Source organism: Roseovarius salinarum (genome assembly GCF_002834145.1).
Classification (GTDB): domain Bacteria; phylum Pseudomonadota; class Alphaproteobacteria; order Rhodobacterales; family Rhodobacteraceae; genus Roseovarius; species Roseovarius salinarum.
The window spans coordinates 302666-524071 of the sequence record NZ_PHNT01000001.1 but is presented as its reverse complement, the minus strand read 5'-3'; the positions used below and the strand labels follow the sequence as shown (position 1 = coordinate 524071).

The following is a 221406-nucleotide window of genomic DNA, read 5'->3' as shown; positions in this document are numbered from 1 at the left end:
GGTGCTGGCGGTGCCCGTGGCGCCGCCCGAGACCTGCGAGGCGTTGCGCAAGGAGGTGGACGAGGCGATCTGCCTGCTCACACCGTCGTTCTTCGGCGCCATCGGCGCGTATTATTCCGATTTCGGCCAGACCTCGGATGACGAGGTGATCGCGTTGATGGACGAGGCGGCGCGGATCGCGTCCGGCGGCACCGGAAATGGCTGACGTTCACCCCGGCGGCACAAGACGCAGCGTGCCTTTCGGGCTTGCGCGAAACGTCGCGCCGCCTGTCAGGCTGTCGCGTGCCAGCATATCGGCCAGCCAGCCGGTGTCGTCGTCCCCCGCGCGCGTCAGCGCGAACCGGTGACGGCGGTAGGGCAGGATCTCGAGCCCGGTCAACTCGCCGGTGCGCCGGTCTAGGTCGCAGACATACGCCGCCCCGAGATCGGGGCGATAGCCCCCTTGCCCTCCGATGCCCTCGTAATCGTTGACAAGGTCACCGCAGCCGTAAAGGATCAGCTTGCCGCCGCGCAGTTCCAACCCCTTGGGATGGTGGGCGGAATGGCCGAACACGAGGTCCGCCGCGCCGCTGTCGACCAGCGCGCGGGCGATGTGGCGTTGACGGTCGGGAATGGCGAAGCCCCAGTTGCCGCCCCAGTGCAGCGAGACCGCGACAAGATCGCCGGGCACGCGCGCGCCGGGAAGGCAATCGCGGATCACCTCGACGGCCCTCCGCGGATCCTCGGGCAGCGTGGCAACCCCGGCACTGTCGGTGCCGGCGGCCCAGTCCCCCGGAACGCCCGCCGTGGCATCGCCGAAGGCCAGCAGCCGGAGCCGCCCGCCATCGGTCAGGCCCAGCGCGCAGGGGGCGAAAGCGGCCTGCGCGGTGCGCCCGGCGCCGGCATGCGCGATGCCAAGGCCATCCAGCGTATCCAGCGTGTCGCGCAGCCCGGCGCCGCCCCAGTCCAGCACATGGTTGTTGGCCAGCGTGCAAGCGTCCAGACGCGCGGCCTTCAGCATGGCCGCATTCGCCCGTGACATGCGGTAGTTGATCGCCTTGGGCGCGGGGTGACCGTCGTCGGTAATCGCCGTCTCGAGGTTCACGATGCGCAGATCGCACGCGCGCGCATCCAGATCGCCCGGCAGCGGCCCCCAGACATAGCCGCGGTCGACGGGCACCGGGATCGGCCCGTTGCGCCGCTCGGCCAGACGCAGGTAACCTTCGGCCGATTTCATGCAGCTTTCGAAAATCCGCGGATCGCAGGGCGCGGGCAGGATCTGGTCGATCCCGCGCCCCGGCATCACGTCGCCTGCCACAAACACCCGCATCGCGCCTGCGCCTCCAACGCCAGTTCAGCATCCGCGCGCCGGCGTGACAACCATCGCGCGGGCGCCGCGCGCCGCTCGCGCCCGGCCGGAAGGCCCGCCACGACGACACGCCGACAAGGTCTTGACCGGTGTTAATGCACACGGCCCCGGCATGGCGCGACGATCCGCGGCGCAGCGCAGTCATCGCTGTGTATTCTGGCAGTCTTCATGAGAGGAGATACGCGATGCCGAAGGACGAGGAAAGGACGCCCGCACAAACCGGAACCCGCGAACCGCGCACGATGGCCGAACGCACCTGGGCGCCGTTCTGGGACCTGCGCCGCGAGATCGAGGACCTGTTCGACGATTTCCATGCCGGCAGCGCCTTCGCACCGGCGCGGCGGCGGCCATGGCGCCCCGCCGGCGCCATGGCCGAAAGCGGCACGATGCCCAGCCTCGATGTGGTGGACAAGGACGACGCGGTGAAGATCGTCGCCGAGCTTCCCGGCGTGGCCGAGGACGACATCGACGTGGAGGTCACCGACGACACGCTGACCATCAGCGGAGAGAAACGCGAGAAGAAGGAAGAAGGCGAGAAGGAAGGCGCCTATTACATGTGCGAGCGCCGCTTCGGGGCGTTCCGCCGCTCGGTCCGCCTTCCCGAGGGCATCGACAAGGAGGCCATCGAGGCCAGCGCGAAGGACGGCGTTCTCACTGTGCACCTGCCGAAAACGGAACAGGCGCGCAAGGCCGCCCGCAAGATCGAGGTCAAGTCCGGAACCTGAACGGCGCGACCGCCCCTGCGGCCGTTCAGCCCGCCGCCCGCGACCCCGCGGGCGGCGGTTGCTTTCTGCCGGTACGGTCCGCGGCCACGAACACCTGGCCGATTGCCAGCGGAACAAGGCTCATCCCGACGGCCAGGCCCGGTCCGGCCGCCCCCGGCGCAGGCAGTGCCAGCAGCGCCGCGGCCGCGGGCACCATGAGTTCCGCCGCGATCAGGCCGAGGCACAGGGCCAGTGCGCCCCAGACGTACAGGTTGCGCGTGATCTGGTTGTCCAGCATGCCGCTGGCCGACGCACGCACGTTGAACACGTTCCACAGCTGTGCCAGCGCCAGCGTCAGGAACGCCGCGGTGATCGCACGCCCGTGATCGAGCTTCAGCCCGGACAGGGCCACTGCGAAGGCGCCCAGAGTGGCAATGGTGATCGCGCCGCCCAGCACGCCGATGCGCATCCAGCTTTCACGGTCCACGATCGGTTCGGCGGGGTCGCGCGGCGGGTCCGGCATCACGTCGCGCCCACCCCGCCCGAGCCCCAGCGCGCAGGCGGGAAAGACATCCGTGACCAGGTTGAGGAACAGGATCTGGAGCGGCAGCAGCGGCACCGGCAACCCGATGCCAACCGCAAAGCCGACGACCGGAACCTCGCTGACGTTGCAGGACATCAGGTAGACGACAAAGCGCCGGATGTTGCTTAAGATCACCCGGCCCCGGCGCATCGCCGCCATGATGGGCGCAAAGGCATCGTCCTTGAGAACCATGTCCGCGGCTTCCCGCGCGACCTGCGTGCCGTGCCGGCCCATGGCAATCCCGATGTCGGCCTTCTTCAGGGCGCGCGCGTCGTTCACGCCGTCGCCCGTCATGGCCACGACATGGCCCGCCTTCTGGTAGAGCGTGACGCGCGTGAGCTTGATGTCGGGCGCCACGCGGGCGAAGATATCCGCCCCGAGAATCCGGTCGCGTGTCAGCGCCTCGCAAGCGTCCGGGTCGAGCCCGGCGAGCTCTCGCCCCTCGATCACGGTGCCCGCCCCCTCGCCCAGCCGCGCGTCCGCGGCGATGGCGCGCGCGGTCTCGGCATGATCGCCGGTCAGCATCACCACGCGAACACCGGCGGCGCGCGCCGCGGCGATCGCGGGCGGCACGTCCTGCCGGACCGGATCGCGCAGGCATACCAGCGCAACAAGTGTCAGCCCCGAAATCGGATCGGCAGCAGCGTCGGGTCCATGCTTCATCGCCAGCCCCAGAAGGCGCAGGCCTTGACCGGCGGCCGCTTCGGCAAGCTCGTGCCACGCCCGCCGCCGCGCGGCATCGAGCGGCCGCTCGCCCGCTTCCGCCATCTCGCTTTCGCTTGCCTCGATCAGAACCTCCGGCGCGACCTTCCACGGCGATCAGCACACCGCCCCCCTTTGTCATGGACGGTTGCCATCATCTTGACGTCAGGGTCGAAAGCGTGGTCGCGCCGCTTGGGGAAGCGGTCAGCGAGCGTCGCGCGGGATTGTCCGCCCTCTTCGGCCGCCGCGAGCAGGGCGAGTTCCATGGGGTCGCCGGGCGCCCCCTGCCCCTGCGCATCGGCAAGCCGCGCGGTGTTGCAAAGCGCGCCAATGCGCAGCGCCCAGTCCAAGCGCGCGTCGGTCATGCGCGTGGCAATGCCGCCTGTTCCCGCCCCCGGGCCTTCCCATCGCGCCGCACCGGAAGATCGGCGTGCCGCTGGCCCAGCACGTCGAGACGCTTCTCCAAGGGCGCCGCCACGCCGCTGGCCCGCTGCGCGAGCGTGCTGATCCGGCCGAGTTCGGTGTCCATGCCCGTCGCGGTGACGATGCCCGCGCCCACGCCGCGGGTGATGGCCGTGCCCTTGAACAGCATGCAGGCGCGGCCCCCGGCTGGGCGTCGGGTGGCACCGGCACGGCCTGCTTGTCCACCGGCACGGCTTCGCCGGTCAGCACCGTTTCATCGCAATGCAGATCGCCTGCATCCACCAGCCGCGCGTCGGCCGTGACCATATCGCCGGCCTGAAGGATCACGATGTCTCCGGGCACGAGATCCGCCGCGTCCACCACCATGACCCGCCCTGACGGCGCACGCGCGTGCGCGTCCCGGCGATCTGCCGCAGCCTTCCATCGAGCGGGCGCCGCGCAGTTCGGTCACGAACCCGATGGCCCCGTTGATGACGAGCACGATCGCGATGGCAACGGCCTCGGGCAGATCGCCCATCAAGACGGACATCGAGGCCGCTGCGGCCAGCAGCCAGACGATGACGCTGTCGAACTGGTGCAGCAGGATCGTCAGCGCGCTCTTGCGGTCCTGTTCCTCGAGCCGGTTGGGACCATGGCGCGCCAGGCGGGCGTCGGCTTCGGCAACGGACAGGCCGCTACACGGTGAAACGCGCAGTCGGCCTGCGACCTCGTCGGCCGAACGCGAGACCGGAGTGTCGATTGTCTGCGCCAAGCCGGTGCCTCCCTTCCCTGCGATCCTTGGCCGGATCCGGCGGGGCAAAGACTCCCCCGTTCTTTGGCGCAAGGCCAGACAGGCATGATGACACGCCAAGGCCCAGCGCTCCTGAAATCGCCAGGATGCGCGCGAGGCGCATGGTCGTGGTGTCAAAGACCTTTGGCTGAGCCGGAGCCGCCTCGCCGGTTCCGTCCGTGGCACGAGTGGAGGGACGCCCCATGCCTTCGTCGTGGCCGCGTGTGGATGTCGGGGGTTTTCGCAATCGACGTCGAGACAATCGGGGCTTTGTGCCCGTTGAGGCGCGGTGGCAAGGTGCGGCCTGGTCACCGGCAAGCGCGCGCGCTCAGACCGGTTGCCATTCACGGATGAAGCGCAACCGCGCAGAGAGGCGCGGCGCCCTGCGCACGCATGGCCGCCGCCCGCGGCGGGAATGCTCGCGGGCGGGCCACCGGGCCACGGCTCGGAGCTCGAAACCGCGCAGAGAAACGAGGAGGATGCATGACCACCCCGTCACCTCAAGTCCGCGAGCTGCTGAACCGCCACGGGCAGCTGTTTTCCGCGCAACTCGACATCGATCTGAGGGAAAACGAGCCCGCGGGGCTTTGGCTCTGGTTTTGCGCCGTGCTGCTGCTCAGCGCGCCGATCTCCGCCGACGTGGCCATGCGCGCGGCACGGGCCTTGCGCGACGCCGGGTGGCAGACCCCGCGCGAGACTGCGCAAAGCAGTTGGGACGATCGCGTGCGTACGCTCAACACGGCCGGTTACGCGCGCTACGACGAGAAGACCGCCACGATGCTGGGGGAGGTGGCGGAAAAAACGCTGGATGCCTACGGCGGCGACCTGCGCGGCTTGCGTGGCGCAGGCCAGGCGGATGCGGCGCGGCTGTGCAGGCGCTTGCAGGACTACAAGGGCATCGGGCCCGTGGGGGCGGGCATCTTCCTGCGCGAAGCCCAGCTTGCCTGGCCCGAATTCCACCCCTTCGCCGACGCGCGCGCCCTCAAGGCCGCGGGACGGCTCGGCCTGCCAGAGACAGCGGAGGGCCTTGCGGCCTGCGTGGACCGCGACAGCTTTCCGGCGCTTCTGACGGCGCTGGTGCGCGCCGATCTTGCCGGGGAAACCGGCGGCTGACGGATCGCTCAGGCCTCCTGCGGCTTCAGGGCGGCCTTCGCGCGGTCCAGCGTTTCGCCGGGCCGACCGCCGGCGTCGATGCGCGTCCAGTCCGACACCGCCCGGTCAGCGGCAAGCTGGCGGCGCACCACGGCCGCGTCGGCATCCGATGCGTCTCCGCGACGTTCCTCCACGCGTTCCAGCAGCGTGGCCTCGTCGGCCACGAGCCAAAGCCCGGTGAAGGGCACACCGCACCGCTCGGCCAGTGCGGCGACCGAGTCGCGCTCCGCCTCTTTGAGGAACACCGCGTCGATGACCGCCGAATGGCCTGCCGCCAGCGCACGCTCGGCCTTGTCCGCCAGCCGGTCGTAGACCCGTTCGCCCACCTCGGGCGTGTAGGCCCGTTGCGGCAGGCGGGTCAGCGGGTCGGCCCCGAACAGCGCCTTGCGCTCGAGGTCGCTGCGAAGGTGCACCGCGCCGGGCGCCGCGCCGACCCCGGGGGCGAGATCGCGCGCCAGAGTCGTCTTGCCGGTACCCGACAGCCCGCCCACGGCCACCAGCCGCGGCGGCGCGGGCGCCAGGAACGCCAGTGCGGACGAAAGATACCGCCGCGCCTGATCCAGCTTGCCGGGTTGCGCGTCACCCAGCCGGGCGGCCTGCACCGCGACCATGGCCCGCACGCTGGCCCGCAGCGACAGAAACAGCGGCATCGCCGCCAGACCGTCGAGGTGGTCGGGCGTGTCGGCGTGGAAGAGATAGGCGTTGAACGCCGCGTTGGCGGCGCCCGGCAGGTCGCGCTGCCACATGTCCATCAATACGAAGGCCAGGTCATACAGGACATCGACGGTCGCCATCCGTTCATCGAATTCGAGCGCGTCGAAGGGCACCGGGCGGCCCTTGACCAGCACCATGTTGCCAAGGTGCAGGTCGCCGTGGCAGCGGCGGACGTGACCGGCGCTCGACCGGGCATCCAGCAACGGGGCCTGCGCCGCCAGTGCCGTGTCGGTCCATGCGCGCCGGCGCGCGACCGCATCTTCGCCCAGTTCGGACGTCATGCCGGCCAGAAGGTCGCCAAGGTCGTCGGCCGCCCGGCGCAGGCGGGCCGCGCCGTCGCCCGCGGGCGAAACCGGCGCGCCGGCATGGTAGGCGGCAACGACGCGGCCGATCTCGCGCCCCAGATCCGGGGTCAGCTCGCCGCGTGCCGCGACGCGGGCGAGCTCGTCCTCGCGGTCGAAGCGGGTCATGTGAAGGCACCATTCCAACGGCGTGCCCTGCCCGCCCAGCGCGAGGTTGCCATCGGCCTGCCGCGTGACCGGCACGAGACCGCGGTAGATTTCGGGCGCGGCGGGCGCGTTGAGCGCCATTTCCCGCCGCAGCATGGCCTCGCGTTTCTCCGGCGTGGAGAAGTCGAGGTAGTCGTAGCGCACCGGCCGCTTGATCTTGTAGGCGTCCCCGCCTGCAAGGAAGACCAGTGCGCCGTGGGTGCGCGCGAGCTCGACCGGCGCGTCGGCCCCGTGCGTTTCCGGGGCCGACAGGAACGCCACGACCTCGTTCCATGTCTCGTCGCTCACGCCGCTTTTCCCCCTGCTGCCGATGCCGCGCGGCGACCCTAACGCGCCTCAGCCGCGCGCGTAAGGGTCCGGCAGCGCCGGCAGCACCTTGCCGGTGCAAGGGCCGAAACCGACGGTGAAGCCGTTGCCGCGTGCCGCGCCGTGCAGGCCCAGCGTGTCACCGTCCTCGATGAAGCTGCGCGTGCCGCCGCCCGACAGCTCCAACGGCTCCTTGCCGCCCCACGACAGCTCCAGCAGCGAACCGCGATTGCCACGTTCGGGCCCTGAAACGGTGCCCGAGCCCAGCAGGTCCCCGGTGCGCATCGGGCAGCCGCAGGTGGTGTGATGGGCCAGTTGCTGAGCGGCGGAATAATACATCTCGGCGTAGTTGGTACGCGCGATTTCCTCCGCCTGGCCACCTTCGGGCGCCAGCGTCACCGACAGGTCGATGTCATAGAGCATCGGGCCGCAGTCGCGCAGGTGCGGCAGAAGCTCCACCTCGCGCGCGGGCGTGTCGGCACGGAAGGGCTCCAGCGCCGCCGCCGTCACGATCCACGGGCTGATCGTGGTGGCCGTCGCCTTGGCCTGGAACGGCCCCAGCGGCTGGTATTCCCACGCCTGGATGTCGCGCGCCGACCAGTCGTTGAGCAGCACGTAGCCGAAGATGTGACTGTCGGCCTCGTCCACGGTGATCGGCCCGTCCGAGGGCGTGCCCACGATCGCGCCCATTTCCAGTTCGATGTCGAAGCGTTGCGAGGGCGCGAAGCGCGGCGCGTCATCGTTCGGGCCCTTGAGCTGGCCCCAGGGGCGGCGGATCTCGGTGCCCGAGACCACGACCGACGACGCCCGCCCGTTGTAGCCGATGGGAATGTGCAGCCAGTTGGGCGGCAGCGCGTTTTCCGGGCCGCGGAACATCGTGCCCACGTTCGAGGCGTGATGCCGTCCGGCGTAGAAATCCGTGTACTCGGCCACGGCGAACGGCATGTGCAGGCGGGCACCCTCCATCGGGACAAGCGCGCGGGCGCGCAGATCGGCGTTGTCCTTGAGCGCCGGGTCGCCGTCCTGCGCCAGAAGGTCGATCAGCCGGGCGCGCAGCGCGTCCCAGTCGGCGCGCGGGCGCGACATCAGCTTGTTCCACGAGGGCGCGTCGAACAGCGGCGCACCGTCCATGCGGATCAGCCCCTCGCCCTCCAGCAGCGTGGCGTCGAGGATCATCTCGCCGATGGCGACGCCGCAGCGGGGCAGTCCGTCGCCGACGGAGAACACGCCGTAGGGCAGGTTGTTGAGGGGGAAGGGGGTTTCGGCGCTGTTGGCGCTTTCGACCCAGGAAAGGTGAAGATCGCTCATGTCAGGGTCCTCCTGCTCGATGGGTCAGGTCGCGTCCGGCTGGTTTTCCGGCCGCGCGGCGTCGAATTCGGGGCGCTTGAGGCACAGGTCCTCGATCTGTGTCAGCCGTTCGAACGGCCCGAGGTCGAGCCCCCAGCGGTGGGCGTTGTAGAGTTGCGGCACGAGACAGACGTCGGCCAGCCCCGGCGCGTCGCCGAAGCAGAACGGCGTATCCGGCCGGATCAGGGTCGAGAACGCCGCGAAACCGCGCGCCATCCAGTCGCGCATCCATTCGACCGTCTCCTCGCCCGAATGGCCCATGGATTTCAACCGGCCAATGACCCGCAGGTTGTTGACCGGGTGGATATCGGCGGCAATGACCTGCGCCGCCGCGCGCACCTGCGCGCGGTCCACCGGGTCGCGCGGCAGCAGCGCGGGCTCGGTCCGGGTCTCTTCCAGCCATTCGAGGATCGCCATGGACTGCGTCAGCACGGTGCCGTCGTCCAGCACCAGCGCCGGAACACCCTGCCCGGGGTTGATCTTTCGGTAATCGGGCGAGGACTGTTCGCCGGCAACAAGGTCGACGGGCCGGATCTCGTGGCTCAGGCCCTTCATCTGCAGCGCGACCCGCACGCGGTAGGACGTCGTGGAGCGCCAGTAGGAATAGAGTTTCATTGCGGCCTCATATCTCGATTGTCATGCCGTCGCGGCCAAGACGCGCGTCACCGGCGAATTCGCGGGTGACCTCGGCATGCCAGTGGTCCGCGGTGTAGTCCGGATCGTCCGACGGGATCAGGTGGTTGAGCGCGAGCACCCGCACCCCGGCCTCGCGCGCGATGCGCGCGGCCTGCGACGCGGGGCAGTGACTGCGCAGAAGATGCCTGCGCAAGCGGTCGTCGCCGTTGCCCACGCGCGCGCACAGCGCGTCAACGCCCGCCGTCAGCATCGCTTCGTGCACCAGAAGGTCCGCGCCGCGGGCGAAATCGATCATCCCGTGCATCGCCGCGGTGTCGCCGGAGAAGACGATAACACGGCTTGCGTCCTCGACCCGCAGGGCGAAGCTGTCGGAGATTGGCGGGTGGGCATTGCGCATGGCCCGAACCGACAGCCCGCCGGGCGCAGGCGCCGGGCCGTCGCCCAGCGCGTGCAGGTCCACCATGCCCCGGATGTCCGGGCGCCCCTCGTCCGCGAGGCGCAACTCGATGTCATGCGCCATCGCGGCCCAGAAGCCATCGAAATACGCCGCCAACCCCGCCGGGCCGACAACCGTCACCGGGCGGTCCAGACCGGCGGTCCACGCGGTGTGCAGCAGCGGGCCGAGTTCGAGGTAATGGTCGGAATGCAGGTGGGTGACATAGATCGCGTCGATCTCTGTCAGCGCCACGCCCTGCGCGACGATGCCTGCGCTGACACCAAGGCCCGCATCCACGACCACCGTGCACCCGCCCATCCGGACGAGGTGCGATGTGGGCATGGGCGAGCCGGGCCGGATCGCCGGCCCGCCCTTGACGCCGAGAAGCGTAACGCGCGCGTCGCTCACTTGCGGCCCGGCGTGCCGTCGAAGTGCTTCTCGAGGTCCGCCCAGACGTCGATGTAGTCCTCCTGAAGCGGCGCCTCCTTCGCCGCGAACTCGGTCAGGTGCTGCGGGAAGCGGGTCTCGAACATGAACGACATCGTGTTGTCGAGCTTCTCGGGGCCGAGATCGGCGTTCGATGCGCCCTCGAAGGCGTCGCGGTCCGGCCCGTGCGGCAGCATCATGTTGTGCAGGCTGATGCCCCCGGGCACGAAGCCCTCGGGCTTGGCGTCGTAGATGCCGTAGATGTTGCCCATCAGCTCGGACATGATGTTCTTGTGATACCAGGGCGGGCGGAAGGTATCCTCGGCCACAAGCCAGCGTTCGCGGAACAGCACGAAGTCGATGTTCGCCGTGCCGGGCTGGCCCGACGGCGCGGTGAGCACCGTGAAGATCGACGGGTCGGGGTGATCGAACAGGATCGCGCCGACCGGGCAGTAGTTGCGCAGGTCGTATTTCATCGGCGCGTAGTTGCCGTGCCAGGCCACCACGTCGAGCGGGCTCTGCCCGATCTCGGTGACGTGGAACTGGCCGCACCACTTGACGGTGACGGTCGAAGGCACCTCGCGGTCCTCGAAGGCGGCCACGGGTGCCTTGAAGTCGCGCGGGTTGGCCAGGCAGTTGGCGCCGATCGGGCCGCGGCCGGGCAGTTCGAATTTCTGGCCGTAGTTCTCGCAGACGAAACCGCGCGCCGGCCCCTCGACCAGTTCGACCCGGTAGACCAGGCCACGCGGGATAACCGCGATCTCCTTCGGCTCAAGATCGATGATGCCAAGCTCGGTGTGGAACCGGATGCGGCCCTGCTGCGGGACGACCAGAAGTTCGCTGTCGGCCGAGTAGAAATAGTCGTCCACCATGCTTTCGGTGACAAGGTAGACGTGCGATGCCATGCCCACCTGCGTGTTGACGTCACCGGCGGTGGTCATCGTGCGCATGCCGGTGATCCAGGTGAGCTTGCCGGCCTCGACTTCGACCGGGCTCCAGCGGTACTGGCCGAGCGAGACGACGTCGTCAACGACATGCGGCGCGGATTTCCAGTAGGGCACGTCGAGCTTCGTGTAGCGCCGCGAGTGCTTCACCGAGGGGCGAATGCGGTAGACCCAGGCACGTTCCGGCGGGTTCGCCGTGAAGGCGGTGCCCGACAGCTGTTCGCCGTAAAGGCCGTAGTTGCATTTCTGCGGGCTGTTCATGCCCTGCGGCAGCGCGCCGGGCAGTGCCTCGGTCTCGAAGTCGTTGCCGAAGCCGGGCATGTATCCGGGATGCGTGCCGGTGGCGTCCTGTGCCTGGACGATCTCTCTGGCGGGGTGCGTGTTCATCTTGTCCTCCTCTTGCTCAGGGGATGGGGCCGGCGCCGGGCGGTCAGCCCTGCAGCGCCTCCCACATCTTCAGGTCGCGCTCGGCGGTCCAGATGCGGGGCGTTTCGATGCCGCGGGCCTCGTCATAGGCACGCGCCACGTTGAACGGCAGGCAGTGTTCGTAGATCGCGTAATCGGCGAACTTCGGGTCGCACTCGGCCCGGACGGCATCCCATGCTTCCTTCAGCGTGCCGCCCCGCGCGGCGACCTGCGCCGCCGGCCTGTATGTGCTTTCCACGAAATCGCGCGTGTTCTCGATGGCGGCGTTGACCATTTCGCGGCCGACCAGCGCATTGCCGCGCCCCGGCGCGATGGCGTCCACGTCGAACCACTTGATGGCGTCCAGCGTGTCGCCCCAGTCGGCGAAATGCCCGTCGCCGCAGTAGCAGGCCGAGTGGTATTCGACGATGTCACCCGTGAACATGACGTTCTGGTCGGGGACATGGATGACGATGTCGCCGGCCGTGTGCGCGCGGCCCAGATGCATCAGGTCCACCCGGCGGTCGCCGAGGTAGACGGTCATCGTGTCCGAGAACGTCGTGTTCGGCCAGGTCAGGCCGGGGATCGATTCATGGCCCTCGAACAGCCGGGGAAACCGCTGGAATTCGCTTTCCCAGTCCTCGGCCCCGCGCTCGGCGACCATGCCGCGGGCGGTGTCCGACATGATGATCTGGTTGGCCCCGTAGGCCGACGCCCCAAGCACGCGCACGGCGTGGTAGTGGGTCAGCGCAACGTGCGTGATCGGCTTGTCGGTGACACCCCGCACGCAGTCTATCACCTTGTTCGCCAGCCGCGGCGTCGCCTGCGCCTCGACGATCATCACGCTGTCATCGCCGATGATGACGCCCGAGTTCGGGTCGCCCTCGGCGGTGAACGCATAGAGCCCTTCGCCCACCTGGGTGAAGGAGATTTCCTTTTCCGTCATGTCCCCCTGGGACGCGAATGCCTTTGCCATGTCTTTGCGCCTTCCTTTGCTGTCCTGTGCTGTGGCGGGCCGGTAGGCCGGTCAGGCGACCTCTTCGCCCGCGCCGGAGGCGGCCGTGTCGGCCGATTCGCGGTCGAGCGCCGCGCGAATCCGCTCCATCGTGGCAAGGAACCGGTCCAGTTCTCCCGGCTCCAGATCGCCAAGGATCCGGGCCTCGAACGCCCGGACCAGCGGAATGAGTTCGTCCAGAACGGTCTCGCCACGCTGGGTGAGGGAGATGCGCACGAGCCGCTGATCCTCCGAATCGGCGTCCTTGCGCACCAGCCCGGTCGTCTCGAGCCGCGCGACGGCGCGGCTGACCTTGGGCTTTTCCATGTTCACGCAGTTGTGGATCTCGCGCACCGATACCGGCTGGCACCGTGCTAGGTGCACGATCACCCGCCATTCCGGCATCGAGAGGCCGAATCGCGCGCGGTAAACGTCCGACAGGCACTTGCTCGTGCGTTCCGACAGCACGGCAAGACGGTAGGGAAAGAAGGTCGCCAGATCGAATTGCGCGCGTTTCATGCGAGAAAACCGTCCCGATCATTTTCGTTGCGTCTGCAACGTTATTGACTTCGTTGCGTTTGCAACGATAACGTCAGAAGGGGAGGAAACGCAAGCCGGGATCACGCCGCGGCGCGATCCACGCGGCACGCCCCGATCCGCCCGACGCGCCGCAGGACCGACCGGAGGAGAGCAGATGAGCAAGATTTTCGAGACACCGCTTTACCCTTACACGCGCAGCGCGGACCAGGACGCGGCGACCCCCGTCCGCCACCCGGTTGTGGTCGTCGGCGCGGGCCCCGTCGGTCTGGCGGCCGCGATGGAGATGGCGACGCAGGGGATCCGCGTCGTCGTTCTGGACGACAACGACCGCGTCAGCTTCGGGTCGCGCGCGATCTGCTTCGCCAAGCGCCCGCTCGAAATCCTCGACCGGCTGGGATGCGGCCGCGAGATGGTCGAAAAAGGGGTGAGCTGGAACCGCGGCCGCGTGTTCTTCGACGAACGCGAGGTCTACAACTTCGACCTGCTGCCCGAGCAGGGGCACCAGTTCCCTGCCTTCATCAACCTGCAGCAATACTATTTCGAACAGTTCGCCGTCGACCGCGTGCGCCAGATGCAGGCCGAGGGCGCACCGATAGAACTGCGCGGCGAAAACAAGGTGGATTCGGTCACCGACCGCGGTGACCATGTGGCCCTCCGGGTGAACACGCCGGAGGGGCCCTACGAGCTGGAGGCCGACTGGCTGGTCGCCTGCGACGGGGCGGGCTCCCCCATCCGCGCGATGATGGGGCTCGATTTCGTCGGCCGCGTGTTCGAGGACAACTTCCTGATCGCCGACGTTGTCATGAAGGCCGATTTCCCCACCGAACGGTGGTTCTGGTTCGATCCGCCCTTCAACCGCGGCCAGTCCGCCCTGCTGCACAAGCAGCCCGACGACGTCTGGCGGATCGACCTGCAGCTGGGCTGGGACATCGACAAGGAAGAGGAAAAGAAGCCCGAGAATGTCGTGCCCCGGCTCCAGCAGATGCTGGGCGACGACGTGGAGTTCGAACTCGAGTGGATCTCGATCTACACCTTCCAGTGCCGGCGGATGGAGAAGTTCCGCCACAACCGTGTGATCTTTGCCGGCGACGCCGCGCACCAGGTCAGCCCGTTCGGTGCGCGTGGCGCCAATTCGGGCCTTCAGGACACCGACAACCTGGGCTGGAAGCTGGGGCTGGTGATCGAAGGCAAGGCGCCCGCCGCGCTTCTGGACAGCTACGACGTCGAACGCATTCACGGCGCGGACGAGAACATCCTGAATTCCACGCGCTCCACCGACTTCATCACGCCGAAGTCGGACATGAGCCGCCTGCTGCGCGATGCCGTGCTGGACCTGTCCGAGCACTACGAATTCGCCCGGCCGCTGGTGAACTCGGGGCGGCTGTCGGTGCCCTGCACCTATGATGGCTCACCCCTGAACGGCCCCGACGGGCTGGTCGGCCCCGACAGGACGCGCCCGGGCTCACCCTGCCCCGACGCGCCGGTCGGGAACGGCTACCTGCTGCCCCGGCTCGGCGGGCGCTTCACACTGATGACCATCGATGCCGAAGCGCCGGCGACGTTCGAGGAGGCGGGCCTTTCCGTGGATCACGTGGCGCTTTCGGCGGATGACGACCCAACCGGCGCGCTGCGCGAGCGTTACCTCGGGGATCACGGCCGCGCCGTCTACCTGATCCGGCCCGACCAGCATGTCGCGGCCCGCGCAGAAACCTTCGAAGAGGACACCTTCCGCGCCGCCCTGCGGCGCGCGATCGGCAAGGAGTGACCGCCATGACCGACCTGACGCTGACGCCCAACATCGAGGGCCCCGACGATTTCTACGCCGAGCTTCTGGCGGCCCACGAAGGGCTGTCTTTCGAGGAAAGCAACGCCTTCAACGCGCGGCTGCTTCTAATCCTCGCCAACCACATCGGCGACCGCGCCGTCCTGGCCCGCGCGCTTGAGGCCGCGCACCGGCCAACACCCGAAACGAACACCTGAGGAGGAGGACCACCCCATGAAAATCGAAAAGATCCACCATGTCGCCTATCGCTGCAAGGACGCAAAGGAGACGGTCGAATGGTATCGCGACATGCTGAACATGGATTTCGTCCTGGCAATCGCCGAGGACCACGTGCCGTCTACGCATGAACCCGATCCCTACATGCACGTCTTCATGGATGCGGGCATGGGCAACGTGCTTGCCTTCTTCGAACTGCCCACGAAGCCCGAGATGGGCCGCGACGAGAACACGCCCGAGTGGGTCCAGCACATCGCCTTCAAGGTGGCCGACCGCGACGAACTGATCGCCTTCAAGGACCACCTCGAGTCGAAGGGGGTCGAGGTTCTGGGCGTGACCGATCACTCGATCTTCCACTCGATCTATTTCTTCGATCCCAACGGCCACCGCGTCGAACTGGCCTGCCCGGACCCGAAAGAGGACGCGATGCTGGAAAGGCTCAACGACGTGAAATGGGACATGCTCGAGGAGTGGTCGCGCACCAAGAAGGCACCGCGTCACGCCGACTGGCTTCACGCGAAGGAACTCGGCAGCGTCTGAGGGCGCCGGCGGGTCGCGGGCGGCGCAGGTCTTGTTACAGCTTGTCGCGAAATGCGAGAAACCTGTAACATTTTCCTTGCGCCGAATCGCTTGGGCGTATATTTCGACCAAACGGTCGGTTTATATTCGGCCAAAAGAGGGAGAGGCACTTCATGGACGCACTGATCTGCGACGCGATCCGCACGCCCATCGGACGCTACGGCGGCGCCCTGTCTGCGGTCCGCACCGACGACCTGGCGGCATATCCCATCGCCGCGCTGAAGGACCGGAACGGACAGGTTGACTGGGCCGCAATCGACGACGTGATCATGGGCGATGCCAACCAGGCAGGTGAAAGCAACCGCAACGTGGCCCGCATGGCCGCGCTGCTGGCCGGCCTGCCGGTGGAAGTGCCCGGCACCACCATCAACCGCCTGTGCGCCAGCGGCATGGATGCCGTCGGGATGGCCGCCCGCGGAATCCGCGCGGGCGACTACGACATGACGATTGCCGGCGGCGTCGAGAGCATGACCCGCGCGCCCTTCGTCATGCCCAAGGCCGAGGCGCCCTTCAGCCGCGCGACGGCCGTTTACGACACCACGATCGGCTGGCGTTTCGTCAATCCGAAGATGAAGGCCGAGCACGGGACGCACTCGATGCCCGAGACGGCCGACAACGTCGCCGCCGACTACGCCGTCTCGCGCGAGGATCAGGATGCCTTCGCGGCCCGCAGCCAGGCCCGCTGGGCCGCCGCGCACGAGGCCGGCATCCTCGCCGAGGAGATCGTCCCGGTGTCGGTGCCGCAGCGCAAGGGCGACCCGGTGGTCGTCGACACCGACGAACATCCCCGTCCCGGCACCACGGCCGAGAAGCTTTCGGGCCTCAAGGGTGTCAACGGGCCCGACCTGAGTGTCACCGCCGGCAACGCCTCGGGCGTGAACGACGGGGCCGCCGCACTTCTGCTGGCCAATTCCGCGGCCGCCGAACGCAACGGCCTGACCCCCATGGCCCGCGTGGTGGGCATGGCCACCGCCGGCGTGCCGCCCCGGGTGATGGGTATCGGCCCCGTGCCGGCCACGCGGAAGGTGCTGGAGCGCACCGGCATGACCATCGACCAGATGGATGTGATAGAATTGAACGAGGCCTTCGCGAGCCAGGCGCTGGCGACGCTGCGCGAACTTGGCATTCCCGACGATGCGCCCCATGTCAACGCCAATGGAGGCGCCATCGCCATGGGCCATCCCCTGGGCATGTCGGGGGCACGGCTGGTGCTGACGGCGGCCTACCAGTTGAAACGCACCGGCGGGCGCTACGCGCTGTGCACGATGTGCGTGGGTGTTGGGCAGGGCGCCGCCCTGATCCTGGAACGCGTGTGATAAAGGGAGGACCCCGGAATGTATGCACAGATGGTCAAGAGCACAGGCAAGGGCGTGAAGACGCGCGAGGAGATGTCCGAGGACGAACGCGCCTTTCAGGACAAGATCGACGCCGACACGAAGATCGAGCCGCGCGACTGGATGCCCGAGGAATACCGCAAGACGCTGGTGCGCCAGATCGGCCAGCACGCGCACTCGGAAATCGTGGGCCAGCTGCCCGAGGGCAACTGGATCACCCGCGCGCCCACGCTCGAACGCAAGATGATCCTTCTGGCAAAGGTGCAGGACGAGGCCGGCCACGGGCTTTACCTTTACTGCGCGGCGGAAACCCTCGGCGTCAGCCGTGACGACCTGACCGAGGATCTGCTGTCGGGCAAGATGAAGTATTCCTCGATCTTCAACTACCCCACCCTGAACTGGGCCGACATCGGCGCGGTCGGCTGGCTGGTCGATGGCGCGGCGATCATGAACCAGGTGCCGTTGCAGCGCACCTCCTACGGGCCCTATTCACGGGCGATGATCCGCATCTGCAAGGAGGAAAGCTTCCACCAGCGGCAGGGCTACGACATCATGATGAAGATGGCGCAGGGCAGCCCCGAGCAGAAGCGCATGGCGCAGGATGCGCTCGACCGCTTCTGGTACCCGTCGCTGATGATGTTCGGCCCGTCCGACAAGGACAGCGTGCATTCCGCGCAGTCCATGGCGTGGAAGATCAAGATCAACACCAACGACGAACTGCGCCAGAAGTTCGTGGACCAGACGGTGCCGCAGGCCGAATACCTGGGCCTGTCGATCCCGGACCCGGACCTGACGTGGAACGAGGAAACCGGCCACTACGACTTCACCGAACCGAACTGGCAGGAATTCTTCGACGTCATCAAGGGCAACGGCCCCTGCAACACCGAGCGGATGAACGACCGCACCCGCGCCTGGGAAGACGGCCGCTGGGTGCGCGAGGGGCTGATGGCCCACGCCCGCAAGAAGGCCGCCCGCACCGCGGCCGAATGAGACACGCCCGAGGAGGAGAGACATGAGTTCCGTCAGCCCGTCGGCCTATCCCGACACAGAGTCCGAGAAGAAACCCGAGCGCAAGGAATGGCCGCTGTGGGAGATCTTCATCCGCGGACAGCACGGCATGAGCCACCGCCACGTCGGCAGCCTGCATGCCCCTGACGCCGAGATGGCGATCAAGAACGCGCGCGACGTCTACACCCGCCGCAACGAGGGCGTCTCGATCTGGGCGGTGGAATCGCGCCACATCGCGGCCACCGTGCCCAGCGAGAAGGGCCCGCTGTTCGAACCGTCGGAAAGCAAGGTCTACCGCCACCCGACGTTCTTCGACATTCCCGACGAAGTGGGGCAGATGTGATGACAGAGACGATCGACAAGACGGCCCTGCTGCAGTTCCTGCTGCGCATGGGCGACAACACCCTGATCCTGGGCCACCGCGTGTCGGAGTGGTGCGGCCACTCGCCGGTGCTTGAAGAGGACATCGCGCTGGCCAACACCGCGCTGGACCTGATCGGCCAGACCCAGCTTTGGCTGGACTACGCCGCCGAGGTACAGGGCGAAGGCAGGACCGCCGACGACCTCGCCTTCCTGCGCGACGCCTGGGATTTCCGCAACGTCCTGCTGGTCGAGCTGCCCAACGGCGATTTCGGCCAGACGCTGATGCGCCAGTTCCTTTACGACGCCTGGGCCTCGATCATGCTGGGCAGGCTGCAGAAATCCGCCGACGAGCGCGTGCGCGAGATCGCCGAGAAGGCGGCGAAGGAGAACGCCTACCACGTGGAACGCTCTGCCGACACGGTCGTGGGGCTGGGCGACGGCACCGAGGAAAGCCACGCGCGCATGCAGGCGGCGCTGGACTACCTCTACCCCTACGTGGGCGAGCTGTTCGAAAGCGACGCCACCGACGCCGCGATGGCCGAGGCCGGCATCGCCCCCGATCCGGCCAGCCTGCGCGCGGAATACGACGCCTTCGTCGGCCGCGTGATGGCCGAGGCGACGCTGACCATTCCCGAAAAGGCCTACGTGCACCGGGGCGGGCGCAGCGGCACCATGCACACCGAGCACCTGGGCCACCTGCTGTGCACCATGCAATGGCTGCAGCGCGCCTACCCCGGCTGCCAGTGGTAACGCACCCGCGGACAGGAGGCACGACCATGACCCGGCCGAGTGTCGATCAGGTCTGGGAATGGCTGGGCGCCATTCCCGACCCCGAGATCCCCGCGATCAGCCTGACGGATCTTGGCATCATCCGCGACGTGGACTGGCAGGACGACACGCTTGTCGTCACCGTCACGCCCACCTACTCGGGCTGCCCGGCGACGTCGCTGATCAACATGGAGATCGAGACGGCGTTGCGCGGCCACGGCATCGAGAACCTGGAGCTCAAGCGCCAGCTCAGCCCGGCGTGGACGACCGACTGGATGACCGAGGAAGGCCGCGCCAAGCTCGAGGAATACGGCATAGCGCCGCCCCAGCCCGCCGGCGGGCCCGAGCGTTGCCCGCGCTGCGGTGGCGCCAACCTCGAGAAACTCAGCCAGTTCGGCTCGACCCCGTGCAAGGCGCAGTGGCGCTGCCGGGACTGTCTCGAGCCGTTCGAATACTTCAAGTGCATCTGAGGGAGGAGCCCCCATGGCACGCTTTCACGAACTGGAAGTCACCGACATCCAAAAGACGATCCGCGACGCGGTCGTGGTGACGCTCAGGCCCGCGAACGGTGCGGCCGACGCGTTCGATTTCACGCAGGGGCAGTACCTGACCTTCCGCCGCGATTTCGACGGCGAGGAATTGCGCCGCTCCTACTCGATCTGCGCCGGGCGCGACGAGGGCATCCTGCAGGTCGGCATCAAGCGGGTGGACGGCGGCGCCTTCTCCACCTGGGCCAACGAGGAGATGCAGGTCGGCGACCGGATCGAGGCGATGCCGCCGATGGGCGCGTTTCACACCCCGCTCCACCCGGACAACGAAAAGCATTACCTCGGCTTCGCCGGCGGCTCGGGCATCACGCCCGTGCTGTCGATCCTCAAGACGGCATTGTCGCGCGAGCCGAAGTCGACCTTCACGCTCGTCTATGCCAACAAGGGCGTGAACACCATCATGTTCCGCGAGGAACTGGAAGACCTCAAGAACACCTACCTGGGCCGGTTCAACGTCATCCACGTGCTCGAAAGCGACACGCAGGAGATCGAGCTGTTCACCGGGCTGGTGACAGAGGAAAAATGCCGGCAGCTCTTCGACAGCGGCTTCATCGACATCGACACGGTCGATACCGCCTTCATCTGCGGGCCCGAGCCGATGATGCTGGGAATCTCCAGCGCCCTGCGCAACGCGGGGCTGACGGACGACCGGATCAAGTTCGAGCTGTTCGCCTCCGCCCAGCCGGGGCGCGCAAAGCGCAAGGCGGTGTCGAAACAGGCCGCGAACGCGGCCAACCAGACGTCCGTTTCCGTCACGCTCGACGGCGCGACGCAAACGGTCAAGGTGCCCAAGGACACCGCGATCCTCGACGCCGCCCTGGAAAACAGCATGGACGCCCCCTTTGCCTGCCGGGCCGGGGTCTGCTCCACCTGCCGCTGCCGGGTGCTGGAGGGCGAGGTCGAGATGGTCGCCAACCACGCGCTGGAGGACTACGAGGTCGAGAAGGGCTATGTCCTGTCGTGCCAGTCCTACCCGGTCACCGACAACGTCACCGTCGATTACGACCAGTGAGAGGAAGGGGCATCCCATGGCCGACGACATGAGCATCGAAGACTATCTTGCGCAGGGCGGCAAGCTGACGAACCCCACCAACGTTCCGCCGCGCTACCGCGCGGAACTTCTCAAGCTGATGGCAACCTTCGTGGACAGCGAACTTGCCGGTGCCGCGGGCTTTGCCGACATCATCAATGAAGGCCCCGGCATCAAGGAACGCATCGCCGCGGCCAAGATCGTGCTGGAAAAGACCGACAATGCCGACCGCGTGCTGCGGATCATGGGAGACTTCGGCGCCGACACCGCGCGCTACGCCAACCACCATCCCTGGACCGCGCGGCTGGACCGGGACGCCGACATCGGCGCACAGCGCAGCGAACATGACATGCGGCTCGCGGTCTTCAACTATCCCCTTGCCGGCTGGGCCGACGCGGTGGTGATGAACCTGTTGATGGGCCGCGCCGTGGGCATCCAGCTGGACGAGTTGGCCCGCGTCTCCTACCAGCCGCTGGCCGAGGCCTTCCGCACCGTCGCACCGGTCGAGACCCGCCACGTCGAACTGGCCGAGGAAGGCATCGACCGCCTGATGGAGACCGAGGGCCGCGCGGCACTGCAGGCCAGCGTCGATTACTGGTGGCCGCGGGTGGCCGGTTCCTTCGGCGCCACGGATTCGAACAAGTTCGAAAGCCTCCGCGCGATGGGTCTGCGCCACGAAACGAATGCTGACCTGCGCGCCCGCTGGGAGACCGGGACGGCCGGCGCGCTGGACAACCTCGGGCTCGCGAAGGGCCAGGCCTAGCGCCGGAAGGCGGACTCGCCCCTTCACCTTGGGTCAAATACTCCGGGGAGTTTGAGGGGCGGCGCCCCTCAAGGCCCGCGCGGCCCGAGCGCACATGAAAAGAGCGCGCCGAAGGCGCTCCTTCTGATCAAGACCCTCTGCAAAGCGGGCGTCAGATGCCCCTGACACCGTAGAGCGTGAGATCCGCGACCAGCCGGGCGTAGTCGCGCCGCGCGGCATCGCCTGCGCCGGTGTTCCACATGTAGTACCAGTTCAGCATCCCGAAGACGGACATGGTCGCCGCGCGCAGCTTGTCGCGGTCCTCGGCGAAAACCTCCGGCGCGATGTCGCGGATGATGCCGCCCAGGAACCTCACCATCTCGCGCTGGAAGCCGCGCAGCACCTTCTGCTGGGCGGGCGGCAGCTTCTCGACACCGTTGACCTGCACCCGGTGCTCGTGGTCCGACCCCTGGTAGGCGAACAGGATCTCGTGGACCACCCGCCGCAGGCGGCCCTCCGCGTCCAGCCCCGACAGGTCGATGCCGCAGATGCGATCCCGAAGGCCGCGAAGGTAGGTTTCAAGGATGTCGTAAAGAATCGCGTCCTTGCTGTCGTAGTAATGGTAGATGTTGGCCTTCGAGATCCCGCATTCGCGGGCAAGCTGGGTCATGGTGGCCCGGTCGAAGCCCTCCTCGGCGAACACCTTGGCGGCGGATCCCAGGATCTGCGCGCGCTTCTGGTCGTGGTCCTTGGCGATCGTCCGGGCCACGGCGTTACCCCTTGTCGCGGTTGTCGATCACGCGCTTGGCCTTGCCCTGGCTGCGTTCGATCTCGCCGGGGTCGCGCACGTCGATCTCGGTCGAAATGCCCACGACGTCCTTGATGTGCTTGTGCAGCATCCGTGCCGCGGCTGTCTTCGACGCCTCGTCGGTGGAATCCTCGGCCGCCTCCACGTGCACGCGCATCGCGTCCATGCGCCCTGCACGGTACAGTTCGATCTGGAAGTGGTTGGTCAGGCCGCCGGTGGCCAGCACCTGTTCCTCGACCTGGGTAGGGAAGACGTTGACGCCGCGCAGGATGATCATGTCGTCCGAGCGTCCGGTGATCTTCTCCATACGGCGCATGCTGCGCGCGGTGCCCGGCAGCAGCCGCGTCAGATCCCGCGTGCGGTAACGGATCATCGGCAGGCCTTCCTTGGTCAGCGTTGTGAAGACCAGCTCGCCCATCTCGCCATCCTCGACCGGTTCGCCGGTTTGCGGGTCGATGATCTCGGGCAGGAAATGGTCCTCCCAGATGTGCAGCCCGTCCTTGGTCTCGACGCATTCGTTGGCCACGCCCGGCCCCATGATCTCGGACAGGCCGTAAATGTCGACGGCGTGCATGTCGAAGGCTTCCTCCACCTCGGCGCGCATGGCATTCGTCCAGGGCTCGGCGCCGAAGATACCCACCTGCAGGGAACTCTCGCGCGGGTCGAGACCCTGCTTGTGGAACTGCTCGAGGATGTTGAGCATGTAGGACGGTGTCACCATTATGGTCGACGGCTTGAAGTCGTCGATCAGCGTGACCTGCCGCTCGGTCATCCCGCCCGAGACGGGCACGGTGCTGCAGCCCAGCCGCTCGGAACCATAGTGTGCCCCCAGCCCGCCGGTGAACAGCCCGTATCCATAGGCCACGTGCACGATGTCGCCGGGCCGCGTTCCGCTGGCGCGCATCGACCGCGCCACCATGTCGGCCCACACGTCGATGTCGCCCCTGGTATACCCCACCACCGTCGGTTTGCCGGTCGTGCCGGACGATGCGTGAATGCGCACGATCTGTTCGCGCGGGACGGCAAACAGACCGAAGGGGTAGTGATCGCGCAGGTCCGTCTTGTAGGTGAACGGGAACTTGGAAAGGTCGCTGAGCTGCCTGAGGTCGTCGGGATGGACCCCCGCCGCGTCGAAGCGCTCGCGGTACATCGGGACGTTGTCATAGGCGTGGCGCACCGACCACTTGAGACGGTCCAGTTGCAGGCTGCGGATTTCGTCGATCGAGGCGATCTCGATCGGCTCCAGGTCGGATTTCGTCGGGGTCAGGTCTTTCATCGTCTCCTCCTCGCCGGTTCTGCGCCGGTCGGTCTAGTCGTCGTCTTCGTCAAACAGCCGGCCGTTGATGGTCCGCGACATGCCGCGGAACTCGGCGATCACGGTGCCGTCCTGGTTGGTCACGGTCACGTCGTAGATGCCGTTTCGCCCGTTCAGCGCAACCTCGCGCGCCGTCGCGATCATCCGGTCACCCTGCTTGCCCGGCGCGACGTAGCTGATGACGTTGTGCTGGGCGACGGTGGACTGGTTGCGGCTGTTGCAGGCGAAGGCAAAGGCGCTGTCGGCCAGCATGAAGGTCAGTCCGCCGTGGCAGATCGCGTGGCCGTTGCAGTGGTGCGGCTGCACGGTCAACTCCAGGGTCGCTTCCCCTTCGTCGACATGGGTGATCTCCATGCCCGCCCATTGCGAGGCTCCATCGTCCGACCACATGGCGGCCGCGGCTCTTTCCGCGCGTTCCTTCGGTGTCATGCTCATTTACCCTGGAAATTCGGTGCGCGTTTCTCGATGAAGGCCGAAACGCCTTCGGCGTAATCCGCGCTTTCGCCGCAGGTCTTCATCGCGTCGGCCTCGAGGTCCAGATGCGCGTCGAGCGTATCGGTCGCCGCGGCCTGGATCGTCTGCTTGGTCATCCCGAGACCCAGTGTCGGCCCCTCGGCCAGCTTTCCTGTCAGCGCGCGCGCCTCATCCATCAGCGCCTCGTCGGGCACCGCCTTCCAGATCAGGCCCCAGTCCGCGGCCTGCGGCGCCGTCAGCGGCTCCCCGGTGAACGCCAGCCCCTTGGCGCGTGCCTCGCCCAGCAGGCGCGGCAGGTGCCAGCTGCCCCCGGTGTCGGGAATCAGCCCCACCTTGGCGAACGACTGGATGAACTTGGCGCTTTCCGCGGCCAGCACCATGTCGCAGGCCAGCGAAAGGTTCGCCCCGGCCCCGGCCGCGACGCCGTTGACGGCGCAGACCACGGGAAAATCCAGCGACCGGATGAGCCGGACGAGCGGCGCGTAGAAGGTGCGCACGGTGTGGCCCAGATCGGGCGGGCCATCCATCTTCGACGGATCGCGGTCGCCGAGATCCTGGCCCGCGCAGAACCCGCGCCCCGCGCCGGTCAACAGCACCGCCCGCGCGCCGCCATCGCGCGCGGATTCGAGCGCGGCATAAAGCGCGCGGTGCATTTCGTCGTTGAAGCTGTTCAGGCGGTCGGGCCGGTTCAGGGTGATCTCGACCCAGGCACCGTGGTTCGTCGTCAGAATCGTATCGCTCATGAGGGGCCTGCCGTTCAAAATTCAATTCACTACTTGCATAAACCGAACGGTTGGTCAATAAATATCCGCATGAGTGAATCACGCCCAGAAACCGGCCCCGAGGCCGCCGCGGACAGACCCACCGTCACTGTCGAACGCGCGGGAGAGATCGCGTGGGTGACGATCGACAACCCGCCGGTGAACGCCACGTCCAACGCCGTGCGTGCCGATCTGGCCGGGGCGGTGAAGGATGTTCAAGGCGCCCGCGTCGCCGCCTTGCGTTGCGCGGGGCGGACCTTCATCGCCGGCGGCGACATGACGGAATTCGATGCACCGCCGGTGGAACCACATCTGCCCGATGTCGTGCAGATGATCGAGGACTCCGACGTGCCCTTCGTCGCGCTGATGCACGGCAACGTGCTGGGCGGGGGCCTCGAGATCGCGATGGCCTGCGCCTGGCGCATTGCCGCTCCGGGCACGGGCTTCGGACTTCCTGAGGTGAACGTCGGCCTGATTCCCGGCGCCGGCGGCACGCAGCGCCTGCCGCGGCTGGTGGGCATGGAGGCGGCGATCGATATCGCCTGCCGCGGCCGCATCGTGAAAGCCGAGGAGATGCTCGAGCTGGGCGGAATCGACCGCATCGCCGACGACCCCGAGCGCGCCTTCGACGAGATGGCCGCAGACCTGCCCGGGCGTCCCGTGCCGGTATCGCGGCGCGAGGTCCCCGCATTCGCGCCCGATCTGATCGACGAGACCGAAAAGAGCCTGCGCAAAAAAGCGCGCGGCCAGCAGTCACCGCTGGAGAACCTTGTGGCCCTGCAATGGGCCGCCTCCGAGCCCTTCACGACAGGCCAGCCCCGCGAGCGCGCCCGCCATCTGGAATTGCGCCAATCGGCCGAGAGCCGCGCCCTGCGCCACGTCTTTTTCGCGGAACGCGCGGCCGCCCGCCCGGCGACCATCGAAGGGGCCGCCCCGCAAGAAATCACGCGAATCGCCATCGTCGGTGGCGGGCTGATGGGCGCGGGCATCGCCTCGACCGCGCTGACCGCCGGTATCGCGGTAACACTGATCGAACGCGACGCCGAGGCCGCCCGGGGCGCACACGACCGCGTCGCCGGCCTTCTTGACGGGGCCGTGAAGCGCGGCAAGATGGACGCGGCCACGCGCGACGCCGCGCTGGAGGGGTTCGCGGCGGTCGACGATTATGCCCGCGCGGCCGGCGCCGAACTGGCGATCGAGGCGGTGTTCGAGGACGCCGACGTCAAGCGCGACGTCTTCGCCCGTCTGTCCGAGGTGATGAGCGAGGACGCCATCCTTGCCACCAACACCTCCTACCTCGATCCGCGCGAGATCTTTCGCGATATCCCCGCGCCGGGACGGTGCCTTGGGCTGCACTTCTTCTCGCCCGCGCACATCATGAAACTCCTCGAGGTCGTCCGGACCCCGGATACCGACGCCGAGGTGCTGGCCACCGGCTTTGCGCTGGCCAGGCGGCTCCGCAAGATGCCGGTGCTGTCGGGCATCTGCGACGGCTTCATCGGCAACCGCATCCTCGCCGCCTACCGCCGCGCGGCCGATTACCTTCTGGCAGACGGCGCATTGCCTCACGAGGTGGACGCGGCGATGCGCGGTTTCGGCATGGCGATGGGGCCCTACGAGGCACAGGACATGGCCGGGTTGCAGATCGCCTGGGCCAACCGCAAGCGGCAGGCAGCCACCCGGCCCGCCGGGGAACGCTACGTCACCATTGCCGACCAGCTTTGCGAGATGGACCGGCTTGGACGCCGCAGCGGCAAGGGCTGGTACGACTACGGAGACGACGGCAAGCCGCAACGCTCGTCCGAGGTCGAGGCGCTGATCGAGGCCCATTCGCGCGAGCAGGGCATACCCCGCCGCACTTTCACCGCTGACGAGATCACCGCACGCCTTCTGGCCGTGATGGCCAACGAGGGGCTGCGCATCGTCGAAGAGGGGATCGCCGAACGCGCCGGGGACATCGACGTGGTGGAAATCCACGGCTATGGTTTCCCCAGATGGCGGGGCGGCCCGATGCACCACGCCGCCGAGATCGGCTGGGACACGACGAGGAGGAACATGCACCTGGTGGCCGAGGAAAGCCCCGGGTCATGGGTTCTGGCATCCACGCTTTGAACGCAAACCGAAAGCCATTTTCACCAAGGGAGGACCAAATGGCACAACACCGCAAGATCACTTCGCTGCTGGCCGGCGCCGCGCTGGCATTCAGCGGAACCGCGGCCTTCGCCGCGGACTACACGCTGACGATTTCCAGCTGGGCACCGCCGACGCACAACATCAACGCCAAGATGTGGCCGAAGTTCACCGAGATGGTCGAGGAGGCCACCGACGGCAAGGTCACGACCGAACTGAAGCTTGGTCTCGCCCCGCCGCCGGCGCAGATGGACCTGATCCAGGATGGCGCCGCCGACCTGTCGATCATCTTCCACGGCTACCAGGCGGGCCGCTTCGTCACCACGAAGCTGATCGAGCTGCCCGGCTACACCGGCAACGCCGAGGAGGCCTCGGTCGCCTACTGGCGCGCCTATGACAAGTACCTGTCGAACGCCAACGAGCACCGCGGCGTGAAGGTCGTGGCGATGCACACGCACGGTCCGGCGCAGCTGCACACCGCGGACAAGGTCACCGAGCTCGACGAGATCTCGGGCCTGAAGCTGCGCGTCCCGGGTGGCGTCGGCGGCGACGTTGGCGAGGCACTGGGCGCCACCGGCATCAAGGTGCCCGCGCCCAAGGTTTACGAAACGCTGGCATCGGGTGCCGCCGACGGCGTCGTGATGCCCGTGGATTCGCGCCAGGGCTTCAAGCTGACCGAGGTCGCGCCGCACCTGTACGAAATGCCCGGCGGCTTCTACCGGGGGTCGTTTGCCTTCATCATGAACGAAGGCTCGTTCCAGCGGCTGCCCGAAGACATCCGGACGGCACTGGAAGAAGAGGTGTTCGGCGAACCCATCAGCCGCGAGATCGGCAAGATCTGGGATGCCGGCGACCAGAACAGCCTCGAGCTGACGAAGGAGACCGAGGGCAACACGATCACCGTGGCCTCGGAGGCCGACCAGGCCAGGTTCGAGGAAATCTCGGCCAGCATCATCGACTCGGTCATCGAGGAAGTGGGCGAAACCGGCGTGGACGCGCAAGCCGCCTACGACATGCTCACCGAGGCGCTGTCCGAGGACTGATCGCCGCAACGTGACATGGCCCCGGCGGCCCGCCCGGCCGCCGGGGCCGCACCCCGATTTCCCCCCGTGATCCGGAGGCCCGCGCCATGAGACCCTTGCTGCACGCTGTCCGAAAGCTGGACAGGGTTCCGATCCTCGTCGCCTGCGGCGCGCTTTTCGCGCTCATGGTGATGACGTTCTTCGACGTGATCCTTCGGTCGACCTTCAACGCGCCCATCGAGGCGGCGACGGAGCTCACCCGCATTTTCGTGGCCATCGCCGTGTTCTCGGTTCTGCCGCATGTGTCGGTGACGAACTACCACATCTGCGTGGACCTCACCGACGGCCTCTTCCAGCGCTACCGGCTCGAGAAACTCCGCGACGGGCTGATCCTGATCGCCTCGGGCGTGATGCTGTTCTGGCCGACGCAGCGGGTCATCGTTCTGGCCGAACGCACGCGCAGCTACGGCGACGTGACCGAATACCTCGCGATCCCGCAGTTCTACATCATGTGGTTCATCGCCATCGCCACCGGAATCGCGGCCGTGTCAATGGTCGTGGCCGGGCTGCTGACCCTTCTCGCCCCGCAACTTCTGAGGGATGACACCCAATGACCGCCGCGCTTCTCGGATTCGCCCTCGTCCTCGTCCTGGTCCTGCTGCGCATGCCCATCGTGTTCGCGATGGGGCTGGTCGGCACCTTCGGCTTCGCATATGAGCGCAGCGGCAGCCTGTTCGACGCCTGGGGGCTTCAGGCGGCCATGTCGATGGTCGGCCGCCAGATCATCGACACCGCGCAAAGCTACGGGCTGTCGGTGGTGCCGCTGTTCATCCTGATGGGGTTGTTCGTCAACAAGGGCGGCATGGCGCGCGAACTCTACGCCGTCTCGAACGCCTTCCTCGGCCACATGCGCGGCGGCATCGCCATGGCCACGGTCGCCGCCTGCGGCGGGTTCTCCGCGATTTCGGGCTCGTCGCTGGCCACGGCCGCCACGATGTCGAAGGTCGCGATGCCCGAGATGCGCCGCTACGGCTATTCCGACCGGCTCTCGACCGCCTCGATCGCCGCCGGCGGCACGCTGGGCATCCTGATCCCGCCCTCGGTGATCCTCGTGATCTACGGGCTGATGACGGAAACCTCCATCGGCAAGCTGTTCGTTGCAGGCATCATTCCCGGCGCGATGGGCATCCTGTTCTACCTGTTCGCGGTGCGCTACACTGTCTGGCGCACGCCCGATGCCGGGCCGGCGGGATCGCGGTTCTCCTGGCCCGAACGCCTGAATGCGCTGCGCTCGGTCTGGGCGGTGCTGCTGCTCTTTGTCCTGGTGATCGGCGGGCTTTACGGAATCTTCGACGTCTACCCGATCTACCTGACGTTCTCGCCCACCGAGGCCGCCGGCATGGGCGCGATGGGCGCGTTCCTGATCGCGTTGTCGCGCGGCGGGCTGACACTGTCCAGCACCATCGAGGTGCTGAAGGACACCACGCTGACGGCCTCCGCGCTGTTCTCGGTGCTGATCGGCGCGCAGATCTTTTCCAACTTCGTCAACCTCGCTGGCCTGCCGGAGGCGCTGATCCGGATCGTCACCTATTACGACGTGCCGGCCTATGTGGTCATGATGATGATCCTGCTGATCTATGTCGCGCTTGGGTGCGTCTTCGAATCGCTCTCGATGCTGCTGCTGACGGTGCCGATCTTCTTCCCTCTGGTGACCGAGCTCGGCTACGATCCGATCTGGTTCGGCATCGTCGTCGTGGTGGTGACCGAGATCTCACTCATCACGCCACCCGTCGGGCTAAACGTGTTCATCCTCAAGGGCGTGGTGGGCGACGTGACGACAGGAACGATCTTCCGCGGCGTGACGCCCTTCTGGATCGCGGACATCTTCCGGCTGGCGCTGATCGTGCTGATCCCGTGGCTCGTGCTTGTCCTGCCCGAGAACATGGGGGCGATGGGACACTGAAATGCGCGCGCGCCCGGGAGCAGCCGGCGGGGGCAGTGCCCCCCGACCACGAATTCGCAAATCGCGCGGCGCCGCGTGAACGGCCGCAAGCCCGTCGGCCCCGCCCGGCGTCCCGCGCAACTCAACCAGGGATGACGACATGACGATTCAACAGGTATCAAGCTTCGCCGCCGGTGACTGGGTCAAACCCGGCAAGGGCGCGCGCGAGATTGCCAGCGCGATCACCGGCGACCCCATCGCCGAGGCCGGCAACGCCGCGCTGGATGCACAGGCGATGCTGGACCATGCGCGCGACGTCGGCGGGCCCGCCCTGCGCAGGATGACCTTCCACGACCGCGCCCGCATGCTCAAGGCGCTGGCAATCCACCTCGGCCAGCACAAGCAGGCGCTCTACGACCTGTCCTTCGATACCGGCGCGACGCAAAAGGACCACCTGATCGACATCGACGGCGGCATCGGCACGCTGTTCGTCTTCGCCTCCAAGGGCCGGCGCGAGATGCCCGACGGGCACGTCTACCTCGACGGAGGCGTCGAGCAGCTGTCGCGCGACGGATCCTTCCTGGGCCAGCACGTCTGCACGCCGCTGCAGGGCGTGGGCGTGCACATCAACGCCTACAACTTCCCCGTCTGGGGCATGCTGGAGAAGCTGGCGCCGACGATCCTGGCCGGCGTGCCGGCGATCGTGAAGCCCGCGACCAGCACCTGTTACGTCACCGAGGCCTGCGTGCGCCTGATGCTGGAGGCCGACATCCTGCCCGCCGGCGCGTTGCAGTTCGTCGCCGGCGGTCTGGGCGACATGCTCGACCGTCTGACCTGCCAGGACGTGGTCAGCTTCACCGGCTCCGCGCACACCGCGCTCAAGCTGCGCTCGGCGCCGCACATCCTCGAGAACTCCGTCCGTTTCGTGGCCGAACAGGACAGCCTGAACGCCTCGATCCTCGGCCCCGACGCCGACCCGGACAGCCCCGAATTCGACCTTTTCGTCAAGGAGGTCTGCCGCGAGATGACGGCCAAGGCGGGCCAGAAATGCACCGCGATCCGCCGGATCATCGCGCCCAACGACAGGGTCGAGGCGGTGATCGAGGCGGTCTCGGCGCGGCTGGCCAAGACCACCATCGGCGACCCCCGGAAGGAAACGACGCGCATGGGCGCGCTCGTCTCCGCCAGCCAGAAGCGCGACGTGCTCGACAAGATCGCCGTCCTCGGCCGGGAAGCCGAACGGGTCTTCGGCAATCCCGACGACTTCGCGGTGGACGGCGCCGACCCCGAGAAGGGCGCGTTCCTGCCGCCGATGCTGTTCCACTGCGCCGACCCGGACGGCGCGCAGCGCGTCCACGACACCGAAGCCTTCGGCCCCGTCAGCACGGTCATGGGCTACCGCGACCTGGATCACGCCATGGCGCTGGCCAACCGCGGCGAGGGGTCTCTGGTCACCTCTGTCATCACCCACGACGGCGACGTCGCCCGCCAGGCGGTGCTGGGGGCGGGCGCGTATCACGGGCGCATCTACCTCAACGACCGCGCCTCGATGAAGGAAAGCACAGGCCACGGCTCGCCCCTGCCGCACATGGTTCACGGCGGCCCCGGTCGCGCCGGCGGCGGCGAGGAACTGGGCGGCGTGCGCGGCGTCACCCACTACATGCAACGCACCGCCGTTCAGGGATCGCCCGATCACCTGACGGCGATCGGCGGGCAATGGGTGCCCGGCGCGGCCGAGGTGAAAGGCCCCGCGCATCCCTTCACGCGCCGCTTCGGCGAGCTGGCCATCGGCGAAACGCTTCACACGGCAGCGCGCGAGGTCACGCTGGAGGACATCGAGCATTTCGCGGAGTTCACCGGCGACACCTTCTACGCGCACATGGATGCCGAGGCCGCCGAGCGGAACCCGTTCTTCCCCGGACGGGTGGCACACGGCTACCTGCTGATCTCCTTTGCCGCCGGGCTTTTCGTGGAGCCGGCCGAGGGGCCTGTGCTGGCCAACACCGGGCTCGACAACCTGCGCTTCATGAAGCCGGTCGAGCCCGGCGACAGTGTCAAGGTGCGCCTGACCGTCAAGAAGAAGACCCCGCGCACCGAGGACTACGGCGAGATCCGCTGGCACGTCACCATGACCAACCAGGACGACGAGCAGGTGGCGGAATACGACCTTCTGACCATGAACGCCTATTGAGGCCCCTGCATCGCCCGGCTATACTCGGGTGATGCAAATTCTTGATACGCAAGAAAAAATCGATGTTCTGAGCGGATGCGGCCCGCTCAAGGTCTGGTCGGTGGTGGTGACGATCCTCGGGGACATGTGCACCACCCCCGACGACAGGATCGGTGGCAAGCTTCTGACCGCACTCGCGGGGCGAATGGGTGTGACCGCGCAGGCCGTGCGCGTCGCTGTGCATCGGCTGCGTGCCGACGGGTGGATCGAAAGCGAAAAGGCGGGGCGCGAGTCGCTTTATGGCCTTTCGGGTCACGGCTGGACGGAAACCCAGGCCGTGCGCCCCGTGATCTATTCCGGCGCCATGCCGACGCCCGGCGAACCCTGGCTGATCGTCGCACCACCGCACCTGTCGGCGGCCGATTTCACCGCCCGGCTGCCGGCGACGGCGATCGGCCTCGGCCCGCGCACCGCGCTGGTCGAGACCCCGCCGACAGCGCCCGACACGGACATGCTGCTGGCACGGGCGCGCCCGGATCACATACCGGGCTGGCTTGTCGATCTTCTGGCCGACGGGGAGCTGCGCAGCGAATACGACCGCCTTGGTGCCTGCACGCGACGGGCGATGGCCGGGCCCCGGCCCGATAACCTGCTGGATTCGACGGTGCTGCGCCTGCTGATCCTGCACCACTGGCGCCGTCTGCGGTTGCGTCACGGCGCGCTGCCCGACATGCTGCTGCAATCGAAATGGGAAGGTGCGCGCGCGCGCCGCGCGGTCGCGGAGGCGCTGGAGGTCTTTCCACGCCCTGCCCTTCCCGAACTGGCGGCGGCGCAGGAAGACGCCACGCCCGACTGAGCGGCGGGCGCACCGGGGCATTGATGTTGCCCACGCCGTCGGATCGTCTAGATTGCAGTCCGGTCAGTCCATTTCGAAAGGGCCCGATGACACACCCCTCGCGCCACCAGCCCGCACGCCGCGTCGAAATCCTCGATCCCGTCTGGATAGAGATGGACGACGGCACCCGCCTTGCCGCCAAGATCTGGCTGCCCGCGGGCGCACGCGGCGCGCCGGTGCCAACGGTGATGGAGTACATCCCCTACCGCCGAAGCGACAACAAGGCCACGCGGGATCACCAGATCCACGCGCATTTCGCCGCCCACGGCTATGCCAGCATCCGGGTGGACATGCGCGGCTCGGGCGATTCCGAGGGCATCCTCGAGGACGAGTACCTGCCGCGCGAAATGCGCGACGGGCTGACGATCCTGCGCTGGATCGCCGCTCAGCCGTGGAGCAACGGGCGCGTGGGGCTGTTCGGCCTGTCTTGGGGCGGGTTCAACGGTTTGCAGATCGCGGCCCTGCGCCCGCCCGAGCTGGGCGCCGTCATCACGGTGTGCTCCTCCGATGACCGCTACGGCGACGACGTGCATTACATGGGCGGCTGCCTGCTGACGGACAACCTGTCGTGGGCGGGCAACATGTTCGCCTTCAATTCCTGCCCGCCGGACCCCGCCACCGTGGGCGACAGCTGGCGCGAGATCTGGCGCGAACGGCTGGAAAAGAACGGCCACTGGCTGAAAACGTGGCTGAGCCACCAGCACCGCGATGCCTACTGGAAACAGGGGTCGATCAGCGAGGATTACGCGGCGATCGACGTGCCCGTGATGGCCGTCAGCGGCTGGCGCGACGGCTACACCAACCCCGTCTTCCGGATGATGGAGAACCTCGACGTCCCGCGCCGCGCGATCGTCGGGCCGTGGGGGCACCGCTATCCCCACACCGGCGGGCCGGGACCGGCGATCGATTTCCTGGGCGAATGCCTGGACTGGTGGGACCGCTGGCTGCTGGGCCGGGAAAACGGCGTCGAGGCAGAGCCGCGGATGCGCGCGTGGCTGATGGACGCGTCTTCGCCGCTGACACCGTCGAGCCCGGGCCGCTGGATCGCCGAGGACGACTGGCCGTCGCCGCGTCTCGAACCGCGCACCTTGCACCTTGGCAACGGTGGGCTCCATGCGCGGCCCGACGACTGCACCGCGCAGGAAGAGGTCTCGATCCGCAGCCCCCTGGGCGTGGGATTGTTCGCGGGCAAATGGTGCTCCTACGCCGAGGAGACCGACCTGCCGTGGGACCAGCGACAGGAAGATGGCGGCGCACTGCTGTTCGACACCGAGCCGCTGGACGAGCCGCTCGAGATCCTCGGCGCCCCGCGCGTGGAATTCGAGGTGGCCGCGGACCAGCCGGTGGCGATGATCGCGGTGCGGTTGTGCGATGTCTCGCCCCTCGACCGGTCGTCGCGGGTCAGCTACGGCGTGCTCAACCTGTGCCACCGCGACAGCCACGAGGCGCCCGCGCCCCTTGAACCGGGCACGTTCTACAAGGTCTCGGTCACGCTCAACAACATCGCGCAGCGGTTCAACGCGGGCCACCGCGTGCGGCTGGCGGTCTCCAGCTCCTACTGGCCGCTGGCGTGGCCCTCGCCGCGGCCGGCAAAGCTGACGATCCGCACCGCCGGGTCGCGCCTGACGCTGCCGGTCCGCCCCCCGCGCGAGGCCGACAGCGACCTGCGCCCCTTCGGCCCGCCGCAGATGGCCGAGGCCCCGCCCACCACGCTGCTGGCGCCCGCCGACCGGCGCTGGTCCGTCAACTTCGACCTGGCCAGCAACCAGGTGGCGCTGGACGTCATCAACAACGACGCGCGCTACGTCTTCGCCGACACGGGCCTCGAGGTGGGACGCGACACGCGCGAAAGCTATTCCTACACCGGCAACGACTATGCGACACTGCGCGGAGAGGTGGCGCAGGAACGCCACTTCCGCCGGGGCGAGTGGGACGCGCGCACCGTGACCCATACCACGCTGACGGCGACCGAGGGCACCTTCCAGATCCGGGCGACGCTGGACGCCTACGAAGGCGACGCGCGCATATTCGCGCGCAGCTGGGACGAAGAGGTGCCGCGCGATCTTGTGTGACGGGCGCGCGCCGGTATGATTCCGCCTGCAACGCAAGGAGGCGCGCCAATGGCATCCGACCGCAAGCAGGTCTTTCTCGTCGGGCTTGACGAGTTCAACCTCGAAACCCTCAACGAGCTGCCACAGGCCGAGGAATGCGAATTCCGCCCGGCTCTGACGCTGGCGGAGATGCGCGACGACCCCGATGTGGACATCCCCGCGCTGGTCGACCTGGCCGCCGGCCGCATGGCCGAGGCACCCGGCGGGCCGGCGGGCGTGGCCAGCTTCTTCGATTTCCCGGGCACGATCATCGCCTCGATCCTCGCCTCGCGGTTCGGCCTGCCGGGCCCCAACCTCGAAAGCCTTCTGAAGTGCGAACACAAGTACTGGTCGCGGCTCGAACAGGCCAAGGTCGCCCCGGACGCCGTCCCGGTGTTCCGCGCTTTCGATCCGTTCGACGACGACGCCTTTTCCAGGATCGGGCTGGTGCCGCCCTTCTGGATCAAGCCGGTGAAGTCCTTCCGGTCCTACCTGGCCTACGCGATCCACGGCGAACGCGAATTCGCGGACATCATGGAAAAGTGCCGCGCCGAGGGACCCGCGATCACCGACCCCTTCCTGCGCATGATGCGCGACTACGACATGCCGCCGGAGTTGTCGGAGTCGTCCAGCACCTTCATCGCCGAATCCTCCATCGGCGGCGCGCAATGCACGCTGGAAGGGTATTCCTACAACGGGCAGGTGGTGGTCTATGGCGTGGTGGACTCGGTGCGCGACCCCGACAGCTCGTCGTTCGCGCGCTACGAATACCCCTCGATGCTGCCGCTCGAGGTCCAGCACCGCATGATGGACATCGCCCGCGCGGTGATCGGGCAGTTCGGCTACGACAACGGGCCGTTCAACGCCGAGTTCTTCTACGACCAGTCGAACGACGCGATCTGGCTTCTCGAGATCAACCCGCGCGCGTCGCAAAGCCACGCGGACCTGTTCCAGAAGGTCAACGGCGTGTCGCATTTCTCGACGGTCATCGACCTGGCGCTGGGGCGCAAGCCGCGCACGCTGGGCCGTGACGGGCCGTGGAACCTGGCCGCGCATTTCTTCTACCGTGCCTACGAGCCGGGGCGCGTGACATATGTGCCGTCGTCCCGGGCGCTGGAGCGTCTGCAGGCCCGCCAGCCCGACACGCGGGTGAAGATCGAGGTGAACAAGGGCGACAACCTCGGCGATCTGCGGTTGCAGGACAGCTACAGCTTCGAACTGGCCAACGTCTACGTGGGCGGGCGCGACCGCATGGACGTTCTGGAACGCTACGACCGGGTGCTCGACGCGCTGCAGTTCGAGATCGAACCGCCGCAGGAGGCCGCCGGATGAACCGCGCACATGGCCGACGGCCGATGTCGTTTTCCGGTTTGCATGGCGCTTCATGTTGATTGACAGTCGGCAACAGTCGCAGGACCCTGCGAGCGACGAAAGGGCCTGCGCCCCGCACAACGACAGGTGAGACAGATGCGATACGAAGCGCCCGATTCCATCGAGGGGGCCGTTGGCCTGTTGGCCCGGACCCCCGGCGCATGTCACGTGCTTGCCGGCGGCACCGACCTTCTGGTGCGCCTGCGGTCCGAAACGCTGGAGCCGGAAACCATCCTCGACATCAAGCGCATCCCGGGCATGCACGAGATCACGCCCGAGGACGGCGGATGGCGCATCGGCGCCGCCGTCAGCGGCGCGCAGATCAACGAGCACGACGGCCTTTGCGCCGACTGGCCCGGCGTGGCCGAGGCGGTGGGCCTGATCGGCTCCACCCAGATCCAGGGGCGCGCCACGCTGGCGGGCAACCTGTGCAACGCCTCGCCGGCGGCAGACAGCGTGCCGGCCATGGTGGCCGCGGGCGCGCTTGCGCGCATCGCCGGGCCGGACGGCACGCGCGACGTGCCCGTGGCCGAGGTGCCCACGGGGCCCGGCAAGACGTCGCTGGACACCGGTGAATTCATCGCCTCGATCTTCCTGCCGGCGCGCCCCGAACGCTCCGGCGATGCCTACCTGCGGTTCATCCCCCGCACAGAGATGGACATCGCCGTGGTCGGCTGCGCCGTCTCCCTGACGCTGGATGCCGACAGCACGGTCGACAGCGCGCGCGTGGCGCTGGGGGCCGTCGGGCCGACGGTCGTGGAGGTCGAGACCGCCGCCGAGGCGCTCGTGGGCACGCAGGTGCGCGAGGGCGCGCAGCAGCAGCTGGCGACCGTCTGCTCGGCCGCCGCGCGGCCCATAGACGACAAGCGCGGCACGGAACATTTCCGCACCCATGTCGCGGGGGTGCTGGCGCGCCGGGCCGCCGCGATCGCCTACGCACGCGCGAAAGGAGACAGGGCATGAGCCAGATCCACGTCACCACCACCATCAACGGCGACGCGACCGAATTCCTGTGCGAGCCCGAGGAAACGCTGCTGGACGTGCTGCGCGACCGGCTCGGCCTGACGGGCAGCAAGGAGGGATGCGGCACCGGAGACTGCGGGGCGTGTTCCGTCACCGTGGACGGCCGGCTGGTCTGCTCCTGCCTGATGCTGGGCGCCGAGGCACAGGGCGCCCGCGTCGAGACCATCGAGGGCATGGCCGATGGCGATGACCTGCACCCGCTTCAACAGACATTCCTCGACCACGCCGGATTGCAATGCGGCATCTGCACGCCGGGCATCCTCGTGGCGGCGAAATCGCTTCTGGAGCGTAACCCGGCCCCATCGGAGGAAGAGGTGCGCTACTGGCTGGCGGGCAACCTGTGCCGTTGCACCGGCTACGACAAGATCGTGCGCGCCGTGATGGCGGCGGCCGATGACATGCGGAGGGCTTCCTGATGGCACTTGATGACCGTGACACCGCGACCAAGCTGGATTTCAAGGTGGTGGGCACCCGCCCGCCCCGTCCCGACGGCATCGACAAGGTGACGGGCCGCGCACGCTTCGGCGCGGACATGACGGCGCCGGGGATGCTGACCGGCCGCGTGCTGCGCAGCCCCCACCCCCATGCGCGCATCCGCTCGATCGATGCCTCGAAGGCCGAGGCGCTGCCCGGCGTCAAGGCGGTGGTCACCCGTGCCGACTTCCCGGCGGAGGTGCCCGAGGACGTGGCTGACGTGCTCGACAACTGCATGGCCGGCGACAAGGCGCTCTACGACGGCCATGCCGTGGCCGCGGTGGCCGCCAACAGCGCGGCAGTGGCACGCAAGGCCCTCAAGCTGATCGAGGTGGATTATGAACCGCTGCCCCATGTCACCGACGTGGACGCGGCGATGGCCCCCGACGCGCCGGTGCTGCACGAGGCCGGCGGTGACGAAACCGTGCCCGAGGGACATTCGCGCAACGTTATGTCGCGCGTCCAGTTCGGCCACGGCGACATCGACGCGGGCCTGGCACAGGCCGACCGCGTGATCGAACGCAGCTACCGCACCGCGGCCACCCACCAGGGATACATCGAACCGCACGCCTGCCTCGCCTCGGCCGGCCCCGACGGGCAGGCCGACCTGTGGTGCTGCACGCAGGGCCAGTACATGGTGCGCGACACCTGCGCGGCGATCCTCGGGCTTTCGCAGGGACAGCTGCGCGTGACCGCCTCGGAGATCGGCGGCGGCTTCGGCGGCAAGACGACCGTCTTCCTTGAACCCGTGGCGCTGGCGCTGTCGCGCAAGGCCGGCCGCCCGGTGAAGATGGTGATGAGCCGCGCCGAGGTGCTGCGCGCCTCGGGGCCGACGTCGTCAAGCTCTGTGGACGTGCGCCTGGGCATGACACGGGACGGGCGCATCACCGCCGGCTTCGCCGAGCTGCGCTACCAGGGCGGGGCCTATCCCGGCTCACCGGTGGACATGGGATCGATGTCGGCCTTCGCGCCCTATGACCTCGAGAACGTGCGGACCGTGGGCTGGGACGTGGTGACCAACCGGCCCAAGGCCGCCGCCTACCGCGCGCCGGGCGCGCCGATGGCCGCCTTCGCGGTGGAAAGCGCCATCGACGAGCTGTCGAAGGAGCTGGGCCTCGACCCGCTGGACGTGCGGCTGAAAAATGCCGCGCGCGAGGGCACGAAGGCCTCCTACGGGCCGACCTTCCCGGCGATCGGGCTGGAGGCCACGCTCGAGGCCGCCAGGGCACACCCGCACTGGAGCGCGCCGCTGGGAGAGAACCAGGGCCGTGGCGTGGCCTGCGGTTTCTGGTTCAACTTCGGCGGCAACACCTGCGTGTCGCTCAACGTGGCCCCGGACGGCACCGTCACGCTGTCGGAAGGCAACCCCGACATCGGCGGCTCGCGCGCGTCGATGACGATGATGGCCGCCGAGGAACTGGGCATTCCCTACGACCGGGTGCGCACGGTCATCACCGATACCGGGTCGCTGGGCGTGAACGACGTGACCGACGGCTCCCGCGTGACCTTCGCCGTCGGGCTGGCCACCATCGAGGCCGCCCGCGCCGCCAAGCGCGAGATGTGCCGCCGCGCGGCGATGATCTGGGGCATCGACGAAGAGGCCGTCGTGTGGGAGGACGGCGCGGCACGGCCCTCGGGCCCCAACGCGGGCGAGCACCCGCCGATGAGCCTCGCCGAGATCGCCGCCATCGCCCCCAACACGGGCGGCCCGATCGCGGGGCACCACGAGGTCAACGCCGAAGGCGCGGGCGTGAGCTTTGCCACCCACATGGTCGACACCGAGGTGGACCGCGACACCGGCGCGGTGAAGATCCTGCGCTACACGGTGTTCCAGGACGCGGGCAAGGCGGTCCATCCCGACTACGTCGAGGGCCAGTTCCAGGGCGGCGCCGCGCAGGGCATCGGCTGGGCCCTGAACGAGGAATACATCTATGGCGACGACGGGGTCCTGCAGAACCCGGGGTTCCTCGACTACCGGGTGCCCGTGGCCTCGGACCTGCCGATGATCGAGCCGGTCATCCTGGAGATCCCGAACCCCGGCCACCCCTACGGCGTGCGCGGCGTGGGCGAGACCTCGATCGTTCCGCCGCTCGCGGCGATCGCCAACGCGGTCTCGGCGGCGGCCGGCGTGCGGATGACGCAACTGCCGATGTCGCCGCCCCGGGTGCTTGCGGCGATTCACGGCGCGGACGACGGCTGAGGCGATGGTCAAGGTTCGCCTCTGGGGCTCGCTGGCCGAGATGACCGACGGCCGCACCGAAGTCGAGGTCGAGGCCGGCACGCTGCGCGAACTGCTCGACGCGCTCGCGCGCGACCACCCGGGCCTCAAGCCGCAGCTCGATCGCGGTGTTTCGGTCTCGATCGACGGGCGCGTCTACAACGACGCGTGGTTCACGCCGATCGCGCCGGACAGCGAGGTCGTGCTGCTGCGCCGCCTCAAGGGCGGCTGACGGCCGCCTGCCCCTCTTTGCGGCCGGCTCGGGCCAGCCCCAGGTCGCCCAGGATCGCGTAGAAGGCCGGCAGCACCAGCAGCACCAGAACCGTTGCCGACAGCAGGCCGAAGACGACCGAGATCACCAGGGGCTTGAGCACCTGCGCCTGCGTGCTCGTCTCCGCCAGCAGCGGCAGCAGCCCCATGATCGTGGTCGCCACCGACAACAGGATCGGGCGGAAGCGTTCGCGGCTGGCCGCCCCGGCGGCCCGTTCGAGCTCCATGCCCGCGGAAGCATGCCGGTCGATCACCTGAACCAGGAGGATCGCGTTGTTGACCACGATCCCCGCCAGCGATGCCGCGCCCACGATCGACGGCATCGATATGTCGTAGCCCATGGCCAGATGCCCCAGCGCCACGCCGATGAACGCCAGCGGGATCGTCATCATCACGATCACCGGCTCGACGTAGCTGCGGAACTGCAACGACAGCACGAGGTAGATTCCCACCAGCCCCATCAGGAACCCCCGCAGGACCGACGCCATCGTCTCGGCCGAGTTCGCGCTCTGGCCCGCAACCTCCATATCGAGATCCGGGACGGAGTCGGCCAGCCGTGGCAGGAATTCCGCAGACACCTGCGAAACGATGGCATCGGCGTTGCCGGCGCGCGTGTCCACGTCGGCCTGCACGGTCAGTGTGCGCGTGCCGTCGACATGGGTGATGCGGCCCCAGCCGCGCGCTTCCTCCAGCCGGGCGACGGTCGTCAGCGGCACCTGCCCGCCGTCGGGCAGGCGCAGGGTGAAGTCGCGCAGGTCGTCGCGCGCGTCGCGGTCGCCGGCGGCCTGTTCCAGCTCGATCTCGTGCGCGATGTCGCCGCTTTGCACCGTGGTGATGATGTTGCCGAGAAAGGCCGCCCCGATCTGCGTGGCGACATCCTGAGCCGTCAGGCCCAGCGCGGTGGCGCCTTCGGCCAGATGCAGGCGCAGCTCGGGCCGGCCCGGCCGCAGGTCGTGCATGGCGTTGAAGACACCCGCGTAGGTCCGCAGCTCGGCCACCAGCCGGTCCCCCGCGCCGCGCAGCGCGTCAAGCTCGGGCGCCGACAGCCGGATCTCGACGGCCAGCCCCTGTGGCCCCATGCCCGGTTCCGTCAGGGTGACGGACACGGCGCCGGGCACCGCGCCGATCTCGTCGCGCCACAGCGCCGTGACCTCGTCGAGCGTGACGGTCCGTGTCCCCGCGCCCAGCAGATCCACGCTGACCGTGGCGACGTGTGGTCCCTGTTCCCCGGCGGTGGCGTTGCGGTTGAACCGCGTCTGCACCGTGCGCACCAGCGCGGAACCACCGGGCTGGTCGGGCGACAGCTGCGCGTCGAGGCGGTCCAGCGCCGCGGTCACGCGGTCGGCCACCTGCGCCGTGCGCTCAAGCGGCGTGCCCTGCGGCATCAGGATGCGCGCCTCCAGCACGTCGCCATCGATCGCCGGGATCGCCTCGCGCTGAAGGTAGCCCGCGCGCACCAGCCCCACGGTCGCGATCAGCGCGGCCAGTGTCATACCGGTGACGAGATACCGCCAGCCGATCGCGAAATCGGCCATCCGCCCGACGCCGCGCTCGCGCAGGCGGTCGAACCCGCGATCGAATGCCGCGCGCCAGCGTCGAGGCGGCGTCTCGGTGGCTTTCAGCCCGTGGCCCAGGTGGTGCGGCAGCACCCAGAACGCCTCGGCCAGGCTGGCGGCCAGTGCCGCGATCAGCACCATCGGCAGCACCTCGAGCACCGCGCCCAGTTCGCCCGAGAGAAACGACAGCGGCCCGAAGATCGCCATCGTGGTGGCAAAGGACGACAGCACGCCCGGCAGCACCTGCCGCGTGCCCGCGACCGCGGCCTCGATCCGCGTGGCGCCCCTTGCCGAAGCCTGCGCGATGGAATCGGAAATGACGATGGAATCGTCCATCACGATGCCGATGGCCATCAGGAGCGCCACCAGCGTGATCATGTTGATCGACAGCCCCAGCGCCGCCATGCCCACGAAGGCCCCGAGAAAGGCGACAGGCAGGCCGACCGCCGCCCAGATGGCAAAGGCGGGACGGAAGAACAGGCTCATCACCGCGATCACCAGCACCAGGCCCATCACGCCGTTCTCGACCAGCATCGTGAGCCGGTCGCGCACGATGCTGGTCATGTCCTGCACGATCTCGACGCGCAGGGTGTCCGGCAGCGCGGTGCGTTCGCGGTCGACCACCGCCCGCACGCTGTCGAAAACGTCCAGCGCGTCGGCGTCCAGCGCCTTGTCCACCTGCAGGAACACCGCGCGTTGCCCGTCAAGGAAGGCGCGTTCTTCGGACGGGCTGTAGGCTTCCTCGATCCGGGCGATACGACCCAGCGTCAGTTCGGCACCGTTGGGGCGTGACAGCACGGTGATGTCGGCCAGCCCGGCCACGCTGCGCCGCTCGTCGGTCAGGCGCAGGCCCAGGGTCTGCCTTTTGGTTTCGAGACTGCCCAGGGGACGGTCCACGCTCTGTGCGCCGATCGTCGCGGCAAGCCCCGAGGCCGTCAGCCCGTGTTCGTCCAGCACCGCCCGCGGCACGGTGATGCGGAACTGACGCTCGCCGAAACCCGACAGCGTGACGCGCGCCACGTCGGGCAGCGCCGAAAGTCGGTCCTGCAACCCGGCAGCATACCGTTCCAGGTGCGCCGGCGGCAGGTCGCCCGCCACGGCGACCGAGGTCACCACGTCGGTGCGGTTGAGCTCGCGAACCACGGGCGGGTCGGCGGCCTCGGGGAAATCGTCCACCGCCGTGACCTCGGTGCGCAGGTCGTTGACGAACCGTGCCGAGCTGCCGCCTGCCTCCATGGTGGCCACGGCGCGGGCGTTGTTTTCCTGCGCGACGCAGCTGAGCTCGTCGAGGTTTTCCACCGATTCCACGGCATCCCAGATGCGGCGGCAGACCGCGTCTTCGACCTCCCCGGCCGAGGCGCCGCGGTAGACCACCGTAATCTCGGCCTCGACGGCACGGAAATCGGGGAAGGTTTCGCGCTTGAGGGTGGGCGCGGCAACCGCGCCCGCCGCCAGGATCAGAACCAGCAGCAGGTTGGCCGCCGTCGGGTGGCCCGCGAACCAGCGGATCATTCGCTCGCCCCGTCGGCCGGCACGACCTTCATGCCCGGGATCGCCGGAACGAGATCGTCGAGGATCACCGCCTCGCCCGGTTCGATCCCGCGCGACAGGATGGCGCGCCCCGATTGCCGCCAGTCGACCTCGACCTTGCGCAGTTCCAGCCGCCCGTCATCGTCGCGTAGGTAAACGGTGTCGTCCTGGTGGACGGCACTGTCTGGCAGGCTGACGCGCGGTTCCCCCGCCGGGCCGGTGAGCGTGATCTCGACGTACATGTTGGGCACAAGCGGCAGGCGCTCGGGCGGGTTGGTCCCGGCATAGGGGCCGTCCACGGCGACCACCACGGGCACCGAGCGCGCCTGCGGGTCGAGCGCGTTTTCCACCCTCAGCACACGCCCCTGCCAGACCTGATCGCGGTCGGCGACGAGGCGCACCCGCGCCTCTATGCGCGACAGCGCCTCTTGCAGTGCCTCTGCCTGCATCGGCCCGTTGCCACCCGCCGCGCCCGCGGCCCCGACGAGACGGGGAAAGGTTTCGATCGGCAGATGCGCGGTGATCTCGGCGCGCGCGACCCCGTCACCGCTGACCAGGGGCTGGCCGGTGCCGGCGAACTGGTGGCGTTCGACATGCACCTTGCCGACGCGCAGGTCGAAGGGCGTGGTGACGCGCGTCTTCTCGAGGTCGCGCCGCGCGCGCGACAGCGCGGCTTCGGTCCGGGCGATCTGTGCCTCCAGGCGCTTGCGGCGACTCGGGATCAGGTCGAGCGTGTTGCGCAACTCGGTCACGCCGCGGCGCACCTGCAGCGTGGCGCGTTCCTGTTCGTCCAACCGGGTCTGCGGCGCGGTGCCCTGCTCCACCAGGTTGCGCGCGCGTTCCAGATCGCTTTCGGCGAGCGCCAGACGCTCCTGTTCCAGCGACAGGATGCGTCGGGTATTCCTTTCCTCGCGGTCGAGCTGTTCGGCTTCGGCACGCTGCGCGGCAAGGTCGGCCTCGGTCTGGGCGACCGCCAGCTCGTAGGTGGCCGGATCGATCTGCAGCACCTTCGTGCCCGCCTTTATCATGTTGCCCGTCTCGAGCCGGCCGAGGCGCCAGGTGATCGCGCCGGCGACCTCGGCCACCGCTTCCCAGCTGCGCGCGGGGCGCACGTTGCCATAGCCGCGCACCACGGGCCGCACCGGCGCGGCCTCGGCGATGACGGTGCGCGCCGCGACGCTGCGTTCGGCCTGCGCCTTGCGCACCGGCGGCTCGGCCGTGGACAAGAGCCAAGCCGCGACGGCAATGCCCACGGCAACCGGGGGCAACAGTCGCAGCACGCGCCAGGGTGTCATGTGGCTGTCCTTTCCGTCGCTTTCCCGCGGCATCGCGACGCGATGGCCAACTCGGGACGGCCAAAGCATCGACCGCCACATGCGCGCCGTCAATCGCCCCCGTTGGCGGCGTGCCGAAATCGCGCAGCCGCCGGACCGGACGACACGGTCGCAGGTCATGTGCGCCCCGGAATGGTCACCCGATCGGGGGATCGGCCGGCAATCCGCAGTTCCCGGCAAAGGCGCGATCGAACGAACCGCCCGCGCCAAGGGCGCTCTTGCCCCGTCGGGTTGAGCAAGCAGCATCCGCCGTCCCATTCGGGGCAGACCGGAACCGCGATGCCGGGGAACCTGCCTTGGTCAATCCGGGTGCGTGGCCTTCAGCTTCTCCATGAGTGGCTCGAACCACGCCCAGTTGCGCGCGGCGCTGTCGTTTACGATCAGGTTGCGCTTGCGGCGAAAGACCGGCGCGTCCGGCACCACGTGAAGCGCGCCGCGCGCCACGTGCGGTGCGGCCATGTATTGCGGCAGATAGGCAGAACCGCCGTTTTCGAGCAAGAAATCCATTGCCCAGGACGGGCAGTCGAAGTTGATCCGCGCAATCCCGGCGTCATGGTAGCTTTCGCCGTGCCGGCGGCGATAATCCGCGCCGTGATCCACGAAAACGTAGTACGGGTCGCTCTTGATCGGGGTGACAGGGCGATTTGAATAGAGAACCAGACGCTCGGCCGGCAGGGGATGGATCGTCTGGCTGCCGCCGCTGACGGCCTCGTAGGTCAGGATCACGTCCACGGCGCCCTCGGCCAGCCACGCCTGCAGATCGCGGCCGGTGCCACGGTGCACCGACAACGCCATTTCCGGGTTGCCCGACCGCACGGCATTGAAGAACGCCTTGCCGGGGCCGTGCCAGAGCGTGCTGTCGCAGCCGAAGGTGCATACCGCCTCGAGCCCGGCGGGCAGGCTTGTCTCGTATTGCGCCTGCCGCCAGAGCCCGGCCATCACGCGCGCGTAGCGCAACAGCTTGACCCCGGCGGGCGTCAGCGTGGTGCCCGACTTCTGGCGGTTCAGCAGCACCTGCCCCAGTTCGTCCTCGAGCGACTTGAGCCGTGATGTCACCGTGGACTGCGTCACGTTCATCTTCTGCGATGCCCGCACAAGGCTGCCCGAATCCACGATCGCCAGAAAGGTCTGCAACGCGGTCATGTTCATCGCATGCCCATGAATTCGAGTTTTTCGCATTTTTGACGCGAAACAATTTGATTTCAAGATATATCGATCTGTGACACGCTCGGCTTCGTAGATCCTTTCGGTTCTGCAAGGAGTATTGAGCATGTCGCACGATTTCGACGACGGCACGGCAACGGTCGCCCGCGAGCGTTTCATCACGGCCATGCGCGGCGTGGCCGCCAGCGTCACGGTCGTCACGACCGACGGCCCCGAGGGCCGCCACGGTGCCACGGTCAGCGCCTTCTCGTCCGTCTCGGCCGACCCGCCGACGGTATTGATCTGCCTGAACGCGCGCAGCCGCATAGCGCAGGCCGTCTCGGGCAACGGGATCTTCTGCGTCAACGTGCTGCCGCACGAAAGCTTCGAGGTGGCCGACCGTTTCGCCGGGCGACACGACGCCCGGGTCAGCGACCGCTTTGCCGGGATCCGTCACCAGACACACGACGGCACGGCGCCGCGCATCGACGGCGCAACGGTTTTCAATTGCCGGCTGGACCAGACGGTGCCGTCCGGTACGCACCTGGTGCTGATCGGCCACGTGATCGACGTGCTGGACGGGCAGGTCGATCCGCTGACCTATCGCGACGGCAGCTACCACCGCGTCATTCCGCGGGATTTCGAAACGCGGGCCGCCCCGCCCGGCCGCAGCGTCAACTGAAGCGGAGGACACCATGCTCAGGGACTACCGCATGCTGATCGGCGGTGAATGGGTCGCGGCCTCCGACGGCGGCACCTTCGAATCCCTGAACCCGGCCACGGGCGAGTCCTGGGCACGTGTGCCCGAGGCGACCACGGACGACATCGACCGCGCCGTGCGGGCGGCCCACCACGCCTGGACCGAAGGGCCATGGGCACACATGACGCCCACCCAGCGCGGCCATTGCCTGCGGCGGCTTGGGGACCTGCTGGCAGAGCGGTCGGAAGAGCTGGGCGAAACCGAGACGCGCGACACCGGCAAGATGTTCAAGGAAACACGCTGGCAGGCCAAGTACATCTCGGAGTTCTTCCACTTCTATGCTGGCGCCGCCGACAAGATCGCGGGCGACACGCTGCCCATCGACAAGCCCGACATGTTCGTCTTCACGGATCGCGAACCGCTTGGCGTCGTCGCGGCGGTGGTGCCCTGGAACAGCCAGCTTTTCCTGACGGCCGTCAAGATCGGCCCGGCGCTGGCGGCCGGCAACGCGGTCGTGCTCAAGACCTCCGAGCATGCGCCGGCGGCGATACTCGAATTCGGCGAACTTGTGGCCCGCGCCGGCATCCCCGACGGCGTGGTCAACATCGTTACCGGCCACGGCGACCCCTGCGGCAAGGCGCTGACGCGCCACCCGCTGGTGGCACGGATTTCGTTCACCGGCGGCCCGGTGGCCGCGCGCCAGCTGCTGGTGAATTCGGCCGGCAACCTTGCCGAGGTCAGCCTGGAACTGGGCGGCAAGTCGCCCTTCATCGTCTTCGACGACGCGGATATCGAAAGCGCGGTCAACGGGGCGGTCGCGGGGATATTCGGCGCCTCGGGCCAGAGCTGCGTCGCCGGCTCGCGCCTGATCGTTCACGAGGACGTGGCCGACGTGTTTCTCGGGCGGATGCAGAAGATCGCGGCGGGCATCCGGATCGGCGACCCGATGGCCGACGACACCGAGATGGGTCCGCTCTGCACCGCCGGACAGCTTGAAAACATCGAGGCGCAGATCGCCCGCGCCGTCGTCCAGGGCGGGCGCGTGATCTGCGGGGGCGCCCGTGCCGAGGCGGGCAGCGACATGTTCTTCCAGCCCACCATCATCGACTGCCCCGGCCCCGGGCTCGACATCGTGGACACCGAGCTGTTCGGCCCGGTCCTGTGTGTGCTGCGCTTTCGCACCGAGGACGAGGCCCTGCGCCTGGCCAACACCACGGAACACGGCCTCGCTGCCGGCATCTTCACCCGCGACAGCGCCCGCGCCCTGCGCATGAGCCGCGCCGTCCGCGCCGGCATCGTCTGGGTCAACACCTACCGCGCGATCTCGCCGGTTGCGGAGTTCGGCGGCATGAAAGGATCGGGCTACGGTCGCGAAAGCGGGTTCCAGGCGGTCTACGACTACACGCGGCCCAAGACCGTGTGGATGAACACCTCGGACGCGCCCGTGGCCAACCCGTTCCAGCCGCGCTGAGGTAAGGGAGCATGCGATGAAGTTTCACCTTGCGATCAACATGGAGCGCATGAGCCCCGACACCGACATGCGCGCGGTGCGCGACCACACGCTCGACATGGTGAAGATGGCCGACGCCGCCGGCTTCGAGATCGCATGGGCCGCGGAGCACCACGCGCTCGAGATGACCATCGCGCCCAACCCCTTCCAGATCCTGACATGGTGGGGCGAGCACACCCGCGATATCCGGCTGGGCATCGGCGTGGTCAACGCCGCCTACTGGCATCCGATCAACCTGGCCGGCGAGGCCGCCCTGCTGGACGTGCTGTCGGACGGGCGGCTGGAGTTCGGCATCGGCTCGGGCGCCTACCAGCGCGAATTCGACCGCATGAAGCCCGGCCTCGATCAGCGCGACGGCTGGCGCTACATGCAGGAAATTCTGCCCGTGGTGCAAAGGCTCTGGGAAGGCGATTACGCCCACGACGGCGAATTCTGGCAATTCCCGAAGGCGACGTCCTGCCCCAAGCCCGTGCAGGCGAAGGTCCCCGTCTGGGTGGCCGCGCGCGCGCCCGTCACCTTCGACTACGCGGTCGAGCATGGCTGCAACATCCTCAGCTGGCCGCTGACCATGCCGTTTTCCGAGGCCGAGGCCTATCGCGCGCGACTGAACGACTCGATCGCGCGGAACGGCGGACGCCACGATGGCAGCTGGGCGATGATGCGCCACACCGCCGTCTACGACAGCGAGGCGGACCGGGACTCGGCGATCGCCTCGGTCCGGCACGTCCTTGGCCAATTCGGCAACCTGATGATGAAAAAGGGCGATGTCGTCAACGGCTTCCCCGAACAGGTTCCACTGGCGGAACTGGAAGGCAACGCCCGTGTCGACCCGGCCATGCTGGAAGAGAACCTGATGTTCGGCAGCCCCGGCGCGGTGGTCGAGAAACTGAAGATGTACGAGGATCTGGGCGTTGACGCTTTCGTCTACTACGCGTCGATGGGCATGGACATGGCGCAGCAGAAGCGCTCGCTCGGGCTGTTCATCGACAACGTGATGCCCGCCTTCGCAGAACCGGACCTCGCCCATGCCGATTGAGATCCGCCGCACCCTCGCGCTGTCGCAGACAACCTTCATCGAGGGCTGGAGGGAGGTGACCGCGCCCACCCGGCTCCTGACGGCGATGGCGGTCATCCGCAACCCGTGGTTCGAAAGCGGCCAGGTCGAGGATCTGGGCCCCGAGGTGCGCGAGCACTGTCCCGAACCGGGCCGGCTGCTGACCGGCATGCTGCCGGGGCTGACCGGCGACGCGCTGGAAGGCTGCGGCAAGGCCAGCGTGGTGGGCATGGGCGGAGAGCTGGAACACGCACAGGCGCTGACCCACTCGCCGTGGTTCGGCAACCAGTCCCGCGAGGCGATCCAGGCCAGGAGCTATTTCGCCTTCACCAACACGCGCGGCGCGGCAGGCGCATCGCTGATGATCCCGCTCATGGACAAGGACGATGGCGGTCGGCGATCGCATTACCAGACGATTCACACATGCGTCCCCGACGCGCCCGCCGAGGACGAGATCATCCTCGCGCTCGAGGCCTCGGTGGGCGGGCATCCCAACCACCGCATCGGTGGCCGCTATTCCGACCTGCGCGAGACGGGGCGGGACGCCGACACCCCTGCCGGGGTCTGAGGTCTGAGCGATGCCCGTGAGCGCGGACGGCACCGCCTATGACCTGTCCGGCCCCGAAGACGCGCCCGTCGTGGCGCTCATTCACGGGCTGGGGCTGACGCGGCAGTCCACCTGGTCCGCCGTTGCACCGACGCTGTCCCGCGAATTCCGGGTGCTCAGCTACGATCTGCCCGGCCACGGCGAAAGCGCCCTGCCCGCCTGCCCCCCTGACCTGGCCGCACTGGCCGGCCAGTTGCGCGGGCTGATGGACGAGCTGGGCATGGATCGCGCTGCACTCGTCGGGTTTTCGCTGGGCGGGATGATCAACCGAAGGCTGGCCATGGACGCGCCCGAGCGGGTCTCGGCGCTGGCGATCCTCAATTCGCCCCATGAACGCGACCCAGAAGCACAGGCGCGTGTCGAGTCACGGGCGCGGGACACTGCGGCGGGCGGACCGGCGGCCATCATCGATACCAATCTCGCGCGGTGGTTCACCGACCGCTTCCGCCACGAGCATCCCGACCGGCTGGCGCAGGTGCGCGCAGTCGTGCTGGCCAACGACGCAAAGGCCTATGCCGCGCACCGCAGGGTGCTGGCAGAGGGCGTGACCGAGCTGATCCGCCCCGACCCGGCGATCACGCACCCTGCACTGGTGATGACCTGCGAATGCGACAGCGGCTCCACACCCGAGATGAGCCACGCCATCGCCCGCGAGATCCCGGGCGCGCAGACGATCATCGTGCCCGGGCTGCGGCACCTCGGCCTGATCGAGTCGCCGGACGCCTTCACCGCGCCGGTCGCGGGCTTCCTGCGCCGAAGTGCCGGACGGGCGGGCGGAACGCGGACACCATGAAACCCGGACAGACGATGGTCGGCAGGTCGACGCGGTCGGGCCCCGGGGTCGATGCGGCCAACCGGCCGGCTTGCACGATCGAGGCCACCGCACGGTGCCGGCCGGCGCCGCCGCCGTCTGGCGGCACCGCCGGCCTGTATTCAGGGGTGGCGCGCCCTCAGGGCTTTCGGCCGCGAATGTGGCCGGGGCGCAACTGCCCCTGATCGGCCAGAAGCGCGCGGACGCGCGCGTTCTCGACCGATGTGCGCGCCTGTGCGGCGCCGAAACGATCGACGTAGACCTGGTACAACGGCCCTTTCAGTCGCTCGTACTCGTCACGCGCGTATTCGCGGAACCAGGCGTTGCGATCCTCGGTCTCGACCGAGACGAAGCCGGCCGCGCGCAGGGCCGCCGCGGCGCTGTCCAGCGTGTCCATCTCGTAGGTCTCGTTGCCATCCGTCGCCCAGGCGCGCATCTCGGGCGTGAAGGGCGCGGCGCCGCGGAACCAGTCGCCGACCACGACATGCCCGCCGGGGGCGAGCAGGCGATGGAACTCGGCGAAGACAGGGGCCTTTTCCGGCAGGTCGACGATCGAATCCTTGCTGAAAACGATGTCGAAGCTGCCGTCCTCGAAGGCCAGCGGCCCCGGTGTCACCTGCCGGAATCGCAGCCTGTCCTGCAATCCGCGGCGGACGCGCCGCTCCTCGGCCTGTGCGAGCGAGGCGCCGTCGATATCCACGCCGGTGACATGGGCAGCGTCGTGGACCTCGGCCAGAAGCGCGTCGTAGCCGCCGATGCCACAGCCGAAATCCAGCAAACGCGCGCCGCGGACCTGGACGCCGCGCAACATGTGAACCAGCTCGTCCGCGCCACCGGGCGACATGAAGCCCGCGCCCCAGCGCATCTGCAGGTTCTCGATCAGCGCATCGCTGTAGTAGAGTGCGTGCTCTTGCGTGGACATCACAGCCCCCTTCCTGCCCGGCGGGCATGGCGACGCGCCTGCGGCCGGCGCCGGTTCGGCGCGGGACGCCGGGCCGGTGCCTGCCGGTGCACCGGATCGAGCGCCCCCAACCCCGGGTAAAGGCTGTCGGTCAGCAGGTCGTCGCCCGGCAGGGCGTTTTGATAGCGGTTGCGTGTCATCGTGTCCTCCTTGGTCTGGATCGTGTCGTCCAAGGGCGCCCTCGGGCACCAGGCTACGCGGCGCCCGTCCTTGACAACAAACGATCATTCCTCGCACCATGGATTAGGAAAACTCACCCATCCGCCATGCCCCGCCGCCTGCCCCCGCTCAACCAGTTGCGCGCCTTCGAGGCGGCGGCGCGGCACGGCAGTTTCAAGACCGGCGCCGCCGAACTTTGCGTCACGCAGGCCGCTGTCAGCCACCAGATCAAGGCGCTCGAGGCGGGGCTCGGGACGGCGCTGTTCGTGCGCCGGACCCGCGCGGTGGAACTGACGTCGGCGGGCCGTCGCCTCGCCCGGGCGCTGACGCCGGCGCTCGATGCAATGGAAACGGCCGCGCTCGAGGCCGCGGGCACCGCCATGACCGGCGAGCTACGCGTGTCGGTCGCACCGTTCTATGGCAACCGCTTCCTCCTGCCGCGCCTTCCGGCATTTCACGCGGCGCACCCGGGCCTGACAATTGCAGCCGACCTGTCCTTCGAACAGGCCGACCTGGCCGCGCAAGGGCTGGACGCGGCGCTGCGCTACGGCACCGGCGACTGGCCTGGGACCGAATCGATCCTGATCCACCGCGACCGCGTCGGACCCGTCTGCGCGCCGCATGCCTTGGACCAGTCGGCGCCGCCGCTGGCAGCCGAACACATCGCCGCCCTGCCGCTGGCCACCACGCACCGCTGGCAGGGGGAATGGGAGGACTGGTTCCGCGCCGCCGGCCACGACCCCGGGCAAATCGCGCCCGTCGCCTATGACAGCCGGGCGCTGGCCTTCGACGCGGCGCTGTCGGGCAATGCGGTGTGCCTGGCCGACCCGCGGCTCACCGGCGCGGCCGAGAGGGCCGGCCAGCTCGTGCGTCTGCATCCCGCGACGGTCCAGCGTCCGCAGGGCATTCACCTCGTCCGCCCGGGCGGCCGGCGGCCGGACCCCCGTGTCGCCGCATTCGCGGACTGGCTGAAACAGCAAGCCCGGGACGCGGCACCGTCCGGGCCGGGCTGACGCGTGTCAGTTGACCAGGTTGGGCGGGGTTTCACCGGACAGGGCCGCGCGGAGGTTGTCCACCGACATGAGGCCCATCGCCTCGCGGACCTCCAGCGCGGCGGTCCCCAGGTGCGGCAGAAGCACCGCATTCTCCATGCCTTTCAGTGCGTCCGGCACCGTCGGCTCGTGCTCGTAGACATCCAGCCCCGCGCCCGCGATCGCACCGCTTTCCAGCGCATCGACAAGCGCGGCCTCGTCCACCACGTCGCCCCGGGCGATATTGACCAGGAAGGCGCCAGCGCCCATGGCCTTGAGCACGGACGCCCCCACGAGGTGCCGGGTCTCCGCACCGCCAGGCACCGCGACTACCAGGAAATCGGCCGCCTCGGCCAGCGCCTCGGGGCTTTCGGCGTGCTGGGCCGGGAACTCCAGCGACTTGGGCGAACGGCTGTGATAGGCCACCTGCATGCCGAAGCCGAAGTGGCAACGCCGCGCGATCGCCTGCCCGATGCGCCCCATGCCCAGAATGCCGACCGTCTTGCCGGTGACATGCATGCCAAGCATCTGGGTGGGATGCCAACCCTCCCAAGCGCCCGCGCGCAACAGGCGTTCGCCCTCGCCCGCGCGGCGCGCCACCGACAGCATCAGGGTCAGCGCGATATCGGCGGTCGCATCCGTCACGGCGCCGGGCGTGTTCGTCACCGCCACGCCGGCGTCGCGGGCCGCCGCCACGTCGATGTGGTTGTAGCCGACCCCGAAGTTGGCAAGAACCTTGCAGCGCGGGCTGGCGCTTTCCGCGAAGACGTCGGCATCGAAACGGTCGCCCAGCGTGGGCAGCACCCCGTCGTAGAGTACGAGCGCCGCGCGCATTTCGCCGGGCTTCATCGGCGCGTTGGTCTCGCGCACCTCGACCTCGAAGTCCTGCCGCGCGGCGGCGACGACGCGCTCGGGCAGCGGGCGGGTCAACAGGACGCGGGTCAATGCATCCTCTCGCCGTCGGGCACGGCCATGTCCGGGCCGATCAGCACGATGTCGCCGGCCGCGTCGGACAGGCCCAGCACCAGCACCTCGGACAGGAACTTGCCGATCTGGCGCGGCGGGAAGTTGACCACCGCCATGACCTGTCGACCGACCAGGGCCTCGGGCGTGTAATGCGCCGTGATCTGGGCCGAGGTCTTCTTCTCGCCCAGTTCGGCGCCGAAGTCGATCCACAACTTCATCGCGGGCGTGCGCGCCTCCGGAAAGGGCTCGGCCCGGCGCACCGTGCCGACGCGGATGTCGACTTTGGCGAAATCCTCGATCCCGATCTGCTCAGTCATCGCGCAGCTCCCGCGAGCGGTTCGCGGCCGCCGCCACCGTGCGCCGCATCAGCGGCGGCAGGCCGGTCTCGGGGTCCATCAGAACCTCGAGCCCCGCCTGCGTCGTGCCGTTCGGGCTGGTGACGTTCACGCGCAGCTGCGCCGGGGTTTCCCCCGATCCCTCCGCCAGCGCGCCGGCGCCGGCCACGGTTGCCTGTGCAAGCTTCATCGCCAGATCCGGGGCCAGCCCCTCGGCCTCGCCGGCGGCGGCCAGGCATTCGATCATGTGAAAGACATAGGCCGGCCCCGACCCCGACACCCCGGTGACGGCATCCATCTGGGCCTCGCCGTCCAGCCGCACGACCTGCCCGACCGCGCCGAGGAGCGCCTCTGCCGTGTCAAGATCGCCCGCGCCCGCCCGCGCGTTGCCAACGATGGCCGTGATGCCGCGGCCGACGGCCGCCGGCGTGTTGGGCATCGCCCGCACGATACGACGGTCCGCGCCCAGCGCGGTTTCGAAGGCCGCGATCGGCGTGCCGGCGGCGACCGAGACGAACAGCGTGCCCTCGCCGTCCATGCCCCGAAGGGTCGGCAACGCCTCGCCCATCATCTGCGGCTTCACAGCGATCAGGACCACCGCCGGCGCGGCGGGCAGGTCGGCGTTGATATGCACGCCGGTGCGCTCGAGCCATTCCGACGGGTCGGGGTCGATAACCCAGACCGACGCGGGCGGCAGCCCGCCGTCGAGCCACCCCTCGAGCATCGCCGAGCCCATCTTGCCGCACCCCAGAAGAACGAGGCCGCCCCCCGCCACCTTGTCCAGCGCCATCTCCGCCTCCGCGTTGCGTTCGCTCCGTCTGCTGGCGGCAGTGTTACGCCGCGCCGCGCCGCGGGACAACACCCCGCACCGGGGCCGGCGGCCATCCGCGGGCATTGGATCTTCACCTTGGGTCAAATACTCCGGGGTGTCTGAGGGGCGGCGCCCCTCAGGGCCCGCGCGGCCCGAGCGCGACCACAAGCTGCGCGCCGCAAGGCGCACCGCTTGGCAAGACCCGCGATCAGGCCCTCCCGTAGGCCTCGGCGATCGCGACCTGCAACGCCTCCCGTGGCGGACGCTCGCCCCAGATGACAAGCTGGAACGCCGGATAGAAGCGTTCGGCGCTCAGGACGGCGGTGTTGATGAGCGTGTTGATCTGGTCGGGGCTCACGACCTGGCCACCAGCCATCACAAGGCCGTAGCGGTAGACCATCAGTTTCTGCTCCGCCCAGTAGGTGAAGGCGCCTGCCCAGCACTGGTCGTTGACCTCGTTGAGCGCGTGGTAGAGCGCCGGCAGCCGCGCCTCGGGCGGCTCCATCTCGAAGGTGCAGACCATCCGCAGCGTCTCGTCGTAGCCCGACCAGGCCAACGTGACCGAATAGGTGCGCCACTGCCCCTCGACAGCCATCGCGATCTGGTCGTCGGCGATCCTGTCGAACTCCCAGTCGTGATGCTCCGCCAGGTGCTCGACGATGTCGATGGGGTGAAGATCCTCCTGCAGGAACTGCTCGGAAAGTGCCATGGCGCCACCTCAATCTGTGCTAGCGCCGGGGAATTGGCAGCACCCCAAGCGCTAGGTGCCTGCTCTAAGGGCGGGGGGCTTGTCCCCTCGTCCCTACCAGATATCGTGCTGTGTTTGGCGCAGGGTGTAAAGCGATTTGTTGGGGCAGACGGCAATAACTTGTGGATGACACAAAACTGTCACCGAGATGGTGCGGCGGGCCACCTGCACCACCGGCGGACGGGCACACGGCACACCGGCACGCAGGAACGGGGCGTCGCCCCCTCGGCCTTCGGCCTCACCCCCGGGATACTTGCGGCAGGAAAATGTGCACGGCGCCGCGCGGCGCCCGTGCCGCGCGGCGGACCGGCCGGCAGCGCGGCTGGATGGCCCTGGGCGCGGGTCTATTCCGCCCCCTTCTCCAGCGCCTCGATGCGCGCCTTGAGCGCCTCGTTTTCCTCGCGCGCCTTCTGGGCCATGGCGCGCACGGCATCGAACTCCTCGCGCGTGACGAGGTCGCGGTCGGCCAGCCAGCGGTCGAGCATGCTTTTCATCGCCGTTTCGGCCTCGTCGCGCGCGCCCTGCGCCACGCCCATGGCGTTGGTCATCAGCTGCGAGAGGTCGTCGAGCATCTTGTTGCGCGTCTGCATGGGTCTCTCCGGCGTTACATTCACGCCTTATATGGCGTGTGCGGGCGACCGGGACAAGGTTGACTTCCCGCGCGACACAAAGGCACAGAGCGCGCATGAAAGCGGCGATCCCCTTCCCCGACATACATCCCGAGGTTTTCTCGATCAGCCTGTTCGGCATGGAATTCGCCCTGCGCTGGTACGCGCTGGCCTACATCGCCGGGATCGTGATCGGCTGGCGGCTGGTGGTCGCGGCGCTGCGGCGCCCGCGACTGTGGCCGGGCGACGCGGCGCCGATGCGCCCCGCCCAGGTGGAGGAACTGGTGACCTGGGTGGTCATCGGCATCATCCTGGGCGGGCGGCTGGGCTTCGTGCTGTTCTACAAGCCGGCACACTACCTGGCGAACCCGGCCGAGATCGTGATGATCTGGCAGGGCGGCATGGCCTTCCACGGCGGGTTACTGGGCGTGATCGGCGCCTGCATCCTGTTCGCCCGCCGCCACCGCATCGCGTTCTGGTCGCTGGCCGATGCGCTGTGCCTGGCCACGCCGGCCGGGTTGTTGCTGGGGCGTATCGCCAATTTCATCAACGCCGAGCTCTGGGGCCGGCCGACGGACCTGCCCTGGGGCGTGATCTTCCCCGGCCGGCTGGCGCAGCACTGCCCCGAGGTCGCGGGGCTGTGCGCGCGCCACCCCTCGCAGCTCTACGAGGCCGCGCTGGAGGGGCTGGTGCTGGGCGGTGTCCTGATCTGGCTGGCATGGCGGCGCGGGGCGCTGCGGGTCCCCGGCCGCGTCACCGGCGTGTTCTTTGCCGGTTACGGCATCGCGCGCTTCCTGGTGGAGTTCGTCCGCCAGCCCGACCCGCAGTTCGTCGGCCCGGGCAACCCGCTGGGGCTGGCGCTGCACGTTCAGGGCTACGGGCTGACCATGGGGCAACTGCTGTCGTTGCCGATGATCGCGTTCGGGCTCTGGCTGGCCATGCGCATCCGCAGCGCGCACCCGGCATGACACCGCTGGCCGGGATCCTGGCCGGGCGCATCCGCGCCGACGGGCCGATCACCCTGGCCGACTACATGGCCGAGTGCCTGCTGCACCCGGAGCACGGGTATTATGCCGCGCGGGAGGCGCTGGGCGCGTCTGGCGATTTCACGACCGCCCCTGAGATCAGCCAGATGTTCGGCGAATTGCTGGGGCTGTGCCTTGCGCAGGCGTGGCTGGACCAGGGGGCGCCCGCACCTTTCGTCCTGGCCGAGGCCGGCCCCGGGCGCGGCACCCTGATGCGCGACGCGCTGCGTGCCACGCGCGCCGTGCCGGGGTTTCACGAGGCGCTGGCGTTGCACCTCGTGGAGGCCTCGGAAGCGATGCGGACGCGCCAGACGGACACGCTCGGCCGCGACGACATGACCTGGCATGCCTCGGTCGACGCGCTGCCCGATGATCGCCCGCTGTTCCTGTTGGCCAACGAGTTCTTCGACGCGCTGCCCGTACGCCAAATGCACCGGGCGGGCCGGATGTGGCGGGAAAGCTGCGTGGGGCTGCGGGAGGGCGCGTTGTTTCCGGGCCTGAGCGACCCCAAGCCGATACCAGCGCTCGACGACCGTCTGGCAGACACGCAGGACGGCGACATCGTGGAGATCCGTCCGGCCGGACAGGCCGCCGCCGCGTCGATCGGCCGGCGCATCGCCGACCGTGGGGGCGCAGCCCTGATCGTGGATTACGGCGACTGGCGCACGCTGGGCGACACCCTGCAGGCTGTTGCGGGACATGCCCCGGTGGACCCGTTCGACAATCCGGGCGAAGCCGACCTGACCGCGCATGTCGACTTCGAGGCGCTGGCGCGCGCCGCCCCCTGCGCGCACAGCCGGCTGACCCCGCAGGGCGTGTTCCTTGAGCGGCTCGGCATCACGGCGCGCGCGCAGCGGCTGGCGCGCGGGCTGTCCGGCGCGGCACTGGACGAACACGTCGCGGCACATCGGCGCTTGACCCACCCCGACGAAATGGGGAGGCTTTTCAAGGTGCTCGCCTTCTATCCGCACGGGGCCAACCCGCCACCGGGACTGGAACCATGACGCTGGAGATATTGACAGCCGACAGCCTTTCCCCCCTGCGCCACGGGTTCTTCACCCGGCGCGGCGGGGCGTCCTCGGGCATTTTCGCGGGGCTGAACTGCGGCGCGGGCTCCTCCGACCAGGCGGAAATCGTGGCGATCAACCGTGCCCGCGTGGCCGAGGCGCTGGAGGTCAGGCCCGAGGATCTGGTGACCGTTCACCAGACGCATTCGACCGAGGTCGCAGTGCTCGACGCGGCGCCCGCCGCGCAGCTGGCCGCCGATGCGATCGTGACGACGACGCCGGGGCTGGCCGTGGCCGTCCTGACCGCCGATTGCCAGCCCGTGCTTCTGGCCGATGCCGAGGCAGGCGTGGTCGCGGCGGTCCATGCCGGCTGGCGCGGCACGCTGGACGGGATCCTCGAGGCAACGCTCGAAGCGATGGAAAGCCGGGGGGGGCGTCGGGCCGAGACGACGGCCGTCATCGGCCCGACGATCAGCCAGCGCGCCTACGAGGTCGGCCCGGAGTTCCTTGATGCCTTTCTCGCCGAAGACCCGGATTACGCCCGCTTCTTCGCCGGTGGCCAGGGGGACCGCATGCTTTTCGACCTGCCGGCCTTCGGGCTGCACCGGCTGCGCGCGGCCGGCGTCGGCGCAGCCGAATGGACCCGCCACTGCACGTATTCCGACCCGGACCGGTTCTTTTCCTATCGCCGGTCGCGGCACGACGGTCAGGCCGACTACGGCCGCCTGATTTCGGCGGTGCGGCTCTGACCACGCCGGCGGGGGCACACGGGTGTCCGACAATTGCCTCCAAATCGGCGCCAATCGTCAAAACATGGCCGCAATGCCGCGCCATAAGGGTAGCGAGGGACGCGCCGACGAGAAAGGGAGCAGACGGATGAAAACACGCTGGATGAAATCGGTGATCGAAGCAAGCCGCCAGGACATGCCTGCCCTGCCGTTCGGACGCGGCCGGCGGTTCCCCGCGGGCGCCGCACGCCGCCGGACGACGTTCTTGAAATCGGCCTGAACGGCCCGAGGCGTTGGTCGACGCCGGATGCCGGATGGCGCGCAAGGGTTTTCATCAGTGGCTTGGTCAATGGTGAGCAACGGGGACCGTCCCGTTTCGGGGCGGTCCCTTTCCACTGATTCGGATCAGCGGAACCTTCCGGCATCGGACCGACGGCCAAACTGCCGGCCAAAGGGAAACGCCGGAGCGGCCCGGGCCGGTAATGCCTCCGGTCAGGGCATCAATCGGTACCAGGATTTGACCAAAGCGCCGCAGCGGACCATACTGTTGACCGCTTCAACGAAAACAGTCCGCCTGTCGTTGTCGGTGGGGGCCGACGCGGTTGTGACCAGCCTGCGAGGGTGACGCAACATGGAACGCCCCACGTTCAATGACATACGGCCCGCCGCCGATGATGCGCGCACCCGAACGGCTATGTCCGGGCACCGATCGCCGGGCCACGCTGCACCGCCGGCCACGCGTGCCTATGTTGTTGAATCGCTCATGCCCGATGGCGGCGCACGGGTTCAAACGTTCACGGCGCCGGCGCTCATGCTGTTCGAGTCGGCCTTTTCCGCCTTCGCCCGCGGCACGCTGATCGAAACGCCCGAGGGTCCGGTCGCGGTCGAGGACCTGCACCCGGGGGCCTTGCTGAACACCCGCGAAGGAACGCCGGCCAAGCTGCTCTGGGTGGGCTCGATGACGCTGGCGCCTTCCGCGTCGGAACACGGGCCCGGTCCGGTCGGGCTGACCCGCGTTACGGCCGGTGCCTTCGGTCTCGCCCGGCCAATGTGCGACCTGATGGCCGGCCCGGGCGCACGCATCCTGCGGCGGCCCGCAGGACTGAACCCGCGCGGCGGGGCCGAGATGGTTCTGACACCGCCCGGCGACCTGGTCGACGGCCTGAACGTTGTCGCCGTCGCGCCGCCGGGGCCGCTGACGCTGTATCATCTGTGCCTGCGCCGCCATGCCGTCATCCACGCAGCCGGGCTGGAGGTCGAATCGTTCCACCCCGGTCGCGGTTTCGAAAACGGCATGAGCCCGAGGTTGCTGTCGCAGTTCCTGTCGATGTTCGCCCATGCCGAACAGCCGGCGGATTTCGGGCCGACGGCGCACCCCCGCCTTCCGCTGCGCATGCCCGACGCCGCCTGACCCCGGCCTGACGGCGCCGTCAGGCGGTCTGGCCCAGCCGCGCCTCGAGCACGTCGAAGGGCACGCCCGGCTCGTCCTTCGCACCGCGGATCACAAGCGATGTCTTGACGCTGCCCACGTTCTCGGCCGCGGTGAGTTCGCTGGTGAGGAACTGCTGGAAGGTCGACAGGTCGGGCGCGATACACTTGAGGATGAAATCCACCTCGCCGTTGAGCATGTGGCATTCGCGCACGAGCGGCCAGTTGCGGCAGCGTTCCTCGAAGGCCGACAGGTCGGCCTCGGCCTGGCTCTGCAGGCCGACCATGGCGAAGACCTGCACCTCGAAGCCCAGCTCGCGCGGGTCGACGTCGGCGTGGTACCCGCGGATGAAGCCCGCCTCCTCGAGCGTGCGCACCCGGCGCAGGCACGGCGGCGCCGAGATGCCCACGCGGCGGGCGAGTTCCACGTTGGTCATGCGCCCGTCGGCCTGAAGCTCGGCGAGTATCTTGCGGTCGATCGGGTCCAGTCGGGTTGCCGGCATGCGCTGCCCTCCGGGTGAAATCGCGATTGTTATATCACGCACGCCGGGCCGCGCAATATTGTTTCACCCCGACGCAAGATCGTTTCTGCAAACCGGGCCGGCGGCATCGGTCGTTCCGACGCGACCGCCGGGGTTTCATCCCCGCCCCGGCACCTCTATATCTGGCGACCGAGCGATGCAAACTTGCCGAAAGGTGCACAGATGTCCAAGCCCCGTCACACCAAATGCCTCATCGTCGGCTCCGGTCCGGCCGGCTATACCGCGGGCGTCTACGCGGCCCGCGCGATGCTCGACCCGGTGCTGGTGCAGGGCCTGGAACCCGGCGGCCAGCTGACGACGACGACCGAGGTCGAGAACTGGCCCGGCGACACCGAGGTACAGGGCCCCGACCTGATGCTGCGCATGGAAGCACATGCCAAGGCCGTCGGCTGCGACGTGGTCACCGACATCATCACCGAGCTGGACACCGACAGCCGACCCTTCGTGGCCAGGGCCGACAGCGGCACCACCTTCACCGCCGACGCGGTGATCCTGGCGACCGGCGCGCGGGCCAAGTGGCTGGGGCTGGAGTCCGAGGAGAAGTTCAAGGGCTTCGGCGTTTCCGCCTGCGCGACCTGCGACGGCTTCTTCTACCGCGGCGAGGAGATCGTCGTGGTGGGCGGCGGCAACACCGCGGTCGAAGAGGCGCTGTTCCTGACGAATTTCGCCTCCAAGGTCACGCTGATCCACAGGCGCGACGAACTGCGCGCCGAACAGATCCTGCAGAGGCGCCTGTTCAAGCACCCCAAGGTGGAAACGCTGTGGTTCCACGAACTGGAGGAAGTCCTGGGCGAGGACAACCCCAAGGGCGTGACCGGCGTGAAGGTGCGCAACAACCAGACCGGCGAGGTCGGCGAGATCCCCTGCAAGGGCGTGTTCATCGCCATTGGCCACGCGCCGGCCAGCGAGCTGGTCAAGGGCAAGGTCGAGATGCACCACGGCGACTACGTCAAGGTGGAGCCGGGCAGCACGCGCACCTCGATCCCCGGGATCTTCGCCGCCGGTGACCTGACGGATCACGTCTATCGCCAGGCCGTGACCAGCGCGGGCATGGGCTGCATGGCGGCGCTCGACGCCGAGAAGTTCCTGGCCGAGCTGGAAGACGAAGGCACCGAACTGGCCGAAGCGGCCGGTTGACCGCCCGGCAAAGGGGGCTCTGCCCCCGTCGCCCTTCGGGCGACTCCCCCGGAGTATTTCGGGCAAGATGAACGCGGGCGCGGCGCGCACGCGACGACGGGAAAAAAGGCGCGGGCCGTTGCCCGCGCCCCTGATCCTTGCGTTCGTCCCGGAAGGTGGCTCAGCGTTCGACTTCGCCGGTCGGACGCGGTGTTTCCAGTGTCTCCGCCGGCAGGACCGGGTAGACGACCTCGGGCATCTCGCCGGTCAGCGAGCCGAGGAAGGCCGTGATCTTCTCCACCTCGTCCTCCTGCAGTTCCATGCCCAGCTGCGCCGTGCCCATGATCGCGACCGCGGTTTCCAGATCCCAGACCTTGCCGGAGTGGAAATAGGGCGCCGTCTGGTCGATGTTGCGCAGCGGCGAGGCGCGGAAGACATAGGAATCGTCGGCCGTCTTGGTCACCTGGAAGCGGCCGCGGTCATCCTCGGGGAGCACGTCGGCGCCCGGCTTCTCGATCAGGCCGAACGGATAGTAGCCGTTGCCGCCGAGGTTGACGCCGTTGTGGCAGGAGGCGCAGCCCTTGTCCATGAACAGCGCCAGCCCCTCCTTCTGGTCGGCGGTCAGCGCGTTGTCGTTGCCGTTGAGGTAGGCATCGAAGGGCGCGGGCGTGATCAGCGTGGCCTCGTAGGCCTCGATCGCCTTGGCGAAGTTGTCGAAGGTGACGGGCTCTTCCTCGTCGGGGAAGGACGCCTCGAACCAGTCGACGTACTGCGGCATAGAGGTCAGCGTCTTGATGACGTTCTCGGGGGTGTTGGCCATCTCGACACCGGCCTGAACCGGACCCTTGGCCTGCGCCTTGAGGTCCTCCGCGCGGCCGTCCCAGAACTGCGCATCGTTGAACACGGCGTTGAGCACCGTGGGCGAGTTGCGCGGCCCCTTCTGCCAGCCGTGGCCGATCGAGGTGGGCATGTTGTCATCGCCGCCGGTGGCGAGGTTGTGGCAGGAGTTGCACGAGAACACGCCCGAGGCGGACATGCGCGGATCGAAGAACAGCGCCTTGCCGAGGTCGATCTTTTCGGGCGTGATCTCGTTGTCCTCGACCGCCGGCACCGTCGAGGGCAGCGGGTCGAACATCGAGAGTGCCTGTTCGCGCAACTCGGACGCCGCAGCGGCCGACCCCATGACAAGGGCCGACGCGGTGCCGAGTGCGAGAATCCGGGTAAGTGACATTTCTTGGCCTCCATTGACAAATGTCATGTTCGCGCGCCTTGAACCATTCTAGATTCGTGCACCCGGCGGGCATTGATCCGGATCAAGAACGGCGTTTCGCGCCGGCGCTTTTTCTGCAAATGCGAAACTTTGGCACAGCCATGTTCGGTGGAGGATGTTCCGGCCGATCGCGGCAGCGCGGCAATTCGGTCTCTATTTCGCGTTTTCCTGCCGGTTCGGCTTGAACACCACTCGAAGCGGGTCTATGCGCGCCCCCGACAACCGCGGCGGTGGTCCTTTCCGGTGCGGGCAATCATTGCAAACGAGAATTCCGATGTCGTACTCCAATCTGACCCCGATCCCCGAACTCTACGTCTCCTACGAAAGCGCGCAGAAACTCAAGGCCGAGGCGGCGGACCTGACAAGCTGGGACCTGACGCCCCGGCAGATCTGCGACCTCGAACTGCTGATGAACGGCGGGTTCAGCCCGCTCAAGGGTTTCCTTGGCGAGGCCGATTACGACAGCGTGGTCGACAGCATGCGCCTGGCCGACGGCACGCTGTGGCCCATGCCGATCACGCTGGACGTCTCGGAGGATTTCGCCGAGGGCATCGAGGCCGGACAGGACATCGCACTGCGCGACCAGGAGGGCGTGATCCTGGCCACCATGACGGTCACCGACCGCTGGACGCCCGACAAGTCGCGCGAGGCCGAGAAGGTGTTCGGCGGCGACGACAGCGCGCACCCGGCGGTCAACTACCTGCACAACACGGCCGGCACCGTGTACCTCGGCGGCCCGGTGACCGGCATCCAGCCGCCCGTGCACTACGATTTCCGCGGTCGCCGCGACACGCCCAACGAACTGCGCGCCTATTTCCGCAAGCTGGGCTGGCGCAAGGTGGTGGCGTTCCAGACCCGCAACCCGCTGCACCGCGCCCACCAGGAACTGACGTTCCGCGCCGCCAAGGAGGCCGAGGCCAACCTGCTGATCCACCCGGTCGTGGGCATGACCAAGCCCGGCGACGTGGACCATTTCACGCGCGTGCGCTGCTACGAGGCGGTGCTGGACAAGTACCCCGGCTCGACCACGACGATGTCGCTGCTGAACCTCGCCATGCGCATGGCCGGCCCGCGCGAGGCCGTCTGGCACGGGCTGATACGGCGCAACCACGGCTGCACGCATTTCATCGTGGGCCGCGATCACGCCGGCCCCGGCAAGAACAGCCAGGGCGAGGATTTCTACGGCCCCTACGACGCCCAGGATCTGTTCCGGACGCACCAGGACGAGATCGGCATCGAGATGGTCGACTTCAAGCACATGGTCTACGTGCAGGAACGCGCGCAATACGAGCCCGCCGACGAGATCGAGGAGGGCGTGACGGTTCTGAACATCTCGGGCACGGAACTGCGCCGCCGCCTAGCCGAAGGGCTGGAAATCCCCGACTGGTTTTCCTTCCCCGAGGTCGTGGCCGAGCTGCGCAAGACCAAGCCGCCGCGCGCCGAACAGGGCTTCACCGTGTTCTTCACGGGCTTCTCCGGCTCGGGCAAGTCGACGATCGCGAACGCGCTCATGGTCAAGCTGATGGAAATGGGCGGGCGGCCGGTGACGCTGCTCGACGGCGACATCGTGCGCAAGAACCTCAGCTCCGAGCTGGGTTTCTCGAAGGAGCACCGCGACCTGAACATCCGCCGGATCGGTTATGTCGCGTCCGAGATCACCAAGAACGGCGGCATCGCGATCTGCGCGCCGATCGCGCCCTACGCAACGACGCGCCGGGCCGTGCGCGAGGAGATCGAACAGTACGGCGCCTTCGTCGAGGTGCATGTCGCCACCAGCCTCGAGGAATGCGAGCGCCGCGACCGCAAGGGGCTCTACAAGCTCGCGCGCGAGGGCAAGATCAAGGAATTCACCGGCATCTCGGACCCCTACGACGTGCCCGAGCACCCCGAACTGCGCGTGGACACCGAAGGCGTGGACGTGGACAACTGCGCCCACCAGGTGATCCTGAAGCTCGAGCAGATGGGCCTGATCGCCGGCTGACCGGCCAGACTTGAAGGCCACAAGGCAATTCGCGCGGGCCGCCTCTTGTCGGGGCGGCCCGTTTCACGTTCGGATGGGGCCGCGATGTACGCGATCTCGCTGACCTCGATACCGCCGCGGTTCCCGCGCCTCGGGCCGGTGCTCGAAAGCCTTCTGGCGCAGCGCCCGGCCCCGGCCGCGGTGTACCTTTGCCTGCCGCGGCGCTACCGCCGGTTCGCCGGACCGGTGATGCCGCCCGCGCTGCCCGCCGGGGTCACCGTGCTGCGCTGCGAAACCGACCACGGGCCGGCCACCAAGGCCCTGGTGGCGGCGCGGCACCTTGGCGGGCAGGCCATGCGCCTGATCTACTGCGACGACGACTGGATCATGCCGAAACACTGGGCCGCCCGCCTGCTGGCGGCGACGGGCCCGCACGCAGCGGCAGCCGGGTCGGGGTTTTCCGTCGCGCGCCTCAAGCGCCACACGCCGCCCGCGCCGGCGGACACCGTGGACATCGCGCAGGGGTTCGCCGGCGTGGCCGTGGACCCGGCGTGGTTCGCGTCACCGGACCTCGACCCGCCCGCCCCGGCCTGGCCGGTGGACGACATCTGGCTTTCGGGGCAGCTGGCGCGGCGGGGCGTGAGGATTCGCCACGTCCCGCACGCCGCAGCCGGCATGCAACTGGCCTTCGACGACGGCCTGGCACTGCAGGACAGCAGGATCGGAGGGCAAGTGCGGGCCGAGGCCAACCTCGCCTGCGCCGCGCTTCTTCACGGGCGCTACGGGATCTGGCCGCCCATGGCCTGAGGCGCCGGCACGGGAGTTTCATCGAGAACGGATCGTGCAGCGCGTGTCTGCCAGTCGGCCCAGTGCTCGGCCTGCCCGTGCGCGGCCCGCAGGGCTGGCAGGCGCGCGGCGTAATCCCCGGGCGAGGCGGCCGCGACAGCCTGCATGATGTCGCGCGCGCTGTTGCAAACGATCATCGCGGACTCGTCGATGAAATCCCCGATGTTGGGGCAGCCCCAGTAGATCGGCACCGTCTGCAGCAGCAACGAATCGATCAGTTTCTCGGAGAAATAGTTCGCCTCGCGCACGTTCTCGATCACGATGGAATACCGGTAGGGCGCCAGCCCGTCGGCCTTGTCCTTGAACGGGGAATACCCCAGCCCCAGCAGGTCCACGTCCAGCCCCTGCGACTGCACGCGCGCGGCGATTTCATGGCGCAGCCGATGGCCTTCCTGCGACCGCTTCGCCGAGGCGATGAGCGAGCACGACCGGGTCTTCGCGGTGTCCCGGCTGCGCCAGTCGGGCACCCACGTCATGCCGAGGGGGAAGAACACGGCATTGGACAGCGCGTGCAGCACTGCCGGATCGTAGGTGAGGATACGGTGGAACCGGCCCGCCCCCCGGTGCAGGCGTTGCATCAGGTGACCGTGAATGGCGCGAGGCTCTGCGAGGATGACAGAGACCTTCGCGGGCGTGCCGAAACCGCGCGGGTGCTGCAGCGCGTCGCGCAGGAAGACGATCAGGTGGTCGTCCGGGCCGAGATCGCGCAACCGTCCGCCCTGCAATCCCCCGGGCTGGCCCATCGGCCACCACAGCCTGTCCAGCCCGAGTTGCCCGGGACGCAGCCTGGGCTTGCTGCCGGCCGGCAGAATGGCGATGGCGGGATGGGACATGGACCGTGCTCCGGCGGAGTTTGCCGCCTGATAGACGCGAACGGCATGGGGGGCAAGCCGGCCGCGCGCCCGGTCCGCGACGGGCCCGTGATCGGTCGCACGACGCCCCGGCACGAAGGCCGCGCACCGGCAGGGTGCGCGGCGTCATCCCGCGGCCTTCCCGGTACCCGTGGAAAGCAGACCCCACCCCGTGCGGGAAAGCTCAGTGCACGGTCACGGGATCGAGATCGTTCTGCCGGGCGACCACGAAGGCCAGCGCACGGTCGCGCACCAGCGCGAGGCGTTCGCCCTCGGAATCGTGCAGCGCATAGAGCGTTTCCATCCCGCCGGCCTGCTCCTGCAGCTCCTCGGGAAGGTCGGCCACGTCAACGGGCCGGACATAAACGATCTTGCGGCCCTCTTCGGCGCCGAAATCATACTTGGTATCCATCCTGGCTTACCCCTTGTTGATCTTGATGGTCTGCACCACGGACTCGGGCTGTGCCCGCGTGAGATCCACGTGCAGCAGACCGTTTTCCATGAGCGCCTCACCCACTTCGACGCCATCGGCCAGCACGAAGGACCGCTGGAACTGGCGCGCCGCGATGCCGCGGTGAAGATACACGCGCTCCGTGTCATCGTCGGCCTGGCGGCCCCGGATCACCAGTTGGCGATCCTCGACCGTGATCGAAAGGTCGTCCTTCGAGAACCCGGCAACCGCCAGCGTGATCCGGTAGGAATTTTCCGACGTCTGTTCGATGTTGAACGGCGGATAGCCGTCGTTGCCGGATTTCGCGCTGCGTTCAAGCATGCGTTCCAGCTCTTCGAACCCCAACATGTAGGGGCGGGCGCCCATGGCGAGTTTTGTCATCGACACGTCCTTGTTGCAAAGCGACAGTCCATTTTCCTCCGGGCCCCGTTGCGGCGACCCGTCAATTGAAAATATGGGCGCTGGGGCCGTGCCGCGCAAGGGCTTTGCCAAACCGGCGCGATAGGGTATGCTGTGCATCTCATGGCGGGAAAGCCGGTGGCATGAACGCGTTCCAGGATCTTTCGATGAAGTCGGACGAGGTGCTGCGCGTGGAACTCGAGGAGTTCCGGCGCCAGCATCACGACCTGCACGAGGCCATCGAGGCGCTCGAGGAGAAGGGCGCGCGCGACCCCCTGACGCTGCGCCGCCTCAAGCAGCAGAAGCTGCGCCTGAAGGACATGATCGCGATGATCGAGGATCGCCTTTACCCCGACATCATCGCTTAGGCGCACCCTGCCACGACGATGCCCGCGACAGCCTCTCGCTGCCGGGCGTCGCGCCTCGGTGTTCGTAAGGCATGCGCCCGCCCCGCCGGGTCGCATTGCGTCGGCTCCGAACATGGGTATAGTGCGCCCCTCAAGCCGGAGGGGCGGGCCATGACACAGGCAAAGGTCGGCATCATAATGGGCAGCCAATCGGACTGGCCCACCATGAAGGAGGCGGCGGGCATCCTCGACGATCTCGGCGTGCCCCATGAGGCGCGAATCGTGTCGGCGCACCGCACCCCCGACCGGCTGTGGGACTACGGGCGCAGCGCCGTCGACCGCGGCCTGCAGGCGATCATCGCGGGGGCCGGGGGCGCGGCGCACCTGCCGGGCATGATGGCCTCCAAGACGCGGGTGCCGGTGATCGGCGTGCCGGTTCAGACGCGCGCGCTTTCCGGCGTGGACAGCCTGTATTCCATCGTCCAGATGCCGCGCGGCTACCCGGTGGCCACCATGGCCATCGGCGCGGCCGGCGCCGCCAATGCCGGGCTGATGGCGGCGGCGATCCTTGCCAATACCGATGCGGCGCTGGCCGGGCGACTGGATGCCTGGCGCGCCGCGCTTTCCGATTCGATACCCCAAGAGCCCACCGATGACTGAATACCTTCACCAGGGCGCAACAATTGGCATCCTCGGCGGTGGCCAGCTGGGCCGCATGCTGTCGGTCGCGGCCGCGCGGCTGGGCATGCGCAGCCACGTCTTCGACCCCGCGGCAGACCCGCCGGCGGGTGACGTGGCCCATGCCGTGACCACCGCCGCCTACGAGGACACCGACGCGCTGACCGCCTTTGCCGAGGCGGTCGACGCGATCACCTTCGAGTTCGAGAACATCCCCACGCAGGCGCTGGACACGCTGGAACACCTGCGCCCGGTCCGCCCGGGACGCAACGCGCTGCGCATCAGCCAGGACAGGCTGATGGAAAAGGCGTTTCTCGCCGACCTCGGGCTCCATACGGCCCCGTTTGCCGCGATCGACGATGCCGTCGACATGGCCGAAGCGCTGTCGGAAATCGGCCTGCCCGCGATCCTCAAGACCCGCCGCTTCGGCTACGACGGCAAGGGGCAGGTGCGCATCGACTCCTCCGACCAGGCCGAGGCCGCGCTGGACCAGATGGACGGGGCACCCGCGATCCTCGAAGGCGTGGTCGATTTCAGCCACGAGGTCTCGGTCATCGCGGCGCGCAGCATGAACGGCGAGGTCGCCTGCTTCGACCCCGGCGAGAACCTGCACGAGGACGGCATCCTGCGGCGCACCGCGGTGCCGGCACGGCTGAGCACCGCCCAGCGCACCGACGCGGTCCTGCTGGCCGCCAATATCCTGAACAAGCTCGACTACGTCGGCGTCATGGGGGTCGAACTCTTCGTGACGGACAAGGCACTGATCGTGAACGAGATCGCACCCCGGGTGCACAACTCGGGGCACTGGACGCAGCAGGGCTGCACCGTGGACCAGTTCGAACAGCACGTCCGCGCGATCGCGGGCTGGCCGCTTGGCAACGGGCACCGCTTCGCCGACGTGACGATGGAGAACCTGATCGGCGAGGATATCCGCCGCGTCCACGACCTGGCGGGCGAGCCTGACACCGCGCTGCACCTTTACGGAAAGGCCGAGGTCAAGCCGGGCCGCAAGATGGGCCACGTCAACCGGATCGTTCGCGACTGAGCCCGCGCCGCGGCGAAAGAAACGCCGACGTCACCCCAGGAACCGCGCCGCCACGCCGCCGGCCATGCAACCCGCGCGCCCGCCCGCGATCGTCACGCCGATCCGGCGCGTCGCGGCGTCCAGCACGACGAGGTCGGCGCGCATCCCCGGCGCCAGCGTGCCGCGATCGTCCAGTCCCAGAACCCGCGCCGGGCCCGACGAGACGCGCGCCCATGCCCCGGCCAGATCATCCAGCCCGCAGTCGGCCAGCATGAATGCCGCGCGGCGCAGCGACGGGTAGTGGTAGTCCGAGGCCAGCGCGTCACAGCAGCCGGTCGCGATCAGGTCGATCGCGCTGGCGTTGCCGTTGTGCGACCCGCCGCGCACCACGTTGGGCGCGCCCAGCACCACCGCCTCGCCCGCGTCGCGGGCGGCCTCTGCCGCCTCGAGCGTTTCGGGAAACTCCGCCACCGCCACGCCGCGCGCGCGCCATGCCGCCCGGTCCGCGGCGGTGCGGTCGTCGTGGCTGCCCATCCGCACGCCCTGCGCGGCCAGCCGCGCGGCGAGTGCGTCCAGCGCCGCGGGCACCGCCGCGGACCGCGCGTGCAGCGCCTGCATGATCTCGTGGTGCCGGTCGGGATTGCGCCCGCTTTTCAGCGCCTGACCGGTCAGGCGCGGCGGTCGCTTGCCCGCGGCCAGCTTGTCGTGCGGCAGGTGGTCGTTGAACACCACGTAGCCCACGTCGTGTTTCGCGCGCAGCGCCTCGAACGCCGCGAAGTCGTCCAGCATGTGCGTTTCCAGCCGAAGCTGCATGCGCAGATCGGTCGCGATCTCGCCGCGCACGGCGTCCACCGCCGACAGCACCCGCGCCGCGAACTCGGGGCCGCGCATGCCGCCCTCCCAGCTGTAGAACTGCGCCAGCACGGCGGTGGTGATGCCGTTGGCGGCCAACTCGGCCCCGGCGGCGATCATCCCGTCGTCAAGGTCCTTCATCGCCCCACGTCGCGGCGCGAGGTGACGTTCGAAACCGTCGCCGTGCGCGTCCACGATCCCCGGCAGAACAAGGCAACCCGTCAGGTCGACGTCGCGCGCGCCCGGGTCGTGGTGCACGACTTGGCCGCCCGACAGGGTCAGCGGTGTCTCGGCCCAGCCCTCGGGGGTCAGCACGCGCGCTCCGGTCAACCGCAGGGGCGGCAGGATCATTCCGCCTCCACGCCGAAAAGGTCTCCGATCTTCATGTCGTGGTCGAAGGTGCCTTCGCGCAGGAAATGACGCACCTGCGCGATGACCATCGGGTTGTTCATCATGAAGGTATGGCTGACGGGCAGCGCGATGTGATCGGCCATACCCTCGACCCGGGTCGACCGGACCGAGACCTTGCCGTCATCGGGGCCCTCGATCAAAGTGGAGAAATAGGGATTGAGCGACCGCGTGCCCGCGATCACGCCAAGCGGGAAATCCACCGGCGGCAGGCTTTCGGGCAGCCCGTCCGGACCGGTTCGCAGCTGCCGGCCCGCGGGGCCGCCGATCCACTCGAACGCTTCGAGGCCGCCGAGCGTGTCCACGACCTCGGAGCCGTGGTTGGGCGGCGCCAGCATGACGACGCGGCCCATCCGCTCGGGGCGGTTCTCGGCCAGCCAGACGCGCAACAGGATCCCGCCCATCGAGTGCGTGACGAAATGGATCTTCGCGTCGCCGCAGACGCGGACGGCATAGGGCAGCGTTTCGCGGGCGAGCTGGCCGATCTGGGCCTCGGTGGAGCGGTACTCGGGCCGGAAGACGGAGTAGCCTTCGGCCTTCAGCGCCTCCTCCATCACGAGGAACGAGGTGTCGGTGCGTGCCAGACCGTGCAGCAGCACCACGCAATCGGCCCGCGCCGGCACGGCAAGCAGCAGGAACATCATGGCGAGGGCGGCTTTCATGGCGCTTGAGATAGGGGCAAACGCGCCGGTACAAAAGCGTCGATTCGCCCTGTCCCACCGAAAAGGCCGCGCCATGTGCATCCGCCTCGCCGCCCGGGCCGTCATCGTCGAGAACGGCCGCCTGCTGCTGGTCAACGCCTACCCGGGCGCGCAGTCGGACCTCTGGTGCTGCCCCGGCGGGGGTGTTGCGCATCACACCTCGTTGCGCGAGACGCTGGTCCGCGAGGTGCACGAGGAAACCGGGCTGACCGTCGAGGTGGGCGCGCCATGCCTCGTGAACGAGTTCCACGACCCCGGCGGCGATTTCCACCAGGTCGAGGTGTTCTTCCGCTGCGCCATCACGGGCGGGGCGCTGGACGATGCCTGGCGCGACCCCGAGAACATCGTTACCCGCCGCCGCTTCGTCACGCGCGAAGGCATGCAGCACCTGCGGGTCAAGCCCGACAGCCTGCCGCGCGCCGCCTTCGGCGAGGCGGCGGTTTATGATCCGCTCGAGCCGATCGTGCGCTGACCCGCCGCCCCAAAGAAGAAGCGCGGGCGCAACGTGTGCAGCGCATCCCCCGAGGCCCGTCCGCGCGAACAGCCGAGCCGGCCCCGTGTGACCGGGGCCGGGCGAACACGTCATGCACGCGGCAGCTTCAAGGCCTCGAAATTCTCCATGGTGAAGGGCAATGCCGCGCCGGTGTCGGGGTCGAAGAGCGCCCGGTCCAGAGTGGTGAGCGGGCCGAAATAGACATGCACCGCCTGTGACGGACGATCGCCCTCGGCGGTGACCATGTGGATGGCATCCCCGGGCAGATCCATGATCTCGCCCGCGCGGGCCGTGACGGTACCGGTCTGCCGAAGCCCGTCGCCTGCACGATCATAGACGAAACTGGTCTCGGCCCCGGAATAGCAGGCGATCAGCACGGGCACCTTGTGTTCATGGGCGGGCATGATCACGTCCGGTTGGAAGCGTGACCGCCAGATCGAGACCGCGCCATCCTCGAACAGGTTGATTTCGTCCGGCCCATCCGCCGGAGTTGCGTCGCACAGGACCTCGGCCTGCTCCAGCGCTTCGGCCAGAACGGCGCGCACCGCTCCCTGCGGGTCCGGCCCGTCGGCCTCGTTTCGGATTCTGTCGACAAGGGTATCGAAAACTGACATCGGGCACCTCCGCGCGAGTGCGATCCTCGTCGTGCAAGACTGCAACGGCACGGCCGGCGTGTCCATACGGGCCGCACACATGAAAAGGGGCCACCCCGCGGGCGGCCCCTTTTCTTGACTATCCGGACGCCGGACCGGGTGGCTTACATCATGCCGCCCATGCCGCCCATGTCGGGCATGCCGCCGCCGCCGCCACCGCCGGCGCCCTCTTTCTCGGGCTTGTCGGCGATCATGGCCTCGGTGGTGATCAGCAGACCGGCGATCGAGGAGGCATCCTCGAGCGCGGTGCGCACGACCTTGGCCGGGTCGATGACGCCCGCGGCGAACAGGTCGCCGTATTCCTCGGTCTGGGCGTTGAAGCCGAACTTGAGGTCGTCGCTTTCGCGGATCTTGCCGGCCACGACGGCCCCGTCGACGCCCGCGTTCTCGGCGATCTGGCGCAGCGGCCCCTCGAGGGCCAGGCGCACGATCTCGATGCCGCGGGTCTGGTCGATGTTGTCGCCGGTCATGCCGTCGAGCTTCTTGGCCGCCTGGACGAGTGCGACGCCGCCGCCGACGACGATGCCTTCCTGCACCGCGGCGCGGGTGGCGTTGAGCGCGTCATCGACGCGGTCCTTGCGCTCCTTGACCTCGACCTCGGTCATGCCGCCGACGCGGATGACGGCCACGCCGCCGGCCAGCTTGGCCACGCGTTCCTGCAGCTTCTCGCGGTCGTAGTCGCTGGTCGTGTCCTCGATCTGCTGGCGGATCTGGTTGACACGCGCCTCGATCTCGGAGCCGTCGCCGTTGCCTTCGACGATGGTGGTCTCGTCCTTGGTGATCGACACCTTCTTGGCGGAGCCCAGCATGTCCATCGTGACGCTCTCGAGCTTCATGCCGAGATCTTCCGAGATCACCTGGCCGCCCGTGAGGATCGCGATGTCCTGCAGCATGGCCTTGCGGCGATCACCGAAGCCGGGCGCCTTGACGGCCGCGATCTTGAGGCCGCCGCGCAGCTTGTTGACCACCAGCGTGGCCAGCGCCTCGCCCTCGACGTCCTCGGCGATGATCAGCAGCGGCTTCTGGCTCTGGATGACCTGCTCGAGCAGCGGAACCATCGGCTGCAGCGAGCTGAGCTTCTTCTCGTGCAGCAGGATCAGGCAGTCGTCGAGCTCGGCGATCATCTTGTCGGAGTTGGTGACGAAGTAGGGCGACAGGTAACCGCGGTCGAACTGCATGCCCTCGACCACCTCGGTCTCGGTCTCGGTGCCCTTGTTCTCCTCGACGGTGATGACGCCGTCGTTGCCGACCTTCTGCATGGCGTCGGCGATCATCTGGCCGATCTCGCTTTCGCCGTTGGCCGACACGGTGCCGACCTGCGCGACCTCTTCCGAACCCGAAACCTCGCGCGAGGCTTCCTTGATGGCCTCGACGACACGGGCGGTGGCCTTGTCGATGCCGCGCTTGAGATCCATCGGGTTCATGCCGGCGGCCACGGCCTTCATGCCCTCGCGGGCGACGCCCTGTGCCAGCACGGTGGCGGTGGTGGTGCCGTCACCCGCCTCGTCGTTGGTGCGGTTGGCCACTTCCTTGACCATCTGCGCGCCCATGTTCTCGAACTTGTCCTCTAGTTCGATCTCCTTGGCGACGCTGACACCGTCCTTGGTGATGCGCGGCGAGCCGAAGCTCTTGTCGAGCACCACGTTGCGGCCCTTCGGCCCGAGCGTCACGCGGACCGAATCGGCCAGCACGTTGACGCCGCGCATGATGCTGTTGCGCGCCTCTGTTTCGAATTTCACGTCCTTGGCAGCCATAGCTGTCTCTCCTGACTGATTGTTCGTATAGGCTTGGTCGGAACGACGATCAGGCGATGACGCCCAGGATGTCGCTTTCCTTCATGATCAGCAGCTCTTCGCCGTCGAGCGTGATCTCGGTGCCCGACCACTTGCCGAAGAGCACACGGTCACCGGCCGAGACGTCCGGCGCGATACGATCGCCATCGTCGTCGCGGGCGCCGTCGCCGACGGCGATGATCTCGCCCTCCTGCGGCTTCTCCTTCGCGCTGTCGGGGATGATCAGTCCGCCTGCGGTTGTCTCTTCGCTTTCCACGCGGCGCACAAGCACCCGGTCATGCAGCGGTTTGAATGCCATCTCTGAGGCTCCTTGCTCAAAGTTTCCCTGTGTTGACCCGTTCCGCGGGCCGTTATCACTCACCCCCGGTGAGTGATAACGGCGTATAGCTAGGAGGTGCGAACTCGACTGTCAACAAGCTGCCGGCAAATTTCGAAGGGGCCGCCAACCGCGCCGACCGGGCGCCCGCGCAAGGCGGTGTCGGACGTTGTGCCGCAATGCAGCGCAACCGGGTGACAAGCCGTCAACGCGGCCCTATAAGGCGCGCGGATTGAACGCAACCCGCATGCACAGGACAGCCACCCATGACGACACTGGTTTTCGGCCACAAATCGCCCGACACGGACTCCACCGGCTCGCCCATTCTCTGGGCCTGGTACCTCAACGAGGTCAAAGGCGGCGACGCGGAGGCCGTCCTGCTGGGCGAACCCAGCACCGAGGCCGCTTTCATGCTCGAGCGCTGGAACCTGCCCAAGCCGCGGATCATCGACGACGTGGCCGACGGCCAGCCCTGCGTCGTGGTCGACACCAACAACCCCGCCGAATTGCCCGACAACATCAACGGCGCCGACGTGAAGGCGGTGATCGACCACCACAAGCTGACCGGCGGGCTGGAGACCAAGGCGCCCATCGACATCACCGTGCGCCCGCTGGCCTGCACCGCCACCATCATGCACGACCTGATGGGCGAGGACGCGACGAAGATGCCCGACTGGGCCAAGGGCGCCGCGCTGACCTGCATCCTCAGCGACACGCTGGAATTCCGCAGCCCCACGACCACCGACCATGACCGCGCCGTGGCGACCGCGCTGGCCGCCGACCTGGGCATCGACATCGGCGACTACGCGGCCGAGATGTTCGCCGCCAAGTCCGATGTCAGCGCGTTTTCCGACGCCGAGCTGCTGCGCATGGACAGCAAGGAATACGAGGTGGGCGGCAGGAAGTTCCGGGTCAGCGTACTGGAGACGACGGCACCCTCGGTGGTGCTGGATCGCAAGGCCGGGCTCACGCAGGCCATGGAGACGGTCGCCTCAGAGGACGGCGTTGACCAGGTGCTGTTCTTCGTCGTCGACATCCTCAACGAGGAAGCCACGCTGCTGGTGCCCAACGACCTCGTCAGGACCGTTGCCGCGAAGAGCTTCGGCGCCGAGGTGACCGGCGACACCGTCGTGCTGCCGGGCGTGATGAGCCGCAAGAAGCAGATCATCCCCAACCTCGCCGTCTGAGCGGACGGCAGCGCAGGACGGGGGCGCTGCCCCCGGTCGCCCTTGCGGGCGACCCCCCGGAGTATTTGGGGCAAGATGAAGACGGGATTGGCCGCGTTGCCGGTGGCCTTTCCCCGTGCCCCCTGCCATAGGAGGGGCCGCTTTCGTCTTTTCAGGTGGCAGGCCCATGACCCGCATCATCGAATCGCTTTCCGACATCTCTTCGCGCTACAAGTCCCTCTTCGTCGACCTGTGGGGATGCGTGCATGACGGCGAACGCGCCCTGCCCGAGGCGGTCGCGGCCCTCCGGGCCTACCGGGCCGAGGGCGGCCGGGTGATCCTTTTGACGAACTCGCCCCGCCCGCGGGCGGGGGTCGAGACGCAGCTCGTGCGTTTCGGGGTGCCCGAAGATGCCTGGGACAGCATCGCGACCTCGGGGGATGCCGCCCGCGCCGCGATGCTGACGGGCGCGGTGGGCCGCAAGGTCTGGTTCGTGGGCGAGCCGCGCGACAAGCCCTTTTTCGAGCCGATGCGCGTCATCGAGGACCCCGTAGAGATCGAACTGGTCGCGCTCGAGGACGCCGAGGGGATCGTCTGCACCGGCCCGTTCGACCCCTCCGCCGATCTCGAGACATTGCGCCCGCAGTTCCTTTACGCCAAGCAGAAGGGGCTCAGGCTGCTGTGCGCCAATCCCGACATCGTGGTCGATCGCGGCACGACCCGCGAGTGGTGCGCCGGCGCGCTGGCGCGGCTTTATACCGACATGGGCGGCGAGAGCCTTTATTTCGGCAAGCCGCATCCGCCGATCTACGATCTCGCGCGGCGCCGGCTGGCCGACCTGGGCGGCGACCTCGATCCGGGCACCATCCTGGCGATCGGCGACGGCATCCAGACGGACGTGAAGGGCGCGGTGGGCGAGGACATCGATTCGCTCTTCGTCTCCGGCGGGCTGGCGTCACAGGAGACGAGGACGGCACGCCAGCCGGACCCGGACGCGCTCGACGCCTATCTTGCGGCCGAAATGATGACGCCCACCTATGCGATCGGCCACCTGCGCTGACGCAGAAAGGGCTTGATTTTCTGCGCGTGCAAAGCAATAAAGTTCCAACATGGGGCCCGGAAGGGGTCGTAAAATTACCCGCCCCGGCCGAATGGAGGGTCGAATGTTGGACAACATGCCGCGCGGCACGATCTGCATCGAAGACATCGAGATGGGCATGACGCGCCATCTTAGGAAGGTGGTGACCGACCGCGACATCGAGATGTTCGCGGAGGTCTCGACCGACCGGAACCCGGTGCACCTGGACGACGACTATGCCCGCGAAACGATCTTCGAGGGGCGTATCGCGCACGGCATGCTGACGGCCGGGCTGATCTCGGCCGTGATCGGCGAACAGCTGCCGGGCCACGGCACCGTCTACATGGGCCAGACGCTCAAGTTTCTCGGACCGGTGCGTCCCGGCGACATGGTCGAGGCCGAGGTCGAGGTGACCGGCATCGACCACGCCAAGCGGCGCGTGCAGCTCGATTGCCGCTGCACTGTCGAGGGCAAGAAGGTGCTCGCCGGCGAGGCCACGGTCCTGGCACCCAGCCGCAAGTTCGACTGATCCACCGCCAACAGCCACGCGGCGCAACATCTTGAAAGACACCCTTGCGGTGCGCATCTGACGGTTACAGGCCGCCACGGGCGGCCTGCCGTGACGCTTCGGGAGGACGGTCATGGACGCGATCAAGACAACCGAACACGCCCGCGCCCTCTTGTCGGCGCATGGCGGCAAGGCCGAGGCCGAAGCCGCCCACCGGATGCAGCAATGTGCCCAAGCCGGCCGCACCGCCGAGGCCGAGAACTGGCGCAAGATCCGGCTGGCCGTCAGCGAGATGCGCGGTCCACGCCAGGGCTGACGCGGACAGGCGCGCATCGCGCTTGCACCACCCCGTCGGGGGCGCTACGCAACGCGCATGCGCATCATCCGCGACTACGACTACATCGACGAAGCCGACCGCGGCGCGAGCGCGGCCATCGGCAACTTCGACGGTGTCCACCTGGGCCACCAGTCGGTGATCGACATCGCGCGGCGAAAGGGGCGCGAAACGGGCGCGCCGCTGGGCGTGGTGACATTCGAGCCCCACCCGCGCGAGTTCTTCGCGCCCGACGCCCCGCCGTTCCGCCTGACCGGGCGCGAGGCACGCGCGCACCGGCTCGAAAAGCTGGGCGTGGAAAAGCTCTACGAACTCAATTTCAACGCCGCGCTGTCGTCGCTCGCGCCCGAGGAATTCGCGCGCAAGGTCATCGCAGGCGGGCTGGGGCTGTCCCACGTCGTCGTGGGCGCGGATTTCTGCTTCGGCAAGGGCCGTGCCGGCAGCGCGGCCGACCTCGAAGCCTTCGGGGCCGAGATGGGGTTCCGCGTGACGATCGCCGAGCTTCTGTCCGCCGAGGCTGGCGAAGTTTCATCGACCGCGATCCGGCAGGCGCTGTCACAGGGCCGGCCACGCGACGCCGCCGCGATGCTGGGGCACTGGCACCGCATCGACGGCGTGGTGATGGGCGGTGAGCAGCGCGGCCGCGAACTGGGCTACCCCACGGCGAACCTCTCCATCGCGGGGCTGCATCCGCCGAAGTTCGGCGTCTATGCCGTGCTGGTGGACGTTCTCGCGGGGCCGCACGCGGGGCACTACCACGGGGCGGCCAGCCTGGGCGTGCGACCGATGTTCGGCGGCGAGGTGCCCAACCTGGAAACCCACATCTTCGATTTCTCCGGCGACATCTACGGCACCGACATCTCGGTGGGTCTCGTCGAATTCCTGCGCCCGGAAGAGACCTTTTCCGGTCTCGACCCCTTCATCGCGCAGATGGACGCCGACTGCGCCCGCGCACGCCGCATCCTGGACGCGACATGAGCGACCCGACGCATCGCGATGACCTGCGGCCGCGGTTCTGGGAAACCGTTCCGATGTCGCGCATGACCCGCGCCGAGTGGGAAGCGCTCTGCGACGGCTGCGGCAAGTGCTGCCTGAACAAGCTCGAAGACGCGGACACCGGCGAGGTGGCACTGACCCGCGTCGCCTGCCGTCTGTTCGACGATGCCACCTGCCGCTGTGCGGCCTACGAGACGCGCCACACCTACGTGCCCGAATGCATCGTGCTGCACCCGGGCAACATGGAGGCCAACCTCTACTGGATGCCGGACACCTGCGCCTACAAGCGGCTTTGGCAGGGCGAGGGCCTGCCCGACTGGCACCCGCTGGTCAGCGGCGACCCGGAAACGGTGCACGCCGCGGGCGTGTCGGTGCGCGGGGGAACCGTGCCCGAGCACGCCGTCGACGAAGACGACTGGGAGCACCACCTGATCGAGGAACCGGGCACATGAACCTGAAATCCGACAACGCCGGCCCCGCCCACCCGGAGGTCATGCAAGCGCTGGCCGAGGCGAACGCCGGATTCGCCCTGCCCTACGGCGGGGACGATGCAACCCGCGCCGCCTGCGACCGCCTGCGCGCGGAATTCGAGGCCCCGGAGGCCGCCGTCCACCTGGTGGCCACCGGGACGGCGGCGAATGCGCTGGCGCTGGCCACGCTGGCTCAGCCCTGGCAGACGGTTTTCTGCACGCCGCTGGCGCATATCCACACCGACGAATGCCAGGCGCCGGAATTCTACACCGGCGGCGCGAAACTCACGCTCGCGGGCGCGGACGACAAGATGACGCCCGAGGCGCTGGACCGCGCGATCGCCGGCTGGCCGCCGGGCGACGTGCATGCCTCTCAGCGCGGGCCGGTTGCGCTCACGCAGGTGACCGAGATGGGGCGCGTTTATGCGCTGGACGAGTTGCGGGCATTGACGGGGATCGCGGCCGCGCACGAAATACCCGTCTACATGGACGGTGCCCGCTTCGCCAACGCGCTTGAGGCCCTGGACTGCACGCCGGCCGAGATGACGTGGAAGGCCGGCATCGATGCCGTCTCGGTGGGGGGCACCAAGAACGGCTGCCTTGGCGTGGAGGCGGTGATCTTCTTCGATCCCGCCCCCGCGTGGGAATTCGAGTTGCGGCGCAAGCGCGGGGCACACCTGTTTTCCAAGCATCGCTACCTGGGCGCGCAGATGCTGGCCTATCTCGACAGCGGCCTGTGGCGGCGCTCGGCGCGGGCCGCCAACGAAAAGGCGGCCCGGCTGGCCGAGGGACTGCGCGGCGTGCCGGACGCGGCGTTCCTGGCCGAGCCGCAGGCCAACATGATCTTCGCACGCCTTCCCAGGGCCGCCCACCAGCGCCTCCATGCCGCCGGGGCCGCATACGGCCTGCACGAGGGGCCGCTGAACACGGGCGACCCCGACGACCCCCTGGCAATGCGACTGGTTTGCGACTGGTCCATCGGCGAGGACGAGATCGACCGGTTCGTGGAGATCGCCCGCGGCTGAGCCGCCGCCCGTCACGCCCGGCCGACCTTGCTCGCGAAGAAAGCCGCTTGGACCTGGCCAGCTTGCCCGCGATCAGAGACGGCCGGCCAGATGCGCGTCGAGGTCGTCCAGCCGGTCCTGGCCCCAGAATTTCTGCCCGTCGTCCACCACGTAGAACGGCGATCCGAAGGCCCCCGCCTCCACTGCATCCTCGAGGTTGGCCGAATAGGTCTCCGCCCCGCTGAGAAGGCCGCTGTCGGCCAGACCGGGATCGAAGCCGGCCCGTTCGAGGCAGTCGCGCACGACCGCGTCCTCTGCGATGTCCCGTTCCTCGGCCCAGCAGGCGCGCAGGATTCCGTGCACCAGGGCGCCCATGTCGCCCCCGCCGGCGCCCTGCGCGGCGATGACGGCATAGGAGGACGGCGCCGGGTTGGTCGGCCAGTGCGCCGGCTGCGGGTTGAGCGGCAGCCCCAGCTTGCGCGGCAGACGGTCGAGTTCCTGCGCGCGGTAGGCCTGCCGCGCCGGGTGCCGCTCGGCCGGCGGCGTGCCACCGGTGCGCGCGAAAAGTGCGATTATATCCAATGGCTTGTAAGTCACCGATGCACCGTGGTGCGCGGCGATCTCCTCCAGCCGGGTGCCCGCGAGATAGGCAAATGGCGAAAGGGTCGAGAAATAGTAATCGATGTGGGCCATTTTCCGGCTCTCCCCCTTCGGCACAGCTTTGCCCGACGGTACGCCCATGCTAAGCGGTGTCAACGTCACGAATCTGTCATTTCGGCCATTTCGGGAACCCGCTGCCATGCCCGCCACGCCTGAACCCAAACTCATTGCCGGCAACGCCAACCTGCCGCTCGCCACCGCCGTCGCCCGGCGGATGAGCATGCACCGCGGCATCAGTGTCGGGCTGGTCGATGCGCGCGTCGAGCGTTTCCACGACCAGGAGATCTTCGTCGAGGTCTACGAGAACGTCCGCGGCGAGGACATGTTCATCATCCAGCCCACGTCGAACCCCGCCAACGACAACCTGATGGAATTGCTGATCATGGCCGACGCGCTGCGCCGCTCCTCGGCCAAGCGGATCACGGCGGTGATCCCGTATTTCGGCTATGCCCGGCAGGACCGCCGGTCGCGTGCGCGCACGCCGATCTCGGCCAAGCTGGTGGCGAACATGCTGGTGGGCACCGGCATCGAGCGCGTGCTGACGATGGATCTTCACGCCGCGCAGATCCAAGGCTTCTTCGACATCCCCGTCGACAACCTCTATGCGGCGCCGATTTTCGCGCTCGACATCATGACCCAGTTCAAGACCGAGATGGACGACGTCATGGTCATTTCGCCGGATGTCGGGGGGGTCGCCCGTGCGCGCGAACTGGCCAAGCGGATCGACGCGCCGCTGGCCATCGTCGACAAGCGCCGCGAAAAGGCCGGCGAAGTCGCTGAAATGACGGTGATCGGCGATGTCACGGACAAGAAGTGCGTGATCGTCGATGATATCTGTGACACGGCCGGAACCCTGTGCAAGGCCGCGCAGGTGCTCATGGACGAAGGCGCCGCCGAGGTGCACGCCTATATCACCCACGGGGTGCTGTCAGGCCCGGCGGTGGAGCGGATCACGGGTTCGGTCATGAAGAGCCTGGTCATCACCGACACCATCGCGCCGACCGAGGCCGTGAAGGGCGCATCCAACATCCGGATCCTGCCCACCGCGCCCGTGTTCGCCCAGGCGATCCTGAACATCTGGAACGGCACCAGCGTGTCGTCGCTGTTCGACACGCCGACGCTGGAACCGGTCTACGAGGGCCAGTTCCTCAGCTGATCCGAGGGTGCGCGGCATCGACGCAAGGACCGCCCCGGCAGCCGGGCACGGGACGGCGCCTTCAGTCGACCTCCCAGTCCTCGGGGTTGGGAACCACGCCGATCGCCAGCCAACTGATGCGGACCCGCGCCACACGGGTATCGCCCCACGTGCGGAAGACGACATCGAAGCCTGATGTCGTGACATTTTCAGCGGCGACGTCGACCCGCGCGTTCACCGCGTAGTGCATATCCCACATCGAAAGCGCACAGTGGACCGAAGGCACATCGCGAAAGGGCTCCGAGAACGTCACGGCGCGGCGGCGTTCGCGCGGGCCTTCGCCCGTCCACATCTCCCCGCCGTCCTCGAAATCCGAGAACAACACATCATCGCCCTGGTCGATGCCGATGCTTTGGGGCCCGAGACGTTTCATGTTCGGCCGAGTCTATCAGCGCGAGGGTTTCCGGCAACGGGCAAATGCAACCATGACACGCGCGCGATAAAGAAACGCCCCCGGCCGTCCCGGCCGGGGGCGTTCCCAAAGACCTGCGACCAGCGCGTGTCAGTAGGCGCTGAGCCCGATCTCGTCGCCCATGGCAACCATGTCGGACAGAAGCTTGGCGGCGTCGTCCACGGGGCCGGGTTCGTTGACGTGGGTTTCCTTGGCCTTGGCGAGGACGTCCTCGGCTTCCTTGACCATCTGCTGGAAATGCTCCCGGGTCATGTCGCCGCGCGGCATCGCCCGCTCCGCGAGGACGGTGATCGCGCTCCCGTTGATCTCGGCGAAGCCTCCGGTGACGATGTACTCCTCGTCGCCCTCGCCCCCGCCGGTCACCTTCAGGATACCCGGCCGCAGCGTGGTGATGGTGGGCGCGTGCTCGGCCATCGCCGTCATGTCGCCCTCCGCCCCGGGGATGAGGATCGCGTCCGCCTCGACCGAGGCGACGCGGCGCTCGGGCGAGACCAGATCGAATTGTACCTTGTCAGCCATCTGGCCCTCCTCAGGCCGCGTCCGCGGCCATCTTTTCGGCCTTCTCGACCGCTTCCTCGATACCGCCGACCATGTAGAACGCGCCCTCCGGCAGGTGATCGTATTCACCCGCGACGACGGCCTTGAACGACTTGATCGTTTCCTCGAGCGGCACCTGCTTGCCCGGGAAGCCGGTGAAGACCTGCGCCACGTCGAAGGGTTGCGACAGGAAGCGCTGGATCTTCCGGGCGCGGGCGACCGTCAGCTTGTCCTCTTCGCTGAGCTCGTCCATGCCGAGAATGGCGATGATGTCCTGCAGGGCCTTGTAGCGCTGAAGAACCTCCTGCACGTCGCGCGCGACCTTGTAGTGCTCCTCGCCGACGACACCGGGGTCCAGGATCCGGCTGGTCGAGTCCAGCGGGTCCACGGCCGGGTAGATGCCGAGCTCCGCGATCTGGCGCGACAGCACGGTGGTGGCGTCGAGGTGCGCAAAGGACGTGGCCGGCGCGGGGTCGGTCAGGTCGTCCGCGGGCACGTAGATGGCCTGCACCGAGGTGATCGAGCCCGACTTCGTCGAGGTGATGCGCTCCTGCAGCTGGCCCATGTCGGTGGCCAGTGTCGGCTGGTAACCCACCGCCGAGGGGATGCGCCCCAGAAGCGCCGACACCTCGGAGCCCGCCTGGGTGAAGCGGAAGATGTTGTCGACGAAGAACAGAACGTCGGTGCCCGACTGGTCGCGGAACTGTTCGGCCAGCGTCAGGCCCGAGAGCGCGACGCGGGCACGCGCACCCGGCGGTTCGTTCATCTGGCCGTAGCACAGCGCCACCTGGCTCTTGGAGACGTCATCGGGGTTGATGACGCCGGAGTCGATCATCTCGTGGTAGAGGTCGTTGCCCTCGCGGGTGCGCTCGCCCACGCCGGCGAAGACCGAGTAACCCGAGTGCACCTTGGCGATGTTGTTGATCAGCTCCATGATGAGAACGGTCTTGCCGACGCCGGCGCCGCCGAACAGGCCGATCTTGCCGCCCTTCGAATACGGGCCGAGCAGGTCGATCACCTTGATGCCGGTCACGAGGATCTCGGTTTCGGTCGACTGGTCCTCGAAGGCGGGGGCCGACTGGTGGATCGGGCGGCGCTCGGCGGCCTCGATCGGCGCGCCCTCGTCCACCGGCTCGCCCACGACGTTGAGGATGCGCCCCAGCGTCGCGTCGCCCACGGGCATGGTGATCGGCCCGTCGGTGTCGGTCACCTCCTGGCCGCGGACCAAGCCCTCGGTGGCGTCCATCGCGATGCAGCGCACGGTGGATTCGCCGAGGTGCTGGGCGACCTCGAGCACGAGGCGCTTGCCGTGGTTGTCGGTCTCGAGCGCGTTCAGGATTTCGGGCAGGTGATCGTCGAACTCGACGTCCACCACGGCGCCGATGACCTGCGTCACTTTGCCTTTTGCGTTAGCCATGTTTCGTCTCTCCGGTTCGTTAGAGCGCCTCGGCGCCCGAGATGATTTCGATGAGCTCGTTGGTGATGACGGCCTGACGCGAGCGGTTGTACTGAACCGTCAGCTTGTCGATCATTTCGCCGGCATTGCGGGTGGCGTTGTCCATCGCGGTCATCCGCGCCCCCATTTCGCCGGCGCCGTTTTCGAGCAGCCCGCTGAAGATCGCCGTCGCCACGCCGCGCGGCAGCAGGTCGGCAAGGATCGCCTCCTCGTCCGGTTCGTAGTCGTAGACCGTGCCGGTCGCCGTCGCCTCCTCGCCCTCCGGGGTTTCGTAGGACGCGGGAATGATCTGCTGGGCCGTCGGCGTCTGGGTCATCACGTTCTTGAACTGCGAGTAGAACATCTGCGCGACGTCGAATTCGCCGTTGTCGAAACGATCGAGGACGTTCTTGGCGATCGACTGGGCGTCGGCATAGCCCACGTATTTCACCTCGGACAGGTCAACGTGGTCGATGAAGTGATCGCTGAAGTCGCGCTTCATCGCCTCGCGGCCCTTCTTGCCCACGGTGAGGATCTTGACCGTCTTGCCCTGCTCCAGCAGCTTGGACGCCTCCGCCTTCGCGAGCTTCGCGATGTTGGCGTTGAAGCCGCCGCAGAGGCCGCGCTCCGCGGTCATGACGATCAGCAGGTGAACGTTGTCCGACCCGGTCCCGCGCAGCAGCGGCGGCGCGTTCTCGGAATCGCCCACCGACGCGGCCAGCTGCGCCATCACGGCATTGAACCGCTCGGCGTAGGGCCGCGCCATCTCGGCCGATTCCTGGGCACGGCGCAGTTTCGCGGCCGCGACCATCTGCATCGCCTTCGTGATCTTGCGGGTCGACTTGACCGACTCGATCCTGTTCTTGAGATCCTTGAGAGAAGGCATCGCCTCGTCCCCCTTACGCGAAGTCGGTGGAGAATTCCTCGATGGCGGACTTGAGTCGCTCCTCGGCATCCCCCTTGATCTTCGGATCTTCCTTGGTGATCCAGTCGAGCATGTCGGCGTGCTTGCTGCGCAGGTGCTGCAGCAGGCCCTGTTCGAACCGGCCGACCTGGCTGGTCTCGATGTTGTCGAGATAGCCGTTGGTGCCCGCGTAGATCACGCAGACGATCTCGGCGTTGGTCAGCGGCGAATACTGCGGCTGCTTCATCAGTTCCATGAGGCGCTCGCCGCGGTTCAGCAGCTTCTGCGTCGCCGCATCGAGGTCCGAGCCGAACTGGGCGAATGCGGCCATCTCGCGATACTGCGCGAGTTCCAGCTTCACCTGCCCGGCGACCGATTTCATCGCCGCCGTCTGGGCCGAGGAGCCCACGCGGCTCACCGAGAGGCCGGTGTTCACGGCCGGGCGGATGCCCTGGTAGAACAGTTCCGTTTCCAGGAAGATCTGCCCGTCGGTGATCGAGATCACGTTGGTCGGGATGAAGGCCGAGATGTCACCGGCCTGCGTCTCGATGATCGGCAGCGCGGTCAGCGAGCCTGCGCCGTGATCGTCGCTCATCTTCGCGGACCGCTCCAGCAGGCGGGAGTGCAGGTAGAAAACGTCGCCCGGGAAGGCTTCGCGGCCCGGCGGGCGGCGCAGCAGCAGCGACATCTGGCGGTAGGCCACGGCCTGTTTCGACAGGTCGTCATAGACACACAGCGAATGGCGGCCATTGTCGCGGTAGAATTCGGCCATCGCCGTGGCCGAGTAGGGCGCGAGATACTGCATCGGCGCGGGGTCCGAGGCCGTCGCGGCCACGACGATCGAGTAGTCGATCGCGCCGGTTTCCTCGAGCTTCTTCACCAGCTGCGCCACGGTCGAGCGCTTCTGGCCCACGGCGATGTAGACGCAGTAAAGCTTCTTGCTTTCGTCGTCGCCGGCCTCTTCGTTGTAGACCTTCTGGTTCAGGATCGTGTCCATCGCCACCGCGGTCTTGCCGGTCTGGCGGTCGCCGATGATCAGCTCGCGCTGGCCGCGGCCGATCGGGATCATGGCATCGACGGATTTCAGGCCGGTGGCCATCGGCTCGTGCACCGACTTGCGCGGAATGATGCCCGGCGCCTTCACGTCGGCCACGCCGCGCTTTTCGGTCTTGATCGGCCCCTTGCCGTCGATCGGGTTGCCCAGCGCGTCGACGACGCGGCCCAGCAGCTCGTCACCCACCGGCACGTCGACGATGGAGTTGGTCCGCTTGACGGTGTCGCCTTCCTTGATGTTGCGGTCGGAGCCGAAGATCACGATGCCCACGTTGTCGGCCTCGAGGTTCAGCGCCATTCCCATGATGCCGCCGGGGAACTCCACCAGCTCGCCGGCCTGGACGTTGTCCAGACCGTGCACGCGCGCGATCCCGTCGCCCACCGAGAGGACGCGACCCACCTCGGCGACCTCGGCCTCCTCGCCGAAGTTCTTGATCTGGTCCTTCAGGATCGCAGAAATCTCTGCAGCTTGGATACCCATTTATCCGACCTCTTTCATTGCATTCTGGAGGGAATTGAGCTTCGATCGGATCGAGGTATCGATCATCTTCGAGCCCACCTTGACAACAAGACCGCCAATGAGCCCCTCATCGACGGTCGCATTCACGTTCACTTCCTTGCCCACGCGGGCCTTCAGCGCCTTGGAAAGCTTTTCCGACTGCGCCTTGGTCAGCGCCTTGGCACTGGTGACCTCGGCCGCCACTTCGCCCTTGTCCTCGGCGATCATCGCGCGCAGCTGCCCCAGCAACTGCGGCAGCACGAAAAGACGCCGCTTCTGCGCCATGAGGCCCAGCCCGTTGAGCAGGACCGGCGCCAGTTCCATCTTCTTGCCGATGGCGGCGATCGCCTTGCCCTGGTCCTCGCGCGAAATCACCGGCGACGTGATCAGGTCGCGCAGGTCCGCGCTTTGGTCGAGCGCGGCGGCGAGGTCGGTGACATTGGATTCAAGCTGTTCGAGAACCTTCTGCTCCTTGGCGAGCTCGAAGATGGCTGTGGCATAGCGCTCGGCGATGCCGGATGAAATCGAAGCTGTCTCGGACACGTCCACCCTTCCGAAGTTCTGGCCCCGGTCTTCGTCGGCCGTGACCGGCCCCGGGGGCGTTTGCATCCAGTGATACTATCAAAAGCACCGAAATTCGGCAGGGGTGTAGCAGAGCCATGCTGACCTAGCAAGCTGCTATGACTCAAGGCGCCAGCCATAAATTTGTTCATTATCAATGCTTTATGCTGGATGCGACCGATTGCGCGATTTTTCGGCGGCGGAAAATGTCCCGCCACGCACGTTTGTTGACGCTAACATTCCAAAGAGCACGGACACCCGTGAATGCCGCGCTGCCGCATCCGCCGGCAACTCATACCGGCTTGGCCTCGGGCTTTGGCTTGAGCACCTCGAGCGGCCGGCGCACCGTTTCGCGCAGGCCCGGACCGCTGGGGGCGTGCACCCGCTTGCTGGCCTCGACGATCAGAACGCCGCCCGCCGCGATAACCGACAGGCGCCCTCCCAGGCGCTCCCACATGCCGGCCGTCTTGCGCCAGAAACGCCGGTTCAACGGCGGCTGGAACAGCGTGGTGGTGTGGCGTTCGGGCAGGAAAGCATGGGCCTTGAGCTGGTTTTCCAGCTGCGACTGGCTATAGGGGCGGCCGAAACCGAACGGCGTGCGGTCGCTGCGCGACCACAGGCCGCCGCGGTTGGGAACGATGAACAGGGCCGACCCGCCCGGCCCGAGCACCCGCCAGCATTCGTCGAGAAGCGGCGCGGGCCGCTCACTGGTTTCCAGCCCGTGGATCACCAGAAGCTTGTCGACATGCCCGGTCTCGAGCGGCCACGCGGTTTCCTCGCACAGAACCGAGATGTTGGGCATCCCGGCCGGCCAGCCGATCACGCCCTGTGGCGCCGGCATCAGCGCGATCGTCCTGCGCGAGTCGGCCAGGTAGGGGCGCAGGAAAGGCACCGCGAAACCGAAACCGGCCACGGTCTGGCCCTTGGCCTCCGGCCAGAGTCGGAGGACCTCGCGGCGGATCACCTTCTGCGCCGCGCGCCCCAGCGCGCTGCGGTAATAGAAATTCCTCAGATCCTGCACGTCCAGATGCATTGCGGCGCGGCTCGTCATCAGACAATCTGAAGGTAAGAATAACGGTCGATCGGGAAAATACCATGGCACTGGAAATACAAACGGTCCCCTGTCTGAGCGATAACTACGCCTTTCTCGTGCATGACGCTCAGACGGGCGAAACCGCTGTCGTCGATGTCCCAGAAGCCGGCCCGATCCTCGCCGCGCTCGACAAGCGGGGCTGGACGCTGAGCCACGTCCTGATCACCCACCATCACTGGGATCACGTGGCCGGGCTCGAAGCCCTCTTGTCGGCAGCGCAGGCCCGCGTGATCGGCGCGGCCGACGACGCCCACCGGCTGCCGCCGCTGGACACGGCGGTGCGCGAAGGCGACGCGGTGCACATCGGCAACGAGGCGGGCAACGTCATCTCCGTGCCGGGCCACACCGTGGGCCACATCGCCTATCACTTCCCGCAAAGCGCGGTGGTCTTCACCGCCGACAGCCTGATGGCACTGGGATGTGGCCGCCTGTTCGAGGGCACCGCCGGGCAGATGTGGGACAGCCTGTCGAAACTGGCCGCCCTGCCGCCCGAGACGATGGTCTGTTCGGGCCACGAGTACACGCTCAACAACGCGAAATTCGCGATCACGGTTGATCCGGAGAATCCGGCGCTTAAATCCCGTCTGGACGCGACCGAAACCGCACGCGCGCAGGATCGTCCGACGGTTCCCTCCACCCTGTCGGAAGAGTTGGCAACGAATCCCTTTCTGCGCGCGGACGAACCTGCGCTGAAACGTCAGCTGGGCATGCCGGACGCCGACGCGGTGGACGTCTTTGCCGAGATCCGCCGGCGCAAGGACGCCTTCTGAGCCCGCGGCGCACCGCCCGCACAAGATCCGGAGGCGGAAAAGTGAAACGGCGCGACCAAAAAAACCTTGAAGCATGGCCGATATCGACCAAACTTTAAGACCATGAGGCCACAGTCGGACCAAGGCCCGGTCCGGCCCAGAAAGGAAGGAGCACCGCACAGTGCCTTCATTCTCGAACACGCTGGAACAGGCAATCCACGCGGCGCTGGCCCTGGCCAACGCCCGCCAACACGAATTCGCGACGCTGGAGCATCTGCTTCTCGCGCTCGTTGATGAGCCCGACGCTTCGCGGGTCATGAAGGCCTGCAGCGTCGACACCGAGGAACTGCGTGGCACGCTGGTGGAATTCATCGACGAGGAACTTTCCAACCTCGTGACCGAGGTGGAAGGCTCCGAAGCCGTGCCGACGGCAGCCTTCCAGCGGGTCATCCAGCGCGCGGCGATCCATGTGCAGTCCTCCGGCCGCACCGAGGTGACCGGCGCCAATGTCCTGGTGGCCATCTTCGCCGAGCGCGAATCGAACGCCGCCTATTTCCTGCAGGACCAGGACATGACCCGTTACGACGCGGTGAACTTCATCGCCCACGGCGTGGCGAAAGATCCCGCCTATGGCGAACCGCGCCCGGTGACCGGGGCCAACGACATGGAGGACGAGAACACGCGAAGCGAGGGTGAAACCGTGGACGCCGGCGAATCCGCACTGGCCAAGTACTGCGTCGATCTCAACGCCAAGGCGCGCACCGGGGATGTCGATCCGCTCATCGGCCGCGACGCCGAGGTGGAGCGCTGTATCCAGGTGCTTTGCCGCCGGCGCAAGAACAACCCGCTGCTGGTGGGCGACCCGGGCGTCGGCAAGACCGCCATCGCCGAGGGGCTGGCGCACAAGATCGTCGCCGGCAACACCCCCGACGTGCTGTCCAACACGACCATCTACTCGCTCGACATGGGCGCGCTGCTTGCCGGCACGCGCTACCGCGGCGACTTCGAGGAACGGTTGAAGGCCGTCATCTCCGAACTCGAGGAGCATCCCGACGCGGTCCTGTTCATCGACGAGATCCACACCGTCATCGGCGCGGGTGCCACGTCGGGCGGGGCGATGGACGCCTCCAACCTGCTCAAGCCCGCCCTGCAGGGTGGCAAGCTGCGCTGCATGGGCTCCACGACCTACAAGGAGTTCCGCCAGCACTTCGAGAAGGATCGTGCGCTCAGCCGCCGGTTCCAGAAGATCGACGTTGTCGAACCTTCGGTCGAGGACGCGGCGAAGATCCTCAAGGGCCTGAAGCCCTATTTCGAAACGCACCACGCGGTGAAATACACCAACGACGCGCTCAAGACGGCCGTCGAACTTTCGGCGCGCTACATCAACGACCGCAAGCTGCCAGACAAGGCGATCGACGTGATCGACGAGGCCGGCGCGGCGCAGCACCTCGTGGCGCTGTCGAAGCGGCGCAAGTCGATCGGCACCAAGGAGATCGAGGCGGTCATCGCCAAGATGGCGCGCATCCCGCCCAAGAACGTGTCGAAGGACGACGCGGCCGTCCTCAAGGATCTCGAGGGGTCGCTCAAGCGCGTGGTCTTCGGCCAGGACAAGGCGATCGAGGCGCTGTCGTCCTCGATCAAGCTGGCGCGCGCCGGCCTGAGGGAGCCCGAGAAGCCGATCGGCAACTACCTCTTTGCCGGCCCCACCGGCGTCGGAAAGACCGAGGTCGCCCGCCAGCTGGCCGAGATCCTGGGCGTCGAGCTTCTGCGCTTCGACATGTCCGAGTACATGGAGAAACACGCCGTGTCGCGCCTCATCGGCGCGCCGCCGGGCTATGTCGGCTTCGACCAGGGGGGCCTGCTGACCGACGGCGTCGACCAGCACCCGCACTGCGTGCTGCTGCTCGACGAGATCGAGAAGGCGCACCCGGACGTCTACAACGTCCTGCTTCAGGTGATGGACCACGGCAGCCTCACCGACCACAACGGCCGCACGGTGGACTTCCGCAACGTCGTGCTGATCATGACCTCGAACGCCGGCGCGGCCGAGCAGGAGAAATCCGCCGTCGGCTTCGGGCGGGAACGCCGCGAGGGCGAGGATACGGCCGCGATCGAACGCACGTTCAGCCCCGAGTTCCGCAACCGCCTCGACTCGGTCATCTCCTTCGGTCCGCTGCCCAAGGAGGTCATCCTGCAGGTCGTCGAGAAGTTCGTTCTCCAGCTCGAGGCGCAGCTGATGGATCGCAACGTGACCATCGAGTTGTCGGACGAGGCCGCCGAATGGCTGGCCGACAAGGGCTATGACGACAAGATGGGCGCCCGCCCGCTGGGCCGCATCATCCAGGAGCACATCAAGAAGCCGCTGGCCGAGGAACTCCTCTTCGGCAAGCTCGCCAAGGGTGGCGTCGTGCATGTGGGCGTGAAGGACGGCGAGATCGATCTTCAGCTCGAAGGCCCCGACCGGCTGCGCCTGTCGGGAAAGAAGCCGCCGCTCCTGACCGCTGACTGATGCTGCGCCGGGGCCTCGCCCCGGCGCTTGCCCTGCTGGCCGCGCCTGCCGCGGCCGGCGACATTGCCCTTGCCCTGCCCGTCGACTGCCCCGATGGCCTGTCTTGTCATGTCCGCCAATACGTCGATCACGCGCCCGGCCCGGACGCCAAGGATTTCGCCTGTAACGGCCTGACCTACGACGGGCACAAGGGGACCGATTTCGGCCTGCCCTCGCAGCTGGCGATGCAACGGGGTGTCGATGTGCTGGCGGCCGCCCCCGGCACGGTCAAGGCCGTGCGCGACGGGATGCCCGATATCGCCTACACCGCGGACCGCGCCGCCGAGGTCGACGGACGCGACTGCGGCAACGGGGTGGTGATCGACCACGGCGGCGGCTGGGAAACGCAGTACTGCCACCTGCGGCAGGGCAGCGTCCGCGCCACCCCCGGTCAGCCCGTCGATCGCGGCGAGGTGCTGGGCCGGGTGGGGCTTTCCGGGCGCACCCAGTTTCCCCATGTCCACCTGTCGGTGCGCCGCGACGGCGCGGTCGTCGACCCCTTCGTGCCGGAGGGCCGCATGGGCTGTTCGGCAGACCCGGAAGACACGCTCTGGCAGGCGGCACCCCCCTATGTCCCCGGCGCGATGCTAAACGCGGGCTTCGCCGATACCGTGCCCGCCTATGCCGACGTCAAGTCCGGCGCGGCGGCCGCCGGGGCACTGGATGCACGGGCCCGGGCGCTGGTGATCTGGGGATTCGCCTTCGGCGGGCGACAGGGCGACGTGATGGCGCTGTCGATCACAGGCCCCGAGGGCGAGGTGATCCGCCACGACGCGCGCCTCGAAAAGGACCAGGCGCAGTTCTTCCGCGCCGCGGGCCGGCGCCTCACCGCCCCCCGGTGGCCTGCGGGGCGCTACGAGGGGCGCGCGGCGCTCGAGCGCGCCGGGCGCGTGATCGACACCCTGACCACGACGATCGAGATCCGCTGACCACGGTCACTTCTCGGTGAACTTGATCTCGATGCGGCGGTTCCGGGCGCGCGCCTCGGGCGTGTCAGCGGTGTCGATCGGCTGGTGCGAGCCGAAGCCCGTCGCCGCGAGCCGGTCGGGCGGCAGGCCCAGATCGTCGATCATGTATCGCACCACCGAAAGCGCCCGTGCCTGGCTGAGTTCCCAGTTGTCCTCGAACTCGGCGCCGGGCTTGACCTTCACGTTGTCGGTGTGCCCGTCCACGCGCAGCACCCAGTCGATGCCGTCGGGAATCTCGGGAATGACGTTGCGCAGCGTTTCGGCCACCCGCGCGATCTCGGCCTTGCCGTCGTCCGACAGTTCCGCCTCGCCGGGGGCGAACAGCACCTCGGAGGAAAACACGAAGCGGTCGCCCTCGATGCGCACGCCCTCCTGCTTGCCCAGGATGTCGCGCAGGCGCCCGAAGAACTCCGACCGGTACTTTTCGAGGTTCTCCTTCTGTGCCTCCAGCCGCTTGCGCTTTTCCTCCTCCAGTTGCCGGCGCTTGCGCTCCTCGGCAGCCACCCGCGCCAGCGCCGCGTTCAGGTCCTGCCCCAGAGACTGCAACTGCACCTCGGTGGCGGCCTCGCGCGCCTTGGCCTCGTCCAGCAGGCCCTGAAGCTCCTGCAGCTGTTCGCGCAGCGCCGCCACCTGCCGGTTGAGAAGCTCCTGCTCGAGCTGCGCGCGGTCGGTTTTCGCCTGCTGGCGCTCCAACCGCTCGCGCGCCTGCGCCAGAAGCGCATCCTTGCGCTCGGCCTCGCCGAGGGTCTTCTCGGCCTCCTCCTCGGCGGCCAGCTTCTCGGCCAGCGCGGCCGAGAGGCGCTCGCGGACTTCCTCGGCGGCGAGGTCCGACTCCTCCGCCGCGGCCAGCGCCTTGGCCAGACGCGACTTGGTCGCCGAAAGCTCATCGCGCAGCGAATCGATCTCGGTCTTCAAATCGGCGATCAGATCCGCGTTCTCGACCGCTTCGTTCTGGGCCGAAACCTTGGCCGCAAGCGCGGCGGCAAGACGTTCCTCGAGGCTCTGCTTGTCCTCGCTGAGATCGCCGCGCGTCTCGCGCAGCGCGGCCAGTTGCGCCTCGGCGGTTGCAAGGCGTTGTTCGAGGTCGGATTTCTCGGCGCTCAGGCTGTCGCGCGCGTCCCGCGTCTGCGCAAGCTGCGCCTCGGCGGCGGCAAGCCGTTCCTCCAGGGTGGCCTTCTCCGCGCTGAGCGTGCCGCGCGCCTGCCGGACCTCGGCCAGCTGCGCCTCGGCGGCGGCAAGACGGTCCTCGAGGCTGGCCTTCTCCCTGCTCAGTTCCGCGCCGGAGGCCTGCGCCTCGGACAGGCGGGATTCCAGCGCCGCGACCCGTTCTTCCAGCGTCGCCTTCTCCTCGCCCAGCGCTCCGCGTGCTTGCTGTTCCTCGGCAAGCCGGGCCTCCACGGCCGCGAGCCGGTCCTCGACGGTGGCCTTCTCCTCGGTCAGCTCCTGGCGGGCCTGCTGCGCCTCCTCGAGTTGCGCTTCCAGCGCGGTCAAGCGGTCCTCGAGGGTGGCGTTCTTCGTGCTCAGCGTGCTGCGTGCGGCGCGCGTTTCGGCCAGCTGTGCCTCCACCGCCGCCAGACGATCCTGAAGTGTCGCCTTTTCTTCGCCAAGATCGTCCCGCGCCGCCCGTGCTTGGGCCAGGTTCGCCTGCAGCGTGGCAAGGCGCTCCTCGAGGCTGGCCTTCTCGGCGGCGAAGTCCGCACGCGCCGCTTCCAGCTGCGATCGCGTTTCCTCGAGCGTCGCCTGTTTGTCCTCCAGCTCACCGGACAGCTCTGTCGTCCGTGCGGTTTTGGTATCCAGCTCGGCCAGCGCCTCGGCCAGCGCGGCCTCGACCGAACTGAGCTGCGAGGCGGTGATCTCCTGACCGCTTTCGGCCTTTTCGAGCTGCGTGCGCGTCCGCGCCAGCGCGGCCTCGGTTTCCTGCTGCGCCAACAGCGCCTCGGCCAGGCGTTCGTCGAGATCCTGCCGGGCGGCGCGCGCGGCGGCGAGCATGGTCAGCGTTTCCTCGGCGCGGCGGCGCTGTTCCTCGAGCGCCAGCGTCATCGCGGTCAGCTCCGCCTCGGCATCCTCCAGACGCTCGCGCAGCGCCTGCGCGGCCGCCGCCTCGGTCAGGCGGGCCCGTTCGGCCTCGCTCAGCTCGGCCTCGGTCTCGTCGAGGTTTTCCCGCAGGGCCGCCAGCGACTTGTCCTGTTCCTCGGTCTCGGTGCGCAGGTCGGCGACCAGGGCCTCCAACGCCTCGCGCCGGGCCGCGTTGAGCCGCGCGGCCTCCTGGCGGGCGTCGATCTCGTCGCGCAGGCTGGCCAGCGTGGTCCGCAGCGCCTCCTGCTGCGACAGGAGCTCCTCGCGCTCGCCTTCGAGGTCGGCGACCTGACCCCGCGCCGTGTCACGCTGGGCGATCAGGCTGGCAACCTGTTCCTCGAAGCTGGCGATGCGCCGTTGCGCGGTGTCCAGCGCCGCCTCTTGCTGCTTGCGTTCGGCCTGCAGGCTGGCGATGCGCGCGGCCTGGTCCTCGGCCCGGGCGCGCACGTCGCCCAGCGTGGCGCGCAACTCGCCCACCCGATCCTGAAGCGCCGCGTTCCGGTCCTGTTCCAGCCCCAGCGCGCGGGACAGCGCGGCGACCTCCGAGGACAGCTCGTCAAGCTCGGTTTCCTGGCCGCTGATCGTCTCGCTCTGGACGAACTGCACGACCATGAAAATCGTGAGCACGAACATCAGCACCAGCAGCAGGCCGGTCATCGCGTCCACGAAGCCGGGCCAGATCGATGCCTGGAACCGCTGCCCGGTGCGCCGCGACAGGGGCATCGGTCAGCTTTCCTCCCTGTTCTCGGGGGCCGGCGGCCGTGCCTTCCGGGCGGATCGCGCGCCGCCCTGGGCCTGTTGCTCCCGGGCTTGCGTCAGAATGCTGGAGAGCGCGGCGATGTCGGTGCGCAGTTCGCTCATCGTCTCCTGCCGGCCGGCACTGATTTCCTCGAGGATACGCAGCATCTGCACGTCGATCGAGCGCAGGCGCATCCGGCTTTCGGGGTCCAGCCCCTCGCCGGTGGTGCCCGGCTCGAGGTGGCGCAACTCGGCGATCATCTGCTCCTGCCCCTCGGCCAGCCGCGACAGGGACTCGTTGAGCCGGTCGTCGCCCGCCAGCCTTTCCGTCAGGCGTTCGACCGAGTCCGCCAGCACGCCCAGTTTCTCGTCCACCATCGCGCGGCTGACGTCGGACTGGGTGAGCATCATCTGGAGCGATTCCATCTGCTCACCCATGTGATCGACAACGCCGGCCAGCACGTTCTGTTCCACGCTGCCCTCGCCGTCGCCGGCCGAAAAGCCGACCCGCGTGATCGTCGACATCCATTCCTCGAGTTCGCGGTAGAACCGGTTCTGCCCGTGCCCGGCGAAGAGTTCCAGCAGCCCGACGACGAGCGAGCCTGCCAACCCCAGCAGAGACGAGGCAAAAGCCACGCCCATGCCGCCCAGCTGGTCCTCGAGCCCGGACATCAGCCGGTTGAACACCGCGACACCGCCCTCGCCCTCTTCGGGTGCGAGGCTGCGGATCGTGTCGACCACAGCCGGCACCGTCGTGGCCAGCCCGTAGAAGGTGCCCAGCAGGCCCAGGAAGATCAGCATGTTGGTGATGTAGCGCGTGATCTCGCGCGCCTCGTCAATGCGCTGGGCCACCGAATCCAGGATCGAGCGGGCCGAGCTCGAGGCGATCTGCATCCGCTTGCCGCGCTGGCGCAACAGCGTGGCCAGCGGCGCCAGCAGCTGCGGCGCCTTGGTCATCTCGTGGCCCGGCCGCTGCGCCGCGAAATCCTTGATCCACCGGACCGAGCCGACGAGTTGGAAGACCTGCCAGAAACAGGCGATCACGCCGATGGCGAAGACGAACAGGATGAACCCGTTGAGATAGGGGTTCGCCTCGAACACGGGCATGACCTGCGGCGCCGCCAGGAAGGCGCCGACGCCGGTCAGGCCCAGAACGATCAGCATCACGATGATCTGCCGGACGGGGCGGGAAAAGTGCGGCTCGACCTCACGGTCCGGATGGTCCATCTGGACGGCTCCCGGCACAGGTTCTTGTTGGCGGCACCCTACGCGCTGCGGCGCGTCAAGCCAAGTTCTTATGCGCAAAGGGCGCGGACGCGATCGACCAGCCAGTGCAGGTCGTCGTCCGCGATGCCCAGCTCGGCCAGATGGGCGACGGTGTTGAACAGGTACTCGGTGTTGGGCCCGCGTCCGCCGTGGGCGCGGGCGATGATCCGGGCCTGTTCCTCCAGCGGCAGGCCGCCGCAATACTGCTCGTGGCCGGGATCGACGACATAGGTGACCGCCTCGACCCGCCGCCCGTCAGCCAGCTCCACGGGCAGGACCTGCTCGAAATAGGCCGATGAGATCAGTTCGCGGTCGCGCAGGTAGGCCAGCACCGTGTCGCGTTCATGATCGCGCACGCCAAGCGCCACGCCGGGACACCCGGCCGCCCCGGACCGGTCCAACGCCAGCACGAGGCCGGGCACGTCGGGCGTTCCGCGGTGGTGGACGCTGCGCATGCAGAAGCTGCGGGTATATCCCGGCAGCGTGGCCAGCACCCGGTCCGCCGGTTCGAAACCCGGGTTCCAGACAAGCGAGCCGTAACCGAAGACCCAAAGCGTCATTTGCGGTGTTCCTTGTTGCGCGACGCCTGTAAACACCATCGCACAGGCAGGTTAAAGGGGGTGGGCCATGAAACGGCTGCTCATCGTGATCCTGGTCGCCGCGGCGGGGTGGTCGGCCTACTGGCTCATCGGCGCCAACCAGTTGCGCGCGGCCTACGCCGGCTGGTTCGAGGCGCGCCGCGCTGAAGGGTGGGCGGCCGACTACGGCACGCTGGAGGTCAACGGCTTTCCCAACCGCTTCGATACCGGTTTCACGGACCTTGCGCTGGCCGATCCGGACACGGGGCTGGCTTGGGAGGCGCCGTTCTTCCAGATCATGAAGCTGAGCTACCGGCCCAACCACGTGATCGCCGCGTGGCCCGAGCGCCAGCTTGTCGCCACGCCCCGGCGGAAATACCACCTGCAAAGCCGCGACATGCGTGCAAGCATGATCTTCGAACCCGAGACGCGGCTGCGCGTGCGCCGCGCGACGCTGACCGCCGAGGCGCTTGAAACGGCGCCGCAGGACATGGATGCGCCCACGCGCATGGAAGCACTGACGCTGGCCGCCGAACGGGTGCCGGCCGACGACGAGGCCAGCTATCGGCTGGGCCTGTCCGCCGACGGGCTTGCCCCGCCCCTGCCCTGGCGGCGGCGGATCGACCCGGCCGGCAGCCTGCCGGAACGGTTCGACGCCTTCTCGGCCGACCTGACCGTGACGTTCGACAAGCCCTGGGACCGCAGCGCCGTCGAGGATGCGCGCCCGCAGCCGCGCCGCATCAAGATCGCCCTGGCCGAGGCGCGCTGGGGGCGGCTCGAGCTGCAGGCCGCCGGAAGGTTGCAAGTGGACGCCGGCGGTGTGCCCGAGGGCAGCGTGACCGTGAAGGCCCGCAACTGGCGCGAGATCCTCGAAATGGCCGAAAGCGGCGGCGTCCTGTCGGAGGGCATGGCCGAAACATTGCGCGACGGGCTGGGCGTGGTCGCGCAGCTTGCGGGCAACCCGCGCACGCTTGACGTGCCGCTGACTTTCGCCGGCGGCCGCGTGAAGCTGGGGCCGGTGCCGCTGGGCCGCGCACCGCGCCTGCGGTTGCGCTAGCGGCAGTAGGCACCGCCGCGGTAACGCGCGGTGTCGAAATGGAAATGGTCACGGTGCCAGCGATCCGCCTCGGGGCCCAGAACCGTGCCGAAGGGGCCGCAGGCGGCCTTGTGCATCCGGCGCAGCGCGCGCCCCCGGCGCCCACGCTGCCAGTGATCCTCGACGGTGATCTCGCGGCCGTCGCGAAGCCGGATGCCCGCGATGTCGATCGCCCGGCCCTTGCCGTGCTCGGACACCTTCGCACCCGACTGGCCGTTGCGGGTTCTGCAGGCATAATGCGCCGCGACATCAAGGGCCGCGGCCTGTCCGTCAATGCGATCCACCGCGGGGCGCAGGCCGGTCTCGACCCAGTTCCCGAGGGCGCGGGCCGTGACGCAATCGACGACCGCCGGCCGGCTCAGGTGCACCCCGGCAACCGACCGAAGGCGCACCGCCCGGTCGATCCCGCAGCCGGGCTTGCGGCCCGGAACCGGACCCAGGCGTTCGCCCCGAAGCGCGGGGTCGCCGCAGATCGCGCCTACCGCGCTGGCCGCGCGGGTCCCGGGCGCGCGGCGCGGCAAGTCCGCCGGGCGGGCGCGCGGCCGAAGCGGCTTGACCCTCATGACGGCACGGGCGGGCGCAACCAAGGCGGAGGGGCGGACCACCGGGCGCAATGATCGCGACGGGCAGGCGCAGGCGGCGGCCGCGTCGGACCGTGCCACGGGGCGCGCCGAGGTCTCGGGCGCCTGCGCTGCCGCGGGCCCGGCGGCCCACAGCAGCACGGCGAGCCCCAGCGCGCGCATCAGCCCGGCCGCACCCGGCCGAAATCGGGCGCGTCGGTGTCCTGGCCGGCCTCGATGATGCCGCGGCGGATCGCGCGGGTGCGGGTGAAATAATCCTGCAGATGGGCACCGTCACCGGTGCGGATGGCGCGTTGCAGCGCGAACAGTTCCTCGGTGAACCGCCCCAGGATTTCCAGCGTCGCCTCCTTGTTCGAAAGGAAGACGTCGCGCCACATCACCGGGTCACTGGCCGCGATACGGGTGAAATCGCGGAAGCCCGCGGCGGAATACTTGATGACCTCGCTGTCGGTGACGCGGCGCAGGTCATCGGCCACGCCCACCATCGTGTAGGCGATCAGGTGCGGCGCGTGGCTGGTGACCGCAAGGACCAGATCGTGGTGATCGGCATCCATCTCGTCGGTATGCGCCCCCATGCCTTGCCAGAAACGTTCCAGCCGGGCGATGGCGTCGCGATCACTGCCGTTCTCGGGCACGATCAGGCACCAGCGGTTGTCGAACAGCTCGGCGAAGCCCGAGCGGGGCCCGGAATGCTCGGTGCCCGCCAGCGGGTGCGCGGGAACGAAGTGCACGCCCCGGGGGACATGCGGGCCGACCGCGTCGATCACCGCTTTCTTGACCGAGCCGACGTCACTTACGGTGGCCCCGGGGTCGAGGACGGGCGCGATCTCCGCGGCCACGGCGCCCATCGCGCCGACCGGCACGCAAAGCACCACCAGGTCGGCGCCCTCGGCTGCCTCTGCGGCGCTGTCGCAAACGCGGTCGCACAGCCCGATCTCGCGCGCGGTGTCGCGTGTTTCGGCCGAGCGGGCATGGCCCGTGACCTCGCCGGCGAGCCCTGCACGCTTGATGGCCCAGAACATCGACGAGGCGATCAAGCCCAGCCCGATCAGCGCCACGCGGTCGTAGACCCGGCTCATCGCGCGCCAGCCTTGAACTGGCCGATGGCGTGGGCCACCCGGCGGCACGAGGGTTCGTCACCCACCGAGATGCGCAGGCAATTGGGCAGCTTGTACCCCGCGACACGCCGGACAATCATGCCCTGCGACTTGAGGTAGTCGTCGCAAGCCTCGGCCTCCTCGGCGTCAGCGAAGCGGGCAAGCACGAAATTCGCCTTGGAGACATCCGAAGGCACACCGTGTTCGGCCAGGGCGTCGGCAAGCCAGGACCGCAGGCGCGTGTTGTTGGCGCGGCACTTCTCGGCCCAGGCGGTGTCACGCACGGCAGCGGCCGCGGTGACCTGCGCCGCGTGGCTGAGGTTGAACGGGCCGCGCACGCGGTTGAGAACGTCCCTGACGTGCCCCGGCATGTATCCCCAGCCCACGCGCAGCGCGCCAAGGCCATAAAGCTTCGAGAAGGTGCGCGTCATCACCACGTTCTCGCGCGCCTCGACAAGCGCCGCCGCTCCGTCATACCCCTCGACGTACTCGGCGTACGCCCCGTCGACCACCAGAAGCACGTGGTCCGGCAGGCCGCCGGCCAACCGCTCCAGCTCGCTCTCGCCGATCATCGTTCCGGTGGGGTTGTTGGGGTTGGCGATGAACACCAGCCGGGTGCGGTCGGTGCAGGCATCGATGATCGCGTCGACGTCGGTCACGCGGTCGCGCTCGGCCACCTCCACCGGCGTGGCGCCGTTCGAAAGCGCGCTGATCCGGTACATCGCGAAGCCGTGCTCGGTGTGGATCACCTCCGTGCCCGGCCCGGCGTAGGCCTGGCACAGAAGCGCAATGATCTCGTCGCTGCCCACGCCGCAGACGATGCGGCCGGAATCGAGGCCGTGAACCTCGGCGATGGCAGCGCGAAGCGCGGTGTGTGCCGTGTCGGGATAACGGTTCAGCCCGTAGGCGGCGCCGCGGAACGCCTCGATCGCGGGTTCGCCGGGACCGTAGGGGTTCTCGTTCGAGCTGAGCTTGACGACCTCCGTTCGCCCCGCGATCTGCGAGGCGCCCCCCTGGTAGGGCTCGATCTCCATGATGCCGGGCTGCGGCGTGATCTTGGGCATGTTCTGGCTCCTTCCGGGGATTCCTAGCCCCCTGTCCGGGGCTTGACCATCCCGAAATGAAAAGGACCGCGGCGGTTCCCCCGTCGCGGCCCCTTGCAGATATGTCCGAGGGTCAGTTCTGTGCGTAGAACTCGATGACGAGGTTGGGTTCCATCATCACCGGATAGGGCACGTCGCTCAGGGCCGGTGTGCGCACGAACCTCGCCGTCATCTTGCTGTGATCCGCCTCGATGTAGTCGGGCACGTCGCGTTCGGGCAGCTGCACCGCCTCGAGCACGGAGGCCAACTGCTTGGAGCGGTCGCGCACCTCGATCACGTCGCCTTCCTTGACGCGGTAGGAGGGGATGTTGACCTTCTTGCCGTTCACCCGGACGTGGGCGTGGTTCACGAACTGGCGCGCGGCGAAAATCGTCGGCACGAACTTGGCGCGGTAGACGACGGTGTCCAGCCGGCGTTCAAGCAGGCCGATCAGGATCTCGCCGGTGTCGCCGCGAACGCGCTCGGCCTCGGAGTAGATGCGGCGGAACTGTTTCTCGGTCAGGTCGCCGTAGTAGCCCTTGAGCTTCTGCTTGGCGCGAAGCTGCAGGCCGAAGTCGCTCATCTTGCCCTTGCGGCGCTGGCCGTGCTGGCCGGGGGCGTATTCGCGGCGGTTGACGGGGGATTTGGGGCGCCCCCAGATGTTTTCGCCCATGCGGCGGTCGATCTTGTACTTGGCAGACGTGCGTTTGGTCACGGCTGGTCTCCTTCCGGGTTCAGAAGGGCGTTGTCCTCTGGCTCTGATCCGGCGTTTCCGGGGCCCGACAGGCATCCCCTTGCGGGGGCCACCAACACCAATGAAGCCGCGCTTATACAGGTGCACGGAACAGTGTCAACCGGCCTGGCAGACACCTGGCCGGCTGCGCATCAACGGTGCCGGCCCCCGCCTGCGTCAGGCCGCCTCGTGTGCGAGGATCGCCGCCTCCGACCGGCTCAGGTTGCGCCGTGCGAACCCGCCATAGGTGTGCGGCTCGTGCGCCAGCTGCGGGTGCAGGGCCAGCAACCGGTCGCGATCGGCCTGGTCCAGGGTGGAAAGCGCGGCGCTCGCGGGGTGGAAGCTTTCGGTCTCGACCCCGTTGGCCCACAGCACCTCGTGCCGGTCGAGCAGCAGGTGGATATAGGTCACCTCGCGCACCGCGGTGTCGAACGCGACCGCCTCGTGTCCGAGCAGGTCGCGCGCCGCGACCAAGACCTCGGGCGTGTTGAACAGGGCCCTCGCGACCTGCCCCTGAACGACCATCCTGTGCCCGGGCGAGACCAGAAGCTCGCTGTCCGGCCGGTCCATGCCCAGCGCGCCGGGACGGATGCGCACCGGCCGCAGCGCGGGCATGGCGAACAGACGCGCACCCGTCATGCGGCGGCTGCCGATCCAGCGGATGGCCTGGGCGCCGCTGTCCTTCGTCTGCACGCGGTCGCCCTCGGCCAGCGTTTCCACCTTGCGGGGGCCCTCGGGCGTGTCGATGCGCGTGCCCGGCGTGAAACAGATCACCCCGCCGCTCGCCGGTCCGGTGGCGGCTGCCGCCGCACCCTCGAGCGTGTGGTGCACGACCCAAAGGTCGGTGTCCCGCGGCGGCATTTCGTCCACGAACATCAGCAGCGGCGGCGTTTCGGCGCCCACCTCGATCAGCGTCACGGTGTAGCTTCGAAGGCCGTCGGTGACGACGAAGCTGCTGTCCATCAACGGTTCATCGATCTCGATCTGCGCGAGGTTGCGGTTGCCGGTGACCGCCGCACCCACCAGTCGGCGCAAGACGCGTGCCGCGCGCTTGCGGATATTGGATTCTCCGTCCGCCTCTTCCAGTCGCAGGATTTCACCCGGGCCGTCGACCCGCACGGGCTCGCCGGTCCAGGACCACGCCGCGCCCACGTCAAGCGATGGCACTGGCGCGCCCTTGAATCCGTCCACTTCCGTCTGCGACCAGGAGATGACGAACGTGCCACGAAAGCCCGTTCTCATTGCCTGCCTGCCTCATTTTCATTTTTTATGTCTTGATACTAGCAGACGCGAATCGGTCTGGGAAGCCCGCGGGCCACACCCGTGGGCGGACTGTCCGAAAGGACAGCCCCGCCAGCGGCCGCTTCAGAACGGTATGGTCAGGCGCAACGAGCCTGTCAGTTGGCCTTCGCCTTGCCCGCGGAACTCCTTGCCCAGCCAGGTCAGCCCGTAGAACAGGCCGCGCCCCTTCCTGCCCTGCATGAAGACGCCCGCGCGCATCCGCGATCGCGTATCCCGCGCCCGCAGGCCGGCAGCCGCGGGCAGAAGCGCGCTGTCGTGCACGCGCGCCACGTCCCCGCCCAGCACGAACGAGGTGCCGCGCCGGGGCTGGCGGATCACCCGGTAACGGTGGCCGGTCACCGGCGCGCGCACCAGAAACTCTCCCCGCCCCACATCGCCGATGGTCATATCGGCACCGGCACGCACCAGCGTCTCGAGGCCCGCGCGCACCTCGACGAAGGGGCGCAGCCGCGCGTTGCCCCCCAGGTCGAGGTCACGACCCATTTCCAGCACCAGAGTGGGGTGGAACTCACTCCCGATCTGGGTGTTGCGCACGGCTGCAGAGGGTTCGTCGGCCCCGACCAGCCCGTGGATCGCCGCGTGAATGTCATCCAGCCCGGTCTGCTTGCCGGTGGCCACCATGTCGCCGCCCAGCGACACCTGCGTCTCGCCCCAGCGGTGATGCGTGTGAAGCCCCAGCGACGACGCGCCCGCGAAGGGCCTGTCGCCCGGCGCCGGGGTGACGACGTTGTCGGGCGCGGTGACGCGCGCGTTGAAGCGCAGTTCAAGCAACCGGCCCGGTGCCGTGGGCAATTGCCCCGCCCAGCCCGGCCCCCAGGCCCGGCTGGAGGCGTAGGAGCCCGTCTGCCATCTGTCCTCGCCGTCGCCGAAGACATCGTTCGTGGACAGCCGGCCATAGCCCAGTCGCTGCCGCTCTTCCGCGGCGCCCACGGTCGTCGTGACAACGAAAACACAGAGCGCGGCGGCCAGGGTCCGGATCATCACGCAAGTCCTGCCTTGTGCCCCCCCAGGCACATGGCCGACCTAGCGGCGAATCTGGCCGATCACCAGACCGGATTGGGGAAATTGCAGGGCAGGTGCCGCGCCCTCAGGGACGCAGGTGCGGCCCCGGCGGCGTGTCGTTGAGCACCTCCGCCCCGTCCGCGCCCAGCAGGACGGTGTTCGAGACGAAGAAATTGCCGCGACCGGTCTCGGTGAACCACGACATCAGGTGAAACGTCATGCCTTCGCGGATTTCCATCGGCGAATCGTGGCGCAGCCCGCTGACGCGGGGTCCGCCCGTCCACGACGGCGGGAAACCGATGCCCACCTGGTAGCCGCAGTGATGCCGGCGATAGCCGGGCATCCCGGCATCATCCACCACCGCCTGCCACGCGGCATAGACGTCGCGCGCCCGCGCGCCCGGCGTGAGCGCGGCCAGCGCAGCGTCGAAGGCGCGTTGGCTCAGCTCGGCCATCTCCGCGTCGGCATCGGGGACGGAGCCGATGTGCACCAGCCGGCCCATCGGCGCGTTGTAGCGCGCCACGCAGCCCGCGACCTCGAGAAATACGGCGTCGCGGTGCACCCCGTCGCCCCATGACGTGTGCTCCTCGGCCATGCGGCGGGCAGGCCGCAGGAACGGGCCGAACCCGGGCGGCGTGGCCCCGGCCCGCGTCATCCCGGCCAGGCATTCGGCAGCGACATCAGCCTCGCGCGCACCGTCGTGGATGGCTGCGATGGCGGCCTGCGTGCCGGCATCGGCGGTCTTTGCCGCCTGCCGGATCAACGCCTGTTCCTGCGCCGACTTCACGAAGCGCATCTCGTCGACCAGCGCGGTGGCGTCCTGCCAGCGGCCGGCGTCGATGCCGTCCATCAGCCGGGCACCCAGTGCATGGGACAGCCCCGGCGACCAGCCCTCGTATCCCACGACCTTGCCCGCGCACCGCCCCGCCAGGTGGCGGACGACCGCGTCGGCGGCGGTTTCCGAATCGCTGTGGCCGATGAAATCGGCGTTTCGCACCATGTTGCGGATCGCCACCCGCTCCATCTCGCGCGTCACAAGCACGAGCGCGCCCTCCGCAGGCACGATCAGCACGTGCGGCGCGAAATACCCCCAGTGGTCGAGCCCGACGAGGTAGAAGATGTTTTCCGGCGACGACAGCAGCAGCATGTCGAGGCCCCGCTCGCCCATGCGGGTGCGCACGGCGGACACGCGACGGGCCAGCTCGGCATCGGTGAAGGGGTTGCTGTGCATGCGACGGACCTTTCTGCGGGGTTTGCGCCCGGCTCAGACAGACGGTGGCGGCACCTGGACGCCGGGCGCCCGCGCGAGGGCGCCCGCCACGCGCAGCAGCCCGGCCTCGTCGAAATGGCGCCCGACCAGCTGCACCCCCATGGGCAGGCCGCTGCCGTGCAGGCCCGCGGGCATCGTGATGGCGGGATGGCCGGTCATGTTGAAGAAGCTGGTGTATCGGGTGATCGCGTTGCCGGCCGGCTCCGTCACCCCGGCGGTCGTCACCTCGACCGCGCCGACGGGGGGCGCGACGGCCGGCGCGGCCGGGGTCAGCAGCACGTCGACCCGGGCGAGCGCGTGGTCCACGCCGTCGCGGTAGCGGGTCACCATCCGCTTGGCCCTGACGTAATGTTCGGCAAGCAGGTTCTGGCCCAGCGCCAGCCCGGCGCGGAAATCGGCACCGTAGAGGGCGCCGCGGTCTTCCAGCCACCGCATGTGATAGCTCAGCGCCTCGGGCATCTGGATGGTCAACGACACGGTGCGCGCGTGCGCCATGTCGGGCAGGGTCACGTCGCGCAACGCCGCGCCGCGGGCTTCCAGCTGCCCGGCCGCCGCTTCGGCCGCGCGCAGGATCTCGGGATCGGCGCCCTCGAAGAAGTAGTCGCGCGGCAGGCCGATGGTCACGCCCGACAGGTCGTCGCCTGCCTGCGCCGCGGCGGCATAGTCGGACACCGACGCCTGCGCGCAGCCCGGATCACCCGGGTCGGGCACCGCGATCGCGCCCAGGACGAGGCCCGCGTCCTCCACCGTGCGCGCCAGGATGCCCACATGGTCGAGCGACCAGCAATAGGGGATCATGCCGCGCACCGAAACGCGCCCGTAGGTGGGCTTGAGCCCGACCAGCCCGGTCAGGGCGGCAGGCGCGCGGACAGACCCGCCGGTGTCGGTGCCCAGCGCGAAGGGCACAAGCCCCCAGGCGACCGCCGCGGCCGATCCGCTGGAGGAGCCGCCGGCCAGCCTCGAAGGATCGTAGGGATTCACCGGCGTGCCGAAAACCGGGTTCTCGCCCGTGGCGCCATAGGCGAATTCGTGAAGGTTGAGCTTGCCCAGCGCGACACCCCCCGCCTCGGCCAGGCAGGTGACGGCATGCGCGTCCGCTTGGGCGATGTTGTCGTGCAAAACGCGCGAGCCGGCGGTCGTGCGCACGCCGTGCATGTCGAACACGTCCTTCACGGCGAAGGGCACGCCGTGCAGCGGCCCGCCACCCCCCCTTCGGTCAAGCGCCGCGGCGCGGGCCAGCGCGGCATCGGCCGTGACCTCGATGAAGGCACGCGCCTTGCCGTCCAGCGCCTCGATCCGGTCGAGGCAGGCGCCGGTGACGGCCGAGGCCGTCACCTCGCCGCCGGCAATGGCGCGTGCCAGCCGCGCGGCGGGCGTGCGCAGGATCTCTGCCGGGGTCATGGATCGCCCCCCTGCACGGGCACCCCTTGCGCAGGCGGCGTGGCACCGAGATCGATCCGGCGCAACGTCTCGAGTTGCGCCATCAAGGTGGCATAGCCGGTGATGATCCCGTATTTCGGCTCGACAAGCTCGCGCAGCTCGGCGTCGGCGAACGCGTGCGCCGCGCTCGATGCCCGCAGCTCCTGGAAGGTGGTCAGCTTCGGCGGTTCGAGGGTCATGGGCATCCGCTCCTTTCGCCTCCGATGCTCGGCGCCCGAGGGCACCGCGCCTGTTCCACCGGCGGCACCTTGGCGCCAATGACCGACACGTTTGCGGCATCCGGGCGATTGCCGCCACGCGGCGATGCCCCTAGGCTGTTGCACGACACCCGGCGGGAGCGAGACATGGATACCCTTCGCGATCCATCCGATGACACGCACACAGGTATCCTCGACACCGTGCGCTTCGACGAGGGCCGCCACGGCCGCGCGCGGATCGGCTTCGTGCTCATTCCCAACGAGCAGACGGTCGAGGAAGACATGATGCGCAACATGCCTCCGGGCGTGGGGGCATTCTTCGCCCGCGCCGAGATGCCGCGCGAGATCAGCACCGACAGCCTCGCGCAACTGCGCGGATCCCTGGCGGGGGCCGCCGCGCGAATCCTGCCCGACGACGGCTTGGACGTCATCTGCTTCGCCTGCACATCGGGCACCGTTGCGGTGGGCGAGGACGCCTCCTGCGCCGAACTGGTCAAGGGTGCGCCCGGCGCGGCGCCGGCAACGCTGGCCGGGGCGGTGCGCAAGGCCCTGACGGCCCTCGACGTGCACCGCATCGTGCTGGGCTCGCCCTACCTGCCCGAGCTCAACGACACCATGGTGCGCTACCTCGACGGCGCGGGTTTCGAGGTACTGGACGCCCACGGCATGGGGTTGTCCTACGATACCGAGATGGTCCGCGTGGCGCCCGGGTACCTGGTGGATTACGCCCGGGCCATCGACCGGCCCGAGGCCGAGGCCGTGCTTCTGAGCTGCGGGGCCCTGCGCAGCATCGAGGTCGTGGACGAGATCGAGCAACGCCTCGGCAAACCGGTGGTCTGTTCCAACCAGGCGATGTTGTGGGACTGCCTGCGCCTGGCCGGGGTCGACGACCGCCCGGCCGGCCTTGGCCGGCTGCTGCGCGAGCACTGACCGGCCGGCGTCGCAAATGCGGGCAGGTCAAGCGCGCGGGCCGTCGCGCGAGGCAAGCACCACGCGCACGAGGTCGGCCTGTCGCCGCGCTCCGCATTTCGCCATCGCGGCCTTGAGTTGGTTGCGCGTTGTGTGTCGGCTGACGCCCCGTTGCTGGGCAAGGCCCGCCACGCTCCAGCCATCGGTGATGCGCTCGGCCACCTCGGCCTCCGTCGGGGTCATGCCATAGAGGTCGCACAACGGGGCCCGCCCTGCCCCTTGGCCCTGCACGCCACCCAGACACACGAGCAGGCACGGCGCGTTCACGTCACACAGGGGGCCAAGTGCCCCCGCGGCGCCGGCCCCGGTCTGAAAGGGCAGGATGCGGCAGCCCAGACGGTGCGCCCCGTTCCCGGCGGCCACGGCGAATCTGGCAGGCGACAAGGGCGCACCGGCACGCAGATCGGCGCAGGCGCTGTTGAACGCGGCGTCCGCGCGCCGCTCGCAAAACGACAGGCGGTTCCGGCCGTCGAACCGGACGACGCCGCCCTCCGACAGCATCCGCTGCGCCGGCGCCGAGGCGTAGAGGATGTGCGCCCGCCAGTCGACAAGGATCAGCGCCGGCTCCCCGTGGCCGGCCGCGTCAGCCGCGGCGGCCTCCAGCCGCCGCCCGGCCACTTGGCGGCTGATCTCGAAGGCCTGCGCGAGGTGCGGGCGCAGCAACCCGCAAAGCGCCAGCCAGTCGGCCTCGTGGCGGTCGGCATCGCGGGCGCGGATGTTGGCGCCCAGCATCACCGTCCGGTGGTCATCGCGAAATAGCACCAGCCCCCCTCCGCACCGGATATCGCCCTGTGGACGCACCCAGTCGTTGTAGAACTCGGTGCGGGCCATTGCGTCGGCGGGGCACATCTCGGCGGCGCTCAGCACACTGCCCTCGGGCGCCGACAGCATCGCCGGAACCCAGGGATTGATGGCGCCGAAATGATCGGCATATGCCGTCAGGAAATCGGGGTCATACCCGCAGGTGACCATGCCGATGTTCAACCCGCTCGTCGCATCGTGGCCGAACAGCTGCGTCTTGATCCCGCCACCGCCGCGGTGCAACGCATCGACGACGTCCTGCCAGCGACCGGGGTCCACGCCAGCGGCGTAGATCCGCGTGACGACGTCCGAAAATGCTGCCACGTCCCGAAGCGCCCGCACCCTGAACCCCCCGCCAGATCGTCCGCTTACGGTAGCATCCGTCGCGCCATGCGTCGATCCATGCCCGCCGCGGCATGGCCCAAATGGGTCATGACGCCCGCCTGTACCGCCCCTAGCGTGATGCCGTTTCCCGCACGGCCGGACCGGGCCACGCGGAACACCGCGCGCAACAGCAACAGGAGATCCCGCGCATGAAAAAAGGAAAATGGGCCATCACCGCCACCGTCACGATGCTGCTGGCCGGATGCATGTCGCAACAGTCCGATGCGCCGGCCGGGGCCATCGAGAGCCGAATCGTGGATCGGACCCTCGTCGCGGACAGGGGCTTTTCCATCATCCCGCACAGCGGCGGCCGGCTCAGCGGCAAGATCGAGAACGGCGGGGTGATCGCCGGCACATGGGACATCCGCGACGGGCGATGGTGCCGCATGCTTACCAAGCCGGAAAACCAGGCCGGGCGCAAGTGCCAGGACATCACGATGGCCGGCGACACGGTGACCGTCACTTCGCGGGACGGCACCGTCACCCGGTTGACGATCCAGTGACGCGCAATCTTACCGCGCCCCCAGCCAAGCAAGGAGGTTTCAACATGACCAGGCAGACAGTCGTCCTGACCACCGCGGCGGCCCTTCTCGCCGGCGCGGCATACGCCGGCGGCAAGCCATCGGGCGCGACCCCGACGGACCCGCAGAAAATATACCGTCTGTTCGCGGGCAAGACGTCGAACTGGGACAGCGGCGGCCACGCCTACTGGGGCCCCGACGGCACCTACCGGGGCATCGGGGAGACGGGTGTCGGCGTCGGGAGTGGCAAATGGTATGTCACCACTGCCAGCAAGATGTGCCACGAAAGCACCTGGCACTGGGCCGAGGACGGCCGGCGCAAGTCCAAATCGGGCAAATGGTGCTGGGAGTTCGCCACGGCCCCCGATGGCACCATCTTCGAGCGTTTCCTGACGAAGAACACCGACTGGGTGCCGCACCGTCGCGACAAGCAGGTCCGCGGCGACACCCAGGCCCGCCGGCACAAGGCGATCAGCCGGCAGCTGGGTCTTTGACGCGCCCGCGCCGCCGTTGCCGATCCACGGCTTGACGGCGGCGCACGGCGTGCCCGACACTGGACGGCGACCTGCACCGCCGGACACCGGCAAAGAACCGGTGACCGCCGGCCGCGGGCGGCAGGTTCCGGATCAGGCCGGTGGCGGCGCGCCCGCCGCGCCTTGTCCTGTCGGGCGGATGCGCGTTTCGCGCGCATGGCACCAGGGAGGACACACGGATGCGGGTATTCACGGTTCTGGGACCGTCGCAATCGGGCAAGAGTACCCTTGTCGACGGGCTGACGCAGCTCGAGTCACAGCGGCCGACGACACTGGACGTGCGCGACACCGCGCGCGTGACGACCTTCGGCGTCATGGGCGACGACTGGACGGCGATCGACATCGCCGGCGGCGCGGACAACCTCGCCCCGGCGGGGCCGGCGCTGGCGGCCAGCGACGCGGCCGTGCTTTGCGTTCCGGCGGACGCCGAGGCGGCGGTGCTGGCCGCGCCCTATTTCCGCCTGATCGAGGAGGCCGGCATCCCCTGCTTCCTCTTCATCAACAGGGTCGACGCGGCGAGCGACCGGGTCAGCGAAATCGTGGCGGCCCTCCAGGTTTATTGCCGCCACGGCATCATCCTGCGGCAGGTTCCGCTGCGAAAGCAGGGCGAGATCGTGGGCGCGGTCGACCTGATCTCGGAACGCGCCTGGCAATACCGGGAAGGCAAGCCCTCGGCCCTGGTCGAGCTGCCGGACGACATGTTGCCGCGGGAACAGGAGGCCCGGACCGAACTTCTTGAATCGCTGGCCGATTTCGATGACGCGCTTCTGGAACAGCTGATCCAGGACCAGCAGCCGCTGGCACAGGCGGTCTACGACGTGGCCTCGCGCGTGTTGCAGCGCCATGACCTCGTGCCGGCCCTGCTGGGATCGGCCGAGCATCGCAACGGCATGCTTCGGCTCATGAAATCCCTTCGCCACGAGGCCCCCGACCATACCGTCGCGCGCGACCGGCTGGCCGACGCGGGCGCGCCGGTGGCGGTTGCGGCCGTGGGCGATCACGTCAAGCATCTTGGCAAGACAATGGTGGTCCGTGCCTTCGGCGACGGCGTGGCCAACGGAAAGAAACTGGCCGGCGAGGCGGTGGGCAGCATCACCGCCATCGATGCCAGGACACCCATGCCCGCGCTGGAGCCCGGCGACATCGGCCTGACGGTCAAGACCGACCACCTCGACATCGGGGCGTTCTACGAAACCCGCAGGGCGACGCCGCTGCCCGACTGGGCCACGGCGCATCCGCCGCCCCATCGCCGCATCATCAAACCGGTGCGCGAGCGCGACGAGGCGCGGCTTTCGAGCGCGCTGGAACGGCTGACCGAGATCGACGCCGGCATCGCCGTCGAACAGGAGGGCCGGACCGGCCACCCGGTGATCTGCGCCCAGGGCCCGCTGCATTTCCGGCATGTGCTGGCGCGCCTGTCGGACGCCTTCGGAATCGACGTCGAGGAGGAACCGGTCCCCCCGGCCTTTCGGGAAACCATTCGTGGCAAGATCGCCCGCCACCATCGCCACCGCAAGCAGTCGGGCGGCGCAGGGCAGTTCGCGGACGTCCACATCGAGGCGGCGCCGCAACCGCGCGGCAGCGGCTTCCGCTTCGAGGACCGGATCAAGGGCGGCGCGATCCCGCGCAATTTCATCCCCGCCGTGGAGGCCGGGATCGAGGAGGCGCTTCTCGAAGGCCCGGGCGGTCACCCGGTCGTGGACGTCGGCGTGACGCTGCTGGACGGCAAGCACCACTCCGTCGACAGTTCCGACCATGCCTTCCGCACCGCGGGCAAGAACGCGATGAAGGAGGCGCTGGCCGAGGCGGGAACGCTGACGCTGCAACCCATCGCGCAGGTCACGATCCACGTGCCCTCGGTCTTCGCCGGGCAGCTCGTGCCGGTGGTGTCGGGCCTGAAGGGACAGGTCATGGGGTTCGAGGCGCACCCCGAGGCCGCCGGCTGGGACGTGTTCCGCGCCCTGCTGCCGATGTCCGGGATGGACGCGCTGCTCAACGCCCTGGCGAGCACGGCGCGCGGCACCGCGTGGCTGACGTCCCGCTTCGACCACTACGAGGAGACGCGCAGCGACGCCGGACACGGGATCCCCGCCTCGTGATGCACCGTCAGAGGCGGCGCATCCAGAACTGCAGCGGGTGGTCCGTTTCCCCGGGCCGGTCGATGTCCTTCCAGCGAAAGTGCGCCACCGCGCCGGGCAGCGGCGCGTAGCCGCGTTTGCGCCAGAACGGATCGAGCGGCGCGTAATCCGCTGGCCTGAGGGGGTGATCGCCGGGCCGCACGATGCCGCAAAAGGCGCTGTAGCCGCGCCCGAGCTCCCGCGCGTGCGCCTCGCGCAGGTCGAAGAACCGGTGCCCGATCCCCCGCCCGCGGTACTCGGGCAGCAGCACGCTCTCGGCACAATAGAAGATGTCGTGCAGGTCGATGCCCTGCCCGTCGAAGGCGGCGGCGAAATCCTCGGCGTGGTCCTCCATCGGCGTGCCGGTGGCGGCGCCCACCAGCCGGTCACCGTCGTAGGCGCCCACGAGGATCGCGTTCTCGCTGTCGCGGTAGGTCTGCAGGTAGGCGCGTTCATAGGCCGCGTCGCCGTCGTAGAGGTAGGGCCAGTCGCGGAACACCGCGATCCGCAGCCGTGCCACGTCGTCCAGCGCATCGGCCAGCGCCTGCCCGGTCAGGCGGTCCACCCGCATCACGCCCTCCTGTCGTCCGTCATGTGTCCGCGTCCCCCGTCTCCGGTTCGCCCCAGCGGTCAATGATGCGCGCGACGATCTGGTCGCGGGTCTGGCGATAAGCGGCGAGCTTTTCCTCGCGCCCCTCGCCCAGCCCGCTGGGATCCATGATCGGCCAGTACTCGACCTCGAGGTGAAACAGCCGCGTCAGGTCCAGCGCGCGGCGCTGGCTGGCCGGCGACAGCGCCACGACAAGGTCGAACGACGACAGGTCGTCGCCCCATTCCTCCATCTCGTCGAACGAGCGCGAGCGGTGACGTTCGAGTTCAACGCCGATCTCGGCGCAGACGGCGACGGAAAACCCGTCGATCTCCTGGTCGTTCTTGACGCCCACCGACTGCACGTAGGTATCGCTGCCGTGGAACTTCTTCATGATGCCCTCGGCCATCGGAGAGCGGACGGCGTTGTGATCGCAACAGAAAAGGACCGACTGGGGAAGGTCCGCCGACATCGGCCTCAGCCCCCGAAGTGCAGCACGCAGATCAGCGTGAACAGGCGGCGGGCGGTGTCGCTGTCGACCTCCGCCTTGCCCTCGAGTCGTTCCTCCAGGATGCGGGCCCCTTCGTTGTGGATGCCGCGGCGGGCCATGTCGATCGTCTCGATCTGGCTGGGCGGCATGTTCTTGACGGCGTCGAAATAGCTTTCGCAGATCTGCCAGTAGTCCTTGACCACCTGCCGGAAGGGCGACAGCGACAGGTGGAACTCGGCCGCCGGCTCGCCGGCCTCGGTGCGCACGTCGAAGACCAGCCGCTTCTCGCGGATCGACAGCCCCACGCGATACGGGCCGTCGGGCACCTGCCGGTCGTCGCGCCGCGGCAGGTCGAAGCTGTTTTCCTCCATCAGGTCGAACATGGCGACCTTGCGCTCCTGTTCGATCTCCGGCGTGGGCGGCGGCAGGTTGGCGTCGTCCAGTTCGATGTGGCTGATGTGGCTCATCTCGCGTCGTCCGTTGCTGCGGCTGGGGCGAGCCGTAGCGCAAGCCACCCGCGCGGGCAATGCGGCCGGGCGACGGTCAATGCCGATTTTGCGCCGCCGTGGCCGTTGCGCCCGCGCGCGCCCTGCTCAATGCAGGCGGAAGCGGTTGCGCAGCCCGAGGCCGAGGAAGAACAGCAGCACCACCCCCGCCACCGTCTGCGCCCCGGCGAGGGCCTGCAGCCATCCCGGCAGCCCCGGCAACACATCGCCGAAATACACCCGGTGGAGCCCGAGGAACGCGAAGAGGTTGGCGAAGGACAAGCCGAAGGGGCCGACCACGCTCACCGGCGCCGTCCCGCCGATGATTCCGCCGGCGAAATGGAACAGGTAGAGAAACCCCGGCACCAGCCACCAAAGGACCAGCCCCGCCGCCGGCTGCGCCACGCTGTAGCCGTAATCGGACAGCCACCGGAACAGCGCGATCGGCACCCGGTTCCACCAGTGATCCTCCTCGAACTCCTTGCAGCGCATCTCCTGGCGGAAGAAGAAATACGCGTCGTCGGGCTTTTCCAGCTGCAGCATCAGCTGGCGCAGCCGGGTATAGGCGCGCTTGCCCTCCTCGGCGATCCCGGGCGTGATCGTCGGCCAGTGGCTCTCGGCGGTGGTGAAACTCGTGTCCTGGTGCAGTTCGCGCTGGTAGAATTTCGGGACAGCTTCCAGAAACCGCGCGTCCTTGAACACGGTCTGCGCCCCGAACGCCCCGTCCGAGAAATCGGCAAGGTGGCTGAAGGTAGTGGCGCGGAAGACGGCAGGCCCGCTGAAGGTCGCGGACCCGAAGTCGGCACCCCCGCTGAAGGTCGCGGACCCGAAGACGGCCCACCCGCTGAAGGTCGCGGACAGGAAGTCGGCAGCCCCGACGAAATACGCGGTGACGAAGGAGGCGTGCCCGGCGAAATGCGCGGCCTCGAAGGAGGCACCGCGAGCGAAATGCGCGGCCTCGAAGGAGGCACCGTGGGCGAAATGCGCGGTGTCGAAAAAGGCAGACCCGGCGAAATGCGCTTCGTTGAAAGATGGAGCCCAGACGAAAACGTATTGCCACAATATAACGGGGTTGGCGAAGTAAGTTAGGCCAAGGTCAACAATCGCGCCCAGCTTGGGCACCGGATCCGCTTCCGCCAGATCCGGGAAGGCCGCCGCGAAGCGCTTGTCCAGCCCCGCGCGTTCTTCCTCCGTGAGCGGTGCCAGCTCCTGCGGCGGCAGCCCGATCTGTTCGGCCAGCGCCGCGCGGTCCGCCTCGGCCATGTGCCCGCACATCCACCCGTTCCAGATGCGCCGGTTCCGCGCGTGCAGGTCAAGGTCCACGGCAAGGATCGAATTTCCCGCCTGCTCCCCCGCCACCGTCGCCAGCACATACCACGGGTTCTTCGCCGCCGGGTCCAGGACGACCCCGTCATTGCGCCGCACCTGCCCCTCGGCCAGCGTGTCGTCCTCCGCCTGGGTCGCCACGATCGCGCCGGCCGGCAGCTCCGGGTCCTGCAGTTTTCCATCGGCCACGGCACCGCCCTCCTTGCCCGCCACGCTAGGCGGCCCGGCGCGGCGCTGCAATCCGCCGTTGCGCACCGCGCGCCGCGTTCACCCCGGCCAGCGCCCGATCGCGCACCGACGCGATACCGACGTCAGGCCGACGCGGGGCCGCGGCCGCGATTCCGGGCGTTTCAACGGGTTAACCCGGATTCGCGCGCCTCAGCCGCGGTTGAGCCGGTCCAGCCGCGCCCGCACCGACAACCCGTGCGCCTCAAGGCTCTCGGCGTTGGCCAGCGTCTCGGCCGCCGGGCCGATGGCGCCCAGCGCCTCGGGCGACATCCGCGCCAGCGTGGTGCGCTTGAGGAAATCCATCACGCTGAGACCGGATGAGAACCGCACCGAGCGGTCGGTGGGCAGCACGTGGTTCGGCCCGCCGACGTAGTCGCCGATGGCCTCGGGCGTCCAGCGGCCCAGGAACATCGCCCCGGCATGGGTGATCCTGTCGGCCAGCGCATCCGGGTCGGCCACGCAGAGTTCCAGGTGTTCCGGCGCGATCCGGTCGGCCAGGGCGGCGGCCGTGGGCAGGTCGGGCACCGTGATGATGGCGCCGAAGTCGCGCCAGCTGGCGCCCGCGATCTCCGCGCGCTCCAGCGTCTCGAGGTTGCGCTCGATCGCCGCGCCCACGGCGCTGGCCATCGCCGCGTCATCGGTGATCAGGATCGCCTGCGCGCTCGCGTCGTGCTCGGCCTGGCTGAGCATGTCGAGCGCGATCCAGTCCGGATCGTTGTCGCGGTCGGCGATCACCAGGATCTCGGACGGCCCCGCGATCATGTCGATGCCGACCTGCCCGAACACCCGCCGCTTGGCCGCGGCGACATAGGCGTTGCCGGGCCCGGTGATCTTGTCGACCGGCGCGATGGTCTCGGTCCCGTAGGCCAGCGCCGCGATCGCCTGCGCACCGCCCACGCGGTAGATCTCGTCGACGCCGGCCAGCTGCGCGGCCAGCAACACCAGCGGGTTGGCGCGCCCCTCGGGCGTGGGCACGGTGATGGCCAGACGCCCCACCCCGGCGACCTTGGCGGGAATGGCGTTCATCAGCACCGACGAGGGGTAGGAGGCCAGCCCGCCGGGCACGTAGAGGCCCGCCGCCGAGACCGGGCGCCACCGCCAGCCCAGCGTCGCGCCCGCCGCATCGGTCCAGCTTTCGTCGCGCGGCATCTGGCGGGCGTGGTAGTCGCGGATGCGCTCGGCCGCCAGTTCCAGCGCCGCCCGCTCGTGGTCGGGCACCCTTGCCACCTCCGCGGCCAGGTCCTCGGGCGCGAACCACATGGTCTGCGGCGTCAGGCTGACCCGGTCGAAGCGTTCGGTCAGATCAAGCAGCGCCGCATCGCCGCGCGCGCGCACGTCGGCGATGATCGCGCCGACCACCTCGTCGACGTTCGCCTCCTCCTCGCGCCGGGCGCCGAGAAACGCCGCGAAATCGGCATCGAACCCCGCCGCGGTGGCATCCAGAAATGTCGGCATGTCGTCAACTCCTTGGCCCCGGCGAACCCTTAGACGGAACGCGTGCCCGCCTCAAGGCGGGATGCGCGCGTGGCCGGTTGACCGGCGATGCCGTGGGCGGCACCATCCCGCTACGGCAGACGGGCCGGAATGCGCCGTGGCGCGTGTTCGCCGGCCCGGACATCCGCGCAAAGGAAGATTAGGATGATCACGCGTCCTGTCCCGGTGCTGGCGGCCGCCATCGCGGCGGCGACGGGCCTCGCGGGGGCCGCCGCAGCCGACGGGATCGGCAAGGCGGAATACATGAACAGCTGTGCCGGTTGCCACGGCGAGACGGCGGCCGGCGACGGCCCGCTGGCCGCGCTGATGACGGTCGAGGTGCCCCCGCTGACCGGGCTCGCGGCGGACAACGGCGGGGCCTTTCCGATGCGCATGGTGATCCGGACCATCGACGGCCGCCACCGGCCGGCCAGCCACGGTTTTCCCATGCCGGTCTGGGGCGCGCGGCTGCGCGAGGCGGCAGAGGCGGACGGCCCCGTCATGCCCGAACTGGTCGCCCGCGGCCGCATCCTGTCGCTGGCCTATTATCTGGAATCGATCCAGGAGTGATCCGGCGACGCCCCGGCCCGCGCGTCAGACGTCGTGCCGGGGCACCCGGTGCGAGGGTGCTACATAGGGCCGGGTCACATCGCGCAGGGCAAGCTCCAGCGCCTCCACCTCCAGCCGGATCGCGCCGTCACCCGCCAGCGTCAGCAGGACGTGGCCGCCCGGCGGATCGCCCGGCTCGAAACTGACCGACAGCAGCGACAGGATGGTGTCACGGTCCCCGGTGTCGACCCCCTGGCTCGCGACGCCGAGAACGTTTTCCACGACCAGGACCGATTGAACACGCTCTGGCGCGTGGCGCGCACGGCCCTCGTCTTCCCAGCGGAAGCGGTTGAGCAGAAGCGCGAATCGGCGCTCGGCCGCGCGCCAGCTGATTTCGGTGATCGGGAACACGGCGTCCTGCACCAGCGCCGAGATCACTTTCAGATCCTCGGCATCCATCGCGCCAAGGTGCAGCGGCGCCTCGTCGCCGTCCTCGAACCTTGCGTCTTCTTCCTGGCTCATCTGCCCTTGATCCTTTCGATGCGTGCACCCACGCCGCGCAATTTTTCCTCGACCCGCTCGTAGCCGCGGTCGAGGTGATAGACGCGGTTGACCTGGGTCTCGCCCTCGGCGGCGAGCCCTGCAAGGATCAGCGACACGCTGGCCCGCAGGTCCGTGGCCATCACCGGCGCGCCTTTCAGGCGCTCGACCCCGGTGACCGTGGCGGTGCCGCCCTGCACATCGATCCGCGCGCCCATCCGCATCAACTCGGGCGCGTGCATGAAGCGGTTCTCGAAGATCTGCTCCTCGAGGACGGACACGCCCTCGGCGGTGCACATGAGCGCCATCATCTGCGCCTGCAGGTCGGTGGGAAAGCCGGGATAGGGCGCGGTGGTCACGTCGACGGCGCGCACCCGGTCATGGCGGCGCGCGACCTTGAGCCCGCTGTCGGTCTCGGTCACGTCGACACCCGCCGCGTCCAGCTTTTCGCAGAACGCGCCGACAAGGTCGAAGCGGCCGCCCAGGCACTCGACCTCGCCCCCGCAGATCGCGGGCGCGAGCATGTAGGTCCCCAGTTCGATCCGGTCGGGCACCACCGGGTGGGTCGCGCCGCGCAGCCGGTCGACGCCCTCCACCGTCAGCGTGTGCGTGCCGATGCCATCGATCCGGGCGCCCATGCGCACGAGGCAATCGGCAAGGTCCACGACCTCGGGTTCGCGCGCGGCGTTGCGGATCACCGTGGTGCCCTTGGCCAGCGTCGCTGCCATCAGCGCGTTCTCCGTCGCACCGACGGAAACGAAGGGAAAATCGACCGTCCCGCCCTTCAGCCCACCGGGTGCCCTGGCGTGCACGTAGCCGTCGCGCAGGTCCAGCTCGGCGCCCATTGCCTCGAGCGCGCGCAGGTGCAGGTCCACGGGGCGTGCGCCGATGGCGCAGCCGCCCGGCAACGACACGATGGCGTGGCCGTCGCGCGCCAGCATGGGCCCAAGCACAAGGATCGAGGCGCGCATCTTGCGCACGATGTCGTAGTCGGCGACGTGGTTGTCGAGCGCGCGGCTGGACAGGGCCAGCACCTGCCCGTCCTGCAGCTGCGACACCTCGGCGCCCAGCGACTGCAACAGCTGCGCCATGGTGCGGATGTCCGACAGCCGAGGCGCGTTGGTCAGCGTCAGCGGCTCCTCGCTCAGCAGGGTGGCGGGCATCAGGGTGAGGCAGGCGTTCTTGGCCCCGGCAATCGGGATCTGCCCCTGCAGGGGGCCATTGCCCGTCACGACGATCGAATCCATCCGCTCTAGCCTTCGTCCTTGTTGTCTTTTCCGTCGTCGCGTTCGTGTGCCGCCGCGGCCTGCGCCCGGGCCCTTGCCTTGCGTCGCGCGAGGTTCGCCTTGAGCCGGGCCTTTAGCCGGTCCTCGCGCCCGGCGGCGGCGCCCCTGCCCTTGCGGCCCTGCGTGTCGTTGTCCTTGCCGCGGTTCATGGCACCTGTCTATCGCAGGCGTCAAAAAGGGTCCAGATAACCCTTGCACGCGGTGCACGAAGGGTCTAAGAGCCGCCGGCAATCCGGGCTGCTGTAGCTCAGAGGTAGAGCACTCCCTTGGTAAGGGAGAGGTCGAGAGTTCGATTCTCTCCAGCAGCACCAGCCACCCCCGGGACCACCCGCCATGATCCGCTCCCGGACCGCCGGAAACCTGCGACACAAAGGCAGGCAACAACGCGCCGACGCCTGCGAATCTTGCCCTTTCGCTGCCCGCGGCGGGGCTCTATAAGGACAGCCGGCCCACGCCCCCGCCGCGGGACGGGGCCCGAGCCTTTACACGACGGGACGACGCCAACCGATGTCGATACTGCAGAACATCCCGGGTTTCTTTTCGTCGGACATGGCGATCGACCTCGGAACCGCGAACACCCTTGTCTACGTCAAGGGGCGCGGGATCATCCTGTCGGAGCCCTCGGTGGTCGCCTATCACATCAAGGACGGCGTCAAGAAGGTGCTCGCGGTGGGCGAGGACGCCAAGCTGATGCTGGGCCGCACGCCGGGCAGCATCGAGGCGATCCGCCCCATGCGCGAGGGCGTGATCGCCGACTTCGACACCGCGGAGGCGATGATCAAGCACTTCATCCGCAAGGTGCACCGTCGCTCCACCTTCTCCAAACCCAAGATCATCGTCTGCGTGCCGCACGGCGCCACCCCGGTGGAAAAACGCGCGATCCGGCAGTCCGTTCTGTCGGCGGGCGCGCGGCGCGCGGGACTTGTCGCCGAACCGATCGCGGCGGCCATCGGCGCGGGCATGCCGATCACCGACCCCACCGGCAGCATGGTTGTCGACGTCGGCGGCGGCACGACCGAAGTCGCGGTGCTGAGTCTGGGCGACATCGTCTACGCCCGGTCGGTGCGCGTGGGCGGTGACCGCATGGACGAGGCGATCATCAGCTACCTGCGGCGCCAGCAGAACCTGCTGATCGGCGATTCCACCGCCGAGCGCATCAAGACCTCGATCGGCACGGCACGGATGCCCGACGACGGGCGCGGCAGCTCCATGCAGATCCGCGGACGCGACCTGCTGAACGGCGTGCCCAAGGAGACCGAGATCAGCCAGGCCCAGGTGGCCGAGGCGCTGGCAGAGCCGGTGCAGTCGATCTGCGAGGCCGTGATGACCGCGCTGGAGACGACGCCGCCGGACCTGGCCGCCGACATCGTGGACCGCGGCGTGATGCTGACCGGTGGCGGGGCGCTGCTGGGCGACCTGGACCTCGCGCTGCGCGAGCAGACCGGGCTGGCCGTCTCGATCGCCGACGAGAGCCTCAACTGCGTGGCGCTCGGCACCGGCAAGGCACTGGAGTTCGAAAAACAGCTGCGCCACGCGATTGACTACGACAGCTGACACGCCCACCTTTTGAAACAAAAGGGGTAGCCGTGGCCAAGGACAGGACGACGAACGAGGACTATGCCGGCCCGCTCAAGCGCCTGCTGGTCGGGATCCTGCTTGTCTGCCTGTTCGGGCTGTTCCTTCTGTGGCGCATCGACAGCCCGCGCGTCGAACGGTTTCGCGCACAGGTCGTGGACCATGTGGTGCCCAGCTTCGACTGGGCGATGGCGCCGGTGACGGGCGCCGTCAACATCCTGCGCGATTTCCAGAGCTACCAGCGCATCTACCAGCAGAACCAGGAACTGCGGCGCGAGTTGCAGCAGATGAAGGCGTGGAAGGAAGCCGCGCTGCAGCTGGAGCAGGAGAACGCGCGGCTTCTCGATCTCAACAACGTGCAGCTTGACCCCAGGCTGACCTATGTCACCGGCGTCGTGATGGCCGACAGCGGCTCGCCCTTCCGCCAGTCGGTGCTGGTCAACGTCGGCAAGCGCGACGGTATCATCGACGGCTGGGCGGCGATGGACGGGCTCGGGCTCGTGGGCAGGATTTCGGGCGTGGGCGACAACACCGCGCGCGTGATCCTTCTGACGGACAGCAGCAGCCGGATCCCGGTCACCGTCCAGCCTTCGGGTCAGCGCGCGCTGGTCAGCGGCGACAACACCGCCTCACCGCGGCTCGAGTTCGTCGAGGATGCCGACCGGGTGAAGCCGGGTGACCGGGTGATGTCGTCGGGCGACGGCGGGGTTTTCCCGCCAGGCCTGCTGGTCGGGCAGGTCACCGAAGACCCCGACGGGCGGCTGCGCGTCCGCCTGTCCGCGGATTACGAGCGGCTTGAATACCTGCGCGTGCTGCGCAATTACGGCAACGAGACCATCGAGGAGACGGGCGAACTGGTGGCGCCGTCTTCGCTGCCGCCAGAGCCCGGCGGCGCGGACGTTGCGACGGGGGCCGGCAATGGCTGAACGAAGCGCGCTGCGGCTGTGGGCCATGCGCGGGCTTTTCGCCGGGCTTTGCCTTGCCCTGATCTTTCTGCGTCTTCTGCCGCTCGAGACGTTGCCGCGGTCGTGGGCGGGACCGGACGTGATGCTTGCGCTGACCTGCGCCTGGGTCCTGCGGCGGCCCGAGTTCGCGCCGCCGGTCGCGGTTGCCGCACTGTTCCTGCTGGCCGATTTCCTGTTCCAGCGGCCGCCGGGGCTGTGGGCCGGGCTGGTCCTGGTCGGCACCGAAGCGCTGAAGGCACGTGCGCCGGCGCTGCGCGACCTGACGTTCGCCGCCGAATGGTTTAACGTCGCCATGCTGGTCACCGCGTTGACACTGGCGAAGATGCTGGTCCTCGCACTGCTGCTGGTGGGGCCGGACGCGACGGGGCTGATGCTGTTGCAACTGTCGATGACCGTCGTGGTGTATCCTGTCGTCGTGCTGGCGAGCGAATTCTTGTTCGGCGTGCGCAAGGCCGCGCCGGGCGATATCGACTCGCAGGGCCAGCGAATTTGAGGAGGCGCGCGCGATGAGACGGCCGGTCAAGGAAACCGCCGACAGCCTGCGCAAGATCAGCCGCCGCGGGCTCATCCTCGGGGCGGCTCAGGCCGGCTTCGTCGGCGCGCTGGCGCTGCGCATGCGTTACCTGCAGCTCGACCAGGCCGACCAGTACCGCCTTCTGGCCGACGAGAACCGCATCAACATCCGCCTGATCCCGCCGGCGCGGGGGCGGATCTTCGACCGCAACGGCGCGATCATCGCCGACAACGTGCCGAGCTATCGCATCACCATGGTGCGGGAAGAGGCCGGCGACGTGGCCGAGGTGATCCGGCGTCTGTCGGCGCTGGTGGAACTGGACGACAACGCGCTCAACCGCGCGATGGAAGAGATGCAGCGCTCCGCCCTGCTGCCGGTGACGGTGGCCGACCGTGTCTCGTGGGAAGAGATCAGCCGCGTTGCGGTCAACGCGCCGGTCCTGCCCGGCGTCATCCCCGAGGTAGGGCTGTCGCGCCACTACCCGATGCGGCGCGACTATGCCCATGTCGTCGGCTACGTCGGTCCGGTCAGCGAATCCGATCTCGAACGCATCGACACCCCCGACCAGGTGCTGCGGATCCCGCGGTTCCAGATCGGCAAGGTCGGGCTCGAGGCCACGCGCGAGGACCTGTTGCGCGGCAAGGCGGGCACCCGGCGCGTCGAGGTCAACGCCACTGGCCGGGTCATGCGCGAACTCGACCGGCGCGAGGGGCAGTCGGGCGCGGACCTGCAGATCTCGATCGACGACGCGCTTCAGGGCTACGTGCAGGCCCGGCTGGGCAAGCAGAGCGCGGCGGCCGTCGTCATCGACTGCGAAAGCGGAGACGTCCTCGCCTCGGCGTCCTCCCCCAGTTTCGATCCGAACCTTTTCGTGCGCGGCATCTCGGTCAAGGATTACAACGCGCTGCTCGAGAACCGCTACAGGCCGCTTCCCAACAAGGCGGTCCAGGGCATCTACCCGCCCGGCTCGGCGTTCAAGATGGTCACGGCGCTGGCCGCGCTGGAGGACGGCCAGATCGACGCCGAGGAAACGATCTATTGCCCCGGTCACTTCGATGTCAGCGACCGACGCTTTCACTGCTGGAAACGCGGCGGCCACGGCCACATGAACCTGCACAACTCGTTGCGGGAAAGCTGCGACGTCTACTATTACGACCTCGCGCTGCGCGTCGGGATCGAGAAGATCAGCGCGATGGCACGGCGCCTCGGGCTGGGCGTGCAGCACGAGCTCGCGATGTCCTCGGTCGCCGAGGGGCTCGCGCCGACGAAAGACTGGAAGCGCCGGATCAAGGGCCGCGACTGGGTGCTGGGCGACAGCGTGAACGCCGCGATCGGCCAAGGGTTCGTGCTGGCGTCGCCACTGCAGCTTGCCGTGATGTCGGCCCGGCTGGCCACCGGGCGCAGCGTCGCGCCGCGGCTCATCAAGTCGATCGACGGGGTGGAGCAACCCGCCCGGGCAGGTGATCCGCTGGGCCTGAGCGAAACGAACCTGCGCCGGGTCCGCGCGGCCATGTCCGCCGTGACCAACCATCGCCGCGGCACCGCCTATTCCAGCCGCATCGTCGAGGATGCCTTCCGCATGGCGGGCAAGACGGGCACCAGCCAGGTGCGCAACATCACCACGGACGAGCGCGCGGGCGGCGTGCGCCGCAACGAGGATTTGCCGTGGGAGCAGCGCGACCACGCGATCTTCGTCAATTTCGCACCCGAGGAGTCGCCGCGCATCGCCGTCGCGGTCGTCGTGGAGCATGGCGGCGGAGGTTCCACCACGGCCGCGCCGATCGCGCGCGACATCACGCTTCAGGCGCTTTACGGCGAAACCCCGCCGCTGTCGGCCTACCCGGCGAATGACCGCAGCGCGATCCGCGCGCGCCAGGAACGTCTGCAGCGCGAACGGCCCGCGCACCGGCGCGGGGGGAGCAGCCGCGCGTGAGTTATCTGGAATACACCGTAAAGACCACGCCCACCGGCGTTCGCAAGGTGCTTTGCCTGAACTGGCCGCTCGCGCTGTTGCTGGCGGCGGTGGCGGCGATCGGGTTCCTGATGCTCTACTCTGTCGCCGGCGGCTCCTTCTCGCCGTGGGCCGAGCCGCAGATGAAACGCTTCGGCGCGGGCTTCGTGCTGATGTTCATCGTGGCCATGATCCCGATCTGGTTCTGGCGGAACATGTCAGGGCCCGCCTACCTGGTGTCGGTTCTGCTGCTGGTGGCGGTGGAGTTCTTCGGAACCACCGGCATGGGCGCGCAACGCTGGATCGATCTGGGCGTGATGCGGTTGCAACCCTCCGAGCTGATGAAGGTCGCGCTCGTGATGGCGCTGGCCGCCTATTACGACTGGCTGCCGGCGCACCGCACCTCGCATCCGCTGTGGGTGCTGGTGCCCGTCGCATTGATCCTTTTGCCCACCTTCCTGGTGCTGCGCCAGCCCGATCTCGGCACCTCGATGCTGCTGTTGGCCGCGGGCGGCATGATGATGTTCCTGGCCGGCGTGCACTGGGGATACTTCGCCGCGGTCGCGGCGGCCGGGATCGGCCTCGTCACCGCCGTGTTCCAGAGCCGCGGAACCGAGTGGCAGCTGCTCAAGGATTACCAGTACAGGCGGATCGACACGTTCCTTGACCCCGCGTCGGACCCGCTGGGGGCGGGATACCACATCACCCAGTCCAAGATCGCGCTGGGATCGGGCGGCTGGACGGGGCGGGGATTCATGCAGGGCACGCAGTCGCGCCTGAACTTCCTGCCCGAAAAGCACACCGACTTCATCTTCACCACACTGGCCGAGGAATTCGGCTTCGTCGGCGCGGTCTCGCTGCTGGGGCTCTACGCGCTGGTGATCGTGTTCTGCGTCACGTCGGCGCTGGCCAACCGCGACCGGTTCTCGATGCTGCTGGGCCTCGGCATCGCGATGACCTTCTTCCTGTTCTTCGCCGTCAACATGTCGATGGTCATGGGGCTTGCGCCGGTGGTCGGCGTGCCGCTGCCGCTGGTCAGCTACGGCGGATCGGCGATGCTGGTTCTGATGGCCGCCTTCGGGCTGGTGCAGAGCGCCCATGTCCACAGACCGAGGTAGACACCACATGACGGTCAACGTCCTTTTCGCCGGCGGCGCCGACCGGTGGCCGCAATACGAGGAACCGCTCAGGGCCGCGCTGGACGAGGCCGGCGTCACCGCGCGGCTGGCACAGGACATCCCCCCCGACCAGGTCGATTACATCGTCTACTCGCCGGGCAGCTGGCTGCAGGATTTCACCCCCTACACCCGCGCCAGGGCCGTGCTGAACCTATGGGCGGGCGTCGAGAACATCGTCGACAACCCGACGCTGCACCTGCCGCTGGCCCGCATGGTGGACGAGGGCCTGACGCAGGGCATGGTGGAATGGGTCACCGGCCACGTGCTGCGCCATCACCTGGGCCTGGACACGCATGTGCTGCACCAGGACGGGGTGTGGCGCAACGACCAGGTGCCGCCGCTGGCGCATGACCGCCCCGTGACCATCCTGGGCCTGGGCGCGCTGGGCCGGGCCTGCGGCGCGGCGCTGGCGGCCCTGGGCTTTCCGGTGACAGGTTGGAGCCGCACGCCCAGGGACATCGCCCGGCTGACCTGCCGGCACGGCGCCGACGGGCTGCGCGGCGCCCTCGAAACGGGCCGGATCGTCGTGTTGCTCCTGCCCCGCACGGCGGAAACGGAAAACATCATTGACGCCGAGACACTGGCGCTGATGCCGCATGGCGCTGTCATCGTGAACCCGGGGCGCGGCCCGCTGGTCGACGACGACGCGCTCCTGGCCGCGCTGGACACCGGGCAGATCGGCCACGCCACGCTCGACGTGTTCCGCGAGGAACCCCTGCCACCGGAACATCCCTTCTGGGCGCATCCGCAGGTAACGGTGACCCCGCACATCGCCTCGGAAACGCGGCCCGCCTCGGCCGCCCGCGTGATCGCCGAAAACGTGCGCCGGGGCGAGGCCGGCGAGGCACTGCTGCACCTCGTGGACCGCGATCGCGGCTACTGAGAGGGTCTAACGCAGGATCGGCGGATTGTCCGGGTCGCGCCCGGGCGGCTGCGGGGCGGTGGTTTGCCGCGCCTTCGGCTCGGGCAGGTCGAAGCGCAGGCCCACGGCGGCCAGCCGTTCGGCCAGCGGGTCATCGGCGGCGATGAAGGCCACGTCGATCGTGCCCGTGTCCAGCCCGGAAAACGCCAGCGCCTCGGAAACGGCCGTGGCGATGCCCGGCTGGGCCCCGGGGTGCGCATCGATCACCGCCAACAGGTGCCCGCGGGTGTCATCCTCGTGCGTGACGCCGGCCAGCCATGCCGACGCGGCCATGCCGGCTGCGCTGGCCAGCCGCGCGTCGAGGGCTGCCAGCAGGCTTTCGGGAAGCCCCTCGGGCACGTGGACGGCGCGCAACCGCGCCTCGACGGCGTCGGGCGCGCGGCCGGCCGTTTCCGCCAGCCACCGCACGGCGTCGGGCGGCAGCACGAGGGCCGATGGCGCCACGTCGAGGTTCACACCCAGGCCCAGCCCGGCGGGCGCCAGCATGTCGCAGATCGCCCGCCCCGACAGCGCGGCATAGGGCACCGGCCGGCCGGCGAACCGCGCCAGCCGCGCCTCGCGGTCGAAGGCCAGCACGTAGCCGGCATCCTCCAGCGCAAAGACCTCGGGCGATATGTCCTCGCCCTCGGGTTCCTCGGTGAGCATGAGGAACAGCTCCGATCCGGCGAGCCGGTCGTAGAACGCCAGCCGCGCGGCCCCGTCGTCCGGCGCGGCCTGCATCGCCTCATGCGCAACATCAAGGGGGGTGGTTTCCGTATCAGTCACGCATGACCTCCCTCACGCGGGCCCGGAGTTCGGGCACGATTTCGGCCTCGAACCAGGGGTTTTTTCTCAGCCACGCCGTATTGCGCCACGACGGGTGCGGCAAGGCGAAAAGGTCCGGTGCCCGCGCCCGCCAGTTCGCCACAACCTCTGTCACCGGAGCGCGGGTGCCCAGATGGTAGCGGTGGGCATGGCCGCCGACCACGACCGTCAGGCGGACGTTCTGCAGGACGGCCATGACACGATCGTGCCACGTCTGGCCGCAGACCTTCGGCGGCGGCAAGTCGCTGCCGCGCGCGTCGTAACCCGGGAAGCAGAACGCCATCGGCACGATCGCAACGCGGTCAGCGTCATAGAATTCGTCTGCCGCCATGCCCAGCCAGTCGCGCAGCCGGTCGCCAGAGGGATCGTCGAACGGCTTGCCCGACTTGTGCACGCGCATCCCCGGCGCCTGGCCCGCGATCAGCACGCGGGCCGAAGGCCGGAACCACACCACCGGGCGCGGCGCATGGGCCGTCCGCGTGGCCGAGAAGCGATCGGCGCAGAGCCGACAGCTCTCGATCTGCTCTTTCAGGTCGGACATTGGCGCCTCCGGGTCATGCACGCAATCTAGGCCCTGTGCCCGGTCTGCCAAAATGCCGCGAAATGCTCGCCCCCGATATTTCGATAATCTTGAAATCATCCCTTGAAACCCGCTGACATTTCTACAATTCTAGAAATATGAAAGAGACAGCGATTCCCGGACCCGAACTCGAAATCGCGGCATCGACCTTCGCCGCGCTGGGCAGTGAACAGCGCCTCGGCGTGCTGCGCACGCTGGTGCGTGCCGGGCCCGATGGGCTGACCATCGGCGAACTGGGGCGTCGAACAGGCGTGACGGGGTCCACGCTCACGCATCACATGAAGATCCTGACGCAGGCCGGGCTGGTCCGCCAGGAACGGCACGGCCGGTCGATCATCTGTGCGGCGGTGGCCTATGACGAGTTGCGCGCGCTGTCGGAATTCCTCATGCGCGAATGCTGCGCCGACAGTGCAACCCCCTGCGAGGACAAGAGCCATGACTGACACCGCCCTTCCCGTCCCGCGCAGCCTGTGGGCGCGAACCGACAAGGCATGGGCGGCGCTTGTCGCCATACTTGCGGGCGTCGCGGTGCTCGACCGCGCGCAGTTCATCCCGACCGTGAGCTTCGCGACCGAAGCGCTGTGGCACACCGCCCCCTTCATCGCCTTCGCGGTGCTTGCCGTGGCCTACATGAAGGCCACCGGTGCCGAGACGCTCGTCGCTCGCGCCTTCGAGGGGCGGCAATCGCGGATGATCGTGCTCGCGGCCTTCATCGGCGGGCTTGCACCGTTCTGCTCGTGCGAGATCATCCCGTTCATCGCCGCCATGCTGGCGCTCGGCGCGCCGCTGGGCGCGGTCATGGCGCTCTGGCTCGCATCGCCGCTGATGGATCCCGCGATGTTCCTGATAACCTCTGGCACGCTGGGCTGGGATTTCGCGATCGCGAAGACGGCCGCGGCGATAAGCATCGGGCTGTTCGGAGGCTTCGCGACCATGGCGCTGGCCGGGTCGGTCATCTTCACCGACCCGCTGCGCGAAAAGCCGCAGGTCGGCGGCTGCTGCGGGGTGAAGAAACCCTTCGAGGGCAAGCCGGTCTGGCGCTTCTGGAAGGAACAGGCGCGGCGCGACAGTTTCCGCGCCACCGCGCTCGACAACGCGGTATTCCTGCTGAAATGGCTGGCGCTGGCTTATGTGGTCGAGGCGCTGATGCTCGAATACATCCCCGCCGACACGGTCGCCGGCGTGCTGGGCGGCTCGGGCCCGATGCCGATCATCCTGGGCGCCGTCGTGGGCGCGCCGGCCTACCTCAACGGCTATGCCGCGGTCCCGATGGTTGACGCGCTGCTGGCGCAGGGGATGACGCAGGGCGCCGCGATGAGTTTCGTCATCGCCGGCGGCGTCAGCTGCATTCCCGCCGCGATTGCTGTCTGGGCGCTGGTCAAACCGCGCGTTTTCGCCGCCTACATCGGCTTCGCGGTGATCGGTGCCGTGCTGGCCGGCCTGGCATGGCAAGCGGTGGCATGATTCCGCGAACAGCGGCCCGGCCCTTGGCCTCCAATGGGCCGGGATTCATGGAAATCCCGATCACCGCATGGTTGCAGAAACAGCCGGATCGACGCTCAACCCGGTCTCTTGAGGCCGGTTTGGGCTGTTGCGCCAAGATATCGACCTGAAATATCTTAAATTCCGACAGGATTGCGGCATACCGTAAGGGCCGCGGTTGATGCCACCGAAAGAATGCCCCGGTATTCAAGAGGGCAAGGCCGAGCAGAACCGGAGCCATCGATGCTCGAATTCGACAATGTGAGCAAGTCCTTCTGGACCGGCACGCAGCGCAAGGTGATCCTTGACCGCGTGTCCTTCCGCGTCGAACTCGGCCGCAGCATGGGCGTGCTGGCCCCCAACGGGACGGGCAAGACGACGCTCATCAACATGATGGCGGGCCTGGAGAAACCGGACGAGGGCGAGATCCGGCGCGGCTGCAACATCAGCTTTCCGCTGGGTTTCATGGGCGGCGTCGTCAGCAAGATCTCCGCGATGGAGAACAGCCGCTACATCGCACGCCTCTACGGGCTCGACCCGGACTACGTCGAGGCATTCTGCCGCTGGATGTGCGATCTCGGCGAATACTTCGACCAGCCGCTGGGCACCTATTCCTCGGGCATGAAGGCGCGGTTCACCTTCGCGCTTCTTCTGGCACTGGATTTTGATATATACTTGATCGACGAGGGCATGCCGAGCTCGACCGACGTGGAGTTCAACCGCAAGGCCGGCGAGATCCTGCGTGAACGGCTGAGCACGACCACCGTGATCATCGTTTCGCACAAGCCGCGCGTCCTGGAAAAATTCGCGCGCGAGGCCGCGGTTCTCATGGACGGCAAGCTCCACATGTTCGACACCTTGGAAGAGGCCAAGCAGCTTTATGACTATGAAACCCAAGGCTAGAAAGTTCCGCATCCGCCGGGGCCCGACCGCCACCGGCGGCCAGGGGCAGGCGTCCGGGCAGGAGGCGTCACAACAGCCCCGCCAGCAGGACGGCGGCCAGCAGCAATCCGGTGCACATGACACGGGCCATCAGGATCGCGCGCAGCAGCCGCCCAACGGTGGCGACGCTGCGCGCGCCCCGCAGGCCGGCCCTGTGGCCGAGGCGGGTCAAGGGCATCATTCGGCCGCACAGGAGATCGACGCGATCCGGCGCGAGGGCCTGACGGGCCGCCAACTGCGCATGGCGCGCCGCATGGCGCAGAAACACGGGCTGGCCCCGACGTCCGATTTCGACGCGGTGCGCCTGTTGCGCACGCGCGGCATCGACCCGTTCTCGCGCAGCAACATCCTGGAACTCGTCACGAACGACCGGGCCGGCGGCACCGACGAGGGGTCGGGCGAAAGCCGCGCGCTGACGCGAACCGATACGCAACTGCCACAGACGGTGCCGGCCGAGGAAAACAACCTGCCCTCGACGGAACTGAGCCCGGCCGAACGCCGCAGCGAGGAAGTCCTCAAGATCCAGCGCGACATCGCGCGCCGGCGCCAGCGCAAGTTGCTGCTTCTGTTCACGCGGCTGGCCGCCTTCGTCCTGCTGCCGACGCTGCTCGCCGGCTACTATTTCTATGCCGTGGCCACGCCGATGTATTCCACCAAGTCGGAATTCCTGATCCTGCAGGCCGACGGCGCCGGGTCGGGCTCGAGCGGGGGCCTCGGTGGCCTCCTGCCAAGCCAGTTCGCCACCGGACAGGACGCGATCGCGACGCAATCCTACCTGCAGTCGAAAGACGCGATGCTGCGCCTCGACGAGGATGAAGGCTTTCGCGCGCATTTCAGCCAGCCGCACATCGACCCGGTCCAGCGGCTGGAGCCCGACGCCACGAACGAGGATGTCTACGACCTTTACCAGAAATACGTGACGCTGGGCTATGACCCGACCGAGGGCGTGATCCGGATGGAGGTCGCCACCGCCGACCCCGAGGTCAGCGCGCGGTTTTCCCGCGCCCTGATCGGCTATGCCGAGGAACGGGTGGACAACCTCAGCCAGCGCAAGCGGCGCGACGCCGTCAAGACCGCCGAGGAAAGCCTCGAGGACGCCAAGCAGCAGCGGCGCGAGGCGCAGGAAAGGCTGGTCAAGCTGCAGGAGGGGACGCTGCTCGATCCGGAAGGCGAGATCGCCAACATCCGGCAGCTCATCGGCAGCGTCGAGATGCAGTTGCAGGAAAAGCAGCTCGCGCTCAACACTCAGCTCAACAACAGCCGCCCGAACCAGGCCAAGGTCGACGCACTGCGCAGCGAGGTCGAGGTGTTGAAGGAAGAGCTGGCCAAGCAGAATGCGCGGCTCACCGAGGCCACCGAGGGCGACGATTCCCTGGCCTCCAAGACGGCCGAGATCCAGATGGCCAAGGCGGACCTCGCCACGGCCGACTTGGTGCTGCAGTCCGCGCTCGAGAACAAGCGGCAAAGCGAGATCGAGGCAAACAAGCAGGTGCGGTATCTGACGGTGAGCGTCAAACCCGTGCCATCGCAGGACCCGTCCTACCCGCGGGCCTTCGAGAACACGGTGCTCGCCTTCCTGATCTTTGCGGGCATCTACCTGATGATCTCGCTCACCGCCTCCATCCTGCGCGAACAGGTGTCGTCCTGACATGAAACAGATAGAATTCGCCGGGCTCACGGTCGGCAACGACCGGCCGCTGACCGTGATCGCCGGCCCCTGCCAGCTGGAGTCGGCCGGGCACGCCGAGATGATCGCAGGCCGGATGCAGGAGATCTGCGCGGCACACGGCGCGCAATACGTCTTCAAGGCATCCTTCGACAAGGCCAACCGCACCTCGGGCGGTGGCAAGCGCGGCCCCGGCCTCGACGCGGGGCTGGACATGCTGCGCGCGCTTCGCCGGTCGCTGGGCGTGCCGGTGCTGACCGACGTGCATCTGCCAGAGCAATGCGCCCCTGTGGCAGCGGTGGCAGACATCCTGCAGATCCCCGCCTTTCTGTGCCGGCAAACGGACCTTCTGCGCGCGGCAGGTGACACCGGGGCGGTTGTCAACGTCAAGAAGGGGCAGTTCCTCGCGCCGTGGGACATGCCCAACGTCACGGCCAAGATCGAGGACACCGGCAACGGCCGCATCCTGCTGACGGAGCGCGGCACCAGCTTCGGCTACAACACGCTGGTCGCCGACATGCGCGCCCTGCCCCAGATGGCGGCCTCGGGCTACCCGGTGGTGATGGACGCCACTCATTCCGTGCAACAACCCGGCGGCCGCGGCGGATCCAGCGGAGGACAGCGCGAATTCGCCCCCGTCATGGCCCGCGCGGCCGTCAGCCTCGGCATCGCGGGAGTGTTCATCGAAACCCACGAAGACCCGGACACTGCCCCCAGCGACGGGCCCAACATGATCCCCTTGCAGGACATGGCCGATCTGGTGCAAAGCCTGATGCAATTCGACCGGCTGGCCAAGGCCGACCCGGTTCGCCTGCCCGAATGACATTTGAACTTTCCGACCTTTTCACAGAAAGGCCAAGATGACGCGCCCCGATTTCACCGTCACCCCGAACACTTGGGAATTCCTGCGCGACCCGATGATCGCCCCCACGGGATTCCGCGAATACGATGCACGCTGGCAGTACCCTGGAGAGATCAACCTGCCGGGGATGACGGCGCTGGGCCTCGGGCTGGGCACGCAGATGCATCGCCGCGGGATCGAACCGGTGATCGCCGTGGGCAACGATTACCGGGATTATTCGCTGGCCATCAAGAACGCGCTGGTCCTCGGGCTGATGCAGGCGGGGATCCGGGTGCGCGACATCGGCCCGGCGCTTTCGCCGATGGCCTATTTCGCACAGTTCCACCTGGACGCGCCCGCGGTGGCAATGGTGACGGCCAGCCACAATCCCAACGGCTGGACCGGCGTGAAGATGGGCTTCGACCGCCCGCTCACGCACGGCCCCGACGAAATGGCCGAACTGCGCGAGATTGTCCTGGGCGGCGAGGGCGAGGCGCGCACCGGCGGCGCGTACGAATTCGTCGACGGCGTGCGCGACGCCTACCTTGACGACCTGGTGGGCGACTTCCGGCTGTCCCGGCCGCTCAAGGTGGTCTGTGCCACCGGCAACGGAACGGCGGGCGCCTTCGCGCCCGAGATGTTCGAACGCATCGGCGCCGAGGTCGTGCCAAGCCACACCGAGCTTGACTACACCTTCCCGGCCTACAACCCCAACCCCGAGGCGATGGAGATGCTGCACGACATGGCCGCCACGCTGAAGGCCAGCGGCGCCGACCTCGCGCTGGGCTTCGACGGCGACGGCGACCGTTGCGGCGTGGTGGATGACACCGGGCACGAGATCTTTGCCGACAAGATGGGCGTGATCCTTGCCCGCGACCTGTCACGGCTGCATCCGGGTGCCACCTTCGTGGCCGACGTGAAGTCCACCGGCCTGTTCGCCGCCGATCCCGAACTGGTGGCGAACGGGGCCAAGGCCGACTACTGGAAGACCGGCCACAGCCACATGAAGCGCAGGGTCAAGGAACTGGGCGCGCTCGCGGGCTTCGAGAAATCGGGGCATTATTTCCTGGCCGAACCGGTCGGCCGCGGTTACGACGACGGGCTGCGCGTGGCCGTGGAGATCTGCAAGCTGATGGACCGGCATCCCGGCATGGCGATGTCGGACCTGCGCGCCGCCCTGCCCGAGACCTTCGCGACCCCCACGATGTCGCCCTACTGCGCGGACACCGAGAAATACGACGTTCTCGACCGCATCGTGGCCAAGCTGGTCGCCAAGCACGAGACCGGCGAGACGGTCGCGGGCCGCCAGATCAAGGAGGTCGTCACCGTCAACGGTGCCCGTGTCATCCTCGACAACGGCAGTTGGGGGCTGGTGCGGGCCAGTTCCAATACCCCCAACCTCGTCGTGGTCTGCGAAAGCAGCCAGTCGGAGGCCGAGATGCGCGCGATCTTCGCCGACATCGATACGGTGATCCGCACCGAACCGTCTGTGGGCGACTACGACCAGAGGATCTGAGGCCGCGCTCAGCCCACCCCGGGCAGCACGTCGCGGCGGATCATCGCGCGCAACGCGAAGCTCGACCGCATCGACCGGATGCCGGGCGTCTGCATCAGCCCGTGCTCGAGGAACCGGTCGAAGGACGAAAGGTCGGCGGCGACCACCCGGATCAGCACATCGCGCGTGCCGGTCATCAGGTAACACTCCATCACCTCGTCGAACCGCCGCAGCGCGGCCTCGAAGGTGTCGATGGCCTCGCGCGTCTGCTTTTCCAGTTCAACGAAGATGAAGACGTTGAGCGGCAGTCCCAGCTTTTCCTGGTCCACGCGCGCCGAATAGCCGGCTATCACGCCGGCGTCCTCCAACCGCGCCACGCGCCGTGCGCAGGGGGTGGGCGAAAGCCCCACCGCCTGCGACAGCGCCGACAGCCTTTGTCGGCCGTCGCGTTGCAGTTGCGCGATGATGCGGCGGTCTATGCTGTCCATTTTTTCCAAAATCCGGCCTTTCCTTGGTGGTTTCGGCCAATCGTAACCGGAATTTTACCGTGATTTGCTGTTTTTTCGCGCCGGAGTCTTCGTATCTATCGGGCAGGAGGAGATCCCATGCTTACCAGACTCGAATCCGACACGCACGAAGCGGTCTACCGTGTCGAGGACGCACCGACCGGCCTGCGCGGCTTTATCGCGCTGCATTCCACGCACCTCGGGCCGGCTGCCGGCGGCCTGCGAATGCGCCGCTATTCCGGCGACGGCGCCGCGCTGGACGATGTGCTCAACCTGTCGCGCGGCATGAGCTACAAGAACGCCGCCGCCGGCCTGCCATTGGGGGGCGGCAAGGCCGTGATCATGGGCGACCCCGCCAGCGACAAGACATCGGCGATGCTGCGCGCCTTCGGCCGCGCCGTCGATGCGCTCGAGGGCCGCTACTGGACGGCCGAGGACATGGGCATGACACCCGACGACATGGCCGAGATCGCCCAGGAAAGCAGGTTCGTCGCGGGCCTCGACCGCGGCGCGCACGCCAGTGGCGACCCGTCGCCGATCACGGCGCGGGGCGTCCTGGGCGCGATGCGCATCGGCGCGCGCCACAGGCTGGGCAACGATGATCTTGCCGGCAGGCACGTCGCCGTGCAGGGGCTGGGGCACGTCGGCTGGCACCTGTGCCGGCTGCTGCACGACGCGGGCGCGCGCCTGACAGTCGCAGACACCGACACCGTGCGGCTGGCGGCCGCACAACAGGACTTCTCGGCGGAAACCGCCGCGCCTGAGGACATACACGCGGCCGCCGCCGATATCTTCGCCCCTTGCGCCATCGGCGGCATCCTGAATGCCCGTACCGTCCCCGGAATCCGCGCCGCGCTGGTCGCGGGTGCGGCCAACAACCAGCTCGATACCCTCGGGGATGCTGACGCGCTCGCCTCGCGCGGCATCCTCTACCTGCCCGACTATGTCGCCAACGCGGGGGGCATCATCAACGCCGCCACCGAAATCCTGCAAATCGAGGACCGCGAGATCTGGGTGCGCGAGAAACTGACCGCGCTCGAGACGACGATGCAGCGCATCCTCGACCGCGCCGAGGCCGCAGGCTCCAGCCCGGCGCGCGTCGCGGATCAGACGGTCGAAGACGCGATGCTCAACGAAGCGGTCTAGGGGCACCCGCTCAGGTCATCCGCTTGCCCGGCGGATCAAAGGGAATGAATTCGACCGCGCTTTGTTTCACCGGCTGCGGGTAGAGTTTCATGAGGTCCAGAACCTCGGGCGGCATGTCCACCGTGACCGAGGGCACGCCGAGATCCTTCGCCTCCTGCGGCGTCAGGGCGTAATCATGCGTCCATATGCCGCTGGTCAGCGTATCGGCCAGTTTCTCGGCCGTGGCCTGCTCGATCCGCGGGGTCATGATTTCCACCGCGCCGCGGCGCACCTGCGCGATCGCCTTGTCGCTGACATCGGCCAGCACCAGCGCCACGTCCGAAACGTGTTCGACCGGCTTGGCGTCCCGGGCGGCCAGCACAGACGCCGCCGACACGCCCATGATCTGCGGATCGATCGGCCCCAGCATGGAGAACTCGCCCATCACGATCTCGTCGGCCGCCAGCGCGATCAGCGTGCCGCCCGACATCGCGTAGATCGGCACGAAGACCGTCACCTTCGCCGGATGCGATTCGACCGCCCGGGCGATCTGCATCGCCGCCAGAACCAGCCCGCCCGGCGTGTGCAGCACCAGGTCGATGGGCTTGTCGTCGGGGGTGGCCTTGATCGCCGAAATGATGGTCTGCGCATCCTCGAGGTCGATCATGCGCGACACGTTCACGCCGAACAGGCTGCGCTTTTCCTGGCGGTGGATCATGGTGATCACCCGGCTGCGGCGCTTGCGCTCGATCCCGCGGATGGCCTGTTCGCGGCGGAACGCGAACAACCGGGCTGCCAGTACGGGCTGTGCCAGCATCACGATCACGGCGATGAGGATGAGGGTCGAAAGATCGAGGGTCATCGTGTCGTCTCGCGCCTCCCGTTGCGCCGCACCGCGGCATGCGGCGCCGAGTGTTGCAGGTCGCGGCACGCTTGTGAATTGAAAAAACCGGAAGAATGCGCCATGTATCCCGCAGGGGACAGCAAGGCCGGTCAAGACGCACCATGAGAAACCCGATCATCCTGTGCACGGTCACACTTCTGGCCGGATGCGGCGGCGCCCCCCCGCCCGAACGGCCGGAGCTGGCCGCGCCCGTGGCGCGCATCGCGTCGGGTCCGATCAGCCGGGCCTGCATGGAGTCCGACCGCCCCGGACGGTCGCGCGAGTTGTGCGGCTGCATACAGGCGGTCGCGGACCGCACGCTCACCGGGGCGGAGCAGAGCCGCGCCGTGACCTTCTACCGTGATCCGCACGCCGCGCAGGAAGTGCGCCAGTCGGATCGCCATTCCGACGAACGCTTCTGGGACCGCTACAAGGCCTACGGCACCGAGGCCGAGCGGATCTGCAGCTGACCCCGACCCTTGCGCCGACCGGCCGGCCGGGGCACAGAAAGCCATGACGTTCCGCAGCCACATGGACGCCGCCCTGGCGCAGGCCCGCGCCGCCGCCCGGCGCGGAGAGGTCCCGGTGGGCGCGGTTCTGGTCGCCCCCGACGGGTCCGAGGTCGCCCGCGCCGGAAACCGGACGCGCGAGCTCGACGATCCGACCGCCCATGCCGAGATCCTGACGATCCGCGCCGCCTGCCGTGCGGCGGGCAGCGAACGGCTGCCGGGCCACGCGCTCTATGTCACGCTGGAACCCTGCCCGATGTGCGCCGCGGCCATCGGTTTCGCGCGCATCGCCCGGCTGGTCTACGGCGCCGCGGACCCGAAATCCGGCGGCGTCGCCCACGGCCCCCGCATCTTCACGCATCCGCAGTGCCACCACCGCCCCGAGGTGATCGAGGGCATCGCCGAGGCCGAGGCCGAGCGGCTTCTCAGGGACTTCTTCGCGCGCAGGCGTTGAACCGCACGGCGACGGGGGCAGCGCCCCCGCCTCGCCTCATGACACCTCTGCCGTCCGCTCGCGCAACGCCGCGTCACAGCGGGCGCAGGTGCCGGGGTGGCCGTGCGCGCCGACATCGGGCAAGACCTTCCAGCAGCGATCGCACTTGGTGCCCTCCGCCGCCTCGAAGACCACACCGACGCCGTCCACCTCGGGCAGGCGGAACGCCTCGGCCGGGCTGGGGTCACCCGTCAGCTGCAGCCCGGAGGTGATGCAGATGTCCGCGAAATTCACCGACTTGAGCACCTCGAGCATTTCCGGATCGCGCACGTGCACCACCGGTGCGGCCTCGAGGCTGGCACCGATCACCTTGTCGGCGCGCTGCACCTCCAGCGCGGCGGTGACCACGCGGCGGGCCTGCCGCACCTGTGCCCATTTCTGCGCCAGCGGCTCATTGATCCAGTCGGCCGGGGTCTCGGGGATGTCGTGCAGGTGCACGCTGCTGTCTTCGCCCGGGTAACGCTCCAGCCAGACCTCCTCCATCGTGAACACCAGCACGGGTGCCAGCCACGTGGTCAGCCGGTGGAACAGGATGTCCAGCACCGTGCGTGCCGCGCGCCGCCGCGCCGTGTCACCGTCGCAGTAAAGCGTGTCCTTGCGGATGTCGAAGTAGAACGCGGACAATTCCACGGTGCAGAAGTTGAACAGCGCCTGGAACACGCCCTGGAAATCATAGGCGGCGTAGCCCGTGCGCACCCGGTGGTCGAGTTCGGCCAGACGGTGCAGCACCCACTGTTCAAGCTCGGGCATCTCCGACAGCTCCACCCGGTCGGCTTCGGAGAAATGCGCCAGCGACCCCAGCATGAAACGCATGGTGTTGCGCAACCGGCGGTAGCTGTCGGCCACTCCCTTCAGGATCTCCGGCCCGATGCGCAGGTCGGCGGTGTAGTCGGACTGCGCCACCCAGAGCCGCAGGATGTCCGCGCCATACTGCTGGGTCACGTCGTCGGGCGCCACGGTGTTGCCGAGGCTCTTGGACATCTTGTTGCCCTTCTCGTCGAGCGTGAACCCGTGCGTGAGCACCCCGCGGTAGGGCGCGCGCCCGATGGTGCCGCAGGCCTGCAGCATCGAGGAATGGAACCAGCCGCGGTGCTGGTCGGTGCCTTCGAGGTAGAGATCGGCCAGCCCGTCCTCGGTGCCGTCGGCGCGGTCGCGCAGCACGAAGGCGTGGGTGCTGCCCGAATCGAACCACACGTCGAGGATGTCGTCGACCTTCTCCCAGGCGTCGGGGTCCACGATGCCGTCCAGGAAACGCTCCTTGGCGCCCGGCTTGTACCACGCGTCGGCGCCCTCCGCCTCGAAGGCCGCGAGGATGCGCGCGTTCACCTCCGCGTTCTTCAACAGGAACCCGGGGTCCGTGGGCGCCGCGCCCTTCCTGGTGAAACAGGTCAGCGGCACGCCCCAGGCGCGTTGCCGGCTCAGAACCCAGTCGGGGCGGGTCTCGATCATGGAATGCAGCCGGTTGCGCCCCGAGGGCGGCGTCCAGGTGACCAGCGCGTCGATGGATTTCAGAGCGCGCTCGCGGATCGTGGTGCCGTAATCGTCCTTGCCGTCGCCCAGCGGCCGGTCGATGGCGGCGAACCACTGCGGCGTGTTGCGGTAGATGACCGGCGCCTTGGACCGCCACGAATGCGGGTAGGAATGCTTGATCTTGCCGCGCGCCAGCAGGCCGCCGACCTGCGCCAGCTTGTCGATGATGGCCTTGTTGGCATCGCCCTCCTTGCCGTTCTCCTTCAGGATGCGCGTGCCGCCGAAGAAGGGCAGGTCGGGGCGGAAACTGCCATCGTCCAGAACGTTGTGGGTGATGACCCGGTCGAGCATCCCCAGCTCCTGGTAGAGCAGGTACTCGTCCATGCCGTGGCTCGGCGCGCAATGGACGAAGCCCGTGCCCTCCTCGTCGGTGACGAAATCGGCGGCGCGGAAATCGCGGGGATCGTCCCATTCGCCGTTCGAGCCTTCGGCGCCGGCCAACGGGTGGGCGAGCGACAGGCCACTCAGTTCCTCGGCCGTTACGCCACGCAGGCGTGTCCACTGATCGTCGTTGAGCCGCGCGCGGCCCAACACATCCTCCGCCAGCTTGTCGGCGAGGATGTAGCGATCGCCGACATTGGCCCAGCATTCCTCCGGCGTGTCCGTCACCTCGTAGAGGCCATAGGCGATGTCCTCGCCATAAACGACCGCCTTGTTCGACGGGATGGTCCAGGGCGTGGTGGTCCAGATCACCACGTGCGCGCCGGCCAGATCGGCATCGGCAGGAGCTTCGACGCGGAACTTCACCCAGATCGTGAAGCTCTCCTTGTCGTGGTACTCCACCTCGGCCTCGGCCAGCGCCGTCTTCTCGATGGGCGACCACATCACCGGGCGCGAGCCCTGGTAGAGCGTGCCGTTCATCAGGAATGTCTGGAACTCCTCGGCGATGATCCGCTCGGCGCGGTAGTCCATCGTCAGGTAGGGATCGGCCCAGTTGCCGGTCACGCCCAGCCGCTTGAACTCCTCGCGCTGCACGTCGATCCAGCCCTCGGCGAACTTCCGGCATTCCTGCCGGAAATCGACCATGTCGACCTCGTCCTTGTTGCGCCCCTTGGCGCGGTAGTCCTGCTCGATCTTCCACTCGATGGGCAGGCCGTGGCAATCCCACCCGGGGATGTAGCGCGCATCGTAGCCCAGCATCTGCTGGCTGCGCACCACCATGTCCTTGAGGATCTTGTTGAGCGCGTGGCCGATGTGCAGATGCCCGTTGGCATAGGGCGGCCCGTCGTGCAGCGTGAAGGGGGGGCGGCCCCGCTTTTCGCGCAGGCGGTCATAGACGCCGATCGTCTCCCACCGGGCGAGCCACGCGGGCTCGCGCCTGGGCAAGCCCGCGCGCATCGGGAAATCGGTCTTCGGCAGGTTCAGGGTGTCTTTGTAATCGGGCGTGTCGGCGCACATCGGTGGCGTCCTTTGTCGGCTGTCTCTTGCGGCGGATGAGGGCGGCGCGGGGTCCCTGACGCCTTGTCCCGGCGGCCCTGGATCCTCAGAGCGCCGGGCCGGTAATTCGAATGAGGATCGCACGCAGGCTGGTCATGGCCCGCCTTATAGGCACGCAGGCGACAAGCGTCCAGAGGGCGGCCCGCCCACGTCTTGCGCCCGGCCGCGATCCGGGCCAGATGAGGCGTATGAGCACCGCACTGCCGCCACGTTTCGACATCACCCGCCCCGAGATCGAGCGCGTCGTCGCCCGCTTCTACGCGTCCGTGCGCGCACACCCGGGCCTGGGGCCCGTCTTCGCCGCGCATGTCGACGACTGGCCCGCGCACGAGGAAAAGGTCACCCGCTTCTGGGCCAACATCATCCTGCACGAACGGGGCTACGACGGCAGCCCGATGGCTGCCCACGTCAAGGCGGGCAACGTCAAGCCGGGCATGTTCTCGACCTGGCTGGCGCTGTTCGACTCGGTCCTGCAGGCCGAGCTGCGCCCCGATCAGGCCGCAGCGTGGTCCGCGCTGGCACACCGTATCGGTCGCTCCCTGCGCGCGGGCGTCACCGACCGCGAAACGCACGAGGGCGGCGTGCCGAAACTCCGTTGACCCCGCTGCTTCATCTTGCCCGAAATACTCCGGGGAGCGCGAGGGGCAGCGCCCCTCGCCACGTCGATCGCGCGCGCCGCAGGCGCACTGCTTTCGTCCAAACCATCAGCTCTGGCCGAACAACCCGGTCAGCGCGCGCTTGACCAGCCCCGAGACGGACGGCCGCCGCCCGGCGCCGAAGGAAACGGGGCGGCAGACCTCCATCGCCGCCACGCCGACGCGCGCCGTCAGCGCCCCGTTCACAAGCCCCTCGCCGAAGCGGCGCGACAGTTTCGACACCAGCCCGCCCCCGGCAATGGAGCCCAGCAGGTCGTCGCCCACCGCCACGGCCCCGGTGGCCACCAGGTGCGTCAGCACCGCCCGTGCCAGGCGCCAGCTGCCCAGCGTTCCCGCGCGTCCGCCGTAGATCTCCGCGATGCGGCGGATCATCCGCATGTTCGCGCCCAGCGCGGCCACCACGTCCACCAGCGCCAGCGGCACCAGCGCGGTGGCCGCCGCCACCTGCCGTGCGGCCGCCTGCACCTCGGCCGCCGCCGCCGTGTCCAGCGGGGCCAGCAGCTCGGCCTCGGCGAGATCCAGAAGGCCGGCGGCATCGAACTGCTCGTGCCCGCGCTCGGCCAGTCGCGCCCGCCCCCAGCGCGTGTCCTCCCGGCCCGCGTAGAGACGGTCAAGCCGGCCCGTCACCTCCCGGGCGGCGGAAAGATCCGCATCGCTGCGCGCGCGTGCGGCTGCGCGCTGCAACCGGTCGATTCGCCGCAACCGGGCAAAGCCCGCGGCCTCGCGCAGCGCGATCGCGGCCAGAACGGCGACGAGGGCCAGCAGAAGCCCCGCAACCGCATATCCCAGCAGGCGGTGCCGGGCGATCATGGCGGCCGCGAAATCCCAGGCTGCGACCGACACCGCCGCGGCGATCACCGCGGCCAGAAGCGTCCAGAACGCGCGGGCCAGCCACGACGGCCGCCGCGCCGCGAGGCCCGCCAGGGTCTGCATGGCACGGCCCTCCGGCGCGCGGCCGTCCGGTTCCTCCGGGTCGGGAACCGGCGGAACGGCATCCGGTCCGGGCCGGGTGCCTTCCCCCTCCTCCAGGTCGATCAGGATCGGGCCTTTCGTCATGCCGGCGTCTCCCTTCTCCGTGCCGGCCAGACCATGCGCACGTCCGGCAGGTTCTCGTCATTGTCCGCGCCGGCGCCGAAACCGGCCTCGGCAAAGCCCTGCGCTGCATAGAACCCGCGCGCCGGCGCATTTGCCTGCACCACCCGGAGTTCCAGCCTGGCCTCGCGCGTCTTGGCCTCGTCGAGAAGTGCGCGGCCGAACCCGCGCCCCCGCGCCCGCGGGTGGACATAGAGCGCGTGGATGTGCCCGCCGTCACGGGCGATGAACCCCGCCGGCCCGCGCTCGTCCGCGATGACGCGCACCCATCCGCGCCACACGACGCAGGCCAGGGCGCGCAGGTCGGCACTGCGCGTGCGCACGCGGGGCAGCCACGGCGTGGCGCGTGTGAAGGCCCACAGGATACCCGCCAACCGCGGCAGGTGCCACAGCCGCGCGCGCCGCGGTGCGAGGGGTGCGCCCGTCACAGGCGGTCTCCGATCAGGAACTCGGCCGCCCGGTCGAGGCGGATGTGCGGCGGCCCCTCGCCGGGCTTCAGCGTCAGCCGCGCCGGTGCGAAGGCCCGCGCGCCGAATTCGTCGTCGAGCCACGTTGCGCCGCCGTCGCGGGCGGCCGCCAGCACCCGTGCGGGATCCTCCGGAAGCGCGCCGGTATGAAAGGCCGCCTGCCGCCCGCGCGCGCCATCGGGCTCCAATAGCGTGCCGCGAATGCAGTCGAGCGTCTCGCCCTTGTGCGCGACCGTTTCCTCGACGGTCGCGCGCAGCGCCGCGATGGCCATGGCACGGGTCTCGGCCCCGGCGAAATCGGCGCGGTCGCGGGCGTCGCGCACCAGCGCGGCGGTGATCGCGGCCAGCCGGTCGTGCTGGGTGTGGTGCAGGTGGTCGGCCTTGGTGGCGGCGAACAGGATACGGTCGACGCGCCGGCCGCGCAGAAGACGGGCAAGGACGGCGTTGTGGCCGGGGCGGAACGCACCGAGGATCTCCGCCATCGTGCGGCGCATGTCATCCACGGCCGACGGCCCGTCGTGCAGCGCGCCCAGGACGTCCAGCAACACGACCTGCCGGTCGATCCGGGCGAAGTGATCGCGAAAGAAGGGTTTGACGACCTCGCGCTTGTAGGCCTCGAACCGCCGGTCCATCTCGCGCCACAACGACCCGCGCGGCGCGGCTTCGGGCCGCGGCAGCGGCGCGAAGGTCAGCACCGGGGACCCCGCCAGGTCGCCCGGCAGCAGGAACCGCCCCGGCGTGCAATCGGAATACCCCGCGTCCCGCGCGGCATGCAGGTAATCGGTGAAACCGCGTGCCAGCTGCTGCGCCACGGGTTCGTCCAGGGGGGCGGTGCCGTCGGCCGCGCGTGCCTGGGCCACGAATGCCGCCGCCTGCGGCCGACCGGCGATTCGCGCCAGTACGGTTTCGGACCACTCGGCGTAGCTGCGTTCCATCATCGCGAGGTCGAGAAGCCATTCCCCCGGGTAATCCACGATATCCAGGTGCACGGTCCGCGGCCCGGCCAGCCCGCCCAGCAACCCCTCGGGCTGCACGCGCAGCGACAGCCGCAGTTCCGACACCGCCCGCGTGCTTTCGGGCCAGTGCGGTTCCGCGGCCGTCAGCGCGCCGACATGCCCTTCGTAGTCGAAGCGCGGAACGGTGACGTCCGGCTGCGGTTGCAGGAAGGCGGCGACGATGCGCCCCTGCGCGGCCGCCTGAAACGCCGGCATGCGCCCGCGGTCCATCAGGTTGGCGACAAGCGATGTGATGAAGACCGTCTTGCCTGACCGCGCCAGCCCGGTGACGCCAAGCCGGATCACCGGCTCGAAAAGCGCCTCGGACACGCGGTCGCCCAGCGTCTCCGTCCCGCGCGTGACGGCGTCTGCCAGTGTCGTGAACGCCAAGCGCCTGCCCCTTCTGCCCCGGTCCGTCCCGGTGTCCCCCGGTCGGCCGCAGCCTAACCCCGCCACGCGCACCATGCCAGCACCCTGTCGGCCGTGGCGCAACCTTCCGTCGCGGGGCAAATCGCGCTAAGGGGCCTGCCATGCCACGTTATGCCCTGCGGATCGAATACAACGGCGCCCCCTTCTGCGGGTGGCAACGACAGCGTGACCAGCCGTCGGTGCAAGGTTCGGTGGAAGAGGCGCTGGCGCGGCTGGAGCCGGGACCGCACCGCATCGCCGCCGCCGGACGCACGGACGCGGGCGTTCATGCGCTGGCACAGGTGGCCCATTGCGACCTGACCAAGGCTTGGACACCCTTCCGCCTGTCGGAGGCACTGAATTACCACCTGAAACCCGCGCCGGTCGCGGTGGTGGACTGCGCCCGAGTGTCGGAGGATTGGCACGCGCGGTTCTCGGCCATCGAACGGCGCTACCTCTTTCGCCTGCTGATGCGGCGCGCACCGGCCACGCTGGAACGCGGGATGGTCTGGCAGGTGCCGCGCGACCTGGACGTGGCGGCGATGCGCGCGGGCGCGGCGCACCTTGTGGGTCACCACGACTTCACCACCTTCCGGTCGTCGATCTGCCAGGCCAACAGCCCGGTCAAGACGCTGGACGACCTTCGGATCGACCACCACGCGGGCCAGAGCGGGCCGGAGCTGCGTTTTCGCCTGCGCGCGCGGTCGTTCCTGCACAACCAGGTGCGCAGCATCGTCGGCACGCTGGAACGCGTGGGCGCCGGCGCCTGGGCACCCGACGACGTGCGCGCGGCTCTGGCGGCGCGCGAGCGCGCGGCCTGCGGCCCGGTCAGCCCGCCGCAGGGGCTCTACCTTGCCGGCGTGGGCTACCCGGACGACCCCTTCGCGCGCGACTGGGCGAATTGATCTCGCGGGCACGGGCACGATCACCTAGAAGGGGGCCATGACACGGGTTCTTATCACCGGCACCGCCGGCTTCATCGGCTATCACCTCGCCCGGCTGCTGCTGGACCAGGGCATGCGCGTGCATGGCTACGACGGCATGACGGATTACTACGACGTCGCCCTCAAGCAGCGGCGCCACCAGATGCTGTTGCAAAGCCCCGGTTTCACCGCGACCGAGGCTTGGCTGGAAGACAACGAGACGCTGCAGGCAGCCGCCGACGACTTCGCGCCCGACGTGATCGTGCACTTGGCCGCACAGGCCGGGGTGCGTTACAGCCTCGAGAACCCGCGCGCCTACATCGACAGCAACTTGGTGGGCACCTTCAACGTCATGGAGGCCGCCCGCGCCCACGCGGTGCGGCACCTGCTGATGGCCTCGACCAGCTCGGTCTACGGCGCCAACGCCGAGATGCCCTATGCCGAGACGGCCAAGGCCGACACGCAGATGACTATCTACGCCGCCACGAAGAAGGCCAACGAGAGCATGGGCCACGCCTATGCCCACCTGTGGGACCTGCCCACGACGATGTTCCGCTTCTTCACCGTGTACGGCCCGTGGGGCCGGCCCGACATGGCGCTGTTCAAGTTCGTCGACGCGATCCTCGAGGGCCAGCCCATCGACGTCTACAACCAAGGCGAGATGTACCGCGACTTCACCTACGTCGACGACCTGGTGCGCGGCATCCGCCTGCTGATGGACGCGATTCCCGAGCGCCCCGAGACACCCGCGGCGATCGAGACCGGCGACAGCCTGAGCCCGGTGGCGCCCTTCCGCATCGTCAACATCGGGAACTCGGAAAAGGTCCGGCTGCTGGATTTCATCGACGCGATCGAGGCCGAATTGGGCATTCCCGCCCGGCGCAACTACATGCCCATGCAGATGGGCGACGTGCCCGCGACCTGGGCCGACGCGTCCCTGCTGCAGCGACTGACCGGGTATCGCCCGCAGACCGATTACCGCGACGGCATCGCGCGCTTCGTGGCGTGGTTCCGCGACTACTACGGCACATAGGCGTTTTGGCTTTGATTCCGTCAGGCGGGGGCGCTAAAGACCCTCAGTTGAAGACCCCGTAGCTCAACTGGATAGAGCAGTTGACTTCTAATCAACAGGCTGAGGGTTCGAGTCCTTCCGGGGTCACCATTTCCCAGCCGGCACGATGCCCGCGTCAATCCGGATGGAGCCGCACCCGGCCCTCGACCTTGCGACCGTCGCGGTAAAGGGTGAAGGGCGTGGTGCGCCACTCCTGCGGGTAAAGGGGCGCCAGCCGAAGGACGACCAGCCGGAGCTTCGTCGCATCCACGATGCCCCGCGCGCCCAGAGACACGATCAGGTCGCCCCGCCGCATTCCGGCGCGACTGGCGGCGCTGTCGTCAAGAACCCGCTCGACCAGCACGCCGGTCTTGCTGTCCGCGCCGGCGGCCAGGGCCTGTTCGCGGCTCGGGTTGCGCACCATGACGCCAAGCGTGGCGTGCCGCATCCGGCCCGAGGCCGTGAACATCCGCTTCAGCCTGTCCACCAGCTCGGGGGTGATGCGGCCGTCCACCGTCAACCCGCTGCTTTGCTGGAACTCGCGGATCGCGGCACGCGTCCGCGGCCCGGGCGTGCCGTCGATCTTGCCGACGATGTAACCGCGCTCGACAAGATATCGCTCCGCCTTGCGCACCAGCGCGGGGTCCGGCGCGGCGTCCCCGGGCGGCGTGGCGGCGTCCGGCGCGGGCACCGGCGTTTCCTCCTCCTCCGGCGGCGCCTGCGGTGCCGGGGCCCGTGCCGTCCCGTTCTCGATGGTGGCGCGATACCCCACCTGCGGCGGCGAGGACACCTCGCCGACCTGGCGGGCACGCACGCGGCCGGTGCCACCTTGGATCACGCGCCATTCGCCGGAGATCGCGACCGGGCCGATACCGGGAATTTCGCCGGAAATGGTGACCTTTGCCCCGGGATCCACCTGCGCGCCGGCAGGCAGGGCCAACGTGACCGTATCGCCTTCGACCGCGGCGACCTCGGCCGCGACCGGGGCGGCGTGGGCGGGGACGGCGGGCAGCGCCAGAAGCACCAGGATCACGGAAACCCAGCAGCGCAACGCGATCATCCTTCCGACCCTCCGTGGTTTCATCACAACCGCCCGGCAGCGGCCTTCATGTGGGGTTGAAGCTCTTGCAGGATCGTCTCGCGCATCTCGTCGAACGGCAATCGGCCCCGGTCGAGTTGACCGACGACGGCGAATTCGATGCGGCGCGCCCGCAGCCACGACTCGCCCGAGGCCTGCCGCAGGTCGGCGCGAAGGTGCATCACGATCCCGCCGTCCTCCGGGGCCGGGGCCAGTTCGATCTCGACGGTCATCGTCTGCCCCTCCTCGGCCGTTTCGTGAAGGAAACGCAGGCGCCCCTCGCCGAGGCGTGTCAGCGATGACAGCCCGGCGAGCCTTTCGTTGGCGTCCTCGGCCCCGGGGCCGCGTGGCGCGACGAACCGGAAATCGTCACCCTCCGGGGCGAGCGCGAGGCCGAACGGCAGCCCCTGTTCCAGCCCCGTGACCGCCGCCGAAACGATCGCGACGATCGCGTCGCCGATGTTCTCGGCCAGGTCCGATCCCATGATCTGGCGATTGCCCGTTGCCTTGGCACGGCGCCAGCCGGATTCAAGCCTGTTACGGAATTGCGCCGGGCTGACCCGCGCGCCGTCAAGGCGGATCTCGGACAGCTGCACGGTGCCGCGCCAGGCACCTTCCCAGGCCACCTCAGCCGCCGGTTCCTCGGGCTCGGGCGCGGGGGGCGGTGCGGGGTCGGCGACGGGCGGCGCCTCGGGGCGCGGCGGGTGCAGCAGGATCGTGACGGGCGAGAACTTGGGCAGCGTCGCGCCTGCGGGCGGGCGCGTGCCGATGACGGTTCCGGGCTCGCCCGCGCCGGCCTCGGGCGCCTTGCCCAGCGCCGGGCCGGCCGGGTCGAAGCCGGCGGCCGTCAGCCGGCCGCGCGCGGCCTCGAGCGTTTCTCCGGAAAGATCGGGCACGGTGACCTTCGGGCGCGGGGCGTAGACCCGCAGCGACACCTCCGACCCCGCGGACACCGTCGCGCCGGGCGGCGGGCTGGCGGAAAACACCCGGCCGGGCGTTTCGTGGCGGTCGTCGGCGGGCGCCCCCAGCACTGGCACCGCGGTCAGCCCGGCGTTGGAAAGCCGCCCCTTCGCCATGGGCAGGGGCAGACCGACGACAGCCGGGACGGTGACCGGCTCGGCCTCTTCCTCTTCGAGGCGCTCGGCCCGCAGCGTCAGCCGGTAGGGCGGCGGCAGCGCCGCGCGCTCGGCGCGCAGCCCGAGATCGACGGGATCGGGCAGTGCCAGCCGCGTCGCCCCAAGCCGAAGGTCGGCCGGGTCGGGCAGTGCCTGGCGTGTCGCGCGAAAGGACAGCTCGACAGGATCCGGCAGTGCCGCGCGGTCGGCCGTCAGGCCCAGTTCCCGCGGTGGGGGAAGCGCCTCGCGCGCTGCCTCGAGGCGCAGCTCGGCCGGATCGGGCAACGCCGCGCGGGTGGCGGACAGGCCGAGTTCGGACGGCGCGGGCAGGTCCGCGGCGGCGGGCAGCGCCGTCTCGGCGCCCTCCTGCGCCGCCCCTGGCCCGGCCATCCCGGCGAACAGCACAGCGACCGCCAGCGCGCGCATCCCGCGCGCCACGCGTCCGCCCCCCGGCATGTTGCGCGTGCCCATGTCCCCAGCGCCTACCGAAGCCCGTATTCCTGCGCGAGCGCCTCGATATTGTAGCAATACACCGTCTCGTCGCGCGTCTCGCCAGCCTCGAGGTCGTGCCAGAAAATGCGCGACTTTTCAGTACGCACCTGATGACCGGGGTTCTGCGCGATGGCCGACAATTCGCCGAGCGCCTTGCCACGCGCAAATTCCTGCGACGCGTCACACACGCAACCGCGGAAGGTCCACGACATGTAGCCGAGGAACGGCAAAAGCTCGAGCGAGTAGTCAGCGCTTTCACGACACGTGGCATCTACCGAGAGTCCGCCGCCCTGGACGACCGCAAGTTCCACCCACGGCAGCGCCTCGTAGCGCGCCGCGACCTTGCCGCCCGCCTGCTCTTCCTGCGCCGATGCCGCTGCGGCCAGCGCGGCCACCAGTGCCGCGACTCCCGCCGCCGAAACCAGTCTGTTCATGAAATCCTCCCGCCTGCAGCCTTGCCGTGGCGGGCAATTGACGCGATCGCTGCCAAGTCCGCCGGTTACGGCCGTAACGGTCCCCGCGAATCAGGCCAGCGCGCAATAAGACAATCTGTCGCCTGCGGCCTTCAGCGGCCGTGGCTGCGGTCGTACCCGTTGACCGGCGGCGGCGCCCAGCCGGCCAGCGCGCCCTGCGCGGGCGCGTAGACCTCGACCAGCAGCGGATGGCACTGCGCGGTGTCGCTGGAATGCTCGGCCGAGCAATCACCGCCCGGGCAGGCGCTGAGCGCGCCCAGCAGGTCGATCTCGGCGAAGAACTCGAGGTGGTCGCCGGGGCGCACCGGGCTGGCCTTCATGAAATACTGGCCGGTGTCGCGGGTGAAGCCGGTGCACATGAACACGTTGAGCACGTCGTGGACGCAGCCCTCGGCCTCGGCCAGCGACAGGCCCGTTTCGTCGGCCAGCGCGCGCGTCAGGTTGGAATGGCAGCAGTGGTGATACTGCGTGCCCGCCAGCAGGTTGCCGGTGTAGGGGTCGCAGCGCGTTCCGATCACGTCGTGCACCGCGCCGCCGTAGGCGTCGAAACCGTACCAGTCCAGCGTGTCCTCCACGATGGTGGCCATGGGGCGCATCGCCGGAAAGCTCGACCACATGCGCGCGCCCGTGCCCAGGTGCGTGCCGTGCAGCGCGCGGGTCTTGCCGGAATAGAACCGCTCGGACAGGTCGGCGCGGTTCCACAGGTTCAGATCGCCCACCTGCGGCCCCTCGACGCTGACGATGCGGAAGAAATGACCCGCCGGCACCGTGAAGCACGCGGCCTCGCGCGGCTCGACCCGCACGGAGGCCGTCAGCGTGGCGCCGGCGCGCGCGGCGCGATACAGGTCAAGGTCGGGCCGGGGCAGCGTGTCGTCGGGATAGGCGATCACGGGCGCCACGGCGCGGCGGGCATCGGCATCGGCGGGCTCTCGCATGGGCACCTCAGCGTCGGTCCTTTGTCTTCGCCCGACAATCCAAAGGCGGTTTGCCGGTCGTTGTAAAGGCCTCGGCCCCGCAGGCCATGCATCTGAACTTCTTCTGCCCGTCGCGGTCGCCGGTTCGATCCTCGCGCCAGCGGCAGTCACGCGTTTCACGGTTCGCGAAGATCAGGACCAGCACGAAGGCCACGATCAGGCCGACGACGACGATCATGCCGGGTATCCCGCCTTGCCTTTCATCCCCGCGGCATAGCGCCGGCGGGCCGTGGCCGCAACCGTGCCGGCGTGCAGGTCAGCCGTCGCCGCGCGAGGGGCCGCGCGCTGCCGCCTCGATCCTGTCGGCGAAGTGGCTGTAGGCGGGCGCATCCGGGTCGGGCCGGGTTCCCTGTGCGGGGTGCGCCCCCGGCGCGGTCGCGTAATCGAAGTTGATGCCGGTGCCCTCGACGATGCGGTTCATCATGTTGAACAGCGCGCAGACCTGCACCGCCTCCCACAACGCGGCCTCGGGCCAGCCGGCCTCGAAAACGGCCGCCGCGTCGGCATCGGTCAACCGGCTTGGCAAGGTGTTGAGCCTGGCCACATAAGCCAGCAGCGGGCGCAGGGCCGGATCGACCGGCGCCGTCGCCGGATCGGCCAGCAGCGCGTCGATCAGCGCGGGGTCGAAACCGAAGGCCTCTGCATAGACCTTGTGGGAACCTTCGCAGAACCGACAGGCGTTGAGCGCCGACACATACGCCGCGATCAACTCGCGTTCGCCCACCGAAAGCGCCCCGTCACCACGCAGCAGGCCGTCGTGAACCTCCATGAGGGGGCGCAGGTTCCCCGGGAACCGGGTGAAGAGATCAGCAAGGTGCGCCGTTTCGGGCAGGCTGGGCAGGAAAGGCATCGTGACCCCCGGGTGCAGGTGGTGCGCCCGAGGGTCGCAGACCGTGCCCCCGCCCGCAACGCCGGTTGCATCACGACCCCGCGCGTCGCGCGTGAGCGCGTCAGCCGTCGTAATAGGCGTACATCTGTTCCAGCGCGCCCATCTTCGGCGCCACGGCGGAATTCGCCGGGCGATCCGGGCTGTAGTAGACGTCGTGGAACGCCATCTGGTCCTTTCGGACGGTCGGGGCCTGATCCTGATTCTGGGCCGGGACTGCCATGTCCTTGATCCTTCTGCCTGTGTTGCAGTGCAGAATCTAGGTTTCTGCGTCGCGGCATTGCACCGCCGAGTCGGCAAGAGCGGTATGCGGGAATTGCAGGTCTGACGTTGCGTCAGGATCGGCCCGCCAATGCGCATTGCCGGGCCGGCCGCGCGGTTCACACCGCGCGGTTGACCATCATGCGCTTGATCTCCGAGATCGCCTTGGCCGGGTTGAGGCCCTTGGGGCAGGTCTTGGCACAGTTCATGATCGTGTGGCAGCGGTAGAGCTTGAAGGGGTCTTCAAGGTCGTCCAGCCTTTCGGGCGTTGCCTCGTCCCGGCTGTCGATGATCCAGCGGTAGGCATGCAGCAGCGCGGCCGGCCCGAGGTACTTGTCGCCGTTCCACCAGTAGGACGGGCACGCCGTCGAGCAACAGGCACACATGACGCATTCGTAGAGACCGTCAAGCTTCTCGCGGTCCTCGATCGACTGCTTCCACTCCTTTGCCGGGGTGTTCGTCTTGGTTTCCAGCCACGGCATGATGCTGGCGTGCTGGGCGTAGAAATGCGTGAGGTCCGGGATCAGATCCTTGACGACCGGCATGTGTGGAAGGGGATAGATCTTCACGTCGCCCTTGACCTCGTCCATGCCGTAGATGCAGGCGAGCGTGTTGATCCCGTCGATGTTCATGGCACAGGATCCGCAGATGCCCTCGCGGCACGACCGGCGGAAGGTCAGCGTCGGGTCGATCTCGTTCTTGATCTTGATCAGCGCGTCCAGAACCATCGGCCCGCAATTGTCCATGTCGACGAAATAGGTGTCGACGCGCGGGTTCTGGCCGTCGTCCGGGTTCCAGCGATAGATCTGGACCTTGCGGACGTTGGTGGCGCCCTCGGGCTTGGGCCAGGTCTTGCCCGTGGTGATGCGGGAATTCTTCGGCAGTCTGAGTTGAACCATTCCGGCCTCTCCTTAGAACGTCCGCGCCTTGGGCGCGATCCTCTTGACCTCGATGCCGCCCTCGGTTTCGGGCGTCAGCGGGTCCTCGATGATCGGGCGGTAGCCGAGATCGACCTTGCGGCCGTCCAGCCGGGCGACTGTGTGGACACGCCACGTCTTGTCGTCGCGGTCCGGGTGATCCTCGTGCGCGTGTGCGCCGCGCGATTCGCGGCGTGCCTCGGCACCGGCGATGGTGGCCAGCGCGTTGGGCATCAGGTTGGTCAGCTCCAGCGTCTCCATCAGGTCGGAATTCCAGATCAGCGACCGGTCCGAGACCTTCAGGTCGTCCAGCTTGGCGGCGATGGCGTCCATCTTCTTGACGCCGGCGGCCAGCGTCTCGGAGGTGCGGAAGACGGCCGCATCCTCCTGCATGGTCTTCTGCATCTCCAGCCGCAGGTCGGCTGTGGGCGTGCCCCCGTCGGCGTGGCGCAGGCCGTCGAACCGGTCCAGCGCCTTGTCCACCTGGGCCGTGTTCGTTTCGGGCGTGGCCGCCTCGGCATCCACGACCTTGCCGGCGCGGATCGCCGCGGCGCGGCCGAACACCACGAGGTCGATCAGCGAGTTGGACCCCAGCCGGTTCGCCCCGTGCACGCTGGCGCACCCGGCCTCGCCCACGGCCATAAGTCCGGGGACGATCGCATTGGGATCGTCCTTGGTGGGGTTTAGCACCTCGCCCCAGTAGTTCGTCGGGATGCCGCCCATGTTGTAGTGAACGGTGGGGATAACCGGGATCGGCTCCTTCGTCACATCCACGCCGGCAAAGATCTTCGCGGACTCGGAAATACCCGGCAGGCGCAGGTTGAGCGCCTCCGCCGGCAAGTGCGACAGGTTGAGGTGGATGTGATCGCCGTTCGGCCCCACGCCGCGGCCCTCGCGGATCTCCATCGTCATCGAGCGGCTGACGTAGTCGCGCGGCGCGAGGTCCTTGTACTGTGGCGCGTAGCGCTCCATGAAGCGCTCGCCCTCCGAATTGGTCAGGTAGCCGCCCTCGCCGCGCGCGCCTTCCGTGATCAGGCAGCCCGACCCGAAGATGCCGGTGGGATGGAACTGCACGAATTCCATGTCCTGCAGGGGCAGGCCCGCGCGTGCAACCATGCCGCCCCCGTCGCCGGTGCAGGTGTGCGCCGAGGTGGCCGAGAAATAGGCGCGGCCGTAACCGCCCGTGGCGAGGACAACCATCTTCGCGTTGAATACGTGGATCGTGCCGTCGTCGAGTTTCCAGCAGACCACGCCGGTGCAGGCGCCGTCGTCGTTCATGATCAGGTCGACGGCGAAATATTCGATGTAGAATTCCGCCTTCTGCTTGAGCGACTGGCCGTAGAGCGTGTGCAGGATCGCGTGGCCCGTGCGGTCGGCCGCGGCGCAGGTGCGCTGCACGGCCGGGCCTTCGCCGAACTCGGTCGTGTGGCCGCCGAAAGGCCGCTGGTAGATCTTGCCCTCTTCCGTGCGCGAGAACGGCACGCCGTAATGTTCGAGCTCGTAAACCGCCTTGGGCGCCTCGCGGGCGAGGTATTCCATCGCGTCGGTGTCGCCCAGCCAGTCCGAGCCCTTCACGGTGTCGTACATGTGCCACTGCCAGTGGTCCGGCCCCATGTTGGACAGCGACGCCGCGATGCCGCCCTGCGCGGCCACGGTGTGCGACCGCGTCGGAAAGACCTTGGTGACGCAGGCCGTGCGCAGCCCCTGTTCGGCCATGCCGAGGGTGGCCCGCAAACCGGCGCCTCCCGCCCCCACGACAACCACGTCGTAGTCATGTGTCTCGTATTCGTATGCTGCCATGTCAGGTCCTCAAAACGCGATCTTGCCGAGGGCGAAGAGCCCCGTCGCCGTCATGCCATAGCTCAGCGCGATGACGCAGATGATCAGGATCTTTCGGGTACTGCCCTGTGTGTAGTCCTCGATCATCGTCTGCGCGCCCTTCTGGAAATGCTGCAGGCCGACGAACAGGACAAGCCCGGTCAGGATCGCCACGCCGGGGTGCGAGAACGTTTCGATGACATCGGTGTGGCTGCCGCCCAGGGCGCTTCCGAATATGTAAAGGAAGGTTGGCACGATCAACGCCAGCCCCACCGAGCTGACGATCATGTACCAGTGATGCTCGGTGCCGCTGTGCGCCGCGCCCTTGCCTTCGGCGCGCTTGCGGTCTGTCAGGAAACGCATGGCTCCCTCCCTCAGATGATGACGAGCGTGATGACGGTCAGAACGACCGAGCCGATGATGCAGACCCAGCCGAGCTTCTCGGCCGCGGGCACCTCGAGCCCATGGCCCGCGTCCCACAGAAGATGCCGCAACCCGGCCAGGTAGTGGTACCAGATCGCCCACAGCGACAGCGTGAAAACGATGTCGCCGAACCAGGATGTCACCACCGCGTTCGCCGTCGCGTAGTACTCCGGCCCCGTCGCCGCGGCCAGCAGCCACCAGACGATCAGCAGCGCCGCCAAGATCAGCGCGTTGCCCGTGATCCGAGTCAGGATCGAACTGATCGAGGTCATCTGCGGGCGATAGATCTGGATGTGCGGAGAAAGAGGGCGCTCGCCCTGTTGAACGTCGGCCATCGGTTCTGTCCTTCGTCGGTCTGTCACGCGGAATGGTCCGCGGCGTGTCCTTCCCTTGTGGCGGGTTTTAGCGCGGTTGTCACGCTTGCACAGCCCCCGAAGCGGTGAAACACTCGGAATTCCGCGCAAAAAGCAACAATGTGATCACGGGCCGCAACCCAGTGATCACAAACCCGGACCCTGCCCGCGAGGTTCAGCCGATCGGGTCGATCGCATCGTCCAGGCCGCTCGTCGACGCAAGGCCCTCAAGGATCAGAACGTCGCCCTCACCGAAATCGAAAACCACGCCGGCAGCCGTTACCGTGGCGAAGGTATCGACAACTTCCTTTGGCGTGTCCGCGCTGCCCCACAGATCGTTCTGGATCAAAAGCTCGTCCTCGTCGGTGTCGAAATCCTTAACCCGGTCGGTATCACCACCTTCGCGAAACACGAAGGTATCCGCGCCATCACCACCCACAAGGCTGTCATCGTGCCGCCCGCCGTCAAGGCGATCGGCCCCGTTACCGCCCCACAGCGTGTCCTTTCCATTCTCGCCGAACAACTGGTCGGCATTCCGGTTCCCCTTCAGGAAATCGCTGCCACGACCCCCGTGCAGTTCGTCCCGGCCGTCATCCCCTTCGAGCGTGTCGTCGTCCTTGTGCCCCAAGAGGGTGTCGTCGCCCCAGCCGCCAACGAGCGTATCCGCCCCGTGCCCGCCACCGAGCCGGTCGTCCTCGCCCCCGCCTTTCACGTGGTCCCGGCCGTCCTGACCGGTCACCCGGTCGTCGTGCCGTTTGCCGGAAAGATCGTCATCGCCATGCCGGCCGCGCAGGGTGTCCTGCCCGTTGCCGCCGACCAGGCTGTCATCGTGACGCCCGCCTTCGATCAGGTCGGACCCGTCACCGCCCCACAGCGTGTCCTTTCCGTTGTCGCCGAACAACTGGTCGGCATTCCGGTTCCCCTTCAGGAAATCGCTGCCACGACCCCCGTGCAGCTCGTCCCGGCCGTCATCCCCTTCGAGCGTGTCGTCGTCCTTGTGCCCCAAGAGGGTGTCGTCGCCCCAGCCGCCAACGAGCGTGTCGTCGCCCAGGTCTCCGCGGATCCGGTCATCAGCCCCGCGCCCCAAAAGATCATTGTCGGCGGTGTTGCCGCGGATCGTGTCGTTGCCGCGGCCACCGACGCCCCTTTCGATGACAACGCCGTTGGCAATCGTGAAACCACCTGCGATCCCGTTGGCCGCCGAAACGAACCCGCCGCCACCTTTTTCATCCTCGAGCGTTGCCGCGCGCAGGTCGATCACGGCATTGCGCGACCCGTCGTAGCGGATCGTGTCTTGCCCGCCCGTGTCCCAGATCGATTCCCAGTAGGTGCCAGACTGGTTGCTGCCCGGCAGACGATACGTGTTCGCACCGGAATTGTGCGTCTCGTTGGCGCCGTATTTCTCCTGCAGCACCGCGATGTCCAACGCCATCGGTCCGGCTTCGTACCCCCAGTCACCGCCGCCATGCCCCGCCCGGCCGACCGGCCCGGTCAAGTAGCCGGAGTTGTAGGTCATCGTGGTATAGAGACCCTGGTTCAGCCCATAGGCGCCAGCATCGCCGAAGGGGTCGCTGACACCGGGCAGAACCGTCGATGTTCCACCCGTGTCATGCGGGTGCGCCAGCCCGAGACCATGCAGCAATTCGTGCACGATCGTCACGAAATCGAAGCCGCCCACCTCGAGAGATCCACCCGGCTCACGGTCCCAGGCGTCGCCGTTGAACACGCCCACACCTTCGTTGCGCGTGCCGGGCGGGTTGAAATACCCGAGTGCGGAAAACTCGCCGTCGGTGTCCAGCACGAGCACGAGGTCGGCCCGCACCGGGTTTCCCGTCTCGACGAAATCCAGGTCCGCGACCGCCTCGATTCGCGCAAACGCCTTGCGCACCTGCCCTTTCTCGTAAGCGTTCCAGCCGTCCGAGGTTATACCGTCTGCAACATAGCCGGCGGGGGCGAAAAAAACTCTCACGGTATTACCGGAAAGCTTGGTCCCCCAATCGATGGTGTCGAGGGGATCGAAGGGCGGAGGTTTCGCGGTACCAACAGCCAAATCGGGAATCCCGGTCGCGTGATCTTCGTGTTTCCGGGCAGCGGCGCGGATCGGGGACGACGCCGCGCGTTGCGCGTGCGCCGCATTCAGTTCCACCGCCCCGGAACGTCTTTCGACACGACATGATTAACCACCAGTCCCCAAAGGTCCACACCGGAAATGTCGCAGGTGAACAGACAGGCAGGCCGCCGCCGAATCGGCCGGCCCGACCAAACGCCCCGTCAGATGAATTCCAGCGAATCGGCCAGTCCGGACAGGGAACTCAACCCTTCGAGGATCAACACGTCACCCTCGCCGAAATCGAACACGACACCCTGCGGCGTGACAGTGGCAAAGTCGGTCACGACCTCGTTCACCGTGTCCGCTTCTCCGACAAGCGCGGGGTCGAGCAAAACCCGATCGGAACCGACGTCGAAATCCGTGACGCGATCGGTGTCGCCACCGGCGCGGAACACGAAGGTATCGGCGCCATTGCCTCCTGTAAGGTCGTCGTCGTGCCGGCCTCCCTCCAGCCTGTCTGCGCCGTTGCCGCCCCATAGCGTGTCCTGGCCATTGTCTCCGAAAAGCCGGTCGTCATGCTTGTTGCCTTTCAGGAAGTCACTGCCCCGGCCGCCGTGAAGATGATCCTTGCCATTGCCGCCCGACAGGGTGTCGTCATGCTTGTGCCCGAACAGCCGGTCGTGCCCCTGACCACCGTCGAGCGTGTCGGCCCCGCCGCCACCCTTGAGCCGGTCGTTCCCACGGCCGCCCAAAAGAGCGTCGTCGCCGGCGTGCCCCAGCAGGCGGTCGCGGCCGTCGCCGCCATCCAGCGCGTCCGCGCCCTTGCCACCGCCGAGCCGGTCGCGGCCGTGATCCCCGTGCAACCGGTCGTCGCCGTCCTGCCCGGTGACACGGTCGTTGTGCCGCCCGCCAGACAGGCGGTCATCGCCGGCGCCGCCGCGCATCGTGTCCTTGCCGGTCCCACCCGCCAGCACATCGTCGTCGCGACCGCCTTCCAGCCGGTCCAGCCCCTGCCCGCCCCGCAGCGTGTCCCGGCCGCCGTCACCGAACAGCCGGTCGGCATGCTTGTTGCCTTTCAGGAAATCGTTGCCCGCGCCGCCGTGCAGCTTGTCCCTGCCGCGCCCGGCAATCAACTCGTCTCCGCCTGAATTCCCGTACAGGGTGTCGTTGCCGCTACCGGATTTGAGCGTGTCGCGGCCATCTCCCCCGCTCAGCCGGTCGTTTCCGTGGGCGTCGCGCAAGAGGTCGTTGCCGGCGTCGCCGAACAAGCGGTCGTCGTGCCGCCCGCCACGAACCCGGTCGTCGCCGTCGCCCGCGCGCACCGTATCCTTTCCGCCGTTGCCGAAAATAGAATCCGCGCCCCGGTCGCCGTAGAGAACGTCGCGGCCGCGCTGTCCGCGAATGTCATCGTCCCCCTGGCCACCGCGGACCGTGTCGTGCCCCCGCCCGGCCTTCACGAGATCGGCCCCGTTCTGACCGAACAACGCGTCGCGGCCCGCTTTTCCCAGCAGGGTATCCTGACCGCCACGCCCGAGGATCTCGTCACGGCCCGAGCCACCGCGCAAACGGTTCGCGCCGTTGGCGCCCGTGGTCCTTCCGCCGTCGTCGATCTCGTTCTCGACTGCGCCGAGGCCCACACTGCCCGAGGTGAAGTTGAACTGCTCGACGGAATCGAAGACGTCTAGGCCCTGCGCCGACTGGATGGTGGCGGCGCCTTGAAAGACATCGATCACCTCTACCGCGTCCAGGGAGACCGCGAGGCTCGCGGTGTCGCGGCCCCGGCCGCCGCCGACGATATCGTCACCCGCGCCGCCGAAGAATAGGTCCGCGCCACGCCCTCCGTTCATCTGGTCATTGCCGGCACCGCCGAAAAGCGCGTCATCACCGCCACCGCCACGCAAACCATCCCCACCGCCGTGGCCGAACAGGACATCGTTGCCACCGCCGCCGATGAGCCTGTCGGCCGCCCCACCCCCGTGGATCCGGTCTGCACCGGCCTGTCCGTTGAGCACGTTCTGCCCCGACCCGCCAAAGATCCGGTCCTGCCCGCGACCGCCCAGAATCGTGTCGCGGCCGCTCATGCCGAATATCGCCTCGCCGGCACCGTTGCCGGACAACCAGTCGCCGCCGCCGTTTCCACGGATCACGGACTGTGCCGCCGTCTGCGTTGCGGTATCGTCCTCCACCATGTCCGCGAGGTCACCGATGGTCGCCGTGCCGTCGGTGAACACGAAACGCTCGACGCTTTCGAAACGATCCTGCCCCTCGGCTGACTCGATCGTCACGCGGTCACCGTCGACGTCGGTCACCGTGACCGAATCCTTGGCCACGTCGAGGACGGTCGTGTCACGGCCGCTGCCGCCATGAACCGTGTCGTCCCCCGAGCCCGGCAGCAGGCGGTCCGCCCCCGCCCCTCCGCCAAGCCTGTCACGGCCTTCGTTGCCCTCGAGGGTGTCGGCCCCGGCATTGCCCGAAAGCGTGTCGCGCCCGGCACCGCCCGAGAGGCGGTCATCGTGGCGCCCCCCCGTCAGGTCGTCGGCGCCGTCGCCGCCATCAATATCGTCAGCGCCGTCATCGCCGTGCAACGTGTCGCCAGCCGGTCCGCCGGCGAGCGTGTCGTTGCCCGCGCCGCCGGCCAGGTGATCCTCACCGCGCGCGCCTGCAATATCGTCCGCGCCACCACCTCCGAACAGGCGGTCCGCCCCGGACCCGCCGGTGATCGTGTCCGCCCCACCTCCGCCGTTGGCCTCGTCGTCACCCTTGCCCGACCGTATGGAATCGTTGCCGCTGCCGCCGCTCAGGCTGTCGGTGCCCTCGCGGCCCTCCAGGGTATCGTGACCGGCGTTCCCCTCCAACGTGTCGGGTCCCCAGGTCCCCTCCAGCACGTAGTCGCCGCCATCGCCGGTCTCCTCGCGCGACGGCGGGCGGAAGCTGCGATTGACGTCGAGCGAGATCGCCGCGCGCACCGCGCCGGTGTCGAGTGGGCCGCCATTGGCGCTTTCGATGACGAGCACCTCGTCGCGGTGGGTCAGGCGGGCGCCGTTGGCGGTCTGCTCGATCGTGACGGCGCCGGGGTCATAAAGGAACGGCCATGCCGTCAGGTCGAGGCGATCCCGCGCCGGATCGAAATCCGAGATGCGGTCAACTTCGCCATCCGCCTCGAGAAAGAAGGTATCGGCACCCGGACCACCGGAAAGCGTATCTCGGCCCGCGCCGTCGGAAAGAACGTCGCGGCCCGCGTCCCCGTCGAGGCGATCGTTGCCCTGTCGTCCGGTCAGGATGTCGTCCCGCGCCGTGCCACTGACCGTTTCCCCGCCGGCTCCGGCCTCTCGCATCGCACCGTGGTCCGCCTGCTCGACGGTCAGCAAGGTCAACCCGCGTTCGCTCGACGATGCCGCCACCACCTGGATTTCACCGTCGACATTCTCGATCTCGACGGCGCTGACATTGTCGAGACCTGCGGACCGCGTATCGGCGATGCTGTCGAGATGCACGAGCTTTCCGCCCGGCAGAAGGGTGAACAGGCTGAGGCCGTCGTCGCCGCCGCCCACCGCGACATAGGCACGCCCGTCGACCACCTCGGTGTCCAGGGCCTGAACCTGCCCGAAACGCGTTTGCCGCGTATCGACGAGATGATCGGTCGGCGTGAGCGCCCCGCTTGGTGCGACTTCGAGCACCGTGAGCGCACCGGAGGTTCCGCTGTCGGGCGCCGCCGAGGCCACGATCGCATAGGTCACGGAGCCAAGCTTGACGAAATCCACGCGCGTCGGCGTCATGATCCCGATCCCGCTTTCGGGGCCGACCGAGTCGACCGGGACCGGAGTGCCGTTTTCCATCCGATATGAGGTCACGCCGCGTTCCGAGGCGCTGGCTGCGATGATGATCTCGTTTCCGCCGACCTTTCCCGTCGCGAGGGCCGAGAGGTCGTCGGCATGCGTCGACCCGCTGTCCGACACTGCCGCGCCGCCCGTGGCGTTTCCGGCCCCATTCAGCGAATAGCTTGCAAAACCGTCCGCGCGCGGGCTTCCGGCTATGAGGGTCCCCTCGTCCGAAACGGCGACCAACGGCTGCGGCGCGCCCCCCGACACAAGGCCCGACACGCCCTCGGCCGGGCCGATGTTTCCGGCACCGTCGATGTCGTAGGACCGCAGGCCGTCCGATCCGACACCGCCCACGATGATCTCGGTATCCCCGCCCACGTCCGCCGTGGCCAAGGTGGGGCCGACGCCGGTCGTTGCGGCCTTGAACGTAACCTGATCTTTCTTCGCGGGCAGCGCTTCCTTTTCCAGCGACCAGCTGACGAGGCCGCCGTCGTGCCCCGACACCGACACGAGGATGGGCCCGCCGTCGCCCGCCACCACGAGAAGATCGGTGATCGCCTTGTCCAGGTCGGCATCACCCGCGTTCACGGTCCCCGCCACAGAAAGACTTGCCATCGCTGCGCCCCATGTTGCCACCTCACGCGAAGGTGGGCGGCCATGTGGACGCGCGGGCGGACAAGACTTTGGCGACGGGGTGGACTATGCGCTCAATTGCGCCGGCCGCGTTTACCCTGCCGATGGCCCCGCCGGACACGCGGGTCCGTGCGGGCGGGCCCCCGCGCGATGATCCTGGTTAAGAAACCGCGCGACGGCGCCGACCGACACCCTGGATGGAAAAGATCAGGGGCGGCCGCTCAGCCGGTGCCGCTGCCCACCCGTCGCAGCACGGCAGCGTGGCGCCTGTTCCTGCGATGGCGCACACCGTCGCGCACCGCATGCGCGAGAAGGCGCAGATAGGCCTTGCGATCGGCCCCGTAGTGGCGGGCGCGTGCCCGCCACTTCAGCCACTTGACCAGAAAGACAGGCCAGAACAGGACCGGCCCGGCGGCCATGCGGTAGACCATCAGTTGATTGCGATGGAAATAATACACCTTCCACAGCGGCCGCAGCACCCGCACGCCCTCGGTCAGGGTGCCGCAGTCATGCTCGAAGCGCACGCGCGGGTCGAACGCGATCCGCCCGCCCATGGCGCTGATGGACAGGGTGTAGAGCACGTCGTCACCATAGATGAACAGCCGTCCGTCCGGGTATCCCGCGCGCTCGATCGCCCGCCGCGACAGGAACAGGCCGACAAACGATCCTCCATCGACCGCGCACGGGCCCTTCCGGTCATAGTCCTGCAGCGACAGGTGGAACCCGTCCCGGCCCGACCATAGCGAACGCAGGAAGGCACGCTTGTGCCAGAACGGGTTGATCCACGGCCGGTTCATGTCGCAGATGCGTCCGTCGGGGTATCTCACCGCGCCCGCCCAGGCCTCGCGTTCGCCGCGTGGTTCTGCATGGAACGCGGCCAACGCCCCTGGCTCGGGGCGTGCGTCGTCGTCCATCACCACCATCCAGTCGGGCGCGAAGGCGTGCACCGCATGGCGCAGCCCCTTTTCGAACCCGCCGGCACCGCCGAGGTTCGTCTCGCTGCGAACGACGTCAACGCGCGGATCCGCTACCCCGGACAGCCACGCAGCGGTGTCATCCGACGACGCGTTGTCCACCACGACGAGCCCGGCCAGGTGCGATTGCGGGCTCTCCAGCAGCCGCGCGACCGTGCACTTGAGTTGATCGAGGCGATTATGGGTGACCACCACCGCCACGAGCCGGCCTGCCGTCGTTTGTTCCGTCACGTGCGTTCCCTGTTCCGGCGCCGCGTTTTCCCGAGCGCTATGCGCCCGAAACGCGGCGCTGTCAAATGCGCGCGCTGCTTTTCGCCGCCCCGGACACAGGCGAGATCACGGCACGCGGCGCGCGGTGCTGTCAGGAAACCGAAACCGTTGCCGCCATAGACAGCCCGCCGATCGCATCCAGAGGAGCTGTCACATGGCCGACACGTCGTCGCGGCTGGACCTGCCTTACATCAAGCCTTCGCAGGCGCAAAAACACGTCACCCACAACGCGGCGCTGGAGCGGCTCGACGCGCTCACGCAGCTCGCCGTGACATCCTTCGACGCGCAATCGCCGCCCGCGTCTCCCGCCGAAGGCCAGGTTTTCGCCCTCGCCGATGCACCGGAAGGCGCCTGGGCCGGTCAGGGCGGCACGCTGGCCGTGTTTTCGCGCGGTGGCTGGGTCTTCATCCCACCCGGGCCTGGATGGCGGGCCTGGGATCTGGCCGATGGCGTGCTGCGCGTCTATTCGGCCGGCACCTGGTCCGCTGTCGAACCGGGTTTGCAGGACATCACCGGGCTCGGCATCGGGACGTCCTCGGACGCGGTCAACCGTCTCGCGATCTTCTCGCAGGCGAGCCTTCTGTCGCACGACGGTGCCGGTCACCGGCTCAAGGTCAACAAGAACACCGCCTCGGACACGGCTTCGCTGGTATTCCAGAGCGGGTATTCCGGGCACGCGGAGATGGGCCTTGCAGGCACGAACGACTGGAGCGTCAAGGTCAGCCCGGACGGCACGAGCTGGACCGAGGCGCTGGTCATCGACAAGACCACCGGCCTGGCCGCCGGCGAAGCGGTCCAGCAGTCGGCCACCGACACGACGGCCGGACGGCTGATGCGCGCCGACTTCGGATACGGTCCCGGCAACCTTGTCGGAAGCGTCGCGCAATCCGGCGGGACGCCCACGGGCGCGGTAATCGAGGAAGGCGAGAACGCGAACGGCCACTACCTCCGACTGGCCAGCGGGTTGCAGATCTGCCACGCGGTCAAGACCGCGGCCTACAGCGGATCCGGCGCGAAGATCGAATGCAATTGGACCTACCCGGCCGCGTTCGCGGCCGCGCCCGTGGCCACGTTCTCGCCGACGGATTTCGGCGATGCAACGCCGTCCGCCGGCGAAATGGGCGCGGATGCGGTGCACGCCGTTTCCGCGACATCCGTTTCTTTCCACCAGTACCGGCAGAAGCACACGGCGAACTTCGCCAGCGGCGACAGTCTCACCTTTCAAATGCTCGCTGTCGGTCCCTGGTTCACCTGAGGAGCGCCGAAATGAAGATCATGCTTTCCCCAGTGCGCCGAGACGGCACGCTGACACTCGTGAAATCCGGCGACACGCTGACGATAAATGGCGAGGATTTCGATTTCTCCGGCGTGCCGGAGGGGGCGACCCTGCCGCGCGGCGCGGTGGCCTGCGATTCATTGTGCAGCGACGTCACGCGCGAGGATGGCGAGCTTTGCCTGACGCTGACCCTGCCGCTTGCCCCCGACGCGCCCGACGCCGGCCGCTTCCCCGCGCCGGTACACGCGGTCCACGACGGCCCGATCCCCCTGCCAGGAGGCGAGAAATGACCAACATCGACCTCACGCAAGTCATCAGCGCCGAGACGAAGGCCGCACATGCGCTCGATGCGGCACGCTCAAGCGCGCTGCTGGACATGACCGCGCAACTCGACCGGATCGCCGAGAACGTCACCGGCGTTGTCCCGATGGCCGAACGGCTGTCCTGGCCGATCAAGGCAGCCGCGGCAGAGGCCTTCCTTGCCGGCGAAGCCGATGCAACCCAGCATGAGATCCTGCAAGCCGAAGCCGCCCAGACGGGCGAGACCGTCGCAACGCTGGCCGAGCTGATCGCGCGCAACACCTCTGCCTACGCGGCCATCTCCGCCTGGCTCGCCGGACTGCGCAGGCGGTACCGCGACCGGCTCCGGAATTCCGGATCCGAGACCGAGGTGACCGCCGCGCTGGCGGATTTCGATGCGGAAATCGCGGCAGGACCCTGATGTCACGCTTCACCGAGCGGACGGGATGGTGCGTGCGTCTTTCCGGAGTGCGATACCGGGTGAAAAGACCGCTGTCCTGGGAAATCGGCGCAAAAGGGTCGGGCCTGTGGCTGACGGTGCCCGAGGGGTTCGTCTTCGACGTGTCGATCCCGCGCCTCCTGTGGTGGGCGTTCGATCCGAACGACGCGCGCTACCGGAAGGCGGGGGCGCTGCACGACTACGCCCTGTCTTTGGGCTGGAGTCGGGTGCCCGCCGCCGCCGCGTTTTCCGAATCCCTGCGCGCGCAGGGGTTGGGGCGGCTGCACCGTCTGGCGATGGTACTGGCGGTGATCGTATGGAAATGGCGTTGAAATACGGCCCGGGCGGTCACTCCACCAGGCCGCGCAGATAGGTGCCGTAGCTGTTCTTGCCAAAGGCATCGGCGCGCGCACGAACTTCCTCGGCGCTGATCCAGCCCTCGCGATAGGCGATTTCCTCGGGGCTGCCGGCCTGCAGGCCCTGGCGGTCCTCGAGGGTGCGCACGAAATTGCCGGCGTCCAGCAGCGAGCCGTGGGTGCCCGTGTCGAGCCAGGCGTAGCCGCGGCCCATGGTCTCCACCCTGAGCTGGCCGTCGGCGAGGTACATCTCGAGCAGCTCGGTGATCTCCAGCTCGCCGCGGGCCGAGGGCTCGACACGTTTCGCGCGCGCCGGCGCCGTGCCGTCAACGAAGTAGAGCCCGGTGACGGCGTAGTTCGAGGGCGGCACCTCGGGCTTCTCGACGATGCGGCGGACCCGGCCCGTGGCGTCGAAATCCACCACGCCGTAGCGCTCGGGGTCGGCCACGCGGTAGCCGAAGACCGTGGCGCCGCCCGTGTCGCCATTGGCGCGGGCCATGAGTTCCGGCAGGCCGTGGCCGAAGAAGATGTTGTCCCCCAGAACCAGCGCCGAGGGGCTGCCGGCGAGGAAGTCCTCGGCGAGGACGAAGGCCTGCGCCAGCCCGTCGGGCGAGGGCTGGGTGATGTAGGTGAGGGTGAGCCCCCACTGGCTGCCGTCGCCGAGGGTACGGATGAACTGGTCGCGATCCTCGGGCGTGGTGATCACCGCGATCTCGCGGATGCCGGCCAGCATCAGGACCGAGAGGGGATAATAGACCATGGGCTTGTCGTAGATGGGCAGCAACTGCTTGGACACGCCGATGGTGACCGGGTAGAGGCGCGTGCCGCTGCCCCCGGCGAGGATGATGCCCTTGCGGTCGGTCATGTGGCCTGTCTCCGGTGATGGTCGATGACGGCGGGCAGGGCCGCGCGCCAGTCGGGGCGCGCGAGGCCGAAGGCCGCTTCCGTGGCGCTGCAGTCCAGCCGCGAGTTGAGCGGGCGCGCCGCCGGGGTGGGCCAGTCCGCCGTGGAAATGTCGGCGACATCGCAGGCCAGCCCGGCCGCGTCGAGGATGGCGCGGGCGAAACCGGCCCAGCTGATCTCCGGCGTGCCGGCGAAATGGTAGATGCCGCTCCTGGCCGGGTCCCCGGCCAGCGCCCCGGCGATGGTGACGCAGGCGGCGGCGATGGCGTCGGCCGGGGTCGGCCCGCCGACCTGGTCGGCGACGACGGTCAGCCGCTCGCGCTCCGCCCCCAGCCGCAGCATGGTGGTGACGAAATTCTTGCCCCCCGGCGCGAAAACCCATGACGTGCGCAGGACGGCATGGGCGCCCCCGGCGGCGGCGACGGCGCGCTCGCCCGCCAGCTTGGAGCGGCCATAGGCCCCGAGCGGGGCGGTCGCATCCCCGGGCCGCCACGGCGCATCGCCCGCCCCGTCGAAGACGTAATCGGTGGAGACATGGACGAGCGGGATGCCCAGCTCGGCGCAGGCCCCGGCCATGGCGCCCGGCGCGGCTCCGTTGACGGTGGTCGCCAGCGCCTCCTCCTCCTCGGCGCGGTCAACCTCCGTCCAGGCTGCGGCGTTGATCACCGCGCGCGGGGCGTGCGCATGAATGGCCGCGGCACAGGCCGCCGGGTCGGCCAGGTCGGCCTCGGCGCGGGAAAGGCAGGTGGTGTCGTCCCGCGCGGCGAGGCACCCCGAAACCTGGCCCGTTTGCCCAAAGACCAGAAGGGTCATGCGTTCACCCCCAGCCGCTGCCCCACGCCGGCGCGGTCCTGCAGGGCGCGCCACCACGCCTCGTTGTCGAGATACCATTGTACCGTGCGTTCCAGCCCTTCCTGCAACGTCACCGAGGGGCGCCAGCCCAGCTCGTCGCGCATGCGGGCCGGGTCGATGGCGTAGCGGGCGTCGTGGCCGGGCCGGTCGGCGACGAAGGTGATCTGATCGGCGTAGGGCCGCGGCGCAGGCCGCTTCCGGTCGAGGATCGCGCAGATCATGCGCACAAGGTCGATGTTGCGCGCCTCGTTCTCGCCGCCGATGTTGTAGGTCCGCCCCGGTTCGCCGCGCGCCACCACCGTCAGCAGCGCGTCGGCGTGGTCCTCGACATAGAGCCAGTCGCGCACGTTCTCGCCCGCCCCGTAGACGGGGATCTCCCGCCCCGCCAGCGCGTTCAGGATCACCACCGGAATGAGCTTTTCGGGGAAGTGGTAGGGGCCGTAATTGTTGGAGCAGTTGGTCACCAGCACCGGCAACCCGTAGGTGTGGTGCCACGCCCGCGCGAGGTGGTCCGAGGCCGCCTTGGAGGCCGCGTAGGGGCTGCGCGGGTCGTAAGGCGTGGCTTCGGTGAACCGCCCCGTGGCGCCGAGGCTGCCATAGACCTCGTCGGTGGAGATGTGGTGAAAGCGAAAGCCGTCGGGCCGGCCCGCCGCCGTCCAGTAGGTCCGCGCCGCTTCCAGCATCTGGTAGGTGCCGGTCACGTTGGTCTCGACAAAGGTGCCGGGCCCGTCGATGGAGCGGTCGACATGGCTCTCGGCCGCGAGGTGCATCACCGCGTCCGGTTCATGCTCGGCCAGAACCGCGTCCATCGCCGCGCGGTCGCGGATATCGGCGTGGACGAAGCTGTAGAGCGGGCTGTCGGCCACCTCCGCCACGTTGTCGAGGCAGGCAGCATAGGTCAGCGCGTCGACATTGACCACCGCGTGCCCGCGCGCGATGGCCTGCCGCACCACCGCCGAGCCGATGAAGCCCGCGCCGCCGGTGACCACGAGCCTCATGCGCCCTCCCAGGTGAAGGGGCTGTCGAAGTCGGACAGCGGCGGGGCGGCGGCGTCCTTGTCCGACAGCACCGGGGCGCCGTCGAGCCCCCAGTCGATGCCGCAGCTGTCCCACCGCACCGCGCCGTCGCAGTCGGGGGCGTAATAATCGGAACACTTGTAGAGGATCTCGGTGTCCGGCGCGCGGGTGACGAAGCCGTGCAGGAACCCTTCGGGCACCAGAATCTGACGGCCGTTCTCCGGCGTCAGCTCCACGCCGACCCACTGCCCGAAGGTCGGGCTGCCGCGACGGATGTCGACGGCCACGTCGAACAGCCGCCCGCGCCCGCAGCGCACCAGCTTGGCCTGCGCGTGCGGCGGCGCCTGGAAATGCAGGCCCCGCACCGTGCCCGCCGACACCGATAGCGACCGGTTGTCCTGAACGAAGTCGATGTCCAGCCCCGCCTCGGCCATCCGGCGGCGGTTCCACGTCTCGCAGAACTCGCCCCGCGCGTCCGAGAACCGCCGCGGCGTGAGAATCACAACGCCCTCGAGCGCCGTCGTCTCCACCTGCAGAAGCGGTGGCGCGGTCTGCTGCGCCGTCGTGTCGTTCATGCGTCTTGTCCCATGCCCCGGGCAAGCAAAGCACAGCCGCCCGACGGCGGCAAGCTGCGGCGCCGGCCGCCGCTACTTGGGGACCAGCGCCCAGACATCGAGATCGAGAAGGACCTCGGGCAGATACTTGCCGTCCTCGCCCTTGAGCGCACCGGGTTTGCCACCCTTGGTTGCCGCCAGGCGCAGGCGCAGCGCGCCCACGCCGGGCGCGGGGGTCTCGGCCTTGTCGAGCACCTCGGACCACGCGCGCACCGTGTCGCCGGCGAAACAGGGGTTGGCGTGCGCGCCCCCGTTGAGCCCGGCGATCACCTGCGCGTTCGCCAGCCCGTTGAAGGACAACGCCCGCGCCAGCGAGATCACATGCCCGCCGTAGATCAGCCGGCGGCCGTCGTCGCGCAGCGTGGCATCGAAATGCACCTTGGCGGTGTTCTGCCACAGCCGCGTGGCCATCATGTGCTCGGCCTCTTCCACGGTGACGCCGTCGACGTGGTCGATCACCTCGCCCACGGCGTAGTCGCCCCAGCGGTGCGGCTCGCCCGCGAGGTCGAAATCGTAGCCGGTGAAGTCGAGGCCGTCGGGCACCACCAGATCGGCCGCCTCCAGCGCCGGCTTGAGCTCGGGGATCACCGTTTCCGGCGCCGGTGAATCCGGGTCGTTCTTGCGCACCATCGCCCAGCGGACATAGTCGATCACCAGCTCGTCGCGCTGATTGAACCCGCGCGTGCGCACCCAGACCACGCCCGACTTTCCGTTGGAGTTCTGCTTGAGCCCGATGACCTCGGATTCCGAGCGCAACGTGTCGCCGGGCCAGACAGGGCGGTGCCAGCGGCCCTCGGCATAGCCCAGGTTGGCAAGCGCGTTCAGCGAGATGTCGGGCACCGTCTTGCCGAATACCACGTGGAACGCGGCGATGTCGTCCAGCGGGCTGGCAGGCAACCTGCACGCGCGCGCGAAGGAGTCGGATGAATAAAGCGCGTGCCGCGCAGGGTAGAGCGCGTGGTACAGCGCCCGCTCGCCGCCCGACACGGTGCGCGGCACGGCGTGGCGGATCACCTCGCCCAGCGTGTAGTCCTCGAAAAAGCGGCCCGCGTTCGTCTTTGCCATTCACTGATCTCCGAGTTTCAGATCCGGGTGGTAGGTGCCCTCGACCTCCTTGACCACCGCCTGCCCGCAACGCATCACCCCGTTGGCCGCGTCGAAGGCATGGGTGGGCGGGCCGTGCAGCTCCCAGCCCTGGTTGAGCGCCTCGGTCACCTTGTGACAGAACGCCGGGGTGTCGTCGCCGCTGAGGAACCGGTAGAGCTTCATCGCCTTCACCCGAAGACCGGATAGCCCAGCCAGTAGTGCGCGCCCGAAATCGCGCCGTAGAGCGCGACGCTGGCAACGACCGCGATGATTTCCTTGCGCATGGGCGCCTCGGCGGCCGCGGGCGGCGTCCATTCTGGCTCGGACCGGTTGATGACGATCACCTCGATCACCGCCCAGGCCAGCAGCCCGCCGAACAGCACGAACGAGGGAACGTCGCCGTTCACCAGCAGGTGCGCCAGCGCCCATGCCTTCACCCCTGCCAGCATCGGGTGGCGCATCCGCCGCGCCAGCGCCGTCTTCATGCCCGCGGCCGCGAACAGGTAGACCGAAAGCAGCATCAGCAGGTTGTTGACGCCCACCGTCGCCGGGTGGCGGGCCCAGAAGAACGCGCCCTCGGCCCGCTGGTAGCCGATGACCATCAGCACCAGCCCGGCCAGGATGGCCACGGCCACGGCCCCCTTGCCCGCCTCGCCCATCCCGGCGCGCGCGGCGGGCGCGATTCTCTTGAACAGGTGGGCCAGCGCCCAGAGAAGAAGGCCGAGGACGAGATATGCCATTGCGTTACTCCGCTGCCATGTCCGCGATCGCCTCGGCCTTGGCGAGGGTCCGCCGGGCCGCGACGACGTGAAGGTTTTCGACGATCTGGCCGTCCACGACGGCCACCCCCTGCCCGGAGGCCTGTGCCTCGTCATAGGCCGCGATCTGCCGCTCCGCCAGATCGATTTCCGACTGCGTGGGCGCGAAGGCGGTGTTCGTCACCTCGATCTGGGCCGGGTGTATCAGCGTCTTGCCGTCGAAACCAAGGTCGCGGCCCTGTTCGCATTCCGCCTTCAGCCCGTCACCGTCGCGGAACCGGTTGTAGACGCCGTCGATGGCCACCACGCCGCGGGCCGCGCGGGCGGCCATGACGATCATCTGCAGCGCGGTCATCAGCGGCAGCCGGTCGGGCCGCGTGCGGCAGCCGAGGTCCTTGGTCAGGTCGTTGGTGCCGGCCACCAGCCCCGTCACCTGCCGGTGCGCGGCGATCTCGCGCGCGTTGAACACGCAGAACGGCGTCTCCATCATCACCCAGACCGGCAGGTCGGGGCCGACCATGTCTGCCAGGTGGTCCACGTCCGCGGCCGTGTTCACCTTGGGCAGCAGGATCGCGTCGGCGCCGGCATCCGCCAGCGCGCGCACGTCGTCCACCCCCCATTCGGTGGTCAGCGCATTGATCCGCACGATCTTGGCCCGTTTGCCATAGCCGCCCTCGCCCAGCGCCTGCGCCAGCGTCTGCCGAGCTTGCGCCTTGGCGTCGGGGGCGACGGCGTCCTCGAGGTCGAAGATGATCGCGTCCGTGGGCAGGCTGCGCGCCTTGTCCAGCGCCCGCGCGTTCGAGCCGGGAATGTACAGAACCGACCGATAGGGCCTCGCGCCATGGTCCATCGCCTCACCTCGCCTTCTGCAAAACGGAAATAATCTTGCGCAGCAATGCCATTTCCGGCCCGAAAAGTTCAAGCGCTTTTTCGCCGCGCCGCAGAAAACCCGCGCCGGCGGCTGCGCGGGACAGCCCGTTAACCGTTCGTTGACCAAGGCGCCCGCAATCTGTCCGCAACGGACGGCCGGGGCCTAACCGCGAAAGGGTCATATCATGAAGGCATTCCTGACCGGGCTTGCGACCGCCCTGGTTTTGGCGGCCGCGCAGGACGCCGCCGCCCAGTCCCCGCGCAGCTGCGCGCCGCGCGCCAAGGTGGTGGAGCGGCTGGCCAGCCAGTACGGCGAGACACGGCGCGCCGCCGGGCTGAGCGCGGGCAACGCGCTGGTCGAGGTCTTCGCCTCCGAGGTGTCCGGCACATGGACGATCACCGCGACCGCGCCGGGCGGGCTGACCTGCCTCGTGGCCAGCGGGCAGGCATTCGAGGCGCTGGCCGAGCTCCTGCCGGAGCCGGGCGCGGACGCCTGACCGCGCAGCCCGCTACACCAGCCCGTCCCATATCAGCTTCGCCCCGGTCACGGTCAGCAGCGTGTAGGTGATCGCGAAGAACACGCGCTCCGGCACGGCCCGGTGCGCGCGCACGCCCAGCCACGCCCCAAGCAGCGCGAAGGGCGCCAGCGCGAGGTCGAGCAGCAGGGTCTGCCGGCTGAATATCCCCAGCGCCGCGTAAGGCACGAACTTGGCGATGTTGACCAGCCAGAACAGCAGCACCGTTGTTGCCTGAAAGCGCGTCTTGTCCAGCCCGCGCGACAACAGGTAGACGGCCGCGGCCGGCCCGCCGGCATGGCTGACGAAGCTGGTGAAGCCGACCGTCACGCCGGCCAGTCCGCCACCCCACGCCGGCATCGCCCGCGCCGGCGGACGGATCGCGCCAAGCCGCAGCAACGCCTGCCAACCGACGAAGCCAAGGGTGATGGCGCCGATCAGCAGGCGGAAGACGTCCGGCTCGGCCACGCGATAGAGCCAGGCGCCGAGGCCCACGCCGGGGAGCGCACCCAGCACCAGCACGCGCGCGTCCGGCCAGCTCCACCGCCGCCAGTAGGGCCGCAGGGTGGCGACATCGATCAGCATCAGCAATGGCAACAGGATGCCCAACGCCATGCCCGGCGGGATGACGAGCGCCAGAATCGCGGCCGCCGCGAAGGCCGCGCCGGAGCCGAAACCGCCCTTCGAGATGCCCGCGAATACCACCGCCGGCACGGCGACCGCGAAAATCCATGCGTCGAAACCCGCCATTCGATCTGCCCCTAAAGCCGCGCGTTGCCATGACGTTAACCGCGCCAGCCGGGCAGGGACAGCCCCGCGCCCGCGTCTTGCCGCGGCGCAGCACCCTTGCGCGCGGCCGCGAATGGGACTACGCCGGGCGCCGGATTTTCAACCGACCGGAGACCATTCCAATGGCCAGACCCAAGATCGCGCTGATCGGCGCGGGCCAGATCGGCGGCACGCTCGCCCATCTCGCCGCGCTCAAGGAACTCGGCGACGTCGTGCTGTTCGACATCGCCGAAGGCATCCCGGAGGGCAAGGCACTCGACATCGCCGAATCCGGCCCCGCCGAAGGCTTCGATGCGCGCCTGAAGGGCACGCAGGATTATGCCGACATCGCGGGCGCGGACGTCTGCATCGTGACGGCCGGCGTGCCCCGAAAGCCGGGCATGAGCCGCGACGACCTTCTTGGCATCAACCTGAAGGTCATGAAGGCCGTTGGCGAAGGCATCCGCGACAATGCACCCGATGCCTTCGTGATCTGCATCACCAACCCGCTCGACGCCATGGTCTGGGCGCTGCGCGAGTTCTCGGGGCTGCCGCACGAGAAGGTCTGCGGCATGGCAGGCGTGCTCGACAGCGCGCGCTTCCGTCACTTCCTGAGCCTGGAATTCGACGTCTCGATGCGCGACGTGTCGGCCTTCGTCCTCGGCGGCCACGGCGACACCATGGTGCCGCTGGTGCGCTATTCCACCGTGGCCGGCATTCCGCTGCCCGATCTCGTCGAAATGGGCTGGACCACCAAGGAAAAGCTGGACGCCATCGTGCAACGCACCCGCGACGGCGGCGCCGAGATCGTCGGGCTGCTCAAGGACGGCTCGGCCTACTACGCGCCGGCCACGAGCGCCATCGAGATGGCCGAGGCCTACCTGAGGGACCAGAAGCGCCTGCTGCCCTGCGCGGCCCACGTGGAGGGGGCCTACGGCCTCGACGGGTTCTACGTGGGCGTGCCCACGGTGATCGGCGCCGGGGGCATCGAGCGGATCGTGGAGATCAAGATGAACAAGGACGAGCAGGCCATGTTCAACAAGTCGGTGGACGCCGTGAAGGGCCTGGTCGAGGCCTGCAAGGGAATCGACGACAACCTGAAGTAAGGCGCCTTGCACGCATCGCAGCGGACAGGGCCGGGGTTTCCCGGCCCTGATTCTTTGCAAACATGCCGAAATCCAGATATTTCCACATACGTGATCACACGCTTGACACCTGTGATCACAAAAAACCGAATTTCCGCCTGCAGGCGCCGAATTCGCAGAAAACAGTTTAAATCCTCGCCATGCTTGTGGGTATATCTGTCGCAGCGGAAGCAAGACGGGACAGATTCATGAATATCCACGAGTATCAGGCGAAGGCGCTGCTGCGCTCATACGGCGCGCCCGTCTCGGACGGGCGCGCCGTTTTGCGTGCCGAGGAAGCCAAGACAGCCGCCGGCGAGCTCGACGGCCCGCTGTGGGTGGTCAAGGCGCAGATCCACGCGGGCGGGCGCGGCAAGGGCACCTTCAAGGAACCCCGCGCCGGCGACGGCGGCGGCGTGCGGCTGGCCAAGTCGGTCGAGGAAGCCGCCGAGGAAGCCAAGCGCATGCTGGGCCAGACGCTCGTGACCAAGCAGACCGGCCCGGCGGGAAAGCAGGTCAACCGCGTCTACATCGAGGACGGATCCGGCATCGAGAGCGAGTTCTACCTCGCGCTGCTGGTGGACCGCGTGACCTCGCGCATTTCCTTCGTCTGCTCGACCGAGGGCGGCATGGACATCGAGGAAGTGGCCGAGACGACGCCCGAGAAGATCCTCAGCTTCTCGATCGACCCGGCAACCGGCTACCAGCCGTTCCACGGCCGGCGCATCGCCTTCATGCTCGGGCTTGAGGGCCAGCAGATCAAGCAGTGCGTCAAGCTGATGGGCATCCTGTACCGCCTGTTCCTCGAAAAGGACATGGAGATGCTCGAGATCAACCCCCTGATCCTGACGGACAAGGGCGAGTTGAAGTGCCTCGATGCGAAGATGAGCTTCGATTCCAACGCCACCTATCGCCATGCCGACATCGCCGAGCTGCGCGACGTGACCGAGGAGGACCCGAAGGAACTGGAAGCCTCAAAGTACGACCTCAACTACATCGCGCTCGACGGCGAGATCGGCTGCATGGTCAACGGCGCCGGGCTGGCGATGGCGACGATGGACATCATCAAGCTCTACGGCGCGGAACCGGCGAACTTCCTCGACGTGGGCGGCGGGGCCACCAAGGAGAAGGTGACCGAGGCGTTCAAGATCATCACCTCCGACGACAACGTCAAGGGTATCCTGGTGAACATCTTCGGGGGCATCATGCGCTGCGACGTGATCGCCGAGGGCGTGGTCGCCGCGGTCAAGGAGGTCGGCCTGACCGTCCCGCTGGTGGTGCGGCTGGAAGGCACCAACGTCGAGAAGGGCAAGGAGATCCTCAACAACTCCGACGTGGACGTGATTGCCGCCGACGACCTCAAGGACGGCGCCCAGAAGATCGTGAAGGCGGTGAAGGGCTGACCATGACCGCCGCACCACGGCATTTCGTGCTCCACATGGGCCCGTCCAAGACGGGCACCAGCGCTTTCCAGTCGTGGCTAACGGACATGGCGCCCGCGCTTTCAGAGCGCGGAATCCTGTTCGAGACCGAAGCGACCGGAGCTACGGGCAACGGTGGTCGTGTCGCCGAAGGACTGGCCGGCGTGCCAAGGCCCGGCATGGAGATAAAAGTCGAAAAGCGTCTCGCGACTTTCCGCCAAGCTATCACAGCATTCGAGGGCGACGCCGTCCTGCAATCCGCCGAACGGTGGTTCGGCATCCTTGAGAGGTCCGAGCGCGCTTACGACCCGACCCACACTCGGGCCCGCGCGCGCCACGCCGTTCACATCTTGCGGGCGTTGGGCGCGGAGCGAATTACCGCCGTGATCGTGCTGCGCAACGCGGGCGACCGGGCCGTTTCCGCAGCGGCACAGCGGCTCAGGACGCTCAAGCCCGACACAAGGCTTGCGTTCATGCCGAGGTCTGTCGACAAGTTCGTTGTGCCCTATCACCGAGTCTTCGCCGACCTGCGCGCCGAGGGCATGGAGGTGGCCCCGCTGCTCTATGATCCGCCCGGCACCACCGATCCCCTGCCCCTGAGGGTCATGCGCACAGCCGGGTTGGGGGATCGGCTGGACGGCCTGCCGGTAGAAGCCGACAGCGTCAACCGCTCGATGGGCGTGGTCGGGTGCCATGCCGGAGACCAGATCACGGACTGGATCGGCCAGCTCCCCCGGGATCAGGGCCAGAAAGTTCGGAACAGCCTGAAGAAGGTCCTGCGGACCGCGTTCGATGCCTCCCCGATCGCTGACCGCGACGTGCCTTTCAACGGTGTCGGACCGGATCGGATCGCGGACCTGCAGGAGCGCCAGGCACCGTTCAATGCACGCCTGGGCGACGAACTGACCACTGCCGAGATCGAGCGGCTGAACCGCACGAAATGGGCGGACCGCCCGCTCTCTCCACTGCGGCTCGGGGATCTGACGGCAGAGCAGCGCAACGACGTTGCCGATCTCCTGCGGCGGGTTGCCGAAGAGATTCGCATCGCCCCCAAACTAATGCGCCTGGTAGACGGCGCCGAGGCGGAACTGATCGAGCGCGGGGAGCGCATCGCGCGTGGATGCCACCCGGCCCCTCAGCCAGACAGCCAGCGCCCGAATGAAACCGATTCCAAGCAAGAAATGAAGGAGCCTTACGAATGGCAATCCTCGTAGACGAGAACACCAAGGTGATCTGCCAGGGCCTCACCGGCAGCCAGGGCACCTTCCATACCGAACAGGCCGTGGCCTACGGCACGACCATGGTCGGCGGGGTCACGCCGGGCAAGGGCGGGCAGTCGCACCTCGACCTGCCGATCTTCAACTCGGTGCACGAGGCGAAGGCCGAGACCGGCGCCAACGCCAGCGCCATCTACGTGCCCCCGCCGTTCGCCGCCGATTCCATCCTCGAGGCGATCGACGCCGGGATGGAGCTGATCGTGTGCATCACCGAGGGCATTCCGGTTCTGGACATGATGCGCGTCAAGCGCGCGCTCGAGGGTTCGACCTCCACGCTGGTGGGGCCCAACTGCCCCGGCGTCATCACCCCCGACGCCTGCAAGATCGGCATCATGCCCGGCCACATCCACAAGCGGGGCACCTGCGGCGTGGTCAGCCGCTCGGGCACGCTGACCTACGAGGCGGTCAAGCAGACCACCGACGTCGGGCTGGGCCAGTCGAGCTGCATCGGCATCGGCGGCGACCCGATCAAGGGGATGGAACACATCGACGTGCTGGAGAAGTTCCTGGCCGACGACGAGACCGAAAGCATCATCATGATCGGCGAGATCGGCGGCTCGGCCGAGGAGGACGCGGCGCAGTTCCTCAAGGACGAGGCCAAGCGCGGCCGCAAGAAGCCGGTCGCGGGTTTCATCGCCGGGCGCACCGCGCCGCCGGGGCGCCGCATGGGCCACGCCGGCGCCATCGTCGCCGGCGGCAAGGGCGGCGCCGATGACAAGATCGAGGCGATGCGCAGCGCGGACATCGTGGTTTCCGACAGCCCCGCCGGCCTTGGCGAGGCAGTTCTTGAAGCCATCGGAAAGTGAACCGGCGCCTTTCGCCGGCCCCGCCCGCGGGGCCGGCGACACGCGAACAACGGCGGACGACATGACCCTGGTCAGCTACGATCACGGCTTCATCTTCCTGAAGACCCGCAAGACGGCGGGCACATCCGTCGAGATGTTCCTGCAGCCTTTCTGCACCCCGCCCGGACATCCGGTGGAGGAATGGGGCGAGGCGATCGTCACGCGCCACGGGATCGTGGGACAGCGCCTGGGCGTCAAGGGACGCCGCGTGCCGCCGCCCGACCCGGACCTGCGCGACACGTGGTTTTCGCACCAGGCGGCGGCGCGCGTGAAAAAACAGCTGCCGTGGCACGTCTGGTTGCGCTACGAGAAGATATCGGTGGTTCGCAACCCGTTCCGCAAGGTGCTTTCGGGGTATTTCTGGCAGCACCGCAACAAGCCGCGGCCGGACGACATCGGCACCGAGATCGCACGTTTCCGTCGGTTCGCGCGCGAGCGGCGGTTCAACAACGACCGCGGCGTCGTCTTCATCAAGGACAGGTTCGTGCCGAACACGCTGATCCGCGCCGAACATCTGCAAGACGACCTTGAAGCGCTCGCGCGCCGGCTTCGGCTCGACACGAGCCGGACACGCCTTCCCGTGACCAAGTCGAGCGGCGACCATCCCCGCCGGGTGCCGCTCGAGGACTGGTACGACGGGCCCAGCCGGGATGCCGTGCGCGAGGAACTGGCATGGATGTTCGAAAAAGGCGGGTACCGTGACGATCCGGCCCGAACGATGCCGGACAACATGGGTGTGCCCGCGTGACGGGCCGGCGGTGTATCATGAGGCGGCGCAGGGGCCGCCGCGCGTAGAGGGAGGAGACGACATGGATTTCCAGACGAGCGTCAAGACGTGCCTGACGGAGAAATACGCCAGCTTCAAGGGCCGCGCGTCGCGCCCGGAGTACTGGTGGTTCATCCTGGCCTACGTGATCGGGGCGGTGGTGGTCTCGCTGCTGGGGATCGGGCTGCTCTACATCCTCTACGTGCTGGCGATGATCGTGCCGGTCACCGCCGCGGGCTACCGCCGGCTGCAGGACACCGGCCGGCCGGGCTGGTACATCTTCATTCCCGTGGGCCTGGCGGTGCTCAACACCGTCGTCATGGGTGCGACGGGGCCCGGGCCGATGGGCCCGGGCGGCATGGGCGGCGGCATGCAGGGCGGCATGGGCGGCGGCATGCAGGGCGGCATGGGCGGCTTCGGCCTGATGGGTCTGCTGGGCCTCGTGCAGATCGTCGTCACGATCCTCTTCATCTACTGGCTGGTCCAGCCGTCGCAGCCCGAGACCAACGAATACGGCCCGCCCCCGCAGGGCTGAGCCGAGTCCTGCCGCTCACTCCGGGAGAAAAGACATGACCGAGCAATCCCCCAACGACCAGTTCCACGCCTCCTCGTTCATGCAGGGGGCCAACGCGCAGTATCTGGAACAGCTCTACGCGCGCTACGCCAACGACCCCAAGGCGGTGGACGAGGCCTGGGCCGACTTCTTCCGCCAGCTCGGCGACGGCGAGATGGACGTGAAGAAGGAAGCCGCCGGCCCGTCGTGGGCCCGCCCCGACTGGCCGCCGACCCCGGAAGACGACCTGACCGGTGCGCTCACGGGCGAATACCCCGCGCAGGCAGAGGCCGAGGAAGCCGGCCGCAAGATCCGCGAGAAGGCCTCGGAGAAGGGGGTGGAACTCACCGAGGAGTCGGTCAAGCGCGCGGTGCTCGACTCCGTCCGCGCGTTGATGCTCATTCGTGCCTACCGGATCCGGGGCCACCTGATCGCGAATCTCGATCCCCTTGGCCTGCGCGACCACGGCCACCGGCCCGAGCTCGACCCCAAGTCCTACGGCTTCACCGACGCGGACATGGACCGCCCCATTTTCATCGACAACGTGCTGGGGCTTCAGCTCGCCTCGATCCGCGAGATCCTGGAAATCGTCAAGCGGACCTACTGCGGCACCTTCGCGCTGCAGTACATGCACATCTCCGACCCCGAGCAATCCACCTGGCTGAAGGAACGGATCGAGGGCTACGACAAGGAGATCAAGTTCACCCGGGAGGGCCGCAAGGCGATCCTCAACAAGCTGGTCGAGGCGGAAGGCTTCGAGAAATACCTGCACGTCAAGTACATGGGCACCAAGCGCTTCGGGCTGGACGGCGGCGAAAGCCTGATCCCGGCGATGGAACAGATCATCAAGCGCGGTGGCAACCTCGGGCTCAAGGAGGTCGTGATCGGCATGCCGCACCGTGGCCGCCTGAGCGTGCTGGCCAACGTGATGGGCAAGCCCTACCGCGCGATCTTCCACGAGTTCCAGGGCGGCAGCTTCAAGCCCGAGGACGTGGACGGCTCGGGCGACGTGAAATACCATCTGGGCGCCTCGTCGGACCGAGAGTTCGACGGAAACTCCGTCCACCTGTCGCTGACGGCCAACCCCAGCCACCTGGAAGCGGTGAACCCGGTGGTGATCGGCAAGGTCCGCGCCAAGCAGGACCAGTGGAAGGACCATGACCGCACCAAGGTCCTGTCGGTGCTGCTGCACGGCGATGCGGCCTTCGCCGGCCAGGGCGTGGTGGCCGAGTGCTTCGGCCTTTCGGGCCTGAAGGGGCACCGCACGGGCGGAACGATCCACATCGTGGTCAACAACCAGATCGGCTTCACCACCGCGCCGCACTTCTCGCGCTCCTCGCCCTACCCCACCGACATCGCGCTGATGGTCGAGGCGCCGATCTTCCACGTCAACGGCGACGACCCCGAGGCGGTGGTGCACGCCGCCAAGGTGGCCACCGAGTTCCGGCAGAAGTTCCACAAGGACGTGGTGATCGACATGTTCTGCTATCGTCGGTTCGGCCACAACGAGGGGGATGAACCGATGTTCACCAATCCCCTGATGTACAAGAAGATCAAGCAGCAGAAGACGACGCTGTCGCTCTATACCGAGCGCCTGGTCAAGGACGGCCTGCTTCCCGAGGGCGAGATCGAGGACATGAAGGCCAAGTTCCAGTCCTTCCTCGCCGACGAATTCGAGGCGGGCAAGGACTACAAGCCCAACAAGGCCGACTGGCTGGACGGCAAGTGGTCGCATCTCGACCGCAAGGACGAGGACTACCAGCGCGGCCAGACGGCCATCAAGCCCGAGACGCTTCAGGAGATCGGCAAGGCGATCACCACGGCGCCCGAGGGCTTCGCCCTGCACAAGACGGTGGGCCGGCTTCTCGAGGCGAAGGCGAAGATGTTCGAGAGCGGAGAGGGCTTCGACTGGGCCACGGCCGAGGCGCTCGCCTTCGGCTCGCTGCAGCTCGAGGGCTACCCGGTCCGCCTGTCCGGCCAGGACAGCACGCGCGGCACGTTCAGCCAACGGCACTCGGCCCTGATCAACCAGGAAACCGAGGAGCGCTACTTCCCCCTCAATCACATCCGCGAGGGCCAGTCGCGCTACGAGGTGATCGACTCCATGCTCAGCGAATACGCCGTGCTCGGGTTCGAATATGGCTACAGCCTCGCCGAACCCAACGCGCTGACGCTGTGGGAAGCCCAGTTCGGCGATTTCGCCAACGGCGCGCAGATCATGTTCGACCAGTTCGTCAGCTCGGGCGAGTCCAAGTGGCTGCGCATGTCGGGACTGGTCTGCCTGCTGCCGCACGGCTACGAGGGCCAGGGGCCGGAGCACTCGAGCGCGCGGCTCGAACGGTTCCTGACGATGTGCGGCGGCGACAACTGGATCGTCGCCAACTGCACCACGCCGGCCAACTACTTCCACATCCTGCGCCGGCAGCTGCACCGGACATTCCGCAAGCCGCTGATCCTGATGACCCCGAAGTCGCTGCTGCGCCACAAGATGGCGGTCAGCCGCGCCGAGGAGTTCACCACCGGCTCGAGCTTCCACAGGGTGCTGTGGGACGATGCGCAGCAGGGCGTTTCCGACCTGGAGCTCAAGCCCGACGACGAGATCCGCCGCGTGGTCATCTGTTCCGGCAAGGTCTACTACGACCTGCTCGAGGAACGCGACAACCGCGGGCTCGACGACGTCTACCTGATGCGGATCGAGCAGTATTACCCGTTCCCGGCCATGTCGATGGTCAAGGAAATGGAGCGCTTCAAGCAGGCCGAGGTGGTCTGGTGCCAGGAGGAACCCAAGAACCAGGGTGCCTGGACCTTCGTCGAGCCGAACCTTGAATGGGTGCTCACCCGCATCAAGGCCCGCCATACGCGGCCGCGCTACGTCGGACGCCCCGCGGCCGCCTCGCCCGCCACGGGCCTGGCCGCGCAGCACAAGGAACAACAAGCAGCGCTGGTGAATGCCGCGCTGACGATCGAGGGGAAATAACAGATGACGACAGAAGTCCGCGTGCCCACGCTGGGCGAATCCGTGACCGAGGCCACGGTCGCGACCTGGTTCAAGCAACCCGGCGATTCCGTCGCCGCCGACGAGATGCTGTGCGAGCTGGAAACCGACAAGGTCACGGTCGAGGTGCCAAGCCCCGCCGCCGGCACCATGGGAGAGATCGTCGCCGGCGAAGGCGAGACCGTCGGAGTCGACGCCCTGCTTGCCACCATCACCGAGGGCGAGGGCGCCGCCGCGGCCCCGGGCGGGTCGCAAAAGGACGAGGCCCCGGCGCAACCGGCCGGCAGCACCGGCGACGGCAGCGACGGCAGCGTCGACGTCACCGTGCCCACGCTGGGCGAGTCGGTGACCGAGGCGACGGTTTCCACCTGGTTCAAGGCGGTGGGCGACAGCGTCAGCCAGGACGAGATGCTGTGCGAGCTGGAAACCGACAAGGTCTCGGTCGAGGTGCCGAGCCCCGCCGCCGGCGTCCTGACCGAGATCCTGGCCGAGGAAGGCACCACGGTGCAGCCGGACGCGAAGATCGCCGTGCTCTCGGGGTCGGCCGACGGCACCATCACTCCGGCCGAACGCCCCGAACCCGCGGCCGCCGAACCCGGCGGAGCCGCGAAGGCGGCGGATGTCGAGGATGCGCCCTCGGCCAGGAAGGCAATGGCCGAGAAGGGGCTGAGCGCCGACGACGTGCAAGGCACCGGCCGGGACGGCCGGGTGATGAAGGAGGACGTGGCCAAGGCCGGCAAGGGCGGAGGTGCCCAGCCTTCGTCGGCGCAGGCCCCGGCACCCGAGCCCGCCTCCACGCCGCGCGCGCCCGTCCCGGCCGAGGACGAGGGCCGCGAGGAACGGGTCAAGATGACCCGCCTGCGCCGCACCATCGCCAAGCGGCTCAAGGACGCCCAGAACACCGCCGCGATGCTGACCACCTACAACGAGGTGGACATGACCGCGGTCATGGACCTGCGCAACGCCTACAAGGGCGAGTTCGAGAAGAAGCACGGGGTCAAGCTGGGCTTCATGTCGTTCTTCACCAAGGCGTGCTGCCACGCCCTCAGGGAGGTGCCCGAGGTCAACGCCGAGATCGACGGCGACGACATCGTCTACAAGAACTTCGCGCACGTCGGCATCGCCACCGGCACGCCGCAGGGCCTCGTGGTGCCGGTGATCCGCGACGCGGATTCGATGTCCTTCGCCGCCATCGAGAAGGCCATCGCCGAGAAGGGCCAGCGCGCCCGCGACGGCAAGCTTTCCATGGCCGAGATGCAGGGCGGCACCTTCACGATCTCCAACGGCGGGGTCTACGGCTCGCTGATGAGCTCGCCGATCCTGAACCCGCCGCAGTCGGGGATCCTGGGCATGCACAAGATCCAGCAGCGCCCGATGGTGGTGGACGGCGAGATCAAGGCACGCCCGATGATGTACCTGGCGCTGAGCTACGACCACCGCATCGTGGACGGAAAGGGCGCCGTGACCTTCCTCGTGCGCGTCAAGGAGGCGCTTGAGGACCCGCGGCGACTGCTGATGGATCTGTGATCGGTGGGGTGGACCCCCACCCTACACCCACGGCAGGGCGCCCCCCGCCGCCAACTGGAAAGACGCAGCACTCGGGGCGGGGGCACCCCGCCCCCCGCCCGCATCCCATCGCACCGGATATCCCCATGACCACCCAACTCCTCCTCCGCTACGACCATTTCGACCGCGACGCGTTCGACGCCGAGGCGGAGGACCGCGCGGCCGCCGGCCTGACCCAGCTCCAGCTCTGGCGCGAGGGCAACGGCGCGCACTGGGCGCTGTTCGACGTGAACGACACCGACCGCGCCAGGGCCTGGGTGGAAAAGGAACGCGACCTCGGCCGCGGGCCGTCGGCCCATCACCTGCTGGAGACGCTATGACGCCGGAACTCACGGTTCTTGCCCTCGCCGCGCTGCTGCAGGTGGTGCAGTACGTCCTGCTGTCGGTGCCGGCGAACCTCGAACTCGGGCCGGGCAAGACGCTGTCGCCCCGCGACCCCGAGCGGCTGGGCAGGCCGTTGACCGAACAGGTCTCGGTGCGCACCGGGCGGCTCTACCGCGCGCTGAACAACCACTTCGAGGCGCTGGTCCTGTTCACCATCGCCTGCGTGGTGGTCACGCTGTCGGGGCAGTCCACCGGGTTCACCGCGGGCTGCGCCTGGACCTACCTGGGCGCGCGGGTGCTCTATGTGCCGGCCTATGCCTTCGGCTGGGTGCCGTGGCGCTCGGTCATCTGGGCCGTGGGGTTCCTGGCCACCGTCCTGATGCTGGGCGTCGCGGTGACGTGATGCCCGCGCCCGAGATATCCGATTTGGCCAAACCGGCCATCGACCGACGCCGCACCGACGTTATACTGGCCGGGCGCCGACGCCGGCACTGAGTTAAGGAGACCGAAATGGCAAGTTACGACGTGATCGTCATCGGCTCGGGCCCCGGGGGCTACGTGGCCGCCATCCGCTGCGCCCAGCTGGGGCTCAAGACCGCCTGCGCCGAGGGGCGCGAGACGCTGGGCGGCACCTGCCTGAACGTGGGCTGCATCCCCTCCAAGGCGCTGCTGCACGCCTCGCACCAGCTGCACGAGGCCGAGCACAACTTTGCCAAGATGGGCCTGAAGGGCAAGAGCCCGTCGGTCGACTGGACCCAGATGCTGGCCTACAAGGACGACACGATCGGCCAGAACACCAAGGGCATCGAGTTCCTGTTCAAGAAGAACAAGATCGACTGGCTCAAGGGCTGGGGAACGATCCCCGAGGCCGGAAAGGTCAAGGTCGGCGAGGAAACCCACGAGGCGCGCAACATCATCATCGCAAGCGGGTCCGAGGCCAGCAGCCTGCCCGGCGTCGAGATCGACGAGAAGACCGTCGTGACCTCCACCGGCGCGCTGGAATTGCCCAAGATCCCCAAGAAGATGGTCGTGATCGGCGCGGGCGTGATCGGCCTGGAACTGGGCAGCGTCTATTCCCGCCTCGGCAGCCAGGTGACGGTGGTGGAATTCCTCGACCACGTCACGCCGGGCATGGACGGGGAGGTGCAGAAGAACTTCCAGAAACTCCTGAAGAAACAGGGCCTGGACTTCGTGATGGGGGCCGCCGTCCAGTCGGTGGACAAGCTCAAGACCAAGGCCAAGGTCAACTATACCCTGCGCAAGGACGACAGCGAACACCAGCTCGACGCCGACGTCGTGCTGGTGGCCACCGGCCGCAAGCCCTATACCGACGGGCTGGGGCTCGAGGCACTCGGCGTGGAGACGACGGACCGCGGCCAGATCAAGACGGACGCCCACTGGCAGACCAACGTCGAGGGCATCTACGCCATCGGCGACGCGATCGAAGGGCCGATGCTCGCGCACAAGGCCGAAGACGAGGGCATGGCCGCGGCAGAGGTCATCGCGGGCAAGGCGGGCCACGTCAACTACGGCGTCATCCCCAGCGTCATCTACACCCACCCCGAAGTGGCCGCCGTCGGCGAGACCGAGGAGTCGCTGAAGGAGCAGGGGCGCGCCTACAAGGTGGGCAAGTTCATGTTCATGGGCAACGGTCGGGCCAAGGCGAACTTCGCCTCGGACGGTTTCGTCAAGATCCTCGCCGACAAGGAAACCGACCGGATCCTGGGGGCGCACATCATCGGCCCGATGGCCGGCGATCTCGTCCACGAGATCTGCGTGGCGATGGAATTCGGGGCTGCGGCCGAGGACGTGGCGTTGACCTGCCACGCGCATCCGACCTATTCCGAAGCGGTGCGCGAAGCCGCGCTTGCCTGCGGTGACGGGCCGATCCACGCCTGAAGCCTCCGATGTCGTCCCCCCGCCCCAGCGTCAAGGAGCGCGCGGCGTGACCGAGCCGACGAGGAACGAACCGGAGGCGGAGATCTGCGTGGTCTTCGGCGCGCTGCGCTCGGGGACGACCCTGTTCCGGCTGATGCTCGAGGGCCATCCGAGGATCGCGGCGCCCGGTGAGTCGGACTTCCTGGTCGACCACCTGCGCCCTGACGGGCGAGGCGGGGCGCACTACGACCTCGACGGGCTCGCGGCCGACCGCATCTTTCGGGCGGCGGGGATCGCCCTTCCCACCACGACCGGGGCCCGGCGGGCCTTCGCGGAGATGACGACAGCGCTTCGGGCGGGCCACGAGGGGCCGCTGGTGCTGATCCTGCACCGCCACCTCGGACGGCTGCTAGAGCTTCTTCCCAACCGCGCGCCCGTGCTGCACCTGGTCCGCGACCCGCGCGACGTTGCACGTTCCGCGATCGGAATAGGCCTGGCCGGGAACAGCTATTACGGCGTCCGGAGCTGGATCGACACCGAACGTGACTGGGACGCGACAGCGCCGTCGCTGGGTGGTCGGCCGGTCAAGGAACTGCACTACGAACGGCTGCTCGAACGGCCCGAGGCCACGCTACGCGAGGCCGCCGCCCTGTTCGGCGTGGATTACGACGCGCGCTTCCTGAGCTATCCGGAACGCTCCACCTACGACCTGCCCGACACCGCGCTCACCGCGCAGTGGCGCAACAAGCTCTCGGCGCGCGAGGTCGGGTTGATCGAGTCCCGCGTCGGCCCGCTTCTCGAAGCCCGCGGCTACGCCCCCAGCGGAGCCCCCCGCGTCGCTCCGGGATTGGCGACCAGATCGTTGCTCTGGCTCGATCATACGCGGGGCAAGTGGCGGTGGCGGTTCAGACGGTTCGGCGTGACCGATCCGCTGATCGCGGCCATCGGACGCCGGCCGGGCATGGGCTGGATCGCGCGCGGGGCGAACGCGCGCATTGAGCGGCGCATCACGGAGACCCTGAAATAGCGCTCGGCATCGCGCCCGCGGCCTCTGCCGCAAGCGCGTCCGACCGCGCCTCGACATCCCGTTCGAGCCGCGTCATGAAATCCCTCTTGGGAAGGCCAGCCTCGATGCGCGGCAGGAACTCCACCACCGCCAGACCCGGCTTGCGGCGAATGCCCTTTCGCGGCCAGAACAATCCGACATTCGTCGCCACCGGCACGCAATCCTGCCCGAGTTCCTCGTAGAGCACGCCGGTGCCCACCTTGTACGGGGCCTGCACGCCGGGGGAAATCCGCGTGCCCTGCGGATAGATGATGAGCTGGCCGGGCTGCTGGCGACCCTTGGCCACGTCACGCACCATCTGCTTGATCGCGGCGCTGCGCTTGCCGCGGTCGACGGGCACGCAACCGATGCGCAACGCGTATTGCCCGATCACCGGCGCCCACATCAGTTCGCGCTTCATGATGAACTTGCCCGCCGGCACCGCGCCGAAGATCAGGATTATGTCGAGGAACGACTGGTGCTTGGCGGCGACCAGCACCTCGTCGACGGGCGGGGTGCCCCGGACTTCGGTGCGCAGGCCCACCATCCAGCGCGCCGTCCATCGCACCCAGCGGCACCAGAGATGCGCCGCCGTCTGCGCCCCGCGCCGCGAGGCCAGCGCCCACGGCAGGAACGCCAGCCCCATTATGCCCATCGCGGCATACATCTGTCCCACGAAAACGGCCGAGCGTGTCCATTGCCACGCCCCGCTCATGGCAGATCCCTCAGCGTGCCCAGCGCGGCTGCCCGGGTCGCGACATAGCCCACGAGCGCCGCCAGCGGCGGCACGGCCAGGGGCCATAGCCAATGCACGCCCTGGAACCCCAACCCCGTCAGAAAGCCGCCCTCCGCCTGCGCGCGGGGCAGCAGCAGGATGGCCACGACGCCCAGCGCGGCGCCGACCGCCGCACCGGTGAGGGCACGCAGCGTGAAACGCCGCACGAAGGCCTGCGCAATGTAACTGTCCCGTGCGCCCACCAGCCGCAGCACGCTGATGACCTGGCTGTTGGCGGCCAGGGCGGCGCGGGCGGCCAGCGTGATCATCGCCGCGGTCGCGCCGCCGATCAGCGCCAGCGAGACCCAGCCCAGGAACCGCAGCCGGCCGGCCGCGCGCACGAGCGGGCGGCGCCAGCGGGTGTGATCGTCCAGCACCGCCCCGGGAACCTCGGCGGACAGCCGCAGGCGAAGGCCCTGCGGGTCGTAGCCCTCCCCGGTCTCGACGATCTCGATAAGTCGCGGGATCGGCAGCGCCTCCACCGGCACGTCGGGACCGAACCAGGGCTCGAGAAGCTCGCGCTGCTCGGTGTCGCTCAGGGCGCGCGCGCTCTTGACGCCTTCGGTGGTGCGCAGCACTTTCAGCGCGGCCTCGGTCTGCGCGGCCATCTGCCCTTCGGGCGCCGAGATGCGCACGGTGGAGGTGCGCGCAAGCTCCTCGCTCCAGCGATCGGCCAGCCGGCCCGTTGCCAGGGCCAGCGCCACTGCGAAAACCGCAAGGAACGCCATGGCGGCCGCGCTGAACAGGGTCAGCCAGGCGGTGAAGCCCGTCGGCGGCACCACCCGGTCGGCCTGTGCGTCGCCGGCCACTATCGCGAATGCGCCGCGCGTTTCCCGGCTCAAAGGTCCGCCCCCGCGAGTTGAAGCCGCCGGTTGGAAATGCGCAGCACCCGCGCCTGCACCTGCGTCTTGGCCGCGCGGATCAGGGCGAGGTCGTGCGTGGCGATCATGATCGTCTTTCCCATCCGGTTGAGTTCTGCCAGCAGGTGCAGCAGGCGCAGCGACATCTCCCAGTCGACGTTGCCGGTGGGCTCATCCGCAAGCACCACGTCCGGCGACATGATGACGGCACGCGCCAGTGCAGCGCGCTGGCGTTCGCCGCCCGAAAGTTCCGGCGGAAACGCGTGCGCGCGATGGCTCAGGCCCACCCAGGCGGTCAGCTCCTTGAGGTTGGATTCCTGTTCGAGGGTATCGCGCCCCGAGACTGTCAACGGCAGCGCGATATTGTCGGCGACGGGCAGGTGATCGAGGAACTGGCAGTCCTGGTGCACCACCCCGATACGCCGCCGCGCAAGCGCGATGTCGTCGCGGGTCATGCTGCGCACCTCGGTTTCGAACAGGCTCAGGTGCCCCGCGGTGGGCACCAGGGCACCGTAGCACAGCTTGAGCAGCGTGGTCTTTCCAGCGCCCGAGGGCCCCGTGAGGAAATGGAACGACCCCGGCTGCAGCGTGAGGGATATCTCGCTGAGAAGTTCCCCGCCGCCGTAACTGTAGGCCACGTTCTCCAGCTCGATCACCGCCGCCCCCTTGCACCGTCGTCTCTTCATGCCTCAGGCCGCCCGGTCTTGCAATCGCCGTGCGCGCCGATCCTTTGCACTTTCACGCCAAGCGGTTACGAACTATCATGGCGCAGATGGGCGCAATGACGGCATGGATGCCAGGCGACAGGTGAAGATATGAGGCTGACTTGCCCGAACTGCGGGGCGCGCTACGAGGTGCCCGACGAGGTCATCCCGATGCCGGGGCGCGACGTGCAGTGCTCGAACTGCGGCCAGACCTGGTATTTCACCCATCCCGACCACCGTCCCGAGGAAGACGAGGAGCCCGTCGACAGCTGGGAAAACCCCGAAATCGCCCCGCCCGAAGGCGACGAGGACGATGGCCCCGCCAGTTCGGCGGATCGGCCGGCACGGCGCCGTGACCTCGACCCGGCGGTGGCCGATGTCCTGCGCGAGGAGGCACGGCGCGAACAGCAGGCCCGCGCCGCCGAGAGCGGCGGCCTCGAAAGCCAACCGGACCTCGGCCTGTCCGGGGAAGCCGACGAAACGGAACGCCGCGCCCGCCAGGCCCGCGAACGCATGTCGCGGCTCAGGGGTGAAGACGAGGGAGCGCCCGACGCCAGCCACACCGCCCCGCAAGACGACGAAACCGCCAGCGCACGGCGGCGCGGCCTGTTGCCCGAGATCGACGAGATCGGCCCCGAACTGGACGAAGCCCCGTCCCGCGGCGCAGGGGCGCATGCCGAGCATGACGATTTCGCCGCGGAGTCAGCCGCCCCGGCCCGCGGCGGGTTCCGCGCGGGCTTCTGGCTGGTCGTCCTCGTGGCTCTGATCCTCGCGGGCGTCTACGTGTACGCCCCCTGGATCGCCGAGCAAGTGCCCCAGATCGCGGGACCGCTGGAGTCCTACGTCGGAACGGTCAACACGGGGCGCATGTGGCTGGACGACCGGATGGCGGGTTTCATGGCCTGGGTGGACCGGATGCTTGCCGAGACCGGCCGAGGCGGCGCCGGCGGTTGATCCGGCTCAAAGCACTTCCCAGACATGCGTGCGCGCCATGACCTCGGGTTCGCCATAGGGCATGACGGCATAGGGTTCCGACCGGAACAGCGTGCGCCACGCGCCGTCGCGTTCCAGCCGTTCATGAGCTTGCGCATACCCCTCACTGATCTGCGCGTCACAGCGCAGGGACACCACGACCATTCCGCCCGGACGGGTGACGGCGACCAGATCGTCGAAGCTTTCGGGCGGCGCATGGCCCTCGGTGATCGTGCCGACCGATATCACGCCGCCGAAGTGATCCCGCGGAAGGTCCAGCCCGCCGCCCAGCGCCATGCGGTGCAACGCGGCGTAGATGCCCTTGGCACGCGCGACCGACAGCATGCCGTCGGACAGATCGACGCCGGTGATCGGCCCGTAACCCAGCTGTGCCAGCGGTTCGGCCTGCACGCCGCCGCCGCAGCCGGCATCCAGCACCGGGCCGGCGTCGCGCGGCACGAAATGGGCAAAGGCCGCCGCCGCGGCGGCCGGCCCGCGATACCCCATCGCGAACAGGTCGCGTTCGTAGTTCGCCGCCCACTCGTCATAGGTCGCTTCCTGCTCCTCGGCCGTGGCCGCGCCGTATACACGTGTGATGATCTCGTTTTCCATACGTCCTTTTCCTTCGTTTTGAGGGATCATGGAAAGCATAGCGGGACAGGGCCGCTCAGGCCACCAGGGCGCGGCGCAAAAGGTTCAGCCCCGCGATCAGCAGCACCGCGAGCGTGGCGCGGCGAAAGGCGCGCTGGTCGATCCGGTCCTGGATCGCGAACCCCGCGGCCATGCCGGCCAGCGCCGGCAGCACCAGCGCCAACGACAGCGGCAGCGTGTCGGCCCGCAGCACGCCCGAGCCCAGGTGCGCCACCATCAGGGCCACCGCCCCGAGGCCATAGATGACCCCCTGAACGCGCATCTGCTCGACCTTGGGCGTGTCCAGCGCGGTGAGCAGCGCGACGGTGGGCGGCCCCCAGACACCCGACACGCCACCGACGAAGCCGGCGAAGCCGCCCACAGCCGCCTCGGTGGCCGGCCGCGGCCGACCGGGCAGGCGCATCGGCACACCGGCCAGCTGGATCAATGCGAAGGCCGTGACCGGCACGCCGATCAGCACCAGAAGCGCGGCTTCCGGCAGGATCCGGAAAAGCTGCGCACTGACGGCCAGGCACACCATCCCGGCCAGCAGGAACACGCGGAACCGGCGGATCGAGGCCAGCGCGGCGCGCGGCCCCTGCCGCAGCGCCTGCCAGCCGTTCGTGACCAGCGTGGGCATGATCAGGCCCGCCAGCGCCAGTTCCGGCGACACCACGGTGCCCAGCCCGGAAATCAGCACCATGGGCATGGCAAAGCCCACGACCCCCTTGACCAGCCCGGCCAGCAAGGCCACCCCGACGGCAATTGCCCAGATGCCCGGCGGCCCTATGTCCCACACCATCTCCATGCCGCGGTGATAGCGGCCCGGGCCGGACGCTGCACTGCAAAATTTGGGCGCGCAATATTCAATCAATGGGCCAACCCAAAGGGCATCTTTGTTGCGCTGCACCTGCAAAATGGCTAGGAAAGGCCCGACAGGAAAAGGATGTGATTCATGGCTCACGACGGACAGGACGCCCTCTCGGCAAATCCCATCGTTCTCGACGATCTTCTGAAACTGACGGGCGAGACCATCGCGCCGGCACAGGAAGTGCTGGACAAGGCGCGCGAGACCCTGCGCACCGCCGTTACCGTCGACGGGCGCGTCTCGGGCCGTGCCGTCGAGGCCAACCAGACCGCCGCGCACGGGCTGGCGTGGCTGGCGACCTGTGTCGAAGCGCTGCGCCAGATGCAGGCCTGGGCCGAGCGCCTGCACGAAACGGGCGGATTCGGTGACGTCGAACAGCTAATCCACCAGATCGCCTTCGGCGAATACCTCGCCCAGATCCAGGGCGGCATCCCGATGAACCAGGGCGAGATCCTGCGCCTGCACGATCTCGGCCTCGATCATGCGGACGCCGCGGCGATGATGACCGCGCCGGTGGCGACGCTGATCCGTGACGGCAACACGCAAGCCGCGCGCACCCGCCTCGTCGAGCTGATGCAGGAGCGCAGCGCCGAGGTCACCGTGGGGCACACCGGCCTCGACGAGGAACTGGAGATGGTCCGCGAACAGTTCCGCCGCTTCTCGGTCGACCGGGTGGCCCCCCACGCGCACCAGTGGCATCTCGATGACGCGCTTATCCCGATGGAGATCATCAAGGAGTTGTCCGAGATGGGCGTGTTCGGCCTGACCATCCCCGAGGAATACGGTGGATTGGGCATGTCGAAGGCCTCGATGTGCGTGGTGTCCGAGGAACTGAGCCGAGGCTACATCGGCGTGGGCAGCCTGGGCACCCGGTCGGAGATCGCGGCCGAGCTGATCATCGCCGGCGGCACCGAGGCGCAGAAGGAGAAATGGCTGCCCCGGCTGGCCGCGGGCGAAACGCTGCCCACCGCCGTGTTCACCGAGCCCAACACCGGCTCGGACCTCGGCGCGCTGCGCACCCGCGCCGTGAAGGACGGCGAGGATTACCGGGTGACCGGCAACAAGACATGGATCACGCACGCCGCGCGCACGCATGTCATGACGCTTCTGGCGCGCACCGATCCCGAAAGCACCGATCACCGCGGCCTGTCCATGTTCCTGGCCGAGAAGGAGCCGGGCAGCGACGAGGCCCCCTTCCCCACCGATGGCATGACCGGCGGCGAGATCGAGGTGCTCGGCTACCGCGGAATGAAGGAATACGAGCTGAGCTTCGACAACTTCCGGGTCAAGGGCGAGAACCTGCTCGGGGGCGAAGAGGGAAAGGGCTTCAAGCAGCTCATGGAAACCTTCGAAAGCGCCCGCATCCAGACCGCCGCGCGTGCCGTGGGGGTGGCGCAGTCGGCGCTGGACATCGCGATGCAGTACGCGCAGGAGCGCAAGCAGTTCGGCAAGGCGCTGATCGACTTCCCGCGCGTGTCGGGCAAGCTGGCGATGATGGCCGTGGAGATCATGGTTGCCCGTCAGCTGACCTATTTCAGCGCGTGGGAAAAGGACAACGGCCACCGCTGCGACCTCGAGGCCGGCATGGCCAAGCTGCTGGGCGCCCGCGTGGCCTGGGCAGCGGCCGACAACGGGCTGCAGATCCACGGCGGCAACGGTTTCGCGCTGGAATACCCGATCAGCCGGGTGCTGTGCGACGCGCGCATCCTCAACATCTTCGAAGGCGCCGCCGAGATACAGGCACAGGTCATCGCCCGCCGCCTTCTGGGCTGAGCGGCTGAAAAATGCGACGACCCGGCAGGTCAAACCGCTGCCGGGCGCGTGGCCCCGGGCCAAGGCCATGGCGGGTTGACGCCGCGCGCTTCGGTGTCATGTCGGGTCGGTGCGGATCGGCCCCGGACGAAGACTGGCGATGGCCCCTTTCTGGAAACTCCCTGCCGCCGGCTTCGCCGCGACCGCGATCGGGCTGGCCCGGCTGCTGCGCCTGCTTATGCTGGCCTCCTCGGTCTCGCTCGGCCTCGTTGCCCTCTCACCGACGGCCTGGGGGCGGCGTGGTGATCTCGGCCGGCCTGCAGGGCGCCTTCGTGATGGTGATGAGCGCCATCCTGTCCTTCTGGTCGGAGCGGCTGTTCCCTGAAATGCCCGCACGCAGTTTCACCGCCGCGCTCATCGCCGTTGCCGCGGGCAGCGTGCTGGGGCCGGTGGCGGCGGGGTTCCTCTCGGATGCCGCCGGGGCCGGGACGATGTTCCTGGCCACGGCGGCGATTCCGGTCGCGACGATCGCCATCGTCGTTTCGCGCAACACCGACCGGTTTGCCCCGGACTGACGCGCGGTGGGGGGCCGGTGGCGGGACGCGCCTTACTCCGGCTGGCAGATCTCGCCGGCCCGTATCGCCGCCAGGGTGCGCAGCACCAGTGCCGCGATGATCACTGCCAGCACGGCGAGCAACCCGACACCCAGCCAAAGGTACGCTTCCGCGCCGGTCGCACCCGCGTGCGCAAAGCTGGCGATGGTCACGGCTGCAAATGGAAAGCTGAGCGCCCAGAACGACATCGCGAAAGGCAGTTTCACGATCCTCGGCAGTTGCACGGCCACGATCAGGGTGAACAGATAGGCCCCATTGAGAAGAATGCGCCCGAACGCGCCCGGTTCGCCCACCAGCTTGAGCCAGGCCAGATAGGCCACCGCCGGCGGCGCGATCAGGATCACCAGCGTCGGCTGCAGGCGTCCCGGCAGCGGGTCGTGGAAGATCAGCCGGTTCATCACCAGCGTCAGAAGCACGACCCAGAAGATCAGCCCTGCGGACATGAAGAACCAGCTGACCTCGGGGTAGCCCAGCGGCACCCCCGCGACCGGCACGATCACGTTGCCCACAGCCGGAATGAACCAGGCCGGTGAAAGGTGCCCGTGCAGGAACGACCGCGCCCCGATCCATCCCGACACGACCGCGACCGTCAGGATGACCTGCAACGCGCCACCAGCGAGCCACAGCGCCTCGGCGGCCACCGTGTCGCGCGGCAGCGTCGCCGTGGCCAGCAACAGCAGCGAGATCGAGATCGCCGGAAAGAACGCCAGCTTGACGGGGTGATGCCATTCGCCGGCCACGGCGCGCGGATGCCGGGCGAACTTGACGAGGTAGACAGCCGCGATCAGCAAGAACAGCGCGACCGACAGGACGTAAACCGACGTCGACATGACCGCCGTCAGCCCCAGCCCCACCTCTGCCGCGTGCAACGCGAGCGCGAAGCCCGTCATGCCCATGACCACGGCGAAAAAGGTCACCGGGAAATTCTCGAGCCGGCGCGGCGCGGGGTCGGTCATGCCCTGTCTCCTTGGCTGTTCACATATCGCTGTTTGCATATGTTGGGGTGCCGCAACCTTGACCCAGGTCAACCGGGCGGTTGTTCCGACGGGCCGATCTCCAGTTCGACAGGCGCCAGGCCGGTGATCTCCCCGCGCAGGCGGCTGCCCGGCTGCACCGGGCCGACGCCTGCGGGTGTCCCGGTGAAGATCAGGTCGCCGGGCTGCAGGTGATAGAGCCGCGACAGGTCCGCGACGATTTCGGGCACGCTCCAGACCATCTCGGACAGGCGGGCGTTCTGCACCCGCCGCCCGTCGAGGTCGAGCGTGATCGCCTGCGCGCCGGGCGCGCCGAACGCGCCCGCGGGCGTGAGCGCGCCCACGATGGCCGCGTTCTCGAAATCCTTGCCGGTGTCCCACGGACGGCGCTTGTCCTTGGCCGCGGCCTGAAGATCGCGGCGGGTCAGGTCGATGCCGCAGGCATAGCCCCAGACCGCCGCCATCGCGCCCCCCGTGTCCACCGCGAACGCGGAGGCGCCCAGCGCGACGACCAGCTCCATCTCGTGATGGCAATCGGACGTGCCGGGCGGGTAGGCCACCGTGCTGCCCGACAGGCACAGCGCATGCGCCGATTTGGTGAAATAGAACGGCGCATCGCGGTCCACGGTATTGCCCATCTCGGCGGCATGGGCGGCATAGTTGCGGCCCACGCAGAAGATGCGCCGGACGGGAAAGACCCGGTCGTCGCCGGCGACCGGCAGGTCGGGCGGCGCGGGGATGTCGAACAGGCGGCGGGGTGTCTGGGTCACGGGCGGTCTCCGGTCGTTTCGGAGTGTGTTATGGAACCGGCCGCGCAGGCTGTCAAAGCGCCCGACTTACCCCACGCGGTGGCCCCGCGCCCAGACCCCGCGCAACGCCGGCCCCTCGCCGCGCAGGGTGAACCGGATCACGTCCGCGCGCCTGCCCGGCGCCAGAACGCCGCGGTCGGCCAGCCCGACGCTTTCGGCCGGCGCGCGCGTGACGGTACCCAGCCCGCGCGCCATGTCGCCCCAGAGCCGCCCCAGCCGCACCGCGCCCAGCAGCAGCGCCGAGGGCACGTAATCCGACGAAAGGATGTCGAGCAGCCCAGCCTCGGCCAGGTCCTGCGCGGCCACGTTGCCCGAATGCGACCCGCCCCGTATCAGGTTGGGCGCCCCCATGATGACGGCGATGCCACGGTCGTGGCAGGCTTGCGCGGCCTCGGCCGTGGTCGGGAACTCGGCCATGCGGACGCCGTATCCCGCCGAGGTCTCGACCTGCGCCTCGGTGGTGTCGTCGTGGCTGGCCAATACGGCACCGTATCGCGCGGCCTCGGCCACGGCCGCCGCCTCGTGGGCATCGCCGTGGGCCGCGCGCAACGCCTTGAGCTGCGCGACATGCTCGGCGAATTCCGCGTCCGACAGCCCCAGCTTGCCCTTCACGTAGGCCTCCAGCTTGGTGATGTCGCGGAACTGACGCTGGCCCGGCGTGTGGTCCATCAGGCTGACGATGCCCACGCGGTCGGCTTCGCCGAACGCGGCCATTTCCTCGGTCAGGGTTTCCGAGCAGACCTCGGCGCGCAGGTGCAGGAAATGGCTGATCTTCAGCGCGTCGGCGGCCCGCAGCGCCAGAAGTTCGCTGGCCAGCTGGCGGGCATAGGCGGTGTAGCGGCCCTTGCCGCTGGGGATCGAGCCCACGCGCATCGCGTCGAAGACGGTGGTGATCCCGGTGCTGGCCAGTTCCGCGTCATGGGCCAGCATCGCCGCGTCGTGGGGCCAGTCCACCTTGGGGCGCGGCTGGATGTGCCGCTCGAGATTGTCGGTGTGCAGCTCGATCAGCCCCGGGGCCACGTAATCGCCGCCGCAGTCCACGGCACCGGCGGGCACGCCCGCGCCGGGCTCCACGGCCGCGATCCGGCCGTCGCGCAGTACCAGCGTGCCGGTCAGGCAGTCATCGGACAGAACGAGTGTCGCGTTGGCGAGGACGGTTTCCTGTGTCATGTGAAAGTCACGCTGTCTTGGCAATGGAAAGGCGGCGCCCGGAGGCACCATGCGATTCGAAAGATACGCCGTCTATTACACGCCGCCGCCCGGGCCGCTCGCGGCCTTCGGGGCGGCGTGGCTGGGCTGGGACCCGGCAGAGGGTCGTTGCGTGGCCCAGCCGGCCGTGCCCGGGCTGCCCCGTCCGGTCGAGGTGATCACCGAAACGCCGCGCCGCTACGGGCTGCACGCCACCGTGAAACCACCGTTCAGCCTCGCCCGGGACCACACCGCCGAAGCGCTGGACGCGGCGCTGGCCGCCTTCTGCGCGCAACAGCCCCCGGTGACGCTCGCCGGGCTGGAGATCGCGCGGCTGGGCGGGTTCCTGGCGCTGGTGCCGCACGGCGAGACGGCGGCGCTGAACGCCATGGCGGCCGGGGCCGTGCGCGCGCTCGATGCGTTCCGGGCGCCGCCGGACGAGGCGGAGCTTGACCGCCGCCGCGCCGCCGGGCTGAGCCCCGGACAGGAGGCCCTTCTGGTCCGGTGGGGCTATCCGTACGTGATGGAGGAATTCCGCTTCCACATCACGCTCACCGGCAAGCTGCCCCGCACCGACCGCGAAGCCGTGCACGCCGCGCTGGCCCCGCGCCTCGCACCGATCCTGCCGGCGCCCTTCGTCGTCGACGGGCTCAGCCTGATGGGCGAGGACACGGACGGGTATTTCCACCTGCTGCGCAGTCATGCCTTCTCCGGCGTCTCGGCGGGATAAAGGCGCGCCAGCACCTCGGCCACCGTTTCGGACACCGGCCCGTCGTTGGACACCTCGATGACGGGCGCCGGCACGTCGGGCAGCATCATGTCGGCGCGCGCCAGACGCGCGGCGACGTCGGCCTCGCTTTCCCGGCCGCGCGCCGCCAGGCGCCGGGCCAGTGCCTTTGGCGGGGCGGTGAGCGAGAGCACCACGAACGCCTCGGCCCTTTCGGCGGCGTCCGGCAGCACGCACCGCGACAGGTTGACCAGCACGTCCCGGCCCGCGGCAAGCCGGTCCAGAACCGTCACCGGCACGCCGTAGCGCAACCCGTGGGCCTGCCAGTTCAGGAGGAACGCGCCCGATGCGCGCCGGGCCAGGAACTCGGCCTCCGACACGCCCTCGAATGCCTCGCCGCCCGCGTCGGCGGGGCGCGTGATGACCCGCGGGGCGATCTCGAGCCGCGGACAGGCCTCGACCAGCGCGGTCATGACCGTGTCCTTGCCCACGCCCGAGGGGCCGACCACACCGATCAAGCGCCCGGCGCTCACGCCGCCCTCGGCGTGAAGGCCGAGACGTCGACCTCGCGGTCGCAGATCCGGGCACGCGCCTGCGTGTCGTGGAAGATGCCGAGAATGGCCGCGCCGCGGGCCTTGGCTTCCTCGATCAGTGTCAGCACGGTGTCGCGGTTGGCGGCGTCCAGGCTCGCCGTGGGCTCATCCAGCAGAAGGGCGGGATAGGCATGCGCGAAGCCGCGGGCGATATTGACGCGTTGCTGCTCGCCACCCGAGAAGGTCGTCGGGCTGAGCGCCCACAGCCGCTGTGGCAGGTTCAGCCGCGTCAGCAGCTCTCGCGCGCGGTGCAGCGCGGCCTCGCGCGGGGTGCCGACCGCAAGCAGCGGCTCGGCCACCACCTCCAGCGTGGGCACACGCGGGACAACCCGCAGGAACTGGCTGACATACCCTAGCGTATGGCGACGCAACCGGAGGATCTCGCGCGGTTCGGCCCGCACGATATCCAGGTCGCCGATGACGATGCGTCCCGCCTGGCTGAGGTAGTTGCCGTAGACCATGCGCATCAGCGTGGACTTGCCCGCCCCGGATTCACCGGTGAGCGCAACGCATTCGCCGGCTGCGACCTCCAACCCCGCCCCGTCCATGACCGGGATCACCGCACTGCCCTGGTTGTGCAGGGTGAAGGATTTCGAAACGCCTTCGAGCCGGATGAAGGGATACAGGGTCATAACAGGTTTTTCCACTTGAAATAGAGATAGGACAGCAGCGACGACAGCCCCATGGTGCCCAGCGCGGCGACGAATCCCCAGCGCCAGTCGATCCAGGGCATCAGCGCGAAGTTCATGCCGAACACCGCCGCGATCAGCGTGGGCGGCAGGAACAGGACCGCCACCAGGGAAAAGGTCTTGCTGCTTGCGTTCTGTTCGATCGTGGTCAGCCCGAACACCGTGTCCAGGATCAGGCTCAGCTTCTGCGTCAGGAAGCCCGCGTGTTCGGACAGGGAATTCACGTCGCTGACCAGAAGGTCGATGGAACGCCGGGCCTGGCCGGAGTCCGAATGCGTTTCCCGCCGGTCGATGAACCCCAGCGCCCGCTCGATCGTGACAAGGCTGTTGCGCACGTCCGACAGCAGCGTGCCCGCCTGCCCCAGCATGGACAGTGCCGTGCGCAGGTCGTGCACCTGCCGCTCGCCCTCGGTTCTGAACAGCCCGCGCGAACCGCTTTCGATGCGCGCGTCGGTGATCTCGAGGATATCGGCGAGGCGGTCGATGCTCTCGTCGAACAGCCCGAAAAGGATCTCGCGCGCCGAGCCGGTGTCGAAAGGGCTTTGCTCGGCCTGCGCCGGATATGTGCGGAAAGCCCGCGGCGCGTGGTAGCGGATCGTGACGAGTTGCCGCGCCGACAGAACGAAGGTGACGGGCGCCACTTCGTGCGCCTCGCTGTCGACCAGCGCGGGCAGCACGAGGGTCATGTAATCGACCTCGCCACGCCTGTACAGCCGGCTGGACAGCTCGATTTCCTCCATGTCCGCGCGCGACGGCAGATCAAGGCCCAGCCGTTCCCCGGCACGTGCCAGATCCGCGGCGTCCGGGTCGCTGAGGTCGATCCACGGCGCCGTGCCGACGAGGCCGGCTTCCCGGGTCAGCCCGCCATCCTGATCTGGGTGGAAGCTCTGGATCATCTCCGGACCCTAGACCTGAAGCACCGAGGAAACCAGAAGCTGCGTGTACCCGTGCTGCGGGTCGTCGAGCACCTGGTCGGTCAACCCGGCCTCGACGACATTGCCGTCCTTCATCACCATCAACCGGTCCGCCAGCAGGCGTACGACGGCAAGGTCATGTGTCACGATCACGGCCGACAGCCCCATTTCTCGCACCAGCCCGCGCAACAGGTCCAGCAGCCGCGCCTGCACGCTGACATCCAGCCCGCCTGTCGGTTCGTCCATGAACACCAGCCGCGGACCCGTCACGAGGTTGCGCGCGATCTGCAGCCGCTGCTGCATGCCGCCCGAAAAGGCCGTGGGCCGGTCGTCCACACGGTCGTCGGGAATCTCCACGCGGCCCAGCCAATCCACGGCCTGCGCGCGGATGTCGCCGTAATGCCGCGCGCCGACGGCCATCAGCCGTTCGCCCACGTTGCCGCCCGCGCTGACACCCATGCGCAGCCCGTCGCGGGCCTGCTGGTGCACGAAGGCCCAGTCGGTGCGCGCCAGCATCCGCCGCTCCGGCTCGGTCATCGTCAGCGTGTCGCGCGGGCCGGCCTCGCGGGTGTCGAAAAGAACCTCGCCGGCATCAGGAGCCAACTGGCCGGCGAGGCAGCCGAGGAGCGTGGATTTACCCGATCCGCTCTCCCCGACAATTCCCATGACCTCACCCGGGTGGAGGTCGAACCCGACATCGCGGCACCCGGTGCGCGCGCCGTAGAACTTCGTGATGCCCCTGACCTGGAGAAGCGGTGTCGTCATGAGCGGGCCTCCGCGTCCGGCGCACCCTGCGGCCCCGTATGGCCGGCCTCGCGGCGGGTGCGGCAATAATCGGTGTCCGAGCAGACGAAGATGCGCCCGCCCCGGTCGTCGGTGATGACCTCGTCGAGGTAACTGCCCTGTGACCCGCACAGGTCGCAGGGGTGGTCGGCCTTCGACGGTTCGAACGGGTGATCCTCGAAATCCAGGCTGGCGACCCGGGTGTAGGGTGGCAGGGCATAGATGCGCTGTTCGCGGCCCGCGCCGAACAGCTGGATCGCGGGACAATCCGACAGCTTGGGGTTGTCGAACTTCGGGATCGGCGACGGGTCCATCACGTAGCCGCCCTCGACCTTCACCGGGTAGGCATAGGATGTCGCGATCGCGCCGTGGCGGCTGATGTCCTCGTAGAGCTTGACGTGCATCAGCCCGTATTCGCCCAGGCTGTGCATCTTGCGCGTCTCGGTCTCGCGCGGCTCGAGAAAGCGCAGCGGCTCGGGGATCGGCACCTGGTAGACCAGAACCTGGTCCTCGGTCAGCGGTGCCTCGGGAATGCGGTGGCGCGTCTGGATCACCGTGGCGGCGTCGGTGGCCTCGGTCGTGGCAACGCCGGCGGTGCGCTCGAAGAACTTGCGGATCGAGACCGCGTTGGTCGTGTCGTCGGCGCCCTGGTCGATCACCTTCAACGTGTCGTCCGGTGTCAGCGTCGCGGCGGACACCTGCACCCCGCCCGTTCCCCAGCCGTAGGGCATCGGCATCTCGCGGCTGGCGAACGGCACCTGGTAACCGGGAATCGCCAGCCCCTTGAGTATGGCCCGGCGGATCATCCGCTTGGTCTGCTCGTCGAGATAGGCAAAGTTGTAGGCCGCGTCGTGTTTTCTCCCTTGGAGGGACATGTTTTCGCCCTCGAACGTCATCGTCTCGCCCTCTTCCTCGCGTAGCCATGCCCTTCGCAATTGACGGAACAGAAGGGACCGAACCAATGATTCATGCAGTTGTCATCGTGCTGTTTGTCATTTTCACAGCCACCCTGATCGGCAAGATCATGCGCCATTTCTTCCCCGATTCCGGCATCGGGATGGACAAGGACACCACCACCGAGACCGACACCGAGGCCAAGGTTCCCGCCGAGTAACGCGCCGGGCCGGGTCATTCGGCGGCCTCCTCGGGCGGCGTCTCGTCGCGTTGCGCGGCGCGCCGCAGCTTGCGGACGAGTTCCAGTTCCGACTGGAAATCGACGTAGTGGGGCAGCTTGATGTGCTCGAGGAACCCGGTCGCCTGGATGTTGTCGGCATGCATCAGGACGAATTCCTCGTCCTGCGCCGGCGCGCCCTGGTCGTCCTCGCCCAGCTCCTTCCATCGCAGGGCCCGGTCGACCAGCGCCATCGAGATCGCCTTGCGCTCGGTTTGCCCGAAGACAAGGCCGTAACCGCGGGTGAACTGGGGCGGCTCGGTCTTCGAGCCGGTGAACTGGTTGACGGTTTCGCACTCGGTCAGGGTGATCTCGCCCAGCTCGATGGCGAATCCCAACTCGGGGATCTCCATTTCCACGACGACTGCGCCGATGCGCAATTCGCCCACGAAGGCGTGGTTGCGGGCGTAGCCACGCTGCGTGGAATAGGCGAGGCCCAGCAGGAACCCTTCGTCGGCGCGTGTCAGCGCCTGAAGCCGCAGTGGACGGTCTGCGGGCAGTTCCATCGGTTCACGCGTGAGGTCCGGCGGGGTCGCATCGCTTTCCGGTTCATCCTGGATCAGCCCCTCGTCGCCCAGAAAGGCGGTGATGTGCGGCGCCGTTGCGTCGCCGGCCTCGCCCTGCGGCGTGGCGGGCGCCTCGCCGTCTGCGGCCAGCTTGAAGTCAAGCAGACGGTGCGTGTAGTCGAAGGTCGGGCCCAGCACCTGGCCGCCCGGCGCGTCCTTGAAGGTGGCCGAGATCCGGCGGTCGCAGGCCATTTCGCCGGTATCCACCGGCTCGGACGCGCCGAAGCGTGGCAGCGTCGTGCGATAGGCGCGCACCAAAAAGACCGCCTCGATCAAGTCACCGCGGGCCTGCTTGATCGCCAGCGCCGCAAGGTCGGGGTCATAGAGCGACCCCTCGGCCATCACGCGCGCCACGGTCAGCGCCAGCTGCTCGCGGATCTGGTCAAGCGTCAGCTCGTCCACCGCCGCGTCGCCGCGGCGCTCCTCGGCCAGCCACGCGTGCGCGTTGTCGATCGCCCGCTCGCCGCCTTTCACAGCCACATACATTACGTGCCCTCCACCCGCGTCGTGCGCGGCAGCGCGGCCAAACGCGTGCCGTGCGTGAAGAAGAAATCCAGCCCCAGCGGAAAAAGCGCCGCGTTCCGCCGGAAAGCTTCCGTCTCGGGCAGCGACAGTTCGGCGGCACCGCAAAGGCCCGGCCCGGTCAGCCGGGCGCCCTCGGCCACGAGGTGCGCCACCTCCACGATCAGCGTGGCGGACCGGTCGGGGTATTCCGGCGTGCCGATGGCGTAGACGTCCAGCGGCGCGACCGCCGCCCAGGTGCCAAGCGCGAACTGCGCCGCCTCCGCGCCGACCAGCGGGGCGCCCGCGTGGAAGGTGACCCAGTCGCGCACTTCCGGCGTGTCGTGGTCGCCGGCAAGGTGCAAGGGCGTCTCCGGGTCGCACAGCGTCAACAGAAGCGCACCCGCCGCCGGTGATACCGGGGCGGGCGGCGCCACGCCGTCCGCGGATTCGATGCGACCGGGCCGGGCCATGGCCGACATCGCCGCACGGAAGGCTTGCGCGGCCTGCGTCGGCGCATCCGTGAAACCGCCCTCGAGGGCCTGTGCGTGCATCAGTCCTCTCCCCGCGCCATGGTGAAGAAATCGACCTTCGTCGCCGCCGCACGCGCGGCGCGTGCCTGCCGGCGACCGTCGAGCAAGGCCTCGATCGGGGCAAGAAGCGCCGCGCGCACCTCGCCGGCGCGATCCGTCTGCATCAGCGCGTCTGCCAGCGCCGCGCGCCGCGCGTGGCCCTTGTCGCGCCCCTGCACGTAGGCATGGCCGACGGTGCCGCAGGACAGCCGGACCGAACATCGCGTGACCGTCATCTCGCCAAGGTTGAAAGGCGCACCGGTGGCGCCGGCGCGGCCGCGCACCATGACCCCGCCCACTTCGGGCGCGCGCAGGACGGTGAATTCCGGGTCGCCCCCGAGGGCCTCCCAGCGCTGGGTGACTTCCTCGGCCGGGGCCTTGGCCAGCAGGCTCATCCAGCGATTTCGTTCGGTCTGCTCGGCAGCTTCGGCCATCTCGACACCTTGCGAAGTTGTCTAACTTACTATACAACTAGACAAATCAATACAGGGAACATGCCAGCCCGGCAACCCCCGCCCGATGAAGGTTTCGTGACATGGCCGCCACGCGCACGCCGATCTGGCAATCCATCCGCGACACGCTGATCGCCGAGGTGGCCGAGGGCCGTTATGCCCCGGGCGATCGCCTGCCGACCGAGGCCGCGCTGGCGAAACGATTCGGCGTCAACCGCCACACGGTGCGGCGCGCGCTGGCGGCGCTGGCCGAAACCGGCGTGGTTCATTCCCGCCGCGGCGCGGGCGTTTTCGTGACGCAGCGGCCGACGGAATATCCCATAGGCCGCCGGGTGCGATTTCACCGCAACCTCGAGGCTGCCGGCCGCATGCCCGCGCGCAAGGTGCTTTCGCTCGAAACCCGCCAGTCGGACGCGCGCGAGGCCGAGGCGCTGGCGCTGGACCCCGGCGCGCGGGTGCTTGTCTACGAGGGGATCAGCCTCGCCGACGAGCAGCCCGTCGCGCTGTTCTCCAGCATCTTCCCCGCCGCCCGCCTGCCCCGCATGGCCGAGAGCCTGAACGCCAACCCGTCCGTTACGGCCGCGCTGCGCGACCACGGCATCGCCGACTACACCCGCGCCTGGACCCGCCTGACGGCCAAGCTGGCCACGGCGACGCAGGCGCTGCACCTGCACCTGCGCGAGGGCGACCCGATCCTGCGCACCGTCGCGGTCAACGTGGACGTCCATGACACCCCGATGGAATACGGCCGCACCTGGTTCGCCGGTGATCGCGTCACCCTGACGCTGTCGGATTCGTGATGTTTTCAAGGGACTTGTCACGCGGGCGATACAAACGGTCGCTAGGTTGGCCCGCAAACCGCACAGAGCAGACCCATGATGTCCGCAGCCTGCCCAGACCTGCGCCTGACCGGCGCCACCGTCCTGCGCGACGGCGAGATGCAGTCCCGATCCGTGGCGATCGAGGACGGCTGCATCAGCAAGGGGCCGTTGCCCGAGGTCGACCTGACCGGCTACCTCGTCATGCCGGGTATGATCGACCTGCATGGCGATGCCTTCGAACGCCACATCGCGCCCCGGCCGCAGGCGCCCTTCGCCATCGAGACGGGGTTGCGTGCCACTGACCGGGACGCCGCGGCAAACGGCGTGACCACCGCGTGGCTGGCGCAAAGCTGGTCATGGGAAGGCGGTCGCCGCGACCCGGCGTATGCCGAGGAGTTCCTGTGCGCGGTCGAGGGCTACCGTCCACGCATGGCCACCGACCTTCGGGTGCAGATCCGTTGCGAAACCCACACCGTCGAAACCGCCGATCGCCTCCTGGCCGCCGTCCAACGGCACGGCATCGACTACGTGGTTTTCAACAACCACCTTGAGGACGTGTTGGAGATGGCGGTTGTCCGGCCCGAGCGCCTGCGCCTTTGGGCCGAGGAAGCGGGCCGCTCGTCGGAAGAGCACCTCGCACTGGTGCGCGCGGCCCAGAAACAGGCGCGCACCGTGCCCCGCTACCTGTGCCGGCTGGCCGAAGCCTTCGACGACCTCGGCGTCACCTACGGCTCGCACGACGACCCCGATGCCGAAACCCGCGAAACCTTCGCGATGATCGGTGCGAAGGTCTGCGAGTTCCCGCTGGCCCGTTCCGCCGCCAAGCTCGCCAAGGCGGTCAACGATCCCGTCATCATGGGCGCGCCCAACGTCGTGCGCGGCCGGTCGCAAAACGGCAACGTCTCGGCCATAGACCTGATCGAAACCGGCCAGTGCGACGCGCTGGTTTCCGACTACTATTACCCCGCCCTGGCACAGGCCGCGTTGAAGCTTGCCGAGTCCGGGGTCCTGTCCCTGCCCGAGGCGTGGAACCTGGTATCGCGCAACCCCGCCGAGATCCTGCGACTGCCGGACCGTGGCTGCATCGACTACGGCAAACGCGCCGATCTGGCCGTGATCGACCCGGCAACCGGGGCAGTGGAGGCGACGCTCGTTGCCGGGCGCATCACGCATCTGGCGGGCGAGGCCGCCCGGCGTTTCGTGGCCGGCGCAAGCGCGCTGCCGATGGCCGCGGAATAACCCTTCACGAAAGTGTCACAAGGTCATTACACGGCTGTTGCCTGTATCCCTGACGGTGCGCGCATAATTCCTGTCCCCGCATTTCAGCACGTGACCGGGTGGCCGCCCAAGGGTGGCCGCCCGAATTCCTGCTGCCCGGCGAGCGGCATCAGCCGCCATGCTTGTCGAGGAATGCCTCGGCCGACAAGGACCGGAAGTCGTCGAGCGCGCCGCGCAACCGGTCATGATCCCAATCCCACCACCGCAGCGCCATGAGCCGGTCGGCAACTCCCGCGGGCAGCCGCGCGCGCACAGGTTTCGCCGGCACCCCCGCGACGATGGTGTAAGGCGCCACGTCGCGTGTGACGACGGCACCGGCGGCCACGACCGCACCGTGCCCTATGGTCACCTCGGGCTTGATCTGCGCGTTGTGGCCCAGCCAGGTGTCGTGGCCGATACGGCACCGGCGCGCGCGGCGCGCGTCGAACCATTCGGCGTCATCCGCGGCATCGTCCCAGTAGCTGGCCGAGCGATACATGAAATGGTGCAGGCTGGCCCGGTCGAGCGGATGGTCGGTGGCGCCGAGGCGCACGAAGCTGGCGATGTTCGAGAATTTCCCGATCTCGGCGTTTGCGATGTCGCAGTAGCGATCGCAATAGGAATAATCGCCGAACACGCTGTGCGCGACGCGGCTGCCCCGGCCAACCTCGCAAAAGCGGCCGAAGTCGCTGTCGGCGATCTCGCAGTCGGGATGGATGAAGGGATCGGTTTCCGACAGCCGGGGCATGATATTGTATCCTGTTGTGTAAGCGGCGTGCGCCAGGCCCTGACGTGATTTCCGCACGGACCGGGCCGCGCAGACCCGACCAGCGGCTTCAGCCGCCGCTGTCATCGGATTTGATGAGGCGCGCGCGCAGCCAGCCCGAGATGGTATCCATCGCCATGACCATAAGGATGATGAGGATGATGTAATAGCTCACCTCTTCCCAGTCCTTCTGGGTGATGATCGCCTGCGTCAGCAGCAGGCCGATGCCGCCCCCGGTGATGGCGCCGATGATGGTCGCGCTGCGGGTGTTGGATTCAAGGTAGTAGAGCAGCTGGCTCAGCAGCACCGGCGTGATCTGCGGGATCACCCCGAACCGGTAGCGCTGCAACGGCTTCGCGCCGGTGGACTGCACGCCCTCGATCTGCTTGCCGTCCACGTTCTCCAGCGTTTCCGAGAAAAGCTTGCCGAAGGTGCCGGTGTCGGTCAGCAGGATGGCCAGGCTGCCGGTCAGCGGCCCCGGCCCGAAGGCGCGCGACAGCACGATCGTCCAGATCAGCGCGTCCACGCCGCGGACGAAATCGAAGACCCGCCGTATCCCGAAACGCACCGCCATGAAGGGCGAGAAGTTGCGCGCGGCCATGAAGGCCAGGGGCAGCGCCACCATCGCGGCCCCGCAAGTGCCCAGGAACGCCATCAGCACGGTTTCGAAGATCGCCCAGGCGACCTCGGAATGGCGCCACATCGCGTTGTTCCAGAAGTCGTGCCACATCGCGGCGAGGTTCGATTTGCCCTCGACCAGCCGCTCCGACGAGCCGGCCAGCGATACCAGTTCGCCGAAGCTGCGACCGTGAAAGGGGCTGTCGAGCGTGAACCAGAACAGTTCCCAGCCGAACTGGTACTTGAACAGTTCCGCGCGGGTGCGGGTGACGGTCAGCCGGCCCGCGTCGGTGGTCACCGTGAGCCGGTTCTTCGAGGCGTTGATCCACTCGGGCTGGTCGTCTAGCTCGCCCTGCGGAAAGCTCATCTCGACGCCACTGCGGGACGGGCGCGCCGCGATCTGCCCGTAGCCGGGGATGGCATAGCGCACCGCGCCGTCGGCAAAGACGACCTCGTGGCCGCCGCCCAGCTGGGCCGTGGCGCCGTTGTCCGTGCGCGTCACCCAGTCGGGCGATTCGCCCTGGTCATAGGTGCCCTTGCGCTCACCCTCGATCGCGATCTCGAGGCCGTCCATCCGCGCGTCATAGGTGACGTGCGTCTTGTAGCTGTAGCTGTCCGCGACCAGCGTGCGCGCGTTATCGAGGCTGGCGCGTTCGCTCAGCCCGGGAATGTCGAACGCGAAGAAGATATAGACGAAATAGGCGAGGATCACCGCGGGCAGGCCGAAGTTCATCAACCGCTTGCGCAGGAACAGCTGCGAGGCCTCCGCCTTGTAATCCGTCACCGGGCCGGCCGCCGTCATGGTCATGCGAGTTTCCCCTTGGTCAGACGTTCGCGGTAGTACGACGAGATCTGGTCAAAGAACACGATCGTCAGGAACAGCAGGATGAAGATCGCGGCGGATTCGTCGAACTGCCCCTGCCCCCAGGACATGGCATTCTTCAGCTCGTAGCCGATGCCGCCGGCCCCGACGAAGCCCAGGATCGCGGAGGCGCGGATGTTGATCTCGAACCGAAGCAGCGCATAGCTCAGGTAGTTGGGCGCCACCTGCGGCATCACGCCCAGCAGCATGCGTTGCGGCCAGCTGGCGCCGACCGATTGCAGCCCCTCCACCGGTTGCAGCGAGGCGTTTTCGTTGACCTCGGAAAACAGCTTGCCCAGCGCACCGACGGTGTGGAACGCGATGGCGATCATCGCCGGCACCGGGCCGCCGCCCAACACGAAGATCAGGATCAGGGCGATCACGATCTCGGGGATCGCGCGCATGATGTCCATCAGCCGGCGGAACACCGGGATCAGGCGCGGCCAACGGGCCAGGCCACGGGTGGAAAGCAGCGAAAAGACGATTGCAAGAAGCGTGCCCAGCAATGTCGAGGCCGCCGCGATGTTCACCGTCTCGACGAGCGCGGGAAAGAAGGTGACGAGGTGGCCCGGCAGTTCATGGGCCTTTTCCGCGGCCTCGCCCCAGACCTGCGCCGGGAAATCCAGAATGTTGTGCCAGCCATCCCAGAACCCGCCCGCGTTGCGGGCATCGGCTGTCTGGAAGCCGGCGACCATCAGGGCCACGAAAACGATGAGCAAAAGCCCCGAATAGAGCCGCTTGCGCCGCGTCTGCGCCATGTATTCGTCGCGAACACCGTCGGTGCCCGTGGCGCCCTGTGCGCTCAGTTCTGCCATCTGCCTGCCCCGGTCATACACGAGAACGGGCCCCGCACGCGGCGGGACCCGTCCGGCCCTGCGGCCGATTTACTGCATCTTCGACTTGCGCGCCTCGATGATCGAGGTGTAGGCGTCGTGGCCGATCGGCTGGAAGCCCTTGGCTTCGCCGGCCATCACGCCGTAGGCGCAATCGGCGTCCATCGCCGGCAGCGAGGCCATCAGCGCCGTCATCTCGATCTTGACGTCTTCCGGCAGGTCGCTGCGCAGGACGACCGGGCCTTCGGGGATCGGCTTCGACTTCCAGATCTGGACGTAGTTGTTCATGTCGATCAGGCCGGCGTCGACGGCCTTGCGCAGCGCGCCCGAGTTGTAGCCGTCTTCCCAGTTGCCCAGGCCGTCGGCCCAGGTCACGCCGCCGTCGATGTCGCCATTCTTGACCGCGATGATCGTCTGCTCGTGGCCGCCGGTGAACTTGACCTCGCCGAAGAAGTCACCCGACTCCATGGTGACGCCGTACTCGGCGGGGATCTCGATCGACGGGATCAGGTAGCCGCTGGTCGAGTTTGGGTCGCCGAAGCCGAAGGCCTTGCCTTCGAGGTCCTCGATGGAGGTGATGCCGCTTTCCTTGCGGGCGAAACCGACCGAGTGGTAGCCGTAGCCGCCGTCGACGTTGGTCTTCACCAGGATCGGCTCGACCGCGTCGGGATTTTCGAGATGGGTCTTGGCGTACCCGCTGGCGCCCAGCCAGGCCATGTCGATGGTGCCGCCCAGCAGGCCCTGGATGACGCCGTTGTAGTCGGCCGGGGCAAAGAGCTTGGTCTCGACGCCGAGCAGGTCCTCGGTCTTGGCGCGCAGGCACTCGTTCGAGGCCAGGCGGTCCTGGGCGTTCTCGCCGCCCAGCAGGCCGATGCGGAACTGGTCGATCTCTTGCGCCGTGGCCGGTGCGACCAGGGCGGTTGTTGCCGCGATGGCAGCGATCATTTTCTTCATGGGTCAGTCTCTCCGGTTCTGGTTGAGGAACCCGCCGCGCCCGCGGCGGGGCGGGGTCGGTCAGACCGCGGCCTCGGCCGCGTGGAGCGCGGCCTGCGTGTCGCGGTCGATCGAGTCGAGGCTGGTGCTGGTGCTGTCCTCGCTGAAGGATGCATCGGCGCCGTAGATGTCGCGGGCCACGCCGGTGGTCAGCTGCGCCGGGGTGCCGTCGAACACGACCCGGCCGTGCAGCATCCCGATCACCCGGTCGCAGTAGCGCCGCGCCGTATCCAGCGTGTGCAGGTTGGCGATCACGGTGCGGCCGTCCTCCTGGTGGATGCGGCGCAGGTCGTCCATGACCAGTTGCGCGTTCATCGGATCGAGGCTGGCGATCGGTTCGTCGGCCAGGACAATCTTGGGGTCCTGCATCAGCGCGCGCGCGATCGCCACGCGCTGCATCTGCCCGCCCGACAACGATTCGGCGCGCTTGGCCGCGTGTTCCGCGATGCCGAGCCGGTCGAGGATGTCGATGGCGCGATGGATGTCCGCGTTCGGGTAGAGGTTGAACATCGTGGCCAGCGTGGACCGGCGGTTCAGCGTGCCGTGCAGCACGTTCGAAACCACGTCCATCCGCGGCACGAGGTTGAACTGCTGGAAGATCATGGCGCAGTCGGACTGCCACGTGCGTTTGCGTGCCCCCGTCAGGGCGGTCACGTCGCGGCCCTCGAACTCGATCAGCCCGTCGCTGGCATCAGTCAGCCGGTTGAGCATGCGCAGCAGCGTGGACTTCCCCGCGCCGGAGCGGCCGATGATGCCGATCATCGCGGGCTTTTCGACCGTGAAGCTCACGGCATCGACGGCAGTGTTGCGGCCGAAGGTCTTCGTCAGATCGGTGATGGTCAGCAAGGTTCACCCCCAGGTTCGGGGGCCGTGCTAGGCGCAGATCTCTAAGCTTGTGCGACAGTCCGGTAAAACTTTTGTAACGACGGCCGGTGGCCACGGAACGCTTGCCGGAAACCGGACGGTGGCGTATGCTGCGCGAATGGCAGCCTCGGGCGCTTCCCGTCTCGATCCCGATGCCTGGCTCGACGCCGGCGCCGTCGCCTTGGCCGAGTCCGGCCCCGAGGCGCTCAAGGCAGAGCCGCTCGCCCGCCGGCTGGGCACCACCAAGGGATCATTCTACTGGCATTTCGCGGATGTGCCGACGTTCCACGCCGCGCTGCTCGCCCGCTGGGAAGACACCGCGCGTGCCGGGATTGCAGCCGCGGAAGGAAGCCAGGACACCGCCGTCAGCCGGCTGCGCCGGTTCGGACAGGAGATCGCCGCAGCGACATCGGCCGGCGATGGCGCACCCGCGTTGGAACCCGCGATCCGCGCCTGGGCCCGCGGCGATGCGAACGCGCGCGCCACCGTGCACCGCGTGGACGAGTTGCGCCTGCTGCACCTGCAGGCCCTTCTGGCAAGGATCGGCATCTCCAACCCCGAGATGGCGCGGATCATCTATGCCTCGAGCATCGGCATGATGGACCTGGCCGGGACCTCGACGGAGGAGCGCGCCGCGGCGCTCGGATCCCTGGTCGATCTGGTCCTCGCGCTGAGATGACGGCACCGCCCCACGGCCGCCTAACCGGCCAGCCGCGCCTTGAACCGGGCGACGAATCTCTGCCGCGCTTCCGGCAGTGGCCTGTGCCCCATTTGCGGGGCAACATGATGATGCAGGAAATGGCCCGTGGTCACCAGGCCCGCGTCGATATCGGCATCCGGCGCCGGACCCTGCCCCAGCAGGCAGGGCGGCAAGGGCAGAAGGCGGTCCGCCCACGCGCCGGCGCCGGCACGCGACACCGCACGCCCCGTGCGCGGCGACACGTAGCTCAGGTCATTGGCCTGCGCCCCCAGCACCGCACAGCCCGACAGGTCGAGCCCGAAGCCCAGCGCCTCCAGCAGCGCCAGTTCCCAGTGCAGATAGGCCAGCGGCCAGACCTCGCGCTGGTCCAGCAGATCCAGCAATGCCTCGGTGCGCGCGTAAAGCCGCGGGTGTGCCTCGCGCTCGGGCAGCGTGAACAGCAGCAGTGCCGTCACGGCGTTCAGCCCGGCCAACGTCATCCGGTCGGCCATCGAGGCCGCCGCGCGCGAGCGCAATACCTCGGTCGTGAAGCTGCCGATATGATCCTCCAGCCGCGCCCGCCACGTCAGATCGAGCTGCGCGCCGGGCTGCAGCAACGGTGCCATGCGCCGCGAGGCGCCACCGCGGACCACGCCGGCGTGGCGACCGCGCCCGGGGGTGAACACCTCGATGATCGCCGCGCTTTCGCCGTGCCGGCGCGCGGAGAGAAGAATGCCTTCGTCGCGCCACTCCATGCGCCCGCTCCCGTCTCTGCGCGCCAATTCGACACGAAAGCACGCCGGATGCCAAGGAAAGTGCACCGATGGCGAACTGGAAATGACCGCGCGCCTGTGTTTCACTCCACGTCAACAACGGACCTCGCGCAAAACTGACGAACAGGGAACACCATGGGACGGATAGCAGCATTTCTTGCGGCGGCGACACTGGCGACGGGCGGCGCGCTGGCGGCGGACGCGGCGCGCGCGCAGGACCAGGGCGCACAGCAGGAGGACGTGATGATCGTCTTCGACGGCTCGAACTCGATGTGGGGCCAGATCGACGGCACCGCCAAGATCGAGATCGCCCGTGACGTGATGGGCAATCTTCTGGGCAACTGGGCGGACGACCGCCGTGTCGGTCTCATGGCCTACGGGCACCGGCGCCGCGGCGATTGTTCCGACATCGAGACGCTCGTTGAGCCCGGCCCCGGCACGGCGGCCACGATCATGGAGCGCATTAACGCCATCTCGCCCATCGGGAAGACCCCCCTGACAACGGCCGTCGAGCAGGCGGCGCAGGGTCTGGCCTACACCGACCGGCCCGCCACCGTCGTGCTGATTTCCGACGGGCTGGAAAGCTGCAACCGCGACCCCTGTGCACTGGCCGGCACGCTGGAGAAAGGGGGCGTGGGTTTCACCGCCCATGTCGTGGGCTTCGGTCTTGGAAAGAACGCCGATGCCGAATCGCTGGCCTGCATCGCGGACCGGACAGGCGGGAAGTTCCTGTCGGCCGAGAACGCGAGCGAGCTGAGCGAGGCGCTCACCGCGGTCAGCACCGCCGTGGCCGAACCCGAGCCGGAACCCGAGCCCGAGCCTGAACCGAGGATCACCCTGCAAGGGCCCGACAAGGCGCTGGCCGGGTCGGCCTTCGACGTTTCCTGGGCGCCGTCGTTCGAGCCGCGCGACTATGTCACCATCGTTCCCACGGGCGCCGACGAAGGCGCCTACCGTGATTACATTCGTGTCAAGGACCGCTCGGATGGCACGCTGCGCGCGCCAGCCGACGCTGGCCTCTACGAACTGCGCTACGTCAGCGAAGAGACAGACGAGACGCTGGGCAGCGCGCCGATCGAGATCACCGAGCCCGAGGCGACGGTAAGCACCGTGGAGACGGCGCTTGCCGGTTCGGCCTTCCCCGTCGAATGGACCGGCAACATCCACCACCGCGACTACGTCACCATCGTGCCGCGGGGGGCCGACGAAGGGGCCTACACCGACTACGTGCGCGTCAAGGACAGGAACGAGGGCAAGCTCCGCGCGCCCGCGGAACCGGGCCTCTACGAAGTTCGGTACGTGCTGGAAAAGGGCGACCGGACGCTCGCCAGCACCGGCATCGAGATCACCGAACCCGAGGTGACGGTCGGCGCGCCCGAGTCCGCGCTGGCCGGATCGGCCTTCCCGGTGGAATGGACCGGCAACGTGCACCACCGCGATTACGTCACCATCGTGCCCATGGGCGCCGAGGAAGGCGCCTACAACGACTATGTCCGCGTGGGCGACAAGAGCGAGGGCCGCCTCAAGGCCCCGGCCGACACCGGCATGTACGAGGTCCGCTACGTGCTGGAAAAGGGTGACCGGACGCTGGCCAGCACCGGGATCGAGATCACGGGCGCCGAGGTCACGCTCGACGCGCCCGACAGCACGCTGGCCGGATCGGCCTTCGAGGTAAGCTGGACCGGCACGGTGCACCACCGCGACTACGTCACCATCGTGCCCATGGGCGCCGACGAGGGGACGAGCGGTGACTACTTCCGTGCCGGGGACAAGAGCCGCGACAGGCTGAAGGCCCCGGCCGATCCGGGCATGTACGAGGTGCGCTACGTCCTCAACGAGGGCGAGCGCACGATGGCCAGCCAGACCATCGAGGTCACCGAACCCGAGGTGACCGTCAGCGCGCCCGACAGCACGCTCACCGGGGCAAGCTTCGACGTCAGCTGGACCGGCACCGTGCATCACCGCGACTATGTCACCATCGTGCCCATGGGCGCCGACGAGGGCGCCAGCGGCGATTACTTCCGCGTGGGCGATTCCGACGGCACCAAGAGCCTCAAGGCCCCGGCCGACACCGGCCTCTACGAGGTGCGCTACGTCCTCAGCAAGGGCGAGCGCACGATGGCCAGCCAGACCATCGAGGTCACCGAGCCNGTCACCATCGTGCCCATGGGCGCCGACGAGGGCGCCAGCGGCGATTACTTCCGCGTGGGCGGGTCCGACGGCACCAAGAGCCTGAGGGCCCCGGCCGACACCGGCCTCTACGAGGTCCGCTACGTCCTCAGCAAGGGCAAGCGCACGATGGCCAGCCAGACCATCGAGGTCACCGAGCCCGAGGTGACCATTTCGGCGCCCGGGGAAATCCGGGCGGGCGACGACATCCGCGTGGAATGGACCGGCACGGTGCATCACCGCGACTACATCACCATCGTGCCCGCCGGCAGCGACAAGGACCGCGGCGACTACTTCCGCGTCGGCAACAAGAGCGAGCGCGACATGACGGCGCCCGGGACCACTGGCCTTTACGAGTTGCGCTACGTTCTCGCCAAGGGCGACCGCGTCATGGCCAGCACGCAGGTCGAGGTGCTGGCCGAGGATGCGGCGCTGGAAAAGGGTGCGAGCATCGAGGCCCCGGACACGGCGGCGCCGGGCGCGACGATCGAGGTGAGCTGGAGCGTGGACAGCGAAAGCGGCGATCAGCGGATCACGCTGGCGCGCGGCAACCAGGCGATCTTCACCTGGATCGAGGCGGTCAAGACCGGCGACGGCCCGCCGGTGCGGATCACCCTGCCCGAGACCGCGGGCGTCTACGAACTGCGCTTCCTGGACGTGTCGAACCAGGCCGTGCTGGCGCGCAAGGTGATCAAGGTGAAGTGAGAAAACGGGTGAGGGGTCCGGCCCCTCACCCATCATCCGCGACGCCGGGTCAGCGCACCGTCACCACAGTGCACTCGGCGTTCTGGTTGACCTTCTGCGACACGCTGCCCAGCAGCGCCCGGCGCAGGCGGCCCAGGCCGCGGTTGCCCAGCACGATCATGTCGGCCCCGGCCCGCTCGGCCATGTCGAGGATCTCGTCGGCGTAATCGCCGTCGCCGGTCGTGGTATCGACCGTCTTGACTCCCAGTTCCTTCGCGCGGTCCGAGGCGCGCGACACGATCTCGTCTCCGATCATGGTCACGATGCGCACCACGTCCTGCGACGGGCGGTGCCCGACGAACAGGTCGCCCATGCCGCCGGGAATGTTGTCCCACTGGATGTCGGATTTCTTGTGCACATGCTCGACCAGGTGCTCGACCTCGGCCATGCGACTGAGTTCATCCACCGGCTTGCCGTGCTGCAGCACGTGTCCGATCGTCAGCGGCACGTCGAAAGCGGCCGCGATCTCGGCGGCCAGGTCGACAGCGCGCATGGCGGTGTCCGACCCGTCGGTTGCGACGAAGATGTGCTTGTTCATTCCTGGGACCTCCCTGTTCGGGCGCCTCCTGTCCGGCGCGATGTCCCGAAAACTGGGGCACGGGCGGAACGGGCGCATTGACGCAGGTCAATGGGCCACGCCCGGTCAGTCGCCGTCAAGTCCCGGCTCATCCAGAAGATGGCGTCCGTGCCGGTCCTCCACCTCCAGGACCCAGAGGTCGGGGTCGAAATCGCGCTGCCGGGCCACGGCAGCATCAACCTGCACCTCCTCGCCGTCTGCCAGGATCGTCCAGCGCCGCGACTGCGCGACGGGATCGTAGCTGCGCTGGAAGACCCGCGCGCGCCCGTCGAGCGTGTTGAGCTTGACCAGAACGGCCCCGGCGGTGTCGTCCCCGTGCGCGGTGACGAAGGCCGGGATCCCGGCCAGGCGCAGCCGGGCAAGGTAGGCGTGGACCCAGAACTCGGTGGCCAGGCGGCTCATGCGCGGACCTCAGTCCCCTTCCCGGAACTCGAGCCCCATCTCCGAGTACCGCTCCGCCTCTTCCTGCCACTGCGGGCGCACCTTGACCTGAAGGAAAAGGTGCACGCGGCGGCCCAGGAATTCCTCCAGCTCCTCGCGCGCCGCGCGGCTGACCGATTTGACCGTCTCGCCCCTGCGGCCGAGCACGATGCCCTTGTGCCCCTCGCGCGCGACATAGATCACCTGGTCGATGCGCGCGCTGCCGTCGTCGCGTTCCTGCCAGGTCTCGGTCTCGACCGTGAGCTGGTAGGGCAGTTCCTGGTGCAACCGCAGCGTAAGCTTCTCGCGCGTGATCTCGGCGGCGAGCATCCGCATCGGCAGGTCGGCGATCTGGTCCTCGGGATAAAGCCACGGCCCCTCGGGCACGACCCCGGCCAACCACGCGCGCAGGTCCGCCACGCCGTGCCCCTTCTCGGCCGAGATCATGAAGGTCCGGGTGAATGCGAAGCGCTCGTTGAGATCGGCCGCCAGCGCCAGAAGCACCTCGCGTTTCACGCGGTCGATCTTGTTGATCGCCAGCGCGACGGGGCGATCGCCGGCCACCTCGCCCAGCCGCGCGAGGATCGCCGCGACGCCTTCCGTGACGCCGCGGTGGGCTTCCACCAGCAGGACGACCGCGTCCGCGTCGCCCGCGCCGCCCCAGGCGGCGGACACCATCGCGCGGTCGAGCCGCCGGCGCGGCCGGAAAAGACCGGGCGTGTCCACGAACACGATCTGGCTGTCGCCTTCGAGCGCCACCCCGCGGATGCGCGCGCGGGTCGTCTGCACCTTGTGCGTGACGATCGAGACCTTGGCGCCCACCATGCGGTTCATGAGCGTGGACTTGCCCGCGTTGGGCTCTCCGATCAGGGCGACGAAACCGGCGCGTTGGGTCATTGGGGGATCCTGGCTGGTGATTGCGGCGACTTACCGGAAATCCGCGGCCCGCACCACCCCGGCCGGGGCCGCGCGCGGCCGCACAACGCACCGCCCGCGTCCCTCACCTTGGTCCAAATACTCCGGGGAGCCGAGGGGCAGCGCCCCTCGGGGCCCGCGCGGCCCGAGCGCGAAACGAAACTGCGCGCCGCAAGGCGCACCGCATGACACCGGCTCACGCCTGGCCCAACCGGGACAGCAGCGCGCTGGCCGCCGCCTGTTCGGCCTGGCGCTTCGATCCGGCGGTGGCGGTCGCGGCGGCCCCGTTGCCCAGCCGTGCCTCGATCGTGAACCGCGGCGCGTGGTCGGGGCCGGACCGCGACGTTTCGGAATACACGGGCGGGGCCATGCCGCGCGCCTGCGCCCATTCCTGCAGGGCGGTCTTGGCGTCGCGGGCATCCGCCTCGACCGTGGACAGCCTGTCCCCCCAGAGCCGCAGCACCATCGCCTTGGCCGCGTCGAAGCCGGCGTCGCGGTAGACGGCGGCGATCACCGCCTCCATCGCATCGCCCAGCAGGGCCTGCTTGCGCCGCCCCCCCGACAGCATCTCAGACCGGCCGAGCTTCAGCACCTGGCCCAGGTCTATGTCGCGGGCGACCTCGGCGCAGGTTTCCTTGCGCACCAGCGTGTTGAAGCGCGGCGCGAGCTGGCCTTCCGTCGCGGCCGGATCGAGCTCCAGAAGCGCCTCGGCCATCACCAGCCCGAGCACCCGGTCGCCAAGGAACTCCAGGCGCTGGTTGTCGTCGCGGGTCGGTGTGGCCATCGACGAATGGGTGACGGCGCGCACCAGAAGGGCCGGATCGCCGAACGCGTGCCCGAGCCGCGCCTGCAGCGCCCTGAGCTCCTTCGACAGCTTCAATCGATCCCCTCGAAGAACCGGTCGCCGCGCCACGTCCAGAAATACAGCATCGACCGGCCGGCCGACGAGAACATCACGCGGCCCGCCCGGCCGATCAGGTCCTCGTAGGGCACGAAGCCCACGCCGCCCACCGCCTGCGGGTACCGCGAATCGGTGGAGTTGTCGCGGTTGTCGCCCATGAAGAAGTAATGCCCCTCGGGCACGCGGAACACGCCCGTGTTGTCCGACCGTTGCGTCGTGATGTTCAGGATGTTGTGGCTCTCGCCGTTGGGCAGCGTCTCGATGAAACGTGACTTTCGGCACACCGCACCCTGCCCCACCACGCCGTTCTCGCAGCGCGGGCGCACGCCCATCGGCCCCTGCGGCCGGAATATCTCCTCGAAGGTGCCGGCGGGCTCCAGATCCACGGGCTGTCCGTCGATATGCAGCACGCCCTGCTTCATCTGGATCGAGTCGCCGGGCAGGCCCACGATGCGCTTGATGAAATCCGTGCCCTGCACCGGGTGGCGGAACACCACGATGTCGCCGCGCTCCGGCGTGCCGCCCAGGATGCGGCCCCCGCCGTCCCGCGGGTCGCCGGTCTTCATCCATCCGCAGATGTCCTCGGCGTCGATGTCGATGCCGAGGCCCGGCAGGCGGATCGACGGGCAGGAGGCATAGGAGTAGCCGTAGGCCATCTTGTTGACGAACAGGAAATCACCCACCAGCAGCGTGTCCTTCATCGACCCCGACGGGATCCAGAACGGCTGGAAGAAGATCGTGCGGAAGATCCCGGCCAGCAGCAGGGCATAGACGACCGTCTTGATCGTCTCCACGATCGCGCTTCCCGTCTTGGCGTCGCTGGCCATTGTCGCTCTCCGCTGGGTGGCTGGGTTCGCGCGCTTCATGGGGCGGGCGGGCACGGGTGTCAAGGCGCTTGGCCGGGGGCCGCGCCTCCCGCGGCCCGGGTTACCCCGCGGCCTCCGGCAGGGCCTCGATCACCACGAAGGCCTGCGCCCACGGGTGATCGTCGGTCAGGGTGACATGGATTTCGGCGACGTGGTCCGGCGGTGTCATCTCGGCCAGCCGATCGGCGGCCCAGCCCGTGACATGCATGCGCGGCTGGCCGGTGTCGAGGTTGCTCACCGCCATGTCCCGCCAGGCGATGCCCATGCGCAGCCCGGTGCCAAGCGCCTTGGAACACGCTTCCTTGGCCGCCCAGCGCTTGGCGTAGGTGCCCACGACATCCGCGCGCCGCTCGGCCTTGGCGCGTTCGACGTCGGTGAAGACGCGGGCCTTGAAGCGGTCGCCGAAGCGCTCGATCGTGCCGGCGATGCGCTCGATGTTGGCCAGATCCGTGCCGATGCCGAGGATCATGGCAGGCGCGCCGTCAGCAGCTTGAGGCCCGCCGCGCCGAACAGCATGCCGAATGCGACATCGAAGGCGCGTTGCAACCTGGCGTAGCCGCGCGCCACGGGTCCGACGGAAAACGCCAGTGCATAGGCCACGAAGATCACCGCGGACGTCGCGAAGAGCAGCGCGAACAACTGCCAGACCTGCGACGCGCCCGCGCCCCCCGGCAGCGCCACGGCAAAGACCGCCCCCCACGCCAATACCGCCTTGGGGTTCGTCAGGTGCACCAGAAGCCCGCGCATGAAAAGGCGGCCCCGCGGCGGCACCGTCGCAGGGGCACCTTGCGCCTGCCACGCCCGCCACAGGCTGCGCGCCGCAAGATAGAGCAGATAGGCCGCACCCACGACCTTGACCGCGGAGAACACCCAGGCGTGGGCCAGCATGAGCGCGCTCATCCCCAGCGCGGCGGCCACGCCCCAGGAGGCCGAGCCACACGCCACCCCGGCGGCGGTGGCAAGCCCGGAGCCACGCCCCTGCGCCATCGCCGCCCCGGAGATCGCCAGCGTCGCGGGGCCGGGGCTGCCCGCGGCGACGGCCCAGGCCGCGATGATCAGTAGCGGATCGGACAGGCTCATGCTCATCGGGTTTTCCGGCTTCAGTCGAGTTCGCCGCGCCGGTGCATCGCGCTGAGTTCGTTGCTCGCCCCCAGGCCGACGAAGAAGCGGTTGCAGATCACGTAGCCCGCCGCGTAGATCAGCAGCAGGACGACGAAGGCCATCGAGAACACCGGCGCCGCGGCGATCTTGGCGAACTCCGGCAGCACGGCGGACGCGGCGTAGGCCAGGATGAGGTTGAGCGCGACCGCGAGCAGGCTCGCGTTGCCCGTGAAAACCCACGCCTCGCGCTGCGACGGGCGGCGCTTCTCGGTGCGCGCGAAGGCGCGTCCCTCCATCAGCGCGGCGATCATCGAGGGCACGATCACCTGGGCCGACGACCCCAGCGTTGTCCCGAGGGATGCGCGCAGCACCGTCACGGCGATGGCCGTGCCGACCGCGACGACCAGAAAGACTGCGGTATATCTCAGGTAGTTCATTGCACGGGCTCCCCGGCCTGGACGCGCGCCGCATCCATCAGGCGGCGCATCTCCTGAATGGCATCCTCGAGGCCGCGGAAGACCGCCTCGCCGATCAGGAAGTGACCGATGTTGAGTTCCATCACCTCGGGGAACGCCGCGACGGGCTGAACCGTGTCGTAGGTCAGCCCGTGGCCGGCATGCACCTCCAGGCCGAGCGCATGGGCGCGGCCGGCCATCTCGCGGAGCTGATCGAGCTCGGCGTCGCGGTCGGCCAGCCGCGCCTCGGCGTGGGCATCACAATAGGCGCCGGTGTGCAGCTCGATCACCTGCGCACCGATGCGGTGGGCCGCGTCGATCTGCGGCCTGTCGGCGGCGACGAAGATCGACACGCGGCATCCTGCCTCGCGCAAAGGGGCGATGAAATGGGCCAGCCGGTTTTCCTCGCGCGCGACCTCTAGGCCGCCCTCCGTGGTCCGTTCCTCCCGCTTTTCGGGCACGATGCAGACGGCATGCGGTCGGTGCCGCAGGGCGATGGCCTGCATCTCGTCGGTCGCGGCCATCTCGAGGTTGAGCGGCACCTCGAGGGTCTCAATGAGGCCCTCGATGTCGGCGTCCGAGATATGGCGCCGGTCCTCGCGCAGATGCGCGGTGATCCCGTCGGCGCCGGCCGCCTGGGCCAGCCGGGCGGCGCGCAGC

The 221406-nt window shown here is 68.5% G+C and carries 229 protein-coding genes, 2 tRNA genes and 2 pseudogenes (2 of these 233 only partly in view); 105 read left to right on the top strand and 128 right to left on the bottom strand.

Annotation, left to right across the window (positions count from 1 at the left end; genetic code table 11):
• A protein-coding gene (locus tag CEF10_RS02700; protein ID WP_101065856.1) for a phosphoribosyltransferase crosses the window boundary here: on the top strand, positions 1-205 show its 3' end. 467 nt of this gene lie to the left of the window's left edge; only the last 205 of its 672 coding nucleotides appear in the window; its start codon lies beyond the left edge, outside the window; its stop codon occupies positions 203-205.
• A gap of 3 nt (positions 206-208) precedes the next feature.
• Here CEF10_RS02700 and CEF10_RS02695 read toward each other — a convergent pair whose 3' ends face one another.
• A complete protein-coding gene (locus CEF10_RS02695) occupies positions 209-1309 on the bottom strand; it encodes a CapA family protein (RefSeq protein WP_101065854.1) in 1101 nt (366 codons plus the stop codon).
• Between the two features lie 224 nt (positions 1310-1533).
• Here CEF10_RS02695 and CEF10_RS02690 point away from each other — a divergent pair, with 224 nt between their 5' ends.
• On the top strand, positions 1534-2073 hold the full coding sequence (locus CEF10_RS02690; protein ID WP_157932940.1) for an Hsp20/alpha crystallin family protein: 540 nt from the start codon (positions 1534-1536) through the stop codon (positions 2071-2073).
• Positions 2074-2098: 25 nt separating this feature from the next.
• Here the strand turns inward: CEF10_RS02690 and CEF10_RS17150 are convergent, their stop codons facing one another.
• From CEF10_RS17150 to CEF10_RS17305, 5 genes and pseudogenes are all read right to left on the bottom strand, one after another.
• Entirely contained in the window at positions 2099-3403 is a 1305-nt protein-coding gene (locus CEF10_RS17150; RefSeq protein WP_101065850.1) for an HAD-IC family P-type ATPase, read from the bottom strand.
• 20 nt (positions 3404-3423) lie between these two features.
• The gene (locus CEF10_RS17145) at positions 3424-3702 is read right to left on the bottom strand and encodes a hypothetical protein (RefSeq protein ID WP_101065848.1); all 279 of its coding nucleotides are present in this window, start codon (positions 3700-3702) and stop codon (positions 3424-3426) included.
• Positions 3699-3929 (bottom strand): P-type ATPase, encoded by a 231-nt coding sequence (locus CEF10_RS17315; RefSeq protein ID WP_101065846.1) that lies wholly within the window; start codon positions 3927-3929, stop codon positions 3699-3701. The genes CEF10_RS17145 and CEF10_RS17315 overlap by 4 nt, the downstream gene beginning before the upstream one ends.
• Positions 3930-4033: 104 nt before the next feature.
• A pseudogene (locus CEF10_RS17310) lies at positions 4034-4126 on the bottom strand (P-type ATPase); the annotation flags it as partial.
• 169 nt (positions 4127-4295) lie between these two features.
• A pseudogene (locus CEF10_RS17305) lies at positions 4296-4715 on the bottom strand (cation-transporting P-type ATPase); the annotation flags it as partial.
• 297 nt (positions 4716-5012) lie between these two features.
• Between CEF10_RS17305 and CEF10_RS02665 the strand changes: the two are divergent.
• A complete protein-coding gene (locus tag CEF10_RS02665) occupies positions 5013-5642 on the top strand; it encodes a hypothetical protein (protein ID WP_101065842.1) in 630 nt (209 codons plus the stop codon).
• A gap of 8 nt (positions 5643-5650) precedes the next feature.
• Here the strand turns inward: CEF10_RS02665 and CEF10_RS02660 are convergent, their stop codons facing one another.
• Genes CEF10_RS02660 through CEF10_RS02630 form a run of 7 tightly spaced genes read right to left on the bottom strand, consistent with a single transcriptional unit; the run spans position 5651 to position 12917 of the window.
• Positions 5651-7192: a bifunctional aminoglycoside phosphotransferase/ATP-binding protein gene (locus CEF10_RS02660; RefSeq protein ID WP_101065840.1), complete on the bottom strand. Its 1542-nt coding sequence runs from the start codon at positions 7190-7192 to the stop codon at positions 5651-5653.
• 48 nt (positions 7193-7240) lie between these two features.
• Complete coding sequence (gene fahA / locus CEF10_RS02655) at positions 7241-8518, bottom strand: fumarylacetoacetase (protein ID WP_101065838.1); 1278 nt, start codon at positions 8516-8518, stop codon at positions 7241-7243.
• Between the two features lie 24 nt (positions 8519-8542).
• The gene (gene maiA, locus CEF10_RS02650) at positions 8543-9172 is read right to left on the bottom strand and encodes a maleylacetoacetate isomerase (protein ID WP_101065836.1); all 630 of its coding nucleotides are present in this window, start codon (positions 9170-9172) and stop codon (positions 8543-8545) included.
• 7 nt (positions 9173-9179) lie between these two features.
• On the bottom strand, positions 9180-10037 hold the full coding sequence (locus CEF10_RS02645) for an MBL fold metallo-hydrolase (RefSeq protein ID WP_232796372.1): 858 nt from the start codon (positions 10035-10037) through the stop codon (positions 9180-9182).
• Positions 10034-11386: a homogentisate 1,2-dioxygenase gene (gene hmgA / locus CEF10_RS02640; RefSeq protein WP_101065833.1), complete on the bottom strand. Its 1353-nt coding sequence runs from the start codon at positions 11384-11386 to the stop codon at positions 10034-10036. The genes CEF10_RS02645 and hmgA overlap by 4 nt, the downstream gene beginning before the upstream one ends.
• Before the next feature lie 43 nt (positions 11387-11429).
• The gene (locus CEF10_RS02635; protein ID WP_101065831.1) at positions 11430-12380 is read right to left on the bottom strand and encodes an MBL fold metallo-hydrolase; all 951 of its coding nucleotides are present in this window, start codon (positions 12378-12380) and stop codon (positions 11430-11432) included.
• 51 nt (positions 12381-12431) lie between these two features.
• Positions 12432-12917, bottom strand: a complete 486-nt coding sequence (locus CEF10_RS02630) for a MarR family winged helix-turn-helix transcriptional regulator (protein WP_101065828.1) — start codon at positions 12915-12917, stop codon at positions 12432-12434.
• Positions 12918-13092: 175 nt separating this feature from the next.
• Here CEF10_RS02630 and CEF10_RS02625 point away from each other — a divergent pair, with 175 nt between their 5' ends.
• From CEF10_RS02625 to CEF10_RS02580, 10 genes are all read left to right on the top strand, one after another.
• The gene (locus tag CEF10_RS02625) at positions 13093-14703 is read left to right on the top strand and encodes an FAD-dependent oxidoreductase (protein ID WP_101065826.1); all 1611 of its coding nucleotides are present in this window, start codon (positions 13093-13095) and stop codon (positions 14701-14703) included.
• Positions 14704-14708: 5 nt separating this feature from the next.
• A complete protein-coding gene (locus CEF10_RS02620; RefSeq protein ID WP_198586128.1) occupies positions 14709-14918 on the top strand; it encodes a DUF2783 domain-containing protein in 210 nt (69 codons plus the stop codon).
• Positions 14919-14934: 16 nt separating this feature from the next.
• Positions 14935-15477: a VOC family protein gene (locus tag CEF10_RS02615; protein WP_101065822.1), complete on the top strand. Its 543-nt coding sequence runs from the start codon at positions 14935-14937 to the stop codon at positions 15475-15477.
• Between the two features lie 152 nt (positions 15478-15629).
• Positions 15630-16832, top strand: coding sequence for a 3-oxoadipyl-CoA thiolase (gene pcaF, locus CEF10_RS02610; RefSeq protein ID WP_101065820.1), 1203 nt, complete (start codon positions 15630-15632; stop codon positions 16830-16832).
• Between the two features lie 18 nt (positions 16833-16850).
• Entirely contained in the window at positions 16851-17840 is a 990-nt protein-coding gene (paaA, locus tag CEF10_RS02605) for a 1,2-phenylacetyl-CoA epoxidase subunit PaaA (protein WP_101065818.1), read from the top strand.
• 22 nt (positions 17841-17862) lie between these two features.
• Positions 17863-18201 carry a 1,2-phenylacetyl-CoA epoxidase subunit PaaB gene (paaB, locus tag CEF10_RS02600; protein ID WP_101065816.1) on the top strand — a complete coding sequence of 113 codons (339 nt, stop codon included), beginning with the start codon at positions 17863-17865 and terminating at the stop codon, positions 18199-18201.
• Positions 18201-18971, top strand: coding sequence for a 1,2-phenylacetyl-CoA epoxidase subunit PaaC (gene paaC, locus CEF10_RS02595; RefSeq protein WP_101065814.1), 771 nt, complete (start codon positions 18201-18203; stop codon positions 18969-18971). Before paaB ends, paaC begins: the two co-directional genes overlap by 1 nt.
• Before the next feature lie 26 nt (positions 18972-18997).
• The gene (gene paaD / locus CEF10_RS02590; protein WP_101065812.1) at positions 18998-19459 is read left to right on the top strand and encodes a 1,2-phenylacetyl-CoA epoxidase subunit PaaD; all 462 of its coding nucleotides are present in this window, start codon (positions 18998-19000) and stop codon (positions 19457-19459) included.
• Positions 19460-19472: 13 nt separating this feature from the next.
• Positions 19473-20549, top strand: coding sequence for a 1,2-phenylacetyl-CoA epoxidase subunit PaaE (gene paaE / locus CEF10_RS02585; RefSeq protein ID WP_101065810.1), 1077 nt, complete (start codon positions 19473-19475; stop codon positions 20547-20549).
• Positions 20550-20565: 16 nt separating this feature from the next.
• Complete coding sequence (locus CEF10_RS02580) at positions 20566-21330, top strand: Phenylacetic acid catabolic protein (protein ID WP_101065808.1); 765 nt, start codon at positions 20566-20568, stop codon at positions 21328-21330.
• 151 nt (positions 21331-21481) lie between these two features.
• Here CEF10_RS02580 and CEF10_RS02575 read toward each other — a convergent pair whose 3' ends face one another.
• Genes CEF10_RS02575 through paaG form a run of 4 tightly spaced genes read right to left on the bottom strand, consistent with a single transcriptional unit; the run spans position 21482 to position 24649 of the window.
• Entirely contained in the window at positions 21482-22078 is a 597-nt protein-coding gene (locus CEF10_RS02575; protein ID WP_101065805.1) for a TetR/AcrR family transcriptional regulator, read from the bottom strand.
• Between the two features lie 4 nt (positions 22079-22082).
• The gene (gene paaK, locus CEF10_RS02570; RefSeq protein ID WP_101065803.1) at positions 22083-23393 is read right to left on the bottom strand and encodes a phenylacetate--CoA ligase PaaK; all 1311 of its coding nucleotides are present in this window, start codon (positions 23391-23393) and stop codon (positions 22083-22085) included.
• A gap of 33 nt (positions 23394-23426) precedes the next feature.
• Positions 23427-23861: a hydroxyphenylacetyl-CoA thioesterase PaaI gene (gene paaI, locus CEF10_RS02565; RefSeq protein WP_101065801.1), complete on the bottom strand. Its 435-nt coding sequence runs from the start codon at positions 23859-23861 to the stop codon at positions 23427-23429.
• 2 nt (positions 23862-23863) lie between these two features.
• Entirely contained in the window at positions 23864-24649 is a 786-nt protein-coding gene (gene paaG / locus CEF10_RS02560; protein WP_101065799.1) for a 2-(1,2-epoxy-1,2-dihydrophenyl)acetyl-CoA isomerase PaaG, read from the bottom strand.
• Between the two features lie 69 nt (positions 24650-24718).
• Between paaG and CEF10_RS02555 the strand changes: the two genes are divergently transcribed.
• The 12 genes from CEF10_RS02555 (at position 24719) to CEF10_RS02500 (ending at position 40234) form a co-directional block, all read left to right on the top strand.
• Entirely contained in the window at positions 24719-26779 is a 2061-nt protein-coding gene (locus CEF10_RS02555; protein ID WP_101065797.1) for an FAD-dependent oxidoreductase, read from the top strand.
• Positions 26780-26817: 38 nt separating this feature from the next.
• Positions 26818-27840: a TRAP transporter substrate-binding protein gene (locus CEF10_RS02550; RefSeq protein ID WP_101065795.1), complete on the top strand. Its 1023-nt coding sequence runs from the start codon at positions 26818-26820 to the stop codon at positions 27838-27840.
• 86 nt (positions 27841-27926) lie between these two features.
• Positions 27927-28433: a TRAP transporter small permease gene (locus CEF10_RS02545; protein WP_101065793.1), complete on the top strand. Its 507-nt coding sequence runs from the start codon at positions 27927-27929 to the stop codon at positions 28431-28433.
• Positions 28430-29782, top strand: a complete 1353-nt coding sequence (locus CEF10_RS02540; RefSeq protein WP_101065791.1) for a TRAP transporter large permease — start codon at positions 28430-28432, stop codon at positions 29780-29782. The genes CEF10_RS02545 and CEF10_RS02540 overlap by 4 nt, the downstream gene beginning before the upstream one ends.
• Positions 29783-29921: 139 nt before the next feature.
• Positions 29922-31952, top strand: coding sequence for a phenylacetic acid degradation bifunctional protein PaaZ (gene paaZ / locus CEF10_RS02535; RefSeq protein WP_101065789.1), 2031 nt, complete (start codon positions 29922-29924; stop codon positions 31950-31952).
• A gap of 31 nt (positions 31953-31983) precedes the next feature.
• Entirely contained in the window at positions 31984-32787 is an 804-nt protein-coding gene (locus CEF10_RS02530; protein WP_101065787.1) for a PaaX family transcriptional regulator C-terminal domain-containing protein, read from the top strand.
• Positions 32788-32873: 86 nt separating this feature from the next.
• A complete protein-coding gene (locus CEF10_RS02525) occupies positions 32874-34898 on the top strand; it encodes a CocE/NonD family hydrolase (RefSeq protein WP_101065785.1) in 2025 nt (674 codons plus the stop codon).
• A 48-nt stretch (positions 34899-34946) separates the two neighbouring features.
• Positions 34947-36248 carry an ATP-grasp domain-containing protein gene (locus tag CEF10_RS02520; protein ID WP_101065783.1) on the top strand — a complete coding sequence of 434 codons (1302 nt, stop codon included), beginning with the start codon at positions 34947-34949 and terminating at the stop codon, positions 36246-36248.
• A 135-nt stretch (positions 36249-36383) separates the two neighbouring features.
• Entirely contained in the window at positions 36384-37250 is an 867-nt protein-coding gene (locus CEF10_RS02515; protein ID WP_101065781.1) for an FAD binding domain-containing protein, read from the top strand.
• Positions 37247-37726: a (2Fe-2S)-binding protein gene (locus CEF10_RS02510; protein ID WP_101065779.1), complete on the top strand. Its 480-nt coding sequence runs from the start codon at positions 37247-37249 to the stop codon at positions 37724-37726. Before CEF10_RS02515 ends, CEF10_RS02510 begins: the two co-directional genes overlap by 4 nt.
• Positions 37726-39984, top strand: coding sequence for a xanthine dehydrogenase family protein molybdopterin-binding subunit (locus CEF10_RS02505; RefSeq protein ID WP_101065777.1), 2259 nt, complete (start codon positions 37726-37728; stop codon positions 39982-39984). Before CEF10_RS02510 ends, CEF10_RS02505 begins: the two co-directional genes overlap by 1 nt.
• Positions 39985-39988: 4 nt before the next feature.
• Positions 39989-40234: a MoaD/ThiS family protein gene (locus CEF10_RS02500; RefSeq protein ID WP_101065774.1), complete on the top strand. Its 246-nt coding sequence runs from the start codon at positions 39989-39991 to the stop codon at positions 40232-40234.
• On the opposite strand, the gene CEF10_RS02495 is transcribed toward CEF10_RS02500, so the two are convergent.
• The 3 genes from CEF10_RS02495 to CEF10_RS02485 form a co-directional block, all read right to left on the bottom strand.
• On the bottom strand, positions 40221-43340 hold the full coding sequence (locus CEF10_RS02495) for an efflux RND transporter permease subunit (protein WP_101065772.1): 3120 nt from the start codon (positions 43338-43340) through the stop codon (positions 40221-40223). The genes CEF10_RS02500 and CEF10_RS02495 overlap by 14 nt on opposite strands.
• A complete protein-coding gene (locus CEF10_RS02490; protein WP_157932938.1) occupies positions 43337-44653 on the bottom strand; it encodes an efflux RND transporter periplasmic adaptor subunit in 1317 nt (438 codons plus the stop codon). Before CEF10_RS02490 ends, CEF10_RS02495 begins: the two co-directional genes overlap by 4 nt.
• Before the next feature lie 339 nt (positions 44654-44992).
• Positions 44993-45841 (bottom strand): LysR family transcriptional regulator, encoded by an 849-nt coding sequence (locus CEF10_RS02485; protein ID WP_101065768.1) that lies wholly within the window; start codon positions 45839-45841, stop codon positions 44993-44995.
• A gap of 121 nt (positions 45842-45962) precedes the next feature.
• Between CEF10_RS02485 and CEF10_RS02480 the strand changes: the two genes are divergently transcribed.
• The 5 genes from CEF10_RS02480 to CEF10_RS02460 are packed head-to-tail and all read left to right on the top strand — an operon-like array spanning position 45963 to position 50499.
• Positions 45963-46517 carry a flavin reductase family protein gene (locus CEF10_RS02480; RefSeq protein WP_232796371.1) on the top strand — a complete coding sequence of 185 codons (555 nt, stop codon included), beginning with the start codon at positions 45963-45965 and terminating at the stop codon, positions 46515-46517.
• 13 nt (positions 46518-46530) lie between these two features.
• A complete protein-coding gene (locus tag CEF10_RS02475) occupies positions 46531-48006 on the top strand; it encodes an aldehyde dehydrogenase (RefSeq protein ID WP_101065766.1) in 1476 nt (491 codons plus the stop codon).
• A 16-nt stretch (positions 48007-48022) separates the two neighbouring features.
• A complete protein-coding gene (locus tag CEF10_RS02470) occupies positions 48023-49081 on the top strand; it encodes an LLM class flavin-dependent oxidoreductase (RefSeq protein WP_101065764.1) in 1059 nt (352 codons plus the stop codon).
• Positions 49071-49667: an amino acid synthesis family protein gene (locus tag CEF10_RS02465; RefSeq protein ID WP_101065762.1), complete on the top strand. Its 597-nt coding sequence runs from the start codon at positions 49071-49073 to the stop codon at positions 49665-49667. Before CEF10_RS02470 ends, CEF10_RS02465 begins: the two co-directional genes overlap by 11 nt.
• Positions 49668-49677: 10 nt before the next feature.
• On the top strand, positions 49678-50499 hold the full coding sequence (locus CEF10_RS02460; protein ID WP_101065760.1) for an alpha/beta fold hydrolase: 822 nt from the start codon (positions 49678-49680) through the stop codon (positions 50497-50499).
• 157 nt (positions 50500-50656) lie between these two features.
• Here CEF10_RS02460 and CEF10_RS02455 read toward each other — a convergent pair whose 3' ends face one another.
• Both CEF10_RS02455 and CEF10_RS17025 read right to left on the bottom strand, forming a co-directional pair.
• Complete coding sequence (locus CEF10_RS02455; RefSeq protein WP_157932937.1) at positions 50657-51439, bottom strand: class I SAM-dependent methyltransferase; 783 nt, start codon at positions 51437-51439, stop codon at positions 50657-50659.
• Positions 51439-51651, bottom strand: coding sequence for a hypothetical protein (locus CEF10_RS17025; RefSeq protein ID WP_232796370.1), 213 nt, complete (start codon positions 51649-51651; stop codon positions 51439-51441). The genes CEF10_RS02455 and CEF10_RS17025 overlap by 1 nt, the downstream gene beginning before the upstream one ends.
• A 93-nt stretch (positions 51652-51744) precedes the next feature.
• Here CEF10_RS17025 and CEF10_RS02450 point away from each other — a divergent pair, with 93 nt between their 5' ends.
• Positions 51745-52650, top strand: a complete 906-nt coding sequence (locus CEF10_RS02450) for a LysR substrate-binding domain-containing protein (protein WP_198586126.1) — start codon at positions 51745-51747, stop codon at positions 52648-52650.
• Between the two features lie 6 nt (positions 52651-52656).
• Here the strand turns inward: CEF10_RS02450 and CEF10_RS02445 are convergent, their stop codons facing one another.
• The 5 genes from CEF10_RS02445 to CEF10_RS02425 all read right to left on the bottom strand — a co-directional run bounded on the left by CEF10_RS02445 (position 52657) and on the right by CEF10_RS02425 (position 56118).
• Positions 52657-53598 carry a 2-hydroxyacid dehydrogenase gene (locus CEF10_RS02445; protein ID WP_232796369.1) on the bottom strand — a complete coding sequence of 314 codons (942 nt, stop codon included), beginning with the start codon at positions 53596-53598 and terminating at the stop codon, positions 52657-52659.
• Positions 53599-53609: 11 nt separating this feature from the next.
• Positions 53610-53951: a tRNA-binding protein gene (locus CEF10_RS02440; protein WP_101065754.1), complete on the bottom strand. Its 342-nt coding sequence runs from the start codon at positions 53949-53951 to the stop codon at positions 53610-53612.
• Complete coding sequence (gene proC, locus CEF10_RS02435) at positions 53944-54759, bottom strand: pyrroline-5-carboxylate reductase (RefSeq protein WP_101065753.1); 816 nt, start codon at positions 54757-54759, stop codon at positions 53944-53946. Before proC ends, CEF10_RS02440 begins: the two co-directional genes overlap by 8 nt.
• A gap of 229 nt (positions 54760-54988) precedes the next feature.
• Entirely contained in the window at positions 54989-55489 is a 501-nt protein-coding gene (locus CEF10_RS02430; RefSeq protein WP_101065752.1) for a type III secretion system chaperone family protein, read from the bottom strand.
• A gap of 383 nt (positions 55490-55872) precedes the next feature.
• The gene (locus tag CEF10_RS02425) at positions 55873-56118 is read right to left on the bottom strand and encodes an accessory factor UbiK family protein (protein ID WP_101065751.1); all 246 of its coding nucleotides are present in this window, start codon (positions 56116-56118) and stop codon (positions 55873-55875) included.
• A gap of 95 nt (positions 56119-56213) precedes the next feature.
• Here CEF10_RS02425 and lgt point away from each other — a divergent pair, with 95 nt between their 5' ends.
• The 4 genes from lgt (at position 56214) to CEF10_RS02405 (ending at position 60307) form a co-directional block, all read left to right on the top strand.
• Positions 56214-57104: a prolipoprotein diacylglyceryl transferase gene (gene lgt, locus CEF10_RS02420; RefSeq protein WP_101065750.1), complete on the top strand. Its 891-nt coding sequence runs from the start codon at positions 56214-56216 to the stop codon at positions 57102-57104.
• Positions 57101-58165, top strand: a complete 1065-nt coding sequence (locus tag CEF10_RS02415) for a class I SAM-dependent methyltransferase (RefSeq protein ID WP_101065749.1) — start codon at positions 57101-57103, stop codon at positions 58163-58165. The genes lgt and CEF10_RS02415 overlap by 4 nt, the downstream gene beginning before the upstream one ends.
• Positions 58162-58917: a peptidoglycan editing factor PgeF gene (gene pgeF / locus CEF10_RS02410; protein WP_101065748.1), complete on the top strand. Its 756-nt coding sequence runs from the start codon at positions 58162-58164 to the stop codon at positions 58915-58917. Before CEF10_RS02415 ends, pgeF begins: the two co-directional genes overlap by 4 nt.
• A 790-nt stretch (positions 58918-59707) precedes the next feature.
• Positions 59708-60307, top strand: coding sequence for a Hint domain-containing protein (locus CEF10_RS02405; RefSeq protein WP_157932936.1), 600 nt, complete (start codon positions 59708-59710; stop codon positions 60305-60307).
• Between the two features lie 19 nt (positions 60308-60326).
• Here CEF10_RS02405 and CEF10_RS02400 read toward each other — a convergent pair whose 3' ends face one another.
• Positions 60327-60827 carry an Lrp/AsnC family transcriptional regulator gene (locus CEF10_RS02400; RefSeq protein ID WP_101065746.1) on the bottom strand — a complete coding sequence of 167 codons (501 nt, stop codon included), beginning with the start codon at positions 60825-60827 and terminating at the stop codon, positions 60327-60329.
• A 201-nt stretch (positions 60828-61028) separates the two neighbouring features.
• Between CEF10_RS02400 and trxB the strand changes: the two genes are divergently transcribed.
• Positions 61029-62003, top strand: coding sequence for a thioredoxin-disulfide reductase (gene trxB / locus CEF10_RS02395; protein ID WP_101065745.1), 975 nt, complete (start codon positions 61029-61031; stop codon positions 62001-62003).
• A 160-nt stretch (positions 62004-62163) separates the two neighbouring features.
• Here trxB and CEF10_RS02390 read toward each other — a convergent pair whose 3' ends face one another.
• Entirely contained in the window at positions 62164-63213 is a 1050-nt protein-coding gene (locus CEF10_RS02390) for a cytochrome-c peroxidase (RefSeq protein WP_101065744.1), read from the bottom strand.
• A 313-nt stretch (positions 63214-63526) separates the two neighbouring features.
• Between CEF10_RS02390 and CEF10_RS02385 the strand changes: the two genes are divergently transcribed.
• Together CEF10_RS02385 and CEF10_RS02380 are read left to right on the top strand one after the other, a co-directional pair.
• Positions 63527-65233: a bifunctional sulfate adenylyltransferase/adenylylsulfate kinase gene (locus CEF10_RS02385; protein WP_198586125.1), complete on the top strand. Its 1707-nt coding sequence runs from the start codon at positions 63527-63529 to the stop codon at positions 65231-65233.
• 84 nt (positions 65234-65317) lie between these two features.
• Positions 65318-66019: a hypothetical protein gene (locus CEF10_RS02380; protein WP_101065743.1), complete on the top strand. Its 702-nt coding sequence runs from the start codon at positions 65318-65320 to the stop codon at positions 66017-66019.
• Here CEF10_RS02380 and CEF10_RS02375 read toward each other — a convergent pair.
• From CEF10_RS02375 to CEF10_RS02365, 3 genes are all read right to left on the bottom strand, one after another.
• The gene (locus tag CEF10_RS02375) at positions 65992-66891 is read right to left on the bottom strand and encodes a glycosyltransferase family 10 domain-containing protein (RefSeq protein WP_101065742.1); all 900 of its coding nucleotides are present in this window, start codon (positions 66889-66891) and stop codon (positions 65992-65994) included. The genes CEF10_RS02380 and CEF10_RS02375 overlap by 28 nt on opposite strands.
• Positions 66892-67093: 202 nt before the next feature.
• Positions 67094-67321 (bottom strand): DUF1150 family protein, encoded by a 228-nt coding sequence (locus tag CEF10_RS02370; RefSeq protein WP_101065741.1) that lies wholly within the window; start codon positions 67319-67321, stop codon positions 67094-67096.
• 6 nt (positions 67322-67327) lie between these two features.
• The gene (locus tag CEF10_RS02365; protein WP_101065740.1) at positions 67328-67741 is read right to left on the bottom strand and encodes an Hsp20 family protein; all 414 of its coding nucleotides are present in this window, start codon (positions 67739-67741) and stop codon (positions 67328-67330) included.
• Between the two features lie 161 nt (positions 67742-67902).
• On the opposite strand from CEF10_RS02365, the gene CEF10_RS02360 reads away from it, so the two are divergent.
• The 3 genes from CEF10_RS02360 (at position 67903) to CEF10_RS02350 (ending at position 69829) form a co-directional block, all read left to right on the top strand.
• On the top strand, positions 67903-68127 hold the full coding sequence (locus CEF10_RS02360) for a YdcH family protein (RefSeq protein ID WP_101065739.1): 225 nt from the start codon (positions 67903-67905) through the stop codon (positions 68125-68127).
• A gap of 150 nt (positions 68128-68277) precedes the next feature.
• Positions 68278-68766: a 5-(carboxyamino)imidazole ribonucleotide mutase gene (gene purE / locus CEF10_RS02355; RefSeq protein ID WP_101065738.1), complete on the top strand. Its 489-nt coding sequence runs from the start codon at positions 68278-68280 to the stop codon at positions 68764-68766.
• Positions 68759-69829, top strand: a complete 1071-nt coding sequence (locus CEF10_RS02350; protein ID WP_101065737.1) for a 5-(carboxyamino)imidazole ribonucleotide synthase — start codon at positions 68759-68761, stop codon at positions 69827-69829. The genes purE and CEF10_RS02350 overlap by 8 nt, the downstream gene beginning before the upstream one ends.
• Before the next feature lie 30 nt (positions 69830-69859).
• Here the strand turns inward: CEF10_RS02350 and CEF10_RS02345 are convergent, their stop codons facing one another.
• Together CEF10_RS02345 and CEF10_RS02340 are read right to left on the bottom strand one after the other, a co-directional pair.
• A complete protein-coding gene (locus CEF10_RS02345) occupies positions 69860-71011 on the bottom strand; it encodes an alpha-D-ribose 1-methylphosphonate 5-triphosphate diphosphatase (RefSeq protein ID WP_101065736.1) in 1152 nt (383 codons plus the stop codon).
• Positions 71008-71730: a lipase family protein gene (locus CEF10_RS02340; RefSeq protein WP_101065735.1), complete on the bottom strand. Its 723-nt coding sequence runs from the start codon at positions 71728-71730 to the stop codon at positions 71008-71010. Before CEF10_RS02340 ends, CEF10_RS02345 begins: the two co-directional genes overlap by 4 nt.
• A gap of 73 nt (positions 71731-71803) precedes the next feature.
• On the opposite strand from CEF10_RS02340, the gene CEF10_RS02335 reads away from it, so the two are divergent.
• A complete protein-coding gene (locus CEF10_RS02335) occupies positions 71804-72241 on the top strand; it encodes an NUDIX domain-containing protein (protein ID WP_101065734.1) in 438 nt (145 codons plus the stop codon).
• Between the two features lie 110 nt (positions 72242-72351).
• On the opposite strand, the gene CEF10_RS02330 is transcribed toward CEF10_RS02335, so the two are convergent.
• The 3 genes from CEF10_RS02330 to groES form a co-directional block, all read right to left on the bottom strand.
• On the bottom strand, positions 72352-72876 hold the full coding sequence (locus CEF10_RS02330) for a hypothetical protein (RefSeq protein ID WP_101065733.1): 525 nt from the start codon (positions 72874-72876) through the stop codon (positions 72352-72354).
• 143 nt (positions 72877-73019) lie between these two features.
• Entirely contained in the window at positions 73020-74669 is a 1650-nt protein-coding gene (groL, locus tag CEF10_RS02325) for a chaperonin GroEL (RefSeq protein ID WP_101065732.1), read from the bottom strand.
• 49 nt (positions 74670-74718) lie between these two features.
• Positions 74719-75006, bottom strand: coding sequence for a co-chaperone GroES (groES, locus tag CEF10_RS02320; protein WP_101065731.1), 288 nt, complete (start codon positions 75004-75006; stop codon positions 74719-74721).
• A 284-nt stretch (positions 75007-75290) separates the two neighbouring features.
• Between groES and CEF10_RS02315 the strand changes: the two genes are divergently transcribed.
• The 7 genes from CEF10_RS02315 to CEF10_RS02285 all read left to right on the top strand — a co-directional run bounded on the left by CEF10_RS02315 (position 75291) and on the right by CEF10_RS02285 (position 80601).
• Positions 75291-76211 (top strand): manganese-dependent inorganic pyrophosphatase, encoded by a 921-nt coding sequence (locus tag CEF10_RS02315; protein ID WP_101065730.1) that lies wholly within the window; start codon positions 75291-75293, stop codon positions 76209-76211.
• Between the two features lie 166 nt (positions 76212-76377).
• Complete coding sequence (locus tag CEF10_RS02310) at positions 76378-77250, top strand: TIGR01459 family HAD-type hydrolase (RefSeq protein ID WP_101065729.1); 873 nt, start codon at positions 76378-76380, stop codon at positions 77248-77250.
• A 103-nt stretch (positions 77251-77353) separates the two neighbouring features.
• The gene (locus CEF10_RS02305) at positions 77354-77797 is read left to right on the top strand and encodes a MaoC family dehydratase (RefSeq protein WP_101065728.1); all 444 of its coding nucleotides are present in this window, start codon (positions 77354-77356) and stop codon (positions 77795-77797) included.
• 112 nt (positions 77798-77909) lie between these two features.
• Positions 77910-78092, top strand: a complete 183-nt coding sequence (locus CEF10_RS02300; RefSeq protein ID WP_101065727.1) for a hypothetical protein — start codon at positions 77910-77912, stop codon at positions 78090-78092.
• Between the two features lie 57 nt (positions 78093-78149).
• Complete coding sequence (locus tag CEF10_RS02295) at positions 78150-79088, top strand: bifunctional riboflavin kinase/FAD synthetase (protein ID WP_101065726.1); 939 nt, start codon at positions 78150-78152, stop codon at positions 79086-79088.
• On the top strand, positions 79085-79558 hold the full coding sequence (locus tag CEF10_RS02290; RefSeq protein ID WP_101065725.1) for a YcgN family cysteine cluster protein: 474 nt from the start codon (positions 79085-79087) through the stop codon (positions 79556-79558). Before CEF10_RS02295 ends, CEF10_RS02290 begins: the two co-directional genes overlap by 4 nt.
• Positions 79555-80601 (top strand): threonine aldolase family protein, encoded by a 1047-nt coding sequence (locus CEF10_RS02285; RefSeq protein ID WP_101065724.1) that lies wholly within the window; start codon positions 79555-79557, stop codon positions 80599-80601. The genes CEF10_RS02290 and CEF10_RS02285 overlap by 4 nt, the downstream gene beginning before the upstream one ends.
• 72 nt (positions 80602-80673) lie before the next feature.
• On the opposite strand, the gene CEF10_RS02280 is transcribed toward CEF10_RS02285, so the two are convergent.
• Positions 80674-81273, bottom strand: a complete 600-nt coding sequence (locus tag CEF10_RS02280) for a 2-hydroxychromene-2-carboxylate isomerase (RefSeq protein ID WP_101065723.1) — start codon at positions 81271-81273, stop codon at positions 80674-80676.
• 106 nt (positions 81274-81379) lie between these two features.
• Here CEF10_RS02280 and CEF10_RS02275 point away from each other — a divergent pair, with 106 nt between their 5' ends.
• The gene (locus tag CEF10_RS02275; RefSeq protein ID WP_101065722.1) at positions 81380-82396 is read left to right on the top strand and encodes a ribose-phosphate pyrophosphokinase; all 1017 of its coding nucleotides are present in this window, start codon (positions 81380-81382) and stop codon (positions 82394-82396) included.
• Between the two features lie 61 nt (positions 82397-82457).
• On the opposite strand, the gene CEF10_RS02270 is transcribed toward CEF10_RS02275, so the two are convergent.
• From CEF10_RS02270 to CEF10_RS02240, 7 genes are all read right to left on the bottom strand, one after another.
• Complete coding sequence (locus tag CEF10_RS02270) at positions 82458-82808, bottom strand: H-type lectin domain-containing protein (RefSeq protein ID WP_101065721.1); 351 nt, start codon at positions 82806-82808, stop codon at positions 82458-82460.
• Positions 82809-82937: 129 nt separating this feature from the next.
• Positions 82938-83366, bottom strand: a complete 429-nt coding sequence (locus tag CEF10_RS02265) for a F0F1 ATP synthase subunit epsilon (protein ID WP_101065720.1) — start codon at positions 83364-83366, stop codon at positions 82938-82940.
• A 10-nt stretch (positions 83367-83376) separates the two neighbouring features.
• Complete coding sequence (atpD, locus tag CEF10_RS02260) at positions 83377-84801, bottom strand: F0F1 ATP synthase subunit beta (protein ID WP_101065719.1); 1425 nt, start codon at positions 84799-84801, stop codon at positions 83377-83379.
• A 19-nt stretch (positions 84802-84820) separates the two neighbouring features.
• Positions 84821-85705 carry a F0F1 ATP synthase subunit gamma gene (locus CEF10_RS02255; RefSeq protein WP_101065718.1) on the bottom strand — a complete coding sequence of 295 codons (885 nt, stop codon included), beginning with the start codon at positions 85703-85705 and terminating at the stop codon, positions 84821-84823.
• A 13-nt stretch (positions 85706-85718) separates the two neighbouring features.
• The gene (gene atpA, locus CEF10_RS02250) at positions 85719-87257 is read right to left on the bottom strand and encodes a F0F1 ATP synthase subunit alpha (protein WP_101065717.1); all 1539 of its coding nucleotides are present in this window, start codon (positions 87255-87257) and stop codon (positions 85719-85721) included.
• Positions 87258-87824, bottom strand: a complete 567-nt coding sequence (locus CEF10_RS02245; RefSeq protein WP_232796381.1) for a F0F1 ATP synthase subunit delta — start codon at positions 87822-87824, stop codon at positions 87258-87260.
• Between the two features lie 304 nt (positions 87825-88128).
• Positions 88129-88869: a methyltransferase domain-containing protein gene (locus CEF10_RS02240; RefSeq protein ID WP_101065716.1), complete on the bottom strand. Its 741-nt coding sequence runs from the start codon at positions 88867-88869 to the stop codon at positions 88129-88131.
• A 62-nt stretch (positions 88870-88931) separates the two neighbouring features.
• On the opposite strand from CEF10_RS02240, the gene gloB reads away from it, so the two are divergent.
• The 3 genes from gloB (at position 88932) to CEF10_RS02225 (ending at position 93155) form a co-directional block, all read left to right on the top strand.
• On the top strand, positions 88932-89699 hold the full coding sequence (gene gloB / locus CEF10_RS02235; RefSeq protein WP_101065715.1) for a hydroxyacylglutathione hydrolase: 768 nt from the start codon (positions 88932-88934) through the stop codon (positions 89697-89699).
• Between the two features lie 160 nt (positions 89700-89859).
• Positions 89860-92187, top strand: coding sequence for an ATP-dependent Clp protease ATP-binding subunit ClpA (clpA, locus tag CEF10_RS02230; protein ID WP_101065714.1), 2328 nt, complete (start codon positions 89860-89862; stop codon positions 92185-92187).
• Positions 92187-93155 carry a M23 family metallopeptidase gene (locus CEF10_RS02225; RefSeq protein WP_101065713.1) on the top strand — a complete coding sequence of 323 codons (969 nt, stop codon included), beginning with the start codon at positions 92187-92189 and terminating at the stop codon, positions 93153-93155. Before clpA ends, CEF10_RS02225 begins: the two co-directional genes overlap by 1 nt.
• 6 nt (positions 93156-93161) lie before the next feature.
• Here the strand turns inward: CEF10_RS02225 and CEF10_RS02220 are convergent, their stop codons facing one another.
• The 3 genes from CEF10_RS02220 to CEF10_RS02210 form a co-directional block, all read right to left on the bottom strand.
• On the bottom strand, positions 93162-95993 hold the full coding sequence (locus CEF10_RS02220; protein WP_101065712.1) for a peptidoglycan -binding protein: 2832 nt from the start codon (positions 95991-95993) through the stop codon (positions 93162-93164).
• Between the two features lie 3 nt (positions 95994-95996).
• Complete coding sequence (locus CEF10_RS02215) at positions 95997-97235, bottom strand: biopolymer transporter ExbB (RefSeq protein ID WP_101065711.1); 1239 nt, start codon at positions 97233-97235, stop codon at positions 95997-95999.
• Positions 97236-97303: 68 nt separating this feature from the next.
• Positions 97304-97834: a gamma-glutamylcyclotransferase gene (locus tag CEF10_RS02210; protein ID WP_101065710.1), complete on the bottom strand. Its 531-nt coding sequence runs from the start codon at positions 97832-97834 to the stop codon at positions 97304-97306.
• 67 nt (positions 97835-97901) lie between these two features.
• On the opposite strand from CEF10_RS02210, the gene CEF10_RS02205 reads away from it, so the two are divergent.
• Positions 97902-98909, top strand: a complete 1008-nt coding sequence (locus CEF10_RS02205) for a DUF2125 domain-containing protein (RefSeq protein WP_101065709.1) — start codon at positions 97902-97904, stop codon at positions 98907-98909.
• On the opposite strand, the gene CEF10_RS02200 is transcribed toward CEF10_RS02205, so the two are convergent.
• The 9 genes from CEF10_RS02200 to CEF10_RS02160 form a co-directional block, all read right to left on the bottom strand.
• A complete protein-coding gene (locus tag CEF10_RS02200) occupies positions 98906-99691 on the bottom strand; it encodes an extensin-like domain-containing protein (RefSeq protein WP_101065708.1) in 786 nt (261 codons plus the stop codon). The two genes, CEF10_RS02205 and CEF10_RS02200, sit on opposite strands and share 4 nt — an antisense overlap.
• Positions 99691-100608 (bottom strand): prephenate/arogenate dehydrogenase family protein, encoded by a 918-nt coding sequence (locus tag CEF10_RS02195; RefSeq protein WP_101065707.1) that lies wholly within the window; start codon positions 100606-100608, stop codon positions 99691-99693. The genes CEF10_RS02200 and CEF10_RS02195 overlap by 1 nt, the downstream gene beginning before the upstream one ends.
• The gene (gene hisC, locus CEF10_RS02190) at positions 100605-101690 is read right to left on the bottom strand and encodes a histidinol-phosphate transaminase (protein ID WP_101065706.1); all 1086 of its coding nucleotides are present in this window, start codon (positions 101688-101690) and stop codon (positions 100605-100607) included. The genes CEF10_RS02195 and hisC overlap by 4 nt, the downstream gene beginning before the upstream one ends.
• Positions 101691-101802: 112 nt before the next feature.
• The gene (gene rpsD, locus CEF10_RS02185; RefSeq protein ID WP_101065705.1) at positions 101803-102423 is read right to left on the bottom strand and encodes a 30S ribosomal protein S4; all 621 of its coding nucleotides are present in this window, start codon (positions 102421-102423) and stop codon (positions 101803-101805) included.
• Positions 102424-102618: 195 nt separating this feature from the next.
• Complete coding sequence (locus CEF10_RS02180; protein WP_101065704.1) at positions 102619-103683, bottom strand: Hint domain-containing protein; 1065 nt, start codon at positions 103681-103683, stop codon at positions 102619-102621.
• Positions 103684-103806: 123 nt separating this feature from the next.
• Positions 103807-104724 carry a lipid A-modifier LpxR family protein gene (locus CEF10_RS02175; protein ID WP_101065703.1) on the bottom strand — a complete coding sequence of 306 codons (918 nt, stop codon included), beginning with the start codon at positions 104722-104724 and terminating at the stop codon, positions 103807-103809.
• A gap of 106 nt (positions 104725-104830) precedes the next feature.
• Positions 104831-105976, bottom strand: coding sequence for a M24 family metallopeptidase (locus tag CEF10_RS02170; protein ID WP_101065702.1), 1146 nt, complete (start codon positions 105974-105976; stop codon positions 104831-104833).
• A gap of 33 nt (positions 105977-106009) precedes the next feature.
• Positions 106010-107416, bottom strand: coding sequence for an amidase (locus CEF10_RS02165; protein WP_101065701.1), 1407 nt, complete (start codon positions 107414-107416; stop codon positions 106010-106012).
• Positions 107413-107634, bottom strand: a complete 222-nt coding sequence (locus tag CEF10_RS02160) for a hypothetical protein (RefSeq protein WP_101066042.1) — start codon at positions 107632-107634, stop codon at positions 107413-107415. The genes CEF10_RS02165 and CEF10_RS02160 overlap by 4 nt, the downstream gene beginning before the upstream one ends.
• Positions 107635-107799: 165 nt before the next feature.
• Here CEF10_RS02160 and CEF10_RS02155 point away from each other — a divergent pair, with 165 nt between their 5' ends.
• Positions 107800-108582 carry a maleate cis-trans isomerase family protein gene (locus CEF10_RS02155; RefSeq protein ID WP_101065700.1) on the top strand — a complete coding sequence of 261 codons (783 nt, stop codon included), beginning with the start codon at positions 107800-107802 and terminating at the stop codon, positions 108580-108582.
• Between the two features lie 27 nt (positions 108583-108609).
• Here the strand turns inward: CEF10_RS02155 and CEF10_RS02150 are convergent, their stop codons facing one another.
• A complete protein-coding gene (locus CEF10_RS02150; RefSeq protein ID WP_157932935.1) occupies positions 108610-109746 on the bottom strand; it encodes a helix-turn-helix transcriptional regulator in 1137 nt (378 codons plus the stop codon).
• 209 nt (positions 109747-109955) lie between these two features.
• Between CEF10_RS02150 and CEF10_RS02145 the strand changes: the two genes are divergently transcribed.
• From CEF10_RS02145 to CEF10_RS02135, 3 genes are all read left to right on the top strand, one after another.
• Positions 109956-110309: a hypothetical protein gene (locus tag CEF10_RS02145; protein WP_101065698.1), complete on the top strand. Its 354-nt coding sequence runs from the start codon at positions 109956-109958 to the stop codon at positions 110307-110309.
• Positions 110310-110353: 44 nt separating this feature from the next.
• A complete protein-coding gene (locus CEF10_RS02140; protein ID WP_101065697.1) occupies positions 110354-110821 on the top strand; it encodes a DUF995 domain-containing protein in 468 nt (155 codons plus the stop codon).
• A gap of 218 nt (positions 110822-111039) precedes the next feature.
• Positions 111040-112959 (top strand): elongation factor G, encoded by a 1920-nt coding sequence (locus CEF10_RS02135; RefSeq protein ID WP_101065696.1) that lies wholly within the window; start codon positions 111040-111042, stop codon positions 112957-112959.
• Between the two features lie 7 nt (positions 112960-112966).
• Here CEF10_RS02135 and CEF10_RS02130 read toward each other — a convergent pair whose 3' ends face one another.
• The 5 genes from CEF10_RS02130 to hisD all read right to left on the bottom strand — a co-directional run bounded on the left by CEF10_RS02130 (position 112967) and on the right by hisD (position 117550).
• Complete coding sequence (locus CEF10_RS02130) at positions 112967-113548, bottom strand: GNAT family N-acetyltransferase (RefSeq protein ID WP_101065695.1); 582 nt, start codon at positions 113546-113548, stop codon at positions 112967-112969.
• A 19-nt stretch (positions 113549-113567) separates the two neighbouring features.
• Positions 113568-114038 (bottom strand): arsenate-mycothiol transferase ArsC, encoded by a 471-nt coding sequence (locus CEF10_RS02125; protein WP_101065694.1) that lies wholly within the window; start codon positions 114036-114038, stop codon positions 113568-113570.
• A 5-nt stretch (positions 114039-114043) separates the two neighbouring features.
• Positions 114044-114523, bottom strand: a complete 480-nt coding sequence (locus CEF10_RS02120) for a UPF0262 family protein (RefSeq protein ID WP_101065693.1) — start codon at positions 114521-114523, stop codon at positions 114044-114046.
• 126 nt (positions 114524-114649) lie between these two features.
• The gene (locus CEF10_RS02115; protein ID WP_157932934.1) at positions 114650-116056 is read right to left on the bottom strand and encodes a pentapeptide repeat-containing protein; all 1407 of its coding nucleotides are present in this window, start codon (positions 116054-116056) and stop codon (positions 114650-114652) included.
• A gap of 189 nt (positions 116057-116245) precedes the next feature.
• Positions 116246-117550 carry a histidinol dehydrogenase gene (hisD, locus tag CEF10_RS02110; protein ID WP_101065691.1) on the bottom strand — a complete coding sequence of 435 codons (1305 nt, stop codon included), beginning with the start codon at positions 117548-117550 and terminating at the stop codon, positions 116246-116248.
• A 183-nt stretch (positions 117551-117733) separates the two neighbouring features.
• Between hisD and CEF10_RS02105 the strand changes: the two genes are divergently transcribed.
• Entirely contained in the window at positions 117734-118138 is a 405-nt protein-coding gene (locus tag CEF10_RS02105; RefSeq protein WP_101065690.1) for a c-type cytochrome, read from the top strand.
• A gap of 24 nt (positions 118139-118162) precedes the next feature.
• On the opposite strand, the gene CEF10_RS02100 is transcribed toward CEF10_RS02105, so the two are convergent.
• Genes CEF10_RS02100 through CEF10_RS02090 form a run of 3 tightly spaced genes read right to left on the bottom strand, consistent with a single transcriptional unit; the run spans position 118163 to position 120092 of the window.
• Positions 118163-118639 (bottom strand): DUF2948 family protein, encoded by a 477-nt coding sequence (locus CEF10_RS02100; RefSeq protein ID WP_101065689.1) that lies wholly within the window; start codon positions 118637-118639, stop codon positions 118163-118165.
• Complete coding sequence (gene murA / locus CEF10_RS02095; RefSeq protein ID WP_101065688.1) at positions 118636-119904, bottom strand: UDP-N-acetylglucosamine 1-carboxyvinyltransferase; 1269 nt, start codon at positions 119902-119904, stop codon at positions 118636-118638. Before murA ends, CEF10_RS02100 begins: the two co-directional genes overlap by 4 nt.
• Positions 119905-119909: 5 nt before the next feature.
• Positions 119910-120092, bottom strand: coding sequence for a hypothetical protein (locus CEF10_RS02090; protein WP_101065687.1), 183 nt, complete (start codon positions 120090-120092; stop codon positions 119910-119912).
• An 87-nt stretch (positions 120093-120179) separates the two neighbouring features.
• Between CEF10_RS02090 and CEF10_RS02085 the strand changes: the two genes are divergently transcribed.
• From CEF10_RS02085 to CEF10_RS02055, 7 genes are all read left to right on the top strand, one after another.
• A tRNA-Thr gene (locus CEF10_RS02085) sits at positions 120180-120254 on the top strand.
• Between the two features lie 196 nt (positions 120255-120450).
• A complete protein-coding gene (locus CEF10_RS02080; protein WP_101065686.1) occupies positions 120451-121497 on the top strand; it encodes a rod shape-determining protein in 1047 nt (348 codons plus the stop codon).
• Between the two features lie 32 nt (positions 121498-121529).
• The gene (mreC, locus tag CEF10_RS02075) at positions 121530-122444 is read left to right on the top strand and encodes a rod shape-determining protein MreC (RefSeq protein ID WP_101065685.1); all 915 of its coding nucleotides are present in this window, start codon (positions 121530-121532) and stop codon (positions 122442-122444) included.
• Complete coding sequence (locus tag CEF10_RS02070) at positions 122437-122976, top strand: rod shape-determining protein MreD (RefSeq protein WP_101065684.1); 540 nt, start codon at positions 122437-122439, stop codon at positions 122974-122976. The genes mreC and CEF10_RS02070 overlap by 8 nt, the downstream gene beginning before the upstream one ends.
• Positions 122977-122989: 13 nt before the next feature.
• Positions 122990-124930 (top strand): penicillin-binding protein 2, encoded by a 1941-nt coding sequence (gene mrdA, locus CEF10_RS02065; protein ID WP_101065683.1) that lies wholly within the window; start codon positions 122990-122992, stop codon positions 124928-124930.
• Positions 124927-126066, top strand: coding sequence for a rod shape-determining protein RodA (gene rodA / locus CEF10_RS02060; protein ID WP_101065682.1), 1140 nt, complete (start codon positions 124927-124929; stop codon positions 126064-126066). Before mrdA ends, rodA begins: the two co-directional genes overlap by 4 nt.
• A 7-nt stretch (positions 126067-126073) precedes the next feature.
• Positions 126074-127009, top strand: a complete 936-nt coding sequence (locus tag CEF10_RS02055; RefSeq protein ID WP_101065681.1) for a 2-hydroxyacid dehydrogenase — start codon at positions 126074-126076, stop codon at positions 127007-127009.
• A gap of 6 nt (positions 127010-127015) precedes the next feature.
• Here CEF10_RS02055 and CEF10_RS02050 read toward each other — a convergent pair whose 3' ends face one another.
• Positions 127016-127768 carry an SseB family protein gene (locus CEF10_RS02050; protein ID WP_101065680.1) on the bottom strand — a complete coding sequence of 251 codons (753 nt, stop codon included), beginning with the start codon at positions 127766-127768 and terminating at the stop codon, positions 127016-127018.
• 37 nt (positions 127769-127805) lie between these two features.
• Positions 127806-128393, bottom strand: coding sequence for a uracil-DNA glycosylase family protein (locus CEF10_RS02045; protein ID WP_101065679.1), 588 nt, complete (start codon positions 128391-128393; stop codon positions 127806-127808).
• 137 nt (positions 128394-128530) lie between these two features.
• On the opposite strand from CEF10_RS02045, the gene CEF10_RS02040 reads away from it, so the two are divergent.
• The 6 genes from CEF10_RS02040 (at position 128531) to CEF10_RS02015 (ending at position 134879) form a co-directional block, all read left to right on the top strand.
• Positions 128531-128875, top strand: a complete 345-nt coding sequence (locus CEF10_RS02040; RefSeq protein ID WP_101065678.1) for an ArsR/SmtB family transcription factor — start codon at positions 128531-128533, stop codon at positions 128873-128875.
• Positions 128868-129896: a permease gene (locus tag CEF10_RS02035; RefSeq protein WP_101065677.1), complete on the top strand. Its 1029-nt coding sequence runs from the start codon at positions 128868-128870 to the stop codon at positions 129894-129896. Before CEF10_RS02040 ends, CEF10_RS02035 begins: the two co-directional genes overlap by 8 nt.
• A 261-nt stretch (positions 129897-130157) precedes the next feature.
• Entirely contained in the window at positions 130158-130817 is a 660-nt protein-coding gene (locus CEF10_RS02030) for an ABC transporter ATP-binding protein (protein WP_101065676.1), read from the top strand.
• Positions 130795-132504 carry a capsule biosynthesis protein gene (locus tag CEF10_RS02025; protein ID WP_101065675.1) on the top strand — a complete coding sequence of 570 codons (1710 nt, stop codon included), beginning with the start codon at positions 130795-130797 and terminating at the stop codon, positions 132502-132504. The genes CEF10_RS02030 and CEF10_RS02025 overlap by 23 nt, the downstream gene beginning before the upstream one ends.
• A gap of 1 nt (position 132505) precedes the next feature.
• Positions 132506-133345: a 3-deoxy-8-phosphooctulonate synthase gene (gene kdsA, locus CEF10_RS02020; protein ID WP_101065674.1), complete on the top strand. Its 840-nt coding sequence runs from the start codon at positions 132506-132508 to the stop codon at positions 133343-133345.
• Positions 133346-133382: 37 nt separating this feature from the next.
• Positions 133383-134879 carry a phosphomannomutase/phosphoglucomutase gene (locus CEF10_RS02015; protein ID WP_101065673.1) on the top strand — a complete coding sequence of 499 codons (1497 nt, stop codon included), beginning with the start codon at positions 133383-133385 and terminating at the stop codon, positions 134877-134879.
• A gap of 8 nt (positions 134880-134887) precedes the next feature.
• Here CEF10_RS02015 and CEF10_RS02010 read toward each other — a convergent pair whose 3' ends face one another.
• Complete coding sequence (locus CEF10_RS02010; protein WP_101065672.1) at positions 134888-135346, bottom strand: Lrp/AsnC family transcriptional regulator; 459 nt, start codon at positions 135344-135346, stop codon at positions 134888-134890.
• A 117-nt stretch (positions 135347-135463) separates the two neighbouring features.
• Between CEF10_RS02010 and CEF10_RS02005 the strand changes: the two genes are divergently transcribed.
• Positions 135464-136510: a Glu/Leu/Phe/Val family dehydrogenase gene (locus CEF10_RS02005; protein ID WP_101065671.1), complete on the top strand. Its 1047-nt coding sequence runs from the start codon at positions 135464-135466 to the stop codon at positions 136508-136510.
• A 10-nt stretch (positions 136511-136520) separates the two neighbouring features.
• On the opposite strand, the gene CEF10_RS02000 is transcribed toward CEF10_RS02005, so the two are convergent.
• Positions 136521-137351 carry an SDH family Clp fold serine proteinase gene (locus CEF10_RS02000; protein ID WP_101065670.1) on the bottom strand — a complete coding sequence of 277 codons (831 nt, stop codon included), beginning with the start codon at positions 137349-137351 and terminating at the stop codon, positions 136521-136523.
• A 143-nt stretch (positions 137352-137494) separates the two neighbouring features.
• Between CEF10_RS02000 and CEF10_RS01995 the strand changes: the two genes are divergently transcribed.
• Both CEF10_RS01995 and CEF10_RS01990 read left to right on the top strand, forming a co-directional pair.
• The gene (locus CEF10_RS01995; protein WP_232796368.1) at positions 137495-137842 is read left to right on the top strand and encodes a hypothetical protein; all 348 of its coding nucleotides are present in this window, start codon (positions 137495-137497) and stop codon (positions 137840-137842) included.
• A gap of 43 nt (positions 137843-137885) precedes the next feature.
• Positions 137886-138335 (top strand): nucleoside deaminase, encoded by a 450-nt coding sequence (locus tag CEF10_RS01990; protein WP_101065669.1) that lies wholly within the window; start codon positions 137886-137888, stop codon positions 138333-138335.
• Positions 138336-138371: 36 nt separating this feature from the next.
• Here CEF10_RS01990 and ileS read toward each other — a convergent pair whose 3' ends face one another.
• Positions 138372-141302 (bottom strand): isoleucine--tRNA ligase, encoded by a 2931-nt coding sequence (gene ileS / locus CEF10_RS01985; protein ID WP_101065668.1) that lies wholly within the window; start codon positions 141300-141302, stop codon positions 138372-138374.
• A 227-nt stretch (positions 141303-141529) separates the two neighbouring features.
• Here ileS and CEF10_RS01980 point away from each other — a divergent pair, with 227 nt between their 5' ends.
• Complete coding sequence (locus tag CEF10_RS01980; RefSeq protein ID WP_101065667.1) at positions 141530-141940, top strand: group III truncated hemoglobin; 411 nt, start codon at positions 141530-141532, stop codon at positions 141938-141940.
• Positions 141941-142045: 105 nt separating this feature from the next.
• On the opposite strand, the gene CEF10_RS01975 is transcribed toward CEF10_RS01980, so the two are convergent.
• Genes CEF10_RS01975 through CEF10_RS01965 form a run of 3 tightly spaced genes read right to left on the bottom strand, consistent with a single transcriptional unit; the run spans position 142046 to position 144941 of the window.
• Positions 142046-143053 (bottom strand): YcjF family protein, encoded by a 1008-nt coding sequence (locus tag CEF10_RS01975; protein WP_101065666.1) that lies wholly within the window; start codon positions 143051-143053, stop codon positions 142046-142048.
• Positions 143050-143517 (bottom strand): GNAT family N-acetyltransferase, encoded by a 468-nt coding sequence (locus CEF10_RS01970; protein ID WP_101065665.1) that lies wholly within the window; start codon positions 143515-143517, stop codon positions 143050-143052. The genes CEF10_RS01975 and CEF10_RS01970 overlap by 4 nt, the downstream gene beginning before the upstream one ends.
• Entirely contained in the window at positions 143514-144941 is a 1428-nt protein-coding gene (locus CEF10_RS01965) for a YcjX family GTP-binding protein (RefSeq protein ID WP_101065664.1), read from the bottom strand. The genes CEF10_RS01970 and CEF10_RS01965 overlap by 4 nt, the downstream gene beginning before the upstream one ends.
• A 140-nt stretch (positions 144942-145081) precedes the next feature.
• On the opposite strand from CEF10_RS01965, the gene truA reads away from it, so the two are divergent.
• From truA to CEF10_RS01950, 3 genes are all read left to right on the top strand, one after another.
• Positions 145082-145864, top strand: a complete 783-nt coding sequence (gene truA, locus CEF10_RS01960) for a tRNA pseudouridine(38-40) synthase TruA (protein WP_101065663.1) — start codon at positions 145082-145084, stop codon at positions 145862-145864.
• Positions 145865-145901: 37 nt separating this feature from the next.
• Positions 145902-146915: an NAD-dependent epimerase/dehydratase family protein gene (locus CEF10_RS01955; RefSeq protein WP_101065662.1), complete on the top strand. Its 1014-nt coding sequence runs from the start codon at positions 145902-145904 to the stop codon at positions 146913-146915.
• Between the two features lie 52 nt (positions 146916-146967).
• A tRNA-Arg gene (locus tag CEF10_RS01950) sits at positions 146968-147044 on the top strand.
• Positions 147045-147069: 25 nt separating this feature from the next.
• On the opposite strand, the gene CEF10_RS01945 is transcribed toward CEF10_RS01950, so the two are convergent.
• The 14 genes from CEF10_RS01945 to CEF10_RS01885 form a co-directional block, all read right to left on the bottom strand.
• A complete protein-coding gene (locus tag CEF10_RS01945) occupies positions 147070-147984 on the bottom strand; it encodes a peptidoglycan-binding protein (protein ID WP_157932933.1) in 915 nt (304 codons plus the stop codon).
• Positions 147985-148016: 32 nt separating this feature from the next.
• Positions 148017-149597, bottom strand: a complete 1581-nt coding sequence (locus CEF10_RS01940; RefSeq protein ID WP_101065660.1) for a PASTA domain-containing protein — start codon at positions 149595-149597, stop codon at positions 148017-148019.
• 11 nt (positions 149598-149608) lie between these two features.
• Positions 149609-150052 carry a hypothetical protein gene (locus CEF10_RS01935; protein ID WP_101065659.1) on the bottom strand — a complete coding sequence of 148 codons (444 nt, stop codon included), beginning with the start codon at positions 150050-150052 and terminating at the stop codon, positions 149609-149611.
• 131 nt (positions 150053-150183) lie between these two features.
• Positions 150184-151026, bottom strand: a complete 843-nt coding sequence (locus CEF10_RS01930; RefSeq protein WP_101065658.1) for an urea carboxylase-associated family protein — start codon at positions 151024-151026, stop codon at positions 150184-150186.
• Between the two features lie 7 nt (positions 151027-151033).
• Positions 151034-151243, bottom strand: coding sequence for a hypothetical protein (locus tag CEF10_RS01925; protein WP_101065657.1), 210 nt, complete (start codon positions 151241-151243; stop codon positions 151034-151036).
• A gap of 78 nt (positions 151244-151321) precedes the next feature.
• Positions 151322-151915 carry a carboxymuconolactone decarboxylase family protein gene (locus CEF10_RS16800; RefSeq protein ID WP_157932932.1) on the bottom strand — a complete coding sequence of 198 codons (594 nt, stop codon included), beginning with the start codon at positions 151913-151915 and terminating at the stop codon, positions 151322-151324.
• A gap of 100 nt (positions 151916-152015) precedes the next feature.
• On the bottom strand, positions 152016-152174 hold the full coding sequence (locus tag CEF10_RS16795) for a hypothetical protein (RefSeq protein ID WP_157932931.1): 159 nt from the start codon (positions 152172-152174) through the stop codon (positions 152016-152018).
• Between the two features lie 157 nt (positions 152175-152331).
• Positions 152332-153111, bottom strand: coding sequence for a succinate dehydrogenase iron-sulfur subunit (locus CEF10_RS01915; protein ID WP_101065655.1), 780 nt, complete (start codon positions 153109-153111; stop codon positions 152332-152334).
• 12 nt (positions 153112-153123) lie between these two features.
• Complete coding sequence (gene sdhA, locus CEF10_RS01910; RefSeq protein ID WP_101065654.1) at positions 153124-154929, bottom strand: succinate dehydrogenase flavoprotein subunit; 1806 nt, start codon at positions 154927-154929, stop codon at positions 153124-153126.
• A gap of 9 nt (positions 154930-154938) precedes the next feature.
• A complete protein-coding gene (sdhD, locus tag CEF10_RS01905) occupies positions 154939-155310 on the bottom strand; it encodes a succinate dehydrogenase, hydrophobic membrane anchor protein (RefSeq protein ID WP_101065653.1) in 372 nt (123 codons plus the stop codon).
• An 11-nt stretch (positions 155311-155321) separates the two neighbouring features.
• Positions 155322-155705 (bottom strand): succinate dehydrogenase, cytochrome b556 subunit, encoded by a 384-nt coding sequence (gene sdhC, locus CEF10_RS01900; protein WP_101065652.1) that lies wholly within the window; start codon positions 155703-155705, stop codon positions 155322-155324.
• 193 nt (positions 155706-155898) lie between these two features.
• The gene (locus CEF10_RS01895; RefSeq protein ID WP_157932930.1) at positions 155899-157692 is read right to left on the bottom strand and encodes a M10 family metallopeptidase C-terminal domain-containing protein; all 1794 of its coding nucleotides are present in this window, start codon (positions 157690-157692) and stop codon (positions 155899-155901) included.
• Positions 157693-157994: 302 nt separating this feature from the next.
• Positions 157995-162209 (bottom strand): calcium-binding protein, encoded by a 4215-nt coding sequence (locus CEF10_RS01890; protein WP_101065650.1) that lies wholly within the window; start codon positions 162207-162209, stop codon positions 157995-157997.
• A 239-nt stretch (positions 162210-162448) separates the two neighbouring features.
• The gene (locus CEF10_RS01885) at positions 162449-163432 is read right to left on the bottom strand and encodes a glycosyltransferase (protein WP_232796367.1); all 984 of its coding nucleotides are present in this window, start codon (positions 163430-163432) and stop codon (positions 162449-162451) included.
• On the opposite strand from CEF10_RS01885, the gene CEF10_RS01880 reads away from it, so the two are divergent.
• Genes CEF10_RS01880 through CEF10_RS01865 form a run of 4 tightly spaced genes read left to right on the top strand, consistent with a single transcriptional unit; the run spans position 163386 to position 165818 of the window.
• Complete coding sequence (locus tag CEF10_RS01880) at positions 163386-164726, top strand: DUF2793 domain-containing protein (protein WP_157932929.1); 1341 nt, start codon at positions 163386-163388, stop codon at positions 164724-164726. The genes CEF10_RS01885 and CEF10_RS01880 overlap by 47 nt on opposite strands.
• 11 nt (positions 164727-164737) lie before the next feature.
• Positions 164738-165037, top strand: a complete 300-nt coding sequence (locus CEF10_RS01875) for a hypothetical protein (protein ID WP_101065648.1) — start codon at positions 164738-164740, stop codon at positions 165035-165037.
• Positions 165034-165468, top strand: coding sequence for a hypothetical protein (locus CEF10_RS01870; RefSeq protein ID WP_101065647.1), 435 nt, complete (start codon positions 165034-165036; stop codon positions 165466-165468). Before CEF10_RS01875 ends, CEF10_RS01870 begins: the two co-directional genes overlap by 4 nt.
• Positions 165469-165527: 59 nt before the next feature.
• On the top strand, positions 165528-165818 hold the full coding sequence (locus CEF10_RS01865; protein WP_232796366.1) for a DUF1353 domain-containing protein: 291 nt from the start codon (positions 165528-165530) through the stop codon (positions 165816-165818).
• Positions 165819-165834: 16 nt separating this feature from the next.
• Here the strand turns inward: CEF10_RS01865 and rfbA are convergent, their stop codons facing one another.
• From rfbA to CEF10_RS01825, 8 genes are all read right to left on the bottom strand, one after another.
• Complete coding sequence (rfbA, locus tag CEF10_RS01860) at positions 165835-166707, bottom strand: glucose-1-phosphate thymidylyltransferase RfbA (RefSeq protein WP_101065645.1); 873 nt, start codon at positions 166705-166707, stop codon at positions 165835-165837.
• Positions 166704-167558 (bottom strand): dTDP-4-dehydrorhamnose reductase, encoded by an 855-nt coding sequence (gene rfbD / locus CEF10_RS01855; protein WP_101065644.1) that lies wholly within the window; start codon positions 167556-167558, stop codon positions 166704-166706. Before rfbD ends, rfbA begins: the two co-directional genes overlap by 4 nt.
• Positions 167555-168595, bottom strand: a complete 1041-nt coding sequence (gene rfbB / locus CEF10_RS01850) for a dTDP-glucose 4,6-dehydratase (protein WP_101065643.1) — start codon at positions 168593-168595, stop codon at positions 167555-167557. The genes rfbD and rfbB overlap by 4 nt, the downstream gene beginning before the upstream one ends.
• Positions 168592-169149 (bottom strand): dTDP-4-dehydrorhamnose 3,5-epimerase, encoded by a 558-nt coding sequence (gene rfbC, locus CEF10_RS01845; RefSeq protein WP_198586132.1) that lies wholly within the window; start codon positions 169147-169149, stop codon positions 168592-168594. The genes rfbB and rfbC overlap by 4 nt, the downstream gene beginning before the upstream one ends.
• 111 nt (positions 169150-169260) lie before the next feature.
• Positions 169261-170292 carry a MaoC family dehydratase gene (locus CEF10_RS01840; RefSeq protein WP_101065641.1) on the bottom strand — a complete coding sequence of 344 codons (1032 nt, stop codon included), beginning with the start codon at positions 170290-170292 and terminating at the stop codon, positions 169261-169263.
• Positions 170293-170496, bottom strand: coding sequence for a DUF1737 domain-containing protein (locus tag CEF10_RS01835; protein ID WP_101065640.1), 204 nt, complete (start codon positions 170494-170496; stop codon positions 170293-170295). It lies immediately after the preceding gene.
• A gap of 5 nt (positions 170497-170501) precedes the next feature.
• Positions 170502-171053, bottom strand: a complete 552-nt coding sequence (locus CEF10_RS01830; protein WP_101065639.1) for an NnrU family protein — start codon at positions 171051-171053, stop codon at positions 170502-170504.
• A gap of 4 nt (positions 171054-171057) precedes the next feature.
• Positions 171058-171921, bottom strand: a complete 864-nt coding sequence (locus CEF10_RS01825; RefSeq protein ID WP_101065638.1) for an HpcH/HpaI aldolase/citrate lyase family protein — start codon at positions 171919-171921, stop codon at positions 171058-171060.
• Between the two features lie 205 nt (positions 171922-172126).
• Between CEF10_RS01825 and CEF10_RS01820 the strand changes: the two genes are divergently transcribed.
• Positions 172127-172438, top strand: a complete 312-nt coding sequence (locus CEF10_RS01820) for a hypothetical protein (RefSeq protein ID WP_101065637.1) — start codon at positions 172127-172129, stop codon at positions 172436-172438.
• Positions 172439-172450: 12 nt separating this feature from the next.
• On the opposite strand, the gene CEF10_RS01815 is transcribed toward CEF10_RS01820, so the two are convergent.
• Complete coding sequence (locus CEF10_RS01815) at positions 172451-173206, bottom strand: sulfite exporter TauE/SafE family protein (RefSeq protein ID WP_101065636.1); 756 nt, start codon at positions 173204-173206, stop codon at positions 172451-172453.
• A 161-nt stretch (positions 173207-173367) separates the two neighbouring features.
• Here CEF10_RS01815 and mdh point away from each other — a divergent pair, with 161 nt between their 5' ends.
• From mdh to CEF10_RS01755, 12 genes are all read left to right on the top strand, one after another.
• Positions 173368-174330 carry a malate dehydrogenase gene (gene mdh / locus CEF10_RS01810; protein ID WP_101065635.1) on the top strand — a complete coding sequence of 321 codons (963 nt, stop codon included), beginning with the start codon at positions 173368-173370 and terminating at the stop codon, positions 174328-174330.
• Between the two features lie 227 nt (positions 174331-174557).
• Entirely contained in the window at positions 174558-175751 is a 1194-nt protein-coding gene (sucC, locus tag CEF10_RS01805) for an ADP-forming succinate--CoA ligase subunit beta (RefSeq protein WP_101065634.1), read from the top strand.
• Positions 175752-175753: 2 nt separating this feature from the next.
• The gene (locus CEF10_RS01800) at positions 175754-176983 is read left to right on the top strand and encodes a hypothetical protein (protein ID WP_101065633.1); all 1230 of its coding nucleotides are present in this window, start codon (positions 175754-175756) and stop codon (positions 176981-176983) included.
• The gene (gene sucD / locus CEF10_RS01795; RefSeq protein ID WP_101065632.1) at positions 176968-177852 is read left to right on the top strand and encodes a succinate--CoA ligase subunit alpha; all 885 of its coding nucleotides are present in this window, start codon (positions 176968-176970) and stop codon (positions 177850-177852) included. Before CEF10_RS01800 ends, sucD begins: the two co-directional genes overlap by 16 nt.
• Positions 177853-177913: 61 nt before the next feature.
• Positions 177914-178639 (top strand): sulfotransferase family protein, encoded by a 726-nt coding sequence (locus CEF10_RS01790; RefSeq protein ID WP_101065631.1) that lies wholly within the window; start codon positions 177914-177916, stop codon positions 178637-178639.
• 61 nt (positions 178640-178700) lie between these two features.
• Positions 178701-179192 (top strand): DUF805 domain-containing protein, encoded by a 492-nt coding sequence (locus CEF10_RS01785; protein WP_101065630.1) that lies wholly within the window; start codon positions 178701-178703, stop codon positions 179190-179192.
• Positions 179193-179226: 34 nt separating this feature from the next.
• Positions 179227-182187 (top strand): 2-oxoglutarate dehydrogenase E1 component, encoded by a 2961-nt coding sequence (locus CEF10_RS01780; RefSeq protein WP_101065629.1) that lies wholly within the window; start codon positions 179227-179229, stop codon positions 182185-182187.
• Between the two features lie 3 nt (positions 182188-182190).
• Positions 182191-183732, top strand: coding sequence for a 2-oxoglutarate dehydrogenase complex dihydrolipoyllysine-residue succinyltransferase (gene odhB / locus CEF10_RS01775; protein WP_101065628.1), 1542 nt, complete (start codon positions 182191-182193; stop codon positions 183730-183732).
• 125 nt (positions 183733-183857) lie between these two features.
• Positions 183858-184091 (top strand): hypothetical protein, encoded by a 234-nt coding sequence (locus tag CEF10_RS01770; RefSeq protein WP_101065627.1) that lies wholly within the window; start codon positions 183858-183860, stop codon positions 184089-184091.
• On the top strand, positions 184088-184498 hold the full coding sequence (locus CEF10_RS01765) for an MAPEG family protein (protein ID WP_101065626.1): 411 nt from the start codon (positions 184088-184090) through the stop codon (positions 184496-184498). Before CEF10_RS01770 ends, CEF10_RS01765 begins: the two co-directional genes overlap by 4 nt.
• Before the next feature lie 107 nt (positions 184499-184605).
• Positions 184606-185994 carry a dihydrolipoyl dehydrogenase gene (gene lpdA / locus CEF10_RS01760; protein WP_101065625.1) on the top strand — a complete coding sequence of 463 codons (1389 nt, stop codon included), beginning with the start codon at positions 184606-184608 and terminating at the stop codon, positions 185992-185994.
• A gap of 46 nt (positions 185995-186040) precedes the next feature.
• Positions 186041-187000 carry a sulfotransferase family protein gene (locus CEF10_RS01755; protein WP_101065624.1) on the top strand — a complete coding sequence of 320 codons (960 nt, stop codon included), beginning with the start codon at positions 186041-186043 and terminating at the stop codon, positions 186998-187000.
• Here the strand turns inward: CEF10_RS01755 and CEF10_RS01750 are convergent.
• Genes CEF10_RS01750 through CEF10_RS01740 form a run of 3 tightly spaced genes read right to left on the bottom strand, consistent with a single transcriptional unit; the run spans position 186981 to position 189309 of the window.
• Complete coding sequence (locus CEF10_RS01750; RefSeq protein ID WP_101065623.1) at positions 186981-187733, bottom strand: lysophospholipid acyltransferase family protein; 753 nt, start codon at positions 187731-187733, stop codon at positions 186981-186983. The two genes, CEF10_RS01755 and CEF10_RS01750, sit on opposite strands and share 20 nt — an antisense overlap.
• The gene (locus CEF10_RS01745; RefSeq protein WP_101065622.1) at positions 187730-188635 is read right to left on the bottom strand and encodes a cell division protein FtsX; all 906 of its coding nucleotides are present in this window, start codon (positions 188633-188635) and stop codon (positions 187730-187732) included. The genes CEF10_RS01750 and CEF10_RS01745 overlap by 4 nt, the downstream gene beginning before the upstream one ends.
• On the bottom strand, positions 188632-189309 hold the full coding sequence (locus CEF10_RS01740) for a cell division ATP-binding protein FtsE (protein WP_101065621.1): 678 nt from the start codon (positions 189307-189309) through the stop codon (positions 188632-188634). Before CEF10_RS01740 ends, CEF10_RS01745 begins: the two co-directional genes overlap by 4 nt.
• 159 nt (positions 189310-189468) lie before the next feature.
• Here CEF10_RS01740 and CEF10_RS01735 point away from each other — a divergent pair, with 159 nt between their 5' ends.
• Positions 189469-190311: a zinc-ribbon domain-containing protein gene (locus tag CEF10_RS01735; protein ID WP_101065620.1), complete on the top strand. Its 843-nt coding sequence runs from the start codon at positions 189469-189471 to the stop codon at positions 190309-190311.
• Positions 190312-190317: 6 nt separating this feature from the next.
• On the opposite strand, the gene CEF10_RS01730 is transcribed toward CEF10_RS01735, so the two are convergent.
• Positions 190318-190941 (bottom strand): class I SAM-dependent DNA methyltransferase, encoded by a 624-nt coding sequence (locus tag CEF10_RS01730; protein ID WP_157932928.1) that lies wholly within the window; start codon positions 190939-190941, stop codon positions 190318-190320.
• A 55-nt stretch (positions 190942-190996) separates the two neighbouring features.
• Complete coding sequence (locus CEF10_RS01725; RefSeq protein WP_101065618.1) at positions 190997-191767, bottom strand: sulfite exporter TauE/SafE family protein; 771 nt, start codon at positions 191765-191767, stop codon at positions 190997-190999.
• 147 nt (positions 191768-191914) lie between these two features.
• On the opposite strand from CEF10_RS01725, the gene CEF10_RS01720 reads away from it, so the two are divergent.
• Both CEF10_RS01720 and CEF10_RS01715 read left to right on the top strand, forming a co-directional pair.
• Complete coding sequence (locus tag CEF10_RS01720) at positions 191915-193600, top strand: acyl-CoA dehydrogenase family protein (RefSeq protein WP_101065617.1); 1686 nt, start codon at positions 191915-191917, stop codon at positions 193598-193600.
• 281 nt (positions 193601-193881) lie between these two features.
• Complete coding sequence (locus CEF10_RS01715) at positions 193882-194154, top strand: hypothetical protein (RefSeq protein WP_157932927.1); 273 nt, start codon at positions 193882-193884, stop codon at positions 194152-194154.
• A gap of 32 nt (positions 194155-194186) precedes the next feature.
• Here the strand turns inward: CEF10_RS01715 and CEF10_RS01710 are convergent, their stop codons facing one another.
• The 3 genes from CEF10_RS01710 to CEF10_RS01700 all read right to left on the bottom strand — a co-directional run bounded on the left by CEF10_RS01710 (position 194187) and on the right by CEF10_RS01700 (position 197146).
• The gene (locus CEF10_RS01710) at positions 194187-195149 is read right to left on the bottom strand and encodes an SLAC1 anion channel family protein (RefSeq protein ID WP_101065615.1); all 963 of its coding nucleotides are present in this window, start codon (positions 195147-195149) and stop codon (positions 194187-194189) included.
• Positions 195150-195217: 68 nt separating this feature from the next.
• A complete protein-coding gene (locus CEF10_RS01705) occupies positions 195218-195937 on the bottom strand; it encodes a fumarylacetoacetate hydrolase family protein (RefSeq protein ID WP_101065614.1) in 720 nt (239 codons plus the stop codon).
• Positions 195938-196003: 66 nt separating this feature from the next.
• On the bottom strand, positions 196004-197146 hold the full coding sequence (locus CEF10_RS01700; RefSeq protein ID WP_101065613.1) for an alpha-D-ribose 1-methylphosphonate 5-triphosphate diphosphatase: 1143 nt from the start codon (positions 197144-197146) through the stop codon (positions 196004-196006).
• A gap of 49 nt (positions 197147-197195) precedes the next feature.
• Here CEF10_RS01700 and CEF10_RS01695 point away from each other — a divergent pair, with 49 nt between their 5' ends.
• The gene (locus CEF10_RS01695) at positions 197196-197894 is read left to right on the top strand and encodes a DUF1045 domain-containing protein (RefSeq protein ID WP_101065612.1); all 699 of its coding nucleotides are present in this window, start codon (positions 197196-197198) and stop codon (positions 197892-197894) included.
• Here CEF10_RS01695 and phnN read toward each other — a convergent pair.
• The 5 genes from phnN to CEF10_RS01670 are packed head-to-tail and all read right to left on the bottom strand — an operon-like array spanning position 197864 to position 201745.
• A complete protein-coding gene (phnN, locus tag CEF10_RS01690) occupies positions 197864-198424 on the bottom strand; it encodes a phosphonate metabolism protein/1,5-bisphosphokinase (PRPP-forming) PhnN (protein ID WP_101065611.1) in 561 nt (186 codons plus the stop codon). The two genes, CEF10_RS01695 and phnN, sit on opposite strands and share 31 nt — an antisense overlap.
• Positions 198421-199116, bottom strand: a complete 696-nt coding sequence (gene phnL / locus CEF10_RS01685; protein ID WP_101065610.1) for a phosphonate C-P lyase system protein PhnL — start codon at positions 199114-199116, stop codon at positions 198421-198423. The genes phnN and phnL overlap by 4 nt, the downstream gene beginning before the upstream one ends.
• Positions 199113-200069: a CorA family divalent cation transporter gene (locus CEF10_RS01680; RefSeq protein ID WP_101065609.1), complete on the bottom strand. Its 957-nt coding sequence runs from the start codon at positions 200067-200069 to the stop codon at positions 199113-199115. Before CEF10_RS01680 ends, phnL begins: the two co-directional genes overlap by 4 nt.
• Before the next feature lie 9 nt (positions 200070-200078).
• Positions 200079-200852, bottom strand: coding sequence for a phosphonate C-P lyase system protein PhnK (gene phnK, locus CEF10_RS01675; RefSeq protein ID WP_101065608.1), 774 nt, complete (start codon positions 200850-200852; stop codon positions 200079-200081).
• On the bottom strand, positions 200849-201745 hold the full coding sequence (locus CEF10_RS01670) for an alpha-D-ribose 1-methylphosphonate 5-phosphate C-P-lyase PhnJ (protein ID WP_101066036.1): 897 nt from the start codon (positions 201743-201745) through the stop codon (positions 200849-200851). Before CEF10_RS01670 ends, phnK begins: the two co-directional genes overlap by 4 nt.
• Before the next feature lie 86 nt (positions 201746-201831).
• Here CEF10_RS01670 and CEF10_RS16790 point away from each other — a divergent pair, with 86 nt between their 5' ends.
• The gene (locus CEF10_RS16790; RefSeq protein WP_157932926.1) at positions 201832-201984 is read left to right on the top strand and encodes a hypothetical protein; all 153 of its coding nucleotides are present in this window, start codon (positions 201832-201834) and stop codon (positions 201982-201984) included.
• Between the two features lie 14 nt (positions 201985-201998).
• Here the strand turns inward: CEF10_RS16790 and CEF10_RS01665 are convergent, their stop codons facing one another.
• From CEF10_RS01665 to phnG, 3 genes are read right to left on the bottom strand one after another with little or no spacing between them, the layout of a single operon-like run.
• Positions 201999-203093, bottom strand: a complete 1095-nt coding sequence (locus CEF10_RS01665) for a carbon-phosphorus lyase complex subunit PhnI (protein ID WP_101065607.1) — start codon at positions 203091-203093, stop codon at positions 201999-202001.
• A complete protein-coding gene (phnH, locus tag CEF10_RS01660; RefSeq protein WP_101065606.1) occupies positions 203093-203662 on the bottom strand; it encodes a phosphonate C-P lyase system protein PhnH in 570 nt (189 codons plus the stop codon). Before phnH ends, CEF10_RS01665 begins: the two co-directional genes overlap by 1 nt.
• A complete protein-coding gene (gene phnG / locus CEF10_RS01655; protein ID WP_101065605.1) occupies positions 203662-204114 on the bottom strand; it encodes a phosphonate C-P lyase system protein PhnG in 453 nt (150 codons plus the stop codon). The genes phnH and phnG overlap by 1 nt, the downstream gene beginning before the upstream one ends.
• A 101-nt stretch (positions 204115-204215) precedes the next feature.
• Here phnG and phnF point away from each other — a divergent pair, with 101 nt between their 5' ends.
• Both phnF and CEF10_RS01645 read left to right on the top strand, forming a co-directional pair.
• Complete coding sequence (gene phnF / locus CEF10_RS01650; RefSeq protein ID WP_101065604.1) at positions 204216-204932, top strand: phosphonate metabolism transcriptional regulator PhnF; 717 nt, start codon at positions 204216-204218, stop codon at positions 204930-204932.
• Between the two features lie 78 nt (positions 204933-205010).
• Complete coding sequence (locus tag CEF10_RS01645) at positions 205011-206192, top strand: alpha-D-ribose 1-methylphosphonate 5-triphosphate diphosphatase (RefSeq protein WP_101066033.1); 1182 nt, start codon at positions 205011-205013, stop codon at positions 206190-206192.
• 148 nt (positions 206193-206340) lie between these two features.
• On the opposite strand, the gene CEF10_RS01640 is transcribed toward CEF10_RS01645, so the two are convergent.
• The 5 genes from CEF10_RS01640 to phnC form a co-directional block, all read right to left on the bottom strand.
• A complete protein-coding gene (locus CEF10_RS01640; RefSeq protein ID WP_101065603.1) occupies positions 206341-206958 on the bottom strand; it encodes an LbetaH domain-containing protein in 618 nt (205 codons plus the stop codon).
• Positions 206959-207046: 88 nt separating this feature from the next.
• Positions 207047-208396 carry a phosphonate ABC transporter, permease protein PhnE gene (gene phnE, locus CEF10_RS01635; RefSeq protein WP_408638407.1) on the bottom strand — a complete coding sequence of 450 codons (1350 nt, stop codon included), beginning with the start codon at positions 208394-208396 and terminating at the stop codon, positions 207047-207049.
• Positions 208397-208398: 2 nt separating this feature from the next.
• On the bottom strand, positions 208399-209271 hold the full coding sequence (phnE, locus tag CEF10_RS01630) for a phosphonate ABC transporter, permease protein PhnE (protein WP_101065601.1): 873 nt from the start codon (positions 209269-209271) through the stop codon (positions 208399-208401).
• 69 nt (positions 209272-209340) lie between these two features.
• On the bottom strand, positions 209341-210243 hold the full coding sequence (phnD, locus tag CEF10_RS01625) for a phosphonate ABC transporter substrate-binding protein (RefSeq protein WP_101065600.1): 903 nt from the start codon (positions 210241-210243) through the stop codon (positions 209341-209343).
• A 60-nt stretch (positions 210244-210303) separates the two neighbouring features.
• Entirely contained in the window at positions 210304-211128 is an 825-nt protein-coding gene (gene phnC / locus CEF10_RS01620) for a phosphonate ABC transporter ATP-binding protein (RefSeq protein WP_101065599.1), read from the bottom strand.
• Between the two features lie 136 nt (positions 211129-211264).
• Here phnC and CEF10_RS01615 point away from each other — a divergent pair, with 136 nt between their 5' ends.
• Positions 211265-211825: a TetR/AcrR family transcriptional regulator gene (locus tag CEF10_RS01615; protein ID WP_101065598.1), complete on the top strand. Its 561-nt coding sequence runs from the start codon at positions 211265-211267 to the stop codon at positions 211823-211825.
• 20 nt (positions 211826-211845) lie between these two features.
• Here CEF10_RS01615 and recO read toward each other — a convergent pair whose 3' ends face one another.
• The gene (recO, locus tag CEF10_RS01610; protein ID WP_101065597.1) at positions 211846-212580 is read right to left on the bottom strand and encodes a DNA repair protein RecO; all 735 of its coding nucleotides are present in this window, start codon (positions 212578-212580) and stop codon (positions 211846-211848) included.
• A 153-nt stretch (positions 212581-212733) separates the two neighbouring features.
• Between recO and CEF10_RS01605 the strand changes: the two genes are divergently transcribed.
• Complete coding sequence (locus CEF10_RS01605) at positions 212734-215472, top strand: VWA domain-containing protein (RefSeq protein WP_101065596.1); 2739 nt, start codon at positions 212734-212736, stop codon at positions 215470-215472.
• A gap of 49 nt (positions 215473-215521) precedes the next feature.
• On the opposite strand, the gene CEF10_RS01600 is transcribed toward CEF10_RS01605, so the two are convergent.
• From CEF10_RS01600 to CEF10_RS01560, 9 genes are all read right to left on the bottom strand, one after another.
• Positions 215522-216049, bottom strand: coding sequence for a universal stress protein (locus CEF10_RS01600; RefSeq protein ID WP_101065595.1), 528 nt, complete (start codon positions 216047-216049; stop codon positions 215522-215524).
• A 105-nt stretch (positions 216050-216154) separates the two neighbouring features.
• Positions 216155-216490 carry a DUF1491 family protein gene (locus CEF10_RS01595; protein WP_101065594.1) on the bottom strand — a complete coding sequence of 112 codons (336 nt, stop codon included), beginning with the start codon at positions 216488-216490 and terminating at the stop codon, positions 216155-216157.
• Positions 216491-216499: 9 nt separating this feature from the next.
• Complete coding sequence (gene era / locus CEF10_RS01590) at positions 216500-217405, bottom strand: GTPase Era (RefSeq protein WP_101065593.1); 906 nt, start codon at positions 217403-217405, stop codon at positions 216500-216502.
• A 214-nt stretch (positions 217406-217619) separates the two neighbouring features.
• Complete coding sequence (gene rnc / locus CEF10_RS01585) at positions 217620-218303, bottom strand: ribonuclease III (protein ID WP_101065592.1); 684 nt, start codon at positions 218301-218303, stop codon at positions 217620-217622.
• Positions 218300-219151 carry a signal peptidase I gene (gene lepB, locus CEF10_RS01580; RefSeq protein WP_101065591.1) on the bottom strand — a complete coding sequence of 284 codons (852 nt, stop codon included), beginning with the start codon at positions 219149-219151 and terminating at the stop codon, positions 218300-218302. Before lepB ends, rnc begins: the two co-directional genes overlap by 4 nt.
• Positions 219152-219251: 100 nt before the next feature.
• Positions 219252-219659, bottom strand: coding sequence for a holo-ACP synthase (gene acpS, locus CEF10_RS01575; protein ID WP_101065590.1), 408 nt, complete (start codon positions 219657-219659; stop codon positions 219252-219254).
• Complete coding sequence (locus CEF10_RS01570) at positions 219656-220276, bottom strand: LysE family transporter (RefSeq protein WP_101065589.1); 621 nt, start codon at positions 220274-220276, stop codon at positions 219656-219658. Before CEF10_RS01570 ends, acpS begins: the two co-directional genes overlap by 4 nt.
• A 14-nt stretch (positions 220277-220290) precedes the next feature.
• A complete protein-coding gene (locus CEF10_RS01565) occupies positions 220291-220728 on the bottom strand; it encodes an ABZJ_00895 family protein (RefSeq protein ID WP_101065588.1) in 438 nt (145 codons plus the stop codon).
• Positions 220725-221406, bottom strand: partial view of a pyridoxine 5'-phosphate synthase gene (locus tag CEF10_RS01560; RefSeq protein ID WP_101065587.1) — the 3' portion only. 89 nt of this gene lie beyond the right edge of the window; 682 of the gene's 771 nt are visible here — the last part of the coding sequence; its start codon lies beyond the right edge, outside the window; its stop codon occupies positions 220725-220727. Before CEF10_RS01560 ends, CEF10_RS01565 begins: the two co-directional genes overlap by 4 nt.

Excerpts from the sequence above, each read along its gene's own strand:
- CEF10_RS02695 (WP_101065854.1), bottom strand. The coding sequence starts at position 1,309 with ATGCGGGTGTTTGTGGCAGGCGACGTGATGCCGGGGCGCGGGATCGAC.
- CEF10_RS02690 (WP_157932940.1), top strand. The coding sequence starts at position 1,534 with ATGCCGAAGGACGAGGAAAGGACGCCCGCACAAACCGGAACCCGCGAA.
- CEF10_RS17150 (WP_101065850.1), bottom strand. The coding sequence starts at position 3,403 with ATGGCGGAAGCGGGCGAGCGGCCGCTCGATGCCGCGCGGCGGCGGGCG.
- CEF10_RS17145 (WP_101065848.1), bottom strand. The coding sequence starts at position 3,702 with ATGACCGACGCGCGCTTGGACTGGGCGCTGCGCATTGGCGCGCTTTGC.
- CEF10_RS17315 (WP_101065846.1), bottom strand. The coding sequence starts at position 3,929 with ATGCTGTTCAAGGGCACGGCCATCACCCGCGGCGTGGGCGCGGGCATC.
- CEF10_RS02665 (WP_101065842.1), top strand. The coding sequence starts at position 5,013 with ATGACCACCCCGTCACCTCAAGTCCGCGAGCTGCTGAACCGCCACGGG.
- fahA (WP_101065838.1), bottom strand. The coding sequence starts at position 8,518 with ATGAGCGATCTTCACCTTTCCTGGGTCGAAAGCGCCAACAGCGCCGAA.
- maiA (WP_101065836.1), bottom strand. The coding sequence starts at position 9,172 with ATGAAACTCTATTCCTACTGGCGCTCCACGACGTCCTACCGCGTGCGG.
- hmgA (WP_101065833.1), bottom strand. The coding sequence starts at position 11,386 with ATGAACACGCACCCCGCCAGAGAGATCGTCCAGGCACAGGACGCCACC.
- CEF10_RS02635 (WP_101065831.1), bottom strand. The coding sequence starts at position 12,380 with ATGGCAAAGGCATTCGCGTCCCAGGGGGACATGACGGAAAAGGAAATC.
- CEF10_RS02630 (WP_101065828.1), bottom strand. The coding sequence starts at position 12,917 with ATGAAACGCGCGCAATTCGATCTGGCGACCTTCTTTCCCTACCGTCTT.
- CEF10_RS02625 (WP_101065826.1), top strand. The coding sequence starts at position 13,093 with ATGAGCAAGATTTTCGAGACACCGCTTTACCCTTACACGCGCAGCGCG.
- CEF10_RS02620 (WP_198586128.1), top strand. The coding sequence starts at position 14,709 with ATGACCGACCTGACGCTGACGCCCAACATCGAGGGCCCCGACGATTTC.
- CEF10_RS02615 (WP_101065822.1), top strand. The coding sequence starts at position 14,935 with ATGAAAATCGAAAAGATCCACCATGTCGCCTATCGCTGCAAGGACGCA.
- pcaF (WP_101065820.1), top strand. The coding sequence starts at position 15,630 with ATGGACGCACTGATCTGCGACGCGATCCGCACGCCCATCGGACGCTAC.
- paaA (WP_101065818.1), top strand. The coding sequence starts at position 16,851 with ATGTATGCACAGATGGTCAAGAGCACAGGCAAGGGCGTGAAGACGCGC.
- paaB (WP_101065816.1), top strand. The coding sequence starts at position 17,863 with ATGAGTTCCGTCAGCCCGTCGGCCTATCCCGACACAGAGTCCGAGAAG.
- paaC (WP_101065814.1), top strand. The coding sequence starts at position 18,201 with ATGACAGAGACGATCGACAAGACGGCCCTGCTGCAGTTCCTGCTGCGC.
- paaD (WP_101065812.1), top strand. The coding sequence starts at position 18,998 with ATGACCCGGCCGAGTGTCGATCAGGTCTGGGAATGGCTGGGCGCCATT.
- paaE (WP_101065810.1), top strand. The coding sequence starts at position 19,473 with ATGGCACGCTTTCACGAACTGGAAGTCACCGACATCCAAAAGACGATC.
- CEF10_RS02580 (WP_101065808.1), top strand. The coding sequence starts at position 20,566 with ATGGCCGACGACATGAGCATCGAAGACTATCTTGCGCAGGGCGGCAAG.
- paaK (WP_101065803.1), bottom strand. The coding sequence starts at position 23,393 with ATGAAAGACCTGACCCCGACGAAATCCGACCTGGAGCCGATCGAGATC.
- paaI (WP_101065801.1), bottom strand. The coding sequence starts at position 23,861 with ATGACACCGAAGGAACGCGCGGAAAGAGCCGCGGCCGCCATGTGGTCG.
- paaG (WP_101065799.1), bottom strand. The coding sequence starts at position 24,649 with ATGAGCGATACGATTCTGACGACGAACCACGGTGCCTGGGTCGAGATC.
- CEF10_RS02555 (WP_101065797.1), top strand. The coding sequence starts at position 24,719 with ATGAGTGAATCACGCCCAGAAACCGGCCCCGAGGCCGCCGCGGACAGA.
- CEF10_RS02550 (WP_101065795.1), top strand. The coding sequence starts at position 26,818 with ATGGCACAACACCGCAAGATCACTTCGCTGCTGGCCGGCGCCGCGCTG.
- CEF10_RS02545 (WP_101065793.1), top strand. The coding sequence starts at position 27,927 with ATGAGACCCTTGCTGCACGCTGTCCGAAAGCTGGACAGGGTTCCGATC.
- CEF10_RS02540 (WP_101065791.1), top strand. The coding sequence starts at position 28,430 with ATGACCGCCGCGCTTCTCGGATTCGCCCTCGTCCTCGTCCTGGTCCTG.
- paaZ (WP_101065789.1), top strand. The coding sequence starts at position 29,922 with ATGACGATTCAACAGGTATCAAGCTTCGCCGCCGGTGACTGGGTCAAA.
- CEF10_RS02530 (WP_101065787.1), top strand. The coding sequence starts at position 31,984 with ATGCAAATTCTTGATACGCAAGAAAAAATCGATGTTCTGAGCGGATGC.
- CEF10_RS02525 (WP_101065785.1), top strand. The coding sequence starts at position 32,874 with ATGACACACCCCTCGCGCCACCAGCCCGCACGCCGCGTCGAAATCCTC.
- CEF10_RS02520 (WP_101065783.1), top strand. The coding sequence starts at position 34,947 with ATGGCATCCGACCGCAAGCAGGTCTTTCTCGTCGGGCTTGACGAGTTC.
- CEF10_RS02515 (WP_101065781.1), top strand. The coding sequence starts at position 36,384 with ATGCGATACGAAGCGCCCGATTCCATCGAGGGGGCCGTTGGCCTGTTG.
- CEF10_RS02510 (WP_101065779.1), top strand. The coding sequence starts at position 37,247 with ATGAGCCAGATCCACGTCACCACCACCATCAACGGCGACGCGACCGAA.
- CEF10_RS02505 (WP_101065777.1), top strand. The coding sequence starts at position 37,726 with ATGGCACTTGATGACCGTGACACCGCGACCAAGCTGGATTTCAAGGTG.
- CEF10_RS02500 (WP_101065774.1), top strand. The coding sequence starts at position 39,989 with ATGGTCAAGGTTCGCCTCTGGGGCTCGCTGGCCGAGATGACCGACGGC.
- CEF10_RS02495 (WP_101065772.1), bottom strand. The coding sequence starts at position 43,340 with ATGATCCGCTGGTTCGCGGGCCACCCGACGGCGGCCAACCTGCTGCTG.
- CEF10_RS02490 (WP_157932938.1), bottom strand. The coding sequence starts at position 44,653 with ATGACACCCTGGCGCGTGCTGCGACTGTTGCCCCCGGTTGCCGTGGGC.
- CEF10_RS02485 (WP_101065768.1), bottom strand. The coding sequence starts at position 45,841 with ATGAACATGACCGCGTTGCAGACCTTTCTGGCGATCGTGGATTCGGGC.
- CEF10_RS02480 (WP_232796371.1), top strand. The coding sequence starts at position 45,963 with ATGTCGCACGATTTCGACGACGGCACGGCAACGGTCGCCCGCGAGCGT.
- CEF10_RS02475 (WP_101065766.1), top strand. The coding sequence starts at position 46,531 with ATGCTCAGGGACTACCGCATGCTGATCGGCGGTGAATGGGTCGCGGCC.
- CEF10_RS02470 (WP_101065764.1), top strand. The coding sequence starts at position 48,023 with ATGAAGTTTCACCTTGCGATCAACATGGAGCGCATGAGCCCCGACACC.
- CEF10_RS02465 (WP_101065762.1), top strand. The coding sequence starts at position 49,071 with ATGCCGATTGAGATCCGCCGCACCCTCGCGCTGTCGCAGACAACCTTC.
- CEF10_RS02460 (WP_101065760.1), top strand. The coding sequence starts at position 49,678 with ATGCCCGTGAGCGCGGACGGCACCGCCTATGACCTGTCCGGCCCCGAA.
- CEF10_RS02455 (WP_157932937.1), bottom strand. The coding sequence starts at position 51,439 with ATGTCCACGCAAGAGCACGCACTCTACTACAGCGATGCGCTGATCGAG.
- CEF10_RS02450 (WP_198586126.1), top strand. The coding sequence starts at position 51,745 with ATGCCCCGCCGCCTGCCCCCGCTCAACCAGTTGCGCGCCTTCGAGGCG.
- CEF10_RS02440 (WP_101065754.1), bottom strand. The coding sequence starts at position 53,951 with ATGACTGAGCAGATCGGGATCGAGGATTTCGCCAAAGTCGACATCCGC.
- proC (WP_101065753.1), bottom strand. The coding sequence starts at position 54,759 with ATGGCGCTGGACAAGGTGGCGGGGGGCGGCCTCGTTCTTCTGGGGTGC.
- CEF10_RS02430 (WP_101065752.1), bottom strand. The coding sequence starts at position 55,489 with ATGGCACTTTCCGAGCAGTTCCTGCAGGAGGATCTTCACCCCATCGAC.
- CEF10_RS02425 (WP_101065751.1), bottom strand. The coding sequence starts at position 56,118 with ATGCAGACGCGCAACAAGATGCTCGACGACCTCTCGCAGCTGATGACC.
- lgt (WP_101065750.1), top strand. The coding sequence starts at position 56,214 with ATGAAAGCGGCGATCCCCTTCCCCGACATACATCCCGAGGTTTTCTCG.
- CEF10_RS02415 (WP_101065749.1), top strand. The coding sequence starts at position 57,101 with ATGACACCGCTGGCCGGGATCCTGGCCGGGCGCATCCGCGCCGACGGG.
- pgeF (WP_101065748.1), top strand. The coding sequence starts at position 58,162 with ATGACGCTGGAGATATTGACAGCCGACAGCCTTTCCCCCCTGCGCCAC.
- CEF10_RS02405 (WP_157932936.1), top strand. The coding sequence starts at position 59,708 with ATGCTGTTCGAGTCGGCCTTTTCCGCCTTCGCCCGCGGCACGCTGATC.
- CEF10_RS02400 (WP_101065746.1), bottom strand. The coding sequence starts at position 60,827 with ATGCCGGCAACCCGACTGGACCCGATCGACCGCAAGATACTCGCCGAG.
- trxB (WP_101065745.1), top strand. The coding sequence starts at position 61,029 with ATGTCCAAGCCCCGTCACACCAAATGCCTCATCGTCGGCTCCGGTCCG.
- CEF10_RS02390 (WP_101065744.1), bottom strand. The coding sequence starts at position 63,213 with ATGTCACTTACCCGGATTCTCGCACTCGGCACCGCGTCGGCCCTTGTC.
- CEF10_RS02385 (WP_198586125.1), top strand. The coding sequence starts at position 63,527 with ATGTCGTACTCCAATCTGACCCCGATCCCCGAACTCTACGTCTCCTAC.
- CEF10_RS02380 (WP_101065743.1), top strand. The coding sequence starts at position 65,318 with ATGTACGCGATCTCGCTGACCTCGATACCGCCGCGGTTCCCGCGCCTC.
- CEF10_RS02375 (WP_101065742.1), bottom strand. The coding sequence starts at position 66,891 with ATGTCCCATCCCGCCATCGCCATTCTGCCGGCCGGCAGCAAGCCCAGG.
- CEF10_RS02370 (WP_101065741.1), bottom strand. The coding sequence starts at position 67,321 with ATGGATACCAAGTATGATTTCGGCGCCGAAGAGGGCCGCAAGATCGTT.
- CEF10_RS02365 (WP_101065740.1), bottom strand. The coding sequence starts at position 67,741 with ATGACAAAACTCGCCATGGGCGCCCGCCCCTACATGTTGGGGTTCGAA.
- CEF10_RS02360 (WP_101065739.1), top strand. The coding sequence starts at position 67,903 with ATGAACGCGTTCCAGGATCTTTCGATGAAGTCGGACGAGGTGCTGCGC.
- purE (WP_101065738.1), top strand. The coding sequence starts at position 68,278 with ATGACACAGGCAAAGGTCGGCATCATAATGGGCAGCCAATCGGACTGG.
- CEF10_RS02350 (WP_101065737.1), top strand. The coding sequence starts at position 68,759 with ATGACTGAATACCTTCACCAGGGCGCAACAATTGGCATCCTCGGCGGT.
- CEF10_RS02345 (WP_101065736.1), bottom strand. The coding sequence starts at position 71,011 with ATGATCCTGCCGCCCCTGCGGTTGACCGGAGCGCGCGTGCTGACCCCC.
- CEF10_RS02340 (WP_101065735.1), bottom strand. The coding sequence starts at position 71,730 with ATGAAAGCCGCCCTCGCCATGATGTTCCTGCTGCTTGCCGTGCCGGCG.
- CEF10_RS02335 (WP_101065734.1), top strand. The coding sequence starts at position 71,804 with ATGTGCATCCGCCTCGCCGCCCGGGCCGTCATCGTCGAGAACGGCCGC.
- CEF10_RS02330 (WP_101065733.1), bottom strand. The coding sequence starts at position 72,876 with ATGTCAGTTTTCGATACCCTTGTCGACAGAATCCGAAACGAGGCCGAC.
- groL (WP_101065732.1), bottom strand. The coding sequence starts at position 74,669 with ATGGCTGCCAAGGACGTGAAATTCGAAACAGAGGCGCGCAACAGCATC.
- groES (WP_101065731.1), bottom strand. The coding sequence starts at position 75,006 with ATGGCATTCAAACCGCTGCATGACCGGGTGCTTGTGCGCCGCGTGGAA.
- CEF10_RS02315 (WP_101065730.1), top strand. The coding sequence starts at position 75,291 with ATGACGACACTGGTTTTCGGCCACAAATCGCCCGACACGGACTCCACC.
- CEF10_RS02310 (WP_101065729.1), top strand. The coding sequence starts at position 76,378 with ATGACCCGCATCATCGAATCGCTTTCCGACATCTCTTCGCGCTACAAG.
- CEF10_RS02305 (WP_101065728.1), top strand. The coding sequence starts at position 77,354 with ATGTTGGACAACATGCCGCGCGGCACGATCTGCATCGAAGACATCGAG.
- CEF10_RS02300 (WP_101065727.1), top strand. The coding sequence starts at position 77,910 with ATGGACGCGATCAAGACAACCGAACACGCCCGCGCCCTCTTGTCGGCG.
- CEF10_RS02295 (WP_101065726.1), top strand. The coding sequence starts at position 78,150 with ATGCGCATCATCCGCGACTACGACTACATCGACGAAGCCGACCGCGGC.
- CEF10_RS02290 (WP_101065725.1), top strand. The coding sequence starts at position 79,085 with ATGAGCGACCCGACGCATCGCGATGACCTGCGGCCGCGGTTCTGGGAA.
- CEF10_RS02285 (WP_101065724.1), top strand. The coding sequence starts at position 79,555 with ATGAACCTGAAATCCGACAACGCCGGCCCCGCCCACCCGGAGGTCATG.
- CEF10_RS02280 (WP_101065723.1), bottom strand. The coding sequence starts at position 81,273 with ATGGCCCACATCGATTACTATTTCTCGACCCTTTCGCCATTTGCCTAT.
- CEF10_RS02275 (WP_101065722.1), top strand. The coding sequence starts at position 81,380 with ATGCCCGCCACGCCTGAACCCAAACTCATTGCCGGCAACGCCAACCTG.
- CEF10_RS02270 (WP_101065721.1), bottom strand. The coding sequence starts at position 82,808 with ATGAAACGTCTCGGGCCCCAAAGCATCGGCATCGACCAGGGCGATGAT.
- CEF10_RS02265 (WP_101065720.1), bottom strand. The coding sequence starts at position 83,366 with ATGGCTGACAAGGTACAATTCGATCTGGTCTCGCCCGAGCGCCGCGTC.
- atpD (WP_101065719.1), bottom strand. The coding sequence starts at position 84,801 with ATGGCTAACGCAAAAGGCAAAGTGACGCAGGTCATCGGCGCCGTGGTG.
- CEF10_RS02255 (WP_101065718.1), bottom strand. The coding sequence starts at position 85,705 with ATGCCTTCTCTCAAGGATCTCAAGAACAGGATCGAGTCGGTCAAGTCG.
- atpA (WP_101065717.1), bottom strand. The coding sequence starts at position 87,257 with ATGGGTATCCAAGCTGCAGAGATTTCTGCGATCCTGAAGGACCAGATC.
- CEF10_RS02240 (WP_101065716.1), bottom strand. The coding sequence starts at position 88,869 with ATGCATCTGGACGTGCAGGATCTGAGGAATTTCTATTACCGCAGCGCG.
- gloB (WP_101065715.1), top strand. The coding sequence starts at position 88,932 with ATGGCACTGGAAATACAAACGGTCCCCTGTCTGAGCGATAACTACGCC.
- CEF10_RS02225 (WP_101065713.1), top strand. The coding sequence starts at position 92,187 with ATGCTGCGCCGGGGCCTCGCCCCGGCGCTTGCCCTGCTGGCCGCGCCT.
- CEF10_RS02220 (WP_101065712.1), bottom strand. The coding sequence starts at position 95,993 with ATGCCCCTGTCGCGGCGCACCGGGCAGCGGTTCCAGGCATCGATCTGG.
- CEF10_RS02215 (WP_101065711.1), bottom strand. The coding sequence starts at position 97,235 with ATGGACCATCCGGACCGTGAGGTCGAGCCGCACTTTTCCCGCCCCGTC.
- CEF10_RS02210 (WP_101065710.1), bottom strand. The coding sequence starts at position 97,834 with ATGACGCTTTGGGTCTTCGGTTACGGCTCGCTTGTCTGGAACCCGGGT.
- CEF10_RS02205 (WP_101065709.1), top strand. The coding sequence starts at position 97,902 with ATGAAACGGCTGCTCATCGTGATCCTGGTCGCCGCGGCGGGGTGGTCG.
- CEF10_RS02200 (WP_101065708.1), bottom strand. The coding sequence starts at position 99,691 with ATGCGCGCGCTGGGGCTCGCCGTGCTGCTGTGGGCCGCCGGGCCCGCG.
- CEF10_RS02195 (WP_101065707.1), bottom strand. The coding sequence starts at position 100,608 with ATGAGCCGGGTCTACGACCGCGTGGCGCTGATCGGGCTGGGCTTGATC.
- hisC (WP_101065706.1), bottom strand. The coding sequence starts at position 101,690 with ATGCCCAAGATCACGCCGCAGCCCGGCATCATGGAGATCGAGCCCTAC.
- CEF10_RS02180 (WP_101065704.1), bottom strand. The coding sequence starts at position 103,683 with ATGAGAACGGGCTTTCGTGGCACGTTCGTCATCTCCTGGTCGCAGACG.
- CEF10_RS02175 (WP_101065703.1), bottom strand. The coding sequence starts at position 104,724 with ATGATCCGGACCCTGGCCGCCGCGCTCTGTGTTTTCGTTGTCACGACG.
- CEF10_RS02170 (WP_101065702.1), bottom strand. The coding sequence starts at position 105,976 with ATGCACAGCAACCCCTTCACCGATGCCGAGCTGGCCCGTCGCGTGTCC.
- CEF10_RS02165 (WP_101065701.1), bottom strand. The coding sequence starts at position 107,416 with ATGACCCCGGCAGAGATCCTGCGCACGCCCGCCGCGCGGCTGGCACGC.
- CEF10_RS02160 (WP_101066042.1), bottom strand. The coding sequence starts at position 107,634 with ATGACCCTCGAACCGCCGAAGCTGACCACCTTCCAGGAGCTGCGGGCA.
- CEF10_RS02155 (WP_101065700.1), top strand. The coding sequence starts at position 107,800 with ATGGATACCCTTCGCGATCCATCCGATGACACGCACACAGGTATCCTC.
- CEF10_RS02145 (WP_101065698.1), top strand. The coding sequence starts at position 109,956 with ATGAAAAAAGGAAAATGGGCCATCACCGCCACCGTCACGATGCTGCTG.
- CEF10_RS02140 (WP_101065697.1), top strand. The coding sequence starts at position 110,354 with ATGACCAGGCAGACAGTCGTCCTGACCACCGCGGCGGCCCTTCTCGCC.
- CEF10_RS02135 (WP_101065696.1), top strand. The coding sequence starts at position 111,040 with ATGCGGGTATTCACGGTTCTGGGACCGTCGCAATCGGGCAAGAGTACC.
- CEF10_RS02130 (WP_101065695.1), bottom strand. The coding sequence starts at position 113,548 with ATGCGGGTGGACCGCCTGACCGGGCAGGCGCTGGCCGATGCGCTGGAC.
- CEF10_RS02125 (WP_101065694.1), bottom strand. The coding sequence starts at position 114,038 with ATGTCGGCGGACCTTCCCCAGTCGGTCCTTTTCTGTTGCGATCACAAC.
- CEF10_RS02120 (WP_101065693.1), bottom strand. The coding sequence starts at position 114,523 with ATGAGCCACATCAGCCACATCGAACTGGACGACGCCAACCTGCCGCCG.
- hisD (WP_101065691.1), bottom strand. The coding sequence starts at position 117,550 with ATGCCGACATTTCTGGATGCCACCGCGGCGGGGTTCGATGCCGATTTC.
- CEF10_RS02105 (WP_101065690.1), top strand. The coding sequence starts at position 117,734 with ATGATCACGCGTCCTGTCCCGGTGCTGGCGGCCGCCATCGCGGCGGCG.
- CEF10_RS02100 (WP_101065689.1), bottom strand. The coding sequence starts at position 118,639 with ATGAGCCAGGAAGAAGACGCAAGGTTCGAGGACGGCGACGAGGCGCCG.
- murA (WP_101065688.1), bottom strand. The coding sequence starts at position 119,904 with ATGGATTCGATCGTCGTGACGGGCAATGGCCCCCTGCAGGGGCAGATC.
- CEF10_RS02090 (WP_101065687.1), bottom strand. The coding sequence starts at position 120,092 with ATGAACCGCGGCAAGGACAACGACACGCAGGGCCGCAAGGGCAGGGGC.
- CEF10_RS02080 (WP_101065686.1), top strand. The coding sequence starts at position 120,451 with ATGTCGATACTGCAGAACATCCCGGGTTTCTTTTCGTCGGACATGGCG.
- CEF10_RS02070 (WP_101065684.1), top strand. The coding sequence starts at position 122,437 with ATGGCTGAACGAAGCGCGCTGCGGCTGTGGGCCATGCGCGGGCTTTTC.
- mrdA (WP_101065683.1), top strand. The coding sequence starts at position 122,990 with ATGAGACGGCCGGTCAAGGAAACCGCCGACAGCCTGCGCAAGATCAGC.
- CEF10_RS02055 (WP_101065681.1), top strand. The coding sequence starts at position 126,074 with ATGACGGTCAACGTCCTTTTCGCCGGCGGCGCCGACCGGTGGCCGCAA.
- CEF10_RS02050 (WP_101065680.1), bottom strand. The coding sequence starts at position 127,768 with ATGCAGGCCGCGCCGGACGACGGGGCCGCGCGGCTGGCGTTCTACGAC.
- CEF10_RS02045 (WP_101065679.1), bottom strand. The coding sequence starts at position 128,393 with ATGTCCGACCTGAAAGAGCAGATCGAGAGCTGTCGGCTCTGCGCCGAT.
- CEF10_RS02040 (WP_101065678.1), top strand. The coding sequence starts at position 128,531 with ATGAAAGAGACAGCGATTCCCGGACCCGAACTCGAAATCGCGGCATCG.
- CEF10_RS02035 (WP_101065677.1), top strand. The coding sequence starts at position 128,868 with ATGACTGACACCGCCCTTCCCGTCCCGCGCAGCCTGTGGGCGCGAACC.
- CEF10_RS02030 (WP_101065676.1), top strand. The coding sequence starts at position 130,158 with ATGCTCGAATTCGACAATGTGAGCAAGTCCTTCTGGACCGGCACGCAG.
- CEF10_RS02025 (WP_101065675.1), top strand. The coding sequence starts at position 130,795 with ATGACTATGAAACCCAAGGCTAGAAAGTTCCGCATCCGCCGGGGCCCG.
- kdsA (WP_101065674.1), top strand. The coding sequence starts at position 132,506 with ATGAAACAGATAGAATTCGCCGGGCTCACGGTCGGCAACGACCGGCCG.
- CEF10_RS02015 (WP_101065673.1), top strand. The coding sequence starts at position 133,383 with ATGACGCGCCCCGATTTCACCGTCACCCCGAACACTTGGGAATTCCTG.
- CEF10_RS02010 (WP_101065672.1), bottom strand. The coding sequence starts at position 135,346 with ATGGACAGCATAGACCGCCGCATCATCGCGCAACTGCAACGCGACGGC.
- CEF10_RS02005 (WP_101065671.1), top strand. The coding sequence starts at position 135,464 with ATGCTTACCAGACTCGAATCCGACACGCACGAAGCGGTCTACCGTGTC.
- CEF10_RS02000 (WP_101065670.1), bottom strand. The coding sequence starts at position 137,351 with ATGACCCTCGATCTTTCGACCCTCATCCTCATCGCCGTGATCGTGATG.
- CEF10_RS01995 (WP_232796368.1), top strand. The coding sequence starts at position 137,495 with ATGAGAAACCCGATCATCCTGTGCACGGTCACACTTCTGGCCGGATGC.
- CEF10_RS01990 (WP_101065669.1), top strand. The coding sequence starts at position 137,886 with ATGACGTTCCGCAGCCACATGGACGCCGCCCTGGCGCAGGCCCGCGCC.
- ileS (WP_101065668.1), bottom strand. The coding sequence starts at position 141,302 with ATGTGCGCCGACACGCCCGATTACAAAGACACCCTGAACCTGCCGAAG.
- CEF10_RS01980 (WP_101065667.1), top strand. The coding sequence starts at position 141,530 with ATGAGCACCGCACTGCCGCCACGTTTCGACATCACCCGCCCCGAGATC.
- CEF10_RS01975 (WP_101065666.1), bottom strand. The coding sequence starts at position 143,053 with ATGACGAAAGGCCCGATCCTGATCGACCTGGAGGAGGGGGAAGGCACC.
- truA (WP_101065663.1), top strand. The coding sequence starts at position 145,082 with ATGCCACGTTATGCCCTGCGGATCGAATACAACGGCGCCCCCTTCTGC.
- CEF10_RS01955 (WP_101065662.1), top strand. The coding sequence starts at position 145,902 with ATGACACGGGTTCTTATCACCGGCACCGCCGGCTTCATCGGCTATCAC.
- CEF10_RS01940 (WP_101065660.1), bottom strand. The coding sequence starts at position 149,597 with ATGGGCACGCGCAACATGCCGGGGGGCGGACGCGTGGCGCGCGGGATG.
- CEF10_RS01935 (WP_101065659.1), bottom strand. The coding sequence starts at position 150,052 with ATGAACAGACTGGTTTCGGCGGCGGGAGTCGCGGCACTGGTGGCCGCG.
- CEF10_RS01930 (WP_101065658.1), bottom strand. The coding sequence starts at position 151,026 with ATGCGAGAGCCCGCCGATGCCGATGCCCGCCGCGCCGTGGCGCCCGTG.
- CEF10_RS01925 (WP_101065657.1), bottom strand. The coding sequence starts at position 151,243 with ATGATCGTCGTCGTCGGCCTGATCGTGGCCTTCGTGCTGGTCCTGATC.
- CEF10_RS16800 (WP_157932932.1), bottom strand. The coding sequence starts at position 151,915 with ATGCCTTTCCTGCCCAGCCTGCCCGAAACGGCGCACCTTGCTGATCTC.
- CEF10_RS16795 (WP_157932931.1), bottom strand. The coding sequence starts at position 152,174 with ATGGCAGTCCCGGCCCAGAATCAGGATCAGGCCCCGACCGTCCGAAAG.
- CEF10_RS01915 (WP_101065655.1), bottom strand. The coding sequence starts at position 153,111 with ATGGTTCAACTCAGACTGCCGAAGAATTCCCGCATCACCACGGGCAAG.
- sdhA (WP_101065654.1), bottom strand. The coding sequence starts at position 154,929 with ATGGCAGCATACGAATACGAGACACATGACTACGACGTGGTTGTCGTG.
- sdhD (WP_101065653.1), bottom strand. The coding sequence starts at position 155,310 with ATGCGTTTCCTGACAGACCGCAAGCGCGCCGAAGGCAAGGGCGCGGCG.
- sdhC (WP_101065652.1), bottom strand. The coding sequence starts at position 155,705 with ATGGCCGACGTTCAACAGGGCGAGCGCCCTCTTTCTCCGCACATCCAG.
- CEF10_RS01890 (WP_101065650.1), bottom strand. The coding sequence starts at position 162,209 with ATGGCAAGTCTTTCTGTGGCGGGGACCGTGAACGCGGGTGATGCCGAC.
- CEF10_RS01875 (WP_101065648.1), top strand. The coding sequence starts at position 164,738 with ATGAAGATCATGCTTTCCCCAGTGCGCCGAGACGGCACGCTGACACTC.
- CEF10_RS01870 (WP_101065647.1), top strand. The coding sequence starts at position 165,034 with ATGACCAACATCGACCTCACGCAAGTCATCAGCGCCGAGACGAAGGCC.
- rfbA (WP_101065645.1), bottom strand. The coding sequence starts at position 166,707 with ATGACCGACCGCAAGGGCATCATCCTCGCCGGGGGCAGCGGCACGCGC.
- rfbD (WP_101065644.1), bottom strand. The coding sequence starts at position 167,558 with ATGACCCTTCTGGTCTTTGGGCAAACGGGCCAGGTTTCGGGGTGCCTC.
- rfbB (WP_101065643.1), bottom strand. The coding sequence starts at position 168,595 with ATGAGGCTCGTGGTCACCGGCGGCGCGGGCTTCATCGGCTCGGCGGTG.
- CEF10_RS01840 (WP_101065641.1), bottom strand. The coding sequence starts at position 170,292 with ATGGCAAAGACGAACGCGGGCCGCTTTTTCGAGGACTACACGCTGGGC.
- CEF10_RS01835 (WP_101065640.1), bottom strand. The coding sequence starts at position 170,496 with ATGAAGCTCTACCGGTTCCTCAGCGGCGACGACACCCCGGCGTTCTGT.
- CEF10_RS01830 (WP_101065639.1), bottom strand. The coding sequence starts at position 171,053 with ATGGCATATCTCGTCCTCGGCCTTCTTCTCTGGGCGCTGGCCCACCTG.
- CEF10_RS01825 (WP_101065638.1), bottom strand. The coding sequence starts at position 171,921 with ATGGACCATGGCGCGAGGCCCTATCGGTCGGTTCTGTACATTCCCGGC.
- CEF10_RS01820 (WP_101065637.1), top strand. The coding sequence starts at position 172,127 with ATGAAGGCATTCCTGACCGGGCTTGCGACCGCCCTGGTTTTGGCGGCC.
- CEF10_RS01815 (WP_101065636.1), bottom strand. The coding sequence starts at position 173,206 with ATGGCGGGTTTCGACGCATGGATTTTCGCGGTCGCCGTGCCGGCGGTG.
- mdh (WP_101065635.1), top strand. The coding sequence starts at position 173,368 with ATGGCCAGACCCAAGATCGCGCTGATCGGCGCGGGCCAGATCGGCGGC.
- sucC (WP_101065634.1), top strand. The coding sequence starts at position 174,558 with ATGAATATCCACGAGTATCAGGCGAAGGCGCTGCTGCGCTCATACGGC.
- CEF10_RS01800 (WP_101065633.1), top strand. The coding sequence starts at position 175,754 with ATGACCGCCGCACCACGGCATTTCGTGCTCCACATGGGCCCGTCCAAG.
- sucD (WP_101065632.1), top strand. The coding sequence starts at position 176,968 with ATGGCAATCCTCGTAGACGAGAACACCAAGGTGATCTGCCAGGGCCTC.
- CEF10_RS01790 (WP_101065631.1), top strand. The coding sequence starts at position 177,914 with ATGACCCTGGTCAGCTACGATCACGGCTTCATCTTCCTGAAGACCCGC.
- CEF10_RS01785 (WP_101065630.1), top strand. The coding sequence starts at position 178,701 with ATGGATTTCCAGACGAGCGTCAAGACGTGCCTGACGGAGAAATACGCC.
- CEF10_RS01780 (WP_101065629.1), top strand. The coding sequence starts at position 179,227 with ATGACCGAGCAATCCCCCAACGACCAGTTCCACGCCTCCTCGTTCATG.
- odhB (WP_101065628.1), top strand. The coding sequence starts at position 182,191 with ATGACGACAGAAGTCCGCGTGCCCACGCTGGGCGAATCCGTGACCGAG.
- CEF10_RS01770 (WP_101065627.1), top strand. The coding sequence starts at position 183,858 with ATGACCACCCAACTCCTCCTCCGCTACGACCATTTCGACCGCGACGCG.
- CEF10_RS01765 (WP_101065626.1), top strand. The coding sequence starts at position 184,088 with ATGACGCCGGAACTCACGGTTCTTGCCCTCGCCGCGCTGCTGCAGGTG.
- lpdA (WP_101065625.1), top strand. The coding sequence starts at position 184,606 with ATGGCAAGTTACGACGTGATCGTCATCGGCTCGGGCCCCGGGGGCTAC.
- CEF10_RS01750 (WP_101065623.1), bottom strand. The coding sequence starts at position 187,733 with ATGAGCGGGGCGTGGCAATGGACACGCTCGGCCGTTTTCGTGGGACAG.
- CEF10_RS01735 (WP_101065620.1), top strand. The coding sequence starts at position 189,469 with ATGAGGCTGACTTGCCCGAACTGCGGGGCGCGCTACGAGGTGCCCGAC.
- CEF10_RS01730 (WP_157932928.1), bottom strand. The coding sequence starts at position 190,941 with ATGGAAAACGAGATCATCACACGTGTATACGGCGCGGCCACGGCCGAG.
- CEF10_RS01725 (WP_101065618.1), bottom strand. The coding sequence starts at position 191,767 with ATGGAGATGGTGTGGGACATAGGGCCGCCGGGCATCTGGGCAATTGCC.
- CEF10_RS01720 (WP_101065617.1), top strand. The coding sequence starts at position 191,915 with ATGGCTCACGACGGACAGGACGCCCTCTCGGCAAATCCCATCGTTCTC.
- CEF10_RS01710 (WP_101065615.1), bottom strand. The coding sequence starts at position 195,149 with ATGACCGACCCCGCGCCGCGCCGGCTCGAGAATTTCCCGGTGACCTTT.
- CEF10_RS01700 (WP_101065613.1), bottom strand. The coding sequence starts at position 197,146 with ATGACACAGGAAACCGTCCTCGCCAACGCGACACTCGTTCTGTCCGAT.
- CEF10_RS01695 (WP_101065612.1), top strand. The coding sequence starts at position 197,196 with ATGCGATTCGAAAGATACGCCGTCTATTACACGCCGCCGCCCGGGCCG.
- phnL (WP_101065610.1), bottom strand. The coding sequence starts at position 199,116 with ATGACCCTGTATCCCTTCATCCGGCTCGAAGGCGTTTCGAAATCCTTC.
- CEF10_RS01680 (WP_101065609.1), bottom strand. The coding sequence starts at position 200,069 with ATGATCCAGAGCTTCCACCCAGATCAGGATGGCGGGCTGACCCGGGAA.
- phnK (WP_101065608.1), bottom strand. The coding sequence starts at position 200,852 with ATGACGACACCGCTTCTCCAGGTCAGGGGCATCACGAAGTTCTACGGC.
- CEF10_RS01670 (WP_101066036.1), bottom strand. The coding sequence starts at position 201,745 with ATGTCCCTCCAAGGGAGAAAACACGACGCGGCCTACAACTTTGCCTAT.
- CEF10_RS16790 (WP_157932926.1), top strand. The coding sequence starts at position 201,832 with ATGATTCATGCAGTTGTCATCGTGCTGTTTGTCATTTTCACAGCCACC.
- CEF10_RS01665 (WP_101065607.1), bottom strand. The coding sequence starts at position 203,093 with ATGTATGTGGCTGTGAAAGGCGGCGAGCGGGCGATCGACAACGCGCAC.
- phnH (WP_101065606.1), bottom strand. The coding sequence starts at position 203,662 with ATGCACGCACAGGCCCTCGAGGGCGGTTTCACGGATGCGCCGACGCAG.
- phnG (WP_101065605.1), bottom strand. The coding sequence starts at position 204,114 with ATGGCCGAAGCTGCCGAGCAGACCGAACGAAATCGCTGGATGAGCCTG.
- phnF (WP_101065604.1), top strand. The coding sequence starts at position 204,216 with ATGGCCGCCACGCGCACGCCGATCTGGCAATCCATCCGCGACACGCTG.
- CEF10_RS01645 (WP_101066033.1), top strand. The coding sequence starts at position 205,011 with ATGTCCGCAGCCTGCCCAGACCTGCGCCTGACCGGCGCCACCGTCCTG.
- CEF10_RS01640 (WP_101065603.1), bottom strand. The coding sequence starts at position 206,958 with ATGCCCCGGCTGTCGGAAACCGATCCCTTCATCCATCCCGACTGCGAG.
- phnE (WP_408638407.1), bottom strand. The coding sequence starts at position 208,396 with ATGACGGCGGCCGGCCCGGTGACGGATTACAAGGCGGAGGCCTCGCAG.
- phnE (WP_101065601.1), bottom strand. The coding sequence starts at position 209,271 with ATGGCAGAACTGAGCGCACAGGGCGCCACGGGCACCGACGGTGTTCGC.
- phnD (WP_101065600.1), bottom strand. The coding sequence starts at position 210,243 with ATGAAGAAAATGATCGCTGCCATCGCGGCAACAACCGCCCTGGTCGCA.
- CEF10_RS01615 (WP_101065598.1), top strand. The coding sequence starts at position 211,265 with ATGGCAGCCTCGGGCGCTTCCCGTCTCGATCCCGATGCCTGGCTCGAC.
- recO (WP_101065597.1), bottom strand. The coding sequence starts at position 212,580 with ATGGAGTGGCGCGACGAAGGCATTCTTCTCTCCGCGCGCCGGCACGGC.
- CEF10_RS01600 (WP_101065595.1), bottom strand. The coding sequence starts at position 216,049 with ATGAACAAGCACATCTTCGTCGCAACCGACGGGTCGGACACCGCCATG.
- CEF10_RS01595 (WP_101065594.1), bottom strand. The coding sequence starts at position 216,490 with ATGAGCCGCCTGGCCACCGAGTTCTGGGTCCACGCCTACCTTGCCCGG.
- era (WP_101065593.1), bottom strand. The coding sequence starts at position 217,405 with ATGACCCAACGCGCCGGTTTCGTCGCCCTGATCGGAGAGCCCAACGCG.
- lepB (WP_101065591.1), bottom strand. The coding sequence starts at position 219,151 with ATGGCCAGCGACGCCAAGACGGGAAGCGCGATCGTGGAGACGATCAAG.
- acpS (WP_101065590.1), bottom strand. The coding sequence starts at position 219,659 with ATGATCCTCGGCATCGGCACGGATCTGGCCAACATCGAGCGCATCGCC.
- CEF10_RS01570 (WP_101065589.1), bottom strand. The coding sequence starts at position 220,276 with ATGAGCATGAGCCTGTCCGATCCGCTACTGATCATCGCGGCCTGGGCC.
- CEF10_RS01565 (WP_101065588.1), bottom strand. The coding sequence starts at position 220,728 with ATGAACTACCTGAGATATACCGCAGTCTTTCTGGTCGTCGCGGTCGGC.